The organism is Pseudomonas sp. ZY71, from assembly GCF_036542145.1.
GTDB lineage: Bacteria > Pseudomonadota > Gammaproteobacteria > Pseudomonadales > Pseudomonadaceae > Aquipseudomonas > Aquipseudomonas koreensis_A.
In genome coordinates this window covers 1,889,533-2,120,218 of the sequence record NZ_CP144274.1, presented here as the reverse complement: position 1 = coordinate 2,120,218, position 230,686 = coordinate 1,889,533, and the positions used below count along the sequence as shown (strand labels likewise).

214 protein-coding genes, 5 tRNA genes, 3 pseudogenes and 1 riboswitch (2 of these 223 running past the window's edge) are annotated in these 230,686 nt (G+C 58.7%); of the genes and pseudogenes, 98 read left to right on the top strand and 124 right to left on the bottom strand.

Going from position 1 to position 230,686, the window contains the following annotated elements:
- A protein-coding gene (locus tag VY732_RS09530) for a GntR family transcriptional regulator (RefSeq protein ID WP_007918375.1) crosses the window boundary here: on the bottom strand, window positions 1–77 show its beginning. 688 nt of this gene lie to the left of the window's left edge; only the first 77 of its 765 coding nucleotides appear in the window; its start codon is at window positions 75–77; its stop codon lies off the left edge, out of view.
- A gap of 356 nt (window positions 78–433) precedes the next feature.
- Between VY732_RS09530 and VY732_RS09525 the strand changes: the two genes are divergently transcribed.
- Window positions 434–1,624 carry a benzoate/H(+) symporter BenE family transporter gene (locus VY732_RS09525; protein ID WP_331695259.1) on the top strand — a complete coding sequence of 397 codons (1,191 nt, stop codon included), beginning with the start codon at window positions 434–436 and terminating at the stop codon, window positions 1,622–1,624.
- 353 nt (window positions 1,625–1,977) lie between these two features.
- Here the strand turns inward: VY732_RS09525 and VY732_RS09520 are convergent, their stop codons facing one another.
- Window positions 1,978–2,322 carry a YggL family protein gene (locus tag VY732_RS09520; protein ID WP_007916365.1) on the bottom strand — a complete coding sequence of 115 codons (345 nt, stop codon included), beginning with the start codon at window positions 2,320–2,322 and terminating at the stop codon, window positions 1,978–1,980.
- 233 nt (window positions 2,323–2,555) lie between these two features.
- Here VY732_RS09520 and dacB point away from each other — a divergent pair, with 233 nt between their 5' ends.
- Window positions 2,556–4,016 (top strand): D-alanyl-D-alanine carboxypeptidase/D-alanyl-D-alanine endopeptidase, encoded by a 1,461-nt coding sequence (gene dacB / locus VY732_RS09515; RefSeq protein WP_331695258.1) that lies wholly within the window; start codon window positions 2,556–2,558, stop codon window positions 4,014–4,016.
- A 118-nt stretch (window positions 4,017–4,134) separates the two neighbouring features.
- Here the strand turns inward: dacB and VY732_RS09510 are convergent, their stop codons facing one another.
- On the bottom strand, window positions 4,135–6,516 hold the full coding sequence (locus VY732_RS09510; protein WP_331695257.1) for a sensor domain-containing diguanylate cyclase: 2,382 nt from the start codon (window positions 6,514–6,516) through the stop codon (window positions 4,135–4,137).
- A 145-nt stretch (window positions 6,517–6,661) separates the two neighbouring features.
- Window positions 6,662–8,932 carry a bifunctional 23S rRNA (guanine(2069)-N(7))-methyltransferase RlmK/23S rRNA (guanine(2445)-N(2))-methyltransferase RlmL gene (gene rlmKL / locus VY732_RS09505; RefSeq protein WP_137218784.1) on the bottom strand — a complete coding sequence of 757 codons (2,271 nt, stop codon included), beginning with the start codon at window positions 8,930–8,932 and terminating at the stop codon, window positions 6,662–6,664.
- A 532-nt stretch (window positions 8,933–9,464) separates the two neighbouring features.
- On the opposite strand from rlmKL, the gene rmf reads away from it, so the two are divergent.
- A complete protein-coding gene (rmf, locus tag VY732_RS09500; protein WP_003223300.1) occupies window positions 9,465–9,680 on the top strand; it encodes a ribosome modulation factor in 216 nt (71 codons plus the stop codon).
- A gap of 256 nt (window positions 9,681–9,936) precedes the next feature.
- Here rmf and VY732_RS09495 read toward each other — a convergent pair whose 3' ends face one another.
- Window positions 9,937–10,956 carry a quinone-dependent dihydroorotate dehydrogenase gene (locus VY732_RS09495; RefSeq protein WP_034152862.1) on the bottom strand — a complete coding sequence of 340 codons (1,020 nt, stop codon included), beginning with the start codon at window positions 10,954–10,956 and terminating at the stop codon, window positions 9,937–9,939.
- 223 nt (window positions 10,957–11,179) lie between these two features.
- Here VY732_RS09495 and VY732_RS09490 point away from each other — a divergent pair, with 223 nt between their 5' ends.
- The 8 genes from VY732_RS09490 to cobA all read left to right on the top strand — a co-directional run bounded on the left by VY732_RS09490 (window position 11,180) and on the right by cobA (window position 23,079).
- A complete protein-coding gene (locus tag VY732_RS09490) occupies window positions 11,180–12,391 on the top strand; it encodes a CmpA/NrtA family ABC transporter substrate-binding protein (RefSeq protein WP_331695256.1) in 1,212 nt (403 codons plus the stop codon).
- Window positions 12,392–12,406: 15 nt separating this feature from the next.
- Window positions 12,407–12,982, top strand: a complete 576-nt coding sequence (locus VY732_RS09485) for an ANTAR domain-containing response regulator (protein ID WP_038365449.1) — start codon at window positions 12,407–12,409, stop codon at window positions 12,980–12,982.
- Window positions 12,983–13,513: 531 nt separating this feature from the next.
- Entirely contained in the window at window positions 13,514–14,725 is a 1,212-nt protein-coding gene (locus VY732_RS09480; RefSeq protein WP_034152863.1) for a nitrate/nitrite transporter, read from the top strand.
- A 7-nt stretch (window positions 14,726–14,732) separates the two neighbouring features.
- Complete coding sequence (locus VY732_RS09475) at window positions 14,733–16,403, top strand: bifunctional protein-serine/threonine kinase/phosphatase (protein WP_331695255.1); 1,671 nt, start codon at window positions 14,733–14,735, stop codon at window positions 16,401–16,403.
- Between the two features lie 413 nt (window positions 16,404–16,816).
- Entirely contained in the window at window positions 16,817–19,270 is a 2,454-nt protein-coding gene (gene nirB, locus VY732_RS09470) for a nitrite reductase large subunit NirB (protein WP_331695254.1), read from the top strand.
- Window positions 19,267–19,584, top strand: coding sequence for a nitrite reductase small subunit NirD (nirD, locus tag VY732_RS09465; RefSeq protein ID WP_053118721.1), 318 nt, complete (start codon window positions 19,267–19,269; stop codon window positions 19,582–19,584). The genes nirB and nirD overlap by 4 nt, the downstream gene beginning before the upstream one ends.
- Complete coding sequence (locus VY732_RS09460; protein ID WP_331695253.1) at window positions 19,584–22,298, top strand: nitrate reductase; 2,715 nt, start codon at window positions 19,584–19,586, stop codon at window positions 22,296–22,298. Before nirD ends, VY732_RS09460 begins: the two co-directional genes overlap by 1 nt.
- A gap of 13 nt (window positions 22,299–22,311) precedes the next feature.
- Window positions 22,312–23,079: a uroporphyrinogen-III C-methyltransferase gene (cobA, locus tag VY732_RS09455; RefSeq protein WP_116032207.1), complete on the top strand. Its 768-nt coding sequence runs from the start codon at window positions 22,312–22,314 to the stop codon at window positions 23,077–23,079.
- 97 nt (window positions 23,080–23,176) lie between these two features.
- Here cobA and VY732_RS09450 read toward each other — a convergent pair whose 3' ends face one another.
- The 8 genes from VY732_RS09450 to ppsA all read right to left on the bottom strand — a co-directional run bounded on the left by VY732_RS09450 (window position 23,177) and on the right by ppsA (window position 31,424).
- A complete protein-coding gene (locus tag VY732_RS09450; RefSeq protein WP_077571830.1) occupies window positions 23,177–24,211 on the bottom strand; it encodes an OmpA family protein in 1,035 nt (344 codons plus the stop codon).
- Between the two features lie 107 nt (window positions 24,212–24,318).
- Window positions 24,319–24,909, bottom strand: coding sequence for an RNA polymerase sigma factor SigX (gene sigX, locus VY732_RS09445; RefSeq protein ID WP_011333251.1), 591 nt, complete (start codon window positions 24,907–24,909; stop codon window positions 24,319–24,321).
- A 90-nt stretch (window positions 24,910–24,999) separates the two neighbouring features.
- Window positions 25,000–25,824, bottom strand: coding sequence for a mechanosensitive ion channel family protein (locus VY732_RS09440; RefSeq protein WP_007916401.1), 825 nt, complete (start codon window positions 25,822–25,824; stop codon window positions 25,000–25,002).
- A gap of 2 nt (window positions 25,825–25,826) precedes the next feature.
- The gene (locus tag VY732_RS09435; RefSeq protein WP_008076827.1) at window positions 25,827–26,075 is read right to left on the bottom strand and encodes a hypothetical protein; all 249 of its coding nucleotides are present in this window, start codon (window positions 26,073–26,075) and stop codon (window positions 25,827–25,829) included.
- 63 nt (window positions 26,076–26,138) lie between these two features.
- Complete coding sequence (locus VY732_RS09430) at window positions 26,139–27,134, bottom strand: zinc transporter ZntB (protein WP_077571829.1); 996 nt, start codon at window positions 27,132–27,134, stop codon at window positions 26,139–26,141.
- A 21-nt stretch (window positions 27,135–27,155) separates the two neighbouring features.
- Window positions 27,156–27,647 carry a ribonuclease E activity regulator RraA gene (gene rraA / locus VY732_RS09425; protein ID WP_077571828.1) on the bottom strand — a complete coding sequence of 164 codons (492 nt, stop codon included), beginning with the start codon at window positions 27,645–27,647 and terminating at the stop codon, window positions 27,156–27,158.
- A 226-nt stretch (window positions 27,648–27,873) separates the two neighbouring features.
- Entirely contained in the window at window positions 27,874–28,863 is a 990-nt protein-coding gene (locus VY732_RS09420) for an alpha/beta fold hydrolase (RefSeq protein ID WP_331695252.1), read from the bottom strand.
- A 185-nt stretch (window positions 28,864–29,048) separates the two neighbouring features.
- Window positions 29,049–31,424 carry a phosphoenolpyruvate synthase gene (gene ppsA, locus VY732_RS09415; RefSeq protein WP_331695251.1) on the bottom strand — a complete coding sequence of 792 codons (2,376 nt, stop codon included), beginning with the start codon at window positions 31,422–31,424 and terminating at the stop codon, window positions 29,049–29,051.
- Between the two features lie 174 nt (window positions 31,425–31,598).
- Between ppsA and ppsR the strand changes: the two genes are divergently transcribed.
- A complete protein-coding gene (gene ppsR, locus VY732_RS09410; protein ID WP_034152875.1) occupies window positions 31,599–32,417 on the top strand; it encodes a posphoenolpyruvate synthetase regulatory kinase/phosphorylase PpsR in 819 nt (272 codons plus the stop codon).
- 123 nt (window positions 32,418–32,540) lie between these two features.
- On the opposite strand, the gene VY732_RS09405 is transcribed toward ppsR, so the two are convergent.
- Window positions 32,541–33,950, bottom strand: a complete 1,410-nt coding sequence (locus VY732_RS09405) for an aminotransferase-like domain-containing protein (RefSeq protein ID WP_331695250.1) — start codon at window positions 33,948–33,950, stop codon at window positions 32,541–32,543.
- Between the two features lie 114 nt (window positions 33,951–34,064).
- Between VY732_RS09405 and VY732_RS09400 the strand changes: the two genes are divergently transcribed.
- Window positions 34,065–34,970, top strand: a complete 906-nt coding sequence (locus VY732_RS09400; RefSeq protein WP_331695851.1) for a DMT family transporter — start codon at window positions 34,065–34,067, stop codon at window positions 34,968–34,970.
- Here VY732_RS09400 and prpD read toward each other — a convergent pair.
- From prpD to VY732_RS09370, 6 genes are all read right to left on the bottom strand, one after another.
- Window positions 34,963–36,447: a 2-methylcitrate dehydratase gene (gene prpD / locus VY732_RS09395; RefSeq protein ID WP_331695249.1), complete on the bottom strand. Its 1,485-nt coding sequence runs from the start codon at window positions 36,445–36,447 to the stop codon at window positions 34,963–34,965. The two genes, VY732_RS09400 and prpD, sit on opposite strands and share 8 nt — an antisense overlap.
- A 427-nt stretch (window positions 36,448–36,874) precedes the next feature.
- Complete coding sequence (gene prpF, locus VY732_RS09390; protein WP_331695248.1) at window positions 36,875–38,065, bottom strand: 2-methylaconitate cis-trans isomerase PrpF; 1,191 nt, start codon at window positions 38,063–38,065, stop codon at window positions 36,875–36,877.
- A gap of 54 nt (window positions 38,066–38,119) precedes the next feature.
- Window positions 38,120–40,714, bottom strand: coding sequence for a Fe/S-dependent 2-methylisocitrate dehydratase AcnD (gene acnD, locus VY732_RS09385; protein ID WP_150694839.1), 2,595 nt, complete (start codon window positions 40,712–40,714; stop codon window positions 38,120–38,122).
- Between the two features lie 202 nt (window positions 40,715–40,916).
- Window positions 40,917–42,044, bottom strand: a complete 1,128-nt coding sequence (gene prpC, locus VY732_RS09380) for a bifunctional 2-methylcitrate synthase/citrate synthase (protein ID WP_212622614.1) — start codon at window positions 42,042–42,044, stop codon at window positions 40,917–40,919.
- Window positions 42,045–42,193: 149 nt separating this feature from the next.
- Window positions 42,194–43,087 (bottom strand): methylisocitrate lyase, encoded by an 894-nt coding sequence (prpB, locus tag VY732_RS09375; RefSeq protein ID WP_016983750.1) that lies wholly within the window; start codon window positions 43,085–43,087, stop codon window positions 42,194–42,196.
- The gene (locus VY732_RS09370; protein ID WP_172828118.1) at window positions 43,084–43,806 is read right to left on the bottom strand and encodes a GntR family transcriptional regulator; all 723 of its coding nucleotides are present in this window, start codon (window positions 43,804–43,806) and stop codon (window positions 43,084–43,086) included. The genes prpB and VY732_RS09370 overlap by 4 nt, the downstream gene beginning before the upstream one ends.
- Window positions 43,807–44,225: 419 nt before the next feature.
- Here VY732_RS09370 and rloA point away from each other — a divergent pair, with 419 nt between their 5' ends.
- From rloA to pabB, 4 genes and pseudogenes are all read left to right on the top strand, one after another.
- On the top strand, window positions 44,226–44,762 hold the full coding sequence (gene rloA, locus VY732_RS09365; RefSeq protein WP_016983749.1) for a retropepsin-like aspartic peptidase RloA: 537 nt from the start codon (window positions 44,226–44,228) through the stop codon (window positions 44,760–44,762).
- 5 nt (window positions 44,763–44,767) lie between these two features.
- Window positions 44,768–46,303, top strand: a complete 1,536-nt coding sequence (gene rloB / locus VY732_RS09360; RefSeq protein WP_331695247.1) for an osmotic stress tolerance membrane protein RloB — start codon at window positions 44,768–44,770, stop codon at window positions 46,301–46,303.
- Window positions 46,303–47,289 carry an alpha-L-glutamate ligase-like protein gene (locus tag VY732_RS09355; RefSeq protein WP_077571819.1) on the top strand — a complete coding sequence of 329 codons (987 nt, stop codon included), beginning with the start codon at window positions 46,303–46,305 and terminating at the stop codon, window positions 47,287–47,289. The genes rloB and VY732_RS09355 overlap by 1 nt, the downstream gene beginning before the upstream one ends.
- 599 nt (window positions 47,290–47,888) lie before the next feature.
- Window positions 47,889–49,231, top strand: a pseudogene (gene pabB / locus VY732_RS09350) (aminodeoxychorismate synthase component I).
- 87 nt (window positions 49,232–49,318) lie between these two features.
- Here pabB and thrH read toward each other — a convergent pair.
- Window positions 49,319–49,936 (bottom strand): bifunctional phosphoserine phosphatase/homoserine phosphotransferase ThrH, encoded by a 618-nt coding sequence (gene thrH, locus VY732_RS09345; RefSeq protein ID WP_007916444.1) that lies wholly within the window; start codon window positions 49,934–49,936, stop codon window positions 49,319–49,321.
- 165 nt (window positions 49,937–50,101) lie between these two features.
- On the opposite strand from thrH, the gene VY732_RS09340 reads away from it, so the two are divergent.
- From VY732_RS09340 to VY732_RS09330, 3 genes are all read left to right on the top strand, one after another.
- Window positions 50,102–50,836, top strand: a complete 735-nt coding sequence (locus VY732_RS09340) for a phosphoadenylyl-sulfate reductase (RefSeq protein WP_077571815.1) — start codon at window positions 50,102–50,104, stop codon at window positions 50,834–50,836.
- Window positions 50,837–51,412: 576 nt separating this feature from the next.
- Window positions 51,413–52,951, top strand: coding sequence for an NCS1 family nucleobase:cation symporter-1 (locus VY732_RS09335; protein ID WP_331695246.1), 1,539 nt, complete (start codon window positions 51,413–51,415; stop codon window positions 52,949–52,951).
- Between the two features lie 55 nt (window positions 52,952–53,006).
- Window positions 53,007–53,735 (top strand): aspartate/glutamate racemase family protein, encoded by a 729-nt coding sequence (locus VY732_RS09330; protein WP_007916448.1) that lies wholly within the window; start codon window positions 53,007–53,009, stop codon window positions 53,733–53,735.
- A 120-nt stretch (window positions 53,736–53,855) separates the two neighbouring features.
- On the opposite strand, the gene VY732_RS09325 is transcribed toward VY732_RS09330, so the two are convergent.
- Entirely contained in the window at window positions 53,856–54,782 is a 927-nt protein-coding gene (locus tag VY732_RS09325) for a LysR family transcriptional regulator (protein ID WP_331695245.1), read from the bottom strand.
- Window positions 54,783–54,909: 127 nt separating this feature from the next.
- On the opposite strand from VY732_RS09325, the gene VY732_RS09320 reads away from it, so the two are divergent.
- Window positions 54,910–55,656: a 3-oxoacyl-ACP reductase family protein gene (locus VY732_RS09320; protein ID WP_137218804.1), complete on the top strand. Its 747-nt coding sequence runs from the start codon at window positions 54,910–54,912 to the stop codon at window positions 55,654–55,656.
- Between the two features lie 73 nt (window positions 55,657–55,729).
- Here the strand turns inward: VY732_RS09320 and VY732_RS09315 are convergent, their stop codons facing one another.
- Window positions 55,730–56,425, bottom strand: coding sequence for an HAD-IA family hydrolase (locus VY732_RS09315; protein ID WP_116032264.1), 696 nt, complete (start codon window positions 56,423–56,425; stop codon window positions 55,730–55,732).
- A gap of 244 nt (window positions 56,426–56,669) precedes the next feature.
- On the opposite strand from VY732_RS09315, the gene VY732_RS29940 reads away from it, so the two are divergent.
- Window positions 56,670–61,457 (top strand): RHS repeat-associated core domain-containing protein, encoded by a 4,788-nt coding sequence (locus VY732_RS29940; protein WP_442968565.1) that lies wholly within the window; start codon window positions 56,670–56,672, stop codon window positions 61,455–61,457.
- Window positions 61,457–61,852, top strand: coding sequence for an Imm50 family immunity protein (locus VY732_RS29935; protein ID WP_442968564.1), 396 nt, complete (start codon window positions 61,457–61,459; stop codon window positions 61,850–61,852). The genes VY732_RS29940 and VY732_RS29935 overlap by 1 nt, the downstream gene beginning before the upstream one ends.
- 302 nt (window positions 61,853–62,154) lie before the next feature.
- On the opposite strand, the gene VY732_RS09295 is transcribed toward VY732_RS29935, so the two are convergent.
- The 5 genes from VY732_RS09295 to VY732_RS09275 form a co-directional block, all read right to left on the bottom strand.
- Window positions 62,155–62,322 (bottom strand): hypothetical protein, encoded by a 168-nt coding sequence (locus VY732_RS09295; protein ID WP_007914082.1) that lies wholly within the window; start codon window positions 62,320–62,322, stop codon window positions 62,155–62,157.
- 121 nt (window positions 62,323–62,443) lie between these two features.
- The gene (locus tag VY732_RS09290; protein WP_007914081.1) at window positions 62,444–62,863 is read right to left on the bottom strand and encodes a YMGG-like glycine zipper-containing protein; all 420 of its coding nucleotides are present in this window, start codon (window positions 62,861–62,863) and stop codon (window positions 62,444–62,446) included.
- 137 nt (window positions 62,864–63,000) lie between these two features.
- Window positions 63,001–63,372: a glycine zipper domain-containing protein gene (locus VY732_RS09285; protein WP_016983669.1), complete on the bottom strand. Its 372-nt coding sequence runs from the start codon at window positions 63,370–63,372 to the stop codon at window positions 63,001–63,003.
- A gap of 324 nt (window positions 63,373–63,696) precedes the next feature.
- Window positions 63,697–63,885 (bottom strand): hypothetical protein, encoded by a 189-nt coding sequence (locus VY732_RS09280; RefSeq protein WP_095050941.1) that lies wholly within the window; start codon window positions 63,883–63,885, stop codon window positions 63,697–63,699.
- A 247-nt stretch (window positions 63,886–64,132) separates the two neighbouring features.
- On the bottom strand, window positions 64,133–64,453 hold the full coding sequence (locus VY732_RS09275) for a YbjQ family protein (protein WP_331695244.1): 321 nt from the start codon (window positions 64,451–64,453) through the stop codon (window positions 64,133–64,135).
- Window positions 64,454–65,598: 1,145 nt separating this feature from the next.
- Between VY732_RS09275 and VY732_RS09270 the strand changes: the two genes are divergently transcribed.
- The 4 genes from VY732_RS09270 (at window position 65,599) to VY732_RS09255 (ending at window position 67,703) form a co-directional block, all read left to right on the top strand.
- A complete protein-coding gene (locus VY732_RS09270; RefSeq protein WP_331695243.1) occupies window positions 65,599–66,006 on the top strand; it encodes a hypothetical protein in 408 nt (135 codons plus the stop codon).
- Window positions 66,007–66,015: 9 nt separating this feature from the next.
- Window positions 66,016–66,537, top strand: coding sequence for a GNAT family N-acetyltransferase (locus VY732_RS09265; protein ID WP_331695242.1), 522 nt, complete (start codon window positions 66,016–66,018; stop codon window positions 66,535–66,537).
- A gap of 609 nt (window positions 66,538–67,146) precedes the next feature.
- On the top strand, window positions 67,147–67,398 hold the full coding sequence (locus VY732_RS09260) for a hypothetical protein (RefSeq protein WP_331695241.1): 252 nt from the start codon (window positions 67,147–67,149) through the stop codon (window positions 67,396–67,398).
- 8 nt (window positions 67,399–67,406) lie between these two features.
- Window positions 67,407–67,703 carry a hypothetical protein gene (locus VY732_RS09255; RefSeq protein ID WP_331695240.1) on the top strand — a complete coding sequence of 99 codons (297 nt, stop codon included), beginning with the start codon at window positions 67,407–67,409 and terminating at the stop codon, window positions 67,701–67,703.
- A 901-nt stretch (window positions 67,704–68,604) separates the two neighbouring features.
- Here the strand turns inward: VY732_RS09255 and VY732_RS09250 are convergent.
- From VY732_RS09250 to VY732_RS09135, 24 genes are all read right to left on the bottom strand, one after another.
- Window positions 68,605–69,576: a hypothetical protein gene (locus VY732_RS09250; protein ID WP_331695239.1), complete on the bottom strand. Its 972-nt coding sequence runs from the start codon at window positions 69,574–69,576 to the stop codon at window positions 68,605–68,607.
- Entirely contained in the window at window positions 69,549–70,253 is a 705-nt protein-coding gene (locus VY732_RS09245; RefSeq protein ID WP_331695238.1) for a hypothetical protein, read from the bottom strand. The genes VY732_RS09250 and VY732_RS09245 overlap by 28 nt, the downstream gene beginning before the upstream one ends.
- Window positions 70,250–70,804 (bottom strand): baseplate complex protein, encoded by a 555-nt coding sequence (locus tag VY732_RS09240; RefSeq protein WP_331695237.1) that lies wholly within the window; start codon window positions 70,802–70,804, stop codon window positions 70,250–70,252. The genes VY732_RS09245 and VY732_RS09240 overlap by 4 nt, the downstream gene beginning before the upstream one ends.
- Complete coding sequence (locus VY732_RS09235) at window positions 70,801–71,724, bottom strand: hypothetical protein (protein WP_331695236.1); 924 nt, start codon at window positions 71,722–71,724, stop codon at window positions 70,801–70,803. Before VY732_RS09235 ends, VY732_RS09240 begins: the two co-directional genes overlap by 4 nt.
- Window positions 71,721–72,428: a DUF4376 domain-containing protein gene (locus VY732_RS09230; protein WP_331695235.1), complete on the bottom strand. Its 708-nt coding sequence runs from the start codon at window positions 72,426–72,428 to the stop codon at window positions 71,721–71,723. The genes VY732_RS09235 and VY732_RS09230 overlap by 4 nt, the downstream gene beginning before the upstream one ends.
- A gap of 8 nt (window positions 72,429–72,436) precedes the next feature.
- Window positions 72,437–74,134 carry a phage tail-collar fiber domain-containing protein gene (locus VY732_RS09225; protein WP_331695234.1) on the bottom strand — a complete coding sequence of 566 codons (1,698 nt, stop codon included), beginning with the start codon at window positions 74,132–74,134 and terminating at the stop codon, window positions 72,437–72,439.
- A gap of 9 nt (window positions 74,135–74,143) precedes the next feature.
- Window positions 74,144–74,668 carry a phage tail protein gene (locus tag VY732_RS09220; RefSeq protein WP_331695233.1) on the bottom strand — a complete coding sequence of 175 codons (525 nt, stop codon included), beginning with the start codon at window positions 74,666–74,668 and terminating at the stop codon, window positions 74,144–74,146.
- Window positions 74,665–75,840, bottom strand: coding sequence for a baseplate J/gp47 family protein (locus tag VY732_RS09215; RefSeq protein WP_331695232.1), 1,176 nt, complete (start codon window positions 75,838–75,840; stop codon window positions 74,665–74,667). Before VY732_RS09215 ends, VY732_RS09220 begins: the two co-directional genes overlap by 4 nt.
- Window positions 75,837–76,154: a DUF2590 family protein gene (locus tag VY732_RS09210; protein WP_331695231.1), complete on the bottom strand. Its 318-nt coding sequence runs from the start codon at window positions 76,152–76,154 to the stop codon at window positions 75,837–75,839. Before VY732_RS09210 ends, VY732_RS09215 begins: the two co-directional genes overlap by 4 nt.
- Window positions 76,151–78,136 carry a phage tail tape measure protein gene (locus tag VY732_RS09205; protein ID WP_331695230.1) on the bottom strand — a complete coding sequence of 662 codons (1,986 nt, stop codon included), beginning with the start codon at window positions 78,134–78,136 and terminating at the stop codon, window positions 76,151–76,153. The genes VY732_RS09210 and VY732_RS09205 overlap by 4 nt, the downstream gene beginning before the upstream one ends.
- A gap of 5 nt (window positions 78,137–78,141) precedes the next feature.
- On the bottom strand, window positions 78,142–78,282 hold the full coding sequence (locus VY732_RS09200) for a DUF6890 family protein (protein ID WP_191626909.1): 141 nt from the start codon (window positions 78,280–78,282) through the stop codon (window positions 78,142–78,144).
- A 23-nt stretch (window positions 78,283–78,305) separates the two neighbouring features.
- Window positions 78,306–78,599: a putative phage tail assembly chaperone gene (locus VY732_RS09195; protein ID WP_150708052.1), complete on the bottom strand. Its 294-nt coding sequence runs from the start codon at window positions 78,597–78,599 to the stop codon at window positions 78,306–78,308.
- Window positions 78,596–79,111: a lysis system i-spanin subunit Rz gene (locus VY732_RS09190; RefSeq protein WP_331695229.1), complete on the bottom strand. Its 516-nt coding sequence runs from the start codon at window positions 79,109–79,111 to the stop codon at window positions 78,596–78,598. Before VY732_RS09190 ends, VY732_RS09195 begins: the two co-directional genes overlap by 4 nt.
- Window positions 79,111–79,644, bottom strand: coding sequence for a lysozyme (locus VY732_RS09185; RefSeq protein WP_116256723.1), 534 nt, complete (start codon window positions 79,642–79,644; stop codon window positions 79,111–79,113). The genes VY732_RS09190 and VY732_RS09185 overlap by 1 nt, the downstream gene beginning before the upstream one ends.
- Entirely contained in the window at window positions 79,641–79,937 is a 297-nt protein-coding gene (locus VY732_RS09180) for a hypothetical protein (protein WP_039756531.1), read from the bottom strand. Before VY732_RS09180 ends, VY732_RS09185 begins: the two co-directional genes overlap by 4 nt.
- A complete protein-coding gene (locus tag VY732_RS09175; protein WP_331695228.1) occupies window positions 79,937–80,146 on the bottom strand; it encodes a TraR/DksA family transcriptional regulator in 210 nt (69 codons plus the stop codon). Before VY732_RS09175 ends, VY732_RS09180 begins: the two co-directional genes overlap by 1 nt.
- On the bottom strand, window positions 80,146–80,595 hold the full coding sequence (locus VY732_RS09170) for a phage protein (RefSeq protein WP_201234000.1): 450 nt from the start codon (window positions 80,593–80,595) through the stop codon (window positions 80,146–80,148). The genes VY732_RS09175 and VY732_RS09170 overlap by 1 nt, the downstream gene beginning before the upstream one ends.
- Window positions 80,596–80,601: 6 nt before the next feature.
- Window positions 80,602–81,717, bottom strand: coding sequence for a DUF2586 domain-containing protein (locus VY732_RS09165; protein WP_331695227.1), 1,116 nt, complete (start codon window positions 81,715–81,717; stop codon window positions 80,602–80,604).
- Window positions 81,718–81,728: 11 nt separating this feature from the next.
- Entirely contained in the window at window positions 81,729–82,412 is a 684-nt protein-coding gene (locus VY732_RS09160) for a phage virion morphogenesis protein (protein WP_331695226.1), read from the bottom strand.
- The gene (locus VY732_RS09155) at window positions 82,399–82,851 is read right to left on the bottom strand and encodes a phage tail protein (RefSeq protein WP_331695225.1); all 453 of its coding nucleotides are present in this window, start codon (window positions 82,849–82,851) and stop codon (window positions 82,399–82,401) included. Before VY732_RS09155 ends, VY732_RS09160 begins: the two co-directional genes overlap by 14 nt.
- Window positions 82,848–83,309 carry a head completion/stabilization protein gene (locus tag VY732_RS09150; protein WP_116256717.1) on the bottom strand — a complete coding sequence of 154 codons (462 nt, stop codon included), beginning with the start codon at window positions 83,307–83,309 and terminating at the stop codon, window positions 82,848–82,850. The genes VY732_RS09155 and VY732_RS09150 overlap by 4 nt, the downstream gene beginning before the upstream one ends.
- Window positions 83,310–83,407: 98 nt before the next feature.
- Window positions 83,408–84,130 (bottom strand): phage terminase small subunit, encoded by a 723-nt coding sequence (gene gpM, locus VY732_RS09145; RefSeq protein WP_331695224.1) that lies wholly within the window; start codon window positions 84,128–84,130, stop codon window positions 83,408–83,410.
- Window positions 84,127–85,146 carry a phage major capsid protein, P2 family gene (locus tag VY732_RS09140; RefSeq protein WP_064392744.1) on the bottom strand — a complete coding sequence of 340 codons (1,020 nt, stop codon included), beginning with the start codon at window positions 85,144–85,146 and terminating at the stop codon, window positions 84,127–84,129. Before VY732_RS09140 ends, gpM begins: the two co-directional genes overlap by 4 nt.
- 1 nt (window position 85,147) lies before the next feature.
- A complete protein-coding gene (locus VY732_RS09135) occupies window positions 85,148–86,074 on the bottom strand; it encodes a GPO family capsid scaffolding protein (RefSeq protein ID WP_331695223.1) in 927 nt (308 codons plus the stop codon).
- 162 nt (window positions 86,075–86,236) lie between these two features.
- Here VY732_RS09135 and VY732_RS09130 point away from each other — a divergent pair, with 162 nt between their 5' ends.
- The 3 genes from VY732_RS09130 to VY732_RS09120 all read left to right on the top strand — a co-directional run bounded on the left by VY732_RS09130 (window position 86,237) and on the right by VY732_RS09120 (window position 89,393).
- Complete coding sequence (locus VY732_RS09130) at window positions 86,237–88,279, top strand: terminase large subunit domain-containing protein (protein WP_331695222.1); 2,043 nt, start codon at window positions 86,237–86,239, stop codon at window positions 88,277–88,279.
- Window positions 88,191–89,060 (top strand): phage portal protein, encoded by an 870-nt coding sequence (locus VY732_RS09125; RefSeq protein ID WP_177409286.1) that lies wholly within the window; start codon window positions 88,191–88,193, stop codon window positions 89,058–89,060. Before VY732_RS09130 ends, VY732_RS09125 begins: the two co-directional genes overlap by 89 nt.
- A gap of 75 nt (window positions 89,061–89,135) precedes the next feature.
- Window positions 89,136–89,393: an ogr/Delta-like zinc finger family protein gene (locus VY732_RS09120; RefSeq protein ID WP_064392752.1), complete on the top strand. Its 258-nt coding sequence runs from the start codon at window positions 89,136–89,138 to the stop codon at window positions 89,391–89,393.
- A 54-nt stretch (window positions 89,394–89,447) separates the two neighbouring features.
- Here the strand turns inward: VY732_RS09120 and VY732_RS09115 are convergent, their stop codons facing one another.
- Both VY732_RS09115 and VY732_RS09110 read right to left on the bottom strand, forming a co-directional pair.
- Entirely contained in the window at window positions 89,448–89,633 is a 186-nt protein-coding gene (locus VY732_RS09115; protein ID WP_331695221.1) for a hypothetical protein, read from the bottom strand.
- A 102-nt stretch (window positions 89,634–89,735) separates the two neighbouring features.
- Window positions 89,736–90,083 (bottom strand): helix-turn-helix domain-containing protein, encoded by a 348-nt coding sequence (locus VY732_RS09110; RefSeq protein ID WP_331695849.1) that lies wholly within the window; start codon window positions 90,081–90,083, stop codon window positions 89,736–89,738.
- Between the two features lie 92 nt (window positions 90,084–90,175).
- Between VY732_RS09110 and VY732_RS09105 the strand changes: the two genes are divergently transcribed.
- The 9 genes from VY732_RS09105 (at window position 90,176) to VY732_RS09065 (ending at window position 96,426) form a co-directional block, all read left to right on the top strand.
- Window positions 90,176–90,376, top strand: a complete 201-nt coding sequence (locus VY732_RS09105) for a DNA-binding protein (RefSeq protein ID WP_095050509.1) — start codon at window positions 90,176–90,178, stop codon at window positions 90,374–90,376.
- Window positions 90,377–90,405: 29 nt separating this feature from the next.
- A complete protein-coding gene (locus VY732_RS09100; RefSeq protein ID WP_331695220.1) occupies window positions 90,406–90,879 on the top strand; it encodes a YmfL family putative regulatory protein in 474 nt (157 codons plus the stop codon).
- Window positions 90,876–91,241, top strand: coding sequence for a hypothetical protein (locus VY732_RS09095; protein WP_331695219.1), 366 nt, complete (start codon window positions 90,876–90,878; stop codon window positions 91,239–91,241). Before VY732_RS09100 ends, VY732_RS09095 begins: the two co-directional genes overlap by 4 nt.
- Window positions 91,242–91,316: 75 nt before the next feature.
- Window positions 91,317–91,550, top strand: coding sequence for a hypothetical protein (locus VY732_RS09090; protein ID WP_064392761.1), 234 nt, complete (start codon window positions 91,317–91,319; stop codon window positions 91,548–91,550).
- A 2-nt stretch (window positions 91,551–91,552) separates the two neighbouring features.
- The gene (locus tag VY732_RS09085; RefSeq protein WP_331695218.1) at window positions 91,553–94,351 is read left to right on the top strand and encodes a toprim domain-containing protein; all 2,799 of its coding nucleotides are present in this window, start codon (window positions 91,553–91,555) and stop codon (window positions 94,349–94,351) included.
- A gap of 15 nt (window positions 94,352–94,366) precedes the next feature.
- Window positions 94,367–94,660, top strand: a complete 294-nt coding sequence (locus tag VY732_RS09080) for a hypothetical protein (RefSeq protein WP_331695217.1) — start codon at window positions 94,367–94,369, stop codon at window positions 94,658–94,660.
- A gap of 63 nt (window positions 94,661–94,723) precedes the next feature.
- On the top strand, window positions 94,724–94,975 hold the full coding sequence (locus tag VY732_RS09075; protein WP_180699815.1) for a hypothetical protein: 252 nt from the start codon (window positions 94,724–94,726) through the stop codon (window positions 94,973–94,975).
- Entirely contained in the window at window positions 94,965–95,135 is a 171-nt protein-coding gene (locus tag VY732_RS09070) for a hypothetical protein (RefSeq protein WP_331695216.1), read from the top strand. The genes VY732_RS09075 and VY732_RS09070 overlap by 11 nt, the downstream gene beginning before the upstream one ends.
- Before the next feature lie 106 nt (window positions 95,136–95,241).
- On the top strand, window positions 95,242–96,426 hold the full coding sequence (locus VY732_RS09065) for an Arm DNA-binding domain-containing protein (RefSeq protein WP_331695215.1): 1,185 nt from the start codon (window positions 95,242–95,244) through the stop codon (window positions 96,424–96,426).
- Between the two features lie 216 nt (window positions 96,427–96,642).
- Here the strand turns inward: VY732_RS09065 and VY732_RS09060 are convergent, their stop codons facing one another.
- From VY732_RS09060 to VY732_RS09050, 3 genes are all read right to left on the bottom strand, one after another.
- On the bottom strand, window positions 96,643–98,298 hold the full coding sequence (locus VY732_RS09060) for a P-loop ATPase, Sll1717 family (protein WP_331695214.1): 1,656 nt from the start codon (window positions 98,296–98,298) through the stop codon (window positions 96,643–96,645).
- A gap of 391 nt (window positions 98,299–98,689) precedes the next feature.
- Window positions 98,690–98,908 (bottom strand): hypothetical protein, encoded by a 219-nt coding sequence (locus VY732_RS09055; protein WP_331695213.1) that lies wholly within the window; start codon window positions 98,906–98,908, stop codon window positions 98,690–98,692.
- A gap of 202 nt (window positions 98,909–99,110) precedes the next feature.
- Window positions 99,111–99,200, bottom strand: a tRNA-Ser gene (locus VY732_RS09050).
- A 295-nt stretch (window positions 99,201–99,495) separates the two neighbouring features.
- Here VY732_RS09050 and VY732_RS09045 point away from each other — a divergent pair.
- From VY732_RS09045 to VY732_RS09035, 3 genes are all read left to right on the top strand, one after another.
- A complete protein-coding gene (locus VY732_RS09045; RefSeq protein ID WP_331695212.1) occupies window positions 99,496–100,185 on the top strand; it encodes a crotonase/enoyl-CoA hydratase family protein in 690 nt (229 codons plus the stop codon).
- A gap of 217 nt (window positions 100,186–100,402) precedes the next feature.
- Window positions 100,403–101,125 (top strand): lysophospholipid acyltransferase family protein, encoded by a 723-nt coding sequence (locus VY732_RS09040; protein ID WP_116032837.1) that lies wholly within the window; start codon window positions 100,403–100,405, stop codon window positions 101,123–101,125.
- A gap of 134 nt (window positions 101,126–101,259) precedes the next feature.
- Window positions 101,260–102,231, top strand: a complete 972-nt coding sequence (locus VY732_RS09035; protein ID WP_116032841.1) for a magnesium and cobalt transport protein CorA — start codon at window positions 101,260–101,262, stop codon at window positions 102,229–102,231.
- 108 nt (window positions 102,232–102,339) lie between these two features.
- Here the strand turns inward: VY732_RS09035 and VY732_RS09030 are convergent, their stop codons facing one another.
- The 3 genes from VY732_RS09030 to VY732_RS09020 form a co-directional block, all read right to left on the bottom strand.
- Window positions 102,340–103,062: an amidotransferase gene (locus VY732_RS09030; protein WP_331695211.1), complete on the bottom strand. Its 723-nt coding sequence runs from the start codon at window positions 103,060–103,062 to the stop codon at window positions 102,340–102,342.
- 92 nt (window positions 103,063–103,154) lie between these two features.
- On the bottom strand, window positions 103,155–105,299 hold the full coding sequence (locus VY732_RS09025) for a 3-hydroxyacyl-CoA dehydrogenase NAD-binding domain-containing protein (RefSeq protein WP_331695210.1): 2,145 nt from the start codon (window positions 105,297–105,299) through the stop codon (window positions 103,155–103,157).
- A 24-nt stretch (window positions 105,300–105,323) separates the two neighbouring features.
- The gene (locus VY732_RS09020; RefSeq protein WP_331695209.1) at window positions 105,324–106,529 is read right to left on the bottom strand and encodes an acetyl-CoA C-acetyltransferase; all 1,206 of its coding nucleotides are present in this window, start codon (window positions 106,527–106,529) and stop codon (window positions 105,324–105,326) included.
- A gap of 585 nt (window positions 106,530–107,114) precedes the next feature.
- On the opposite strand from VY732_RS09020, the gene VY732_RS09015 reads away from it, so the two are divergent.
- Entirely contained in the window at window positions 107,115–107,936 is an 822-nt protein-coding gene (locus tag VY732_RS09015; protein ID WP_331695848.1) for a c-type cytochrome, read from the top strand.
- Window positions 107,937–108,055: 119 nt separating this feature from the next.
- Here the strand turns inward: VY732_RS09015 and VY732_RS09010 are convergent, their stop codons facing one another.
- The 10 genes from VY732_RS09010 to VY732_RS08965 all read right to left on the bottom strand — a co-directional run bounded on the left by VY732_RS09010 (window position 108,056) and on the right by VY732_RS08965 (window position 117,274).
- A complete protein-coding gene (locus VY732_RS09010) occupies window positions 108,056–108,859 on the bottom strand; it encodes a transglutaminase family protein (protein ID WP_331695208.1) in 804 nt (267 codons plus the stop codon).
- The gene (locus VY732_RS09005) at window positions 108,856–109,806 is read right to left on the bottom strand and encodes an alpha-E domain-containing protein (RefSeq protein WP_016982907.1); all 951 of its coding nucleotides are present in this window, start codon (window positions 109,804–109,806) and stop codon (window positions 108,856–108,858) included. Before VY732_RS09005 ends, VY732_RS09010 begins: the two co-directional genes overlap by 4 nt.
- A 12-nt stretch (window positions 109,807–109,818) precedes the next feature.
- On the bottom strand, window positions 109,819–111,228 hold the full coding sequence (locus VY732_RS09000) for a circularly permuted type 2 ATP-grasp protein (RefSeq protein WP_016982906.1): 1,410 nt from the start codon (window positions 111,226–111,228) through the stop codon (window positions 109,819–109,821).
- Between the two features lie 487 nt (window positions 111,229–111,715).
- Complete coding sequence (locus tag VY732_RS08995; protein WP_007914059.1) at window positions 111,716–112,063, bottom strand: ribonuclease E inhibitor RraB; 348 nt, start codon at window positions 112,061–112,063, stop codon at window positions 111,716–111,718.
- 209 nt (window positions 112,064–112,272) lie between these two features.
- Window positions 112,273–112,506: a hypothetical protein gene (locus tag VY732_RS08990; RefSeq protein ID WP_331695207.1), complete on the bottom strand. Its 234-nt coding sequence runs from the start codon at window positions 112,504–112,506 to the stop codon at window positions 112,273–112,275.
- A gap of 238 nt (window positions 112,507–112,744) precedes the next feature.
- Complete coding sequence (speE, locus tag VY732_RS08985; protein ID WP_016982904.1) at window positions 112,745–113,620, bottom strand: polyamine aminopropyltransferase; 876 nt, start codon at window positions 113,618–113,620, stop codon at window positions 112,745–112,747.
- A 239-nt stretch (window positions 113,621–113,859) separates the two neighbouring features.
- Window positions 113,860–114,051 (bottom strand): PLDc N-terminal domain-containing protein, encoded by a 192-nt coding sequence (locus VY732_RS08980; RefSeq protein ID WP_007914053.1) that lies wholly within the window; start codon window positions 114,049–114,051, stop codon window positions 113,860–113,862.
- A 71-nt stretch (window positions 114,052–114,122) separates the two neighbouring features.
- Window positions 114,123–114,653, bottom strand: coding sequence for a hypothetical protein (locus tag VY732_RS08975; RefSeq protein ID WP_077571791.1), 531 nt, complete (start codon window positions 114,651–114,653; stop codon window positions 114,123–114,125).
- Window positions 114,654–114,819: 166 nt separating this feature from the next.
- On the bottom strand, window positions 114,820–115,338 hold the full coding sequence (locus VY732_RS08970) for an ankyrin repeat domain-containing protein (protein ID WP_331695206.1): 519 nt from the start codon (window positions 115,336–115,338) through the stop codon (window positions 114,820–114,822).
- Window positions 115,339–115,435: 97 nt separating this feature from the next.
- Entirely contained in the window at window positions 115,436–117,274 is a 1,839-nt protein-coding gene (locus tag VY732_RS08965) for a long-chain-acyl-CoA synthetase (protein ID WP_331695205.1), read from the bottom strand.
- A gap of 390 nt (window positions 117,275–117,664) precedes the next feature.
- On the opposite strand from VY732_RS08965, the gene VY732_RS08960 reads away from it, so the two are divergent.
- Window positions 117,665–117,943, top strand: coding sequence for a DUF3509 domain-containing protein (locus VY732_RS08960; RefSeq protein WP_008080936.1), 279 nt, complete (start codon window positions 117,665–117,667; stop codon window positions 117,941–117,943).
- A gap of 178 nt (window positions 117,944–118,121) precedes the next feature.
- Here the strand turns inward: VY732_RS08960 and mtnC are convergent, their stop codons facing one another.
- The 5 genes from mtnC to aroC all read right to left on the bottom strand — a co-directional run bounded on the left by mtnC (window position 118,122) and on the right by aroC (window position 122,341).
- Window positions 118,122–118,805 (bottom strand): acireductone synthase, encoded by a 684-nt coding sequence (gene mtnC / locus VY732_RS08955; protein WP_137219039.1) that lies wholly within the window; start codon window positions 118,803–118,805, stop codon window positions 118,122–118,124.
- A gap of 4 nt (window positions 118,806–118,809) precedes the next feature.
- A complete protein-coding gene (locus tag VY732_RS08950) occupies window positions 118,810–119,355 on the bottom strand; it encodes a 1,2-dihydroxy-3-keto-5-methylthiopentene dioxygenase (RefSeq protein WP_007914042.1) in 546 nt (181 codons plus the stop codon).
- Between the two features lie 94 nt (window positions 119,356–119,449).
- Window positions 119,450–120,076: a methylthioribulose 1-phosphate dehydratase gene (locus VY732_RS08945; RefSeq protein WP_331695204.1), complete on the bottom strand. Its 627-nt coding sequence runs from the start codon at window positions 120,074–120,076 to the stop codon at window positions 119,450–119,452.
- Window positions 120,073–121,218 (bottom strand): MFS transporter, encoded by a 1,146-nt coding sequence (locus tag VY732_RS08940; RefSeq protein ID WP_331695203.1) that lies wholly within the window; start codon window positions 121,216–121,218, stop codon window positions 120,073–120,075. The genes VY732_RS08945 and VY732_RS08940 overlap by 4 nt, the downstream gene beginning before the upstream one ends.
- Window positions 121,219–121,249: 31 nt before the next feature.
- A complete protein-coding gene (gene aroC / locus VY732_RS08935) occupies window positions 121,250–122,341 on the bottom strand; it encodes a chorismate synthase (protein WP_077571784.1) in 1,092 nt (363 codons plus the stop codon).
- A 130-nt stretch (window positions 122,342–122,471) separates the two neighbouring features.
- Here aroC and VY732_RS08930 point away from each other — a divergent pair, with 130 nt between their 5' ends.
- On the top strand, window positions 122,472–123,425 hold the full coding sequence (locus tag VY732_RS08930; RefSeq protein ID WP_116032927.1) for an alpha/beta hydrolase: 954 nt from the start codon (window positions 122,472–122,474) through the stop codon (window positions 123,423–123,425).
- 99 nt (window positions 123,426–123,524) lie between these two features.
- Window positions 123,525–124,316, top strand: a complete 792-nt coding sequence (locus VY732_RS08925) for a hypothetical protein (protein WP_110721157.1) — start codon at window positions 123,525–123,527, stop codon at window positions 124,314–124,316.
- Window positions 124,317–124,429: 113 nt separating this feature from the next.
- On the opposite strand, the gene prmB is transcribed toward VY732_RS08925, so the two are convergent.
- On the bottom strand, window positions 124,430–125,338 hold the full coding sequence (prmB, locus tag VY732_RS08920; protein ID WP_077571782.1) for a 50S ribosomal protein L3 N(5)-glutamine methyltransferase: 909 nt from the start codon (window positions 125,336–125,338) through the stop codon (window positions 124,430–124,432).
- Window positions 125,339–125,577: 239 nt separating this feature from the next.
- Between prmB and VY732_RS08915 the strand changes: the two genes are divergently transcribed.
- The 3 genes from VY732_RS08915 (at window position 125,578) to VY732_RS08905 (ending at window position 127,251) form a co-directional block, all read left to right on the top strand.
- Window positions 125,578–126,168, top strand: a complete 591-nt coding sequence (locus tag VY732_RS08915; RefSeq protein WP_007914026.1) for a cysteine hydrolase family protein — start codon at window positions 125,578–125,580, stop codon at window positions 126,166–126,168.
- Window positions 126,169–126,298: 130 nt separating this feature from the next.
- Complete coding sequence (locus VY732_RS08910) at window positions 126,299–126,619, top strand: hypothetical protein (RefSeq protein ID WP_007914024.1); 321 nt, start codon at window positions 126,299–126,301, stop codon at window positions 126,617–126,619.
- 74 nt (window positions 126,620–126,693) lie between these two features.
- A complete protein-coding gene (locus VY732_RS08905) occupies window positions 126,694–127,251 on the top strand; it encodes a Smr/MutS family protein (protein WP_077571781.1) in 558 nt (185 codons plus the stop codon).
- A 142-nt stretch (window positions 127,252–127,393) separates the two neighbouring features.
- On the opposite strand, the gene VY732_RS08900 is transcribed toward VY732_RS08905, so the two are convergent.
- Together VY732_RS08900 and VY732_RS08895 are read right to left on the bottom strand one after the other, a co-directional pair.
- Window positions 127,394–128,014, bottom strand: a complete 621-nt coding sequence (locus tag VY732_RS08900; RefSeq protein ID WP_116032930.1) for a hypothetical protein — start codon at window positions 128,012–128,014, stop codon at window positions 127,394–127,396.
- A 220-nt stretch (window positions 128,015–128,234) separates the two neighbouring features.
- Window positions 128,235–128,349, bottom strand: a pseudogene (locus tag VY732_RS08895) (DNA adenine methylase); the annotation flags it as partial.
- Between VY732_RS08895 and VY732_RS08890 the strand changes: the two are divergent.
- From VY732_RS08890 to VY732_RS08880, 3 genes and pseudogenes are all read left to right on the top strand, one after another.
- Window positions 128,341–128,616 (top strand): annotated as a pseudogene (locus VY732_RS08890) (hypothetical protein); the annotation flags it as partial. The pseudogenes VY732_RS08895 and VY732_RS08890 sit on opposite strands and share 9 nt — an antisense overlap.
- On the top strand, window positions 128,613–129,158 hold the full coding sequence (folE, locus tag VY732_RS08885) for a GTP cyclohydrolase I FolE (protein ID WP_010456659.1): 546 nt from the start codon (window positions 128,613–128,615) through the stop codon (window positions 129,156–129,158). The pseudogene VY732_RS08890 and the gene folE, both read left to right, overlap by 4 nt.
- A 103-nt stretch (window positions 129,159–129,261) precedes the next feature.
- Window positions 129,262–129,633: a glutathione S-transferase N-terminal domain-containing protein gene (locus tag VY732_RS08880; RefSeq protein WP_077572238.1), complete on the top strand. Its 372-nt coding sequence runs from the start codon at window positions 129,262–129,264 to the stop codon at window positions 129,631–129,633.
- A gap of 159 nt (window positions 129,634–129,792) precedes the next feature.
- Here VY732_RS08880 and VY732_RS08875 read toward each other — a convergent pair whose 3' ends face one another.
- Entirely contained in the window at window positions 129,793–130,959 is a 1,167-nt protein-coding gene (locus VY732_RS08875; protein ID WP_331695202.1) for an aminotransferase-like domain-containing protein, read from the bottom strand.
- 82 nt (window positions 130,960–131,041) lie between these two features.
- On the opposite strand from VY732_RS08875, the gene VY732_RS08870 reads away from it, so the two are divergent.
- The 8 genes from VY732_RS08870 to VY732_RS08835 all read left to right on the top strand — a co-directional run bounded on the left by VY732_RS08870 (window position 131,042) and on the right by VY732_RS08835 (window position 145,412).
- Window positions 131,042–131,488, top strand: a complete 447-nt coding sequence (locus VY732_RS08870; RefSeq protein ID WP_077571779.1) for a MarR family winged helix-turn-helix transcriptional regulator — start codon at window positions 131,042–131,044, stop codon at window positions 131,486–131,488.
- Between the two features lie 290 nt (window positions 131,489–131,778).
- Window positions 131,779–133,128, top strand: coding sequence for an NCS2 family permease (locus VY732_RS08865; RefSeq protein ID WP_007914003.1), 1,350 nt, complete (start codon window positions 131,779–131,781; stop codon window positions 133,126–133,128).
- 87 nt (window positions 133,129–133,215) lie between these two features.
- Window positions 133,216–133,845: a LysE family translocator gene (locus tag VY732_RS08860; RefSeq protein WP_077571778.1), complete on the top strand. Its 630-nt coding sequence runs from the start codon at window positions 133,216–133,218 to the stop codon at window positions 133,843–133,845.
- Window positions 133,846–134,073: 228 nt separating this feature from the next.
- The gene (locus VY732_RS08855) at window positions 134,074–137,601 is read left to right on the top strand and encodes a calcium-binding protein (RefSeq protein ID WP_331695201.1); all 3,528 of its coding nucleotides are present in this window, start codon (window positions 134,074–134,076) and stop codon (window positions 137,599–137,601) included.
- Window positions 137,602–137,773: 172 nt separating this feature from the next.
- Window positions 137,774–139,636, top strand: coding sequence for a hypothetical protein (locus VY732_RS08850; RefSeq protein WP_331695200.1), 1,863 nt, complete (start codon window positions 137,774–137,776; stop codon window positions 139,634–139,636).
- 247 nt (window positions 139,637–139,883) lie between these two features.
- On the top strand, window positions 139,884–141,539 hold the full coding sequence (locus VY732_RS08845) for a hypothetical protein (RefSeq protein WP_331695199.1): 1,656 nt from the start codon (window positions 139,884–139,886) through the stop codon (window positions 141,537–141,539).
- A 53-nt stretch (window positions 141,540–141,592) separates the two neighbouring features.
- Window positions 141,593–143,452, top strand: coding sequence for a hypothetical protein (locus VY732_RS08840; protein ID WP_331695198.1), 1,860 nt, complete (start codon window positions 141,593–141,595; stop codon window positions 143,450–143,452).
- Window positions 143,453–143,513: 61 nt separating this feature from the next.
- On the top strand, window positions 143,514–145,412 hold the full coding sequence (locus tag VY732_RS08835) for a hypothetical protein (RefSeq protein ID WP_331695197.1): 1,899 nt from the start codon (window positions 143,514–143,516) through the stop codon (window positions 145,410–145,412).
- 82 nt (window positions 145,413–145,494) lie between these two features.
- On the opposite strand, the gene uraH is transcribed toward VY732_RS08835, so the two are convergent.
- Window positions 145,495–145,848 (bottom strand): hydroxyisourate hydrolase, encoded by a 354-nt coding sequence (gene uraH / locus VY732_RS08830; protein WP_008080901.1) that lies wholly within the window; start codon window positions 145,846–145,848, stop codon window positions 145,495–145,497.
- Between the two features lie 420 nt (window positions 145,849–146,268).
- On the opposite strand from uraH, the gene puuE reads away from it, so the two are divergent.
- The 8 genes from puuE (at window position 146,269) to VY732_RS08790 (ending at window position 154,421) form a co-directional block, all read left to right on the top strand.
- The gene (gene puuE, locus VY732_RS08825; protein WP_038366990.1) at window positions 146,269–147,195 is read left to right on the top strand and encodes an allantoinase PuuE; all 927 of its coding nucleotides are present in this window, start codon (window positions 146,269–146,271) and stop codon (window positions 147,193–147,195) included.
- Window positions 147,192–147,707: a 2-oxo-4-hydroxy-4-carboxy-5-ureidoimidazoline decarboxylase gene (uraD, locus tag VY732_RS08820; RefSeq protein ID WP_122594936.1), complete on the top strand. Its 516-nt coding sequence runs from the start codon at window positions 147,192–147,194 to the stop codon at window positions 147,705–147,707. The genes puuE and uraD overlap by 4 nt, the downstream gene beginning before the upstream one ends.
- An 87-nt stretch (window positions 147,708–147,794) precedes the next feature.
- Window positions 147,795–148,790, top strand: coding sequence for an allantoicase (gene alc, locus VY732_RS08815; RefSeq protein WP_077571771.1), 996 nt, complete (start codon window positions 147,795–147,797; stop codon window positions 148,788–148,790).
- Between the two features lie 134 nt (window positions 148,791–148,924).
- Window positions 148,925–149,428, top strand: coding sequence for an ureidoglycolate lyase (locus tag VY732_RS08810; RefSeq protein ID WP_034151759.1), 504 nt, complete (start codon window positions 148,925–148,927; stop codon window positions 149,426–149,428).
- A 51-nt stretch (window positions 149,429–149,479) separates the two neighbouring features.
- On the top strand, window positions 149,480–150,790 hold the full coding sequence (locus VY732_RS08805) for a urate hydroxylase PuuD (RefSeq protein WP_116032901.1): 1,311 nt from the start codon (window positions 149,480–149,482) through the stop codon (window positions 150,788–150,790).
- 166 nt (window positions 150,791–150,956) lie between these two features.
- Complete coding sequence (locus VY732_RS08800; protein WP_331695196.1) at window positions 150,957–152,315, top strand: nucleobase:cation symporter-2 family protein; 1,359 nt, start codon at window positions 150,957–150,959, stop codon at window positions 152,313–152,315.
- 161 nt (window positions 152,316–152,476) lie between these two features.
- Window positions 152,477–153,262, top strand: coding sequence for an outer membrane protein OmpK (locus tag VY732_RS08795; protein ID WP_016982869.1), 786 nt, complete (start codon window positions 152,477–152,479; stop codon window positions 153,260–153,262).
- Window positions 153,263–153,635: 373 nt separating this feature from the next.
- Complete coding sequence (locus VY732_RS08790) at window positions 153,636–154,421, top strand: outer membrane protein OmpK (protein ID WP_077571766.1); 786 nt, start codon at window positions 153,636–153,638, stop codon at window positions 154,419–154,421.
- A gap of 90 nt (window positions 154,422–154,511) precedes the next feature.
- On the opposite strand, the gene VY732_RS08785 is transcribed toward VY732_RS08790, so the two are convergent.
- Both VY732_RS08785 and VY732_RS08780 read right to left on the bottom strand, forming a co-directional pair.
- Window positions 154,512–155,684: a patatin-like phospholipase family protein gene (locus VY732_RS08785; RefSeq protein WP_331695195.1), complete on the bottom strand. Its 1,173-nt coding sequence runs from the start codon at window positions 155,682–155,684 to the stop codon at window positions 154,512–154,514.
- Window positions 155,685–155,717: 33 nt separating this feature from the next.
- Window positions 155,718–156,650 (bottom strand): lipid A biosynthesis lauroyl acyltransferase, encoded by a 933-nt coding sequence (locus tag VY732_RS08780; RefSeq protein ID WP_007913957.1) that lies wholly within the window; start codon window positions 156,648–156,650, stop codon window positions 155,718–155,720.
- Window positions 156,651–156,767: 117 nt separating this feature from the next.
- Between VY732_RS08780 and minC the strand changes: the two genes are divergently transcribed.
- The 9 genes from minC (at window position 156,768) to VY732_RS08735 (ending at window position 167,082) form a co-directional block, all read left to right on the top strand.
- The gene (minC, locus tag VY732_RS08775) at window positions 156,768–157,505 is read left to right on the top strand and encodes a septum site-determining protein MinC (protein WP_026000431.1); all 738 of its coding nucleotides are present in this window, start codon (window positions 156,768–156,770) and stop codon (window positions 157,503–157,505) included.
- 169 nt (window positions 157,506–157,674) lie between these two features.
- Window positions 157,675–158,487, top strand: a complete 813-nt coding sequence (gene minD, locus VY732_RS08770) for a septum site-determining protein MinD (RefSeq protein ID WP_007913953.1) — start codon at window positions 157,675–157,677, stop codon at window positions 158,485–158,487.
- Window positions 158,487–158,741: a cell division topological specificity factor MinE gene (gene minE / locus VY732_RS08765; RefSeq protein WP_003223146.1), complete on the top strand. Its 255-nt coding sequence runs from the start codon at window positions 158,487–158,489 to the stop codon at window positions 158,739–158,741. Before minD ends, minE begins: the two co-directional genes overlap by 1 nt.
- 169 nt (window positions 158,742–158,910) lie before the next feature.
- Window positions 158,911–159,546, top strand: coding sequence for an RluA family pseudouridine synthase (locus VY732_RS08760; RefSeq protein WP_016982865.1), 636 nt, complete (start codon window positions 158,911–158,913; stop codon window positions 159,544–159,546).
- 178 nt (window positions 159,547–159,724) lie between these two features.
- On the top strand, window positions 159,725–161,014 hold the full coding sequence (locus tag VY732_RS08755) for a M18 family aminopeptidase (protein WP_034151767.1): 1,290 nt from the start codon (window positions 159,725–159,727) through the stop codon (window positions 161,012–161,014).
- A 204-nt stretch (window positions 161,015–161,218) separates the two neighbouring features.
- Window positions 161,219–161,395: a hypothetical protein gene (locus VY732_RS08750; RefSeq protein WP_016982863.1), complete on the top strand. Its 177-nt coding sequence runs from the start codon at window positions 161,219–161,221 to the stop codon at window positions 161,393–161,395.
- Window positions 161,396–161,472: 77 nt separating this feature from the next.
- Entirely contained in the window at window positions 161,473–163,626 is a 2,154-nt protein-coding gene (locus tag VY732_RS08745) for a mechanosensitive ion channel family protein (RefSeq protein ID WP_331695194.1), read from the top strand.
- Window positions 163,627–163,690: 64 nt separating this feature from the next.
- Window positions 163,691–165,025 (top strand): amidohydrolase, encoded by a 1,335-nt coding sequence (locus VY732_RS08740; RefSeq protein WP_331695193.1) that lies wholly within the window; start codon window positions 163,691–163,693, stop codon window positions 165,023–165,025.
- A gap of 755 nt (window positions 165,026–165,780) precedes the next feature.
- A complete protein-coding gene (locus VY732_RS08735) occupies window positions 165,781–167,082 on the top strand; it encodes an IS4 family transposase (RefSeq protein WP_331695843.1) in 1,302 nt (433 codons plus the stop codon).
- 107 nt (window positions 167,083–167,189) lie between these two features.
- On the opposite strand, the gene VY732_RS08730 is transcribed toward VY732_RS08735, so the two are convergent.
- Entirely contained in the window at window positions 167,190–167,903 is a 714-nt protein-coding gene (locus VY732_RS08730) for a UTRA domain-containing protein (protein WP_007916338.1), read from the bottom strand.
- 351 nt (window positions 167,904–168,254) lie between these two features.
- Between VY732_RS08730 and VY732_RS08725 the strand changes: the two genes are divergently transcribed.
- From VY732_RS08725 to VY732_RS08700, 6 genes are all read left to right on the top strand, one after another.
- Window positions 168,255–169,322 (top strand): ABC transporter substrate-binding protein, encoded by a 1,068-nt coding sequence (locus VY732_RS08725; protein WP_077571761.1) that lies wholly within the window; start codon window positions 168,255–168,257, stop codon window positions 169,320–169,322.
- A 182-nt stretch (window positions 169,323–169,504) separates the two neighbouring features.
- The gene (locus tag VY732_RS08720) at window positions 169,505–170,311 is read left to right on the top strand and encodes an alkaline phosphatase family protein (RefSeq protein ID WP_116032914.1); all 807 of its coding nucleotides are present in this window, start codon (window positions 169,505–169,507) and stop codon (window positions 170,309–170,311) included.
- A 5-nt stretch (window positions 170,312–170,316) separates the two neighbouring features.
- Window positions 170,317–171,153, top strand: coding sequence for an ABC transporter permease (locus tag VY732_RS08715; RefSeq protein ID WP_185057816.1), 837 nt, complete (start codon window positions 170,317–170,319; stop codon window positions 171,151–171,153).
- A gap of 31 nt (window positions 171,154–171,184) precedes the next feature.
- Window positions 171,185–171,940, top strand: a complete 756-nt coding sequence (locus VY732_RS08710) for an ABC transporter permease (protein WP_442968569.1) — start codon at window positions 171,185–171,187, stop codon at window positions 171,938–171,940.
- Window positions 171,937–172,926, top strand: a complete 990-nt coding sequence (locus VY732_RS08705; RefSeq protein WP_007916331.1) for an ABC transporter ATP-binding protein — start codon at window positions 171,937–171,939, stop codon at window positions 172,924–172,926. The genes VY732_RS08710 and VY732_RS08705 overlap by 4 nt, the downstream gene beginning before the upstream one ends.
- Window positions 172,927–173,037: 111 nt before the next feature.
- A complete protein-coding gene (locus VY732_RS08700) occupies window positions 173,038–173,691 on the top strand; it encodes an HAD family hydrolase (protein ID WP_331695192.1) in 654 nt (217 codons plus the stop codon).
- A gap of 147 nt (window positions 173,692–173,838) precedes the next feature.
- On the opposite strand, the gene VY732_RS08695 is transcribed toward VY732_RS08700, so the two are convergent.
- Complete coding sequence (locus VY732_RS08695) at window positions 173,839–174,801, bottom strand: zinc-binding dehydrogenase (protein WP_331695191.1); 963 nt, start codon at window positions 174,799–174,801, stop codon at window positions 173,839–173,841.
- 138 nt (window positions 174,802–174,939) lie between these two features.
- On the opposite strand from VY732_RS08695, the gene VY732_RS08690 reads away from it, so the two are divergent.
- Both VY732_RS08690 and VY732_RS08685 read left to right on the top strand, forming a co-directional pair.
- The gene (locus VY732_RS08690) at window positions 174,940–177,024 is read left to right on the top strand and encodes a carboxy terminal-processing peptidase (RefSeq protein WP_161986601.1); all 2,085 of its coding nucleotides are present in this window, start codon (window positions 174,940–174,942) and stop codon (window positions 177,022–177,024) included.
- A 134-nt stretch (window positions 177,025–177,158) separates the two neighbouring features.
- Window positions 177,159–178,949, top strand: a complete 1,791-nt coding sequence (locus tag VY732_RS08685; RefSeq protein ID WP_331695190.1) for a bifunctional diguanylate cyclase/phosphodiesterase — start codon at window positions 177,159–177,161, stop codon at window positions 178,947–178,949.
- 88 nt (window positions 178,950–179,037) lie between these two features.
- Here the strand turns inward: VY732_RS08685 and VY732_RS08680 are convergent, their stop codons facing one another.
- The 9 genes from VY732_RS08680 to VY732_RS08640 form a co-directional block, all read right to left on the bottom strand.
- Complete coding sequence (locus VY732_RS08680) at window positions 179,038–179,454, bottom strand: hypothetical protein (RefSeq protein ID WP_331695189.1); 417 nt, start codon at window positions 179,452–179,454, stop codon at window positions 179,038–179,040.
- Window positions 179,454–179,693, bottom strand: coding sequence for a hypothetical protein (locus tag VY732_RS08675; protein ID WP_249122266.1), 240 nt, complete (start codon window positions 179,691–179,693; stop codon window positions 179,454–179,456). The genes VY732_RS08680 and VY732_RS08675 overlap by 1 nt, the downstream gene beginning before the upstream one ends.
- A 93-nt stretch (window positions 179,694–179,786) precedes the next feature.
- On the bottom strand, window positions 179,787–180,197 hold the full coding sequence (locus VY732_RS08670) for a hypothetical protein (RefSeq protein ID WP_212622641.1): 411 nt from the start codon (window positions 180,195–180,197) through the stop codon (window positions 179,787–179,789).
- Window positions 180,198–180,200: 3 nt separating this feature from the next.
- Entirely contained in the window at window positions 180,201–184,958 is a 4,758-nt protein-coding gene (locus tag VY732_RS08665; protein WP_331695188.1) for an RHS repeat-associated core domain-containing protein, read from the bottom strand.
- Between the two features lie 240 nt (window positions 184,959–185,198).
- Window positions 185,199–185,606 (bottom strand): tetratricopeptide repeat protein, encoded by a 408-nt coding sequence (locus VY732_RS08660; RefSeq protein ID WP_077571752.1) that lies wholly within the window; start codon window positions 185,604–185,606, stop codon window positions 185,199–185,201.
- Complete coding sequence (locus tag VY732_RS08655; RefSeq protein WP_077571751.1) at window positions 185,607–185,978, bottom strand: hypothetical protein; 372 nt, start codon at window positions 185,976–185,978, stop codon at window positions 185,607–185,609. It abuts the gene before it with no gap.
- Window positions 185,975–186,316: a helix-turn-helix domain-containing protein gene (locus VY732_RS08650; protein ID WP_077571750.1), complete on the bottom strand. Its 342-nt coding sequence runs from the start codon at window positions 186,314–186,316 to the stop codon at window positions 185,975–185,977. Before VY732_RS08650 ends, VY732_RS08655 begins: the two co-directional genes overlap by 4 nt.
- Window positions 186,317–186,428: 112 nt before the next feature.
- Window positions 186,429–186,884 (bottom strand): YkvA family protein, encoded by a 456-nt coding sequence (locus VY732_RS08645; protein WP_077571749.1) that lies wholly within the window; start codon window positions 186,882–186,884, stop codon window positions 186,429–186,431.
- Window positions 186,885–187,179: 295 nt separating this feature from the next.
- Window positions 187,180–187,896, bottom strand: a complete 717-nt coding sequence (locus tag VY732_RS08640) for an FKBP-type peptidyl-prolyl cis-trans isomerase (protein ID WP_007919751.1) — start codon at window positions 187,894–187,896, stop codon at window positions 187,180–187,182.
- Between the two features lie 270 nt (window positions 187,897–188,166).
- On the opposite strand from VY732_RS08640, the gene VY732_RS08635 reads away from it, so the two are divergent.
- The gene (locus VY732_RS08635; protein WP_331695187.1) at window positions 188,167–189,975 is read left to right on the top strand and encodes a di-heme-cytochrome C peroxidase; all 1,809 of its coding nucleotides are present in this window, start codon (window positions 188,167–188,169) and stop codon (window positions 189,973–189,975) included.
- Window positions 189,972–191,135, top strand: coding sequence for a catalase family protein (locus VY732_RS08630; protein WP_442968563.1), 1,164 nt, complete (start codon window positions 189,972–189,974; stop codon window positions 191,133–191,135). Before VY732_RS08635 ends, VY732_RS08630 begins: the two co-directional genes overlap by 4 nt.
- On the opposite strand, the gene VY732_RS08625 is transcribed toward VY732_RS08630, so the two are convergent.
- The 5 genes from VY732_RS08625 to VY732_RS08605 form a co-directional block, all read right to left on the bottom strand.
- Entirely contained in the window at window positions 191,136–192,494 is a 1,359-nt protein-coding gene (locus tag VY732_RS08625; protein WP_331695186.1) for a hypothetical protein, read from the bottom strand. It lies immediately after the preceding gene.
- Window positions 192,495–192,698: 204 nt separating this feature from the next.
- A tRNA-Asp gene (locus VY732_RS08620) sits at window positions 192,699–192,775 on the bottom strand.
- A gap of 19 nt (window positions 192,776–192,794) precedes the next feature.
- Window positions 192,795–192,870, bottom strand: a tRNA-Val gene (locus VY732_RS08615).
- Between the two features lie 191 nt (window positions 192,871–193,061).
- Window positions 193,062–193,138: transfer RNA gene (locus tag VY732_RS08610), tRNA-Asp, on the bottom strand.
- A gap of 19 nt (window positions 193,139–193,157) precedes the next feature.
- A tRNA-Val gene (locus VY732_RS08605) sits at window positions 193,158–193,233 on the bottom strand.
- Between the two features lie 159 nt (window positions 193,234–193,392).
- On the opposite strand from VY732_RS08605, the gene rdgC reads away from it, so the two are divergent.
- From rdgC to sugE, 3 genes are all read left to right on the top strand, one after another.
- Window positions 193,393–194,313, top strand: a complete 921-nt coding sequence (gene rdgC / locus VY732_RS08600) for a recombination-associated protein RdgC (RefSeq protein ID WP_007919763.1) — start codon at window positions 193,393–193,395, stop codon at window positions 194,311–194,313.
- Window positions 194,314–194,461: 148 nt separating this feature from the next.
- Window positions 194,462–195,427: a bile acid:sodium symporter family protein gene (locus tag VY732_RS08595; RefSeq protein ID WP_331695185.1), complete on the top strand. Its 966-nt coding sequence runs from the start codon at window positions 194,462–194,464 to the stop codon at window positions 195,425–195,427.
- A gap of 119 nt (window positions 195,428–195,546) precedes the next feature.
- The gene (sugE, locus tag VY732_RS08590; protein WP_077571744.1) at window positions 195,547–195,861 is read left to right on the top strand and encodes a quaternary ammonium compound efflux SMR transporter SugE; all 315 of its coding nucleotides are present in this window, start codon (window positions 195,547–195,549) and stop codon (window positions 195,859–195,861) included.
- Between the two features lie 97 nt (window positions 195,862–195,958).
- Here the strand turns inward: sugE and VY732_RS08585 are convergent, their stop codons facing one another.
- From VY732_RS08585 to VY732_RS08570, 4 genes are all read right to left on the bottom strand, one after another.
- Window positions 195,959–197,833: an MFS transporter gene (locus VY732_RS08585; RefSeq protein ID WP_331695184.1), complete on the bottom strand. Its 1,875-nt coding sequence runs from the start codon at window positions 197,831–197,833 to the stop codon at window positions 195,959–195,961.
- A 99-nt stretch (window positions 197,834–197,932) separates the two neighbouring features.
- Window positions 197,933–199,084, bottom strand: coding sequence for a TDT family transporter (locus VY732_RS08580; RefSeq protein ID WP_331695183.1), 1,152 nt, complete (start codon window positions 199,082–199,084; stop codon window positions 197,933–197,935).
- A gap of 105 nt (window positions 199,085–199,189) precedes the next feature.
- Entirely contained in the window at window positions 199,190–199,501 is a 312-nt protein-coding gene (locus tag VY732_RS08575; RefSeq protein WP_038364027.1) for a cupin domain-containing protein, read from the bottom strand.
- A gap of 51 nt (window positions 199,502–199,552) precedes the next feature.
- Window positions 199,553–200,740 (bottom strand): MFS transporter, encoded by a 1,188-nt coding sequence (locus VY732_RS08570; protein WP_116032299.1) that lies wholly within the window; start codon window positions 200,738–200,740, stop codon window positions 199,553–199,555.
- 91 nt (window positions 200,741–200,831) lie between these two features.
- Between VY732_RS08570 and VY732_RS08565 the strand changes: the two genes are divergently transcribed.
- Together VY732_RS08565 and VY732_RS08560 are read left to right on the top strand one after the other, a co-directional pair.
- On the top strand, window positions 200,832–201,374 hold the full coding sequence (locus tag VY732_RS08565; protein WP_123592717.1) for a TetR/AcrR family transcriptional regulator: 543 nt from the start codon (window positions 200,832–200,834) through the stop codon (window positions 201,372–201,374).
- A gap of 222 nt (window positions 201,375–201,596) precedes the next feature.
- On the top strand, window positions 201,597–205,067 hold the full coding sequence (locus VY732_RS08560) for a hybrid sensor histidine kinase/response regulator (protein WP_331695182.1): 3,471 nt from the start codon (window positions 201,597–201,599) through the stop codon (window positions 205,065–205,067).
- 99 nt (window positions 205,068–205,166) lie between these two features.
- On the opposite strand, the gene rmuC is transcribed toward VY732_RS08560, so the two are convergent.
- The 3 genes from rmuC to VY732_RS08545 form a co-directional block, all read right to left on the bottom strand.
- Window positions 205,167–206,531 carry a DNA recombination protein RmuC gene (rmuC, locus tag VY732_RS08555; protein WP_187677502.1) on the bottom strand — a complete coding sequence of 455 codons (1,365 nt, stop codon included), beginning with the start codon at window positions 206,529–206,531 and terminating at the stop codon, window positions 205,167–205,169.
- Between the two features lie 175 nt (window positions 206,532–206,706).
- A complete protein-coding gene (locus tag VY732_RS08550) occupies window positions 206,707–207,030 on the bottom strand; it encodes a sel1 repeat family protein (protein WP_137219695.1) in 324 nt (107 codons plus the stop codon).
- Between the two features lie 366 nt (window positions 207,031–207,396).
- The gene (locus VY732_RS08545; RefSeq protein WP_331695181.1) at window positions 207,397–207,786 is read right to left on the bottom strand and encodes a hypothetical protein; all 390 of its coding nucleotides are present in this window, start codon (window positions 207,784–207,786) and stop codon (window positions 207,397–207,399) included.
- 207 nt (window positions 207,787–207,993) lie between these two features.
- Between VY732_RS08545 and VY732_RS08540 the strand changes: the two genes are divergently transcribed.
- From VY732_RS08540 to VY732_RS08530, 3 genes are all read left to right on the top strand, one after another.
- The gene (locus VY732_RS08540) at window positions 207,994–208,218 is read left to right on the top strand and encodes a hypothetical protein (RefSeq protein WP_331695180.1); all 225 of its coding nucleotides are present in this window, start codon (window positions 207,994–207,996) and stop codon (window positions 208,216–208,218) included.
- Window positions 208,219–208,492: 274 nt separating this feature from the next.
- The gene (locus tag VY732_RS08535) at window positions 208,493–208,975 is read left to right on the top strand and encodes a hypothetical protein (protein ID WP_034156219.1); all 483 of its coding nucleotides are present in this window, start codon (window positions 208,493–208,495) and stop codon (window positions 208,973–208,975) included.
- A 146-nt stretch (window positions 208,976–209,121) separates the two neighbouring features.
- The gene (locus tag VY732_RS08530) at window positions 209,122–210,393 is read left to right on the top strand and encodes an OmpP1/FadL family transporter (RefSeq protein WP_077571735.1); all 1,272 of its coding nucleotides are present in this window, start codon (window positions 209,122–209,124) and stop codon (window positions 210,391–210,393) included.
- A gap of 199 nt (window positions 210,394–210,592) precedes the next feature.
- Here VY732_RS08530 and VY732_RS08525 read toward each other — a convergent pair whose 3' ends face one another.
- The 14 genes from VY732_RS08525 to cobO all read right to left on the bottom strand — a co-directional run bounded on the left by VY732_RS08525 (window position 210,593) and on the right by cobO (window position 222,188).
- Complete coding sequence (locus tag VY732_RS08525) at window positions 210,593–211,153, bottom strand: glutathione peroxidase (protein ID WP_331695179.1); 561 nt, start codon at window positions 211,151–211,153, stop codon at window positions 210,593–210,595.
- A 54-nt stretch (window positions 211,154–211,207) separates the two neighbouring features.
- Complete coding sequence (locus tag VY732_RS08520; RefSeq protein ID WP_256587114.1) at window positions 211,208–211,330, bottom strand: hypothetical protein; 123 nt, start codon at window positions 211,328–211,330, stop codon at window positions 211,208–211,210.
- Window positions 211,327–212,535, bottom strand: a complete 1,209-nt coding sequence (locus tag VY732_RS08515) for an MFS transporter (RefSeq protein WP_077571733.1) — start codon at window positions 212,533–212,535, stop codon at window positions 211,327–211,329. The genes VY732_RS08520 and VY732_RS08515 overlap by 4 nt, the downstream gene beginning before the upstream one ends.
- Before the next feature lie 53 nt (window positions 212,536–212,588).
- On the bottom strand, window positions 212,589–212,993 hold the full coding sequence (locus tag VY732_RS08510) for a MarR family winged helix-turn-helix transcriptional regulator (RefSeq protein WP_007919794.1): 405 nt from the start codon (window positions 212,991–212,993) through the stop codon (window positions 212,589–212,591).
- 174 nt (window positions 212,994–213,167) lie between these two features.
- Entirely contained in the window at window positions 213,168–213,899 is a 732-nt protein-coding gene (locus VY732_RS08505; RefSeq protein WP_331695178.1) for an adenosylcobinamide-GDP ribazoletransferase, read from the bottom strand.
- Between the two features lies 1 nt (window position 213,900).
- Window positions 213,901–214,476, bottom strand: a complete 576-nt coding sequence (gene cobC, locus VY732_RS08500) for an alpha-ribazole phosphatase family protein (RefSeq protein WP_331695177.1) — start codon at window positions 214,474–214,476, stop codon at window positions 213,901–213,903.
- Complete coding sequence (gene cobT / locus VY732_RS08495; protein ID WP_331695176.1) at window positions 214,473–215,528, bottom strand: nicotinate-nucleotide--dimethylbenzimidazole phosphoribosyltransferase; 1,056 nt, start codon at window positions 215,526–215,528, stop codon at window positions 214,473–214,475. Before cobT ends, cobC begins: the two co-directional genes overlap by 4 nt.
- Window positions 215,525–216,046, bottom strand: a complete 522-nt coding sequence (gene cobU, locus VY732_RS08490; RefSeq protein ID WP_331695175.1) for a bifunctional adenosylcobinamide kinase/adenosylcobinamide-phosphate guanylyltransferase — start codon at window positions 216,044–216,046, stop codon at window positions 215,525–215,527. Before cobU ends, cobT begins: the two co-directional genes overlap by 4 nt.
- Window positions 216,047–216,194: 148 nt before the next feature.
- Window positions 216,195–217,646, bottom strand: a complete 1,452-nt coding sequence (locus tag VY732_RS08485) for a cobyric acid synthase (RefSeq protein ID WP_331695174.1) — start codon at window positions 217,644–217,646, stop codon at window positions 216,195–216,197.
- The gene (gene cobD, locus VY732_RS08480; RefSeq protein ID WP_331695173.1) at window positions 217,643–218,635 is read right to left on the bottom strand and encodes a threonine-phosphate decarboxylase CobD; all 993 of its coding nucleotides are present in this window, start codon (window positions 218,633–218,635) and stop codon (window positions 217,643–217,645) included. Before cobD ends, VY732_RS08485 begins: the two co-directional genes overlap by 4 nt.
- Complete coding sequence (gene cbiB, locus VY732_RS08475; RefSeq protein ID WP_331695172.1) at window positions 218,628–219,536, bottom strand: adenosylcobinamide-phosphate synthase CbiB; 909 nt, start codon at window positions 219,534–219,536, stop codon at window positions 218,628–218,630. Before cbiB ends, cobD begins: the two co-directional genes overlap by 8 nt.
- The gene (gene bluB / locus VY732_RS08470; protein ID WP_331695171.1) at window positions 219,533–220,183 is read right to left on the bottom strand and encodes a 5,6-dimethylbenzimidazole synthase; all 651 of its coding nucleotides are present in this window, start codon (window positions 220,181–220,183) and stop codon (window positions 219,533–219,535) included. Before bluB ends, cbiB begins: the two co-directional genes overlap by 4 nt.
- Window positions 220,180–221,580, bottom strand: coding sequence for a cobyrinate a,c-diamide synthase (locus VY732_RS08465; RefSeq protein WP_331695170.1), 1,401 nt, complete (start codon window positions 221,578–221,580; stop codon window positions 220,180–220,182). The genes bluB and VY732_RS08465 overlap by 4 nt, the downstream gene beginning before the upstream one ends.
- Window positions 221,577–222,188 carry a cob(I)yrinic acid a,c-diamide adenosyltransferase gene (cobO, locus tag VY732_RS08460; protein WP_003223053.1) on the bottom strand — a complete coding sequence of 204 codons (612 nt, stop codon included), beginning with the start codon at window positions 222,186–222,188 and terminating at the stop codon, window positions 221,577–221,579. The genes VY732_RS08465 and cobO overlap by 4 nt, the downstream gene beginning before the upstream one ends.
- 81 nt (window positions 222,189–222,269) lie before the next feature.
- Window positions 222,270–222,499, bottom strand: a riboswitch (cobalamin riboswitch).
- A 163-nt stretch (window positions 222,500–222,662) separates the two neighbouring features.
- Between cobO and VY732_RS08455 the strand changes: the two genes are divergently transcribed.
- Together VY732_RS08455 and VY732_RS08450 are read left to right on the top strand one after the other, a co-directional pair.
- Window positions 222,663–223,247, top strand: coding sequence for a hypothetical protein (locus tag VY732_RS08455; protein WP_331695169.1), 585 nt, complete (start codon window positions 222,663–222,665; stop codon window positions 223,245–223,247).
- A 67-nt stretch (window positions 223,248–223,314) separates the two neighbouring features.
- Window positions 223,315–224,628 (top strand): PQQ-dependent sugar dehydrogenase, encoded by a 1,314-nt coding sequence (locus tag VY732_RS08450; RefSeq protein WP_331695168.1) that lies wholly within the window; start codon window positions 223,315–223,317, stop codon window positions 224,626–224,628.
- Window positions 224,629–224,762: 134 nt separating this feature from the next.
- On the opposite strand, the gene VY732_RS08445 is transcribed toward VY732_RS08450, so the two are convergent.
- The 5 genes from VY732_RS08445 to VY732_RS08425 all read right to left on the bottom strand — a co-directional run bounded on the left by VY732_RS08445 (window position 224,763) and on the right by VY732_RS08425 (window position 229,442).
- Window positions 224,763–225,299 (bottom strand): C40 family peptidase, encoded by a 537-nt coding sequence (locus VY732_RS08445; protein WP_123592704.1) that lies wholly within the window; start codon window positions 225,297–225,299, stop codon window positions 224,763–224,765.
- Window positions 225,300–225,519: 220 nt separating this feature from the next.
- Complete coding sequence (locus VY732_RS08440) at window positions 225,520–226,137, bottom strand: C40 family peptidase (RefSeq protein ID WP_007919826.1); 618 nt, start codon at window positions 226,135–226,137, stop codon at window positions 225,520–225,522.
- A gap of 226 nt (window positions 226,138–226,363) precedes the next feature.
- Window positions 226,364–227,068 carry a DnaA regulatory inactivator Hda gene (gene hda / locus VY732_RS08435; protein WP_007919828.1) on the bottom strand — a complete coding sequence of 235 codons (705 nt, stop codon included), beginning with the start codon at window positions 227,066–227,068 and terminating at the stop codon, window positions 226,364–226,366.
- Window positions 227,069–227,275: 207 nt separating this feature from the next.
- Complete coding sequence (locus VY732_RS08430; RefSeq protein ID WP_102900818.1) at window positions 227,276–228,349, bottom strand: AI-2E family transporter; 1,074 nt, start codon at window positions 228,347–228,349, stop codon at window positions 227,276–227,278.
- Between the two features lie 34 nt (window positions 228,350–228,383).
- Complete coding sequence (locus VY732_RS08425) at window positions 228,384–229,442, bottom strand: DUF2066 domain-containing protein (RefSeq protein WP_331695167.1); 1,059 nt, start codon at window positions 229,440–229,442, stop codon at window positions 228,384–228,386.
- Window positions 229,443–229,815: 373 nt separating this feature from the next.
- Here VY732_RS08425 and purM point away from each other — a divergent pair, with 373 nt between their 5' ends.
- Window positions 229,816–230,686 carry the 5' portion of a phosphoribosylformylglycinamidine cyclo-ligase gene (purM, locus tag VY732_RS08420; protein WP_077571719.1) on the top strand. The gene runs 188 nt beyond the window's last position, so only the first 871 of its 1,059 coding nucleotides appear in the window; its start codon is at window positions 229,816–229,818; the stop codon falls past the right edge of the window.

Here is a 230,686-nt window from a genome sequence, read left to right as displayed (position 1 = left end):
ATATCGTCCTGGGTTCCGCTGCGGCCGGCTTTGCCTGCTCGCGGTTGTTTCTTGAGGGGTTGCAACTGTTCGTTCATGGGCACTCGAGTCGGGAGAACTGCGGCGAATAGACCGTGACTGTAATACGGCACAGTAGGTCGCTGGCAAGTATCGCGTAAAAAACAGCGCGATTGTACACAATGAAAGGTGGCAACACGACTGTACGGCTGTTTGTGACTTCGGCTGTATTGCAACGATCCGTTACGATTGAGTTTAGGCTTGATCGCAGAATCCGCCTTCAACGCACATTTCCCTGTAGGAGTGAGCCTGCTCGCGATTGCGGTGTGTCATTGGGCAATGTTGTGGCTGACCCACCGCAATCGCGAGCAGGCTCACTCCTACAAGGGTTTGCGTCATGGCGGGGATCTCCATTGGTATAAGGAACACCGTTGTCATGAACGACGCCACCCAAACCCGACTCCGCCCTCTGGCCGACACCTCGCCGTCGGCCATCGTCGCCGGTTTCATCGCGATGATGACCGGCTACACCAGCTCCCTGGTGCTGATGTTCCAGGCCGGGCAAGCGGCAGGCCTGACCAGCGGGCAGATTTCTTCGTGGATCTGGGCGATTTCGATCGGCATGGCAGTGTGTTCGATCGGCCTGTCGCTGCGCTATCGCACGCCGATCACCATTGCCTGGTCGACACCCGGCGCGGCATTGCTGATCACCAGCCTCGGCGGCGTCAGTTACGGCGAAGCCATCGGCGCCTACATCACTTGTGCGGTGCTGGTGACGATATGCGGGCTGACCGGCAGCTTCGAACGGCTGGTGAAAAAGATCCCGGCGTCACTGGCGGCAGCCTTGCTGGCGGGGATTCTGTTCAAGATCGGCAGCGAAATATTCGTCGCCGCGCAGCATCGCACCGGACTGGTGCTGGGGATGTTCTTCACCTATTTAGTGGTCAAGCGCCTGTCGCCGCGTTATGCCGTGCTCGCCGCCCTGCTGATCGGCACCGCACTGTCGGGCTTCATGGGGCTGCTCGATTTCAGCGGCTTTCATCTGGAGTTGGCGACGCCGGTGTGGACCACGCCGCACTTCTCGTTGGCGGCGACCATCAGCATCGGCATCCCGTTGTTCGTGGTGGCCATGACTTCGCAGAACATGCCCGGCATCGCCGTGTTGCGCGCCGATGGCTACAACGTTCCGGCCTCGCCGCTGATCACCACCACCGGCATCGCCTCGCTGTTGCTGGCGCCGTTTGGTTCACACGGCATCAACCTCGCCGCAATCAGCGCGGCGATCTGCACCGGGCCGCATGCTCATGAAGATCGCAACAAGCGCTACACCGCAGCGGTCTGGTGCGGAATTTTCTACGGGATTGCCGGGGTGTTCGGCGCCACGTTGGCGGCGTTGTTTGCAGCGTTGCCGAAGGAACTGGTGCTGTCGATTGCGGCGCTGGCGTTGTTTGGTTCGATCATCAATGGTTTGAGCATTGCCATGACCGAGGTGAAAGAACGAGAAGCGGCGTTGATTACCTTTATGGTCACAGCGTCGGGGCTGACGCTGTTTTCCATTGGTTCGGCGTTTTGGGGGATTGTTGCGGGGGTTTTGACTTTATTGATTTTGAATTGGCGCAAAGCTTAAGGTCAAAAGCCCCTCACCCTAGCCCTCTCCCGGAGGGAGAGGGGACTGACCGAGGTGTCTGGAAGACATACGCCGACGTGGGATACCGAGTTGAACTCAAATTTTGAAAAGCCCACAAGTCGGCTCCCTATCCCTCACTCCCATAGGGAGAGGGGACTGACCGAGGTGTTCGGAAGACATACGCCGACGTGGGATACAGAGTCGAACTCAAATTTTGAAAAGCCCACAAGTCGGCTCCCTCTCCAGGGGGAGAGGGCTGGGGTGAGGGGCAGACTCACCACAAATCCCAAACCGAACACCCAAACCCCAGACGAAAAAAAACGGCGACCCTCAGGTCGCCGTTTTTTTCAGTATCACTTAGCCGCGTTGATCGGCTTTTCCGGATACCAAACGTCCAGCAACGGGCTGACTTCATACTTGGTCAGCTCGGAGCGGGTTTTCAGCCAGGCTTCAACGGCAGCACGCTGCTCTTCGTTGACCGAGCCACGCTTCTGCAGGCAAACCAGACCGAAGTCGTCGCCGCCAACATAACCCAGACCATTGGCTTCCATGGCTTCTTTGATGAAGGCTTCGAGGAAAGCGTCAATGGCTTCTTCGGACAAGTCTTCTTTGAAGTCCAGGTTCAGTTCGAAACCCAGCTCTTGAAATTCATCAACGCACAGTTTTTTGCGCAGACGCTGGGAACGGTTAGTCGCCATTGGAACAATCCTCATAAGTATTAACGGCCGGCACTTTACCAGTTTAAGCCGTCGATTGCCCGCCTCTCTGGCCCCTGAAGCCGACCGCCTGTAAAAAAATAACGTATTGGCCGGCCCGGACAAGGCACAAGCTGTAACACCTTGGGGCATAATGCCGACACTTTCATGACCGCTGAGGGCTTTTTCATCCATGTCCTCGTTATTTTCCCCTCGACTGTAGGGTTTTATTTCATATGATCAAATCGTTGCGTCCTCTGCTTCTCGCCGGCCTTCTTCTTCCTCTGGCCGTGAATGTTTCTGCTGCCACCATCAATACTTCCCTGACCCCCAACGTTGAAAAAGCCCTAAAGGCGAGCAAATTGCAGCCCAGCGCCCTGTCGCTGGTGATGGTGCCGCTCGACGGCCCGGGCACGCCGACCGTGTTCAATGCCGACGTTTCGGTTAACCCGGCCTCGACCATGAAACTGGTGACTACCTACGCGGCGCTGGAAATGCTCGGCCCCAATCATCAGTGGAAGACCGAGTTCTACACTGACGGCGACCTCAACGGCGGCATCCTCAACGGCAACCTCTACCTCAAGGGTGGCGGCGATCCGAAGCTGAACATGGAAAAACTCTGGCTGCTGATGCGCGACCTGCGAGCCAACGGCGTGACCCAGATCACCGGTGACCTGATTCTCGACCGCAACTTCTTCGTGCAGCCGCAACTGCCGGAATTCAACGATGACGGCAATGACGAGAACAAACCGTTCCTGGTCAAACCGGATTCGCTGCTGGTCAACCTCAAGGCCCTGCGCTTTGTTGCCCGTAACGACAATGGCCGAGTGCTGATTTCGGTTGAGCCGCCGATTGCCAGCATCCACATCGCCAACACCGTTAAAGCCCTGCCCTCCAAACAATGCACCGGCGGCGTGCGCTACAACCCGGTGCCAGAGGCGGATGGCAGCGTGACCGTGACCGTGGCCGGCCAGTTGGGCGAAGGTTGCAGCTCGCAGACTTACCTGTCGCTGCTCGACCACGCGACCTACACCGCCGGCGCCGTGCGCGCGATCTGGAAAGAACTGGGTGGCAGCATTCAGGGCAAGGATCGCCTGGCGTCGACGCCGAGCAACGCCAAACTGCTCGCGCGTGCCTACTCGCCGGATCTGGCGGAGATCATCCGCGACATCAACAAATACAGTAACAACACCATGGCTCAGCAGTTGTTCCTGAGTCTTGGGCAGAAATTCCGCAACGACGCCGACGGTGATGACGCGAAAGCCGCGCAACGTGTGGTGCGCCAGTGGATGGCGAAGAAAGGCATTACCGCACCGCACCTGGTGATGGAGAACGGCTCCGGCCTGTCCCGTGCTGAACGGGTCAGCGCCCGTGAAATGGCGAGCATGCTGCAAGCCGCCTGGCACAGCCCGTATGCCGCCGAGTACATCAGCTCGCTGCCGATCGCCGGCACCGACGGCACCATGCGCAAGCGTCTGAAAACCACGGCGATGCGCGGTGAGGCGCACGTCAAGACCGGCACCCTGAACACCGTGCGCGCGATCGCCGGTTTCAGCCGTGATGTGAATGGCAATACCTGGGCGGTGGTGGCGATCCTCAACGACAAGGCACCGTTTGGCGCATCGTCGGTGCTCGATCAGGTGCTGCTGGATCTGTACAAGCAACCGAAACTGGCGCAGACCGCTTCGGTCCTCTGATCACCGCGCCTCCTGTAGGAGTGAGCCTGCTCGCGATAGCGTCGGTCCCGATACATCGAGGTGACTGACATACCGCAATCGCGAGCAGGCTCACTCCTACAAGGTTTTGCGCAAGACCCTAGCTCATCTGCTCGACGCGATCGCGCCCGCGCTGCTTTGCCATATACACACCCGAATCCGCCCGCAACAGCAGCGCATCCGCGCCCTCCCCCGGTCGCCAACTGGCGATCCCGAAACTCGCCGTGACCACGCCGACTACATCTACCGGCGCACTACGCAAACCCTGCCACAACTCAACCGCCAGCATGTACGCATGTTCGCCGTCGATGTCCGGGCACAGCACCATGAACTCCTCACCGCCCAACCGGCAGAACACATCGGTACGCCGCAGACGATGGCCAATCCGCTCGCACACCGCTTGCAGCACCCGGTCACCGACGGCGTGGCCATACTGATCGTTGATGCGTTTGAAATGGTCGATGTCGAGCATGATCACCGACAGCTCACCGCCGCCGCGCTCGACCCGGGCCATTTCGGTGGTCAGACGTTCCTGAAAATAGCGACGGTTGTGAATGCCGGTCAGCGAGTCGGTCACCGACAGTGCGCGCAGTTCTTCTTCCACGCGCTTGAGGTCAGAAATGTCCGAGATATAGCCGTGCCACAGCACACCACCGCCCGGCAGTTCTTCCGGCGTCGCCTCGCCGCGCACCCAGCGCAGGCCACGCTCAGGCAGTTGCACGCGGTATTCCTCGCGCCACGGACTGAGACTGTCGGCCGAGGCGCGAATTGAGGAGCGCACGCGGACAACGTCCTGTGGATGAATGCGCGTGAAGATCGCTTCGGCGTTGAACAGCAGCACATCCGGCTCCAGTTCGTAGATCTCGCGGATGCCGTCGCTGGCGTAGATCACACTGAAGCGCCCGTCGAATTCCATCTTGAATTGATAGATGCCGCCGGGCACGTGCGCGCTGAGCTTTTTCAACAAGACGTCGCGCGCGGCCAGCACTTCGTGCACGCGCTTGCGCTCGGTGATGTCGATGCAGATCGCCAGATGCCCGACCCACAAACCCTGCTCATCGAGCACCGGGGTGGCGAGCATGTTCACCGGAATATGGCTGCCATCGCTGCGCACCAGCGTCCACTCGCGGGCCTCGTGGCCGCCGACTTCGCCGCCCTCGACCAGCATCGCGTGGCAGGTCGGGATGCTTTTACCGTAGCGCGCACTCAATTCGGCAGCACGGGCCGTCAGCTCTCGCGGAAGGTGCAGGTTTTCCAGGGTCATGTGGCCGACGACATCGGCGCTGCTGTAACCGAGCATTTGTTCGGCGCCGGGGTTGAACGTGTTGATCACACCGCGCAGGTCGGTGGCGATGATCGCCACCTGCGTCGCCGCATTCAGCACGCCGCGTAACTGGCCGTGGGTGCCGCGCAGCTCCTGTTCGCTGGCGTGCAGTTCCTGCGTGCGCTGCTCCACCATAAGCAAGGCACGCTGACGCTGACTGACCAACACGTAAAGCAAGGCGCTGAGCAGCAGACTGAGCAAGCCACCCAGAATGATCACGCTGCCCACCGACGAATGGTTGGCCTGAACGAACGCGTCGCTCGGCAGGATATCGACCTGATAGTCGTGATCGGCCATGCGCAGTAACCGCGTGGCCGACAGGTCGCTCGGCGCCGGTTCATTGGTCGATTCGAACAACACCTCGTGCTGATCATGGGTCGACATGTCGAGAATGCGCACCGACAGATAGTCATGGAAGGCATCCGGCAAACCGTCGGCCAGCAACTGGCGCATGCTGATCACCGCCATCACGTAGCCGAACGATTGGCGCTCGCCATTGCGGCTCACCGGCGCGACGAGCAGCACACCGCGCGCATAGGACGGCTCAATGCTGACCAGATGCATGGGTTGCGACACCGCCAGCCCGCCGAGCTTGTCGGCACGTTGCAGGGTATCGCGGCGCAAAGGTTGCGCGAGCAGGTCATAACCCAACGGTGAGCCGAGCCGACTTTGCGTCTGGCTATAGAGCACCGGCACGTATTCATCGCGCACGCCAGCCAGTTGCAGCTCGCCCTGGGCATTCAATTCTCGAAGGGTAAAGTTGCTCACGCCTTCGTCACGCACCCGCTGCTCGAATGCCGCGCGCTCGGCACCGCTGACCTTGAGGGCAAACGAATAGGCCTGGGTACGCATCAATAAGGGTTGGGTGTAACCGTCGAATTCGGTGCGGGACACCGATTCAGAGTTGGCGAAGAAGCGGCGCAGGCCGTCCAGGCGTTGCTCCTGATCCTGAAAGCGTTCTTCGATGCGGCTGTAACGTTCGTTGGCCAGCAGTTGAAAACGCTGACGGGTCTGTTGCTGAAACTGATTGAGGGTGGCCCAGGCGAGCAGCCCCGTGAGAATCCCGCCGGCGAGCAATACCAGCAGCGCGACCAGCCAGGCCGAGACGTCTTCGCTGATGAAACCCAGAATCTTTGGGCGCACGGGGTGCAACGACATAAAGACAACTCACTACGCCAGCATTTACGGGAAAACCCCATTGACCGTGTGTGAGTTATAGCTATTAGCCACTAATTTAGCTAGCGCGGGCAGATCCACGGAGCCTTTAAAAATCAAGGCTCTGTGGATCCAATTGCGCAAAGCGTCAACGAGCCGTGATTTTCCAGGCGCGGTGAATCTTGGTGTTGCGGGCGAAATCCGGATCGATGGTCTGCGCGCTGATTTCCTCTACCGCGTAACGCTCGGCGAGGTTTTCTTCCAACTGGAACTTGCGGAAGTTGTTGGAGAAATACAGCACACCACCCGGCGCCAGACGGGCCATGGCCAGGTCAATCAACTGCACCTGATCACGTTGCACGTCGAAGATGCCTTCCATGCGCTTGGAGTTGGAGAACGTCGGCGGATCGATGAAGATCAGGTCGTACTCGTCACGGCTGCTTTCCAGCCACGCCATGACATCGCCCTGCTCCAGACGGTTCTTGTCCGAGTAGCCGTTCAACGACAGGTTGCGGCGAGCCCAGTCGAGGTAGGTTTTCGACAGGTCGACGCTGGTGGTGCTGCGCGCGCCGCCCTTGGCCGCGTGCACGCTGGCGGTCGCGGTGTAGCAGAACAGATTGAGGAAGCGCTTGCCGGCGGCCTCTTTCTGAATACGCATGCGCATCGGACGGTGATCGAGGAACAGGCCGGTATCGAGGTAGTCGGTGAGGTTGACCAGCAACTTCACGCCGCCCTCGCTGACTTCATTGAACTTGCCTTGCGCAGCCTGACGCTCGTACTGCTTGGTGCCGCTCTGGCGCTCGCGGCGTTTGACCACCACGCGGCTCTTGTCGACGTTCAGCGCCTGCGGAATCGCTGCCAGGGCATCGAACATGCGCGCCGAGGCTTTTTCCGGATCGATCGATTTCGGCGCGGCGTATTCCTGGACATGCACCCAATCGTGGTACAGGTCGATGGCCATCGCGTACTCAGGCATGTCGGCGTCGTAGACGCGGTAGCAATCAATGCCTTCGCGCTTGACCCACTTGCCCATGGCCTTGAGGTTTTTCTGCAGACGGTTGGCAAACATCTGCCCGCCTTCGCTCAAGCGCGGTTGCTCGATCACCGGTGCCGGGGCTGGCGTCGGTTTGATCGGGTTGCCGTTCTTGTTGAACTTGCGCTCTTGCGGCTCGTCCGGGGTCTGGTCGTAAGCCGCTTGCTCGCGCTCGGCCTGACGCTGTTCCGGGGTGCGACGCTCGCCGGTGACGAACTGATCCGGCAGCACTTTGATCAACAGCAGCTTGCACGGCAGCGCGCCGTTCCAGAACGAATACTGTTTATGGCTGCGAATGCCCATGCGCTTGCCCAGATCCGGGGCGCCGGTGAACACCGCCGCTTCCCAGTTCAGGCAGGCCTGACGCAAGCGCTCGCCGAGGTTCTGGTAGAGATACAGCAGGCTGGCCTCGTCGCCGAGACGCTCGCCGTACGGTGGGTTACAGATGACCAGACCTTTCTGGTTCTGATCCGGACGCGGCTCGAAGGTCGCGACTTCGCCCTGGTAGATCTTGATCCACTCGCTCAGGCCGGCACGCTCAACGTTGTTGCGGCCCGGTTGAATCAGACGCGGATCGGCTTCGTAGCCACGAATCCACAGCGGTGGCTTGGCCAGACCGGCAGCGGCGCGCTCGACGGCCTCTTCGTGGAGTTTTTTCCACAGCGCCGGCACGTGACCGAGCCACGCGGTGAAGCCCCACTGCTCACGACGCAGGTTCGGCGCCATGTCGGCGGCGATCATGCCCGCCTCGACGAGGAACGTGCCGACACCGCACATCGGGTCAGCCAGCGCGCCGCCTTCAGCGGCAATACGTGGCCAGCCGGAACGGATCAGGATGGCTGCCGCGAGGTTTTCCTTCAGCGGCGCCGCGCCCTGCTGCAGACGGTAACCGCGCTGGTGCAGGCTGTGGCCGGAGAGGTCGAGGGAGAGAATCGCTTCACCGCGATCCAGACGCAGGTGAATGCGCAGGTCCGGGTTGAGTTTGTCGATCGACGGACGGTCGCCCTGCGGGGTGCGCAGTTTGTCGACGATGGCGTCTTTGACTTTCAGGGCACCGAAGTGGGTGTTGTCGATGCCGGAACCGTGGCCGCTGAATTCGACGGCCAGGGTGCCGTCGCTGAGCATGTGATCCTGCCACTCGATGTCGAGCACGCCGTGATAGAGGTCTTCAGCGTCTTTCATCGGGAAACGCTTGAGCACCAGCAATACCCGGTTGGCCAGACGCGACCAGAGGCACAGACGATAAGCGGTTTCCATGGTCGCCATGCCACGCACGGCGGAGGTGTGCTCGCGTGCTTCTTCAAGGCCAAGCCCGACGGCTTCCTCGATGAGCAGGCCTTCAAGGCCTTTAGGGCAAGTGAGGAAGAGTTCGAAACGGTCGGACATGGGATTTCCAAAGCCTTTGGCTAGTGAATCGGCAACGCATTGCCGATCCGGTTTTCAATCAGGCGCTTTTCTAAAAGAGCGCCCGCGTGGCACGAAGGTGTGCCGTTCCATCCCCGCTGCTCGGGTTAAAAGAGCTTAGATGCCGGGACAGATAAAAAAGTTGATGAAACAAAAAGTCTTAAAGCGACCCTTCGTCGCTTTATACCCCAGCGCAAACGTGGGTCATTCTCACTAAAGAATTAACCCCATCATCCAGCGCGGGGCCGATCATACCGGGGTTTGCTGAAAAACCGTGCATGAAACCCGTCGTTACTTATGGCTGTAGCACTAATTTCGTTACGTCCTTATGACAAAACGATCATTCCCTCGGTGTGACTCATTGGTTAGAACTGAACACAGGTTGACGTCGCAACGGCGTCAACACCTTGGCTCGCCACGCCGGCAGCGAGCCGCACCATGGCAGGTTTCTTCTGCCAGACCTCAGTTGAGGTCAACGCGACACAAAACAGTCAACAAGTGAGGGAAACACCCTATGAGAAGACTTAAGCGTGATCCGTTGGAAAGAGCATTTTTGCGCGGATATCAATATGGCGTTGGTGGCAAATCCCGTGAGCTTTGCCCATTTACTCTACCGTCGGTACGCCAAGCCTGGATTAACGGCTGGCGAGAAGGACGCGGCGACAACTGGGACGGTATGACCGGCACTGCGGGAATCCACAGACTCAACGAACTTCACGCCGTCGGCTGACACAGGGCATTAATTCCGACACGACAATCTGAATTTGTAACGACTTACCATGCACGTCCTTCCCGGACGGCGGGCTACGGCCCAGGGGCTCCTTCGAGGAGCCCTTTTTTATGCCTGTCAAATTATCTGTGCCATACACAAAACCTGTAGGAGTGAGCCTGCTCGCGATAGCGGTCTGTCAGTCGCTGATGAAGTGACCGAAAGAAAGCTATCGCGAGCAGGCTCACTCCTACAAAGGAACAGTGGTGTCTATGGATCAGCGCAAGGCGGCGATTGCGTCGACCGACTCACGAATCAGCGCCGGGCCCTTATAGATGAAGCCGGAATAGATCTGCACCAGGCTCGCACCCGCCAGAATCTTCTCAGCCGCATGTTTGCCTTCAGTAATCCCGCCCGCCGCAATGATCGGCAAACGCCCAGCCAACTCACCCGCCAGCACCTTCACGGTATTGGTGCTCTTCTCCCGCACCGGCGCACCGGACAAACCGCCCGCCTCGTCGCCATGCTCCATGCCTTCGACACCGACACGGCTGAGTGTGGTGTTGGTAGCGATCACCGCGTCCATGCCGGTTTCGATCAGCGCTTGAGCCACCTGCGCGGTTTCTTCATCGGTCATGTCCGGCGCGATCTTGATCGCCAGCGGCACATGTTTGCCATGACGCAACGCCAGTTCAGCGCGGCGCGTGGCCAGATCCGCGAGCAATTGCTTGAGCGAATCGCCGAACTGCAGGCTGCGCAGGCCCGGGGTGTTCGGCGAGCTGACGTTGACCGTCACGTAGCTGGCGTGGGCGTAGACCTTGTCCAGGCAGATCAGGTAATCGTCGACCGCGCGTTCAACCGGCGTATCGAAGTTCTTGCCGATGTTGATGCCCAGCACGCCTTTGTATTTCGCCGCGGCCACGCGCGCCAGCAGGTTATCGACACCGAGGTTGTTGAAACCCATGCGGTTGATGATCGCCTCGGCTTCCGGCAGGCGGAAAATCCGTGGTTTCGGGTTGCCCGGCTGCGGACGCGGGGTCACGGTGCCGATTTCGACAAAACCGAAACCCAGTTGCGCAAAGCCATCGATGGCCGCGCCGTTCTTGTCCAGACCGGCCGCCAGACCCACCGGGTTCGGGAATTCGAGGCCCATGACCGTCACCGGCTTCTTCGCCGGCGCCTTGCACAGCAAGCCGTTGAGGCCCAAACGCCCACCCGCGCCGATCAGATCCAGCGACAGATCGTGGGAGGTTTCCGGGGAAAGTTTGAACAACAGCTGACGGGCCAGGGTGTACATGGGCGGCGATGACTCGAGCGGCGAAAAGAGGCGGCGATTATAGCCGGGCATCGACCTGCGGCGCGAGGCACATGCGCAAATCACTGGCACTGGCATATGCCTTGCACCTTCCTTGACTATCAGCGCGCAGGCCAATGACGGCAAGCGGGCAAGGACAATGGCGTCGTCCCGGGTTTTGCCTGCGCAAAGTCCGCGGCGGCGCTTTTTTTCGAGGTGGCGGTGTATGAATGAACCTTCGGTAGGGCCCCTGGCCTGGGTCAATGGCAGCGATGCCCCGGAAAAGACTGCAATCAACCTCGGCTTCATGGCGTTGAGCGACTGCGCATCGGTTGTCGTTGCTGCCACACAGGGCTTTGCCCAACCTTACGGACTAACGCTGAACCTGAAGCGCCAGGCCTCTTGGGCGAATCTGCGCGACAATCTGGTCAGCGGCGAACTCGACGCTGCACACAGTCTGTATGGGCTGATTTACGCGGTGCATCTGGGCATCGGCGGCGTTGCTCCGACCGATATGGCAGTGCTGATGGGCCTGAACCAGAACGGCCAGAGCCTCAACCTCTCTCACGGCCTGCAGAACCTCGGCGTGAGCAGTCCTGAAGCGCTGGACCGCCACGTGCACCAAAGCCGCGCAAAACTCACCTTCGCGCAGACCTTCCCCACCGGCACTCACGCCATGTGGCTTTATTACTGGCTGGCAAGTCAGGGCATTCATCCACTTCAGGATGTCGACAGCGTAGTGGTGCCGCCGCCGCAAATGGTCGCGCACCTGCAAGCTGGGCGTATCGACGGTTTTTGTGTCGGCGAGCCTTGGGCGGCTAGCGCGGTGCAGCAGGATCTCGGGTTTACCTTGGCGACCAGTCAGACCATCTGGCCCGATCACCCGGAAAAAGTCCTTGGCTGCACCCGTGAATTTGTCGAGCAATACCCGAACACGGCGCGGGCGCTGGTGATGGCGATCCTTGAAGCCAGCCGCTTTATCGAAGAGAGCCCGGAAAATCGTCGCAGCACCGCGCAATTGCTCAGCGCGCCGGCGTATCTGGACGCGCCGCTTGCGTGCATCGAACCGCGTTTTCTCGGTGACTATGCCGATGGCCTCGGCAATCGTTGGCAGGATCCTCATGCGCTGCGCTTCCACGGCAACGGCGAGGTGAATCTGCCGTATCTGTCGGACGGCATGTGGTTCATGACCCAGTTCCGCCGCTGGGGCCTGCTGCGTGAGGATCCGGACTATCTCGGCGTCGCCCGGCAGGTCCAGCAACTGGCTATCTACCGCGATGCGGCAACCGCTGTCGGCGTGGCGGCGTGGGGTACCGACATGCGCAGCAGCCAGTTGCTCGACGGCAAAATCTGGGACGGCAGCGATCCCGCCGGTTATGCGCGCAGCTTCAAGCTGCACGCGATGAGCGACGACGCTCCCCTTCTCGCCCGCCGCTGACAGGAGACCGCGAACATGTTGCGCATTCTGTTGATCAACGACACAGCGAAAAAAGTCGGGCGCCTGAAAGCCGCGCTGACTGAAGCCGGTTTCGAAGTCATCGATGAATCCGGTCTGACCATCGACCTGCCCGCGCGCGTCGAAACGGTGCGCCCGGACGTGATCCTGATCGATACCGAGTCACCGAGCCGCGATGTCATGGAGCAAGTCGTGCTGGTCAGCCGCGACCAGCCACGGCCGATCGTGATGTTTACCGACGAGCATGACCCCGGAGTGATGCGTCAGGCGATCAAATCCGGGGTCAGTGCCTACATCGTCGAAGGCATTCACGCCCAGCGTTTGCAGCCGATTCTCGATGTGGCGATGGCGCGTTTCGAGAGTGATCAGGCCTTGCGTGCGCAGTTGCAGGCGCGAGACCTGCAATTGGCTGAGCGCAAGCGTATTGAGCTGGCCAAGGGGTTATTGATGAAGATGAAGGATTGCAATGAGGAAGAGGCTTACACGCTGATGCGGCGCCAGGCCATGAGCCGGCAGCAGAAGCTGATTCAGGTGGCGGAGCAGATTATTGCGATGAGTGAGTTGCTTGGCTGAAAAGCTCTGAGCACTTGAAAAGCCCCTCACCCTAGCCCTCTCCCGGAGGGAGAGGGGACCGACCGGGGGATGCTCGGGAAATACGCCGACCTGCAATTTCTGCTGTGAATCCATAATCGACTCGGTTTCTCAGGTCGATGTTTGACGCCAGACACCTCGGTCAGTCCCCTCGCGAAGTACGCCGACCTGTAGTTTTCTGCTGTGAATCCATAATCGACTCGGTTTCTCAGGTCGATGTTTAGCGCAAGACACCTCGGTCAGTCCCCTCTCCCTCTGGGAGAGGGTTAGGGTGAGGGGCTTTTGATTTTCCGGCTGTTGGCACAAATCTCGCTAAGTAAAACGCACAGGTAACCAACGGCGGTTGCCCCACCCACGACAAAGACGTCGCTCACCCGTTCGCCCAACCGGCGCATCAGGTAGCGGCGTTTTTGCGTTTTGGCCCCACAGCTCGGGGCCGGTGGTGCGGCCGTGGCGGCGCCCCACTTGCTGTTGCATGACTCCTTTCGAGACTCTTTTCAGCTGAGGTGCGCGATGAATTCAAGCTTCTGGAAATCCGGCCACACCCCGACATTGTTCGCGGCCTTCCTCTATTTCGACCTGAGCTTCATGGTCTGGTACCTGCTCGGCCCGTTGGCGGTGCAAATCGCCGCCGACCTGCACCTGACCACCCAACAACGCGGCCTCGTCGTCGCCACGCCGATCCTTGCTGGCGCGGTGCTGCGTTTCATCATGGGCATGCTCGCCGATCGGCTGTCGCCGAAAACCGCCGGGCTGATCGGTCAGGTCATCGTCATCTGCGCACTGTTCGGTGCCTGGAAAATCGGCATTCATAGCTACGAGCAGGCGCTGATCCTCGGCCTGTTCCTCGGCATGGCCGGCGCGTCGTTTGCTGTTGCGCTGCCGCTGGCTTCGCAGTGGTACCCGCCACAGCATCAGGGCAAAGCCATGGGCATTGCCGGTGCGGGCAACTCCGGCACCGTGTTCGCCGCGCTGCTGGCACCGGTGCTCGCCGCCGCATTTGGCTGGAGCAACGTTTTCGGTTTCGCCCTGATTCCATTGATCCTGACACTGGTGCTGTTTGCCTGGCTGGCCAAAAATGCGCCGCAGCGGCCGAAAGCCAAAGCCATGGCCGACTACTTCAAAGCCTTGGGCGACCGTGACAGCTGGTGGTTCATGTTTTTCTACAGCGTCACCTTCGGCGGCTTCATCGGTCTGGCCAGCGCCCTGCCCGGCTACTTCAACGATCAGTACGGCTTGAGCCCGGTGACGGCCGGTTACTACACCGCAGCCTGCGTGTTCGGCGGGAGTCTGATGCGTCCGCTGGGTGGCGCCCTGGCTGACCGTTTCGGTGGCATCCGTACCTTGCTGGCGATGTACACCGTCGCTGCTGTCTGCATCGCTGCCGTCGGCTTCAATCTGCCAAGTTCCTACGCGGCGCTGGCACTTTTCGTCTGCACCATGCTCGGCTTAGGCGCAGGCAACGGCGCGGTGTTCCAACTGGTGCCGCAGCGTTTTCGTCTGGAAATCGGTGTCATGACCGGGCTGATCGGCATGGCCGGCGGCATCGGCGGCTTTGCCTTGGCGGCCGGCATGGGCGCGATCAAACAGAGCACCGGCAGCTATCAACTGGCCCTGTGGTTGTTCGCCAGCCTCGGCGTGTTGGCGTGGTTTGGTCTGCACGGCGTCAAGCGTCGCTGGAGAACCACTTGGGGTTCGGCGGCGGTGACGGCGGCGCGGGTCTGAAGCGTCGATGGCCCTGCAACTGAGTTTTGCCGAAGCCAGCGCCACCGGCCCGCGCGCGGAAAATCAGGACGCTTTGCGCCTGGTCACGCCCGCTCCGGCGTTGGCGGCGAGCAAAGGTTTTCTGTTCGCCATCGCCGACGGTGTCAGTCAGTGTGCCGATGGCGGACTGGCTGCGCGTTCGACCTTGCAGGCCTTGGCGCTCGACTACTACGCAACACCGGAAACCTGGAGCGTGGCGCAGGCACTGGATCGCCTGCTGCTCGCACAAAACCTCTGGTTACAGGCCAATGGCGGTGGCCAACCATTGCTCACCACGGTCAGTGCCTTGGTCATGCGCGGTCGGCGTTTTACCCTCGCCCACGTCGGCGATTGCCGGGTGTATCGCTGGCACGGCGAAAGTTTGCAGCGGATCTCTGAAGATCACGTTTGGGAACAGCAAGGCATGCAGCATGTGCTCAAGCGTGCGCTGGGGCTGGATCAGCATCTGGTGCTGGACTTCCTTGACGGTGAACTGCGCGACGGCGAGTGCTTTGTTTTGCTCAGTGACGGTGTCTGGTCGACGCTGGGCGATACCGCGATTGCGGCGATTCTGCGTGATCAGCCAGATCTGCACAGCGCCGCGCAGACGCTGGTCAACGCCGCGCACCTGGCGGGGAGCCAGGACAATGCCAGTGCTTTGCTGGTGCGGGTCGATGCTGTCGGTGAGACGAGTATTGGTGATGCGCTGATTCATCTGCAGCAATGGCCACTGCCTCCAGCGCTGAAATCCGGGCAGCACTTTGAAGGCTGGCAGGTGCAAGAGATTGTTGCTCAGAGTCAGCAATCGCTGCTCTATCGAGTGCACGATGGGCAAGGTCAGAGGTGGTTGCTGAAAACCCTGCCCACGCGGTCCGCTGATGATTCCTACGCCGGGCAAGCGCTGTTGTCCGAAGAATGGTTCCTGAAACGTGTGGCCGGGCGGCATTTTCCTGAAGTCCATGCGTGCAGCCAGCGTCAGCATTTGTACTACGTGATGCGCGAATATTCCGGGGCAACGCTCGCTCAGTTGTTTCAACAGCCCGGCCCATTGCCGCTGGCGCAATGGCAGGACATCGCCGAGCGCCTGTTGCGCTCGGTCGGGCTGTTGCATCGGCGGCAGATTCTGCACCGGGACATCAAACCGGAAAATCTGCACGTGGGTGACGATGGCGAATTGCGTCTGCTGGATTTTGGCCTGGCGTATTGTCCGGGATTGTCCGAAGACGCGCCGTCAACGTTGCCGGGAACGCCCAGCTACATCGCCCCGGAAGCGTTTCGCGGGGATCCGCCGAGTGCGCAACAGGATTTGTATGCAGTCGGCGTGACCCTGTACTTCCTGCTCACCGGGCATTATCCCTATGGCGAGATCGAAGCATTTCAGCGGCCGCGATTTGCTGTGGCGGTAAGCGCCAGTCGTTATCGGCCGGATCTGCCGGAATGGCTGGCGCAGAGTCTGGAGCGTGGGGTGGCGGCTGATCCGCAACAACGGTTTGAAACGGCTGAGGAATGGCTGTTGGTGTTGGAACAGGGCGAGCGGCGCAGTTTGAGTGTGCGGCCCAGACCATTATTGGAGCGTGAGCCGTTGAAGGTCTGGCGGACGATGGCGTTGGTGGCTCTGTTGGGAAATCTGGTGCTGCTGGTTTTGTTGTTTCATCACTGACACCGCGTCGCGGCCATCGCGAGCAGGCTCACTCCTACAATTTGAAATGCGTTCCCCTGTAGGAGTGAGCCTGCTCGCGATGACGTCAGCCCAATCACCACAAATCCATCTACCTGAGCGCCCCACGAACGAGCAACCCGCCTCGATTCAGTGCAAAAAATCACCCTCAAAAACTGCTAAACCCCAATAAACCCGCCACCGTCCCCACTTGGCACAACCACTGCATTACCTCTCCCAACACACACATAAAGCCCAACTTTCAACGACGAAGGCTGCGCTTCCCGAGAGAACGGGACCAGGACAAAGGCGTCCTCGCTAGGCAACTAGCGGGACGCCTTTTTTGTTTGCGCAAAATTTCTCGAGCAAGGCCTGACTGCCCACAAGAGGCCAGCCGCAGCTCCCCGGAGAACCTGATGAAAAAACTCAAACTGGTGATGATCGGCAATGGCATGGCCGGGGTCCGCACCCTCGAAGAACTGCTCAAGCTGAGCAACGAGCTGTACGACATCACGGTCTTCGGCGCCGAACCGCACACCAACTACAACCGCATCCTGCTGTCACCGGTGCTGGCCGGTGAGCAGACCTTCGAAGAAATCGTGCTCAACGACCTCGACTGGTACCTGGAAAACCACATCAAGTTGCTGCTCAACCGCAAAGTGGTGGAGATCGACCGGGTCAAACGCCGGGTGATCGCCGAGGACGGCACCGAAGCCGAATACGACCGCCTGCTGATCGCCACCGGTTCGACGCCGTTTATTCTGCCGATCCCCGGCAACACCTTGCACGGGGTGATCGGTTACCGCGACATCGCCGACACTCAAGCGATGATCGACACCGCCAAAACCCACAAACACGCGGTGGTCATCGGTGGCGGTCTGCTCGGTCTCGAAGCCGCCAATGGCCTGATGCTGCGCGGCATGCACGTCACCGTGGTGCACATCGGCGAATGGCTGTTGGAACGGCAACTGGACAAAACCAGCGGTCAACTGCTGCAAAGCGCCCTCGAATCCCGTGGTTTGCACTTCCGTCTGTGCGAACAGACCCAGGCCCTGCACGACGCTGGCAATGGCCGGGTCGGCTCGGTGCAATTCAAGAACGGCGAGATCATCCCCGCCGATCTGGTGGTGATGGCGGCCGGCATTCGCCCCAACACCGAACTGGCGGAAAAGGCCGGCATCCCGTGCAATCGCGGGATTCTGGTCAATGACACCCTGCAAACCTACGATCCGCGTATTTATGCGATCGGCGAGTGCGCCAGCCATCGCGGGATTGCCTACGGTCTGGTCGCGCCGCTGTTCGAACAGGCCAAGGTTTGCGCCAACCACCTCGCACAATTGGGCTTCGCCCGTTATCAGGGTTCGGTGACCTCGACCAAACTCAAAGTCACCGGCATCGACCTGTTTTCCGCTGGCGACTTCATGGGCGGCGAAGGCACCGAGACCATCACCCTCTCCGACCCGATCGGCGGCGTGTACAAAAAACTGGTGATCAAGGATGACGTGCTGGTCGGCGCCTGTCTGTACGGCGATACGGCAGATGGCGGTTGGTATTTCCGGCAGATTCGTGAGAATCACGCCATCGGCGAGATCCGCGATCACCTCATGTTTGGAGAAAATGCGTTAGGCGACGTAGGACATCAGGGCCAGGACAAAGCCATGGTCATGGCCGACACCGCCGAAGTCTGCGGCTGCAACGGCGTGTGCAAAGGCACCATCGTCAAAGCCATTCAGGAACACGGCCTGTTCAGCGTTGATGAGGTGAAGAAACACACCAAAGCCGCGAGCTCCTGCGGCTCCTGTGCCGGCCTGGTCGAGCAGATCCTGATCAACACCGTCGGCGGCGCGGCCGACGTAAAACCGAAAAGCGAAAAAGCCATCTGCGGTTGCAGCGACCTCAATCACGGGCAGATCCGTCAGGCCATCCGCGAGCAACATCTGCTGACCATCGCCGGCACCATGAGCTACCTCAACTGGCGCACGCCGAACGGCTGCGCAACCTGCCGCCCTGCCCTCAACTATTACCTGATTTCCACTTGGCCCGGTGAAGCCAAGGACGATCCGCAATCGCGCCTGATCAACGAACGTGCACACGCCAACATCCAGAAGGACGGCACGTACTCGGTGGTACCACGCATGTGGGGCGGCGTGACCAATCCTTCGGAACTGCGGCGAATTGCCGATGTGGCTGACAAGTATCAGGTGCCGATGGTCAAGGTCACCGGCGGCCAGCGCATCGACTTGCTGGGCATCAAGAAGCAGGATCTGCCGGGCGTGTGGAAAGATCTCGACATGCCGTCCGGCCACGCCTACGGCAAATCCATCCGCACGGTAAAAACCTGCGTCGGCAGTGAGTTCTGCCGCTTCGGCACGCAAAATTCGACGCAACTGGGCATCGAGCTTGAGCACGACCTGTTCAACATGTGGTCGCCACACAAAGTGAAACTCGCCGTCTCCGGATGCCCACGCAACTGCTCGGAAGCGGGGATCAAAGACGTAGGAATCATCGGCGTCGACTCCGGCTGGGAGATGTACATCGGCGGCAACGGCGGGATCAAAACCGAAGTCGCCGAATTCTTCGTCAAGCTGAAAACCGCCGAAGAAGTCCGCGAATACAACGGCGCCTTCCTGCAGCTCTACCGCGAAGAAGCCTTCTACCTCGAACGCACCGTGCACTACCTGCAACGGGTCGGCATGGAGCACATCAAAAAAGCCGTGCTCGAAGACCCCGAGCGCCGCAAAGCGCTGAACGAACGCCTGCAATTCTCCCTGTCGTTCGAACAGGATCCGTGGAAAGAACGCTTGGCGCAGCCGCAACTGAAGAAAGAATTCGATGTGATCCCTGTGAAAAACCTGGAGGTGCCGGCATGAACTGGCTGGATATCTGTGCTCTCGAAGAGATCAACGCCCTCGGCTCGCGGATCATTGCCGGTCCGAAAGGTGACATCGCGATTTTTCGTACAAGCGACGATGAGGTTTTCGCCCTCGACGACCGCTGCCCACACAAGGGCGGGCCGTTGTCACAAGGTTTGATCTACGGCAAACGCGTGGCCTGTCCGCTGCACAATTGGCAAATCGACCTCGAATCCGGCGAAGCGCAGGCGCCGGACATCGGTTGCGCGCACCATCACCCGGCGCGGGTCGAGAATGGTCGTGTGCAACTGGCCTTGCGGGACGCCATCTGATGAACCGCCAGACGACCGCCTCGACCTGCTGTTATTGCGGGGTCGGCTGCGGCGTTCTGATCGAGCATGACGGCGAGCGCATCCTCGGCGTCAGCGGCGATCCGGCGCACCCGGCCAACTTCGGCAAACTGTGCAGCAAGGGCTCGACCCTGCACCTGACCGGCGACCTCACGGCCCGCGCGCTGTTCCCGGAACTGCGCCTGGGCAAAGGCCTCGCGCGCAGCCGCACAGACTGGGACACCGCACTGGAGCATGCCGCCAACGTGTTCGCCGAGACCATCGCCGAGCACGGCCCGGACAGCGTGGCGTTCTATATCTCCGGACAGTTGCTGACCGAGGACTATTACGCCTTTAACAAACTGGCGCGGGCACTGGTCGGGACCAACAATATCGACAGCAATTCGCGCCTGTGCATGTCCTCAGCGGTGGTCGGCTACAAGCGCAGCCTCGGCGCCGATGCTCCTCCGTGCAGTTATGAGGACCTGGAACTCAGCGATTGCGTGATGATCGTCGGCAGTAACATGGCCTACGCCCATCCGGTACTTTTCCGTCGGCTGGAAGAGGCAAAGTCCCGCCGTCCACAGATGAAAGTCATCGTCATCGACCCTCGGCGCACCGACACCTGCGACCTTGCCGATTTACACTTGGCGATTCTGCCGGGCACAGATGTCGCTTTGTTTCATGGGATTTTGCATCTGTTGTTGTGGGAAGACTGGATCGACCGCGATTTCGTCAAAGCGCACACCGATGGCCTCGCCGAACTGAAAAGTCTGGTGCGCGATTACACCCCGCAAATGGTTTCGCAGTTATGCGGCATCAGCGTCGAGCAATTGCAGCAGTGCGCCGAATGGGTCGGCACTTCACCGAGTTTCCTGTCGCTGTGGTGCATGGGTTTGAACCAGTCCACGGCTGGCAGCGCGAAAAACAGTGCACTGATCAATCTGCACTTGGCCACCGGGCAAATCGGCCGTCCGGGTGCAGGACCTTTCTCCCTCACTGGTCAGCCAAATGCCATGGGCGGACGCGAAACCGGCAGTTTGTCGAACTTGTTGCCGGGGCATCGAGACGCAGCCGACCCTGAACACCGCGCTGAAGTGGCGGCTTATTGGGGTGTGGATCAACTGCCGGAAAGCACTGGTCTCAGCGCCATCGAACTGTTCGAGCAAGTGCGCAGCGGCAAGATCAAGGCGTTGTGGATCGCCTGCACCAACCCTGCGCAATCGATGCCGGATCAGAGTGCGGTGCGCGCGGCGCTGGAAGCCTGCCCGTTTGTGGTGTTGCAGGAGGCTTTTCGCACCACCGAAACCGCTGCGTTCGCCGATCTGCTGCTGCCTGCTGCCAGTTGGGGCGAGAAGGAAGGCTCGGTAACCAATTCCGAGCGACGCATTTCCCACGTGCGCAAAGCCATCCTCCCACCGGGCGAAGCGCGGCCGGACTGGGCGATCACGGTAGATTTCGCACAACGTCTGGAGAAACGTCTGCGTCCCGCTGAATCGAGCCTGTTTACGTTCAACCAACCTGCGCAGTTGTTCGATGAATTCAAATGGCTGACGCATGGCCGCGATCTGGATATGTCCGGGATCAGTCATGCGCTGATCGACGAGATCGGACCGCAGCAATGGCCCTTCCCTGCCGGCGCGCGGCAAGGAACGCCACGCCTGTACGAGGATGGGATTTTCCCAACCGCCAACGGACGCGCTCAGTTCATCGCCGACCCTTATCGCGCCGCCAAAGAACAGCGCGATGCTCGCTTTCCACTGACGTTGATCACTGGCCGCCTGCGTGATCAATGGCACGGTATGAGCCGCACCGGTACGTCGGCGCAACTGTTCGGGCATGTCAGCGAAGCGGTGTTGAGCTTGCACCCGGACGAACTGCGCAGGCATCGCTTGCAGCCGGGCGATCTGGTCAACCTTAAAAGTCGTCGCGGCGCAGTGATCGTCGCGGTTGGCAGCGACGACAGCGTACGTCCGGGACAGGCGTTTCTGCCGATGCACTGGGGCGACCGTTTTCTCAAGGGCGGCGTGAACAGCCTGACCCTGCCGGCCTTCGATCCATTGTCGAAACAACCGGAACTGAAACACAGCGGTGTGCGCCTGGAGCCGGTCAATCTGCCGTGGCAGCTTTTCGCGCTCATTGAGGGCGATGTTCAACGGCATTTCGAGGCCCTACGACCGCTCTGTGAGGCATTTTCCTACGTGAGTCTCAGCCTTGTCGGACGTGAACGATCGGCATTGCTGATACGCGCAGCCAGCAGTGAGGCGCCGGATGCGCAATTGCTCAGTGAAATCGACCGATGCCTGTCACTGATCGACGGCCCGGTACTGGCTTACGACGATCCACGTCGGGCCATTGGCAAGCGCGTACGCATTGAAAACGGCCGCATCACCGCGATTCGCCTGGCCGGCGAAACCCTCGCCCGGCATTGGCTACAGGGGTTGTGGCTGGAAGGTCGTGCAGACGAACAACTGCGGCGCTGGTTGCTGGCACCGATGAGTGCGCCGCCGGGCAGTGCCGGGGCGCAGATCGCTGCGGATAAAACCCTGTGCAACTGCAAGAACGTCAGCCTCAACGCGGTCTGCGCCGGCATTCGCCAGGGGCTGGATCTGCAAGGCTTGAAAAACAATCTGGGCTGCGGCACGCAATGCGGCTCGTGTGTCCCGGAAATAAAACGCTTGCTGGCTGCCGATGTGCAGACAGTCGCCGTCATCTGATGAGGAAAACACCATGAACGCAAAAGTCTGGCTGGTGGGTGCAGGTCCTGGTGACCCCGAATTGCTGACCCTCAAAGCGGTACGCGCCTTGCGCGAAGCCGATGTGGTGCTGATCGATGATCTGGTCAACGACGCGGTGCTCGAACACTGCCCTGGCGCGCGAATCATTGCGGTGGGTAAACGCGGTGGTTGCCGTTCCACGCCGCAGGCATTTATCCATCGGTTGATGCTGCGCTATGCCCGCCATGGCAAGTGTGTGGTGCGGCTCAAGGGCGGCGATCCGTGCATTTTCGGCCGTGGCGGTGAAGAGGCGCAGTGGTTGCGTGAACGTGGCGTTGAGGTGGAGTTGGTCAATGGCATTACCGCCGGGCTCGCTGGGGCGACGCAGTGCGATATTCCGCTGACGTTACGCGGTGTGGCGCGCGGGGTGACGCTGGTGACCGCGCACACGCAGGATGACAGCCAATTGAACTGGCAGGCGCTGGCGCAGGGCGGTACGACGCTGGTGGTTTATATGGGCGTGGCCAAGCTGGGCGAGATTCGCGATCAGTTGCTGGCGGGCGGGATGTCGGCGGATACGCCGGTGGCGATGATCGAGAATGCATCGTTGCCAGAGCAGCGCGAATGCCGTAGTGATCTGATGAGCATGAGCGATGACGCAGGAATTTTCGGATTGAAGAGCCCGGCGATTCTGGTAATTGGTGCGGTGGCGGCGGCTGGTGAAGATCAAAAGATCGCAGCCTGCGGCAGCTCCTACATGAAATCTGCATACGTCCTGTAGGAACTGCCGCAGGCTGCGATCTTTTAAAGCTGCAAAGCCAAATCGCAGGCAAAGAAAAGCCCGGCCTAAGCCGGGCTTTTCTCAGAGCGGCAGCTAATTACTTAGCTTGAGCTTCAACCTGCGCTTCTACGCGACGGTTTACAGCGCGGCCAGCTTCAGTTTTGTTGTCAGCAACTGGGCGGGATTCGCCGTAGCCAACAGACTGAACGCGGGACGATTCAACACCGTACTGGTTGGTCAGAACTTGCTTAACGGCGTTTGCACGACGCTCGGACAGTTTCTGGTTGTAAGCGTCAGGACCGACGGAGTCAGTGTGACCTTCAACAGTAGTGGTGGTGGATGGGTACTGCTTCATGAAGTCAGCCAGGTTCTTGATGTCGCCGTAGCTGTTGGTTTTAACAACAGATTTGTCGAAATCGAACTTAACGTCCAGCTCAACACGAACAACTTCAGCAACTGCTGGGCAGCCGTCAGCGTCAACAGTTACGTTGGCTGGGGTGTCCGGGCACTTGTCAACGTTGTCGCAAACGCCATCGTTGTCGCTGTCGGAGCAGACTTCAGCTGGTGCTGGAACTGGAGCAGCAGCAGGCTTGGAGCCGCCACCGAAGTTCACACCGATACCAACGCTAGGAGCCCACTCGGTGTCGCCCTGGTCGATGTTGTACTGAGCTTCAACGCCAGCACGGGCGTAGAAGTTCTCGGTGAAGTACAGCTTGGCACCAGCGCCCAGGTTGGCGAAGGTGGAGCGGTCACGACCGCCGGAACCGTTCTGACCGATGCTCTGATCGGAGAAACCAGCCGATACGTATGGACGCAGCATGTCGCCTGGGTTGTTGAAGTGGTACAGAGCGTCCAGAGCGGTGTTAGCGCCCTTGATGTTACGACCGTCGTCGGAACGCACGTTGTGCACTTCGTCGTAGCCCAGACGCAGTTCAACGTCGTCGGTCAGGAAGTAACCGATCGAGCCGCCGAACAGGTTGCCGTTGTTCTTGAAGTTGCGAGCGCTGTCGAATTGTTCTTTCTTTGCGAAGCCTTCGATTTCAACTGCGCCTTGGCCTTGTGCCAGAGCGCCGAACGAAGTGGCGGCAATCAGAGAACCAATGGCCAAGCCCAAGGTGTTTTTCAGTTTCATCCGTTAAATCCCCATCTGGTGATTGTGAAGCAGTCCCGCAAACCGGGGGACAACTCGGCGGCAAGTCTATCAGAACTTGCCTACACGTAAGAGATATTTGCGCTGAACTAAGTTTCAGCAATGCCTGCAAATTTCTCACGCAATTTATCTAGAGCACGTTTGTAACGCATTTTTGTCGCACTCAAACCCATGTGCATGATGTCTGCGATCTCCTGAAATTCCAGCTCTGCGACAAATCGAAGCACCAGAATTTCACGGTCAATCGGGTTCACATACACCAGCCAGCGATCAAGCCCGCCCTTCTCCTCGGGTTTCGGCGCCTTTTCTTCGGACGCTTCCTCGAGGGGGTCAAGACTCAATGCGTCCATCAAGCGACGCTTTCGCCGTTCCTTCCGATACTGCGTAATACATTCGTTGTACGTGATGCTGTAGAGCCACGTTTTGAACTTCGATTTCCCCTCGAAGTTCTTCAGGCCATACAGCACCTTCAACATGACTTCCTGACAGACATCGTCTGCGTCGCGATCGTTCCCAAGATATCTCGCACAAACGTTAAATAATGTTCGCTGGTAACGCCGCATCAGTTCTTCATAAGCGCGCGTTACGTGAAAAAGCTCGGTATGCGAGCGCGCGACCAACTCCTCATCAGAGAGCTCGCGGGGGTCGTAGCGCGTGGATAGCGTTTGGGCTTTATTCAAAACAAGTCGTGCCGACAGTCAGGTCAATGTCCACCGCAACCAGCATCAGCTGGCATTTTGCGGCGGCATACATTAGCAGGGTTTGCCGGATTAGCGGCTACTCACATGCTGTTCCAGCAGGATCCGATTGGAAAGAGAGACTAGCTCACCCTCATCGGTCAGCAATGTGGTTTTCACCGTGCCGATCTCCTCGATCTGCCCTTCGACCTCGCCAACACGCACTTGTTGCCCAACCTGATACAACTCACGCACATAGATTCCCGCAAGAATCTGACCGGCAATTTCCCGGCTTCCCAAACCCATGGCCAGCGCAACGGCCAGACCAACGGTAATCAATACGATGACAATCACATGGTTCAGCAGGTCGGTCTTGACCTCAAGCTGGCTGATCGCAACCGAGATACTGATGATGATCACCAGCCCTTGCGCAATTCGCCCCAGCCCCGAAGCGTAGTCCAGGCCTACGCCTTCTGCCGCCCCGCGCACCAGTCCGTTGGCCAGTTGCGCGAGCAAAACACCTACCAGCAACACCAGCGCCGCGCCGAATACTTTCGGCAAATAGAGCGCCAACATATCCAGCGTAGCTGAAACTCGCTCAAGGCCAAGTGATTCTGCTGCCGAAACCAGAAAAATCAGCAGAACGAACCAGTAGACGATCTTGCCGATCAGGGTCGAGATTGGAACCTGCAGCCCCGCACGCGACATCAATTTGGTCAGGCCGGTGCCGCCCATCAAGCGATCGAGGCCGAGTTTGGCGAGCAGCTTGGAGAGCAAGGTATCGAGCAGCTTGGCCACGACGAAACCCAACAGCAGCACGACCAGTGCGCCGAACAGGTTCGGGATGAAGTTGGCTACTTTGGTCCACAACGCAGTCATTGCAGTGACGAGGCTCTGAGTCCAGAGGTCGAGTTCCATATTCAATCAGCCTTATCAGCAGTGCGAGCGGTAGGTTTACGAAGACGGGAAACCGGCGAGACATGGGCCGAGCCGTTATTCAGGGCGATCATCAGCGCCGGCAGCCAGCGGCCCAGCAGGCTGAACAGATCACCGGCGCCGACCTGGCGGTTGGCGGTTTTGAGTACGCGGCCCAGGCAGGCATCGTCGTCGCGGCTGGACGGCGAGGCGTTGAGCATGTCGCGCAAAGACTGTTCAAACGGATCGTGCATACGCACCTCTCGTGATGTCTGTGAAAGACGCGGGCAGATTTGGTCGGGTCACATGCGCCATGTTCAGACCCAGCGCAAACGACGGAATAACCACCACTGACCGAAGGCCAGGGCGAGCACCGTCAAGCAGGCGATCAGGAAACCATAAGGGCTGCTGGAGAATGGAATTCCGCCAACGTTGATGCCCAGCAGACCGGTGATGAAACTCATCGGCAAAAAGATGCAGGTGATGATCCCGAAGCGGTACATCGTGCGATTCATGCGCTCGCTCAAACGCCGGTCTTCAGCCTCCAGCACAAGCCCCACGCGCTCTCGGGTCAATTCGAGCTCTTCGAGATAGCGGGTCAGGCTGTTGTTCAATTCGTTCCAGTAATCGGCATCGTCATCGACAAACCATGGCAGCTTTATCCGTGTGAGTTGTCCGAAAATATCCCGCTGCGGCGCAAGAAAACGCTTCAGCCCGGCAGCTCTGCGACGGATGTGCAAAATGGCGCCATGCTCAGGGGTATACCGTTCGTCGGCATCCATCTTTTCTTCTTCCTCATCGGCGATTTCCGAGAGGCAAGTGACCAGATCCTGCACCTTGTTGGTGAGGAACTGCGCCAGATAAAGGATCAGTTCAGAGGCTGTTTTCGGGCCCTTGCCGTCGGCCAATTGCACCAACAGCTCATCAGTGGCACGCAAAGGACGCAAACGCAGCGAAATCACACGCTGGGCGGAGGCGAAAATCCGCACCGAAACCATGTCTTCCGGCTCGGCACCCGGGTTGAGATTGACCCCGCGCAAAAACAGCAGCAGCTCGGAATCGGGCAACGGCAACAGACGCGGTCGCGTGTTCTCTTCCAGCAGCAGGTCGCAGGTGAATTCGTTGAGACCGCTGGATTTGCGCAGCCAGGTCTGGGTCTGCGGATGGCTGCGATCCCAGTGCAGCCACAGGCTTTCATGGGCCTGCAACTGCAAATCGTCGAGCTCAGTCCGGGCTATCGAACGCGCACCGCCTTTTCCGTCCAGCACCAGGGCATGCACCAGCCCCCATTGCGCGTTTTCTTCCTCGAACATCCGCATCCCTTTGTCGAAAGCTTATTCAGGCATCTGCAGCGGACTTGGCGAGACGATCACGCCGTTGTTGTCCGCATAAATGTACTGGCCCGGGTGGAACGTCACACCGGCGAACGTCACCGGGACGTTGAGGTCGCCGATACCACGTTTTTCGGTTTTCATCGGATGGCTGGCCAGCGCCTGCACGCCCAGATCGGTCTGCGCGATAACGTCGACGTCACGGATGCAGCCGTAGATCACCAGCCCTTCCCAACCGTTTTTAGCGGCTTTCTCGGCAATCATGTCGCCCAGCAGCGCCCGGCGCAGCGAACCGCCGCCATCGACCACCAGCACCTTGCCGTTGCCTTTCAGTTCAGCCTGTTCCTTGACCAGCGAGTTGTCTTCGAAGCATTTGATGGTCACGATTTCGCCGCCGAACGAATCACGGCCGCCGAAATTGCTGAACATCGGTTCCAGCACCTGCACCAGCTCCGGATAGGCGTCGCACAGGTCAGGCGTAAGGTAATGGTTCATCGAAAAACTCCTGTAACAAGGAAGACGATCAAGGATGACGCATTCTGTTGAGACGATCTCCGGCGGTCGCTGTTTACCTTAGTCGATCTCATGGTCGCTGAACGAACCTGAACAAACCCTGAAACGTAATAGCTAAACAGCCACCAAAAATGACCAGAACCGCACAATGCGTCATATCTTAGCCGCAAGCCAACCCGAACGAAATGCCCTTTTCAGGGCCCGCCTCTCAGACCGCAGCAGCCAGATCCGGCTTCTCGCCCAGCAGTGGCGTGTGTTGATCGTTCAACCAGCGCGCCACCAATGGCCATACCTCAGTCTGCGCCGCTTTGCTCACCAACATCTCGACATGGCCGAAATTATCGTTGAAGCCCTGCTCGCGGCCCAGATTGATGAACTGCTTGTGCTCCGAGCCGATCTGCTCGAACAACTTGCGACAGGCCCAGGCCGGATCCTGATGATCCCCTGCTGCAGTCACCGCCAGCACTGGCACTTGAACATCGGCCAGTCCCGCCCACCAATCCTTGTCCTTGTCGCCAAAACGGCCGAACAAACCGTACCAACGCATGCTTTCCAGCGCCAGACCGATCGGCTCATCTTCCGGGCCACGTTTGAGGCGCGAACCCGACAGCTGCGCGAAGCGCTTGAGAATAAAGCGCCCGCTCCACTCCACCGGCGGGATTTTCAGCGGCCAGTACGTGCGACTGACCTGCGTGCCGAAAAACGCTGCCGAAGCCACGGCAGGCTCGCCAAGGTATTCGCCACCGAGCGCGGCGGCCAGGGTGATGCCGCCCAGCGAATGGCCGATCCAGTGCGGAACCTGCCCGCTCTGCTCACGCACGAATGCGGCAATCGCCGGCAGATCGTAACGGGCATAGTCGGCGACACGGTTGCGCCGGTATTCCTCGTTGCGCTGCGACAAACCGTGGCCGCGCATCTCCGGAATCCACACGTCGAACCCCAGTCGCGTCAGATACGCGCCCAGGCCCAGGCCTTTGGGTGAGAACCAGAAGCGCCGATTGGAAAAACTGCCGTGCAGCAGAATCACCGGCACACCGCGAGGCGCCGAGGCATCGGCCATGCCCAACCGGGTCACAGCGATTTCCACGGACCAGTCGGGACTGTTGCCGGGTTTCAGTCGATACACGTCTTCGCTCAGATCGCCGCGCCGTTCGGCGCTGATCAGGGCGACAGGAAACAGGTTGCTGCTGCTTTGCATAATGCTCTTGCACAAAAAAGGGCGGCATCCGGAGACCCCGCCCTGTTTGAATCATAAGGAGCCGAATCGTGTAGGAGTGAGCCTGCTCGCGATGGCGGTGTGTCATTCGAATCAATGCTGACTGTCATGACGCTATCGCGAGCAGGCTCACTCCTACAGGGAGACGCGGACCGTTCACATCTTGATCAAGCCGGGGCTTGGCCTTCGGCGAGGAAGAACCAGGTTTCCAGCACGGTGTCCGGGTTCAGCGACACGCTTTCGATGCCCTGTTCCATCAGCCACTTGGCCAGATCCGGGTGGTCCGAAGGACCCTGACCGCAGATGCCGATGTACTTGCCGGCCTTGTTGCACGCGGCAATCGCGTTGGCCAAGAGCTTCTTGACCGCCGGATTACGCTCGTCGAACAGGTGCGCGATGATACCGGAATCGCGGTCCAGGCCCAGCGTCAGCTGAGTCAGGTCGTTGGAACCGATCGAGAAGCCGTCGAAGAATTCGAGGAATTCTTCAGCAAGGATCGCGTTGGATGGCAGCTCGCACATCATGATCACGCGCAGACCGTTCTCGTCGCGCTTCAAGCCGTTTTCGGCGAGCAGATCGACAACCTGGCTGGCTTCGCCCAGAGTACGGACGAACGGCACCATGATTTCAACGTTGGTCAGGCCCATCTCGTTGCGCACACGTTTCAGCGCGCGGCATTCGAGTTCGAAGCAGTCGCGGAACGATTCGCTGATGTAACGCGAAGCGCCACGGAAGCCCAGCATCGGGTTCTCTTCTTCCGGCTCGTAGAGCTTGCCGCCGATCAGGTTGGCGTATTCGTTGGACTTGAAGTCCGACAGACGCACGATGACTTTTTTCGGCGTGAACGCTGCAGCCAGGGTGCTGATGCCTTCCACCAGTTTGTCGACGTAGAAGTCGACCGGGTCGTTGTAACCGGCGATACGCTTGTCGACGCTGTCCTTGATTTCCTGCGGCAGACCGTCGTAGTTCAACAGCGCTTTCGGGTGGACGCCGATCATGCGGTTGATGATGAACTCCAGACGGGCCAGGCCGACACCGGCGTTCGGCAGCTGCGCGAAGTCAAAAGCGCGGTCCGGGTTGCCAACGTTCATCATGATCTTGAACGGCAGCTCCGGCATGGCATCGACGGAGTTCTTCTTGATGTCGAAGCCCAGCTCGCCTTCGAAGATGTAACCGGTGTCGCCTTCAGCGCAGGACACGGTCACGCCCTGGCCATCCTTCAGCAATTGGGTGGCGTTGCCGCAACCAACCACAGCCGGAATACCCAGCTCGCGAGCGATGATCGCTGCGTGGCAAGTACGGCCGCCACGGTTGGTGACGATGGCGCTGGCGCGCTTCATCACCGGTTCCCAGTCCGGGTCGGTCATGTCGGAAACGAGTACGTCGCCCGGCTGGACTTTGTCCATCTCGGAGACGTCCTTGATGATGCGCACTTTACCGGCGCCGATGCGCTGGCCGATCGCACGACCTTCAACCAGCACGGTGCCGGTTTCTTTCAACAGGTAACGTTCCATGACGTTGGCCTGGGTGCGGCTTTTCACGGTTTCCGGACGGGCCTGCACGATGTACAGCTTGCCGTCGTCACCGTCCTTGGCCCACTCGATGTCCATCGGGCAGCCGTAGTGCTTTTCGATGATCATCGCTTGCTTGGCCAGCTCGCTGACTTCAGCGTCGGACAGGCAGAAACGCGCACGATCAGCCTTGTCGACATCGATGGTCTTGACCGAACGACCGGCCTTGGCCTCGTCGCCGTAGATCATCTTGATGGCTTTGCTGCCGAGGTTGCGACGCAGGATCGCCGGACGACCGGCCTCCAGCGTGCCCTTGTGCACGTAGAACTCATCCGGGTTGACCGCGCCTTGTACGACGGTTTCGCCCAGACCGTAGGCGCCGGTGATGAACACCACGTCACGGAAACCGGATTCGGTATCGAGGGTGAACATCACGCCGGCAGTGCCGGTTTCCGAACGCACCATGCGCTGCACGCCAGCCGACAGGGCGACCAGTTTGTGGTCGAAGCCCTGGTGCACGCGGTAGGAAATCGCACGGTCGTTGAACAGCGAAGCGAACACCTCTTTGGCGGCGCGGATAACGTTTTCCACACCACGGATGTTCAGGAAGGTTTCCTGCTGACCGGCGAAGGATGCATCCGGCAAGTCTTCGGCGGTGGCGGAAGAACGCACGGCCACGGCCACATCAGGATTACCGGCCGACAGCGCGGCGAACGCGGTGCGGATCTCGGCATTCAGTTTTTCGGGGAATTCGGCTTCCATGATCCATTGACGGATCTGTGCGCCGGTCTTGGCCAGGGCGTTGACGTCGTCGACGTCGAGCGCATCGAGGGCCGCGTGGATCTGGTCGTTGAGGCCGCTCAGTTCGAGGAAATCACGATAAGCCTGAGCCGTCGTGGCGAAGCCGCCGGGGACCGAAACACCGGCGCCTGCCAGGTTACTGATCATCTCGCCCAGGGATGCGTTCTTGCCCCCCACATGCTCAACATCGTGTTTGCCGAGCTTATCGAGGGAAACTACGTACTCTACCAAGGTGATCTCTCCACTAACTGTGTTGGAAAAGCTCAGAAACCGGCGGCCCGGGGGAGCCTTGGCCGGTTGTATGGCCTGGACCTGGAAAATAAGTGAGAATGCGGGCCAATCGCGGCCGACAAATCGCGCCTATCATATCCAAGATTGATGACTAGCTTAAGGCCCAAGGTGCAAATGAAACGATCTGCTTTCTTCATCTCCGATGGCACCGGCATCACAGCCGAAACCCTGGGTCAAAGCCTTCTGGCGCAGTTCGAAAACATTACCTTCAGCAAATTCACGCGACCGTACATCGACAGCGTTGAAAAAGCGCGGGCCATGGTACAACAAATCAACAAAGCCGCTGAAACCGACGGCTTTCGCCCGATCATCTTCGACACCATCGTCAATCAGGACATCCGTGAGATTCTCGCAACGTCCAATGGTTTCATGATCGATATTTTCTCGACCTTCCTTGCCCCGCTGGAGCAGGAACTGACCGAGCATTCTTCCTATACCGTCGGCAAATCGCATTCGATCGGGCACAACTCCAATTACATGGAGCGCATCGAGGCGGTCAACTTTGCCCTCGACAACGACGACGGTGCGCGCACCCACTATTACGACAAAGCCGATTTGATACTAGTGGGCGTGTCGCGATGCGGCAAAACGCCGACGTGTCTGTACATGGCCATGCAGTTCGGCATCCGCGCGGCCAACTATCCGCTGACCGAAGACGACATGGAGCGCCTGACCCTGCCGACGGCCCTGCGCGCCCATCAGCACAAGCTGTTCGGCCTGACCATCGACCCCGACCGCCTCACCGCGATCCGCAACGAGCGCAAGCCCAACAGCCGCTATTCGAGCTACGCGCAGTGCGAATTCGAAGTGCGCGAAGTGGAAAACCTGTTCCGCCGCGAGAACATCCCCAACATCAACTCCACGCATTTTTCGGTGGAAGAGATTTCGGCGAAGATTCTGGTGGAGAAAGGTGTGGAGCGGCGGTTCAAGTAGATTTGTGGTGTCTGAATGACCGCTATCGCGAGCAGGCTCACTCCTACAGTTGATCTTCAGCGGGCACAGATCATGTGGACGACAGAGATTCATTGTAGGAGTGAGCCTGCTCGCGATGAACGATTACACGATCTCTGTCAGTGCCCGGCTTAAAGCTTCAAAACCTGCCAGCAACAACCGATCATCCCCCACCGCATTACACACGCTCACCCGAACAAACTGCGGCACCGCTGAGTGCCCGACTGCAAATGCCTCGGCGGTGGCTACCAGATAGTTGTTTTCCTTCAATTCCGCGGCAATCTGCGACGCCCGCCACAACTCAGGCACTTCCACCCAGAAATGCGGGCTGTAAGGGTGAGTCTTGTAATTCAAACCCTGCAGAACAGGCGCCACCAACGCTTTGCGCCGAGCGATCTCGCTGATCTGTTCGTCCAGCAAACGCTCGGCCATGCCGCTTTCAATCCACAGACTCGCGACTTCCATCGATAACGGATTGGCCATCCAGCAGGTGGCGCGGATTGCAGCACTCAAACGGCCGATCAACGGCTGCGGAGCGTGCAGGTAACCGACGCGCAATCCGGCGGAAACAGCCTTGCTCAGACTGCCAATCAACACCGAACGCTCCGGCGCGAAAAAACTGAGCGGCAACGGGCGCTGACGGTCCAGCACGGCGTGGGCTTCGTCTTCGATAATCAGCAAATTGTGCTGGCGACAGAGCTCGGCAATCGCCTCGCGCCGCGAGATCGACATCACGGCGGCTGTAGGATTCTGGATCGTCGGCGTGCAATACACTGCCGACACTCGGTGCTGACGGCAGATGTCCTCCAGTGCCGACGGCAACAGTCCTTCGTCATCCATCGCTGCGCCGACAAGTTTTATCCCAAGCTGGCGTGCGACGCCGATCAATCCCGGGTAGGACAAATGCTCGGTGACCACTGTGTCGCCGGCCTTGAGCAAACCCATCAACGCGCACAACAAACCATGCTGACCGCCGTTGACGCACAACACCTGATCGGCGTGCGGCACGAACGCTTCGTGCTGCAACCAGACCGCCCCGGCCAATCGGTGCCGTGCCAGCCCCGCTTCGGCGGTGTACCCGGTCAACTGCTGTAACACCCGCGGATCGCTGGCCAGCTCCTGCAGACTCTGGCTCATGAACGCCGCTTCCTGTGCGGGAATCGGCTGATTGCGGCTCATGTCGAAACAGCCTGACGGCTCATCGCTGACATTGCGAAAGCCTTTGTCCTGCGGCCGCTCCATCCCGCGCTGACACACATAGGTGCCATCTCCTACGCGAGCCACCACTAATCCGACACGCTCAAGTTCACCGTAGGCACGGCTGATGGTGCCGATGGTCACGCCCAGGCTGTCGGCCAGCAATCGGTGCGGCGGCAACTTGCATCCCGCATCGATCACCCCTTCGTCGATGGCCTGTGCGACCGCATCGGCCAGGCGTTTGTATTTCACGCCGACGCCATTGGCGAGGCCGTCGCGGAGGATTGACACCATGGCAATACTTACTTTGACAGTCATTCTCGCCCCGAATAGCGTGCTAGAAACAGGTTCAATCAGAAATAGACCGTTTCCGCGACCAGGTCAATTCCACCGTTCGGAGCACACCACATGTCGACCACCGTCAGCACACCGATGAATATCAGCAACCCCTGGCTCGCCGGATTGCTCACCAGCACGCTGTTTTTGATCGTCTGTCTGAGCTGGGGCACGACGTGGCTGGGGATCAAGATCGCGGTGGAAAGCGTGCCGCCGCTGACCGCCGCCGGGCTGCGTTTTCTGATTGCCTTTCCGCTGTTCCTGACCTTCGCGCTGTTGCGCAAGGAACCGCTGCTGTTCCCACGGCAAAGTCGCTGGTTTTTTGTGTTCGTCACACTGTCGTATTTCAGCCTGCCCTACTACCTGCTCAACTACGGCGAGATGCACGTGTCATCGGGCCTGACCGCCCTGCTGTTCAGTTGCATGCCGGTGTTTATCCTGTTGTTTTCCGCACTGTTTCTGCGCGAGAGAATCTACCCGTCGCAAATGCTCGGCATCGCCATCGGTTTTGGCAGTCTGTTCATGATTATTCGCAGTCAGAGTCTGCACTTGGATCAGGCCGAATGGCTGGGGGTGCTGGCGATTCTGTGTGCAGCGGTGATGCATGCGCTGTGCTACGTGGTGACGAAAAAACACGGCAGCGCGATCAGCGTGATTACCTACAACACCCTGCCGATCGGCATTGCCGGGGCGATGTTATTTATTGTCGGCTTGAGTGTTGAAGCGCCGGTGTTTGCGCAAGTGACAGCACGCTCGTGGGGCGCCCTGTTCTATCTCGGGCTGGTGGCCTCGGTCGGCGGATTCATCGTTTACTTTCTGCTGCTTAAACGCCTGAGCCCGATCATCCTGTCGTTCGTGTTTATCATTTTCCCGGTGTTCGCCGTGATCATCGGCGCCTGGTACGAGGGGCAAGCCCTGTCCCGGGAGCTGATGATCTATTCGGCGATTTTGTTGAGTGGTTTTGCGATCACCAAATTGCCTGTGGAAAAGTGGTTCAGATAACGAACATATCCACAAAGCGGTTGACTGCCGTCGATTCAAGCAGCGCCTGATCCTTGCACAACGTGAAGATCTCGCCGCTGCGCTGACCGGTGAAACGCGTAGCCAGATTGGCCTTGAACTTGTCCTCCAGCAATGGAATACCCTCGGCACGGCGCCGGCGATGACCGATCGGGTACTCCACGACAACGTTTTCAGTGCTGCTGCCGTCCTTGAAAAACACCTGCACGGCGTTGGCGATCGAGCGCTTGTCAGGCTCCAGGTATTCGCGGGTGAAACGCGGTTCTTCGACGATCACCATTTTTTCGCGCAACACATCAATGACCGGATGCGCCTTGTGGAAATCGTCTTCGTATTGTTCGGCGACCAGATTGCCGAACGCCAGCGGCACGGCGGTCATGTACTGAATGCAGTGGTCGCGGTCGGCGGCGTTGGCCAGCGGCCCGACCTTGGAAATGATGCGAATCGCCGATTCGTGGGTGGTGATGACGATCTTGTCGATCTCATGCAGACGATTGCGCACCTGCGGGTGCAAGGTCACCGCCGCTTCGCAGGCGGTTTGCGCGTGGAACTCGGCGGGAAAGCTGATTTTGAACAGCACGTTTTCCATCACGTAACTGCCGAAGGGGCGCGACAAACTGAAGGCGCGCTTGCCTTCGGGTTTCAATGCCAGATCGCTGTTGGTGTGACTGAACAGAACGTCATAAAAGCCCCACTGCTTCGCAGTCAGCACCCCGGGGATGCCCATCTCGCCGCGCATGGCGATGTCGGCCAGACGCACACCACGACTCGTCGCATCCCCCGCTGCCCAGGATTTTCGCGAACCGGCGTTCGGCGCATGACGATAAGTGCGCAGGGCCTGACCGTCGGCGAACGCGTGGGACAACGCCGACAACAGTTGCTCGCGATTGGCACCCATGAGTTTGGCGGTGACGGCGGTTGAAGCAACTTTCACCAGAATGACGTGATCGAGTCCTACACGATTGAAGGAGTTTTCCAGGGCAATCACGCCTTGAATTTCGTGGGTCATGATCATCGCTTCCAGCACATCGCGAATGGTCAGCGGCGCTTCAACATTGGCCAGACGCTTCTGCGAGAGGTGATCGGCCACCGCAAGAATGCCGCCGAGGTTGTCCGATGGATGGCCCCACTCGGCGGCGAGCCAGGTGTCGTTGTAGTCGAGCCAGCGGACGATGCAGCCGATGTCCCACGCGGCTTTCACCGGGTCGAGGCGATAGCTGGTGCCGGGGACCCGCGCACCGTAAGGAACCAGCGTCCCTTCGACGATCGGGCCGAGATGCTTGGTGCATTCCGGGAAGCGCAGCGCCAGCAGGCCGCAGCCCAGCGTGTCCATCAGGCAGTTGCGGGCGGTGTCGAGGGCTTCGGCAGAGGGGGCTTTGAAGGTGAGAACGTAATCGGCGATGTCCTGCAGGACACGGTCGTAGTCGGGGCGGTTGTTCAGGTCGACGTTGGCGCTCATTGCGGTTCTCCTGTGCGGGAATGATGAGTGGTGCGGTCTTCCTCAGGGCTTGGCGGGTTTGTTCTGGTTGATTGCAGGTCTGGGGTGCCTGCTTGTTTTGGGTTTCTTCAGTGGGTGGGCCCCTCACCCTAGCCCTCTCCCGAGGGAGAGGGAACCGATTGGGGGATGCTGTAGAGGTTCACCGACCTGAGCGATCTGCGCTGAATCCGTAATCGATCAGATCAATGTACAACCCCAGACACCTCGGTCGACCAGCTGAAGCCATAATCGACTCGATCTTTCAGGTCGATGTACAACCCCAGACACCTCAGCCGGCCGTGGAAATCCATAATCGACTCGATCTTTCAGGTCGATGTACAACCCCAGACACCTCGGTCGGCCCCTCTCCCTCCGGGAGAGGGCTGGGGTGAGGGTGAAAAATCTCAAATCAGAAAGAATCGCCCGGGATGCGCACGTAGCCTTCCATAAGGACACGCGCACTGCGGCTCATGATCGCTTTTTTGACGATCCACTCGCCGTTTTCCAGACTGGCTTCAGCGCCAACGCGCAACGTCCCGGACGGATGCCCGAAACGCACGGCATTGCGTTCAACGCCACCCGCCGCAAGGTTCACCAACGTGCCGGAAATCGCTGCAGCAGTACCAATCGCCACCGCCGCCGTACCCATCATCGCGTGGTGCAACTTGCCCATCGACAACGCCCGCACCAGCAAATCCACGTCACCAGCGCCAACCACTTTGCCACTCGAAGCGACGTAATCCGCAGGCTTGGCGACGAATGCGACTTTCGGCGTGTGCTGCCGCTTGGCCGCTTCGTCCAGATTGGCAATCAGGCCCATGCGCAACGCGCCATAAGCGCGAATCGTCTCGAACATCTGCAGCGCTTGCGTATCGCTGTTGATCGCGCCTTGAAGTTCGGTGCCGGTGTAACCAATGTCTGCGGCATTGACGAAAATCGTCGGGATGCCGGCGTTGATCATGGTCGCCTTGAACGTGCCAACGCCCGGCACTTCCAGCTCATCGATCAGGTTGCCGGTAGGAAACATCGAACCACCGCCGCCCTCTTCTTCCGCCGCCGGGTCCATGAATTCGACTTGCACTTCAGCGGCGGGAAAGGTCACGCCGTCGAGTTCGAAATCACCGGTTTCCTGCACTTCGCCGTTGGTGATTGGCACGTGGGCAATAATCGTTTTGCCGATGTTGGCCTGCCACACGCGCACTACCGCAACACCGTTGTGCGGAATGCGGCTGGGGTCGACCAGACCGTTGTTGATGGCAAACGAACCGACCGCAGCCGAGAGGTTGCCGCAGTTGCCGCTCCAGTCCACGAACGGCTTGTCGATCGAGACCTGACCGAACAGATAATCGACGTCGTGATCAGCCTTGGTGCTTTTCGACAGGATCACGGTTTTGCTGGTGCTTGAAGTCGCGCCGCCCATGCCGTCGATCTGCTTGTCGTACGGGTCGGGGCTGCCGATCACACGCAGCAATAAAGCGTCGCGAGCCGGACCGGGAATCTGCGCCGTTTCGGGCAGATCCTTGAGGCTGAAGAACACACCTTTGCTGGTGCCGCCGCGCATGTAGGTCGCAGGAATTTTGATTTGTGCTGCGTGAGCCATGGTGCTCCTTAACCACAGGCGTGAGACCCAAGCCTCACGCCTGCATCAGTAGATTTAAACGGCAACCGCCGACTCTTCAAGGAAGTCCTGAGCAAAGCGCTGCAACACGCCGCCGGCCTCGTAGATCGACACTTCTTCAGCGGTATCCAGACGGCAGGTCACCGGCACATCAACCCGCTCGCCGTTCTTGCGATGGATCACCAGCGTCAGGTCAGCGCGCGGTTTGCGCTCGCCGATCACGTCATAGGTTTCGCTGCCGTCGATGGCCAGGGTGTGACGGTCAGTGCCCGGCTTGAACTCCAGCGGCAACACGCCCATGCCCACCAGGTTGGTGCGGTGAATGCGCTCAAAACCTTCAGCGGCAATCGCTTCGACGCCGGCCAGACGCACGCCTTTCGCCGCCCAGTCGCGGGACGAACCCTGACCGTAATCGGCGCCGGCAATGATGATCAGCGGTTGTTTGCGTTCCATGTAGGTTTCGATGGCTTCCCACATGCGCATCACTTTGCCTTCCGGCTCGACCCGCGCCAGCGAACCCTGTTTGACCTTGCCGTTTTCCACGACCATTTCATTGAACAGTTTCGGGTTGGCAAACGTTGCGCGTTGCGCGGTCAAGTGGTCGCCACGGTGCGTGGCGTAAGAGTTGAAGTCCTCTTCCGGCAGGCCCATTTTCGCCAGATATTCGCCGGCGGCGCTGTCGAGCATGATCGCGTTGGAGGGCGACAGGTGATCGGTGGTGATGTTGTCCGGCAGCACCGCCAACGGGCGCATGCCCTTCAGCGGACGCGCGCCGGCCAGCGCGCCTTCCCAGTACGGCGGACGGCGGATGTAGGTGCTCATCTCGCGCCAGTCGTAAAGCGGCGTGACTTTCGGGCCGGTGTCTTCGTGGACGGCGAACATCGGAATGTAGACCTGACGGAACTGCTCAGGCTTGACCGAAGACTTCACCACGGCGTCGATTTCTTCATCGCTCGGCCAGATGTCTTTGAGGCGAATTTCCTTGCCGTCGACCACGCCCAACACATCTTTTTCGATGTCGAAACGGATGGTCCCGGCGATGGCGTACGCGACCACCAGCGGCGGCGAAGCGAGGAATGCCTGCTTGGCGTACGGGTGGATGCGGCCGTCGAAGTTGCGGTTGCCGGAGAGTACGGCAGTCGCATACAGATCGCGGTCGATGATCTCTTGCTGAATCAGCGGATCGAGTGCGCCGGACATGCCGTTGCAGGTGGTGCAAGCGAAGGCGACGACGCCGAAACCGAGTTGCTCCAGTTCAGTGGTCAGCCCCGCTTCGTCGAGGTACAGCGCGACGGTTTTCGAACCCGGTGCCAGCGAGGATTTCACCCAAGGTTTGCGGGTCAGGCCGAGCTTGTTGGCATTGCGTGCGAGCAGGCCGGCAGCAATGACGTTGCGCGGGTTGCTGGTGTTGGTGCAACTGGTGATGGCAGCGATGATCACCGCGCCGTCGGGCATTTGCCCCGGCACGTCATCCCATTGGCCGGAGATGCCTTTGGCCGCCAGATCCGACACTGCAACGCGAGCATGCGGGTTGCTCGGGCCGGCCATGTTGCGCACTACCGAGGACAGATCGAAAGTCAGACCGCGCTCGTATTGCGCGCCTTTCAGGCTGTCAGCCCACAGGCCGGTGAGCTTGGCGTACTGCTCGACCAATTGCACTTGCTGGTCTTCGCGGCCAGTGAGTTTCAGGTAATCGATGGTCTGCTGATCGATGTAAAACATCGCTGCGGTGGCGCCGTACTCCGGGGCCATGTTGGAGATGGTCGCGCGGTCGCCGAGGGTCAGCGCCGCGGCGCCTTCGCCGAAGAATTCCAGCCACGCGCCGACGACTTTCTGTTTGCGCAGGTATTCGGTCAGCGCCAGCACCATGTCGGTGGCGGTGATGCCCGGTTGCAGCTTGCCAGTCAGTTCGACGCCGACGCTTTCCGGCAGGCGCATCCACGACGCGCGACCGAGCATCACGCTCTCGGCTTCGAGACCGCCGACACCAATGGCAATCACGCCCAGCGCATCGACGTGCGGGGTGTGGCTGTCAGTGCCGACGCAAGTGTCGGGGAACGCGACGCCCTCACGCACCTGAATCACCGGCGACATTTTCTCCAGGTTGATCTGGTGCATGATGCCGTTGCCCGGCGGGATCACATCAACGTTCTTGAAAGCCTTTTTGGTCCAGTTGATGAAGTGGAAACGGTCTTCATTGCGACGGTCTTCGATGGCGCGGTTTTTCTCGAACGCCTGCTTGTCGAAACCGCCCGCCTCCACCGCCAGCGAGTGGTCAACGATCAATTGCGTCGGCACCACCGGATTGACCTGCGCCGGGTCGCCACCCTGCAAGGCGATCGCGTCACGCAGGCCGGCGAGGTCGACCAGCGCGGTCTGGCCAAGAATGTCGTGGCAGACCACACGCGCCGGGAACCACGGGAAGTCGAGGTCGCGTTTGCGTTCGATCAGTTGCTTGAGGGAATCGGTGAGCGTGGCCGGATCACAGCGACGCACGAGGTTTTCCGCCAGCACGCGAGAGGTGTACGGCAGGGTGTCGTAACTGCCGGGTTGAATCGCCTCGACCGCCGCACGGGCGTCGAAATAATCCAGAGGGCTGCCGGGCAGGGTTTTGCGGAATTCTGTGTTCATCGGGTCAGGACTCGGGTCACGGTAGTTTCAAAGGGTGGGCAGACGCCAGACTCAAGATTCACACCGTCCCTTGTAGGAGTGAGCCTGCTCGCGATAGCGGTAGATCAGTCGACATTGATGGTGAATGTCAGTCCGTCATCGCGAGCAGGCGAAGGCCTACAGGGGTTAGCGGTGATCTTGCTCTCCGGGTCAGCCCACCATTTCAGCGACGTTCGATTGGCACGAACTTGCGCTGTTCGACGCCGACGTACTCGGCGCTTGGACGGATGATGCGGTTGTTGGCGCGCTGTTCGAACACATGCGCAGCCCAGCCGGTCAGGCGCGAGCAGACGAAGATCGGCGTGAACAGCTTGGTCGGAATGCCCATGAAGTGGTAAGCCGAGGCATGGTAGAAATCAGCGTTGGGGAAGAGTTTTTTCTGCTCCCACATAGTCTTGTCGATGGCTTCCGAAACCGGAAACAACACCTTGTCTCCGACTTCATCCGCGAGTTTTTTCGACCAGCCCTTGATCACCTCATTGCGCGGATCGCTGTCCTTATAGATCGCGTGGCCGAAACCCATGATCTTGTCCTTGCGCTCGAGCATGCCGAGGGTGCCTTTGATCGCGTCTTCCGGCGACGCGAAACGCTCGATCATTTCCATCGCCGCTTCGTTGGCACCGCCGTGCAACGGGCCGCGCAGCGAACCGATGGCTGCGGTTACGCAGGAATACAGATCGGACAGCGTCGATGCACAAACACGGGCGGTGAAGGTCGAGGCGTTGAATTCGTGCTCGGCATAAAGGATCAGCGAGACGTTCATGACTTTGACGTGCAGTTCGCTCGGCTTCTTGTCGTGCAGCAGGTGCAGGAAGTGGCCACCGATGGTTGGCTCGTCGCTGACGCAATTGATGCGCTTGCCATCGTGGCTGAAGCGATACCAGTAGCACATGATCGCCGGGAACGCGGCGAGCAAACGGTCAGTCTTGTCGCGCTGCTCGGAGAAGTCTTTCTCCGGCTCGATATTGCCGAGGAACGAGCAACCGGTGCGCATCACGTCCATCGGGTGGGCGTCGGCGGGGATGCGTTCGAGCACTTCTTTCAGCGCTTGCGGCAGGTCGCGCAGCTTGCTCAGTTTGCCTTGGTATTCGTCGAGTTGTGCCTGGGTCGGTAGCTCGCCGTAGAGCAGCAGGTAGGCGACTTCTTCAAATTGTGCATCGGCTGCCAGTTCGCGCACGTCGTAGCCGCGATAGGTCAGCCCGGCACCAGCCTGGCCCACGGTGGACAGCGCGGTTTGCCCGGCAACCTGGCCACGGAGCCCGGCGCCACTGAGTACTTTTGCTTCGGCCATTGTGTTCTCCAATCTTTTTGAATTTGTATGGGGAAACTTGTGGGAGCGAGCCTGCTCGCGAAGGTGCCTGGAACACCTCGATGCATCAGGGACACCGCGTTATCGTTGGCGTCCTTCGCGAGCAGGCTCGCTCCCACAGAGGGTCTTGTTCAGCCTTTCTTTTGTGCAAACAACGCATCGAGCTTCTGCTCGAAGGTGTGGTAATCGATGCGATCGTAAAGCTCCATGCGAGTCTGCATGGTGTCGATGACATTCTGCTGCGTGCCATCGCGGCGGATCGCCGTGTAGACGTTTTCCGCCGCCTTGTTCATCGCGCGGAATGCCGACAGCGGATAGAGCACCAGCGACACGTCGGCGCCGGCCAGTTGCTCGGTGGTGTACAGCGGCGTCGCGCCGAACTCGGTGATGTTGGCGAGGATCGGCGCTTTCACGCGATTGGCGAACAGCTTGTACATCTCCAGCTCAGTGATCGCTTCCGGGAAAATCATGTCAGCGCCAGCCTCGATGCACGCCGCTGCGCGATCGAGTGCCGATTCCAGACCTTCCACCGCCAACGCATCGGTGCGGGCCATGATCACGAAGCTGTCATCGGTGCGGGCATCAACGGCGGCTTTGATGCGGTCGACCATTTCCTGCTGGCTGACGATCTCTTTATTAGGACGGTGGCCGCAGCGCTTGGCGCCGACCTGATCCTCGATGTGAATCGCCGCCGCGCCGAACTTGATCATCGATTTGACCGTGCGCGCGACGTTGAACGCCGACGAGCCAAAACCGGTGTCGACGTCGACCAGCAGCGGCAGATCGCAAACATCGGTGATGCGGCGTACGTCGGTCAGCACGTCATCCAGACCGGTGATGCCCAGATCCGGCACGCCGAGCGAGCCTGCGGCCACCCCACCACCGGACAGGTAGATCGCCTTGAAACCGGCGCGTTTGGCCAGCAGCGCGTGGTTGGCGTTGATCGCGCCGACCACCTGCAATGGGTGCTCGCTGGCGACCGCATCGCGGAAACGCTGGCCTGGAGTGCTGTGCTTGGAACTCATGACTCACCTCGTTCAGTGGCTGTCTTATTGTGGGCGCCGTCCTGGTAGTGACGGGCGATGTTGCGTTTCGAGGCGCCGATGTGACGGCGCATCAACAATTCCGCGAGCTCGCCGTCACGGTCGGCGATGGCATCGAGAATCCGGTGGTGTTCGGCAAAAGCCTGACGCGGACGGTTCGGCGTGGTCGAGAACTGGATGCGGTACATGCGCACCAATTGATACAGCTCGCCGCAGAGCATCTGCGTCAGCGTGCGGTTGCCGCTGCCCTGGATGATCCGGTAGTGAAAGTCGAAATCGCCTTCTTGCTGGTAGTAGCCGACACCAGCCTGAAACGCCGCGTCGCGCTCGTGGGTTTCCAGCACCCGGCGCAGTTCGTCGATTTCTTCAACGCTCATGCGTTCCGCCGCCAGACGGCAGGCCATGCCTTCGAGGGATTCGCGAATTTCGTAGAGTTCAAGCAATTCGGCATGGCTGAGTGAGACCACCCGCGCGCCGACGTGCGGTACGCGCACCAGCAGGCGCTGACCTTCCAGACGATGGATGGCCTCACGCAACGGCCCCCGGCTGATGCCGTAGGTGCGCGCCAGCTCCGGTTCGGAGATCTTGCTGCCCGGGGCGATCTCGCCTTTGACGATGGCTGCCTGAATGCGCCGGAAGACGTTTTCCGAAAGCGTCTCGGAATCGTCGCCACTGATAACCGGGGGATCGAGTTGATCCAGCATGATTGTCGACACCTTTAAATCCAATGCGGCAAAAACTAGCCAATTCACCCGCATCAGTCAAAGGATAAATAGGTATTGTCGACAATCGTCTAATAACCGTAGGCAATCTTCCATTGGTCGATTAACCCTGTGGGAGCGAGCCTGCTCGCGAAAGCGTAGTGTCAGTCAGCATCTGCTTGAGATGACGCACCGCCTTCGTCGGAACGCCGCCCGGAGCAGGCTCGCTCCCACAGGGAATCCCAAGGGTTATAGACCGGCCCCGGCGCTGGCGCCATAAAACCACCGTGCTAGAATGCCGCCCGCATTTGCTGGCCATTTGTACGGCTTGTCATATAAAGCTGCCAGGCACACGAAGGGCCTTGCGCAAGTTTTGCCAAGGACCTGAACCGAAAACGGAACGCTGCGCACCAGGATTTATGAGACTCAAGCCTTTTCCCACATTCTTTGCCCTGTTTTGCCTGCCCGGCCTCGCCGCCGCGGGGGAAAAAACCGTGTACGGCCTCAACGAATACGCTTCGCTTGACGGCATCAATCTCGAAGTCGCAGCCAAACTCGACACCGGGGCGAAAACCGCCTCGCTGAGCGCCCGCGACATCAAACGCTTTAAACGCAACGGTGAATCCTGGGTACGTTTCTACCTGGCGATCGATGCCGCGCATTCGCACCCGATCGAACGGCCGCTGGCCCGGGTCAGCAAGATCAAGCGCCGTGCCGGCGACTACGACCCGGAAGAAGGCAAGAAGTACACCGCCCGTCCGGTGATCGAGCTGGATATCTGCATGGGATCGGCGATGCGCAGCATCGAAGTGAACCTGACCGACCGAAGTGCGTTCCAATACCCGCTTTTGATTGGCTCCGAAGCGCTGAAACGCTTCGATGCGCTGGTCGATCCAAGCCTTAAATACGCTGCCGGCAAACCCGCCTGCACCATCGCCGCTCATACCGCCGAGTAATTTCCATGCGTTCTCTAACCTTCCACCTGAAAATCCTGATCACCATTCTGGTGCTGCTGGGCGTTTCGGTTACGGCCTATCAGATTTTCGTGCTCGGCATCCCGGTGACCGAAGATGCGACCGACGACTTGTGGAACATCGACGCCAAGGTCGAGTTCGTCGCCAGCACCAAGGATCCGGTGAAGATCCAGATGTTCGTGCCACCGTTGAGCCGCGACTACGTCAGTCTCAACGAGAGCTTTATCTCCAATAACTACGGGGTCGCCGTCAACCGCGTCGACGGCAACCGCAAGGTCACCTGGTCGGCGCGCCGGGCCAAGGGCAACCAGACGCTTTATTACCGTTTGGTGCTGACCAAACGTTACACCGCGGAAAAATCCAAGATCAAAGGCCCGACCTTCCGCGACAGCATCGCTATCGAAGGCCCGGAGAAAATCGCCGCCGAAGCCCTGCTCGCGCCGATCCGCCAGCACTCCGCCGACGTCGAAACGTTTATTGGCGAGGCGATCAAACGCGTCAACAACCTTAACGATGACAACGTGAAACTGCTGCTGGCCGGCGATCCGTCGACGCCGCACAAAGCCAAAATCGTTGAACTGCTGCTGTCCATCGCCCACGTGCCGGTGGAAAAAGTCCACACCATCCGTCTCGTCGCCGATCAGCCACAAATGCCTGAACTGTGGCTGCGCAGCTTCAACGGCAACGACTGGCTGTACTTCAACCCGGAAACCGGCGAGCAAGGCCTGCCGACCGACCGCCTGCTGTGGTGGACCGGCGATGAAAACCTGATCACCGTCGATGGCGGCAAAAAAGCCAACGTGACCTTCAGCCTGAACAACAGCGAGATGAACGCGATTCGTCTGGCCAAGCTGACCGACGAAAACACCGACGCCAACTTCCTCGAATACTCGCTGTACGGCTTGCCGCTGCAGACCCAGCAAACCTTCATGATCATGGTGATGATCCCGATTGGCGTGCTGGTGATTCTGATCCTGCGCAACCTGATCGGCCTGCAGACCCTCGGCACGTTCACCCCGGTACTGATCGCCCTCGCCTTCCGCGAAACGCAGCTGGGTTTCGGCATTCTGCTGTTTACCGTGATTACCGCGCTGGGGCTTTCGCTACGTTCGTATCTGGAACACCTGAAGCTGCAAATGCTGCCGCGACTCTCGGTGGTGTTGACCTTTGTCGTAGTGCTGATCGCGGCGATCAGTCTGTTCAGTCATAAGCTCGGTCTGGAGCGCGGCTTGTCCGTGGCGCTGTTCCCGATGGTGATTCTGACCATGACCATCGAACGCCTGTCGATCACCTGGGAAGAACGCGGTGCCAGCCATGCGCTGAAAGTCGCCATCGGCACGCTGTTCGCCGCTTCTTTGGCGCACCTGATCATGACCGTGCCTGAGCTGGTGTACTTCGTGTTCACCTTCCCGGCGATCCTGCTGATTCTGGTCGGTTTCATGCTGGCGATGGGTCGCTATCGCGGCTACCGCCTGACCGAACTGGTGCGTTTCAAGGCTTTCCTGAAGAAGGCTGACGCCTGATGTTCGGTTTCTGGAAGACCTGGAAGGCGCTGGAGGCGCGCGGCATCATGGGCATCAATCGGCGTAACGCCGACTATGTGCTCAAGTACAACAAGCGCAGCCTGTACCCGATCGTCGATGACAAGATCATCACCAAGGAACGCGCGATCGAGGCCGGCATTCACGTGCCGGAGCTGTATGGCGTGATCTCCACCGAGAAGGAAATCGACAAGCTCGACGAGATCATCGGCGGGCGCAGCGACTTCGTGATCAAACCGGCGCAGGGCGCTGGCGGCGACGGCATCATTGTCATCGCCGACCGTTTCGAAGGTCGCTATCGCACGGTGTCGGGCAAGATCCTTGCCCACGAAGAGCTTGAGCATCACATCTCGAGCATTCTCACTGGCCTGTATTCGCTGGGCGGCCACCGCGACCGGGCGCTGATCGAATACCGGGTGACCCCGGATCAGATCTTCAAAAGCATCAGCTACGAAGGCGTGCCGGACATCCGCATCATCGTCTTGATGGGTTATCCGGTGATGGCGATGTTGCGTTTGCCGACCCGGCAGTCCGGCGGCAAGGCCAACCTGCACCAGGGCGCGATTGGCGTCGGTGTCGATCTGGCGACCGGTTTGACGTTGCGTGGCACCTGGCTGAACAACATCATCACCAAACACCCCGACACCACCAACGCGGTGGACGGCGTGCAACTGCCCTACTGGGACGGTTTCATGAAACTCGCGGCGGGCTGCTATGAGCTGTGCGGGCTGGGCTATATCGGTGTTGATATGGTGCTCGATCAGGAGAAGGGTCCGCTGATTCTCGAGCTGAATGCGCGGCCGGGGCTGAATATTCAGATTGCCAATGACTGTGGGCTGACGTTGCGTACGCATGCGGTGGAAGCGCGGCTGGAAGAGCTGAAGGCGCGTGGGGTGACGGAGACGGTTGAAGAGCGGGTGGCGTTTACTCAGGAAATGTTTGGGCATATTCCTGCGGTCGAAGGCTAATAGCTCTAGAGCTGAAAAGCTAAAAAGCCCCTCACCCTAGCCCTCTCCCAGAGGGAGAGGGGACTGACCGAGGTGGATGTGGGAAGTACGCCGACCTGAACGTCTTGAGTCGAACTCAGGTCTTGAAAGCATGAAGATCGGCGCCCTTTCCCCCCTCACCAGCTTGAGATATCCAGCCGAACTCGAATCTTGAAAAGCATGAAGATCGGCTCCCTTCCCCCTCACCAGCTTGAGATATCCAGCCAAACTCGGATCTTGAAAAGCATGAAGATCTGCTCCCTTTCCCCCTCGCCCCCTTGAGATATCCAGCCAAACTCGGATCTTGAAAATCATGAAGATCTGCTCCCTTTCCCCCTCGCCCCCTTGAGATATCCAGCCAAACTCGGATCTTGAAAATCATGAAGATCTGCTCCCTTTCCCCCTCGCCCCCTTGAGATATCCAGCCAAACTCGGATCTTGAAAATCATGAAGATCTGCTCCCTTTCCCCCTCGCCCCCTTGGGGGAGAGGGTTGGGGTGAGGGGGAGGCTTTTGACTTTGATCTGGCATCGGAGAGGACTACAATCCCCTCCCCGCCTCCACGGCCGATCTGCCCCGCCCATGTTGACCTGTTCCGTACACCCGCTGCCCTACCGCGCCAATCCCGCCGACTACTTCGCGGCCATTCGCAATGCCCCCGGCGCCGTGCTGCTCGACAGTGGCCGCCCGAGCGCTGACCGTGGCCGTTATGACCTGCTCAGCGCCTGGCCGCTGGAACAACTGGCGGTGTTGCCTGACGAAAGCGGCAATCATTTCCTGCAACGTCTGCGTGACAATCTGAATCGCCTCGGTGAGGCTGATTTGCCAGCGGGTTTCGAGCTGCCCTTCGCTGGCGGTTTGATCGGTTACCTGAGCTACGACTTCGGTCGGCACCTGGAAAACCTGCCAAGTCAGGCGCTAGATGACCTGCAATTGCCGGATGCCCGGTTTGGCCTGTACGCCTGGGCGCTGATCAGCGATCACCAGACCGGCACCAGCCAACTGGTCTTTCATCCGTCCGTGATCGAAAGCGAGCAACAACGGCTAATTGCGCTGTTCACCCAGACTCAAGTTGAAGCGTTGGTACCCTTCCAACTGACCGCCCCGATGGCCGCAGATCTCTCGGCCGACACTTACCGTCAGGCGTTCGAACGCATCCAGCACTACATCCAGGCCGGCGACTGCTATCAGGTCAACTTCGCCCAACGCTTCCGCGCTTCGTGCCAGGGTGACCCATGGCTGGCTTACTGCAAATTGCGCGAAGCCTGCCCGACACCGTTCTCCGGTTTCCAGAGCCTACCCGACGGCGGCGCGGTGGTGAGCCTGTCGCCGGAGCGCTTCGTCAAAGTCAGCGAACGCCAAGTGGAAACCCGGCCGATCAAAGGCACCCGCCCGCGTGGCCTGACACCCGCCGAAGATGCCGCCAACGCCGCCGAACTGCTGGGCAGTCCCAAGGATCGCGCGGAAAACCTGATGATCGTCGACCTGCTGCGCAACGACCTCGGCCGCACCTGTCGCATCGGCTCGGTACGAGTGCCCGAGCTGTTCAGCCTGGAAAGCTATCCGAACGTGCATCACCTGGTCAGCAGCGTCACCGGTGAATTGGCCGATGATCGCGACGCACTGGATCTGATTGCCGGCAGTTTCCCCGGCGGCTCGATCACCGGCGCGCCGAAGATTCGCGCGATGCAGATCATTGATGAGCTGGAACCGACCCGGCGCGGCCTGTATTGCGGGTCATTACTGTATCTGGACGTGCGCGGCGAGATGGACAGCTCCATCGCGATTCGCAGTCTGTTGGTCAAGGATGGGCAAGTGTGCTGCTGGGGGGGGGCGGGATTGTTGCCGATTCGGACTGGCAGGCGGAGTATCAGGAGTCGATCACCAAAGTGAAGATCCTGCTCGAAACCCTGCAGAACCTTTAAAAGCTATCGCGAGCAGGCTCACTCCTACATTTGGAATGCGTTCCCCTGTAGGAGTGAGCCTGCTCGCGATGGCGTCTTTCCAGACGACTACAAACTCAAATCCCGATTCGAGGCTTTGAGGAATTCCTGCTTCAGCTCGGCAAACGTATGCACCGCCGGAAACTGCGGAAACTCGCGAATCACATTCTCCGGCGCATGGAACAGAATCCCCGCATCCGCCTCGCCCAGCATCGTCGTGTCGTTATACGAATCCCCCGCCGCAATCACCCGGTAATACAGGCTCTTGAACGCCAGCACCGACTGACGTTTGGGATCTTTCTGACGCAGCTGATAGCTGGTCACCCGCCCGGTCTCGTCAGTAATCAGACGATGGCAAAGCAACGTCGGAAAGCCCAACTGACGCATCAACGGCTGCGAAAACTCATAAAACGTGTCCGACAGAATCACCACCTGAAAGCGCTCGCGCAGCCAGTTGACGAACTCCACCGCGCCATCCAGCGGCTTCAACGTGGCGATCACTTCCTGAATGTCCGATAGCTTCAAGCCGTGCTCGTCGAGGATGCGCAGACGCTGCTTCATCAGCACGTCGTAATCGGGAATGTCCCGGGTGGTGGCCTTGAGGGATTCGATTCCGGTTTTTTCGGCGAAGGCGATCCAGATTTCCGGCACCAACACCCCTTCAAGATCCAGGCAAGCAATTTCCACAAGACACTCCCGTTTGTATTGATTATTTGAGTCGAGCGAGGCCGAACTCTAGCGACTCACATGCAGACGCGCAACGCACAGCACGCCCCCGAGCCGTGCAGCTTTTTGTTACCATCAGCGCCATATAGAGCGCCCAGCGCCACCGACCTGTAGGAAGCCGCCCTGATGAGTGCAACGTTCGACGTCGTGGAACTCGCCACGACCTATGCCAATAAATCCGCCCAGGACATTCTCAAACTCGCATTTGCCGAGTTCGGCGATGATCTGTGGATATCTTTCAGCGGCGCCGAGGATGTGGTGCTGGTGGACATGGCCTGGAAGCTCAACAAGAACGTCAAGGTGTTCAGCCTCGACACCGGCCGCCTGCACCCGGAGACCTACCGCTTCATCGATCAGGTGCGCGAGCACTACAAGATCGACATCGAACTGGTGTCGCCGGACTACACGAAACTGGAACCGTTCGTGAAGGAAAAAGGCCTGTTCAGTTTCTACAAGGACGGCCACGGCGAATGCTGCGGGATCCGCAAGATCGAACCGCTGCGTCGCAAGCTGTCCAGCGTCAAAGCCTGGGCCACCGGCCAGCGCCGCGACCAGAGTCCGGGCACTCGCAGTGCCGTGGCGGTGATGGAAATCGATACAGCGTTCTCCACTCCTGAGCGCACCCTGTACAAGTTCAACCCGCTGGCGCAGATGACCAGCGAAGAGATCTGGGGTTACATCCGCATGCTCGAACTGCCGTACAACAGCCTGCATGAACGCGGCTTTATCAGTATCGGCTGCGAACCGTGCACCCGCCCTGTCTTGCCGAATCAGCACGAGCGCGAGGGGCGTTGGTGGTGGGAAGAAGCGACGCAGAAAGAATGCGGGCTGCATGCCGGGAATATCATCAGCAAGGCGTAACTCCCTGCCGCGCTGATTTCCCCCCTGTAGGAGTGAGCCTGCTCGCGATAGCGGTGTCTCAGTCGATGAATCTTTTGGCTGATACACCGCTATCGCGAGCAGGCTCACTCCTACAAAGGTCACTAGCGACTCAATAAATGTGTACACAGTAATGTCACCATCGGTGCCATTTATGTGTGCACTTTTTACTTTCAGCGCCCTGAAAAGTTACATCCCTGCCAAAAACCCCTCGCCTCCGCCCGCCAACAAAATCCCCCGCCAAAAATAAATACCTGTTCAACCGGTCAATTTTTAACCAATTATTTTCAGACACTTAGCGCTCATCGATAACTTTTCGAAATGAGCACGGCTGCGCATAGATCAACGACTGGCACAGATCTGGCTTAGGTGCATACATGTTTTGTATACAAAACCGCAAAACATAAACACTTTCGATCCGCAAGCCTGAAGCGCCCTATCCCGTACAGGCTGCAGATGCCCCGTAACCAGTGATGTTCGCTGGCCGCGACGAAGATATGTCGAGCCTGAACGCTCATGCACAGTCATCGCGGCCCTGCACATCAGGAGCCTGCCGGAATGCGTACAAGTCTCTCCAATAACATCGCGCTGAATCTGCCCGCCTCTGCCCTCGACCAACCGTTACCCGATGACGGTCTGACCGAGCCGTTACAACTGAGCCCGCGCCTGCACAACAGCGATCTCGCGCCGACCAAGGCCGAAGGTCGACGCTGGGGCAAATACAGCATCTTCGCCCTGTGGACGAACGACGTGCACAACATCGCCAACTACTCCTTCGCCATCGGCCTCTACGCCCTAGGCCTGGGTGGCTGGCAGATTCTGTTGTCATTGGGGATCGGCGCGGCGCTGGTGTACTTCTTCATGAACCTGTCCGGCTACATGGGACAGAAAACCGGCGTGCCGTTTCCGGTGATCAGCCGGATCAGTTTCGGCATCCACGGCGCGCAAATTCCTGCACTGATCCGGGCGGTTATCGCCATTGCCTGGTTCGGCATTCAGACGTACCTGGCCTCGGTGGTATTCCGCGTGTTGCTCACGGCGGTGCATCCTGGCTTCGCCGAATACGACCACAACTCGATTCTTGGCCTGTCGACGCTGGGTTGGGTGTGTTTCGTGGCGATCTGGTTCGTGCAACTGGCGATCCTTGCCTACGGCATGGAAATGGTCCGTCGTTATGAAGCCTTCGCCGGGCCGGTGATTTTGCTGACGGTTGCGGCACTCGCTGGGTGGATGTACTTCCAGGCCAACGCGACCATTGCCTGGTCGACTCGCGAGCCGCTGACCGGTGGCGAGATGTGGCGCAACATCTTTGCCGGCGGCGCGTTGTGGCTGGCGATCTACGGCACGTTGATTCTGAATTTCTGCGACTTCGCCCGCTCCTCGCCGTGCCGCAAGACCATCAAGGTAGGAAACTTCTGGGGTTTGCCGGTGAATATTCTGGTGTTCGCCGCGATCACCGTCCTGCTCTGCGGTGCGCAATTTCAGATCAATGGCCGGATCATCGAGAGCCCGACCGAGATCATTGCCTCGATTCCCAACACCTTTTTCCTGGTGCTCGGTTGCCTGGCATTCCTGATCGTCACCGTTGCGGTGAACATCATGGCCAACTTCGTCGCCCCGGCCTTCGTGTTGAGCAACCTGGCGCCGAAGTACCTGACCTTCCGCCGCGCCGGACTGATCAGCGCGACCATTGCCGTGTTGATCCTGCCGTGGAATCTCTACAACAGCCCGCTGGTGATCGTGTATTTCCTGTCCGGCCTCGGCGCCCTGCTCGGCCCGTTGTACGGGGTGATCATGGTCGACTACTGGCTGATCCGCAAAGGCCGGATCAACGTCCCGCAGCTCTACAGCGAAGATCCCAACGGCGCTTATTACTACAGCCACGGGGTCAATTTCCGTGCGGTGGCGGCGTTTATTCCTGCGGCGCTGATCGCCATCGTCCTGGCCTTGGTTCCCGGTTTCCACAGCGTCTCGCCGTTCTCCTGGCTGATCGGTGCCGGCATCGCCGGAATGCTCTATCTGATCATCGCCAAACGCCAGCCGCACTACGCCGACATCAGCGGCGAATCGATCGCTGTCGACAACGTCTGCCATTAACTTCCTCGCGGCCCGGATTTCGGGCCGCCGAACTGCCCGCTATAAGGATTTCCCCATGCGTATTCTCGTGGTCAACGTCAACACCACCGAATCCATCACCGAGGCCATCGCCCGTTCGGCGCAGGCTGTCGCTTCACCCGGAACCGAAATCGTCGGTTTGACGCCATATTTCGGCGCCGATTCGATTGAAGGCAACTTCGAAAGCTATCTGGCCGCCATTGCGGTGATGGATCGAGTGATGTCCTACGATCAGCCGTTCGACGCAGTCATTCAGGCCGGTTACGGCGAACACGGCCGTGAAGGTTTGCAGGAACTACTCAACGTGCCGGTGGTGGACATCACCGATGCGGCAGCGAGTACGGCGATGTTTCTCGGCCATGCCTATTCGGTGGTGACGACGCTGGATCGAACCGTACCGCTGATCGAGGATCGGCTGAAACTGTCAGGTTTGTGGGATCGTTGCGCTTCGGTGCGGGCCAGTGGGCTGGCCGTTCTGGAGCTGGAGCACGAACCGCAGCGTGCGCTGGAAGCGATCGTGCATCAGGCGGAGTTGGCGGTGACGCAGGACAAAGCCGAGGTGATCTGCCTGGGTTGCGGCGGCATGGCCGGGCTGGATGAACAGATTCGTCGACGCACTGGCGTGCCGGTGGTGGACGGGGTGACGGCGGCGGTGACGATTGCGGAATCGCTGGTGCGATTGCGCTTGTCGACGTCGAAAGTGCGGACGTATGCGACACCGCGGCCGAAGAACATTATTGGTTGGCCGGGGCGGTTTGCCCGCTGAGGTGATCAGCGAAAACCGAGTCGACCCATTCGCGAGCAAGCTCGCTCCCACAAGGGAAACGCATTCCAAATGTGGGAGCGAGCCTGCTCGCGAAGGCCACAACTCGGTATCAAGCCGAGCTCAAATTGCACTGAACCTCCGCGCCACCCCCCGCTCCGCAAACTGCTCAATCACATAATCGACAAACGCCCGCGTCTTGCCCGGCAACAACTTATGTTCGGCGTAATAGATCGAGATATTGCCATCATCAACAAACCAGTCCGGCAACACCCGCTGCAATGTCCCGGCCTGCAGATAGCCCACCGCAAACGGCATACTCACCAGCGCGATTCCCAAGCCTTGTGCTGCTGTCCTGCAAGCCGCCTCGGAATCACTCATGGTCATTCGCGCCTTGAGCATCAACGGCTGACAGTTCTGTGGATTACGTCCGGTCAATTGCCAGGAACGCACGCGTCCGGTTTGCGGCGAGCGGATCAGAATACCGTCGTGGTGGCTGAGGTCGTCCGGCTCGATGATCTCGGGATTGGCCTGTAAATAATCTGTGGACGCAACCAATATCCGGTGCGCCGGGCTCAACTTGCGTGCGATCACGCCTTGCGGCAGTTCGAAGCCGCCGCCGATAGCCGCATCGAAGCCCTGCCCGATCAGATCGACCTGTCGATTATCGAAATGCCAGTCCGGATTGATCGCGGGATATCGTCGTAGAAACTCACCGAGCATCGGCACGACATGCAGACAGCCGAATGCTGCGCCCATGCTGACTTTCAGCGTCCCCGCCGGACGCCCTTCGACACTGGACAGATTGGCCACGGCATTTTGAATCGTCGTCAGACTACCGCTGACTTGATCCAGAAACAGTTGCCCGGCCTCAGTCAATGTCAGGCTGCGTGTACTACGCTGGAACAGCCGCACACCGAGCCGCACCTCGAGTTTGGCCACGCTTTTGCCGACTGCCGCCGGGGTCAGACTCAAGCGTCGCGCGGCCTCGGCAAAGCTGCCGACTTCGGCGCTGCGCACAAAGCATTCAATGCTGCTGAAGGTTTCCATGATCGCCACTATAAACTTCCGGTTTACACAGACTATAGCAATCATGGTCTACACAGTTGTCGATACCACGCCGATACTCGCCACCAATACCAAGGCATTCCCGCCTTGAACACTCTGGAGATCGAACATGACCACTCAACACCTCAGCGGTAAAGTCGCTCTGATTCAAGGCGGTTCCCGTGGTATCGGCGCAGCCATCGTCAAACGCCTGGCCGCTGAAGGCGCTGCAGTAGCCTTCACTTACGTCAGCTCCGCCGCGAAAGCCGAAGAGTTACAGAACAGCATCACCACCAACGGCGGCAAAGCCCTGGCGATCAAGGCAGACAGCGCCGATGCCGCCGCCATTCGCCACGCCGTCAGCGCCACCGTCGAAGCCTTTGGCCGCGTCGATATTCTGGTCAACAACGCTGGCGTGCTGGCCGTCGCACCACTGGAAGATTTCAAACTCGAAGACTTCGACCAGACCGTAGCGATCAACATTCGCAGCGTCTTCATCGCCTCGCAGGAAGCCGCCAAACACATGGGCGAAGGTTCGCGCATCATCAACATCGGCAGCACCAACGCTGACCGCATGCCCTTCGCCGGCGGCGGTGTGTATGCGATGAGCAAATCGGCGCTGGTCGGCTTGACCAAAGGTCTGGCCCGCGACCTTGGCCCACGCGGCATCACCGTCAACAACGTGCAACCTGGCCCGGTCGACACCGACATGAACCCGGCGCACGGTGATTTCGCTGAAAGCCTGATCCCGCTGATGGCTGTGGGTCGTTACGGTAAAGCCGAAGAAATCGCCAGCTTCGTCGCCTATCTGGCAGGCCCGGAAGCCGGTTACATCACCGGTGCCAGCCTGACCATCGACGGTGGTTTCGGCGCCTGATTTATCTGAGTCGACTGAACGAAAAACGCCGCCCCTCTTTTACACAGGGGCGGCGTTTTTTTGTCTCAGATGTTTACGCCCATTCCAGCGCCGGCAAGCCGCAAGCACTTGGAGTGAACGCCTTCAGTGTGCGAAGAATCCCGTCAGCGTGTGCGTATTTTTCATCGGCCATGGCGGCATCGGGGATGGCGATCGCCGTCATGCCTGCGGCTTTCGCTGCGGTTACACCGAACGGTGAATCCTCGAACACCAGGCAATCCTCAGGTGCCACGCCCAGGCGCCGGGCAGCGGTGAGGAAAATATCCGGCGCCGGTTTGGCCGCGCCGACTTCCGGATCGTCCGCCGTGACGATGAAATCGAACAGCGCAAACCAGTCACGGTGCAGCGTGGTTTTCTGGCCGAACGATTGCCGCGATGAACTGGTGCCCACCGCGATCGGAATGTTGTGCGCCTTGAGGTGGCGGATCAACTCTTCGGCACCCGGCATCGCTTGCGCGGTGGGGAAACGCTCACGCATCAGCGGCTCGCGGATCACCAGAAATTCTTCGGCGGTGATCGGCAGATCCAGCGCCTGCACCACGTAATTGGCCAGATCGCTGGCCCCGCGACCAATGATGTTCTGCTTGACGCTCCAGTCGAAGGTGCGCCCGTAACGCTGGGCAATCAGCGAGGTGACCTCGGTATAAATGCCCTCGGTGTCCAGCAGCAAACCGTCCATATCGAAAATCACGGCCTTGATCTGGCCGAACGCCTTCAGCGGTGCATTCATCATCGGATCCGTTAACAAAGACATCCCAGGCGGCAGGTGATGCCGCTGCTCGGATCTGATTAAAGGGTTCAGCAGCATAACGAGCGCGGCAGACATTGAGCAACGGGCAATGTTCTTTGAGCCGATGAACTACTCACGAGCATTTAGCGAAAAATCCTACAGGCATCGCCTACTCGCCCGACTTCTTTCCTGTTTGATCCCCCGCAAAGTCCCCGCACCTTTTTGATGTGCGCGAGAACTGCGAATGCTTCCAACCGATCGGCTGCTGGCCCTGAACAACAGCATCGGCCTGCTCGTTGTTGCTGCCTTGAACCCGGACGAGCCGGACTTTGAACACCTGATCCGCGAATTCCGCCTGTGCCTGAACCACTACGACGCCTGGGCCGAGCAGTTCTGGACAGGCACCGCGCTGGATGTCGAGCAGGTCTTCACCGTCGGTAACGACGTGCGCCTCAGCGCGCCGATCAAGTCGCGTCAACCGCTCAGTTCATCGGTGGTCATGTGCTCGGCCAGCGGGTCGCTGACGCTGGTACATATGTTCGAGGCCGCGCGGTTTGTGCCGATTGGCAACACCCCGGTAACCCTCGAACCGGTGCTTGCCGATGTCGGCGGCGTGCTGACTTTCGGCGAGCCACGGCACCACACCATCGGCCCCAGCGGCATTCTGCAGGTGACCGATTGCGATCGGGGCCAGCGTTATCGCATCACCTTCTTTCCCGATGTGTCCACCGACCATGTGCGTGCTCTGTATGCCTCTTATGAAGGTGTCATTGCAGGCCTGGAAGGCTGGCTGCGCGCTGAGTGGGCAGGGTTTCAACCCCAGTGGACGGAGTTTTCCAGCGCCGGATTTCTTCAGCGTTACGGTCAGTTGCAACAGGCCGACTGGCGTGGATTCGAGAAAGCCCTGAATGGCGTTTGGGATGACATCAAACAGGTATTCGCCCTCCTCGCCGACTTGCAGGCCAACAGTGAAAAATTGCTGGAGTACCTCAGCGAGGCCGAGCTTGAGGCGTTATTGAATGCCTCCAGCGACGCCATTGCCAACGGTCTGCTGATCCTCAGTGACGAACCGTTGCTGTTCATTCATCTGGCCGCGTTTACCAGTTGGCTGAAGATGCTGCCGCCGCAATACCTGGCCGAAGTGGTGGCCGAGGTGCGGGCCGAACTGCTGATCAGTTTTCTGCTGATGGGGTTGTCGGGGGGCGTCGGCGTGCCGGTGCGCTTGAGCAGCAAAGTGCTGGCGAAGGTCAAGTCACCTCGCGCTCGGGAATGGCTGGCGGCCTCGGCTTTGCGCTTGGCCGAACTGACGTCCTCGGCGGATTTGACGCGGCATGCCAGCGTTTTGAAGCCGCTGATGCTCAATGTGCGTGACGTTGAGTTGAAACCGACACCGTCGATACCGCTGAACATTCGTCAGGCCGATTCGCTGGTGTTGACGGTGCCGAATCCGGCGCCTGTTGTGCGGGACAAGTCTGGCGCTTCGAGCCGGATCGAGCGGCATGAGCCGCATGACGACTCGCCGGATCCGGCGAAAAACCCCAACGGCGACAGCGCCGATTGCGTGCCGCGCACCTGCACCAACGGTTGTCCGGTGTCGATGGTCACCGGCGAAGAACTGCTGACCCTGACTGATGCGGTGATCGATGGCGTGTTGCCGTTTGAGTTCACGCGGTTGTATCGCTCTAGTGCCGCCGAAATCGATGTTGGGTTGGGGTTTGGCTGGAGTCATTCGCTGGGGCATCGGCTGGAGTTTTTTGCCGATGAGGTTGTTTGGGTCGATCACGAAAACCGGCGTACCCGTTTTCCGTTGCCGAGCGTTGAACGACCGGCGATTCATAACAGCCTGTCGCGGGCGGCGATTTTCCTGGGTGATGAACCGGAAGAGCTGATTCTCGCGCTGGCCGGGGAAACGGCGCGGTTTTATCACTTTCGTGCAGGACGGCTGACGGCGATCAGCGATGCCTATGGCAATCGTCTGACGGTGCAGCGCGATCGGTCTGACCGGGTGCAGCGACTGGACAACGGCGCCGGGCGCTCGCTGCTGTTGCGCTATGACCGTGCGCAGTTGCTGGGTGTGGATTATCAGGTGTTTCGCGAGGGTGTCTGGAGCACCGAGCAAGCGCTGGTCAGTTATCGCTACGACGCCTATCAGCACCTGATCGAAGCGACCAACGCCGTCGGTGACAGCGAGCGTTACGACTACGACGATGCCCACGTGATTCTGCAGCGGCAACTGGCCGGTGGCGCGAGTTTCTTCTGGGAGTGGGAGCGCTCGGGGAAATCGGCACGGTGCGTGCGCCACTGGGCATCGTTCTCGCAGATGGACACGCGCTACGTCTGGAATGACGACGGCAGCGTGGCGGTGCATTACGTCGATGGCACTGAAGAGACTTACGTCCACGACGAGCGTGCGCGGCTGGTGCGTAAAGTCTCGGCGGATGGTGGCGAACAGCTCAAGGCTTATGACTCCTCGGGACGCTTGATCGCCGAGCAGGATGCTTTAGGTGCCGTCACCGAATACCGCTACGACGAAGTCGGACGGCTGATCGCGCTGATTCCGCCGGCTGATGCGCCCACGTCCTACGAGTATCGCAACGGTTTCCTGTACCGGCGTTCGCGCGGCGAGGCGGTGTGGATCTACCGGCGCAATGCCGAGGGCGATGTCACCGAAGCGGTCGACCCCGACGGTCAGGTCACCCATTACTACTACGACACCCGGGGTCAGTTGCTGTCGATCCGCTACCCGGACAGCAGCCGGCATCGGCTGGTCTGGAATGCCCTCGGCCAGTTGACCGAAGAAACGCTGCCCGACGGCGGCGTGCGGCGTTTTTCCTACGATGCACTGGGGCGGCGGACCACCACCGCCGACGAACACGGTGCAGTCACTCGTCAGCATTGGGACGCCGTTGGCCGACTGATTCAGACGACATTTCCTACTGGTAGCACCCGCGCCTACAGCTACGGCGCCTACGGTCAGGTCACTGCCGAGCGCGATGAACTCGGGCGCATCACCCGCTACGAATACGACGATGACCTGCACCTTGTCTCGCGCCGGATCAACCCCGACGGCACGCGGGTGCAGTACCGCTACGACCATGCGCAACTGCTGCTCACCGAGATCGAAAACGAATCGGGGGAAAAGTACCGGCTGGACTACACGCCGACCGGGCTGATTCGTCAGGAAAGCGGTTTTGATGGCCGGCGCACGGCGTATGCCTATGACCTCAACGGCCATCTGCTGGAGAAGACCGAGTTCGGCGATGACGGCTCTTGTTTGCTCACTGCGTATGAGCGCGATGCTGCCGGGCGTCTGCTGATCAAGACCCTGCCCGACGGCCTCAAGGTCACCTACCAATACGACCGTCTCGGCCGTTTGATTGGCGTCGACGACGGCCAGCAACACCCACTGGCCTTCGAGTACGACCGTCAGGACCGCTTGATCACCGAGCATCAGGGCTGGGGCACTCTGCGTTACCGCTACGACGCCTGCGGTCAGCTCAAGCGCATGCGCCTGCCGGACAACAGCGTGCTCGACTACCGCCATGCCAAGGGCGGCGCGCTGACCGACATCGACCTCAACGGCGCGCCGCTGACCCGTCACGTCTACCAGTCCGGTCGCGAACGGCAACGCCAGCAGGGCCTGCTGCTCAGCGAATATTCCTACGACGATCAGGGACGATTACTCGCCCACGCCGTAGGCCATCAGCGCGATTCGCTGTACCGCCGCGATTATGCCTACAACGCCAACGGCAATCTCGCGCACATCGCCGACAGCCGCCACGGCCAACGCACCTACGGCTACGACGCCCTCGACCGCCTCATCCGCGTACGTCACTCACGCGACGAACTGCCGGAAAGCTTCGCCCACGACCCGGCCGGCAACCTGCTGATGCAGGACCGTCCCGGCCCGAGCCAGATCAAGGGCAATCGCCTGCTGATGCAAGGCGACCGCCACTACGATTACGACGCCTTCGGCAACCTGATCCGCGAACGCCGCGGCCGCGCGCAGACACTCGTCACCGAATATCGCTACGACAGCCAGCACCGCCTGATCGGCCTGACCCGCCCCGACGGCCAGACCGCGTCTTACAAGTACGACGCCTTCGGCCGACGCATCAGCAAAACCGTCGGCGACGCCACCACCGAATTCTTCTGGCAAGGCGATCACCTCGTCGCCGAAAGCAGCGAAAGCGAATACCGCAGCTACGTCTACGAACCCGGCACCTTCCGCCCTCTCGCGCTACTCGACGGCAAAGGCCCGAAAAAAGCCTGCCCCTTCTACTACCAACTCGACCACCTCGGCACCCCGCAGGAACTCACCGACTACAGCGGCGACATTGTCTGGTCCGCGCAATACGACGCCTACGGCAAAGTCGCCGCGCTGACCCTCGCCGGCGACGACTACCTGAACCAGCCGCTGCGCTTTCAGGGGCAGTACTTCGACGGGGAAAGCGGACTGCATTACAACCGGCATCGGTATTACGACCCGCGGTTGGGACGGTATTTGACGCAGGATCCGATCAAGTTGGCCGGTGGCTTGAATCAGTACCAGTACGTGCCGAATCCGACGGGGTGGGTGGATCCGTTGGGGTTGAGTTCCAATTGTCCGCCTAAAGGCCGAAAATCGATCAATTGTTCAAAACCTGATGATGTTGAGCTACCACAGGTTTCCAGGCGCGGTGCATTCAGACAGGCAAAAGTTGATGCAGGAATACCGAAAGGGCAACAGCCAGACATTCAAATTGATGAGATCAGTGGCAGGCAGAAGCAGTTCACCTATGTCAACATGACGGATAGAAAAGGAAATAACATTCTAGACAACAGTGGAAAGCCGATTATAACCAGAGAATATAGATTCACCCGAGAGGATGGTTTTATATTGATACTCCAAGACCACTCCGCGGGACATAAGTATGGAGATATAAATAACCGAGGAGATCAAGGACCTCACATAAACATACGACCCGCGGATGACACACGCAATGGCAAAGTAAAAAACACGAACGATTATTATCCATTCAAGGGACGATAATGAAATACTGGAATGAGATAGAAGGCAGCAAATTCTTCAATATGGTATTCAGCAGGAATATATCCATTGGGGAGATCAAGTTATTTGCTTTAAACATGGACAACAATCTTTCAACATTGACATTGGCATTTGATATTAGAGAAACGCCGGACACTCCTCCGAAAAAATGGGAACCCATAGGATACAATGCTTGCCGAATCGGAATAACATGCGGTGAAATTAGAGATTTGACGACATCCAAGATTCCAACTCAAAAAAACTTACATCTGTCCATACAAAGCATTGGGGACAGATATATGATTTCCGCCGTATCAGACACTTCGAATATAACATTCACCACGTCATCATTAAGACTGAGAGAACCTAGCGTATATTTCACAGACTTACCTTTCTGAATTTCTCTGAGCGACGAGTGGTCTCGTTGACGGGAGGTATCACAAAACTTCATGCATATACCGAAACCAGTTCAACATTCACTATGTTCAGCATAAATCTAGATAGGTTAAAAACTCTAAATTTGAGATTCAGACACGTCACATTTTTAGCACAACAAAAAAATCGCCTCTATCTGGATTCGCTTCACCGACTTCCAATGACTGACGAGCAGCCTTTTTGAGTCACCAATACCTCTGTAGGGCCTGTTGAACTCAGGCCCTTGAAATCGGATTCAAACTCTCGAATCTTCACGAACACCCGATCACTGCTCATCCTCATCCTCTTCATACTCCATATCCGCCTCATCCGAATCATTCAACGGCACCGTCGCATCATCCATCAGCGATCCCGGATCCTCATTCCCCGGATCATTGATAAACGGCAGTCCACTCGAACCTTTTTCTTCCTTGCCTTCGGTTTCAGGAGTCATGGCAACCTCGTCATTTCAGGGAGTGTATGAGGTTCGAAAAGCCCTACAGCCAATCGTTCCAGAGTCTGAACAGCAAATACAAAAAACCCGGCAAAAAGCCGGGTTTCTGTTCGAACCTCCATCAATGATGGCGGTTTTTATGTTTGTTTTTGTGTTTATGACCGCCGCCCGAATGAGATCCTCCATCGTCACCGAGGTTATTACCGACCGCACCACCCGCCGCGCCGCCCAACCCTGCGCCAATGGTCGAACCGGTCGAGCCGCCGAGGCTGTTGCCGACGACCGAGCCGCCCGCCGCGCCGAGACCACCACCAATGGCCGCTTCAGTTCGATTGCGTTTATTCGCCCCGACGGCACTGCCGGCCGCGCCGCCAACACCCGCACCTACCGCCGCGCCAGTACTGCCACCGAGTTGTCCACCGACCACATTGCCGAGCGCGCCGCCCAGGCCGCCACCCACAGCGGCGGTGCCATCACCGGCGGCCATCGCCCCTTGTGCTACCAGCAAACCGAAAAACAGTGCAGATAATGACAAGCGCATATGAACCTCACAGTTCCCGAAGCGGGACAGTCCGCCCAGACATGGGCCTATGTGAGATTGGAGACGCAAACGGGAAAAACGTTCAGCCATGAAAAAGCCCGACATCGAGCCGGGCTTTTTCTGACAAAGGATCAGTCTCAGTGACGCTTGTGACCTTTGGACAAGTTGCTGCCCACCGCGCCGCCAGCAGCGCCGCCCAGGCCTGCACCGATCGTGGCGCCGGTTCTGCCGCCCAGGCTGTTGCCGATCACCGAACCACCGGCCGCGCCAACACCGCCGCCAATCGCCGCTTTGGTCCGGCTACCCTTGCGTGCCGCCATTGCGCTACCGGCCGCGCCTGCTACACCCGCGCCAATAGCCGCGCCAGTGCTGCCGCCCATTTTCTGGCCGACGACATTACCCAGCGCGCCACCCAAACCACCGCCCAGCGCCGCGGTGCCATCACCGGCAGCCATTGCACCTTGAGCAACCAGAAGCCCAAGAACCAGAGCGGGCAGTGTTAAACGCATGACGAAAACCTCAAAAATTGGGATGACAAAAAGGGCCGGGATTTAATGCCGTCACCGCGCAAAAGTCCAGACGAAATCAGAGACTTCGCGTACTCGGCGCCGATTGGACAGCGATTCTGCAAAAGGTTTTATGACAGGCAAAAAAAAGCCCGCTGGGGAGACGGGCTGGAGACTTGCTTTCTAACGGATGGCTTCACCCTACCGCGGTAGACGTGAAAAGTTTGTGAAAGCCTCCTGCATTTGCCACCGAAGAGCGTAGGACATTTCTCTCACTCAATCAGCCATAAAAAACCCCGTTCAATGACGGGGTTATGCAGTGACAGATTATTTTCTGGATCGCGCGCTGACCTTGGGCAAAAATTTTGCCTTCGGTCCTTTCGGTGCTGTGGATTTGATCTTGCCGGTCTGCACCCGGTCCTCGCCAAAGCCTGACTGGTATTCGGTCTGACCGCACCGTACACAGTTATTGAAGGAAAATTCAGCGCCATCGTCTTCGATATACGGATCAGTCATACCATCGCCCCTTCGCCACCGGTCGACACCGGCAAAAACCCATTCGCCTGAAAAAATATCGACCTCCAACGCTTTTGAGACTAGCCGGTCATTCCAGGACTTGTTATTCAGATCAGCTGACGCCCGACGAATGGACTGCAAAAATTAAACATACCGATGAACCGTGACCCTCAACCCGCAAGGCTGATCGCCGACAAAAACAGCCCATCCAACCTCTAAATGGGCTCACAAACCTATTCGCCGAAACTCAGCGTAACTTCACCGCTGTACCCGTCGCAAACACCACAACCATCCCGCCCTTGCCGCCGGGCATGCTGATCTCGAAATCCACCCTGACTACCGCATCAGCCTGCAGAGCGCGCGCACGCTCCCGCATTTCTTCGGTCGCCTGAATACGCGCCTCCTTCAAAGCCCGCTCCAGCGTCTGCGAGCGCCCGCCGAAAAAATCGCGCATGCCGGCAAACATGTCACGGATCACATTGACGCCCTGCACTGACTCGGCACTGACGATGTCCAGGTATTCGGTGATCTGCCGACCTTCAATTGCGTGCGTGGTGGAAATGATCATGGATGTCGTCCCTATACGGATGAATAAATTCGCGATTGTAATGGCTCAAAACGGACTTCACGCCGCCGCCAACAAAATCCAGACGCCAAAAACCACAAAACCCCTGACTTCTTTCGAAATCAGGGGTTTTGTGTACTGAATATGGCGGTGAAGGAGAGATTCGAAACTACCCGTTTGCGGTTTTCTCAGCATACCCCCCCGGTTTATAAGGGCTGCAGAGGAGCCAGATTTTGAATCTCAGTCCCATGTCAGTCCCATGGGTTTTGCGGACCAGGTTGCAGAACAGGGTCGCGAAAGCCATTTCGACGTTTCATGTTGACCCATGGGAAAAAGGTAATTTTGGTAATACAACGTGAGCCGACCTCTGGAAGCCTTGCAAATTGTGGCGTTGAGAGAATTCCTCAAAGGTAATAATTTGGTAAGTATGAAGTTTGAAAATTACCTTTCCTACGAGTAATCCCTGATAGCCCTCAAACCCAGTAAAATGGGGCACTTCAGAGATTATTACCCTAACTCTTACCTAAAATTACCTCTTGAGGTAATGACTGAAAGCCAGGCACCACAAGGGCTGTAGCCAATTTCTATACTTCGCTTACCAAAATTACCTTTTTCCCAGCCCACGTTTGAAAATATCCATACGGCAAATCCCAAGCAACCGCTTTCGGGTCCAATCTGGAGCACTCTCGCTTCTATGCTGGTTTCTTTCAAATGGAGCCAGTACCAATGCAAAGAGAAGATGCTTTACCCGGGAGCTCGATGCGTGGTGTTCGATGTAATCCAGCGCGCGCATCAATAATACGCGCCCATCCTTTCATGACCGAGAACAATGCTGGTCGAGCAACGGACTTGAACCGTGAACCAAAGGATTAAGAGCAAATTTTTTTGTAACGTATTCATTGGGAGGAGTCAGAAGAATCAAGGGGTAGAGGTATTCTGTATACATGTGCAGCGATGAAATCCCCCTGGATTGGACGGCCATTGGACGGAAAATTCGCTGAGAGTGTCGATTCAGGTCTATAGGTTGATTGCTTGGCGTCGCTCCAATGTCCTTCAAGGCGAAGCACGACGTTGAACGTCTCTAGACGGCTGACACTTAGATGTCAAGAACAAATGGGGTAGTATGGAAAGGCACAAAGGGGGTTAACGTGGAAAAAGTAGCTCAGCAGAAAAAACATACCCGGATCGTACTGGGTAACATGGAAACAGTTCTGGTTCACAGCGGCGATGGCAGCGTCAAGGCGCTTTTGGTACACGCGGATGGTGTCGTGGAGAAGCATGCCACCAAGAGCCTCTCTAGCAGTATTCTCAGTCAAAAAACGGGTGCTAGAGCGCGGTTGATGCGTGCGCCTCATCTGTCAGATCTTGAACGTGATATGGCGGAACTTAAGAAGGTGGTGGCTGCGCTTGCGGTTCGATCTGTCGTGCATGAAGACAATGCCACAGAATTTGATGCTGAAGAAATGACAGTCTTAAAAGCTGATAAAGCTTATCAGTTGCTTGACAATCCGCCCGAGCCTACCGAGGCGCTACGCAGTCTGCTTACCCTCCGCTAAGGGCCCTAAATGGATTTTATAACTGTCGATTTTGATAAGTCGATTGACCGCTCTGCTTTTGATTGTGGTAAGCATCCTGCTTTAAATACCTACATTGTTGAGCACGCTGGGCAAGACCAAAAGCGCAATCTCTCACGCACATTTTTATATGTGGAGGACGGATTATTGCTGGGCTATTACACCTTGGCGAACACCTCCTTGGCATTGAGCGAACTCAGTGATGAGCAAAGAAAGAAGATGCCTCGTTATCCTATGCCAGCAGTTCTCCTAAGCCGGTTGGCGGTCGACAAAATGGTCCAGGGACAAGGGCTTGGCCTACGACTGATGGGTGATTTTTTTCGCCGCGTGTACGAGATATCTAAACAGTCCGGCGTAGCCTTTATTGTCGTTGATGCGAAAGACTCCACCGTGGCGGATTTCTATAGGGACGCACTCGGGTTCCTGCCCTCATCAAATAATCCATTGCGTCTAGTTCTTTCTACTGCGACGTTGATTCAAGGTTTCAGATCCCTAGCTCAATCAGAGCGCTGATACCCTTTCTCGCCCTTCTTCACGCGAAGCTATCCATCACATTGGATGGCTGTTCGCTTGTGAAATACGTAGATTGTCCCAATACGGCTGTAGCCCTTACTAACAGGGCCTTTCAGTCAATAACGCTTGCGTGACACCGCTGCCCAAAGCTCGCTCGTGCCGCTAAAGAAAATAAAAAAAAGGTGCAAAGTCGAGGTTTTGTCATTTTTGTCCCAGCGGGGCTGGGGTTTCCGGAACACGTCTGTTATCAGAACTGTATTTTCGCGATGCGTATTACCTTCATTTCCTTGCAAAACCTTGCACTCTTTGCAATCGCAGATTCACGGGGGCAGCGGCCGTGCTCGCTTCTCAGGAGGAGGATTACACCCCCCGACGGTTTGCAAAAATAATTAATACAAAGCCCGCCGGCGGGAGGGGGATAAGTGCTTTTTCAGTGGATTTTTTCTTGGCTGCAGGATGTTCCAAGGGCCGATCATCTTCGGGTATCGAATCAGACACGCACGGCTTCAGTGATCGCCAACTGCCGTCAGTCGCTCCGTTGATGTTGAGGAATACGCCTACCGATATACTGTTTGCATATACAGCACTTCAGCAAGGTAGGCGTGGCCGATGAGTGTAGAATCTGCTGGAACCCCGATCACTGAAGCTCCCTCAATGGCGCAGTGGCGGATCATGTTGCGCGATGAGGTGTCGTTGCTCGCAATGCCTGGTGCCCATCACAAAGCGTTGCTCCGGCAAGCGCATGCGCTGCACCAGGGCCAAGTGATTGACGCTGACAAGCTTGGCGACTTGCTTGAGTTAGCAGACGCGGCGCTGGCCTACGCGGTTGAGTCCTTACTTGACCTCGACGATGACGAATAGGATAAGCCATGCACGTACTGGTCACTCCTATGCGCCTTCTCGGTGTCGCGCTGGATCCGAAAGAGCGGCGTCGCTACCCAGCGATCCGGGGCAATGTCATGGTCAACTCTACCAACTGCCATGAATTAGGCCGAGCGGCCAACGTTGCTCGCGTTGAGGTGGGAATGCCCCTAGATCCGGATCCACTACCGCCATTGCTTGATGCAACGCTGGCGGGAATGGCCGTAACGGGTTTTGTGTTGAGTGGGATTGAATACATCGATGGCTGCGCTTATGCACAGTCATGGTGGTGTCGCGAGGAATAGTTTCGAGGTGATACAGAAGGGAGAGCGGAGGCCAATGGCCCCCGCAATGTTGCGTTACAACTGCTGAAGAATACGGATCAAGCGAACAGACCAATAAGCAGCCTGCAATGCTCGAATGAGTTCTTCAGGAATGTATCGAATGAAAGGATTCATTTGATAAAACTCCAAAAGCCGAGTGGACATCTGCAAAACTACATAAGTAATTCCGCAGGGTATACCACCCACCTAAGTAGTAACCCAGCTACATTGTCAGCATATATCGGCAAATTTCCCACGCTGGGCCATAGTTTGTCAGGACGCAAAACCTGTCCTTTAGAACCCGATGATCACGCGTTGCCATGCTTGACGGGGTCGTCACTTGGTCATAGCCTCAGAGTTCTGACGCTGCAAAGGTATGACGTGGTGAGCAGATGGAGCGACTCTATCATAGGTTCGGATCCTCAGTTCAATCACGAATTACCACACTCAAGCCCGCACCCTGTGCGGGCTTTTGTTTTCTGGACGGGTTGTTGGACAGTACTTTTTTTGCCAAAGGCGCAATCCACGCGGGTTTGCCGCGCATTGCCTTTTTTTCTTAAATACCGCCATCGTTTGATACAAATCGGCAGAAAAATAAAAATGTCCGACGAACGGTCATTTGACGAATTCGTCATTAGCCAAACATGGCTACTAGTTGCGCCGAATTCGTCAACACTAATCAACACTAATCAACACGGACACCTGCACGTAATCACACAAAACTGTACGAAAGCCCACGAAAGCTTACGAAATCGCATGAAACCTGAAGAAGTGGCGAAAAGTGGACAGAAGTTGCCATAAAGATATCTAGAGATATCTAGAGATATAAAAAGATATCTAGAGATATCTAGATAGAATTAGTTAGGTTTAATGATTTCGGCTCTTACATCGTGACTTGTTTCAGCCTTGCTGCGATCATCGCCGCTTGCTCACCATCCGCTGAAAAAGCCTCTGCATTTGAAGGGACAGGTGTAGGGCCGTGCGTGTGAGTAGCCAGTTGGGCGTTCATTTGCTGTAGCAAATCAAGCACGTCGCAAACCACTTGGAACAGATTTACAGTTTCCGAACCGATCCAGTTTTTTGGCGCCTGCATACGCTGACTGATTCCCGCCGCGCTCTGACGCAACCCCCCAATCCTTTCCTGCATATCGCCACCTACCGTTGCGTTGTGCTTTTGACCCACAACCACATTCAGATCCCGGCCGGTCGCCTGGTGCAAATCGTCCACTGCCGCCAGGCTCGCGGATCCGCCTGACAGTAGCTTGAGCGCGCCCAGCGCCTCGATCTTTTTTACACCACCCACTGTCTCGGTCGAATGGTCGTCCACCGCCTGCGTGTGGCTCTGGAACTGCTCGCGGTTCTCCAGCGCTTCAACCTCGCGCTCGATCGCCTTATCACGGATCTTGCCATCGGTCTGGCGTAGCCAGTTGCCGTCGGCGTCGACACGCTGCTGGGCGGCCTCGCTGTGCTGCCACACCTGATCACCCTTTGGCACCTTGGGCATGCTCAACCCGTGCGGCAAGATCGATTGGATGTAGGGCTTGTTCGGTAGCCCGTAGGCGAAGCACACCACGACCCGCGTGCCCTCCTCCGGAAAGGCATATATGCCCATTTCCTCGCCACCGGTGGGCAGCGGTAAAGGAACGCCAGTGAGCGGCGGCATGGCCGGATCTGGCTCGTCATCAGGACCGAGTACAACAATGTCCACGGCGTAGCGCGGACGGAAGTCGTCGCACAGTCCGGCGTCCGCTGGCGCGTCGGCCACGGCGACCACCCGGGCAAATCGCGGCAGGTGATAGCCACCGGTGAGTTCGGGGAATTGGCGCTCTACAGCGCGGCGGATTGCGTCGTCCATCGGATGGCCATCTGGTCATTGGCGAGCGCCACCGTAGTGATACGCTCACCGTTGTTGATCGTTGCACCTGGTCGTAACCCGGGAAGGGCCGCGACCATTGCGCTCTGGTTGCCTTGGTAGCCGTCGAACAGCTCCGTGGGAATTTGCAGCGGCGCACGTGCGCCGAAAAAGCTGTCGGCCCAACTGCCGGCGAACACTTCACCGTTGCCCAGCTGGTGCCAGGTGAAGTCGGGAATGCTGAACACTCGGGCCAAACTGTCCATAGCCTGGTAACCGGCAGCAAGGCTGTAGAAATACGGCGCCTTTACGCTGGCATAAGGCCGATCCGGGACACGAAAGCGCAGCCCAGTCTGTTCGCTGACTTGGGCCAACACGGCGCGCAGATCCACATGACGCAGGTTCAACGGCAACGGGTTAGCCAGCACGGCGGCCAGCTCACGGCAGAACAGCACCTGTTCGACCGCGTTGGCGGCCGTGCAGCGCTCGACGTAGCCGATAAAGTGCCGTTGCAGCGTGCCCTCGTTGTAGCCGATATCCAGCGTCACCAGCCCTTTCAGCGGCACAGGGGATTGAACTGTGAAGTTCGCCCGGCCGGGGCTGGTAGCGTCCAGCCTGACGTCCTCCTTGATGAGAGCGATCGGGGCGCCGTTGATGGAAAGTATCTTGTGCAGTTTCACTTCTGCTCACTCCCGCCCAGCCACTTATCCACACGTCCGAGCACTTTTTCAAAGCCGCTCAGCGCGGGGTTGTCGCTGGTTCCATCACCGTTGCCGACGCCGCCTTCGCCGACCGCACTGCCCGAGGCGCCTTGAGCGTCTACCTTGTTGCCGGCGCGCCGGCCTTCGACTTTCTCCGGGTTCGATTCGCGTTCGCTCAGCGTGAATTGCACAAGCCAGGCTTTCAGGGTGTCGGCTTCCCGCGCACTGACGCCGTCGGAGAACTCTACCTGGCGTACCCCGAAGGTTTCGGCCGTGTCGTTCACGATCCGATACAGATGCAACTGACCGCCGCCGGCGGTGGCTTCAGCCATGCGCAGTAGATCCGTAAGCTGGGTTTTATCCACAAAGGGAATCATCAGCGAGACGGCCAGCGTCTTAGGCTTGAAGCCTTTGTGAGCCTTGTCGGTGTTGCTGGTCTGGCCGGACATGTCGCCGCTTTCGATTCGCAGGTTGGCCGTGACTTTGAGGTTCTTGCCCTGGATTTTTTGCCCGTCGAGTAGCAGTGTCATAGGCCCACCAGTTCCCGCACAAAGCTCAGCCCTTCTTTGCTGCCGACCAACAGAACCCCGGCGCATTGAATCCATTCGTGGCCAGGGGCATCGCCGGTCAACAGTTCGCGGCGTAGTTCGCCGGCAGTGCCCGGGCCGATCAGCCGCGCGCGCACGCTGACGTCAGGTTTTCCCCCAGCCAGTAGCACTTTCAGGTCAGCCAATTGCTTATCCCGTCCCTGCTGTTGGGCACTCTTGCGCGCTGCCAGCGCTGCCAGATCGGCCAACGGCGAGCTGTCGGCGGCGTAGCCTTCCAGCACGGCTATCTGCCCCGCCATCGACTGTTTGGCAGCTTTGACCACCGTGCAACGCTCCAGCGGCAAACCCTGCCAGCGCGGTAGAGTTCCGGCGCCGGGGATCTCCCACTTTTCACTCTCCAGTTTCACCAGGTGTTGCGCCCGGCGCTCGGTGCGCACCAGGTCAGGGATCGGCAGCAGTGCATTGAAGCGCGCCAAGCTGCTGACCAACTGTTCCAGGCGCGTGCCCAGGAACAGGATCGACAACGCGTATTGCGGCCCAGTCGGACGCCCGCTGTCGCTAGCGTCTTCCAGTTTCTTGGCGAGATGTTCCAGCGCGTTGGGCGCGGACAGAAAGCGCTGATAGCCGGCGCCCTGGCCAACGCCGCTTTGAAATGGCGTCACGACCAGGCACGCCGGAACCTGCCCCAACTGCTCGGCCAGCGCTGCGCGTCCGGCCGCGATCGCGCCTTTTGCTGCATCACCGACTGGCCCCGGGTTGGTGTTGGCCAGTCCACTCAGGCCAGCCAGGCGCTGGGCGGTGCTGGCCAGTTCGCCACCGGCCAGATCCTTGGCCGCTGACAGCCCACCCATCCATTGCGTGGCCTGCTCCGGCCAGCGCATTGTCACCGGCGCCCAAATCATGCCGGCGGCGTCCAGGTGATGGCTTTCATGGCCTTCAGACTTTTGTCTTTCTGAGCCTTCGCCACAGCTTGGCGCAGTGTTTCTGCTTGCTGCTGCGCCGCTTGCCGGAAGCGCACCAGGTCAAGGCTGACTTTCTGCAGCTGGGCGATGGTGTGCGACCGGAAGGCCAGCACCTGGTCGGCGTCATAGCACGGGTAAACGTCGTCCAGGCCCAGCAACACCTGGCCATTCAAATTTACCTGGTCATCGATCGCGCTGCTGTAGCGGTGTGGCTCACCCAACGCGCTGGAACTGAAGCCGCCGGCGATGTAGGCCGTGCAGTCGGCAGCGATCGCTTGCAGTTTCTTGTCGCGGAGTGCAGCCAGCACGGCGTCGATGTCATCAACCCATTCGCCGTTCTTCCAGACTTGGTTCGGTCCGGGTTTTTTCATGGTGAAACCGGCCGGCACCGGTTCGAAGCCTTCCAGCGTTCGCGGCTCGCCGGTGTCGGTGCTGTACACCACGACGCCACCGAAGAAGTCCACCAACTGCCAGGCCTTACCGTTCCACCACGCGGCTTTGTGTTCCGGAATCGCGGGCGGCTCCGCTTCGACGCATCCACCAGGAATCAAATAGACGCCTGGCTCCAGCGGCGATTCTTCAGCCTTCACGGCACCAATGAAGATACCGAGGTGGTCGGTCTGGAATACGAGTTTGTCAGTCATGCTCGATCTCAATACTTGATGCAGAAAAGAAGGGCCAAGTTTCGCGGCCGGGTTTCAGCACCGCCGGCAGCGGCGACGGTTACACCGTGGGTGTGGTTACCTGCGCCACCTACGCCGACGTTGTGCGCGTGCTGGCCAGTAGCGCCGATACCGACGTTGTGAGCATGGTTTCCTTGGTAGTCAGTGCGCATAGGTCGACCGTCGGCGTTTTTACCGCCGCCGATCTCAAGTTCTGTCCATACGCTGCCGCCAGCCGGATAACCGACGTTCACACCGGCGCCGTTATCGACTACGCGAAAACCGTGGTCGTGGTTGCCTTGCGCATCGGTCCAGGCGCTGTGCACGTGGTTGCCCTGCGCATCTGTCCAGGCGCCGTGCACGTGATCGCCCACGGCTGCGGCCGAGGCGCCGTGCGCATGCGAGTGGATCATCATGTCCTGATAGACGCCGAATGCACGGCCAGGATCCAGACCGCGCCCGTCGTCCCAGCCACGAGGGAACAAGCCGCGCATGTCGGGCAAATTGAACGTGGTTGAACCGTCGCCAGCGCCATAGTGCGTTCCGAGCCAGGCAAAGAGTTGTGCGTATGTGGTACGGGACACAGCCGCCCCGTTGCACTTCAGCCACCCCTGCGGCGCCCAAGACATGGCGAACGCCGCAACCATCCCAGTCATCGAATCGCCAACCTGCTTTTGTAGCTTGTTCAGAGCGGCGGTCGACGCCACGATCTGGCTGCTGTTGGTTGCTGGATCGTCGCTGATTGCGTTGGGCAGATTGCCCAGTCCGACGTCTTCTTTGGTGGTTGCCCGGGCGCGCAGCAGCGGATAGTCGCCGGTACGGGATGCGAGATATTTGATCAACGCACCGCCGACTGGCTCGGCGTCCCGCAAATCCACGATATTGCTGGGTGAAATGAAATCAGCGATCGGCACGCAGTAATGGCGTACGCCGGCAGCATCGGTGTAATCGGCTTGTTCACCGAATACCACTTTCCACGCAGCCACCCGATCGTTCAACTGACGCTCAAGACAAACGTCCAGCCAGACCTTACCTACTGGAATGGCGCCGGGGACCGCTTCTGACTTCGCAATTGCCACGCGGATGCCTTCGACGTAGGCCGTGCCACCATTGATCTGGTAGCCGGTGTCTGTCTTTTCGAACATCAGCGAGTTACTGAAAAAAAACGCACGCCCGTAGAGGTTGCGATTGCTCAGACGCTCGCGCTCATCGATGCCGGCCAGGCGCACCGTAAAGTCATGCTGCCAGGTGCTGGCATCGATCTTGATGCCGGTCAGCTTCATGGCGCCGTCATAGGCCACCAGAAAATTGCGGGTGACGTTGTTGCCGATCTGCTCCGGCGGGATGTTCCTGCGCTTCTGTTGCAGTGGCACCGACGACGCGGCGAACAAGATGCCGTCGGCGTCCTCGAGGCCGACCCAGTTAAAGTCCCAGTCGCCAACGTCAGACCCCAACTGTGCGCTGTACACCACCTGGTTCGGATTCACGAAACCCGCGTTCTTTTCCGGGATGGTGTAGACGTGAACAATCTGCGCAACTGGTGGCTTGCCGGCAGCGCGATCGAGCGGCGCGGTCGGATCAAGCCCGGGCACATTGGCAAAGATGAAACGGCTGACGATCAGCGGCTTTTGCTGGCTTTGTTTAAGGGCAATTTGGCTTTCGCCGGCCAAGGTAATACTGGCGCTCACGGTGCGCTCCTACAGGCTGGCAACCAGCGTTTGCTGGTCGTCGTTGAAGTCGATCAGGGCGATTTGCAGCCCCACGGGGGTGATGGTGACGAAGTCGTAGCGCCGGCACGTTCGGCCGTACTGCTGGATCAGCACGCGCAGAAGCTCGGGATTGAGCGACAACTGAGCGTTGCTGAACTTCAGCAGCACCACGTCCCAATCGCGGTCGGGCTGACGTTCCTCGATCTCCACGTAACCCACGCCCAGTCGCTCGAAAATTCGTTTCAACCCGGCGGTGCTGCCGGCGTCGACCGAGTTGATGAATGCGTATTTCACGCGCAGTCGAAACAGTGACTCGGGTTCGCCCTTAAAGCGCGTCACGTCCCGCTGCCAGGCCCACAGTTCAAGGATGCTTATGTGGCAGGTGTCGGGATCGATCTGCGAGTAGGGCCAGCGCAGCCACCCGGTCACGGTTTCCCACCACGCCTGTGCAGCGGCCACCAGCTTTGACAGCTCGGTGCCGCCAAGCCAGAACGGCAGTTTCAGTTTGTTCATTGCACGTTCACCTTCAGCGACGTCAGGCGCGGGATGTCCAAACCGCTGGTGATGTCGACGCCGGGGGTAAACCGCAGTGAGGCGATATCGGCAAACCGCTGGTGCAATTCCTCAGCCAGTCGACTAAAGCTGAAACGCGACTGGGGGTAGGTCAGCGTCGGCTGATAGTCGCGGGGCGTGCTTTCCCGAAACGCGGCGCGGATGAATAGCTCGATCTCACTTTTCAGCGTGTCGATCTGCTCGGCGCTCAGATTCGGTTGCGGCCAAAGCGTCGTCGCAACACTCACAGGCACTTCGGGCATGACCATGGCCAGCAGATCATCGCCGTGGCCATGGTTGCCCTGGTCACGGATGTGCGAATTGATTTGCTCCAGGTAAGTCGCCGCCGGCACGCCCGCGTCAAACAACACGAAGGCGTTCGCACTGCCCGGGCCACGCGGTGCGCCGTGTTCGAAGTAAACGCCGTCCGGACGCACGCCCGGAAAGGCCGAGATCATGGCGCGATACACCGCGTCGGTGTGCCACTGGTTGACCGCCGAGAACTGGTTGCGCACGCGCAAGCGCAGTTGGTCGTTCGGCTCCGGATCCGCACCAGGTGATTCCAGCCAACCGTCCTTGTTCACTACCTGGACAATGCCTGGGATGGGCACGGGCAGGATGGCGTAGTAACCCGGGGCGAGGTTGAAGCCACTGCCGGATTCGATCGCCTCCACCTGGACTTCCAGCTGCAGCTGGCCCGCGACGAACGTCGCCGGCGCCGTGGTAATCAATTGGTACACGTTGCCGTTGATGGCGGCGGACTGCACCACAATGCCTTTTTCCAATTCCATGACGCCGTCCGGCAAGGCCCGGGCAAACAGCAATTTACCGCGGGCTTTGGTGGCGCCTTTACGCTCGACGTTGACCGCCCAGGCGAGCATGTCCAGCCAAGCGTCCACCGCCGTTTTCACAAAGAAATTTGGCAGCACCGTCAGGCACAGAAAGTCCAACAGCCACAACACCGGTTTGGTCACCAGCGCGGTCATCACCCGCCAGAACGGCGAATAACTGCTGGTGTTGGCCACCTTCGCGCCCTGGGCTTCAACCTCCTTTTCCCACGCCGCCTTCAAACCGGCCTCGGTGGTCGGGATGCCGGCGTCGGCGATCACCTTTTTAAAATCGACCTGGCTCACAGACTTACCTCAATCGAACCGAATTTCAGGGTTTTCGCAGTGACCAGGTACACACCTGGTTCCTGCTGGGTAATGCGTGCCGTGCCCGGCACCAGGCGCTGATCGTCCTCCACCAACAGTTCCAGTTGCTGGATGCAGTCGCGCTGCCGCAGCCGATCGCGCTCGGCCACCAGCGTCACCAGCAACCCGCTATCGCGGATCATGTGCGCGATGTCCTGGGCGATGCAGGCGCGATCATCGATGAGCAACGGCTGGTGTGACGGGTCGAGTGCCAGGTCGTTGTTGACGATCAACAGGTCTACGTACTCGCTCATCCGCCGACCGCCATGGCGACCATGTTTTCCACTTCCAGTGGGTTCATCGGTTTGGCGGTGTGAATGTTCACGTTCTCCACATGCGTGCCCTTGTTCTGGCTGCTGTTGTTGTTCTGGATGCTGGTCAGCAAGCCGCCGGGCGGCACCGCTGAAGGGCGCGCCGGCGAAAGGCTGGGGATTGCCGCATTGATGGTTTGCTGGGCTTTCTGTGCGGCGTTGGCGGTGTCGGCGGCATTGGTCGCGGCATCGACGCCGGGCACTTCAGGCATACCGCCGAAGCGCGCTTCGATATTCACGCCCGGGATGCTGTTCAGCAGCTCGATCACGCCGTTTACGGCCTTGGTGAAAATGCCGACGATGCTGTCCCATGCGGCCTTGGCCATGCCTGACCAACCGCCCATGGAGTTAAACCAGTCGGACAGCTTCTGGAGCTTGTCGGCGACGAACTGGAACGCGGCCGTGTTCATCAGGGCAGACGTCCATTCGTCCCAGTAGTGAACCGCCGCGACAATGACCGCCACCAGAGCGAGAACACCGACCACAATCCACACCATCGGGTTGGCCAACAGCGCCGCGTTGACCAGCCAGATCGCACCCTGCCACAGCAGCATGGCGCCGCGCGCCAAGGCAAGGCCGGCGCTGAGCGTATAGATCACGGCCATGTAAGCCAGGATCGCCAATTTCTGCAGGACGAAGCCGGCAACGGTGCGCAGGTTCAGCAACTGCACGACCTTCCACACCGATAACAGGCCCAGCCAAGTCATCCGTGCAACGCCGACCACGACGGTCAACAACGACATGGCGCCGACGATGGCCATGATGGTCAGTGCGGTGATGCCGATCACCCGGGTGATGTTGGGAAACAGCTGCGACCAGCGCACAAGGGTTTTCCCGATGTCGACCATCTTGCTCATGAACGGCGTCAGTACCGGGATCAGCACCTGGCCAAATACCACACGCATGACCTCGACCAGGGACGCCCACTGTTGCCACGGATCGACCATGGCCCGGGCCATCTGCTCGGCGTTCTCCAGTCCGCGCACCTTGCCCAGCTGCTCGATGCCGTTACGCAGTCGATCGGTATCCTTGGCCAGCGCGCCGATCACCTGGGCGCCTTCGCCGCCGAACGCCTCCATTAACTTGGCTCCGGCCGACGCGCTGGTCAGATCACCGAACTTGCCCTGCAGCTTGTCCAGAATCGCCATCATCGGCAGCACCTTGCCCTGCTGGTCGGTGAACTTCATGCCGAGTTTTTCCGATGCCGCGCCGATGTTCTCGAAGAACGCTTTGTAGCGTCCGCCAGCGTCGCCGCCCTCCATGGTGCTGCTCAGCGTGCCGATCACCGCCATCTGTTCGGCAAGGTCGACGCCGGATGTGGTGGCGATCGCGCCGGCCTCCTTGAAGGCGTCTTTCATCGCGGCGCCGCTGGTACGGAACAACTGCACAGCCAGCGCGGTTTGCCCGCCGAGCTTTTCCACCCACGCGCCCTTCCCCATCGCATCCGCTTGGGACTTCTGCAGGTTGTAGAGCGTGCCGACATATTCGCCCATGGTTTCGGCGTCAGACTTGGTGGCCTTGGCCAGCAAATTACTGGTGTTGGTGAACGTAGCGAGTTGGTTGCCGGCAAGCCCCTTGATGGCGCCCTCGATCAGGTAAGCCGAGGCCACAAAATCCTTGGCGTTCTCGCCGTAGCTCACCGCAAATTGCAGTGACTTGGCATTGAGCGCAGACAACGCATCCTCGGCCACGGCCAACGATCGGACGTCGCCCAGGGCGCGATTGACCTCCAGCGCCGGTTCCATGGACTCGCGAATCCCGACCACTGCTGCCGTCACGCCGGCCATGCCCAAGCCGATCGTCTTGATGTGCTTTTCGCTCTGATCGGCAAGCTCGGAAAAGCCCATTTTCACCTTGCCCAGGGGCGCGGTGACCTTGTCGGTCAGGCTCAGGATGAAAGCCAGGCTGGCGCTACGGTCTGCCAATGTCGTTACCCGTTCAGCGCAAGAGCGATGCCGTTAGCCACGGCAAACTCCATGCGTTTCCAGTATTCGTCCTCCAGCCACTTGGCGGTTCCCATCGCCTCGGGCGTGGGTTCGGCACCAGGTAGCCAGCGGCTCGTCAGGGCCATGAGCTGGCCCAAGCCGTTTTCGCTTAAGCGCTCAGCGTGCTCGTGCGCTTTTTTACGATCACCTCAACGTTCGGCGCGTACTCCTCAAGCAGCGCGCCAGCGAGCTGCATAACCATCACCGGGTTGCCCAGTAACGGTTTCAGCGTGGCTTTTTCCTCTTGCTTGACGGTGGTCATCAACAGGTTGTTGCCCGGGGCGACCTTGTTGGTTTGGGTCAGGGCGTTGAAATACTTGGTGACGTCAGCCGGGGTCAGGTTGAACGTGAATTCCGCTTCGCCGACTTCCAGGGTGATTTCGGTGTTGTTCTGTTGGCTCATGGGGTTGTTCTCTTGTTGAGGTTGGGAAAAGTGTTGCCCTGCTGCACCGGTGTTCGCCGGCACACGCCGAGGGCGTATTGCTGCAGCCCGAGGATCATTTGCCGGCTTAGGGCGAGCTGATCTCGGAGGGTGAAATAATCCGGTCGAGCGTCTGCTGCGAGTTCGGCGCGTCCTGCATCAGCCACGCGGGCGGTGCCGGCGGCGGTGGGCACAGATCCAGAAGCGGGACAGGTGGCGCTGACGTACAGCCGGCCAGTGCCATCGCCAATAGCGCGGCGCAGGCGTTCGTTTTCAGTGCGTGCATCGGTCAATTCCTTGGTGTTTCGTTGGTCGATCGCGTCCCGCTCGGCGAGCATTTCGCCGCTGATGCGTGCCGCTTCCCGCAGGCCGCTGGCCTCCCATTTCGCGCTATCACGCTCGCGCCTGGCTTCGTCGCGCTGGCCTAGGAGCGAGTCAAAACCGATCCAGGCGACCAAGCACAACACGACCAGGAACAAGGCTTGGCGCAGCATCACAAGCCCTCCGCACACAGCCGGGATTCGGCCAGCCGGCGGTTGTGCAGGCCCGGAATAAAGCGCTTCTGGCCCTTGGCGTCAGTCACAAAGGCCCATACAGGCGTCTTGCCGTCGGGCGCCCATGCCAGAGCTTTGCAGCCCTCGGCGATGCGGCCGGCGTTGATAAGCGCGACCGCTCGACTGGCGCAGGTGCTGGTCACGCCGAAGTTGTGGCCATGGCTGGTGAGTGCGTCGAACGTGGTCTGTCCCACGTTCGGGTTCGTGATGCACTCGGCCAACTGCAGCTGCGTTTTGCGGATCACCAGCTGCTCCACCTCGGCGCACTTGGCGGGCGACCAGTAGTCGCCGACCACGACCGGGTACGGGCTCGTAAACCGGGTGATGCCCTTGCAAACCGTGGGCAGTCCGCCGGCGAGCTTGTCCGCGTAAACGGTGTTCTGGCCGTTGCCTTCCCAGGTGCCCAGGAAGATCACCAGCGGCGTGCTGGCCAGCGCGATCGCACCGGCCATGATCCTGCCGCGCAGGCTCATGGGAACCACACCCGCAACAGTGCCGGCACAACCATCTGCAGCACAGAAGCGACCACCGTGAGAATGGTCAGCAAGCGGCCGACCTTGGCGCCGATGTCATTCACCGCGACCGTCAGGGTCTGCTGGCCAGCGTTCAGTTCCGAAAGCTGCCCGGCCATGTGTTCGAACCCCTGTTCCAACTTGGTCACACGGGTAGGCACGGTTTCGTGGCGGTCTTCCAACTCGCTCAGCCGGTGTTCAAATACGGCGAATCTCTGCTCCAGCGTTCCGAGGCGTGCGGCGTCAGTCGTCATCAGCGTTTACTCTGCTCAAAGCCGGTCTGGCACGGGACACACCGCGTTTTACCGCCCAGTGCCTGGCGCGCCGGCGGGATCTCTTTGTCGCAGTCCTCGCAATGGGTCAGGCTTGGCCCAACCGGCACAGGCGTCAGTAGCTGGGCCTTTATCGCCTGGTCACGTTGGCGTTGTTCCAGCTCCTGGGCGCGGTCGAACCAGTCCACCATTAACGGATCCCCTCGATCTCGGCCGCAGCCAGGTAGGGAACGCCGTTGATGTGGATAAAGTCCGGACTGGTGACGTCGAACGGCACCTTGTGTTTGGTCTTCTCGCCACCCTTCGGGTCGATCGACAACAGGCTGGAGATCTTCACCTTGCAGCCGAACGCCTCCACACGCAGTTCGTCCTCACCGGCCTTGGCGAAGAACACCGCATCGAACGGTTTCAACTCGCGATAGCTGCCCGCCGATCGCGCCGCGTCGATCAGCAACTCAAAGTTGGAGCTGTCCAGCTCCAGTTCACCGGCCGCGGCCACGTCGCCGTCGACGTATCCGTCAGGCACGCCCCGGGTTTGGGCCACGGCCGAGTTGTCGGTGATGTCCAGGGTGCAGCTTTCGACGTGCAGCGCGATATCGCCCAGGCTCACGTCGAAGTTCTTGCCGCCAATCTTTGCCATGGGGCGTTACTCCGCTTTGTCAGTGGAAAGATCCAGGGCGATGTTCGCCGTGAGGTCTTTCGGGCAGTTGAGGGGTTTGAGCTTGATGTAGGCCGCGACTTTGGTTTTGCTCTGCCACTCCAGCACCAGGTCGCCGTCTTTCGGTGGCTCGATGTCACCGGGGAACACCTCGCCGTTAAACTTGATGGACTTCGCCATGGCTCGCAGTGGCGCCATCAATTGGTTGGTGTTCACCGCCATGCTGTTGGGCGTGTTGTTCAAGCGACGATCAGCGACACGGCGGATCAGCAGCGGACGGATCAGGCGAGCAGCCTTATCGGTGATGCGCAGGTATTCCACGACCTGAAAGTCACTACCGGGGGTGTCCAACATGTTGCAGTCCCCCCAGTACACGCCCGGGTAGTCGGGGTAGGTCTGGGTGACGGAGAACCGCGCCCGATCCAGTTCACTGCGCACAGCGGACGGCAGCGGGATCAGCTCCATATCGATAGGCACGTCGCCAAGTCCCAACACCGGGCCGGTGGCCACGCGCATCGGACTATCCGCGATGCTGACTGCAGAATTCGCCAAGCGGCCAGCCAGCACGCCCAAGTCATTGCCGTGCAGTTGCGGTACAGGTGAAACGCGCGGCGCTGCCAGACCCGCTACCAACGCTTTTTGCTCGGTGAGGTACTGCGCCCAGGTCTGGTCGACGGCGATGCCGGCGCTGCTCGCCAGAAAGAAAACCCGGCGGCCGTAGGTGTTGTTCAGGGCAACGGCCGCGTCATGCATGGCCGAAAGTTCGTCCCCCTTTGTCACAGGTTTGGTGACGATTACCCCTTCCACCGACACCCCTTGTTGCTGGGTTTTCTCCAAAGCGGTGGCCCAGTCGCCTTCGGGGCCGATCGGGGCCGCCATGCAGGCCCAGCGCTGGCCACCGTTCAGACGTGCGGCGGTGATTTGGGTTTTCAGATCGCTCGCCGGAACGCCCAGGGCGGCGTCCAGATCGCTGTCGGTGTTCAGCGGAATGACCTGGCCGACGTTTTTGGCGGCGGGGCCGATGAAAAGAAAGTAACGCTCAACCTCTGTCACGGCGCCCTGGCCTAGATTGAGATTGTCGACGGTGACTTGACCGAGTGCCATGCAGTGCCTCGTTAGCGGGGTGAAGTTAGGATTTGTTGCAACACCTGGTTAATCAGGAGATTGGTTTCGCGCTCAGTTTCGGCGCCGATGAACTGGCGTTTCGGCAGCGTGATTTCCCAGCTCTGCGCGCCGGTGCTTTCGCTGCGCTGGTCGTCCAGGATCCGGATCAGCAAACCGGCTTTGGCGTAGTTCACATGCTCCTGAATCCACGCCACAGACGGCCGGGTCAGCGTCTTTTTGCCTGCTTGGCGCACACGGAAGCCCAACCGGCGCAAGCGCTTGGCTTGCTTGTCGGTTGCTGCCAAACCCGGTGGGGTCTTGTTCCATCGGCGCATCTGTTGGGCGGTGCGGCGCTCACTGACGCCGCTGTGCTGCTGCGCGGCGACCCATCGGGTCAGGGCGTTTTTCCAGCCCAATTCCGCTTCATCAGCAGACACCCGGGTGACCACCATCAACTTGGCCAGGCCGGCTTCCATCTTCTTTTTGCCCTTGGTGTCGCCCTTCCGTGGGGCGAAGGGTGTGCCGTCCAGGTTCTTCTGCTCACGCACACGCTTGCGGCTCATCGTCCGCACGCGTTTGGTGACCTGGTTCAGCAAGCGGCGGCGCAATTGCGGCGGCAGGCTCAGCAACGCCAGTTGTTCGCGTACGCCCACGCGACCGCGAATGTCGAGTTCGAACGTGCTACGCCCCGCCATCGGTGGCCACCTCGCCGCGCTCAGCAATCCACAGATCAAACGGGACAAAAGCCCAGGTCTTACCGAAGGCTTCAATCTCCCCTTCCGGGTCTTCCGACAGGAACTGCGCCTCGACAAATTCCAGCGTGATTTCTACGTCGAACAGATCGTTATCCAGAGGCTCCACAAGGAACTCCGGCGCCGGCAGTTCGTGGCGGTCACGGTTGGCGTCGTGTTTTTCCAGCCAACTGCCGACCAACGCCATCATGCGAGCCGGGTTGGCGGCGAAACGCTCCAGGACAATCACGGCGCGATAGTGCATATCGGCGAAGTGCATGCCGTCGACGTCGGGTTTCCAGATCAGCGAAAGCTTTACCTGCTCCGTCCAGCTGTCGAGTTGTTCAGGCTCGACCAGGCGGCGCTCCAACAGATACGCGGTCAGTGTCTGCAGCTTGGTCATACGATCGCCGCCGTAATTCGGCCGCGTCCCTGTAGCGAGCGAACCGCCTGCTGGCTGAACTGCAGAAACGTCTCGCCGCGTTCGGGCATTTCTTTGCCGGTGTTTTCGGCGCTTTCACGGCGGCTCACCGTGGCGAACTGCGTCAGCAAGCTGGACTTGGCGCGGCAATACACGGCGCGCTTGTACGTCGCTACGTGAAATGTGGAGTCAGGCAGCACCTTAGGGTCCCCAGATTCCACGGATGTGATGCCCACGCTCTGCCATTGGCCTTTGCGTTTGGACAAATCGCGATTGATCTCAATCATCGCGGTAGTCAAATCAGTGACCAGCATGTCTACCAGGTACTCCGCCGGCAGGCGGTAGCCCTTCTGAAACTCGGACACGGAGAGGTTCGGCCAGAAGCCGTCGTTCTCAATCGCCTGTTCCACAAAGGTGGTGGGTTTCCCGGAAAAGCTCATGGCTGGCCGCTCGAATAGGGCGGGGAGACTGTTTTTCGTGGGGCTGGCCATGAATGGCAGACACACGTCCACAGTTCCCCGCTGGGGGGGGTAGTCGGTTATTGGGCGCCGGTCACGGCGGGGGGTTGTTTGGCGATCGCCTTGCGGCACTTCGCAATGCGCGTCTCATTGCCGGCTTTCGCGTACAGCTCGGTGGAGCGTTCCAGATGCTGGAGCGCGGTTTCCCACTGCTCGGCCTCCATGGCGCGCATGCCGATCAACTTGTGGTACTTGCTCGGGATCTGTTCGGTCAGCTCCCATTCACCGTCGACACGCGGCAGCAGATCGGACAGGTACGGCTCCGGGCTGCGTTGCGCGTTGTATTCGGCGTAAGCCCAATCGATCATTGCGTCCGCAACGAAGGTTTGCACGTCGCGGCGCTTAAACCGCTCGGGCATCTCCTGGCCCTGCCCGATCGCAAAGTCCGCGAGTGCCAGGCCGTCTTCGAACTGCTCGGTGTCGAACAGCCAGACCATCACCTGCACCAGAACGCGGTTCGGCATCACCAGACCCGAGTCCATGTAGCGCTGAATGAAATCCTGGTACTTGGGCAACAGCTCCTCGCGCTTGAGTGCCTGACGCCCAGCGAGACCCTTGATATCGCTAAGGCGCTGCAGATCCTGATCCAGAGAGGCTTCCATCAGCAGCAGGTGCTTTTTCGCGTTGGCCGGGCTGCTCAGGGCTTCCGCCGGCGAATACGCCAGCGGTGCGGCGGCTGCAGCGATTACTGCAGCAGTTCCCTGTGCCAAAGTACGGCGCTTGTGGGCAAGGGCCAGGCTCATGCGGCCAACTCAACGTTTTCAGTAAACGCGATCTTTTCCAGCTGCTCGATCACGTAGCCTTCGTTGCGGCTGTTGTAATCCTCGACACGGGAGCGTTTCGGGTTGTCTACGGTTTGCTTGCGCCAGCTGGAGTCCTGGAAGTAGATCGACAGGTTGTCCCAACTGGTAACCAGCACGCCGTTAACCGGGAAGAACGGCACGCTAAAGCTTGGCAGACCACCATAAGTAGCGATCACCTGAGCGTCCTCGATGCGCTCTTTCTCGGTTGGTGTATCACCCTGCTTGGCGTACAGCTTTGCCTTGTCAGCCGCTAACAGGTCGGTGCCGATAATGGCGATCAGGTCGCCGCCATCGCGCAGGCGTTCGTCCACCATTTGCTTGGTGTCATGCACCAGGGCGTCCAGGTTGGCGTAATCACCGCCCTGCCCCAGAATTACTTTGCCAGCGGTTTTGCCTTCCTTGAGTACCTGCTGTGGGGCTTGCTCGCGCAGTTGTTGCAGCCAGCCTTTGTTCACGTCCTGCAGCATTGGGTAAGCGGCAATATCGGTCTGCGCAGCGGCTTTCAGGCCGTGGAAACCAACCATGATGCGGTCCAGAGCGATCTGTTTCTGCACAGCAGCCGAGTAGCGTTGGTGGAAGTCCGGGAATTTGGCCCAAGCATCGATTTTTGCGTACGGCAGACCCACGTCGGATTCGGTAGACGACAGTTCGTAGGTGGTGTTGTCCAGCTCGGAAGCGTCTTTCGCCTCGCGATCGGTGGTCTTGGTATTAGTACGGCCAGTCACCGGGCCGGATACACCGATGAACACCTTCTCGCCCTTGATTTCGCTCACGCCAATGACGTTGATGCGCGAAAGGAAGTCCGACTTGGCGGTGATGGCGTCGTTCAGTTCCTGGGTGATGGACGGCTCAACGCTGAACATCTTGCTGGACAGCTCGACACCATAGGTTTCGGCCATGGCAAGTTGCATGGCTGCATACATCTTGGCGCCGTAGGCGCTCAGGGAACGGGCCATGTCAGAGTACCCGCGCTTTGGTTTTGTCGGCTGCGCCGGTGGAACGCGGCAACTGACGGCCGATGCTGGTGTTCTGCAGCGTGGTGAACTGTTGCTGCAGACTGGTCAGAGCTGCCAACACTGCTTTGTTGGAACTGCCGCCGTTGCGCTTGAATTCGCGTTCTTCTTCGGCGGTGGTGACGATCTCGTCGACTGCCGCGCTGACGTCATCGATCGGGGCTTGATCGGGTTCTGGTGCGTCTTCAGCAGCAGGCTCAATCACGGCCTGAATGCCGGCAGCGACGACCAGCAGCTGGGCCAGCAGGGCTTTCAAAGCCGTTGCGGTAGCTTCATCCATTGGGGGTTTGCTCTCGGTTGGGGTTTGCGGAGTGGTTTCGGCGGCGGTGTCGTCAATGCCGAAACGCTTGAACAGGCGGGTGAACATGCCGACAAGGCGACCAATCTCGCCCTGCGCTTTGGTTTCGCGTAGAGGGCCGAGTTCTTGAGATGCGGCGTAGTAAGCATCGCGGCTGGTGCGACTGGAGAAGTAGAGTTCCTGCGTGCCGACGCTGGCAGGTTCGTCGGTGACGGCGATACCGGTCATGTAGGCTTTGCCACGGCCCCGGAAATTCGGCTTGATCTCGATGCTGGTGAACAGCTTTTCGCCGGCGTCGTTCAGGCGCAGCAGCTTGTCGTTTGGCTTCAGTTGCGCTTCAAGGGCGACTTGGCCAGGCTCCAGATCGTCGCCCTCCTCGACCAGGCGCACAGCGAAAACCGTTCCGTGGGATCCGAACCAGCGTTCGTGTTCACACCAGATAACAGCGGTGTACAAAGTCGGCGTGTAGGTCTCGGCGATGTCGCGCAGTTCCTGGGGAAGGATCTCGCGGCCATCGACGGTCGGGCCGCTGGTGGCTACACGTTTCCAGTAGGAGACAAGGGAACGGGGCATGAGTGGTGACTGCGCTCAATCGTTGAATGAGCCGCCACGATAGGGAGCCGTTTACCGCCAAACAAACGGTTGAAATTCAGGGTTCTCCTATTTTCGAGAGATAGGCGGATCGCAGCATTTAACCCCGCGTTTCCGGGGTTTTCGCCGCATAGACTGCGGCCCATGAACTACCCAACCGAAGTTAAAGAAGCCGCAAAACGCCTCTACCTGCGCCGCTGTTCGGTGAAGGAAATACAGGCACATTTGAAGCTGCCCAACATCCGAATCGTCTATTACTGGATCCGCCAAGGCGGCTGGGACGAGATGCTGACGGATGAAGAACCGTTGAGCGCGGTCAACCGGCGAATCACCCTGATCCTGGAAAAGATCGATCCGCTGACGAAAGCCGAACTGGACGAACTGGAGCGGCTGACAAGCCTGCTTGAACGGCTGAAAAAACTTGCGGCCAAGCCTGCACAAGCTGCGCCGTCGGACGCCCCGGACGAGCCTCGCGAACGCCAGCCTGGTCAACGCCGTGAACGAGGCGAAGGCGGCGGCAAGAAGCGCGAAAAGAAGGCGAAAAACGACGTCAGTGGCCTGACCGAACTGGACTTCCTCGATAAATTCATCTCGAAGATGTACGGCTACCAGAAAGAGCTGTTCGAGGCGAAACAGAACCCACTGACTCGCCGTGTCCGGAACATACTCAAGAGCCGTCAGGTCGGTCTGACTTACTACTTCGCCGGCGAAGCGTTCATGGACGCTGTGCTGAGCGGTGACAACCAGGTGTTTCTGTCGGCCAGCCGATCGCAGTCCGAGATCTTCCGCAGTTACATAATCCAGTTCGCCAAGCAGTGGTTTGATATCGAGCTGACGGGCAACCCGATCACACTGAGTAACGGCGCCGAACTGCGCTTTCTCAGCACCAACAGCAGCACCGCCCAGGGCTACCACGGCCACGTCTACGTGGACGAATACTTCTGGATTCGCGACTTCGAAAAACTCAGCACCGTGGCCAGCGCCATGGGCACACACAAGAAGTGGCGCAAAACCTATTTCTCGACGCCCAGCGCCGTGTCGCACCAGGCGTACCCATTCTGGTCGGGCGATGAATTCCGCAACAGCAAACGCGGCAAGAAGGCCGGCGGTGTGTGGCCGAGCGAAGCGGCCTACACACAGGGCGCGCTGTGTCCGGACGGGCAGTGGCGCAAGACGATCACCCTGGACGATGCGATCGCCGGCGGTTGCGATCTGTTCGACTTGGAGCAGCTGCAGCTGGAGTACGACGAAGACAAATTTCAGCAACTGTTCTACTGCAAATTCATCGACAGCACCCAAAGCGCATTCAGCCTCAAGGATCTGGAACGTTGCTACTCGGATCTATCGTTGTGGGAGGACTACAACCCGGATCTGGATCGACCGTTCGGCAACAGCCCGGTCTGGCTTGGCTACGACCCAAGTCGCACCCGCGACGACGCCACCTGTGTGGTCATCGCGCCGCCACTCGAACCCGGGGCGAAGTTCCGGATTCTGGAGAAACACAGCTGGCGTGGCCACTCGTTCACTTACCAGGCTGCACAGGTCAAAAAGCTGACCGAGCGCTTCAACGTCCAGCACATCGGGATTGACGTCACCGGCGTGGGTTACGGCGTGTTCGATCTGGTGCGCGACTTCTACGCCAAGGCGACACCGATTCACTACAGCCTTGAGGCGAAAAACGCTCTGGTGCTCAAAGCCCAGGACACGATCCAAGGCAGTCGCATCGAGTGGGACGCCGGCTGGACCGATATCGCCCAGGCATTCCTGACCATCAAGCGCGGCGCCACCAACAGTGGCCAGATCACCTACAGCGCATCGCGTACCGAAGCCACCGGTCACGCCGACATTGCCTGGGCGGTGATGCACGCACTGTCCAACGAACCTTTGAACACCAACAAGCGGCGTCGCAGCCGCTACGTCACGAGTAACCAGAGCAGCCATGGCCAACCGCAAGCGCAGAAAGCAACACATAGCCCAACCAACGCAGCAACCGATGCGCTCGTTTACGTTCGGGGAGCCGGAACAGGTGCTGTCCGGCAACATCGGCGAGTACGTGGGCGTGTTCCCCAGCGACGACGGCAAGATCTACAAACCTCCCGTGTCACGGGCCGGTCTGGCCAAGCTGCTGCGCGCCAACGCGCACCACGGCGCCATACCAAAATTCAAACGCAACCTGCTGTTGCGTGAATTCATCCCCTCGGCCGGCTGCAGCACCGAGACGATGGGGCGCGCCGGGCTGGACTACATGGTGTTTGGCGAATCGTATTTCTACAACGACACCAATGCATTCGGCCAGGTGCTGGAGCTGCAGCACCTCCCGGCCATCAACATGCGGGTGAAGGTCGACGGCGGTTTCGTGATGCTGCTGCCCGACAACAAGGAAATGGAGTTCGAACAGCATGAGATTTCCCACGTCCTGGACTACGACGTGGAACAGAATATTTACGGGATCCCGGATTACTTGGGCGGTCTGCAGGCGCTGCTGCTCAATGAGGCGGCCACCCTCTTCCGCCGTCGGTACTACAGCAACGGCGCGCACGCCGGTTACATCTTCTACACCAACGATCCTGATCTGACCGAGGAGGACGAAGACGAGCTGCGCGCACAGATCAGTGCCAGCAAGGGCGTGGGCAACTTCCGCTCGATGTTCGTCAACATCCCCAACGGCAAAGAAAACGCTATCCAGATCATCCCCGTGGGTGACTTCCAGGCGAAAGACGAACTGGAGAAGGTGAAGAACATCACCCGAAACGACGTTATCGCCGCCTGGCGCATGAACCCGGCACTGGCCGGCATCATTCCGGAAAACACCGGTGGTTTCGGGGACATCGAAAAGATCGATCGCGTGTACACCAGCAACGAAATCCGGCCGATCTGCCAGCTGTTCAACCAGTTGAATGACAAGCTGCGAGAAGACAGGCGCTTTAGCTGGAAGCCTGCTCCTGAAGCAGTGGATACCACTACATGAATAACAAAGCGGAGAGAAAGCCACTACTTATTGTGGCAATATGGTGGCGATCAGCTGCCCCTGGGGAGGGACACAATGAGAGTTGTATGCAATTGCGGACACAAGGGCCGGATTGCCTCGCGGGAAGAGGTAACCAGAGCTTTTGTAAAACTGTACTGCCAGTGCCTGGACGCAAAGTGCGGGCACACATGGGTGGCAAATCTGACGTTCTCGCACACGCTCAGTCCGTCATCGCAGACATTCGAGCGGATGTTGATCGATCGCTTGCGGGAAATGCCCCGAGCGAAGCAGCGGGAGCTTTTCGAGCAGTTGGGATCGCAGGCGGTGGCGTAGGTACAACCGCCAACGCTATAGCGCCGGCGATTGGGATCATTCAAGGAATGACGGTCAGCCCTCTACTTTCTCCTTTGGGTTGATTGCCAGTATCTCGGCCACGCGACGAACCTGTTGCTGTTCAATACGGCTCAGCCGGCGATACAGATCGACCAGTCGACGCTCGATGTCCGTGAGTACGGTCGTTTCCGACCCGACGTATTCGAGGTTGAGGTGATCGTTCTTCTTGCGATCCAACATGCTAACTACTCCATAAAGTGCATTGCTGAATGGACTTTATGGGGGGGGCACAACTGCATTGGAATAAGAGATACCCCAATGGCTGTGCGGGATTGTTGCGAGTTAAGACCGGTGCCGGGCTGCGTCGTCGGCCATCGCTTCAAGGAAACGGCGAATCGCCTTCTGATCATCATCAGGGATCGACCTGAATTGCATGATCATCTGTTCTTCCGAGGGGCTAAAAAGTTGGCCCAATGGTGTCGTATGACGTCCCGTAAGCACGTAAGCCGCATCTACCCCCTTCTCCTCCAGGGCCGTGACATAACGAAGGTCAAGGGAGCTGGCTCCCAGTTCGTAGTTCTTTTGCGTTCCCCTACTGACTCCCAGTAGGACTCCAAACTCTGTTTGATTTAACCCCAAGCGCTCGCGCTCTTCCCTGAGGCGTTCACCTACTCGATCCGCTATGAGCATTTTTTTAGTCACCACCACTGACTTGATCATTTTTTTGACCAAGAATCACCACAGACAAACGCAAACAAACACAAATGAACAGAGGGAACACTATGCCCGCCACCATTACGCACGAGCAAGCCCGGGCGGCTCTCGATCGAAAGGGACTAAGCATCGCGGAGTTCAGTCGCAAGCACGGGCTGAACAAAAATTTGGTCAGCGACCTTTTGAACGGTCGGATCAAAGGTCGCCGAGGGGAGGCACATCGCGCCGCCGTGTTGCTAGGCATCAAAGACGGTGTGATCGAACAGTAATCGCGGCGCTCCACAGGGAAAAGTAGAAGTTGAAAAGTCCAATCCTAGATACCCGTAAAGAAGTCATGAGCGAGATCATCCGCAGTTACGCCGGCGGACGCGAAGCCGCTGCTGCGCGCTTGGGTCTGAAGCTCAAAAAATTCGACAACCATGCCTACGAAAATGCTGGTTGCAGTCCTCTCAGCGACTCACAAGTTTTCATCCTGGAGCGGGATTGCGGGACGCACCATTTCCCCAACTACGTCGCGTCGATGTACGGGGGACTGTTCGTACCAGTGGCTGATCCTGGAACGCTCGACAATGTCGAACTCTACAAACGCTCCGTGCAGGTTTCTGCAAAGCGAGGGTGTGTTGATCAAGCAATTGCCGCCGCTCTTGAAGACGGTTCGATCAGTGATGAAGAAGCCGAATTCATCATGGACGCGCATAACCTCCACGTAGCAGCAAGGCACGCAGAAGTGCTGGCTGCCATCGCTCTCTACCGCGCAGGAAAGGCTCAATGAACAATTTGTCTGCAGTACCGGAATACCAGGATGTCCTGCAGAGCGCCGCACTGGCGTTTCTTGAGCGTCACCACTGCGAACACCTGAGCGACGATCAGCAACTCTTCAGCCGGGCTGTTCAACACTTGGTTGCAGACTACGACGTGCAAACGCAGGTCGCTGAAAAGATCGTTCACCTGGCAGGCACGACTATGGTCGCTGTTCGCGATCGGCAACGCCTGAACGTCCAGAGCAGCACGTCGACGCACACCGTGATCGTTGATCCGGTCACCGGCCAACAATGGGCCGTACCGGTCAGCCTCATCTATGAGCGAATCATCAACGCGCCGGACCTTGGCCGCTTTCGCTTAGCCAACTCGTAACACCACCCCTCAAACAAACGCCTGCCCCGCACTCCGTGGGTTTGGGTGAGCTGCGCCCGAAATCGAGGTTTCAAGATGGGAAACGCCGTAATTCTGACCACCCAGCTGCCACCTGCAGAGGCCGAAGCACTTCTGGCTGCGATGCGTGAGCAGTACCGCTTGAGCCTCAACGACTACTGGTACGCGGATGAGTACCGGTATGTCCCGCAAGAAAAACGGCACAGCTCGATCCTCGAAAGAACTCCGGTGATGGCCGCCCAGAAACGCCTGATGGCCGCCCTCTCCCTCAGCCTCAAAGCAGTGAAGTAATCATGAAAGAAGATCTCCGCCACGACGTGTTGCAACGCCTCCAGTTCGATTTCGGACTGAAGCACCGCGTAGGCACCGATTACATGCGCGGTGGCACCTGCCCCAAGTGCAAGAAAAAGGAGCTGTATTCCCGATTCGATACACCATGGATGGTGATCTGTGGTCGCCCGGAAAAGTGCGGCCATACCCTGCACGTAAAAGAGCTGTACGACGATCTGTTTGAGGACTGGAGCAAGCGTGCGCCGGCGACGGACCAGCACCCCAACGCCACTGCACGGGCTTATCTGGAATACGCCCGGGGCTTTCGATTTGAACTGATCCAGGGCTGGTTCACGCAGGAAAGCTTCTACTCGCCCGACCACAACGCCGGCAGCGCCACGGTGCGCTTTGCGCTGGAAAAAGGCGGCTGGTGGGAACGACTGATCGATCAGCCGCATCGTTTCGGCAAGATGAAGGCGCGCTTCAAATCCAAGGACAGCTATCGCGGCGTCTGGTGGTGTCCACCTTGCGTCGACCTGCTCGAGGTCAAGGAAATCTGGATCGTCGAGGGAATCTTCGACGCCATCGCTTTGGTCCACAACGACATCGCGGCCGTTTCGGCCATGTCGTCCAACGCGTTTCCCGGGGACTCGCTCAAGGCGCTGATCAAAACCCGTGAGGGCGGCAAGCTGCCCAAGTTGGTATGGGCGCTGGACAACGAACCGAGCGCCAACGCCTACACCCGGCGCTGGGTCCGCGAAGCCCGTGCCCTGGGTTTCGTCTGCGAGTCAGCACAGATCCCGCAACGTGACGGCCGCAAGTCTGATTGGAACGACCTGCACCAGCGCTGGAATTTTATTCAAGACGACACCAAGCGCGCCGAACAGATCGCAACGGACCTCAAACAGGCCCGCCACCAGGGCGCCCTGCTGCTGGCAGAAAGCGCAGCGGAAAAGGCCCTGCTCATGTACGACTGGAACAAGCGCGGGGAATTTCACCTGGGCTTTGGCAGCCGTCTGTACTGGTTCAAGCTGGATATGGAGAAATTCAACCGGGCCATGTCCGACATCGAGGACAGCGAGAACCACGACGACCAGCTGCTCAACCAGGCGCAACAGCGCGAGAAGGCGCTGCAGCAGTCCGGTAGCGTCGTGGAGATTGCCAACTGCTACCCACAAGCCTTGTACTTTCAGCGCAACGAAGTCACCGACGAGTCCTGGTATTACCTGCGCGTGGACTTCCCTCACGACTCTGAAAGCGTAAAAAACACGTTCACCAGCGGCCAGCTGTCCGCCGCCAGTGAATTCAAAAAGCGCCTGCTCGGCATGGCCGCCGGCGCCATGTTCACGGGCAGCGGTCAGCAGCTCGACAAGCTGATGAAAGACCAACTGTTCGGCATCAAAACCGTGTCGACCATCGACTATGTGGGCTACAGCAAGGAATACGCCTGCTACGTCTACGGCGATATCGCAATCAAGGACGGCACCACCTACAAGGTCAACAGCGAAGACTATTTCGAGTTCGGCAAGCTGCGCCTGAAAACCCTGCAGAAAGGTGTCCCCATCAAGCTGCAGCGGGACGGCAAAGACTTCAACGAGCAATGGGTGCGGTTGCTGTGGACCTGCTTCGGCGCCCAGGGCTTCGTCGCGCTGGTGTTCTTTTTCGGCTCGCTGTTCTGCGAACAGATCCGCGCGCGTTACCAGTCCTTCCCGTTTCTGGAAGCCACCGGTGAAGCCGGTGCCGGCAAAACCACTTTGCTCAACCTGCTGTGGAAACTGCTCGGACGCGAAGGCTATGAAGGCTTCGACCCGATGAAATCGACCAAGGCCGGACGCTCGCGCCTGATGGGCCAAGTCTCAGGTATGCCGGTGGTGTTTCTGGAAGCCGATCGCCATAGCGACGATCGGGCACACGCGAAAACCTTCGAATGGGATGAGCTGAAAGACTTTTACGGCGGCGGCACGCTGGCCACCAAAGGCGTCAAGACGGCGGGCAACGAGACGTACGAACCGCCCTTTCGGGGAACGATCGCCATCAGCCAGAACGCGGCTGTGATTGCCCACGAAGCGATCATGACGCGCATCGTCAAACTGCACTTCGTACGCCCGACCGTGACCCCGGAGAGCCGTGCGGCCGCTGATCAGTTGAACGCACTGGACGGCGGCGTCCTCAGTCATTTTCTGTTGAAGGCGGTGGGTAAAGAATCCGCTGTGCTTGATCTGTTCGCCCAGCGCATGCCCGAACACGAAGCCAAACTGCGCCGCTTGCACACCCACTGTTTTGCCTGCAGCACGGCCTATGTCAGCGACCAGGGCAACTGCAGCAGTTGCGGTTATGACCTGCGCGGCTACATCCGCGTAGAGCGGATCAGCAAGAACCACGCACAACTGCTCTCGCTACTGGACGCGCTGCGCCTGGTGCTGAAATTGAGTGATCCGCAAGTCGCCGCCACGCAACGGCAAATCGTCCGTATGGCGATCGAGCGCCAGGCCTCGATCAGTTCTGACCACCCGGCCGTTGCCGAATTCTGGGAGGTCTACGACTACCTCGAATCCTTGAGCGAAGACCCGGTGGTCGACCACAGCAGTGACCCGGCCGTGATCGCCATCAACCTCAACGAATTCTGCGAGCGCGCCGCCGAACACAAACAGAAGCTGGCCGACGTGGCCACGTTGCGCGACCTGCTCAAAGAGTCGCGATCGCGCAAATTCCTCGACAGCAACAAGGCCGTGCACAGCGCCGTACGCGCCGCCTTCAACCACCGCAACCCCGTTTCACAACCCCGGCCGACCACCGTCAAGTGCTGGACATTCAAGGCGTAAAGGAGAGCAACACCGATGCAGATTCAAGTGTTTATGGGCAATGCCGGCGACGGCCGAACCAACAAGCTCCAGTCAGTCCAGGACCGGCTGGACTTCGCCGGCCAAAGCGCGCCGATCATTCAGGCCGGTGCGTACGGAGAGGAAGGTTTGCTGCAGATTCTGGAAGTGCGGGCAGCCGCTGGCCAGCGCGAAATCCTCGTGGACGACTGCAGCAGGCAACAGATCTTGCGGGTACTGGAATGGCAATCATGTGTTGAGCATGAGCCGGATTTTGACGGCCTGGTGATCCACCTGGCACGAAAGGACTGATCTTAAAAACAGTGCCGAGGAGTTGCAGCTCCTCGACACCCGACCACTTACGAGGACCATACCATGCAAGCACAGAACCCCAGCAGCAGCGGCACGAAGGCTACCACACCGGCGCGGCACCTGGTGGCGACCGCGATCATCGGCGCCGCCGTCATCGGCTACCTGGTGCATAAAACCCCTGAAGCCCGAACGCGCCTGGAAAGCCTCAGCCAGATGGCCAGCACCTTGGGCGACCTGAGCGAAACGGATGTCGCCGTGATCAGCCAACTGCTAGCCACCCCGGCCACTCGGGGAGCGTCACGCCATGACCAATGACCCTGCCGCAACACCGGTGCGCCGCTTTCCCTGGAACATGGATCACACCAGCGTGTGCGACCAGTGCGGCAAGTGGCGCGCCCAGGGCAATCACCAGGTCTGCAGCCGGCGGCGTCAGCTGTTGAATGCCCACCTACGCGGCTACAAGCCCAAACCATAAGCCGCGTCCACCAGAAAACGCGCTTGCAGATACTTGGCCCGGAAACGGGCCTTTTTGTTTCCGATCGTCAGACTGTCGACATACGAGTACAGCATTAGGGGTTTACATGAGTGGGGTCGAAGCTCGCGGCAAGTCCGTGAGAATCTATTTTCAATACAACGGGGAGAAATGCCGGGAAACGGTCCCGGGCAGCAACACGCCGGCTACCGTGGCCCAAGCCAAGCGCCTGGCCGACATCATTGAATACGAGATCCAGACCGGCACCTTCGATTACGCCCGGCATTTTCCGAACTCGCCCAGGTTGGTGGAAAACACCTTTGGTCATTACCTGGATCTGTGGTTGAAGATCAAGGCCAACAGCGTCGCGGCCTCTAGCTACCGAGGGTACGCCAACAAGGCCGAAGTGCACGTGCGACCTCGCTGGGGCAAGGTCCAGATCAACCAGATCGATCACCTGGACCTGCAGGAATGGATACAGGATACGCTGTCGAAAACCCTGAAGAACAAGACCATCCGCGACATCATCAGCAATGTGCGCCAGGTGTTCCGTCTGTACCGCACACGGATGAAGGTCGCGCACGACCCGACTGAAGGGTTGATGGTGCGCCTGCCCGATCCGGAAGCCCCGGACCCGTTCACCCGCGCGGAAATCAAACAGATCCTCGACACCCCCACCAGCCGCACGCATGAACTGCTAATGGTGCAGTTCATGTTATGGGCAGGCCCACGGGTGTCGGAGACGATCGCCCTGGCCTGGGAGGATGTCGACCTGGCGCAAGGCACTGTGACCTTTCGCCGGTCCAAGGTGCGCGGCGCCTACCGGGTAACGAAAACCCGCCGATCGACGCGCCGTGTGCGCCTGCTGGCCCCGGCGTGGGACGCCCTGCGCCAGATCAATGCGTTGACCCGCCACCGAAAAGCGGAAACCGTGGAGGTGGTCGAGCGGGACAACAAGACGGTGCGAAAACACAAACTGCACTTTGTGTTCTTGAACACCAAGACTGGTCTGCCGCATGCCAATGACTTCGTGGTGCGCGATCGCTTCTTCAAGGCGCACTTACTCGCCGCCGGCGTTCGCTATCGCGGCCCCGGGCAGTGCCGGCACACCTACGCCAGTCAGTTGCTGACCACCGGCGTGGCGTCGATCGACTGGATCGCTGAACAGATGGGCCATACCAACGGCAACATGATCCGTCAGCACTACGGGACGTGGATCAATGAAGACGGACCGGACGTGGTCGGGATGCTGCAAATGGCCTTGAAGCTGTCACCGGTTACCGCTCTACACTGAACCCACTAAGCCGGACACTCTCGGCAAAGCGTCTCACGTCGGTCAAGCTGGTCCAGGTGCCGATGCGCTCACGACGCGAGCGTACCGGCACCCAGTGCGCCCCACTGCCGCCGAAGCGGATCGACAGGCCCCAGTCGGGGCCACTCTCAATCCTGGCAACCATGCATGCACGCATCGCGTGTTGTGATAAAAGATCTTAATCTCTTGTTTTAATCTTCAAGAACGCTCACGAGGTGCGTTGCGTCTCACGCGTTTTTTTATCTTAGCTTTACGATCGCTTACCTGTGTAACTGATTTAAACTGACTTCCCACGTCCAACGCTTTTGCGATACCGGGGTTTAGTAGTAGATCCGCACCAAATTTCACCGCTGGTGCAATATTGTTAAGTGTTCTCTCACGATATGCCCAATGGTAGAAAACATTATTCCCAGAGGACGTTACGTCCTTATACCCAATAACATTGACATCAAAAAACAACTGCAACAATGTCTCCGCATCAGTCAAGTAGCGAGGAGCATCAAACTCCTCACCGTTAGCCCACTTCTTAAAACTAGCAAAGGCTTCCACAAAATGAGCAGTAGAAAACCTACTTCGCCCATCTAGAAACTGGAAAAACTTTATATATTTAGTAAAGTCTTCGTGCGTCATATAGAACGCCGCATAATTCTTAACTTCGCCCAGCAAATACTCGGAAAACTCTTTAGAGAACCTTGACGAATTTATCATATCGGGAGAAAACACATCATTCCCTCCCTTACCATATTTAATTTCAAGGCCGCGCGAAATCTTTATAAAAGTTAAAAAATCTCTTGGCTTATGAAAAGTTGTTTTGAGCAAATGCTTGAATACTTTGCTAGGCTCACGCGGCGTATCGAAATAGTGTTCCCAGCTTACCCCAAGCTGCTGCTTCGTAATTTGCTGACTGGCGAGAAACTTGTCGCACAGCTTATATATTCCTGCTTGCTTGTGATCTCTTTCATCAGTCGACCAGTTCAGCAGTATGGAGTTATCTTGAATTCGAGAATTAGAGTTGTAAAGATTTAAAGTATTCAAGACATCAGGGCGCACAAGCAGGCATATTTTTATCCGGCCTTTAGAGTCGTTAATGCCGGAAAAGAAATCAGTGTTCAGCTGCCAGACAGCTTCACCCAAACCTTTTATGCACTCAATATATTCCCGATGACTGATTTGCTCAGGTCGAAAGTCTATTCCATCTATAAAAAGAGCATGGGATTTGCCGAGCGACAAGTCCGCGATAGCCTCTTTGAATGACTGCTCTAAGTTAAGGAGGTGATGCTTAAGGATTTGCCCCTTCTCCGATTCACCTTGTTTTGACACCGCACTCAAATCGAGGTTTGGTACTTTCGCGGTCGCCGAAAAAACCAACTCATTTAAAGCATCGAATGCTGTTTCGACCTCTGGGTTTAGCGCGTTTTTTGTCCATTTAGAAATCTGATCTTCGAGAGCTCTAAACTTACCAGTAAATCGGTGAAATGTTTTTTTTGACTTCTCAATTATCATCTGACTGATAATAAAGAGAAGCATCGACCTCCAAATATTGGCATAGTCACTGTAGTTAAGCTTGCTCTCTTTCTTAAGACTGATAAATCTTTTATACTGAGTCTCAGTCATTGATGTAAGTTTGGAAACATGATACCTGTCAGGATTGTTTTCCAAGTAAACAGCGTATGCTGTTTTGCCAGACCCTTTCTCTCCAATCAAAAAATAAATGTCTGGATTTAGGCACTTCTGCAACTCTTCAGTTTGAAGAAATATTTTTGAAAAAAACTCCTTATGATGCCTTCCCTTATAATTGTATGCATCGTTCATGGGTTCTTTTAACTGACTGATTTTTGTCCAGACTTCGCTCATGTCACTCCCTGTAATTTTCCGAATATACCAATCGTGGCTTATTGACATCAAACGCTACCAGTAATCGGCAAGGCGCGCGACAAGTGAAGTCCCAAATTACTATTTGATTTAACTATTAATAACTCACAAACAATGCATCAAGACTATTAGCTCAGTAATTTATCCGCACATTCAAGACTGAAGAACAAGAGATAGGACGGTTCCGACCGCATGACGCGGGGCGATGCCAGTCTACGAGTAAGCGAAGCGTATCCGGGGGTGTGCGTTAATTGCTTTTAGCCAGCGGGACGCATTACTCGGGCGCAGCGGTCAAGGATCGAGGCATTGCCGGCCGGCCCGTACTTGATTGACCTCTTCTGGCCGTTAGCTACCCTCCCTCTAAGGCGTTTCCTCAAGACTGCCTTAGTCGCGTAATCGCATCCGTAAGCGCTTTTGAGTTCGTGTCCAGGGTTTCTATGGCCATGAGTGCGCTTTCTGCAACAGTCATTTCGCCATTATCTGAAAGCCATTTAGTGACCTCTTCTATGGCCGCACCCAGGGCATGTTGGTTATGCAGAAGCAAGGTCAGAGCGTCTGCCGTGGCGATGTTGGAGTCTGAGTTATTTGGCATTGATTCGTCCTTGATAGCAGTGTCTGCAGAGATTAGTTCATTGCAACCGGATCATGCTCAACCAATCAATCGCGAAGTTCTGCTTCCCGCACCAAATCGCGCGCCAGTCCCATCTCAGTCCCATATGGACTTTTTTCAGACACCAAAAACCACAAACCCCCGACTTTCTCTAGGAAAATCAGGGGTTTGCGCTTACTGAATGTGGCGGTGAAGGAGAGATTCGAACTCTCGATACAGTTTCCTGTATACACACTTTCCAGGCGTGCTCCTTAAGCCACTCGGACACTTCACCGTATCTCTTCAAACATGTTCTGTCTGTCGAGGCGCGCTAATGTAGTCGAAAGCTTTTGCGATGGCAAACTTTTTTTCAGAATTTTCATGCGGTTAAGAGAAAAAACCATTTTGCCCACCGGCGGGCCATGGCAAACCGGCCAATCTTCGGTGGGTGCGGCCCTTCTATATAGAAGCAGAATGCCTCGCCACGCTGGATCGGCCGTGAAACGATGACTGGCGAGTCAGTCACGGCGCTTTACCTGGCCTGCGGCGGTGGGTAACGTCTGCCCATCTTTCTTACAAGGAATAGCGTCATGAGTGAGTTGATTTCCTACCACCTCGAAGACGGTATCGCGACCCTGACCTTGAGCAACGGCAAGGTCAATGCCATTTCTCCGGACGTGATTGCGGCATTCAACGCGGCGCTGGATCAGGCGGTGACGGATCGTGCCATCGTGATCATTACCGGTCAGCCCGGAATTTTGTCCGGCGGCTATGACCTGAAGGTGATGACCGCAGGCCCGAAAGAAGCGGTAGCGTTGGTGACTGCCGGTTCGACGTTGGCGCGTCGTCTGCTCTCTCACCCGTTCCCGGTGATCGTCGCTTGCCCGGGTCATGCCGTGGCCAAGGGCGCGTTTATTCTGTTGTCTGCCGATTACCGCATCGGTGTTGATGGCCCGTTCAGCATCGGTCTGAACGAAGTGCAGATCGGCATGACAATGCATAACGCAGGTATCGAGTTGGCGCGTGATCGTCTGCGTCGCTCGGCGTTTCACCGCTCGGTGATCAACGGCGAGATGTTCGATCCGAAAAGCGCCGTGGATGCCGGTTTTCTCGACAAGGTGGTTTCCGCCGAAGAGCTGCAAGGTGCCGCCCTCGCCGCTGCGCGTCAGTTGAAAAAGATCAATATGCTCGCGCACAAGAACACCAAGTTGAAAGTCCGTAAGGCACTGCTGGAAGCGCTGGATAACGCGATCATCCAGGATCAGGAGCATCTGGGTTAAGGCTGGATTCAAGAACGTAACGAAAAGCCCGACCGTCGTGTCGGGCTTTTTCTTGCACGCATGGTTTAAAAGTCTGCAACAGCTCTAGGACAGGTCTGACCATCCATTCGGAAACATGCGCTTAAACATCGGCTATCTCCGGACTCTATAGTGGCAATTGCCGAAAACAGTGCACATCCGTACACTGCGCCACCTTTTGTCCCGGTGGGGCCTGAAAATGCTGTTCGTGTTTCGTATGTTATTGATGGGCCTGCACTTTATTCTCGCCGGCGTGCTCGGGGTGATTCTCGGGATCTGCCGCCCGTTCAATCCGGACAACAGCCGGCTGTGCGCCCGCCTCTACGCGCTACCAGCGATGTGTATTTTGCGTTTACGGGTGAAATCCGATGTCAGCGGTTTGATGAACAAACCCGACAGTTGCGTGATCATCGCCAACCATCAGTCCAACTATGACTTGTTCGTTTTCGGCAACGTCGTGCCGCGCCGTACCGTGTGCATCGGCAAGAAGAGCCTCAAGTGGGTGCCACTGTTCGGACAACTGTTCTGGCTGGCCGGCAATGTGTTGATCGACCGTGGCAATGCGCACAAGGCACGCCAGTCGATGCTGACCACCACCAATACCTTGCAGAACGAAGACACCTCGATCTGGGTGTTCCCGGAAGGCACGCGCAACCTCGGCGAAGAATTGCTGCCCTTCAAGAAAGGCGCGTTCCAGATGGCAATTGCCGCTGGTGTACCGATCGTTCCGGTTTGCGTGAGCAGTTACATCAAGCACATGCGCCTGAATCGCTGGCGCAGCGGGAAAATCCTCATACGCTCGCTGCCAGCGATTCCTACAGCCGGATTGACCATGGATGACATGCCCATGCTCATCAATCAGTGCCGCGAACAGATGCGCGAGTGCATTGAGTCGATGGATCGGCAACTGCAAGCCGCCTGAAAAGACAACCCGCCCTGTGCGGGTTTTCTTTTGCCCGGTGAACTGTACAGATTTCACTGACTCTCAAGCAGCGACACGGCTAAGCTGAAGCCTTGTATTCCCTGCCACCTGCCAAGAAGAAGTGAATCACCACCATGGGTCGAGTTGTTGCTGCTGCGGTGTACAGCGCAGGCAAGAAAGTCACCAATATTACCCTCGACGAAGGCGCTGCCTGGGCCGCGAAAACCGGTCACTTTGTCTGGATTGGTCTGGAAGAACCGGACGCACAGGAACTGTCCAATCTGCAACGTCAGTTCAACCTGCACGAACTGGCCATTGAAGACGCCCTGGAAAAACACAGCCGACCGAAGCTGGAAACCTTTGGCGACGCTCTGTTTATCGTCACCTATTCGCCCATCCGCGAACACGGCGTTCTGCAGTTCATCGAAACGCACATCTTCGCCGGCAAGGGCTACATCATCACCGCGCGTAACGGCCACTCAGCGTCCTACGCCCATGTCCGCCAACGCTGTGAGGCGCGTCCGCTGCTGCTAGAGCATGGGGAAGATTTCGTACTGTATGCGTTGCTCGATTTCGTCATCGAGAACTACCAGCCGGTCGGTGAAGCGATCCATGCCGAAATCGATGAACTGGAGCGCAACGTGTTGTGTAGCGCGTTGAATGAACGTGACATTCAGAAGCTGCATGGCTTGCGCCGCGATGTCGTGCGCCTGCGCCGGTACGCGGCGCCGATGGTGGAGATTGGCGAGGAACTGCAGAAACTGAGTTTCCCGTTTATCGACAAGAACATGCGCCCGTACTTCCGCGATGTGCAGATCCACGTAACGCGGCAGATGGAAGACCTGAGCACTTTGGCCGACATCGCCAGCCAGACCATCGAGATCGGTGTGTTGCTCGAGGCTTCACGGCAAAGCGTGGTGCAGCGCAAGTTTGCTGCATGGGCGGCAATCCTGGCGTTTCCGACAGCGGTGGCAGGGATTTACGGGATGAACTTCCAGAACATGCCGGAGTTGAGCTGGCACTACGGTTACTTCGGGGTGCTGGGGTTTATTGCGGTGGGATGTGTAAGTTTGTGGGCGAGCTTCAAGAAATCCGGGTGGTTGTAGAGCAGACCGAGTTGTCTGGAACATCCGCGAGCAGGCTCGCTCGCACATTGATCGGTGGCGCACCGAAAATCCAATGTGGGAGCGAGCCTGCTCGCGAAGCTTTTGGCCTCAGACAGTTTCTGGCTTATGCGCCACAAACCGCATCATCCATTCCGCAACCGTCGCACCATGGTGTTCCTGCTCGAGGCTGGCCACGCCCTTCGTGTAGATCTGCGACCCCAACGCTTCCTGACGCAAATCCAGCAGCGCCCGCGAATAATCGTGGATAAATTCCGGATGCCCCTGGAAGCACAGCACCTGATCGTTGATGTGATACGCCGCGAACGGGCAGAAATCGCTGGAAGCAATGACCGTGGCATTTTCCGGCAACGCGGTGACCTGATCCTGGTGGCTGATCAGCAGCGTCAGTTCCTCACGTACCGGACTCATCCACGGCGCCTTGGCCGCCAGTTTGTAGTTGTGAGTGCCGACGCCCCAACCCTGCGTCGCACGCTCGCTCTTGCCGCCGAGCAGCAGCGCCAGCAGTTGATGGCCGAAGCACACGCCGAGCAGTTTGTCGCCACGCTCGTATCGAGTCAGCAGGTATACCTTGAGGGTCTGGATCCATGGATCAGTACCAAACGAGTCAGCCTTGCTGCCGGTGACCAGGTACGCGTCGAAGGTTTGGTCGTCGCTCGGGTATTCGCCCTGCATCACGTTGTAGACAGTGAACTCGGCGGCAATCGGTTGCTGCGAGAACAGGCGCTGGAACATCTGCCCGTAACCCTGATATTGATCGACCAGTTCCGGACGCAGGATGTCGGTTTCCAGAATGCAGATGCGTAGCGACATAAAAAATACCTGACACGTGATGGGAATAATGAACACCCCAGAGCCTGCCTTGAAACACCCCGGCAAGGCAAGCCCCGGAATGCTCGTTGCCCTTAGAACATTTCACCTTTTGCCGCTTTATCCAGCAGCAACGCTGGCGGCGCGAAACGCTCGCCATACTGCTCGGCCAGATACTGCGCACGGGCGACGAAATCCTTCACCCCGTATTGGTTGATGAACTGCAATGCGCCGCCCGTCCACGCTGCAAAACCGATACCGAAGATCGAGCCAACGTTGGCGTCTGCCGTCGAGGTCAGCACACCCTCCTCCACACAGCGCACGGTTTCGATCGCTTGCACGAACAGCAGCCGGTCGCGCACGTCTTTGGGCGAAATCTGCCCATCAGCCTTTTCGAAATGCGTCTTCAACTCGGGCCACAAATGTTTCTGTGCACCGGCCGGGTAATCGTAGAAACCGCCACCCGCCGCTTTGCCCGGACGCTTGTATTCGTTAAGCAGCAAGTCAATCACGGCGAAGGCCGGGTGCTCAATCAGCGATTTCCCTTCTGCCTGTAGGTCCTTGGCGGTTTGCTGACGGATATGGCTCATCAGGCTGAGGGAAACTTCGTCGGAGATCGCCAGAGGTCCGACCGGCATCCCGGCCTTGCGCGCTTCGGTCTCGATCATTGGCGCGCTCACGCCTTCACCAAGCATGGCAATGCCTTCATTGGTGAACGTGCCGAATACCCGCGAGGTAAAGAAGCCGCGACTGTCGTTGACCACAATCGGGGTCTTCTTGATTTGCAGGACGAAATCGAAACCTCGAGCCAGGGTTTCGTCGCTGGTCTGCGCGCCTTTGATGATTTCCACCAATGGCATTTTCTCTACCGGACTGAAGAAATGCAGACCGATGAATTTTCCAGGATCAGGCACAGCCTTTGCCAGGCCGGTGATCGGCAGCGTCGATGTATTCGAGGCGATGACAGCTTCGGCGCCGACAATTTGCTGGGCGGCAGAGGAAACCCTGGCCTTGAGATCGCGATCTTCAAACACCGCCTCGATGATCAGATCGCAACCCGCGAGGTCGGCATCACTTTCGGACGGCTTGATCCGCGCCAACACCTCATCACGCTTCGAAGCATCCATCTGTCCGCGAGCGACTTTCTTGTCCAGCAACGCGGCAGAATGTGCTTTGCCTTTTTCGGCGGCAGCCAGATTGACGTCCTTGAGCACCACTTCAATCCCCGCCAAAGCACTGACAAATGCAATCCCCGCGCCCATCATCCCGGCGCCGAGCACGCCGACCTTCTGCGTCTTATAAGGCGCAAAGCCCTGCGGCCGCGAACCTCCGGCGTTGATCTCATTGAGTTGAAACCAGAACGTGCCGATCAGGTTTTTCGAGATCTGCCCGGTGGTCAGTTCAGTGAAGTAACGGGTTTCGATCAGGTGCGCGGTGTCGAAATCGACCTGAGCGCCCTCGACTGCCGCGCAGAGGATTTTCTCCGGCGCCGGCATTGTCCCTTGGGTCTTACTGCGCAGAATCGACGGCGCAATCGCCAGCATCTGCGCGACTTTCGGGTTCGACGGCGTGCCGCCCGGAATCTGATAACCCTTCACATCCCAGCGCTGCACTGCCGTCGGATTGGCAACGATCCAGGCGCGCGCCTTGGCCAGCAATTCATCGCGATCCGCCGCCAGTTCATCAATCAAACCCGCCTGTAACGCCTGTTGCGGACGCACTTTCTTGCCTTCGAGCAAATACGGCAGCGCCTTTTCGATGCCAAGCATACGCACCATGCGCACCACCCCGCCGCCGCCCGGCAACAGGCCGAGGGTCACTTCCGGTAGACCGAGTTGCACCGATGCATCGTCCAGCGCCACGCGATGATGACAGGCGAGGCAGATTTCCCAACCGCCGCCCAACGCCGCGCCGTTGATCGCCGCGACCACCGGTTTGCCGAGGGTTTCCAGAGTGCGCAATTGCCCCTTGAGGGTCAGCACCATGTCGTAGAAGGCTTTGGCTTCTGGCTTGCCGACCTTGATCAGCTCATTGAGGTCGCCGCCGGCAAAGAAGGTTTTCTTCGCCGATGTGATGATGACCCCGGCAATGTTGTCTTTTTCCGCCACCAGCCGGGCGACGCACGCAGCCATGGCCTCGCGGTACACAGCGTTCATGGTGTTGGCGCTCTGGCCCGGCATGTCGATGGTCAGCACGACGATCGCGTCCTGGCCTTTTTCGTAACGAATGGCTTCGCTCATAACAAGGTTCCTTGAATTCGGGGCTCAGAGGCGTTCGATGATGGTGGCAATGCCCATGCCGCCGCCGACGCACAGCGTCGCCAGGCCATAGCGCAGGCGCCGCACTTCCAGCTCATCGAGCAAGGTGCCGAGGATCGCGCAACCGGTCGCGCCCAGCGGGTGGCCCATGGCGATGGAGCCGCCGTTGACATTGACCTTGTCGGGGTCGACGGCCATGTCCTTGATGAACTTCAGCACCACCGAAGCAAACGCTTCGTTGACCTCGAACAGGTCGATGTCTTCAACGCGCAACCCGGCCTTGGCCAGTGCCTTGCGCGTTGCCGGCGCAGGGCCGGTGAGCATGATGGTCGGGTCGGTGCTGGTAACCGCTGTGGCGACAATGCGCGCTCGCGGTTGCAGCCCCAGCGCCCGCCCTTTGGCTTCGGAGCCGATCAGCATTAGTGCGGCACCGTCGACGATCCCGGAACTGTTACCCGGTGTGTGCACGTGATTGATCCGCTCGACATGGCTGTAAACCCGCAGCGCGGTCGCGTCGAAGCCCATCTGCCCGATCATTTCGAAACTCGGCTTGAGCTTGCCCAAGCCTTCCAGAGTCGACTCGGCACGAATGAATTCATCATGATCGAGCAGGATGATGCCGTTCTGGTCCTGCACCGGCACCAGCGACTTGTTGAACGAGCCGTCAGCCCGCGCCCGTGCGGCTTTCTGTTGCGAGTGCAAGGCGTAGGCATCGACGTCCTGACGGCTGAAGCCTTCCAGCGTGGCGATAAGGTCCGCGCCAACACCTTGCGGAGTGAAATGACTGTGCAGATTGGTTTGCGGGTCCAGCGCCCAGGCGCCGCCATCGCTGCCCATCGGCACCCGCGACATCGACTCGACACCACCGACCACCACCAGGTCTTCGAAGCCCGAACGCACTTTCATTGCGCCAAGGTTGACCGCTTCGAGTCCCGAGGCGCAGAAACGGTTGATCTGCACGCCCGCAACGCTGACGTCCCAATCGGCCACTTGCACGGCGGTTTTGGCGATGTCCGAGCCCTGATCGCCAATCGGCGTGACGCAGCCGACCACCACGTCATCGACCTGACTGGTGTCCAGCGCGTTACGCGCTTGCAGCGCGGTCAGCAGACCGGCCAGCAGATTCACCGGTTTGACGCTGTGCAGAGCGCCATCGGCCTTGCCTCTGCCACGGGGCGTGCGTAGCGCATCGAATATCAAAGCTTGGGTCATGTCGTCCTCGAACCTGTGCGGTGAGTGATTTCTTGTACCTTCACTCTTGGCCCAAGCCGTCATGGTTTCAATGACCACAGCGCTCAATGCGGTTGACGCCCACGCTCAGACGGACGGTCACAGAAGGCTGGGTGAACCGGTTCAGGTCGGCGAGTTGTCTAGCCAGCGGGCGGCAAAGAAGCTGGCAATAAGCCTCATGCCTTTTTAATCGCAATTGCCTAGCACTCCATATGAAATGGATCTAAGCCAAGCGTGACGCGGGCCCTAAGGTAGTACATGTACGTCAGAGTCGTCGGGTTTTGCCGAGGCCGACGTTCTTCAACAGGAAGTGCAGCGCTTGCCGTCATGGATATGCAGGCAAGCATCAGGAAATAACAATAAAGGCGGTCAAGCCATGTTCAAACAACCGAAAGTTCGTCAAGCAGGGCTCATTCTTTTCGCCACGACGCTGTTGTTGATTTTGCCGAATCTGACCAAGGTCATCGGCTGAATCGAGCGGCAGGTGCTGTTTATCGCCACTGAAAATGTGACTGGCCCGCTACCCGGGCCAGCGTGGCTGTGCCAACCTTTGCGCACTCTCACGACATGGACGGCGATCATTTGAAAGCGCTCATTGTGTTCGGGGCCATGCTGCTGAGCATGCCCTTGTCTGCCGCCCAGTTGGATCTGCAACTGGGCGCAAACAGCCGCACCTGGCAGACCGAAGAACTGCTCAAGCATCCTCAAGTGCAAACCCTCACGATCAAAAACGATGTGTCCTACAAGAAGGACATGACCTATCGCGTCGTGCCTGTGGCTGCGCTGCTGACCGGGATAAAACCGCAAGATCATCTGCAAGCGGTGGCACTGGATGGGTTTGCCGCGGAATTGGCTGCGGCTCCGTTACTCAACCGCGACGGCGCACGGGCATGGCTGGCCATCGAAGATCCGGCTCAACCATGGCCGCCACTGTCGGAAGGCAAGCACAGCGCCGGGCCGTTCTATCTGGTCTGGACCGATCCACAGGCTGGCAATATCAGCCCGGAGCAATGGCCATTCCAGGTCGCGAGCATCAAGCGCATGGCACCAGTGGCCGAACGCTTCCCGGCCCTGCTGCCGGATCCAGAGTTGAAGGCGGATGACCCGGTGAACCTGGGATTTGCACTGTTTCAGAAAAACTGTCTGGCGTGCCACCGGTTGAACGGTGCGGGGGATGCGCAGTTCGGGCCGGATCTGAATATTCCGTATAACCCGACCGAGTATTTCGGCGCGGATTTCCTCAAGCGTTACATTCGTGATCCGCAGAGTCTGCGTCAGTGGCCACAGGCGAAGATGCCGGGGTTTTCGGTAGAGGTGTTGCCGGAGGGGGATTTGCAGATGTTGGTGGGATATTTGAAACACATGGCCGGGCGCAAGGTTAAGCCCTGAGCACATTTCCTTGTAGGAGTGAGCCTGCTCGCGATAGCGGTGTATCAGTCAGCACATTTGTAACTGACAGACCGCTATCGCGAGCAGGCTCACTCCTACAAGGGTTTTGTGTGGGCCAGTTACTGTTGCTGGACGGAGAGGACTGGCGTCGGCGAGACAAACACTTTCGCATGCATCTGCTCGCACCCACCGCCCCGGCGCATGCCGCGTACCGGGCAGGCATCCAGATAATCCAGACCCACCGCCAGTTTCAAATGCCGCTCCGGCCGCGCCAGTTGATTGGTCACATCAAAGCTGTACCAAGCGTCATCCAGCCAGGCTTCCGCCCAGGCGTGGCTCGCCAAATGCTCGCAATCCTCGCTGTACAAATAGCCCGACACATAACGTGACGGAATCCCGAGACTACGTGCACAAGCCAGAAACGCGTGAGCGTGATCCTGACAAACCCCGGCACGTCCGGCGAAAGCTTCCGCCGCGCTGGTGTCGACTTCAGTAGAACCCGGCGTATACGTCATGTGCTGATTCAAACCGTGCATCAAATCAATCAGCGCCGTGCGATCGCGCCGCTGCTTGCAGGATTTTTCCGCGAACGCACGCAGCGCCTCATCGGCCTCGGTCAAGCGAGTGAAGCGCAGAAACGGCAGCGCCGACTGGCTCTCGTGCTCGGCCTCGCGCAATTCGTCGATATCGACCTGCCCTCGGGCGCCGATGATGATCGCTTCGTGCGGTTCATCCATGGTCAGCACATGCAGGATATTGCCGAACGGATCGAGTTGCGCGCGCACCGGGCGTGGCAGGTCGAGTTGCCAGCTCAGCACATGCTGACGCTCGCTGTCGTGGGGGGTCAGCCGCAGGTACTGGATGCTCGCCCGCACCTGATCTTCGTAGTGATAGGTGGTCTCGTGGCTTATGGAAAGTCTCATGCAGCCTCCAGGTAGGAACTGTGAATGGCGTTGCCCAACTGGCGCACCAGCGGGATGAATTCGGTCAGCCAGGCGTGCAGGCCTTCCTCGAGAATTTCGTTGATGCCGGTGTAGCGCAGGCGCGCGTCCATCTCTGCTGCCAGACGTTGCGCCGGTCGGCCATTGGCGCCAGGCAACTGCGCGAGAATCTGGTCGATCTCTTCGGTGCAGGCGCGCAGTGAACGCGGGACATCGGCACGCAACAGCAGCAACTCGGCGACGTGACGGGCGCCGGGCGCATCGCGGTAGATTTCGGTGTAGGCCTCGAAGGAGGACAAGGCGCGCAGCAAGGCACTCCACTGGTAATAAGCGTGGGCCGTACCGTCGCTGACCGCTTCAGCCTGATCGCCGGCCATTTCATAGCGGGCATCGAGCAACCGCAGCGTGTTGTCCGCGCGTTCGATGAACGTCCCGAGACGAATGAAACGAAATGCATCGTTACGCATGATCGTGCCGTAGGACGCACCACGAAACAGGTGCGAACGCTCCTTGATCCATTCGCAGAAACGGCTCATGCCATAGCGACTGAGGCCCTGTTCGGCGATCCCGCGAATCTCCAGCCATGTCGAATTGATGTTCTCCCACATGTCCGCCGTGATGCGCCCGCGCACGGCATGGGCGCTGGCCCGCGCCGCGCCGAGGCAACTGTAGATGCTCGCCGGGTTGGCGGCGTCGAGGGCAAAAAAGTGCAGCAGGCGTTCGGCATGCAGCGCGCCGTGGCGCTCCAGATAATCGTCGAGGGTGCCAGTGATGAGCAGTGGCATCGCCAGTTCGTGCAAACCATCGCCGCGACCATCCTGCGGCATCAGCGACAGCGAATAACTGATGTCGAGCATCCGGGCGAGGTTTTCCGCCCGCTCCAGATAACGCGACATCCAATACAGATCCGAGGCAGTTCTACTTAACATGGCAAGCTTCCTTCAATCCTCGACCACCCAGGTGTCCTTGGTTCCGCCGCCCTGGGAGGAATTCACCACCAGGGAACCTTCACGCAGCGCCACACGGGTCAAACCGCCAGGCACCACGCGGGTTTCGCGCCCGGACAAGACAAACGGACGCAAGTCGATATGGCGCGGGGCGATGCCGTTTTCGACAAAGGTCGGACAGGTCGACAGCGACAGCGTCGGTTGCGCGATGTATGCGTGCGGCTTGGCTTTGATGCGCTCGCGGAAGGCGTCGATTTCCGCCGTCGTCGACGCCGGCCCCACGAGCATTCCGTAACCACCGGAGCCTTGAGTTTCCTTGACCACCAGATCTGGAAGATTGGCCAGCACGTGGGAAAGTTCAGACGGGTTGCGGCATTGCCAGGTCGGCACGTTCTTCAGGATCGGTTCTTCGTCGAGGTAGAACCGGATCATGTCGGTAACAAACGGGTACACCGATTTGTCGTCCGCCACACCGGTGCCGATGGCATTGGCCAACACGACGTTGCCCGAGCGATAAGACGAGAGCAGCCCCGGCACACCGAGCATCGAGTCGGGGTTGAACGCCAGCGGGTCGAGGAACGCATCGTCGAGGCGGCGGTAGATCACGTCCACCGCTTTCGGGCCGTCGGTGGTGCGCATGAAGACTTTATCGTCACGCACGAACAGATCCGCGCCCTCGACCAGCTCCACACCCATTTCCCGCGCCAAAAACGCGTGCTCGAAGAACGCACTGTTGAAGCGCCCCGGCGTCAGCACCACCACGCTCGGGTCATCGATCGGGCTTGAGCTTTTCAGGGTGTCGAGCAACAGGTTCGGGTAATGATCGATCGGCGCGATGCGCTGGGCGGCGAACAGCTCCGGGAACAGGCGCATCATCATCTTGCGGTCTTCGAGCATGTAGCTCACGCCGCTCGGAGTGCGCAGGTTGTCTTCAAGCACGTAGTAAGTGCCGTCACCATCGCGCACCAGATCGACGCCGGAGATGTGCGAATAGATATCGCGGTGCAGATCGAGGCCTTGCATCGCCAACTGATATTGCTCGTTGGCCAGCACCTGTTCGGCAGGAATGATCCCGGCCTTGATGATGCGCTGCTCGTGATAGAGGTCAGCGAGAAACATATTCAGCGCCTTGACCCGCTGGATGCAGCCGCGCTCAACGATCCGCCACTCGCTGGCGGGAATGCTGCGCGGAATGGTGTCGAAAGGAATCAGGCGCTCGGTGCCCTGCTCATCGCCGTAGAGCGTGAAGGTAATGCCGGCGCGATGGAACAGCAGATCGGCCTCACGTCGCCGCTGGGCCAACAGTTCGTCAGGCGTGTCAGCCAGCCATCGGGCGAACTCCCGATAATGCGGGCGAACCTGGCCGCCGGCGTCGTACATCTCATCAAAATAGGTGCGGATCATGCCGTACTCCTTGTCACCCGGACCTACAGGCCTTCGCAAGGCCCGTGCCATCGGCATAAACGCTTTGATTTCAATCGGTTGGAAATACACGCCGCAGGCACCGCACCATTCCTGTGCGGCAAATGCCCCAACCGGATTGCCCCCGCTTCATTGCGACGCACTGCATCGCCTATCACCAGCATAGTCAGAGTTGATTTCACTGCCCGGCGCTGCCTGCGGATAATCCGCGCATCCGCTGCAAAACTTCCCCGCGCACAGCGCCGCGAAGTCGCCAGCTCAACTGACCTGGACTGCCTGCGCAGCCCACCCTGCCTTAACCCTGACCGGTTTCCTCTCCTTATCGGTCTTCCCTTTTAGCCACCCTCTCCGGTGGCTTTTTTTTGCCTCGGTTTCTTGTTTCAGGGTTTTGCCACAGCGTTTTGCTTACGTCGGAAATGACAACGGCCAACCCGAAGGTCAGCCGTTGTTCAACAAATGAAACCAGAGATCAGTTCAAACGGTGGCGGTTGCGCACCTCCTGCTTTACGCCCCAGCCCTCGATGATGCCACCCAGAGGTTCAACCACGGCAGAGAATCCCTGCTCGAAGTCGCCGATATCGTCATAGGTCGCGTACATCACTTTGCTTAATTCCAGCGCCCACGCACCGTCATCACGCACGCTGACCTGGGCATTGATGGACTCACCGCGAAATTTGCCTGCCGCCCTGCGCGCCCGCTCCTCGTCCGGGAAAATCGCGTAGAACTCGATGGGATGGAATCGGGAAAAATCGAAACCGCCTTCTTTCATGCGGCGCAGAACATTGCTGCTGATGTCTTCTTGATAGGCTGTGCTCATGAATCGTCCCCCTCGCATAGATGGATAGACTTTCCGTATTCCCGCCCCGGGCCTCTGGCCAAAGTACTACGGCAACGTGGTTGCACGCGGGAACAAGCATGTAGCTGACAAGACCAGACCTTAGCGATCCGTTCGCTGATCTCGCTTGCAGAGTAGCCTCAAGATAGAGCTGCTGCCAAGGCCTGGTTGCTTCGGATGAAGGAAGATTTTCAGATTGGAGTGATGCTGCGGATCTTGATGCTGTTTTGGGTTTCGAGGCTTTTGACGCCAGCATCGGGGGTTCGCCCTTCCAGATCGTTGAGATCCAGTTTGGCGGCGACTGGCAGGAGCCGTTCCTTGATCAATCGAGCGGCCTCATCGTCGGTGGGGCATTCAGCGCGGTCGAACACCTCATCGACAATTTCACCATGATCGTTCACGAAAGTGACTTTCCACTTTTGCATCGGTGCCTCCTCGATCAAACCCGCAAATGGGCTTACCACTATCTCGACTGTGAACGCCGAAAGTTGGTTCAAAAGGATTACAGCGGGCGAAGATGAAAAAAACGACATCTATCGTGGGGGGCAAACAAATGTGGGAGCGAGCCTGCTCGCGAAGGGGTCTGTCCAGTCGACATATTCTTTGACTGACCTGACGCCTTCGCGAGCAGGCTCGCTCCCACAGGGGTAATGCGGTGTTCTTTTAGTCGTTGCTTGGCTTGTTGATCGCCTGCAGCACGTACTGCGGCAAGGCGAACGCGCCGATGTGGATTTCCGGGTTGTAGTAGCGCGTGACGATGCCGCTGCCGATGAAACGCTGTTGCAGGGTTTCACGGCTGAGCTTGCGGTAGGCCGGGTTGGTCGAGCCCCACGCAAATGTCATCGAACCGCCGATGTAGGTCGGTACGGCCGCCTGATAGAAGTGCCAGTCCGGGAACAGGCTGTTCAGACGCCCGGCGGTGGTTTTCACTTCGTCGATCTGCATGAACGGTGTGCCGTTCTGGGTCACCAGAATGCCGCCCTCGTTCAGGCAGCGGTGGCACGCCTGGTAGAAGTTCTCCGAGAACAACACTTCGCCCGGGCCGATCGGGTCAGTGGAGTCGGAGATGATCACGTCGAATTTTTCCGTGGTGGTGGCGACGAAACGCATGCCGTCGTCGATCACCAGGTTCAGACGCGGATCGTCGTAGGCGCCGCTGGAGTGGTTCGGCAGGAACTCTTTGCACATGTCGACCACGGTGCCGTCGATCTCGACCATGGTGATGTGTTCAACGCCGGCGTGCTTGGTCACTTCGCGCAGCATGCCACCGTCACCGCCGCCAATGATCAGTACGCGCTTGGCACTGCCATGGGCGAGGATCGGCACATGGGTGAGCATTTCGTGGTAGATGAATTCGTCGGCTTCGGTGGTCTGGATCACGCCGTCCAGCGCCATGACACGGCCCATGCGCGGGTTCTGGAAGATCACCAGGTGCTGGTGTTCGGTGCGCACTTCGTGCAGCAGTTTTTCCATGCGAAAACGCTGGCCGTAGCCTTCGTAGAGGGTTTCCAGGTACTCGCTGGTTTTGGTGACGGTCATGGTCAAGTGCTCCGATGAATGCGCGGGCGCCAATCGTGGGGACGATTGCCCGGGAAAGGCGCGCATTCTACGTTGCCGAAGATGACAGGTCGAACCTCACTTTATCGGCAACCCGCAATCCCTTGTAGGAGTGAGCCTGCTCGCGATAGCGGTTTTTCAGTCACTGACTCATTGACTGAAGGATAGCTATCGCGAGCAGGCTCGCTCCCACAGGGTATTGCGGTGTTCTCGGGATCGGCTCAGATCCGCACGTTGCCCCGCGGTCCGGCGATCGCCCAGATGATCAGGCCCAGCACTGGCAGGAGGATGATCAGCAGCACCCAGACGATTTTCATCCCGGTGGTCGCGCCGCTTTTCAACACGTTGATGATGGCCCAGATGTCGAGGGCAAGGATGATCAGGCCAATCAGACCGTTGAACGTGGAACCCATGGTGTCGCTCCAGAATAGTGGCATGCACTTTTAGGATAGACGGTCGCGCGCAGGGTTCCCTTTTATTGCACTCAGACGTGAACGGCGATCTTCAGGGCTTCGAGCGAGGGTGCGGCGGCGATGCCGACTTCGGCGCACAGTTCCAGCACCCGAGGCACGTCGTTGCCGAAGACCAACACCATTTGCAATTCGTCGTCGAGCAGTTGGCTGAAGTTCATCAGTGTGTAACCGCCGTTTTCCTTGTTCATGCTGCTCATTTGCACCTGGATGCGGTTGAGTGCAGTCAGGGCTTCGGTCTTGGCCAGTTGCTTGGGCTTGAGGTTGAAATCGACGCCCGGGCCGAACGAGGCGACGATCTGCGCGAACAGGTCAACGTAAGTGTCAGCCTGGAACAGCACGGTTTCCGGCAAGCTACCGACCACGACCCACTCGCCCAGCGGGATCGGGAAGGTGTCGTCGTAGTTGATGTCGGGGTTGGCTGCCAGAAAAGCATCGGCATCGGCGTAGGCCTGTGCCGCTTCGTCGGCGACTTTCAGGATCTCGTCCTCGCCCATGCAGCCGGAGCTGATTTTGCTGATGAGTTCGACGAGTGCGGCTTTCATGAGGGCGGATCCTGTGGCGAAGGTGATTTCGAGGGCGCGGAGGATAGCGCACAAAGCAAAAGATCGCAGCCTGCGGCAGCTCCTACAAGTTCAGCGTTCGACCGCGAAACGGGCCACAAACGCAATCAGTGTTGGAGCTGCCGCAGGCTGCGATCTTCTGATCTTATCAACCCAGCAATTTTTCCAGCTGCGCAGTCGTATCAACCGCGCCCATCGTCCGTGCAGCGTCCAGCGCCGTCACGCCGTTGGCGTCCTTGGCCTGCGCGTTGGCGCCTTTGCTGATCAGGTATTCAACGATTTCAACACGGTTGAACATCGCTGCCATCATCAGCGCCGTACGCCCATCAAACGACGAGCCCTCAATCTCGGCACCCGCCTCGACCAGCGCCTTGACCACTGCCAAATCACCTTTGAACGCCGCACCGGCAATCGGACTCTGGCCGTTGCCATTGCGCATTTCCGGGTCGGCTTTGTGTCTAAGCAGCACTTGCACCGCATCCACATGGCCGTAATAACTGGCCAGCATCAACAGGGTGTCGCCCTTGCTGTTTTTCAGGTTGACCGGCAAACCGGCCGTGACCAGACGATCAAGCATCTCGGCATCACCGTCGCGCGCCTTGTTGAAAACCTGCTCAGTGAATTCGGCAGCTTCTTCAGGGGTCATCTGGCGGCTTTGGTCGGACATGGGGCAACTCCACTTTCGGTCAATCGGAAAGCCGACAGTTTCCCGAGCGAGGCCGTGGCTGTCACCCCCTTTTTCTCAAGCCTGCCCATAGCCAGATTCAATAACGATGTTTGCCCTGATGAATTTCGGCCAATACGTCGTCAGTGACCCGAACATAAGTCTGCGTTCCGGGCAGCCAGGCGTAGATCGGATCATCGCCCGTCTGACCGGGGTCGAAGCCTTCATTTTTCAGGCGGGTTTTCTGATATTTGAAGGTGCCGGTGGTTTCCATTTTCACCTTCACCCGCAGGAACAACGGCACCGCGTAGGCCGGCATACGTTCCCGGGCAAAGGTCAGCAACTCGGCGAAATCCAGGGTTGCAAGGGATTCCGCAGGCGTGATCGCCGCCATTCCGGCACGGCCGTTGGTGTTGCGGATTTCCACGCCATAAGCCACTGCTTCGGAGATGTGCGGGTGTTGCAGCAACAGGTTTTCGACTTCAGTGGTCGAGACGTTTTCGCCCTTCCAGCGATACGTATCACCGAGCCGATCAACAAATTGTGCGTGGCCAAAACCGATGTTGCGCAGCAGATCACCGGTGTTGAAGAAACGGTCACCCTTGGTAAACACGTCGTGCAGCACGACTTTGGCGGTTTTCTGCGGATCGGTGTAGCCGTCCAGCGGCGCCTTCTCGTCGATCCGCGCCAGCAGCAAGCCCTGCTCACCTTTGCCAACCTTGCTCATGAATCCATCGGCGCTGCGCAGCGGTTCACCGCTGTCATGATCGTAGGCCACCAGCTCCCACGCCATCAGCGAGAAGCCAATGGTGTTGTCAAAGTTGAGGATGTTGGTAAATCCGATGTTGCCGTCGCTCGCCGCATACAGTTCACAGATGTGCTCGACAGCGAAACGGGTCTTGAACTCCGCCCATGCGCCGGGGCGCAAGCCGTTGCCGATCATCTTGCGCACATCGTGGCGGCTGTCATCGGCGCTGGCCGGTTGATCGACCAGATAACGACACAATTCGCCGACGTAACCGATGGTGGTCGCGCGATAACGACGCACGTCGTTCCAGAACTGGCTGGCGCTGAACTTGCGACGAATCGCGAAGCCCGAGGCGCCGTTGACTGCCGAGCCCCAGCACACGCAAAGACCGGTGGCGTGATACAGCGGCAAGGTGCAGTAGACGACATCGTCGGGGCCCATGTTGAGGGCGATCATGCCGAAACTGGCAGAACTGCGCATCCAGCGACCATGTTTGAACACGCCGGCCTTGGGCAGGCCGGTGGTGCCGGAGGTGTAAATGTAGAAACACGGATCGTCGAAAAACACCTGCTGACTGCTCGGCGGATTTTCGCTGGAGGCATCGGCACTGGCGCTGATCAGATTGACGTAGCCTTCGGGCGCAATGCCCGGATGGCTGTAGGTGTCCTGATCGGCGACAAACCAGGTGCGCGGCGCGGTGATCGCCACTTGGTCGCGAATCGCCGCATAAGCCGGAAGCAGTTCTTCGCCGACGACAATCGCCACCGGCGCCACCAGATTCACGCTGTGGATCAGCGTGTCGCGGGTTTGTGAAGTATTGAGCAGCGCGCTGACGGCACCGACCTTGGCCAGCGCCAGAATGGTCACCAGCAATTCCGGGCGATTTTCGATAAACACTGCGACCACGTCGCCCTTGCCGATGCCCTGCCCGTTCAGATAGTGGGCAATGCGGTTGGCCCACTGATTGACCTGCGAATAGCTCAGCAGCACGTCGCCCTGCAGTAGCGCCGGGCCTTCGGGATTGCGCAGGGTCGCTTGCTCGAACGTCCAGCCAAGGCCACAGCTTTGGGTCGGATCCGTGACATTTGCCACCTTCATGCCCTTGACCACCCGTGGGATGGCTTTGGCAATCATCGGCAGTTTGCGGAGCATCATGCCCCAGGTAATCGTGTCGCTTGGCGCGTGACTCATGGAAGCTCCCCGTTCGACCTTGACGTGCAGATCGATGTTTTTATTTTTCGGGCTTTGGCTTGATGCAACCGACGCGTTCAAGCGCAGGTCGAGATCGAAAATACGTCAGCGCTTCTCGCGCTGTACACGCGGTTTTTGCAATGTTTTGTATCCGCTGACTTGGCGGGCGCGAAGATGATCGCCGGGGCGACGATTGGTTCCGTCGAATAGACAATGATCCCGCAAAATGCAGGATGCACGATGGCCATTCATGCAGTTTGCACGACGACCTGAATTTTCTTATTTTTCAAGTTACTGATTTATAAGGAGTTTTTTATTTTCAAATGCTGGCACAATCGCTGCAACCTCCTTTGCATGCTTGCCATTCAAGTGCATACGGAGCTGAAAGACATGAGCCTGATCCAAGAAAAATTTACCTCCCTGTTCTCCAACTTCGACGTCACCACTGCGCCACGCCCCGATGGCGGGATTCTGCTGACCCTGCGCAGCAGCGACGGCAAAGTGTTCAAGCGCGCACTGACTTATCAACAACTGCATGCCGGCGACCAATTGTCGTGGGCGATCAGTGCAATTCGCCGCGACCTGGCTGAACAAGCCAGTGAACTGCCGCAAATTGCCATGCTGCAGAGCCAGCAGCGTTTTGCCCTGCCGACGTATCACTCGCTGTAAGTTCTAAAGCGCTTTAAACAAGACAGGCCGTGGAGCTTTCGCTTCACGGCCTGTTTTTTGTGTTGATGCAAAACCCTGTGTGCGAGCTTGCTCGCGAAAGCGGTGTGTCAGGGATAAATTTTTATCTGATATTCCGCCTTCGCGAGCAGGCTCGCTCCCACATTGGGGTTTTGTGTGGTTAGAAAGCTTCGGGTTCTATGCCGGTGAAGGTGTCGACGGTGATGTGACTGCCCAATTCGCCGCCTTCACGGGCGAGGCCGCAGGTTTGCAGGCCGGCTGCCTGCGCAGCGTCGAGTTCTTCGACGATGTCCGAGAGGAACAGAATCTCCCCCGCTTCAACGCCAATGGCTTTCTGGATATTGGTGTACGACTGCGCCTCGCGCTTGGGCCCCGACGTCGTGTCGAAATACCCGCTGAACAGCGGCGTCAGATCCCCCGCCTCCGAGCAACCGAAAATCAGCTTCTGTGCCTGAATCGAGCCCGACGAGTACACAAACAGTTGATAACCCGCCGCGTGCCAGCGTTTTAGCGCTTCAACGGCATCCGGGTAAACATGCCCTTTCAACTGCCCGGCGTGATAACCCTGGGCCCAGACCATGCCTTGCAAGGCTTTGAGCGGCGTGGCTTTGCGATCTTCTTCGATCCAGCTCAACAGAATCTCGACAACCCGTTCAACATCGGCCTGCGGCGCATTGCTATCGCGGCGCACAGCGTCGAGTTGCTCAGCGACATCGGCGCGTTCGGCGTTCTGCCGAACGAAATCCGGCAAATGTTTGGCCGCGTACGGAAACAGCACGTCAAACACGAAACTCACCGCGCTGGTGGTGCCTTCGATGTCAGTGACAATGGCTTTGATCGACATCGAATCAGTCCTCCAGTCGCGGGAAACGGCCAGCGATGTCTTCGCCGGTGAAGTTGGCAACCCAGCCTTCTGGGTTGTTGAACAGACGGATCGCGACAAAGTGCGGATGCTCGCCCATGTCGAACCAGTGCTTGGTGCCGGCCGGCACCGAGATCAAATCGTTCTTCTCGCACAGTACGGCGTAGACGTAATCATCGATGTGCAAGGTAAACAGGCCACGGCCGGCGACGAAAAATCTGACTTCGTCTTCGCCATGACGGTGTTCTTCAAGGAACTTGGCGCGCAATTCGGCTTTTTGCGGGTGATCGCTGTTAAGGCTGATGACATCGACGGTGATGTAACCGCGCTCGGTCATCAGCTTGTCGATCTGCTCTTTATAGGCGCTGATCACTTCTTCCTGGGTGGCACCGGGCTGGATCTTCGCGGCGGCTTGCCAGCGGTCGAAGCGCACGCCCTGCTCGGCCAGGGTCGAGGCGATGTCCTCGAAGTGCGTCAGCACTTTGTTGGGAATATCGGGGCTGGAAACGTGATAGACGGACAGGCTGCTCATTGGGGCAATTCCTCGGTATCGGCCTTGCCGTCCGGTTCTTGCAGACCGGTCGGGCACAGCATTTCATCAGGCAAATGGGCTACTTCCGGTGAAGTCAGCCTTGGCGGTTCATGACGCTGCGGGTTTTCAACTCGCATTCAAACAGAAATTCAAAGGCCTCGATCTGCCGCAGCGCGTCGTTCATCTGCGCGCCCCAGGTGTAGAGGCCGTGGCCGCGAATCAGATAACCAACGCAATCGGGATGGGCGTCGAGCCAAGGCTGCACCTTGGCGGCGAGGCGCGCAATGTCCTGATCGTTGTCGAAAATCGGCACGCGCACCCGGGATTCGTGGGTCGAAACGCCGCTGAAGGCTTTCTGCAATTCGTAGTCTTCGAACTCGATAAAGTCTTGCGGAGTCAGGCGCGACAGCACCGTGGCGTTGACCGAATGGGTATGCAACACCGCGCCGATCTCTGGGCGCCAGTTGTAGAGCTGGGTGTGCAGCAAGGTTTCGGCAGACGGTTTTTTACCCGGCTCCAGGCTGTTCCCAGAAAGGTCAGTGGCGAGCACATCGTCCAGACCCAACTGGCCCTTGTGCTTGCCGGACACCGTCAGCAGCGCTTCGCTCGGCGACAGGCGCGTCGAGTAGTTGCTGCTGGTGGCCGGCGACCAGCCGCGACCATAAAGAAAGCGCCCGGCATCGACGATTTGCTGGGCGAGTTGTTCACGCGTAAGGCTCATGGCCTGTCCTCTTGCATACGTGTGGCAATGATAACGGCAGCAGCGAGCGCCGCGAGACTGGCAATACTAAAGGTCAATGTCGCGCCGAGGGCATTCCAGCTGTAACCGGAATACAACGCGCCCATGGCGCCGCCGGTGCCGGCCAGTGCGGCGTACAACGCCTGGCCCTGCCCTTGCTGGCGCGCGCCGAAGCTACGTTGCACGAACGCGATGGCAGCGGCATGAAAGCTACCGAAGGTTGCTGCGTGCAGAATCTGCGCGAACAACAGCACCGACAGAAACTCGGCGAACGAACCTAGCAGCAACCAGCGCAGCGCCGCCAGCAGAAAACTCGCCATCAGCACCCGGCGCAGGGAAAACCGCGCAAGAATCCGGCTCATCGCCATGAACATCAGCACTTCAGCGACCACACCCACTGCCCAGAGCATGCCGATGGTGCCGCGTGTGTAGCCGAGCCGTTCAAGGTGCAAAGTCAGAAAGGTGTAATACGGGCCGTGGCTCATCTGCATCAACGCCACGCAACCGTAAAACGCCAGCACGCCGGGATTGCGCAGTTGCTTGAGGAAACCCTCGCCGGTCGGCCGATTGCCTTGCGGCGGTTGCGCATTCGGCACCCACAGACTGCTGAGCACGATGCCGGCCATGATCAGCACCAGCGCCGCCGGATAGATGTCGAGGCTGAGCCATTCGAACAGCCGCCCCAGCGCGACCACGGTGATGATGAAACCGATCGATCCCCACAGGCGAATCTGGCTGTAACGCGAGGTCTGCCCCTGTAAATGCGCCAGGGTGATGACTTCGAATTGCGGCAGCACCGCGTGCCAGAAAAATGCGTGCAGCGCCATGACCATCGCCAGCCAGGCGTAGGTCTTGCTGACGAAAATCAACGAGAAGGTCAGCAGTGTGCACGCCGCGCCAAAGCGCACGATGGCCAGGCGTTTGCCGGTGTAATCGCCAAGCCAGCCCCAGATGTTCGGCGCCACGCAGCGCATCAGCATCGGGATCGCGACCAGTTCACCAATGCGCGCCGGACTGAAACCGAGGTGATCGAAGTACAGCGCCAGAAACGGCGCTGTCGAACCGAGCAAGGCGAAATAGAACAGATAGAAACTGGACAGCCGCCAGTAAGGGAGCGCCGCCACGGTTATGCCGCGACGGCTTGAAGGTCCGCCATCAAAGCTGACCCAGCACCGGCGTGCTCACGCGCACATCGGCGTTCTGGCCACGGTGACGCAGCAGGTGATCCATCAGCACAATGGCCATCATCGCTTCGGCAATCGGCGTTGCACGAATGCCGACGCAAGGGTCGTGACGGCCCTTGGTGATCACATCGACCGGATTGCCGTGGATATCGATCGAACGGCCCGGGGTGGTGATGCTCGACGTCGGCTTCAGCGCCAAATGGGCAACAATCGGCTGACCGGACGAGATGCCGCCAAGGATGCCGCCTGCGTTGTTGCTGAGGAAACCTTCCGGGGTCATTTCATCGCGATGTTCGGTACCGCGCTGGGCAACCGAGGCGAAACCGGCGCCGATTTCCACGCCTTTGACGGCGTTGATGCTCATCAGCGCATGCGCCAGTTCGGCGTCGAGACGGTCAAAAATCGGCTCGCCCAGACCCGGCATCACGCCTTCGGCAACCACGGTGATTTTTGCGCCGACCGAGTCTTGGTCGCGGCGCAATTGGTCCATGTAGGCTTCCAGCTCAGGGACTTTGTCCGGATCCGGGCTGAAGAAGGCGTTCTCTTCTACCGAGTCCCAGGTCTTGAACGGGATCTCGATCGGGCCGAGCTGGCTCATGTAGCCACGAATGACGATGCCCTGGCTGGCCAGATACTTTTTGGCAATCGCACCCGCCGCCACGCGCATCGCGGTCTCGCGGGCCGAGCTGCGGCCACCGCCACGGTAATCGCGCTCGCCGTATTTGTGGTGATAGGTGTAATCGGCGTGGGCCGGGCGGAACAGATCCTTGATCGCCGAGTAGTCCTTGGACTTCTGGTCGGTGTTGCGGATCAGCAGGCCGATCGAGCAACCGGTGGTGCGCCCTTCGAACACGCCGGAGAGGATTTCGACTTCGTCGGCTTCCTGACGCTGGGTGGTGTGGCGGCTGGTGCCCGGCTTGCGGCGATCGAGGTCGCGCTGCAGGTCTTCGAGGGAGATCTCCAGGCCCGGCGGGCAGCCGTCGACAATGGCGACCAACGCCGGACCATGGCTTTCGCCAGCGGTGGTGACAGTGAACAACTTGCCATAGGTATTGCCGGACATGCAGGACGCTCCGTGAAATCAAACCCAAATTCGTGATGCGCGCCAGTATACGCAGGCTAACCGAGTAGTTCATCCTCGAACCTTAGTGGTGCTGGCGAGTCCAACCGGCACCTTGGCGAATGATGGCGTGATGATGCTGCGAGTTTTGATCTTGAGTCTTACCCTCTTTACGGGCTTTGCCCAAGCGACGGTCCTACAACGTCCGGTCACTTTGGATACCGGCACCGGCGAACTTTTCGGTTCGCTGCTGCTGCCAAAATCTGACAGCCCGGTGCCGGTTGTCCTGATCATTTCTGGCTCGGGTCCTACGGATCGTGACGGAAACAACCCCGACGGCGGGCGCAACGACAGCCTCAAGCGCCTGGCCTGGGTGCTGGCAAAACACAACATCGCCAGCGTGCGTTACGACAAACGCGGTGTTGCGGCGAGCCTGGCGGCGACGCCGGATGAGCGCAATTTGTCGGTGGAAGCCTATGCGGCGGATGCAGTGGCGTGGGGGCAGAAGCTCAAGACTGATCCGCGTTTCGGCAAGCTGATCCTGCTCGGCCACAGTGAAGGCGCGTTGATTGCCAGCCTCGCCGCGCCGAAAGTCGATGCCGCGGCGGTGATTTCCTTGTCCGGCAGTGCCCGCCCGGTCGATCAGGTGATCCGCGAGCAACTGGCCCGCAGCCTGCCGCCGCCGCTGATGCTGCGCAGTAACGAACTGCTCGACAGCCTCAAGGCCGGCCACACCGATGACAATGTTCCACAACCGTTGCAGGTGATTTTCCGCCCGAGCGTGCAGCCGTATCTGATTTCGCTGTTCCGTCAGGATCCGGCGAAAGCCTTCGCGCAATTGCAGATGCCGGCGCTGATCGTCCAGGGCAGCAATGACATGCAGGTCGGCGTTGGCGATGCGCAGGCGCTGAAAGCCGCCAAACCCGACGCCGAACTGGTGGTGATCGACGGCATGAACCATGTCATGCGCATCGTTCACAACGATATGAAGCGGCAATTGGCTTCGTACAAGGATCCAAATTTGCCGCTAGCGGCGGAACTCGGCGCGAAGATCATTGAGTTTATTGACGGACTTCGCACCCGTTAACGGTTGTTTGCCCTCTAGTCCTGCAAAAAACGGCCGATAAGCCTTTGTCGCCAGCGCAACGGCTGGCGACAAGCAGGGCTTGGACAGGATCTCGCCGTTATGACTGATACCCAGACTTCACCCGACACCACCGCTGAAAAAGACGCACCGCCAGCGGTCGAGCTGCCGTGGGCGGATGTCCACGTCGAGCACCACAAGATGCTCCGCCTGGCCCCGCTGCAAACCGATCGCAACACCGGCGGGCGCCCCTTGCGCTTCGTCGAATTCGGCTATGCCGAGCGCAACAGCAAAGAAAAAAGCCTGATGCGCATGGCGATCAAACTGCCCGGCCAGCGTGTGCGCAAAGAGCAGAATCAGCTGGACGTGTGGGTTGATCACACGACCAAGCGTGTGCACTTCGGCCCGGACAGCGGCCTACAGATCGAACCGATGAACCGTGGCATCGGCCGCTACATGGCCGCGCAAGGCATCAACTGGGCGAAAAAACGCTGGCCGACCTACACCGTCGACGGCATGGACTTGAACAACAAGGACGCGCTGAACGAAGACACGCGCCTGCGTCGCGATCATTTTCTGCGCGTGCATGGTTTTGATGTGGTGTACGCCGATGCCCAGCATTTGAAGGGCAGCGTCAAGGAAGTGCAGGTTGGCGATTTGCTCGGTGACTGGAACAGCGAAAAGCTGCAGATTGTCGAGATTCTTGAGGCAGCGCAGATGCTCCAGCAGGCCGAGCAGAATCTGGCCGAGCAGGAAGTGAAGCTGAAGAAGCAGGAAGACAAGGTCAGCAAGTTCAAGCGTGAAGATGCCGGGTTGCGTTTCACGATTACCTGTCTGGTGGCGTTTGCGGTGTTTCAGGCGGGGTTGTTGATCTGGATTGCTACGCACCGCTGATGGCTTGAGACCGCCGTGCGGCCATTCGCGAGCAGGCTCGCTCCCACCTTGGAATGCATTTCCCTGTGGGAGCGAGCCGGCTCCGGGCGGCGTTCCGACGAAGCTTTTAAGGGTCAGACGCGGGAAGCGAACAGGGCCTGATGATCGCGGCACTGCTCCGCTGTCAGCATGAACACGCCATGCCCGCCGCGCTCGAATTCGAGCCAGGCGAAATCCACTTCCGGGTACAGCGCGTCAACGTGAACCTGACTGTTGCCCACTTCAACGATCAGCAAGCCCTTCTCGGTCAGGTGATCCGCCGCTTCAGCGAGCATGCGTCGAACCAGATTCAATCCATCATCACCGCAAGCCAGACCCAGCTCGGGCTCATGCTGATATTCATCCGGCATATCAGCGAAATCTTCCGCATCCACGTAAGGCGGGTTCGACACGATCAGGTCGAAACGCTGACCCGGCAAACCATCAAAACCATCGCCCTGCACGGTGTAGACGCGTTCATCGACGCCATGGCGCTCGATGTTCTGGTTGGCCACTTCCAGCGCTTCGAACGACAGATCGGCCAGCACCACCTCGGCGTTCTGGAACTCGTAGGCGCAGGCAATGCCGATGCAACCGGAGCCGGTGCACAGGTCGAGAATGCGCGCAGGTTCGGTGCCGATCCACGGCGCGAAGTGGTTTTCGATCAATTCGCCAATCGGCGAACGCGGGATCAACACGCGCTCATCGACGATAAACGACATGCCGCAGAACCACGCCTCGCCCAACAGGTAAGCGGTGGGAATGCGTTCGTCGATGCGGCGCTTGAGCAGGCGTTGCAGGTTGACCAGCTCGTCGTCTTCCAGCGCGCAATCGAGGTAGCTGTCGGCGATTTCCCACGGCAGGTGCAACGCACCGAGCACGAGTTGCCGGGCTTCGTCCCAGGCATTGTCGGTGCCATGGCCGAAAAACAGATCCTCCCCATGGAAGCGGCTGACGGCCCAACGGATATGGTCACGCAGGGTACGAAGGCGGGAAGTGATCACGGCGCAGAACTCCAGAAAAAACGACTGGCGATTCTAGCAGCCAAAACGCCTGACGACGACGCAGGAAAAACATCGCGCCGACAGTAGGAGTTTTCTGTTTTTTGCATCAGCCATTGAACAGAACGTGTAACTTGACAAGGCTGCAGGCCAATAACGACGGTGCCTACGATGGTAGCGATTCACAGAACCGCTCAGCCAGAGGACAATGTCGCAAAAGCCCCACCCCAAGGAGCCCCAGAATGTCCGTTCCAAAAACGATGTTTCAACTCAGCGGTCGCGGTTACGCAGCGGCCACACTGAGCCATGCCACCGTGGTCATCATCGATGCCCAGAAAGAATATCTCAGTGGCCCGCTGGCCCTGAGCGGCATGGACGCGGCCGTCGCGAACATCAAACAAGTGGTTGCCGCAGCCCGTGCAGCCGGTCGGCCGATCGTGCACGTGCGTCATCTCGGCACCGTCGGTGGCTTGTTCGACCCGCAGGGCGAACGCGGCGAATTCATCCCGGGCCTCGAGCCACAAGGCGATGAAACCATTATCGGCAAACTCCTGCCGAGCGCGTTCCACGGCACCGAGTTGCTCGATCGTTTGCAAAACCTTGGCTCGCTGGACTTGATCGTCTGCGGTTTCATGAGCCACTCCAGCGTCAGCACCACCGTGCGCGCGGCGAAGAACCTGGGTTTCCGCTGCACCCTGGTGGAAGACGCCTGCGCCACCCGCGACTTGCCGTTCAAGGGCCGCGTGCTCAGCGCCGCCGTGGTGCAGGAAGCCGAAATGGCGATCATGGCGGACAACTTCGCCACCCTCGCGCTGACTCAAGACCTGATCTGATCTGCTCTGATGAGCGGCTCAGCGCGCCGCTCATCCGCAAAACCCTCTCATTTGCCGCAAATGCCATAGCCTCAGGAACAACCCGGTCAACTCCCGGTCGAAGGGCCGATACCCATTGAGGAAGGTCGGAATGAAGTTATCCGATGGATTTGACGCACGCCGCTTGCGGCCCAAAGGCCAAAGCAACTGGCGTTTTCGATTCGGCGCGGCGATCGCGGCCATTCTGGCCACGTTCGGCGTGCTGCTGGCGATGGCCGGAGCGGCCAGCCTGCTCGGCCGCCCACCGGCACTCGGTGACTTGAACGCTACGCCGATGGGCTCGGCGATCATTCTGGCGGTCGGTTTGCTGTTTCTGTATTTCGGTGTCGCCCTGTGGCGCCGTTGCCGCCGTCGCGCACGGCAATCGCGGGAACTGAACATGTCCCCGCACCTGATGAAAAAACACGACTGACTCACCGGCCTGGCTTTTTGCCGGGCCGTTTTGTTTCGACTTGGGTAAACTGGCCGCCCTTCGCGGAGGCTGACATGCAAGACGACGATTTTTCCCTGTTCAAAAGTGCGATCCAAGGCGTCAAGCCGATCAAGCACGACCGCGCCGACACCGGCAAACCCAAGGCAGACCGCGCACAGATTGCCAAGCTGCGCCAGTCCGCCACCGTGCGCACCGATGCCACCACCGTTGACGGTCTGTCCGATCAGTTCGTGATCGACGTCGGCCCGGAAGACGAGCTGATGTGGTCCCGCGACGGCGTGCAGGAAAGTCAGATGCGCAAGCTCAAGGTCGGCCAGATCCCGTTCGAAGGCAGCCTCGACCTGCATGGCATGAGCGTGGAAAAGGCCCGCGAAACACTTTGGGCGTTTCTTGCCGAAGCGACCAAATTCGAAATCCGCTGTGTGCGCGTCACCCACGGCAAGGCTGTGCGCCTGGACGGCAAGCGGCCGATGATCAAAAGCCACGTCAACACCTGGCTGCGCCAGCATGCCCAAGTGCTGGGTTTCTGCTCGTGCCAGGCCAGACACGGCGGCGCTGGCGCGGTTTACGTGATGCTCAAACGCACCATGATGGAAGGCCGCGACGAATAATCCGCCCCATCTGAAGCCCCGCATCGTTAGTCACGATGCGGGGCTTTTATTTGGCTGAAGCTGTTCGAAAGACAGAGCCGAACGGCAGCTTTCGGCAGTCGGCTTTGCACCCACTGCCAGCGCCCGACGCGTTAAGGGGGATTCAATGAGTGACAGGCGACAGCGCATCGTTTGCTGACGATGAGGGCACATAAACCGAATTGCTCAGTTCATGTTCCTCTTGGTGAGCCTTTTCGATGCGATACGTAAGTTCTTCTTCAAGGTTCTCATAGTCGACGTTTTTGCCGTCTTCGTCGCGCAGACCGCCATAGTTGAACACTACGAGATGCTTACGAAAGCCTTTACCCTTACGCGCACTTGGCATCTTGAAGAAGATCTTCCACCGGCTGTCATTAAAGTTCGGCAGGGTGTCAGCCTTTTCGGCAATGATATGAAGTACCGTATTGAGTTGCATCTGAGCTATCCCGCTGTACGATTCGACCTCTGTGGCTTCAATCGATGTGTAAGGGACTAACCCATCAGCATTGAAAAACCAGATGCCCTTGTCCTTGAGGATCATCAAAGTTTGCGAACCAGCGTTGCGATTCAGCCACGCCATGCCCAAGTACCATAACGAACACACCAGCAGCAGCGCAGCGATTCCATTGGACTCCATACGGAACCCCTGGATGGCCATGACCAAGAATAAAACACCGCCCAATAAAGCCCTCACAGGCACGCGGCGACGCTCGGTAAACGCCATATCATTGATTGAACTTTTCATGATCTTCCTTTGGCTAATAGGCGCGAAAATCGCATCCAGGTAATGCAAAAGGCCCTTTCGGGCCGTCGTTTCAATGAACCTTTCACTCAACACTTGTTGCCTTCCCCATGCCAAGACTCAGCCTCGACACGCAGCAGCTCTGCGGGGTTCTTTACAGGGTAAAGGTGACCTGTGGCCTGCGATTTTACTCGATAAAATCGCTGAAGTGAGAGATCTGATCTGGCGCCCTGGATGTCGGTGAGCGTTTCAGGGCGGGTCATTTTCTGCCATTCAAATACCTGTCGCGAACAGAGCGCCCATTTGAACAGGCCGACAAACTCTTTCACGCCGCGCTGATCGAATTGGGCATTCGCGCCCGCCGGCAATACAACTGCCGACACACATACGCTACCATGTGCCTCATGGCGGGTATGGACCCTGCGTTTATTGCCACTCAGCTCGGTCATAGCGTTCAGATGTTGCTATCGACTTACGCCCGATGGATCAATTCCAGCACTGACTGGGGTGAACTCGGCAAGCTCGAAAACAGCTTGATTGGTACAAAAATTGGTACAGACAGAAACAGTACCCCTCTGAAACCCTTATGGAATCAGCCCCTGTGACACTGGAACAGAACTACACCGCGATTCTCGGCCAATTGGGCGAGGACGTGTCCCGCGAGGGCCTGCTCGACACGCCAAAGCGTGCCGCCAAAGCCATGCAGTACCTCTGCCGCGGTTATGAACAGACGCTCGAAGAGGTCACCAACGGTGCCCTGTTCAGCTCCGATAACAGCGAAATGGTGCTGGTCAAGGACATCGAGTTGTACTCGTTGTGCGAACACCACCTGCTGCCGTTCATCGGCAAGGCGCACGTTGCGTACATCCCGAGCGGCAAAGTGCTGGGCCTGTCGAAGGTCGCGCGTATCGTCGACATGTACGCCCGCCGCTTGCAGATTCAGGAAAACCTCAGCCGCCAGATCGCCGATGCAGTGCAACAAGTCACCGGCGCGCTGGGCGTGGCTGTGGTAATCGAGGCCAAGCACATGTGCATGATGATGCGCGGTGTCGAGAAGCAGAATTCGTCGATGATCACTTCGGTGATGCTCGGTGAGTTCCGCGAAAACGCCGCGACTCGCAGCGAGTTTCTCAGCCTGATCAAGTAATTCGCAGCACGAAAAAAACCGGCATTCATCGCCGGTTTTTTTTCGCCCGAGAAAAATCGGGTAAGCTGCGCGCCTTTCTCAATATGCACCGTGAGGCTTCAACGTGTTCGTCAAAGCGCTTCGTGTCGGCCTCGGCCAACTGGTTATCTTCATCGACTTCATCACCCGTCCGGGCAAGAAAAAACGCCCCGCCGCTGCCCAGGCTCAGGTCGATGCAGCCGCGAAGGATCTGACCCTGTATCAGTTCCACGCCTGCCCGTTCTGTGTGAAAACCCGCCGTACGCTGCGCCGCCTGAATGTGCCGGTGGCGCTGAAGGATGCGAAGAACAACGAGCAGGATCGGCAGACGCTGCTGGATCAGGGTGGCCGGATCAAGGTGCCTTGCCTGCGCATTGAAGAGAATGGCCAGACCACCTGGATGTATGAGTCCAAGGTGATTATTGATTATCTGGATAAGCGGTTTGCGGCGATCTGATGGTTTTGTGCTGGGGCTGATGGCCCTATCGCGAGCAGGCTCACTCCTACAGGTGAATGCATTCCAATTGTAGGAGTGAGCCTGCTCGCGATAAGGCCACCACAAACACCAAAAATCTCAGACAAAAATAAACCGGCCCTTGAGCCGGTTTATTTGTTTTCACGCCGCTTTATCGATCTGCGCCTGGCGTACCACCGCCGCCAATCGCTTGAGCCCTTCATCCAGGCGCGCCGGATCGATGTGGCTGAAGTTCAAACGCAAATGCCCGTGATGCTTATCCGGATCCGGGAAAAACGGCTCCCCCGGCATAAACGCCACGTCATTGGCCAACGCCTCATTGAGCAACGTTCGCGTATCCAGCGGTTGCTTCAAGGTCAGCCAGAAAAACAACCCACCCTGCGGCATGTTCCAATCCGCCAGATCAGAAAAATGCTTTTCCAGCGCCGCCTGGAAGGCATCCCGCCGCTGTCGATAGAAACCGCGCAACTCGCTCAGATGCTGCTGATACTTTTCAGTACCGATCCACTGCAACGCCTGCCATTGGCCGATGCGATTGGTGTGCAGATCCGCCGATTGCTTGAGTTTGAGCAAGTGCGGAAACAGATCGGGACTGGCGATCAGATAGCCGACACGCAAACCCGGCAGCAAGGTTTTCGACACGGTGCCGGTGTAGATCCAGCTGGATTTCTGCAGGCGCCCGGCAATCGGCTTGGCGCTGCCGCCATCGAAAGTCAGTTCGCGGTAAGGCTCATCTTCGATCAGCGTGACGCCAAACTCGTCGAGCAAAGCCGCTACCGCTGCACGCTTTTCTTCACTGTAGCGCACGGCGGACGGGTTCTGGAACGTTGGAATCAGGTAGATAAACGCCGGGTGATGTTGCTCCAAACGCTCGCGCAACTGCGCCAGATTCGGGCCGTCGGACTCCTGCGGCACGGTCAGGCAATCGGCGCCGAACAGCTGGAATATCTGTAGTGCGGCGAGATAAGTCGGCGCCTCCAGCAAAATTTCCGTGCCTTTGTCGATGTACAGCTTGGCTGCCAGATCAAGGGTTTGCTGGGAGCCGCTGACCACCAGCACCTGACTCGCCTGACATTCCAGCCCAAGTGCCCTCGCCTCCGCCGCCAGAGCCTCGCGCAACGCCGGTTCGCCTTCGCTCATGCCGTATTGGCCGAGCGCCAGCGGCATGTCCGCCCATTCGACCTTCGGCAGCATGGCTTCGGCCGGCAATCCGCCAGCGAACGACATCACCTCAGGACGCTGGGCGGCGGCGAGGATTTCACGGATCAGAGAACTTTTAAGGCGCGAGACACGTTCGGAAAAAGCCATGGGGGTCACCGGTAGCGAGGCGGACGAAAAATGAGTCAAACTGGTTGACTGAAATTACGACAGCTTGAGCGAGTACGTCAATATGCTTGACCTTAAAAACCCATCCAGTCAGCAACAGGCCATGGAAGCGTTTTTCTTCGGCTATCAGGCCTTCACCGCCAAGGCTGATGAAATGCTCGAGCGCCGTGGGCTGTCGCGGGTGCATCAGCGCATCGTGTTTTTCATCGCGCGTTACCCGAATTTGAGCGTGAAGGAATTGCTGGGATTGCTCGGCGTGAGCAAGCAGGCGTTGAACATGCCGTTGCGGCAGTTGCAGGAAATGCATCTGGTGGACAGCGTGGCGTCGGAGGCCGACAAGCGTAAACGCCTGCTGGAGCTGACGGCGGAAGGTGCGAAGTTTGAGCAGACGTTGCGGCGTGAGCAGGTGAAATTGCTGGAGCGGGTGTTTGCCGAGGCTGGCGAAGCGGCGGTGAATGGCTGGTTGGCGGTGAATCTGGCATTGGGGAACAGTCAGACGGTTCTCGATTGAATGGGACTGCCTCTTCGCGAGCAGGCTCGCTCCCACAGGGGAACGCATTTCAAATGTGGGAGCGAGCTTGCTCGCGAAGGGCCAGCACAGGTGATATATCCCTATCGACGGAACTTTCGTAAACAAAACCAAAAACAATATTTGCTTTATTTGTACACAAAAGCATAATCCACAGCGTGCGAGTTCCTGACCGCATGGTCAACAAATTCGCGTATGCCTCAAAGGGCCGCTGCCACCCCTCATGGGTCCGGCCCTGGAAATAACAATAAAACTCTTGAGGAGTACTCGCTGTGGAAAGCCGCAAATCCGAAGCATCGACGCTGGACCTCTCGCCACCATTACGCAGTGGTCTGCTGGAACGTCTGTTCAAACTCAGCTTGCATGGCACCACGGTGAAGACCGAGCTGATTGCCGGTCTGACAACCTTCATCACCATGGCCTACATCATCTTCGTCAACCCGAACATCATGGCCGATGCCGGGATCGATCACGGTGCAGCCTTCGTCGCCACCTGTATCGCCGCCGCGTTGGGCTGCCTGTTGATGGGCCTCTACGCCAACTGGCCGGTCGGCCTGGCACCGGGCATGGGCCTCAACGCGTTTTTCACCTACACCGTGGTCGGCACCATGGGCTACAACTGGGAAACCGCGCTCGGTGCGGTGTTTGTCTCGGGCGTGCTGTTCATGATCCTGACCTTCTCGCGGATTCGCGAGTGGCTGCTCAACAGTATTCCGGTCAGCCTGCGCTTTGCGATGGGTGCCGGTGTTGGCCTGTTCCTTGGTCTCATCGGCCTGAAAACTGCAGGCATCGTCGTCGATAGCCCGGCCACTCTGATCAAACTCGGCTCCCTGCGTGAGCCTGGCCCGCTGCTCGCGGCCATCTGCTTCCTGATGATCGCAATCCTCAGCTACCACCGCGTGTTCGGTGCGATCCTCATCAGTATCATCACCGTGACCCTGGCCGGTTGGGGCCTGGGTATCGTGCACTACGAAGGGATCATGTCGACGCCGCCAAGTCTGGCGCCGACCTTTATGGCGATGAACGTGGCCGGCGTGTTCAACGTCAGCATGATCAGCGTGGTGCTCGCCTTCCTCTTTGTGCACATGTTCGACACCGCCGGCACGCTGATGGGCGTCGCCCAGCGCGCCAACCTGGTGAATGCTGACGGCCGCATCGAAAACCTCTCCCGCGCGATGAAAGCCGACAGTGCGTCCAGCGTCTTCGGCGCTGTGGTCGGTGTTCCGCCAGTCACCAGTTATGTAGAAAGTGCCGCTGGTGTAGCCGCTGGTGGTCGGACTGGTCTTACCGCAGTCACCGTAGGTGTGCTATTTATAGCGGCGATGTTCTTCGCACCGCTGGCCGGCATGATTCCCGCTTACGCCACCGCCGGTGCACTGATCTATGTGGCGATGCTGATGATGGGCGGCATGGCCCACATCGAATGGGACGAAGCCACTGACGCCATCCCGGCCATCGTCACCGCGATCATGATGCCACTGACCTTTTCGGTCGCCGACGGCATCGCGCTGGGCTTCATCACCTACGTGGCGTTGAAGGCCGGTACCGGCAAGTACAAGGAAATTTCCGTGAGCCTGTGGGTGCTCTGCGCGATCTTCATCGCCAAGTTCATCTTTCTGTAAGCGCTGCGCGGCACACGTTTGAAAACAGCCTCACCCTTGCGGGTGGGGCTTTTGTGCATCTTGATAACAATAGAAAGGAGCGAAACGATGAGTCTGGAAACCTGGCTGCTGTTCAGCGGCGCTGCACTGGTGGTGATCCTCATTCCGGGACCACTGTCATTGCTGATGATCAGCAACAGTCTGAATTACGGATTGCGCCGCTCCTATCCGGCGTTTCTCGGCGGTGTCTCGGCGTCGATCTGTTTACTCAGCGCCTCGGCATTGGGTCTGGGCGCGTTGTTGCTGGCTTCCGAACAGTTGTTCAGCGCTCTGAAAATCGTCGGCGGGCTGTACCTGTTCTACCTCGCCTGGCAAAGCTGGCAGCAATCGCGTCAGCCATCGGTGGGTGCCGAGGTGCCGCAAGCGGCCCCCGTCCCACGCTTTCGCGCCTTGTTCGGACGCGCCTTTGTATTGGGTGCGAGCAACCCTAAAGACATCCTGTTTTTTGCTGCGTTTCTGCCACAGTTCCTCAGTGCCGAGCAGCCGTTCCTGCCGCAGTTGCTGGTGATGATCGTCACCTGGACCCTGTTGGACCTGCTGTGCAAACTGGCTTACGGCCTTGGTGCCCATGGTGCCGCACGCTATCTGCGCAGCGGCAAAGGTCAGAGCTGGTTCAACCGGATCAGTGCCGGATTGTTCGGTGGCGCCGGGGCTGCGGCATTGCTGGGTAGCCATTGAAACGATTGAAGCGTTACTTCAAATGACTGCTGATGAGCTGCACACTCCCTGACTTGAAAGGCTCAAGCCAGGGAGCCCCGCCTTACGACGCACTCCCCCTCCTCCTGCCAAAAATGATTGGCCCAGCGTGCAATACACCGCAACAACCCGCTGATATACATCGCGCAAAATCCCCCCGTACTATCCCTCACGGTTTTAACGACAATCCGCCAGAACAAGGACGTTCAAATGGCCACGCTTATCAGCGAAGCATCGATACACATTGATCCGATCGTGATCACTGACATGCGCATTGAGAAAAATGAGAACAATGCTTCAACGATCGATATAAAAAACAGCCCTGATAACAGTCCGGATCTGCAGCGCAAACATAACATCGAGCAGTTGAGAATCAACGACTCGGTATTTGGCCCGCTGCAATTTGGCGATGTATCGATAACCCGGGTTGCCCTCGATGCATTGGGCGCAACCGTCGACAATCAACCGTTAAATGGCAAAAACACTTTCTTCCGAACACCCAAGCGCTCATTTACCGACGCATTGCAGTTCAGCGCAGTCAATATCGAACAGCACATAAAGTCCGCTACCGGCAACGACAGTTATCTGTTGCCGACGCTGCTTTTCGAAATGGCCAGCCGGCGTCCGTTAACGGCCCCCGGCATGATCAAGGAAAGCCTCGATTCCGATACTGACCCGGGTAACTATCGCAACAAGTTGGCGAAACTTTTAAGTTCCGCACAGAAACTCGACCTGAGTCATGCTCATCTTCCAAAGAACAACCGACGCTGGGTGGAGTTGACGAAAAGCTACTCCACACTGGGTTCAAGTGTCGGTATCCAGGGTTTCGGGATATTCATGGGATTGCGCGGTGTTGTCGATGCGATCAAAGCCAACAATAAAGCCGAAGTTGCAATTAACAGCGTTGGTATTGCATCGGAAGTAGGCTCCATCGCCGTGGACATCACCGTCAGCAAGATCGCCACCGAAATGCTCACCGCCGGCCAGACTGCCTTCAAGGACTTTGCCAAAACCCGATTTGCCCTGAGGCTGGGCCGCTCTGGCGGTTTGATCGGCGGCGCGCTGACACTGCCATTCGATGTCTTCACCGCGATCAGATCTTTCAGGGCCGCAGACAATACAACCGGCAAGGAAGCGATGGATCATTACGTCAGCGCAGGGTTGAGCATCACCAGTGCGGCCATGACGGTGATCCTTGGCACCGCCGCCATGGCCGGATTCTCCTTCGCCGGCCCGGTGGGGCTCGCGGCCGGAGCCATCCTGGCGATTGGATCGCAAGTCTATGGTGCAGTGCGTGTCGTCGATGACATCGATGATTACATCGAACTGACCCTTGATGAGCGTTGGCGCACCGGCTGGTTTTCGTTCTGCATGATGGACACCGATCAGGACATTCAGGATCGCTACAACGTCGCGAAAACCAGACTGCAACACTCAGCCCAATTGCGGGACATGGCTCGAAAGTTGTTGGAAGGTCCGTTGAAGGACACCACCGAAGCCATCATCCATGGCGGGTTCGAAGTCTTTCTCCAGCCAACCCTGGTCTGGACGCGCAATTGGTGGACCAAGCAAGACAGCTGGAAAACCGTCAACGTCCCAAAAATCAGAGGCACCGATGACATCATCGATGCTCGCGATGGCGTCACCAAAGACACGCCCGGCGTGGTGCTGGGCACTCCGGCAGAACACAAAGGTGTTTTGTGGTTGATCGGTGAGGGTCGCGACTCGATCAAGGGCGTGGAGAAAAAACCCAACAACTTCCATTACCGCTCGGGAAAGAAGGACCTGACCGGCGGCGAAAAGGACGACCGCTTCGTTTTTGAAAGCGCCGGCGATCTGCTTCGCGAAGGCGCGATGATTTCCGAGTTCTCGACGATAAAGGGCGCCGCCGGTAACGACACACTGGTGCTCGGTGGCGATTACTACACTCGCAACGAGGCCAAAGCGGGATATGACATCGATCTGCTGGCACAGACGCTCCAGACAATCACTGCTGATCCTGCCGCCGACAATGGCGAAAAATACACTTTCCACAGCTTTCTCGAAGGAATCGAAAATATTGAAACCCTGAAGGGTGCTGCATCTGTCGTGACGGGCAACGGGGCCAACAATCTCATTCGCTCGCAAGGCAAAGACAGGATCAATGCAGGAGCAGGAAATGACCAGATCCATCTGCTGCACGCCGGTGCAACGGCTTCGGGCGAGGCCGGTATCGACGAATACTTCATTGCCCACGAAGAAGGGTCTACCGCCATTCATGAGGATGGCGCACAGGCAAGCATTATCGTATTGAAATGGCGCGAGGAGCTGATTGAGAGCTGGGTGGTTGCGGACAATGCCTTGATCATCACCTCAGGTTTTGATTTCCATGACAGGCCCAAAAGCGTAGTCACTCTGCACGACATCTACATGCAAGTCGGGACGCAAAGGCAACTCAAGAACAGTCATCTGACGTTTCTCACCCTGGACGGTTACATCCTCAAACCTGTGCTGCCCGAGAACATAACCAGTGATGAAAACCTGCCTGTCGATGTCATTACCGTCAAAAAAGGTTACCCGGCAAAAGCAACCATTCTCTACGCGGCTGACTGCTGGATCATGCATAAGCATGATGTGCGTTACTACCTGCCGCGCTCCTCGCAACCAACCCGGTTCCATTCGGTAGAACGTACCGACGCCGTGACCACCCTTTATCTGGATTACGCCAGCAGTGAACTGAGCAAAGCCGAAGCCCACTTCATTGCGCGACAATCGGACAAGAACCAGGACCTGCTCGCGGGCTGTGATCTTGCCTACCACTTTGGCGAGAAGGTCTTGACGCTTAAATACTTTGCCGGAGCACGAGGAGGAGAAGACCCGCGCAACATGACCAAAATTCTGCGGACCATGGCCGTTCGCACGTATAGCAAATATGTTCTGGTATTCAACGACGGTGTTGCTTTGAATGCAGGACTTACGCCGGAAACGGATGTCGCCCCTGCTGACAAAAACTACCCTACGTATTCTTTCAAAGAATGGACAACTCCAATCAACTTGCCTTTGAAGTTTCGAACAGGCGAGTTCCCTTATGAGCTGCCGACCAATGAGGCACACGAACTCGGCAGCAAAAACGGCTGCGCGATGCTCACCTCCGCGCCTGGGCAAACCGCCATGGAAAGCCTGGAAGGTGAAGGCTCCACATACCTGATCCATCTGGCGGCTGACATGACATTCAGGCTTTCTACGCCGGGCGCGTTGGCCAACGCCACAGTCCGTCTGCCCTATTCCTCGACCTGGGAACTCGATGCGACCACATTGGGCAAGGTCACGATCACACTGGAAAACAACCAACTGCACATCGGCACCTGCCGGATTCATTTACCGGTTTATGACAGCGAAGACCTGATTGATCAGGTACGCGTCATTACCGAAAACGGTGTTGTACATACGGTTGACCTGTCCTTCGACCGTATCTATCTGGATGGCCTTGATGCACGGTATTTTGAAGAACCCGACGCGGCCAAAGCTTTACCCGAAGTCTTTTCCTCAATGGCCAGCAAAGAGCTGAAGGTCAGAAATATCGCCACCATCGATCATCTCAGTGAAACGGTGAACTACAGCTTCGCCGCCCACGGCTGGATTCTGCGCGCCGACAAGTCGCGCATTGAATATTCGCAGTTGCGGGTGATCAATCGTTGCAGCCATCAAGATAAATACATCTTCTCTCCACAGCCCTTGATTGACGTGCCCCCCGCCTGACGCTGCAGACGTCGGTCGATGGCTGATCGCGATCAGCGCACTCTGAAGTTGAAATAACCAATGTCTCCATGACAGTCACATCCCGGATACCTCGGGATGTAGACGAGTGCGCCCGAAATACGGCGAGTCGCTTCCATGCGCTCGACATCCCACACTCCATGAGTAATTTGCAATGGCCAAACCGCCCAAAAAAGTTGCAGTGACAACCGCAGCCGATTCATCCGTTACCACAAACCCCACGCACTCGAATCCGGGCAGCCACATTACCCGCCACACCCTTGACGTCTCGAGGGTTGGTGCCGATTCATCTCCACGACCTTTCGCACCGGACACTGCCGCAGACTCGGCCCCTCACCAGCCTGCAATCGTCGTCAGTGAAATGCCCGGCAGTCACGTCGACACCTACCGCGCGGCACACAATGCCATCGCCTGGCCTGAGACTCGATTGAGCGAATTGACCCCGCTTGCCGACAACACCGGCCTGTTCATCGGGCCAGATCAGCGCACCTACGCGCAGATCGGCAATGAAGGCCGGTTCATTGTCGAGCGAGACCCGCACGGCAACTATTACGTGCCTCTGACGTTCTCGCCCGGGATACCCGGCCCTGTTGTAACAAGAAGTGGTAGCGAAACAAGCTGGCGTATCCAGCGCCCCGGCTGGCAGCCCACGCAGAACCCGGCCGGTGCTCCAGCAGTGCCGCAAACGCCGGCCTACCTGTCGCCCAGTGACGCAAGCACACTGACCAAGGCAGAACCTGCCACCGGTGCGGTCCGTTACAACAAACTCAAACAAACCTTCATCGATACGGCCGAAGGCACGGTCATGGTGCGCAAGAACAAGAACGGCGATTACCAGCAAGCCTTTGCGTCTAGCAGCGTCTCGCCCGACGTATTTTTCGAACAGATTCCCGGCACCCTTCTCTGGCGACAAAGAGCAGCGAGCACGATACCGGGTGAGCCTGCTGTTTCAGAGCGACTGCGTGCCACTGCCGAGACGACCGAACCAAGTACCAGCAAACGGCCAAGGCTTGACGAGCCCCTGGCGCCACCGCCGCCATTGCGCCCTGCAACAGCGACAACCGATAATCCAACACCGTTCTTCTGGCTGTCGTGGGGACATTTGCACAAGCCGGCGGTGGAATCCGTACAACTGGGGTGGCTTCACTACCCCATCGTGCCCGCCGGTTCCAATGCCACGCCCAAAGTGTACTTCGTGCAACACCCGGAATTTGTGCCGAGCGGCTTCGATGCCTTCGAGAACATGCTGCGCAATACCCCATCGCTACAACCGGTCGCCACCTTTCGCATCGGTAGCGATCCGGGAGAAATACACCCCGGCAAACGCTTTTTTGAAACGACTCTGACCCGATCGGTTGCCGAAGCATTCCCGGACTTTTCCGACTTCACTGCACGGGCGGTCGCCAGAAAGCTATTCGACGTTTCCGACCATTTGCCCTTTATCACCGGTACTGGACTGATCCACATTCAGGCAGTCCTGCATCAATGGAAGCAAAAGCCGTTTCCCACCACACCGGCGTACGCCGACCCGCTGAATCTGCTCACGATTGCGCCATCCGTTGATCTTCAGGGCAAACGGATCATCCCGTTGCCGGTCCAGACAGAGGGCGATCTGAAACGCCTGACCTTCGATCCGCAGCGTTTTCCCCTCGAGTGGAATCACTATAAAACCTATCCAACCGATCTGAACCTCAGACGCCTGCTCGGCGCCCTGCTGATTCGTGCCGGATACGAAGTTTTTCCGCTGACTCACGAACACCGCAGGCCGACTCTGGTGTTCAGGCGCGAACATCATGATCAGGTGTTTTATTTGAAATTGGGATCGGTCGAACAGGTCGGACTTTCCCATACCCCGGGCAACGAACTGACTGATCCAAGTCTATCGGCCCGAATTGGTTCAGACGCGCTTCTCGCGCTGATGGACGCGCACTCGCAGAACAAGGTGGTGTGGCTGATCGGCGGGGTGCTGAAAGTCGAGTCGCAACCGGACTCGGTATTCATTCTCAGAGAGCGTTAAGCCCTGTGGTGACGCTCATCATCGATTGATCGCGAGCGTCGCGAAAACCTCTTTAACACGGCGCAACACTCTGCTGCCTCCAGCTTGCAGCGCAATACATATGTACCGCACACGAGTGCGTTTTTTTGCCGAACATCAAGCCTTTGAAGCCGATAGGCCGGGCAATCATGGCGCAGCACACGACACATTGATGTGCTGCCCGATTGACCGGCCCTTTGACTTGTCAGCACTTCATCGGAGCAATTCAATGGCCAAACCACCCAAGAAAATCCCGCGTCAGACATCACCACAAACAACGTCGACATCGCCGGATCCCGGACTCAACCCAAGCGGTAATCTCGCCGTTGAAAGAGGCAGTTCCGAGCACGGCGTGATAACGGCGAACCCGCTACCGGATGAGTCTTCGCAACGTTCCAGCGTTATCGTCAGTCATGCGCACGTGCACGAAGCGCAATCAAGCGCAATGCGCACAGAAGAATGGGTGCGGCGGCACTCGATCGATCCAGATAACCTGGCGCTGGCCGGCACGTCGAGGGATGAAAGCTTGCCGCAGCCTGTTTTTATCAACCCCGAGTCAGCCGACCTGCTCAAGTTACAGGCCGGCGATGAAGACGGCTTGCGATACGACAAGCGCAAGAAGGCCTACGTCGAAATGCCCGGTGGTTTCGTCATGGTGTCGAAAACCACAGACGGATGGCGGCAGACCCATGCTGGGGAAGCGACACCCACCGGGACAAGGGTTGAACAGATCCCGGGGACAATGCTCTGGCGTGAAGTCGAAACGCCGCCCCTCGCCCACAAAACCGCAACCACCGAAACAGTCGAGGTGAGAGTCAGTGCGGGCAGGCACTCCCCGTTAACGGAGCAACGCAGCACCCTCGCAGATGCAAGCACGCTGGTCAGCAGTCTGCTTTCTCAACAGTCCATTGCAGTGGATCTTTCCGCCGGTCAATGGAAAAACTGGGGGCGAACCGCAAGGCCGGAATCCGGTGAATCCATTGAAATAGACGGCAAGCACTATCCGATCGTCGCGCAAGGTCTGCGAGACGATACCGGCCTTGTGTATCTGCAACACCCTGGATTTGCACCTGATCGCTTTGACGCCTTCGAAACCATGTTGCGCCACGAGCCTTCGCGTCAGCCGAAATGGGCACTCAAACGCGAAGGCCAATGGAAGGTGCTGGACAATCACCCGCCTTTTGAAATGACGGCAACCCAATACGCTGCCAGCGCATTCAACTATCTGTCGGCGCAATCGGCAAGTAACCTCGCCAGAGCCGTATTCGAGCACGTCTCTGCCCCTCATGGCGTCAATGCGCAGAGCCTTTCAGCGATGGCGCTGACGTTCCGCCACTGGACAGACCGAGCGAATAACCAGGCGCCCATCCATCATCTGTCAGACCCGTTGATCATGCTGCCAGTCTTGGCGTCACCGCCCGGCAGTCTGCCACGCGTTGGCTTGCTCACCCTGCCCGCGCCTGACTCAAGCCCGCTGCAGCGTCTGGATCTTGATCCGGCACGCTTCGCCCAGGAATGGGCCACGTACACAGCGGGTCCGACACCCGGTGCCTTGCGCGAACTATTCAGCTCGGTCTTGCAGCTTAACGGCTACAACATCAATCCCACCCCCCGTCAGCACAGCGAAGGCGCGTTGATCTTTCATCGCCCGGATGTCGCCGCGGTCTTTGTGCTGAAGCTGCCCCGCATCGTGGACAATCAGGTGCCTCGCTACACCTCGCCAGGATCAGAACTCAACAATCCTGATTTCCTGAGCAGACTCAGCCCCGCGCAAAGACAGCAGCTTGAGAACGATTTGAACCACACCGAAATCATCTACCTGGTGGGCGGTGTGCAACAGATATCCCCCGACAACCCGACGCTGTTCATGATCAGGGAAGGTTGACTCGCCTTCCAACGCACATCGATCGCCGCGCCTAACCAACAGCGAGACAAATAATGGCCAAACCACCGAAACGTATGGCCGGGACCACTGCGCCCGACTCCCCGCCGCCTGTTGCAAACCCTACTGGCAGCTCCCGCAGGCTGCCCGGCGAAAACCCGCCCGACGCAGATTCCTCGAGCGACCCGGCGAGCACACACCCGCAACAAGCGTTGGTGCAGGTCACAGAAATACCTGCCACCACGCTGTCAGCGCAGACAGCTCTGCGCTCGATCACCTGGCCTGCCGAGCAAGTACATTTGTTGCGACGCCTGGATGCCGAAAGCGGACTGTTCACCAGCCCCGATGGCAAGTTGTATGCCCATATTGAAAATGAAGGGCATCTGCTGGTCGAAAGCCTCGCTGACGGCCGCTACCAGATTCCCTTCAACTTCACACCGCATTTGCCTGGCCCCTTCCTGGTAAAAACCGAGCGCCAGGCCATCTGGACTTTCGAACGCCCCGGCTGGCTTGCGCACAACCCGGATCACGATCAGCGACAGGCCGTCGGTGACCTGCCGACGGTGCATCAACCCATCTACCTTGCGCCGGAAGATGCGACCCTGCTATCGCCTGCACTGCAGACCACGGACGGCTTGCGCTATGACAAACATCGTAAAACCTATATCGATACACCTGACGGAACCGTCATGGTGCGCAGAAACGCTGAAGGTCATTATCAGCAGGCCTCCGCAAGCGCTCGCGACGCTTCGCCAATAGTGTTCGAACAGATTCCCGGCACACGGCTGTGGCGGCGCAAAACCGAGGCGAGCGAGTCATTAGCGGAATCTGCACAACCGGTAAAACACAAAGCCCCGCCCGACAGTCAGGAACCTGCGCCGGGGCCCAGCAAACGGGCGCATCTGGAAGAGGCCACTGACACCACCCAGGCATTGACCGAAAGCCTGCTTTCAGCCAATCCCGCAGCCATTAATCTGAGTTACGGGTTGTGGCGAAACTGGGGGCGAGATGCCCCTCCACCGTTGGGCCAGCACATCGAGATCGATGGGCAATACTATCGAATACTGCATCAGAATCCGGGGACGAATCCGAGCCTCGTGTATCTGTTGCACCCCTTGTTTTCGCCCGCCTTGTACGACGCCTTCGAACACATGCTGCGGGACAACCCGGCCCAGCAACCGAGATGGGCGATCAAGCGCAATAACCAATGGACGGTTCTGGACAACGTCGTGCCATTCGAGATGCCAATCACTCAATACATCTCAAGCACCTTCAAGTACCTGTCGGATCAATCAGTCAGCGCGCTGGCTCGCGCCATGTTCAACCGAGCCAACCGATCCGAGGTCATCAGCGGCCATGGTCTGGCACACCTCAATCAAGTGTTTCGCTACTGGGAAAACAGGCAAGTGCGCCGTGCGCCACCGCGAGGACTGAGTGATCCGTTGCTGATATTGCGCAGGACCGAAGAACAGTCAGACACGCTGACCATCCCCTCTTCGCTGGGTGAAGGCTTGATGCGCCTGGATTTTGATCCCGGAAGATTCTCTCAACACTGGAACGGGTACGCCGCGGCGCGGACTCCGCCCAACTTGCGCAGGCTGTTCAGCAGGGTTCTGGAAGATGACGGTTACGAAGTGAACGCCACTGCTCAACCGCTGGGCGACGACGCATTGCTGTTTCATCGAAAGAAGATCGACCAGGTATTCGTGTTGAGACTGCCACCGCTTATCAACGGCAGGCTCAAACGCGTGACGCTGGAAAGTTTTGAGTTCAGTGACAGCCAACTGCGAACCCTCATCACCGAGCAAAAACCACTGTCCACGTACCGCGAAGAAAACAAGATCATCTACCTGCTCGGAGGGGTTCAAAAAGATGCGCTCGGGCAGACAACGCTCTTCGTTATCAGAGACAGGTAATCAACGAGAGATCAATCGAGACAGTGAGCAATGCAACCATGACCGACTCTGAGGCACTTCAATGATCAAACCGACAAAAACGACTGTTCTCCCTGCTTCGTCGAGTACTTCCACGATAACCCGAATCGACGTCGATACTGGCGCGATCAGCATAAGGACTAGCGGTAATCCAGATTCACGGATACCCGACCTGAATCCACAACCGGGCACTTCAACTTCATTACCGCCAAGGACCGAGGTTGTCGACGAGCCACGCGTGGTGGTGAGCTATATATCTGATCCGATCATTACCGAAGCGAATGCCAGGCTGGCAGAGATTGCGCTGCCAGGATTGCAAACCCATCTCTTGCAGCCACACGAATCGGTCGACGGGTTGTTCATAGCCCCAAGCGGTCAGACCTATGCCCATCTTGAAGAAGGCCGTTATTACCGAGTAGAACTCAACGCCGACGGGCATTACCAGATTCCATGGCCCGCCGCACCGGGTGTGACGCCGCCGATTCTGAAACAGATCCCGGGACAGTCACGCTGGCGTATCGAGGCGCAGTGGTACTCGAGCGAATCAGTGCAGGGAAGCCTGTTCATGCCCCGCCTGACCGCCGACGAGCCGCTGGCGATTTTCCATGTCGACCCCAACCTGGCAACGCTACTCCCTGGCGCACATGAATCCGTTGACGGCATTCGAAAGGGACCCCGTGGAAAAATCTACGTCGACCTCGCCGACGGCACTGTCATGGTTCGTAAAAACGAACAAGGCGAATACAAACTGGCGAGCGCAACGACGATCAACCTGCCCGACATCACCCTCGAGCAGATTCCGGGGCAATCGCTATGGCGTCGCCAGGTGGCAGACATCAGCGCTGCGCAACACACTTCGCCAGCCTACAGCGCTGCAGTTGCAGCTTCGCGAGTAGACGCCGAACCGGGGCCAGGCAAACGTGCGCGGCTGGGGGGTGAGAGCGACCCGGCTGTGACACTGACTTCAGCCATACGCATTGAAGACTGGAAAACCTGGGGCGCTGCGACGAAACCGTTAGTCGGCGACTCCATCGAAATCGAAGGCCTGCACTTTCCCATCCTCGCCCAGCCAACACATGCCACAGACTCACTGGCCTTTATCAAACATCCGCAATTTGCTGCCACGCGTTTCGATGCGTTCGAACGCATGCTGTTAACCACGCCTCAATTGCAGCCCAGGGGTGTGGTGAAACTGGCGGACAAATGGACGGGGCGCGGCGCTGATACCTGGAGAATCGTCGAGGGACTGCCCTTTGGCAAAACCCTGACCCAAGCTGTCAGCGATCAGTTTCCCTATCTTTCTTATGACTGCGCAAACAGAGTCGCGCGGGAGATTTTCAATCGCGCCAGCCACTCCGATGAAATAACAGGTCCCGGCGTCAGTGCGCTGTTCGAGACTTTCAAGTACTGGGAAAACCGCCCTGTATCCGTCGACGACAAAAGAGTTCTGCGCCAGGACCTGAGCGATCCGTTGATGCTCCTTACACCACAGTCGACAGACGCAAATGGCTACTTCCAATTGCCTCAGCCGTCTGCAGAAGGCCTGCAAAGAATTGATTTCAATCCTCTGTTGTTTGCCGGATCGCAATATCATGTCAGTCGCCCCTCTGTGCGAAGTTTGCTGACAGGAATTCTGAGAGGACATGGCTACCAAGTGTCGGAAGACTTTCGGCGCAATGCAAGAGATGCACTGCTGATCAAACGACGAGGCCTTGATAGCGTGTTCGTGCTGTTTCCTGTGCATTTCCCTAGTCAACACATGAATGCAATTGACCCGGTCACCTGGCTGAAGAAAAGAGCGTTGGTCAATAAAATCGAGGTTCACCACAAGATAACCCTTCAAGATCATCACGCTGCCAACAAGATTATTTATCTCGCTGGCGCAAACATGCCTATTGAGGGTTCCGGGGAGAACAACCTCGTCATCATCAGAGTGAAATAAAAAAAGCCCGCAGTGTGAGCGGGCGAAAGACCAAAGAAGCTATATGCGCAGTCGCTTCCCGGTGGGGGCAGCTGCTTGGGGGTCAGCTGCCCCGGTACGTGGAATAGCTGTACGGCGAAATCAGCAATGGCACATGGTAGTGATCCTGTTCGGCAGAGATGCCGAAGCGCAGCACAACCACGTCCAGAAATGCCGGTTCCGGCAACTGAACGCCACGGGCGCGGTAGTAATCGCCCGCGTGGAACTGAACCTGATAAACCCCGGTACGATAATCGTCGCCTTGCAGCAGCGGCGCATCGACCCGGCCATCGCTGTTGGTGACGGCACTGGCGACCAATTCCAGTTGCGAACCTTCAACGCGGTACAGCTCGACCTTGATCGAACTGCCCGGGCAACCGTGTGCAGCGTCCAAAACGTGTGTTGTCAAACGTCCCATTGATTCTGCGCGCCTGCCTGCGTGGAGCAGTCAGACTTCGCGCCTCCCGAAGTCAGTTGAAAAGGAGACCGCACCGATTCGGAGCACGAAAAGCTGCGGCGAGCGATTGATTAAGACACTTTTCAAAAAAATTGTACACAATAAAAACGACATTTTTCACTTCACCCCCGCCATTCGGGGGTTTCCTGCCGATGAGCCAGCCATACGCCTATTCATTGAACCTCCTATCCATTAGCTGACTGGTCAGGCAGGTTTCTTGCAGGCTCACGCCAATAGCAGTAAAAGATGACAGTCGGTGAAAAATGCGAAAATTCAGGCTTACAAATTGCGAATAAAGTTGTATACAATCAGCCCATCGCTGTGACGCCAGCCTGCCAGGCCGCCACATACATCTGTCAACGAACAAGAAGGAAGACTGCAGTGAGCGCTGACTACCCACGCGACCTGATCGGTTACGGCAGTAACCCTCCTCACCCACACTGGCCGGGCAATGCCCGCATCGCCCTGTCGTTCGTGCTCAATTACGAAGAAGGCGGCGAGCGCAACATTCTGCACGGCGACAAAGAATCCGAAGCCTTCCTGTCCGAAATGGTTGCCGCTCAGCCGCTGCAAGGCGCGCGCAACATGAGCATGGAATCGCTTTACGAGTATGGCAGCCGCGCTGGCGTCTGGCGGATCCTGAAACTGTTCAAGGAATTCGACATTCCGCTGACCATTTTCGCCGTCGCCATGGCCGCTCAGCGCCATCCGGACGTGATCCGCGCGATGGTCGATGCCGGCCACGAGATCTGCAGCCACGGCTACCGCTGGATCGACTACCAGTACATGGACGAAGCGCAGGAACGCGAGCACATGCTCGAGGCGATCCGCATCCTCACCGAGATCACTGGTGAGCGCCCACTGGGCTGGTACACCGGCCGCACCGGGCCGAACACTCGTCGTCTGGTCATGGAAGAAGGTGGTTTCCTCTACGACTGCGACACCTACGACGACGACCTGCCCTACTGGGAACCGAACAACCCGACCGGCAAGCCGCATCTGGTGATCCCGTACACCCTCGACACCAACGACATGCGCTTCACCCAAGTGCAGGGTTTCAACAAGGGTGACGACTTCTTCGAATACCTCAAAGACGCGTTCGACGTGCTCTACGCCGAAGGCGCTGAAGCACCGAAGATGCTCTCGATCGGTCTGCACTGCCGCCTGATCGGCCGTCCGGGTCGCATCGCTTCGCTCAAACGCTTTATCGAATACGCCAAAAGTCATGAACAGGTGTGGTTCAGCCGCCGCGTCGACATCGCGCGTCACTGGCACGAAACCCAGCCGTACCAAGGGGCCGCCCAATGAGCCGCTTTCAAACCCTGCAACCGTCGACTCTGAGCCGCGACGCTTTCGTCAAAGCCTTCGCCGACATCTACGAACATTCGCCATGGGTGGCCGAAAAGGCCTATGACCTCGGCGCGGACGCTTCGATCGACGAGATCGAAACCCTGCACCAGCGCATGAGCGACATCCTGTTGAGCGCCGATCACGCCAGTCAACTGGCACTGATCAACGCTCACCCGGACCTGGCCGGCAAAGCCGCCGTCCAGGGCCAACTGACCGAAGCCAGCACCAATGAACAAGCTGGCGCCGGTATTCACCAATGCACGGCCGAAGAGTTCCAGCGCTTCACCGAGCTGAACGACGCCTACAAAGCCAAGTTCAAGTTTCCCTTCATCATGGCGGTAAAAGGCAGCAACCGGCATCAGATCCTCGCGGCGTTCGAAACGCGCATTCACAACTCGCAAGACACCGAGTTCAAATGCGCGCTGGCGGAGATCAACAAGATCGCCCTGTTCCGTTTACTGACTCTTTAGCAAGCCTGGCCCGAGCATGTCAGACGCGGAGAATGCCCAGGGCCTCGCAAGCATCCCCAGCCACTTTTTTAAAGGCAGACAAGAAGAATGAAAGCTTACGCCGTACCTTTCGAAAAATTCGTCAACCTGGCCGATGCCCGTCTGGGCACCAAAATCATCTCGGTCACCGATGACTGGTTCGCAGACGCCAATCGTCTGTTCCAACCGACCCCGGCCGTATGGAAGGAGGGCGTGTTCGATGACAACGGCAAGTGGATGGACGGCTGGGAATCGCGCCGCAAGCGCTTCGAAGGCTTCGACAGCGCCGTGATCCGTCTGGGCGTACCGGGCTCGATCAAAGGCGTGGACATCGACACTTCATTCTTCACCGGCAACTTCCCGCCATCGGCCTCTCTGGAAGCGTGCTTCCTGGCGTCGGGCGAGCCTGATGAAAACACCCAGTGGACTGAAGTGCTGTCGGCCGTCGAGCTGCAGGGCAACAGCCACCACTACCACGAAATCAGCAACGAACAAGCGTTCAGCCACCTGCGCTTCAACATCTACCCGGACGGAGGTGTTGCCCGTCTGCGCGTGTACGGCATTCCGTTCCGCGACTGGTCCGCTGTTGGCGATAACGAGCAAGTCGATCTGGCAGCAGCCCTCAATGGTGGCCGCGCCCTCGCCTGCTCCGACGAACACTTCGGCCGCATGAGCAACATCCTCAACCCGGGCCGTGGCATCAACATGGGCGACGGCTGGGAAACTGCACGTCGTCGCACGCCGGGCAATGACTGGGTGATCGTCGCGCTGGGTCACCCGGGCGAGATCGAGAAGATCGTCGTCGACACCCTGCACTTCAAAGGCAACTACCCGGACACCTGCTCGATTCAGGGCGCGTTCGTGAAAGGCGGTACTGACAGCCAGATCGAAACCCAGTCGCTGTTCTGGCGTGAGCTGCTGCCGAGCCAGAAGCTGGAAATGCACGCCGAACACACCTTCGTCGAGCAGATCAAGGCACTGGGTCCGATCACCCACATCCGCCTGAACGTGTTCCCGGATGGTGGTGTGAGTCGCCTGCGCGTTTTGGGCAAGGTCGCTAAATAAGGTTGAACCCATTCGCGAGCAGGTCGAATCGTCGCACCGTCGCTCCCACATTTGGAATGCATTCCGCTGTGGGAGCGAGCCTGCTCGCGAAGGCGTCAGAACAGTCAACACAGAATTCGGATAAGAAGAACAGCATGCGCACACTAACGATTGAACCGCTGAGCAAAGAAGCCTTCGCCCCTTTCGGTGACGTGATCGAAACCGACGGCAGCGATCACTTCATGATCAACAACGGTTCGACCATGCGCTTCCACAAACTGGCGACGGTCGAAACCGCTCAGCCTGAGGACAACGCGATCATCAGCATCTTCCGCGCAGACGCGCAGGACATGCCGCTGACCGTTTGCATGCTGGAACGCCATCCGCTGGGCAGCCAGGCTTTCATCCCGCTGCTCGGCAACCCCTTTCTGATCGTGGTCGCGCCAGTTGGCGATGAACCTGTATCAGGCTTGGTCCGCGCCTTCGTCACCAACGGCAGGCAGGGCATCAATTACCATCGCGGCGTTTGGCACCATCCGGTGCTGACGATCGAAAAGCGGGATGACTTCCTGGTGGTTGATCGCAGTGGCACAGGCAATAACTGCGATGAGCATTTTTTCAAAGAGGATGAGCGTTTGATCCTCGCCCCCCACCAATAAGAGAAGGTCTGATCACTCGACAACAAGAGTGACAGGCGAGAGGTAAAGACTGTGGAAGCACATCTGTTGGAATGGCTGAACCTGAGCGTGCGCTGGGTTCACATGATTACTGGCGTGGCCTGGATCGGCGCGTCGTTCTACTTCGTCTGGCTGGAGAACAACCTCAACCGCGTCAACCCGAAAACCGGCCTGGCCGGTGATCTGTGGGCGATCCACGGTGGCGGTATCTATCACCTCGAAAAATACAAACTGGCCCCGCCGGCGATGCCGGAGAACCTGCACTGGTTCAAGTGGGAAGCCTACTTCACCTGGATGTCGGGTATCGCGCTGCTGTGCGTGGTGTTCTACTCCAATCCAACGCTCTACCTGCTGGCTCCGGGCAGCACCCTGAGCGGCCCTGAAGGCGTGGCCATCGGTATCGGCTCGCTGTTTATCGGCTGGTTCATCTACTCCTTCCTGTGCGACTCGGCCTTGGGCAAACGCCCTGCTCTGCTTGGTTTCATTCTGTTTGTGCTGATCATCGGCGCGGCGTATGGCTTCAGCAAAGTGTTCAGCGGTCGTGGCGCGTACCTGCATGTCGGCGCAATCATCGGCACCATCATGGTCGGTAACGTGTTCCGCATCATCATGCCGGCGCAACGCGCACTGGTCGCGGCGATTGCCGAGAACCGCACGCCGGACCCGGCGCTGCCAGCCAAAGGCTTGCTGCGTTCGCGTCACAACAACTACTTCACCCTGCCGGTGCTGTTCATCATGATCAGCAACCACTTCCCGAGCACCTATGGCAGCCAGTACAACTGGTTGATCCTGGCCGGGATCGCGGTGTTGGCGGTGTTGGTGCGTCACTACTTCAACACCCGTCACGACAGCCACAAGTTTGCCTGGACGCTGCCAGTGGCAGCGGTGGGCATGATCACCCTGGCCTACGTCACCGGCCCAACGCCGATGTCGACCGCGCCGGAAGTGGCCAAGGCACCAGCGAAAATCGAGTACCAACCGCTGCCGGAAACGGCCCTGGGCGGTGGCGCGAAACCGGCTGAAGCGGCACCGGCAGCCCCTGCCGAACCTGCAGCAGCACCGGCGCAAGCCTCCAACGCAGGCCCGGGTTTCGACAAAGTGCACACAGTGATCCAGGAACGCTGCGCGGTTTGCCACTCGGCCAAACCAACCAGTCCGTTGTTCAGTGCGGCGCCTGCCGGTGTGATGTTCGACACCCCAGAGCAGATTCGTCAGAACGCGGCGCGCATCCAGGCGCAAGCCATCACCACGCAGATCATGCCACTGGGCAACATCACGCAGATGACTCAGCAGGAACGTGACCTGATCGGTGCATGGATCGCCCAGGGAGCACAGACCAACTAAGCAACAAAGCTTCGCGAGCAGGCTCGCTCCCACAGAGATCGCGCATTTCCTGTGGGAGCGAGCCTGCTCGCGAATCGCCTTAACGCGGTTTACCTGATGCACAGAAACAGCTGTGAGCAACCCGGCAGCTGTTCAATCACAAGAATAAAAAGATCCGAGGTGTTGCATGTCCGAGCTGTCCAAAGCGCGCATCCCCGACGCACCCGCCATTCAGCGATTGCCCCTTTTGCAACTGATCCTGGTCGGTTTGCAACATGTTCTGCTGATGTACGGTGGCGCCATCGCGGTGCCGCTGATCATTGGACAGGCCGCTGGCCTGAGTCGTGAAGAAATTGCCTTCCTGATCAACGCCGACCTGCTGGTCGCCGGTATCGCCACCATCGTGCAATCCTTAGGGATCGGCCCGATGGGCATTCGCATGCCGGTGATGATGGGCGCCAGTTTTGCTGCAGTCGGCAGCATGGTCGCCATGGCCGGCATGCCCGGTATCGGCCTGCAGGGCATCTTCGGCGCAACGATCGCCGCCGGTTTCTTCGGCATGCTCATCGCGCCGTTCATGTCCAAGGTCGTGCGTTTCTTCCCGCCGCTGGTGACCGGCACGGTCATCACCTCGATCGGTTTGTCGCTGTTTCCCGTGGCCGTGAATTGGGCCGGTGGCGGTGCTGGCGCTGCACAATTCGGCTCACCGATTTATCTGGCCATCGCCGCACTGGTGTTGGGTACCATTCTGCTGGTTCACCGCTTCATGCGCGGTTTCTGGGTGAATATTTCCGTGTTGATCGGCATGTGCTTTGGCTACCTGCTGTGCGGTGCGATCGGTATGGTCGACCTGAGCGGCATGGCCAACGCGCCATGGGTTCAGTTCGTCACCCCGCTGCATTTCGGCATGCCGAAATTCGAACTGGCACCGATTCTGTCGATGTGTCTGGTGGTGGTGATCATCTTTGTAGAATCCACCGGCATGTTCCTCGCGCTGGGCAAAATCACCGGCCAGGAAGTCTGCCCACGCATGCTGCGTCGCGGCTTGCTGTGTGATGCCGGAGCCTCGTTTGTCGCTGGGTTCTTCAACACCTTCACTCATTCCTCTTTCGCGCAGAACATCGGCCTGGTGCAGATGACCGGCGTGCGCTGCCGTTCGGTGACCATTGTTGCCGGTGGTTTGCTGATCGTGTTGAGCCTGTTGCCGAAAGCGGCGTTTCTGGTGGCGTCGATTCCTCCGGCGGTACTCGGCGGCGCAGCGATTGCGATGTTCGGTATGGTCGCTGCGACTGGCATCAAGATTCTCCAGGAAGCCGACATCGGTGACCGGCGCAACCAGTTGCTGGTCGCGGTGAGCATCGGCATGGGCCTGATCCCGGTGGTGCGTCCGGAATTCTTCGCGCACCTGCCGCTGTGGATGAGCCCGATTACCCACAGTGGCATTGCCATGGCAACACTCAGCGCGCTGACGCTGAACCTGCTGTTCAACATTCTCGGCGGCAAAGAGCGCGCGGCGATCAACGACTGCCACGCGCACCAGCACTAACAGCAACACCGATGTAGCCCCTGTAGGAGTGAGCCTGCTCGCGATCGCGGTATGACATTCAACACATGAGTTGATTGAAAGAACGCTATCGCGAGCAGGCTCACTCCTACAAGGGTCAACAGCTCTGCGCCTCAAACAATAAAAACAAGAGGGAGCAACAGATGATTCGCACGCAAACCAACGTTCTGTTGAGTGGCGGCCTGCTGGCCGCGAGTCAGGCCATGGCCGGCGATTTACTGCTGTGGCAGACCAACAGCCTCAGCTACCTGTACGGCAAGAACTTTGCGATCAACCCGTCGATCCAGCAGACGCTGACCTTCGAGCACGCCGACAAGTGGAAGTACGGCGACAACTTCCTGTTCGTCGACAAGATCTTCTACAACGGCAAGGAAGACGCGAACAAAGGCCCCCACGCCTTCTACGGTGAGTTCACCCCGCGCTTCTCGTTCGGCAAGATCTTCGACCAGAAACTCGAGTTCGGCCCGATCAAAGACGTCCTGCTCGCCATGACTTACGAGTACGGCGAAGGCGACAGCGAGGCCTATCTGATCGGCCCCGGTTTCGACCTCAAGGTGCCCGGTTTCAACTACGTCACCCTGAACATTTTCCGCCGCCAGACCGAAGGCCCGCGCCCCGGCGATGGCGTCTGGCAAATCACCCCCGGCTGGTCCTACAGCTTTCCCCTCGGTAATTCCGATGTGCTGATTGACGGCTATCTCGATTGGGTGGTCGACAACGATGAGAACTCGCGCGGCACCTATCACGCCAACCTGCACATCAACCCGCAGATCAAATATGACCTGGGCAAAGCCTTGGGCTGGAGCCACAAGCAACTGTATGTCGGCACCGAATACAGTTATTGGAAAAATAAATACGGCGTCGAAAACACCCACAACTTCGACACCAATCAGAACACCGCCAGCCTGCTGGTCAAGGTGCACTTCTAAGATGGCCCGCAACCGTGCCCCATGCCTGTCGTCGGTGCTCTGTTGCGGGGCACTTGAGGCCTGGCCGTTGAGTCAGTATTCTCCGCGGCCTCTTGAATTCGGTCTAAAAAAAAGCCCGGATTTAATTCCTGACCGAAAAGCCAACTTATCCCGGCCCCGGTCAGTACCGAGGCATCCCGAAAACACACTCAATCGACTGTTTTTCAGCAGCCGAGCGGGTGTTTTTTTGCTTTTCGAAAGCCTTGGCTCGGCTCTTGCTAACAGCAACGAAGCTGACCGATCGGATGACTTTTGCAGCAACGAAAAAAGGCGCCACACCAGAGCGCCGATCTTAAAAAAATAAACGTGGAACACCTACTTTGGGAGCAACCGAATGAAACGTATGTGCACCAGCCTGATGCTCGCGGGATCGATGTTGGCCGGCGGCCAGGCCATGGCCGAGGGCCTGCTGCAGTGGCAGAACAACAGCCTGACCTACCTCTATGGCAAGGACTTCCAGGTCAACCCGCGCATCCAGCAGACCGTCACCTTCGAGCACGCCGATGCGTGGAAGTACGGGGACAACTTCTTCTTCCTCGACAAGATCTTCTACAACGGTGGCAAGGACTTCAGCAACGGTCCGAACACCTACTACGGTGAGTTCAGCCCGCGCATCTCGCTGGGTAAAGTGCTCGACCAGAAGATCGAGTTCGGCCCGATCAAAGACGTCCTGGTGGCGATGACTTACGAGTTCGGCGAAGGCGATACCGAGTCGTACCTGATCGGTCCAGGCTTCGACCTGGCCATCCCGGGCTTCGACTACTTCCAGTTGAACTTCTACCAGCGCCACACCCAAGGTGCTCGCGCCGGTGACAACGTCTGGCAGATCACCCCGGTCTGGTCCTACACCATCCCGGTTGGCAAGTCGGACATCCTGATCGACGGCTTCATGGACTGGGTCACCGACAACGACTCCAACTCCAAAGGCGATTACCACGCCAACCTGCACTTCAACCCGCAGATCAAATACGACTTGGGCAAGGCGTTGAGCTTCGGCGAGAAGCAGTTGTATGTCGGTGTGGAATACGACTACTGGAAAGACAAGTACGGCATCGACGACACCGGTGCGTTCAAGACCAATCAGAGCACCACGAGCTTCCTGGTGAAGTTCCACTTCTGATTTCAAGAGCTTCGCGAGCAGGCTCGCTCCCACATTCGACCGAGTTCCAATGTGGGAGCGAGCCTGCTCGCGAAGGCCTCACCGCAAATCTCAGACTGGAACCACCGACTCGGATAGTCCGAGAAACCGGCACAACTCCTCACGTTTGGCCAGCGCATCACGCCGCCCCAGATCAATCAACTCGCTGCAATACCCCGCCTCGAACAGCAGATAACTCAACACCCCTGCCCCACTCGTCTTGGTCGCTCCCGGCCCGCGCAAAAACAAACGCAACGCCGCCGGCAACTCCTGGCGATGCCGCGCCGCGATCTCATCGATCGGCTGACTCGGCGAAATCACCAACACCTCCACCGGTGCCACACCCAATTCGCGCGTCGGTGTGCCGGCGGGCATCAAGTGGCTGAACTGGTTGAGACGCTGCAGCAACTCGATGTCGCTCTCCAGGCTGTCAATGAACGTGCTGTTGAGCATGTGCCCGCCAATCTGCGCCAGCGTCGGCTGTTGCCCCGTATAAGCGCGCTCCAGCGGCTGCTGCGGATCAAACCCGCGCGGGTTGCCGCTAACACCCACCACCAGCACCCGGCTCGCCCCTAAGTGCAGCGCCGGGCTGATCGGCGCCGATTGCCGCACCGCGCCATCGCCAAAGTATTCATCGCCAATTTTCACCGGCGCGAACAGCAACGGAATCGCCGAACTGGCGAGCAAGTGATCCACCGACAATTGCGTCGGTACGCCGATGCGCCGATGCCGCAACCACGAATCGATCTTGCCGCCGCCCTGATAGAACGTCACCGCTTGTCCTGATTCGTAGCCGAACGCGGTCACCGCCACCGCGTGCAATTGCTTGCGCGCAATCGATTCAGCGATGCCGGGCATGTGCAGTTTTTCATTGAGCAGTTCGCGCAGCGGCGAACTGTTGAGCAGCGCCACCGGCAATTGCCGACCGAGGCCGAGCAGGCTATGGCTGACAAAGCGGCTGGCCTGACGGATCACCCCGGGCCAGTCACTGCGCAACACGCGATGGCTGCGAAAGCCTTGCCAGAACAAGGTGAGACGTTCGATGGCGGCGCGAAAATCGGTAGCGCCACTGGCGAGGCTGACCGCATTGATCGCCCCGGCCGAAGTACCGACGATCACCGGGAACGGATTGTCCGCGCCCAACGGCAGCAACTCGGCAATCGCCGCCAGCACCCCCACCTGATACGCCGCCCGAGCCCCGCCGCCGGAAAGAATCAAACCTGTGACCGGTTCAGCTGGGCTCATCGCAACACTCCATGGTGCTTGTCAGTGATTGGTTCAGCGGCGCTTGGCGTACAACTTCGGCTCGCCCGGTGGGCGGCTCTTGAAGCGACGGTGCGCCCACAGGTATTGCTCGGGGCAGGCACGCAAAGCGCTCTCGACCCACTGGTTGATGCGGATGCAGTCGGCTTCTTCGGTTTCGCCGGGGAAATCTTCCAGCGGCGGATGAATCACCAAGCGATAACCGCTGCCGTCAGCCAGACGTTCCTGAGTGAACGGCACCACCAGCGCCTTGCCCAGACGGGCAAATTTCGTCGTCGCTGTCACGGTCGCTGCCTGAATGCCGAACAGCGGCACGAAGATGCTCTGCTTGGCGCCGTAATCCTGATCCGGTGCGTACCAGATCGCGCGACCGGAACGCAGCAACTTGAGCATGCCGCGCACGTCGTCACGCTCCACCGCCAGCGAATCAAGGTTGTGCCGCTCGCGGCCCTGACGCTGAACATAGTCAAACAACGGATTCTTGTGCTCGCGGTACATACCGTCGATGGTGTGCTGCTGGCCGAGCAGCGCTGCACCGATTTCCAGCGTGGTGAAATGCGCGGCCATCAGGATCACGCCTTTGCCTTCGCGCTGGGCCTTTTGCAAATGCTCCAGGCCTTCAACGTGGGCCAGTTTGGCCAGACGCTCGCGCGACCACCACCAGCTCATGGCCATTTCAAAGAAAGCGATGCCGGTGGAGGCGAAGTTTTCCTTGAGCAGGCGTTTGCGCTCGGCGGCGGATTTTTCCGGGAAGCACAGTTCAAGATTGCGCTTGGCAATGCGCCGCCGGTCGCCGGCCACGCGATACATCAGCGCGCCCAAAACTCGACCGATGGTCAGCAAGGCCGGATACGGCAGCTGCACGATCAGCCATAAAAGCCCCAGACCGCACCAGAGCGGCCAGAAGCGTGGCGATAAAAATGCTTTTCGAAAACGCGGGCGATCCATTAAAGCTTCCGTAAATACAGTGGCCGCGCATTCTACATCGTTCGACCCGGCTTGCGGCCTGCGGGCGTTCTCGTTATAAGTCTCGGCACTTTTAGTGACAAGCCGTTGTATGCCGACATGAGCCAAACCGAACCGTTAGACCAAGATCCCGTATTCCAGCTCAAGGGCAGCATGCTGGCCATTACTGTGCTGGAACTGGCCCGTAACGACCTCGAAAGCCTCGATCGGCAATTGGCCGCCAAAGTCGCCCAGGCGCCGAACTTCTTCAGCAATGCGCCGCTGGTTCTGGCGCTGGACAAACTGCCGCCGAGCGAAGGTGCCGTCGATCTGCCGGGCCTGATGCGCGTCTGCCGTCAACATGGCCTGCGCACCCTGGCGATTCGCGCCAGCCGCATCGAAGACATCGCCGCCGCCATCGCCATCGACATTCCGGTATTACCGCCATCGGGCGCCCGTGAGCGGCCGCTGGAAACCCCGGAAGCCGAAGTCAAAAAGAAGCCGGAAAAACCGCCGGAGCCAACGGTCAAACCGACCCGCGTCATCACCACGCCAGTACGTGGTGGCCAACAGATATATGCCCAGGGTGGCGATCTGGTCGTGGTGTCCTCGGTCAGCCCGGGGGCGGAACTTCTTGCCGATGGCAACATCCATGTATACGGCCCGATGCGCGGTCGGGCGCTGGCCGGCGTGAAGGGTGACACCAAGGCACGGATTTTCTGTCAGCAATTGAGCGCTGAACTGATCTCCATCGCCGGTCATTACAAGGTTTCCGAAGATTTGCGTCGCGACCCTATGTGGGGTTCGGGCGTACAGGTCAGCCTGTCGGGCGACGTGTTGAACATCATTCGGCTTTAACGGATACTGCCGCATTTTCCAAGCATCTCTAAAACGTAGCGAAAACGGCTCAAACGAAGTAGGAAAAAGGCTCAACGCCGAATTCCAGCCAAGGCTGTCCGACTGCAGTAGTTTTCAAGAGATGTTTTTCAGGGGCTAAAAAGTCCTTCTTCCTTAGGGGTGAAACACCTTGGCCAAGATTCTCGTGGTTACATCCGGCAAGGGTGGTGTGGGTAAGACCACCACCAGCGCCGCTATCGGTACCGGCCTCGCTCTGCGCGGCCACAAAACAGTGATCGTCGACTTCGACGTGGGCTTGCGTAACCTTGACCTGATCATGGGTTGCGAGCGCCGCGTGGTGTATGACTTCGTCAACGTGGTCAATGGCGAAGCCAACCTGCAACAGGCCCTGATCAAAGACAAGCGTCTGGAAAACCTCTACGTACTGGCCGCCAGTCAGACCCGCGACAAAGACGCGCTGACTGTCGAAGGCGTGGAAAAAGTCCTGATGGAGCTCAAGGAACAATTCGAGTTCGTCGTCTGCGACTCCCCGGCCGGCATCGAAAAAGGTGCACACCTGGCCATGTACTTCGCTGACGAAGCGATCGTCGTGACCAACCCGGAAGTGTCCTCGGTACGAGATTCGGACCGCATGCTCGGCCTGCTGGCGAGCAAATCGCGTCGTGCCGAACGTGGCGAAGACCCGATCAAGGAACACCTGCTGATCACCCGCTACCACCCGGAGCGTGTTGAAAAGGGCGAAATGCTCGGCGTTGAAGACGTCAAGGAAATCCTCTCGGTAACGCTGCTCGGCGTGATCCCGGAATCCCAGGCGGTGCTCAAGGCATCCAACCAGGGCGTCCCGGTGATTCTCGACGACCAGAGCGATGCCGGTCAGGCGTACAGCGATACCGTCGACCGTTTGCTGGGCAAAGAAAAAGCCCACCGTTTCCTCGATGTCGAGAAGAAGGGATTCTTCGAGCGCCTGTTTGGAGGTAGGTAATGAACCTTTTTGACTTCTTTCGTGCCAACAAAAAGCCAAGTACCGCCTCGGTAGCGAAAGAGCGTCTACAGATCATCGTGGCGCATGAGCGCGGCCAGCGCAGCACGCCGGATTACCTGCCAGCCTTGCAGAAGGAACTGGTCGACGTGATCCGCAAGTACGTCAACATCGGCAACGACGACGTACATGTTGCACTGGAAAGCCAGGGCAGTTGCTCGATTCTGGAACTCAACATCACCCTGCCTGATCGCTGAGTCGATCCGGCAGTCGCTACGGCGGCTCGGACTATTGATGCTTGTGTAGGAGCTGCCGAAGGCTGCGATCTTTTGATCTTCAAAGTCAAAAGATCGCAGCCTTCGGCAGCTCCTACAGGGTTATCAGCAGTTCCGAGCCGCCGTTGGCATTTGTTACGAGGCTGTTTTAATGCCGCTGTCCAACATCCACATCCTCCATCAGGACGCCGCCGTACTGGTGGTGAACAAACCGACGTTGCTGCTCTCGGTGCCCGGTCGCGCCGACGACAACAAGGATTGCCTGATTACCCGTCTGCAGGAAAACGGCTACCCGGAAGCGCGCATCGTCCATCGTCTGGACTGGGAAACCTCCGGCATCATTTTGCTCGCGCGTGACGCCGACACGCACCGCGAACTGTCGCGGCAGTTTCACGACCGCGAAACCGAAAAGGCCTACACCGCGTTGGCCTGGGGTCAGCCGGAGCTCGACAGTGGCAGTATCGACCTGCCCCTGCGTTACGACCCGCCGACCAAACCGCGTCATGTGGTCGACCACGAATTCGGCAAGCATGCGCTGACCTTCTGGCGTGTGCTGGAGCGTTGCGGTGACTGGTGTCGCGTTGAGTTGACGCCGATCACCGGCCGTTCGCACCAGTTGCGCGTGCACATGCTGTCGATCGGGCATCCGCTGCTTGGTGACGGGCTCTATGCCCACGAGCAGGCGCTGGCGGCATGGCCACGCCTGTGTCTGCACGCGAGCATGCTCAGCTTCACCCACCCGCAAACCGGCGAACGCCTGCGCTTCGAGTGCCCCGCGCCGTTCTGACAGACCACACTGCCCCCCTGTGGGAGCGAGCCTGCTCGCGAAAGCGGTTTCACATTCAGCATTGATGTTGACTGATCAATCGCTTTCGCGAGCAGGCTCGCTCCCACAGGGACCCGGTGCAGATTCAATTCCCCGGCCGATGCGTTAAACTCCCGCCCATTGCTGTCTGGAGTTTCTTATGCGCGAAGAGTTGAACCAAGGCCTGATCGACTTTCTCAAGGCCTCCCCTACCCCGTTCCACGCCACCGCCAGTCTGGTGCAGCGTCTGGAGGCTGCCGGTTATGTGCGCCTCGACGAGCGCGAGCCATGGACCACCGAGCCGAACGGCCGCTATTACGTCACCCGCAACGACTCCTCGATTGTCGCGATCAAAATGGGCCGCACTTCGCCACTGCACGGCGGCATCCGCCTGGTCGGCGCGCACACCGACAGCCCGTGCCTGCGAGTCAAGCCGCAACCGGAACTGCAGCGTCAGGGCTTCTGGCAACTGGGCGTTGAAGTTTACGGCGGCGCGCTGCTGGCACCGTGGTTCGACCGTGATCTGTCGCTGGCCGGCCGCGTAACCTTCCGCCGCGACGGCAAAGTCGAAAGCCAATTGATCGACTTCAAGGCACCGATCGCCATCATTCCCAACCTGGCCATTCACCTCAACCGTGAAGCCAATCAGGGCTGGGCGATCAACGCGCAGACCGAACTGCCGCCGATTCTCGCGCAATTCGCCGGTGACGAGCGTGTCGATTTCCGCGCCGTGCTCACCGATCAACTGGCCCGCGAACATGGCTTGAACGCCGACGTCGTACTCGATTACGAGCTGAGCTTCTACGACACGCAAAGCGCTGCAGTCATCGGCCTGAATGGCGACTTCATCGCCGGCGCGCGCCTCGACAACCTGTTGTCGTGCTACGCCGGTCTGCAAGCCTTGCTCACCGCCGAAACCGACGAAACCTGCGTGCTGGTGTGCAACGACCACGAAGAAGTCGGTTCCTGCTCGGCCTGCGGTGCCGACGGCCCGATGCTCGAACAGACCCTGCGTCGTCTGCTGCCGGAAGGTGACGAATTCGTCCGCACCATCCAGAAATCCCTGCTGGTCTCGGCCGACAACGCCCACGGCGTGCACCCCAACTACGCAGAAAAGCACGACGCCAACCACGGCCCGAAACTCAACGCCGGCCCGGTGATCAAGGTCAACAGCAACCAGCGCTACGCCACCAACAGCGAAACCGCCGGGTTCTTCCGCCATCTGTGCATGGCCGAAGAAGTGCCAGTGCAAAGCTTCGTGGTGCGCAGTGATATGGGTTGCGGCTCGACCATCGGCCCGATCACCGCCAGCCACCTCGGTGTGCGTACTGTCGATATCGGCCTGCCGACCTTCGCCATGCACTCGATCCGCGAACTGTGCGGCAGCCACGACCTGGCGCATCTGGTCAAAGTGCTGAGCGCGTTCTACGCCTGCCGCGAGTTGCCTTAAAAGCTTCGCGAGCAGGTCGAATCGTCGCACCGTCGCTCCCACCCTGGAATGCATTCCAAACTGTGGGAGCGAGCCTGCTCGCGAAAGCGGCAGTCCAGACAACACATATTTCATCTTTGGAATGACTCAACTCTGATACACATCAGAACTGCTCCGCCAAAACCGACCTAGACTTACATCATTCATTTCGACAAGGCAGTCTCCATGATCTCGATGTCTTCGTTCCACGCCATGCTCATTCCCATCCTGTGCGGAATGATCCTGCTGGCGATCGGTTTCAACTTCCGCGACAAGAACGCCGGGGTGTTTGCCATGTGGGTCGGCATGCTGACGATCCTCGCCACGGTGGTGTACAAGATCCTCGCCAAACTCAACGAATAAATCCGCGCCCGGCTCGCATTGCTTTAGTGGGCCTCGTACACTCCAGCGAATCCGCCCCTTGCGAGGTTGACCGCCTAGTGTTCGCTCGTCTTTTTGCTTTGCCCAGCCTGTTCCTCGTCTGCCTGATGACGCTGTTGCCGCTGGCCCCCGCCCACGCGGTCGGTTTACCCGGTCTGCTCAACACCAACAAAGCCCAACCGGAAGCCCAGGAACCGCTCGGCCAGTCCCTCGACGAAGTCATCAAGTCGCTGGAAAACGACAAGCAACGCGCACAGTTGCTGACCGATCTGAAGAAGCTGCGCGACGCCACCAAAAAGGCCCAGGCCAGCCCCGAAGAAGGCGTGCTCGGCTTGATCGGCGGCACCCTGTCCAACTTCGAAAAACAATTCACCGGCGCCGACAGCCCGCTCAACCGCTGGGGCAACGAGTTCGACTTGGCCAAGGAAGAGCTGAGCGGCATGATGTTGCCGGCCAACGAATGGCTGCCGATCATCTTCGGCTTCGCCATGATCCTCGCGGTGTGGAGTCTGCTTGCCGCCGCGCTGATCTGGCTCGGCCATCGCGTGCGCATGCGCTTCGGCCTTACCGAAGAATTGCCGCAACACCCCAAGGCCCTCGACATGCTGCGCTTCGCTTTGCGCAAGCTCGGGCCGTGGCTGATCGCGTTGGTGATGACGGTCTACATGAGCTACGCCCTGCCGTCGTCGCTGGGCAAAAGCCTGGCGATGGTGCTGGCCTATGCGCTGGTGGTCGGCACCTGTTTCTCGGCGATTTGCGTGATCGCGTTTTCCCTGCTCGATGGCCCGCACCGCCACCGTGCGCTGTACATCCTGCGTCATCAGGCATTTCGGCCGCTGTGGCTGATCGGCAGCTTCGCCGCGTTTGGTGAAGCGCTGAATGATCCGCGCCTGATCGAAAGCCTCGGCGTGCACCTGGCCCACACCGCCGCGACCATCGCCAATGTCCTCGCGGCACTGTCGACCGGTCTGTTCATCCTGCGCTTCCGCCGACCGATTGCGCATCTGATTCGCAACCAGCCGCTGTCACGGCGCCTGACCCGCCGCGCCCTCAGCGACACCATCGAAATCCTCGGCACCTTCTGGTACGTGCCGGCGCTGGTGCTGGTCGGCATCTCGCTGTTCGCCACGTTCGTTTCCGCCGGCGACACCAGCACGGCATTGCGCCAATCGCTGATCTGCACCGTGCTGCTGGTGATGTGCATGGTGATCAACGGCCTCGTGCGCCGCCACTCACTGAAACCGCAACGCGGGCCAAAACGTCATGCGCTGTACTCCGAACGCCTGAAAAACTTCTTCTACACCCTCGCGCACCTGGTGGTCTGGCTGGTCTTCATCGAACTCGGCCTGCGCGTGTGGGGCCAGTCGCTGATCGGTTTCGCCGAGGGCGATGGGCATGATGTCAGCGTCAAACTGTTCAGCCTGATCGGTACGCTGATTTTCTCCTGGCTGATCTGGATCCTCGCCGACACCGCTGTGCACCACGCCCTCACCCGCTCGCGCAAAGGTCTGGCAAATGCTCGTGCGCAAACGATGATGCCGCTGATTCGCAACGTGCTGTTCGTGGCGATCTTCATCATTGCGCTGATCGTCGCGCTGGCGAACATGGGCATGAACGTCACGCCACTGCTGGCCGGTGCCGGCGTGATCGGTCTGGCCATCGGTTTCGGTGCGCAATCGCTGGTCGCGGATTTGATTACTGGCCTGTTCATCATCATCGAAGACTCACTCGCCATCGATGACTACGTCGACGTCGGCGGCCACCTCGGCACCGTCGAAGGCCTGACCATCCGCACCGTGCGCCTGCGCGACATCGACGGCATCGTCCACACCATCCCGTTCAGCGAAATCAAAAGCATCAAGAACTACTCACGGGAGTTCGGCTACGCGATCTTCCGCGTCGCGGTGCCGTACAACATGGAAATCGACGATGCGATCAAACTGATGCGTGAAGTCGGCCAGAAGATGCGCACCGATCCGCTGCAGCGGCGCAACATCTGGTCGCCGCTGGAGATTCAGGGGGTCGAGAGTTTCGAATCCGGCAGCGCGATCCTGCGCGCACGGTTCAAGACCGCGCCGATCAAACAATGGGAAGTGTCCCGAGCCTTCAACCTGTCGCTCAAACGCCATCTCGACGAAGCCGGGCTCGATCTGGCAACGCCGCGCATGAGCGTGCAAGTGATCACTGCCGGCGGTGGCGAACCGAAGGAATAGCACTCAGGCGCGCGGTTGCAGTCACAGGCAGGGAAGCCCGACAACAATAATCAAGGAGAAACCGATGCAACTGACGCGCATTGCCCAGGCCGTTCTACTCACCCTGTTCGCCAGCCACGCCGGCGCCGCGACGCTGGAAAATACCCGCACGCAAATCGCCGAACAAGCGCAAAAGCTCGAGCCCGAGCTGCTGGAAACCCGCCGCGACATCCACGCTCATCCAGAACTCGGCAACACCGAAAAACGCACCGCCGAACTGGTCGCCAAACAACTCAAGGCCATGGGCCTGGAAGTCAAAACCGGCGTCGCCCGCACCGGTGTAGTCGCTGTCCTCAAAGGCGCCCTGCCCGGCCCGACTGTGGCTTTGCGCGCCGACATGGACGCACTGCCGGTCAAGGAAGTCTCCGACCTGCCCTTCGCCTCGAAAGCCAAAGGCACCTACCTCGACAAAGAAGTCGACGTCATGCACGCCTGCGGCCACGACGCCCACACCGCGATCCTGCTGAGCACGGCGAAAATTCTCACCGGCATGCGCGCCACCCTGCCCGGCACCGTAGTCTTCTACTTCCAGCCCGCCGAAGAAGGCCCAAGCGACTTCATCCCCGACGGCAAAAACACCTGGGGCGCGAAAATGATGGTCGAGGAAGGCGTGATGAAATCGCCAAAACCCGACGCGGTGTTCGGCCTGCACGTCTGGGCCGGCGTCCCCGCCGGCCAGATCGCCTACCGCCCGGGCGCCACCCTCGCCAGCTCCGACGACCTGCGCATCAAAATCCTCGGCAAACAGACCCACGCAGGCCGCCCATGGGACGGCATCGACCCGATCACCGTCGGCGCGCAAACCATCGTCGGCCTGCAAACCGTGGTCAGCCGCCGCACCGACATATCCTCTTACCCGTCAGTCGTCAGCATCGGCACCATCAACGGCGGCACGCGCTACAACATCATTCCCGAATCCGTGGACATGACCGGAACGATCCGCTCCTACGACTACGGCATCCGCCAGAAACTGCATACCGACGTACGCCAGACCGTAGAAAAAATCGCCGAAAGCGGTGGTGCAAAAGCGGATGTCACCATCATCGAAAAATACGACCCGACGATTAACAACCCGGCACTGACGGAAAAAATGCTGCCGACACTGAAGTGGGCGGCCAAGGATGATGTGGTGAATGCACCGCTGGTGGGTGGCGCGGAAGACTTTTCTTTCTATGCCAAGGAAGTGCCGGGGCTGTTTGTGTTTTTGGGCGTCACGCCGCGGGATCAGGACATGAGCAAGGCCGCGCCGAATCACAATCCGGGGTTCTTTGTCGATGAGTCGGCGTTGGTGGTGGGCGTGAGGACATTGGCGTCGTTGGCGACGGATTATTTGTATGCCAATGCGGGGGTGGGCGAATAGGGATGAGGTGACTGTGGGGGCGCCTTCGCGAGCAGGCTCGCTCCCACATTTGGACCGTGTGCAGCCTGTCAGAAACAGGTCGGCTGTCAGGCCGCTTTCGCGAGCAAGCTCGCTCCCACATTTGGATTGTGTGCAGTCTGTCAGAAATGGGTCGGCTGTCAGGGCGCCATCGCGAGCAGGCTCGCTCCCACATTTGGACCGTGTGCAGCCAGTTAGAAATTGGTCGGTTGTCAGGCCGCCATCGCGAGCAGGCTCGCTCCTACAATTGGACCGTGTGCAATCTGCGCAAATCAGGTCGGCTGTCAGGCCGCCATCGCTGGCAAGCCAGCTTCCACAAGGATTGAGTCCAACCGCTTCTGCTTCTCACCACTCAACACAATGAGCGTTAGCTCGAGTACCGCTTTTGATCTTGCCGTGCCGGCCCCTTCGGCAGGCTGAGTGGAGGGGTCTATCCGGGGGTGGGCGCGCAGCGCCGTTCGACGAAGTCGAACACATCGAAAGTAGGTGCAGCGAAGCAAACCGGAAGCGATGCCCCCGGATCGATCCCGGAGCGAAGGAACCCCGAGCCCCAGCGAGCGGGCCGAACGCCGGGGCCTAGCCTTTTGCTTACTTTTCGGCGTCTGGAAAAGTGAGTCGCTGTAAGAGCCATCCCTTTCAAGGTCTTCGGTAAAATCCCCTGAAATTTCATTCAGGGATCCCAAACGATGTGGGCCGATGTTCTAGCGCGTTTCGAGAAAAAAGCACCCGCCAGTGTCATGGCTAAATTGGCGCTGGAGCAGGCTATTGCCCCTGAGTGGGTCGATCAGGTTTTCGAAGAGCATCGGCAACGGCAGTATTCTCGTGAGCTACTGTTCTCGACCATCGTCAAGCTGATGTCCCTTGTTTCATTGGGCTTGAAGCCATCCCTGCACGCCGCCGCGCGGCAACTGGAAGATCTTCCTGTCAGTTTGGCGGCTCTCTACGACAAGATCAGTCGTACCGAGCCGGCGCTGTTGCGCGCCCTGGTTACGGGCTGCGCTCAACGCCTGACTCCAACCATAAAAGAGCTGGGTTGCACGACGATGCTGCCGGGTTGGCAGGTTCGGGTAGTGGACGGTAATCACTTGGCATCCACTGAGAAACGTCTGGGAGCTTTACGTCACGAGCGCGGCGCCGCTCGTCCCGGTTTTTCGGTGGTGGCCTACGACCCCGACCTCGATCAGGTCATCGACCTTCAGGCGTGTGAGGATGCCTACGCAAGCGAGCGTGTTTGCGTGCTGCCGCTGTTGGCTGATGCCGAGCCGGGCCAAGTGTGGTTGGCTGATCGACTCTATTGCACGCTCCCGGTCATGGAAGCTTGTGAGCAGGCCCAGACCTCCTTTGTCATTCGCCAGCAAGCCAAGCATCCACGCTTGATTCAAGAAGGTGAGTGGCAAGAGCCGGTGCCTGTGGAAACAGGCACTGTGCGTGAGCAGGTCATCCAGGTCAGAGGCGGTTACCAATGTCGGCGTGTCGAACTGACGCTTCATTCGCCAACGGACTCGGGAGACAGCAGCTTGATGTTCTGGAGCAACCTACCCCAAAGCGTCAGTGCACAGCAGATCGCAGAGCTCTATCGCCGCCGCTGGAGCATTGAAGGTATGTTCCAGCGACTGGAAGCGATTCTGGAAAGTGAAATCGAAACCCTTGGCAGCCCGAAGGCTGCCTTGCTCGGGTTCGCTACTGCGGTATTGGCCTACAACGTCCTGGCCGTCCTCAAACGAAGTGTCGAGCAAGCTCACCGGGAGACTCAACCTGAAGGATGGGAAGCTTCCATCTATCACTTGGCGGTTCAGGTCAGGAGTGGTTATGAGGGAATGCAGATTGCACTGCCCTCAGAATATCTTCCCGTTGTCCCTCTGGAGCAACTGGCCCAACGCCTGTTGGAGTTGGCCAGAAACATCCAGCCCAAACAAGTTGCGAAAAGCCCCCGCGGTCCCAAGGTGCCTAAACCCAAGACATGGGTTCAAGGTACAGCGGTCCATGCTCATGTCTCAACGGACAGAGTTATCAAGGCTGCCAAAACGAAAAGACCTTGAAAGGGATGGCTGTAAGAGCGAAACCGTCAGCGGCAGCACCCGAAGCAACGGATATACACCCAAAACCCCAAGAACCTGGTCGGCCCACAGGCCGCCAAGGTCAAAGCTCAAACCACATCAACCCCAACGTGAATCGCATCATGCCGCCAAAACTCCAGATCACAATCAATCAACCGCTCATGCTGATCATAATTAACCCGAGCAATCCGCAACCCCGGACTCCCCACCGACACCCGCAAAGCCGCCGCCGCATCCACCGACAATGACGTAGGCACAATCTCAAAACGCACCCGCCCATAGTGCAAATCGTAATGCCGCGCATACAACTCGGTCATCGACTGATTCAAATCAAACTCAAGAATCCCCGGAAAAAACTGCGGATTCAAATAGTGCTCCACATACAACACCAAGCGCCCATCAATACGGCGTGACCGGCAAATCTGAATCACGCTCGACAACGCCGGCAACTGCAACCAGGCACACACCGCCGCAGACGCCGGCTGCAACCGCGCCGAAATCACCTCGGTCGACGGCACCCGCCCTTGCGCACTGACCATCGCGTGAAAGTGACTGCGCTGCATCAGGTTATAGGCCAGACGCGGCGGCGAAACGAACCAGCCACGGCGCTCCTCACGATAAATCTGTCCCTGCGCCTCCAGTTGCAACAACGCCTCTCGCACAGTAATCCGCGTCGTACCGAACAACTCACTGAGCTTGCGCTCGGCCGGCAACTTGCTGCCCGCCGCCAGCAACCCGTGATCGAGCTGTTCCTGCAGCACCTGGCCGATCGCTGTCACCGCTTTTGTTGCCTCATCGCGCATCAACGTTACCTACCTGGACTAGACCAGCACTGTTTCGGGGCAAAACCGCACGGCAATCGAGCCGTTTCCTGATGATGCAAGCCTAGGCAGTGCAGATGACCGAGAGATGACAAAACTACCGAACGGTCGTCTTCACGACTTGCAATACATCGGCCAAGCCCCTTGCGCTCCGGGCCTTTGAGCATGGTCTACGCTTATCTGGCAGCCGCCAATACCGGGCAAATAAAAGGCCCGCCGCAAGGCCGCCGACATCAAAGTGTCATCCAGCCCCCTTAAATTGGCTCAGGTATTGCTGACCTAGACCAACACATACCGCAATCGCAGCGTTGAACACGACCAAGGAGCTTCGGAATGAAACAGCTTTTCCTGGCAACACTGTTAGGCTCGACCATTGCAATGTGCACCTCCGCCATGGCGGCCGGCACCGATCTGAAAACCCTCGAAGCCGCTGCGAAAGCGGAAGGCGCCGTCAACAGCGTCGGCATGCCGGATGACTGGGCCAACTGGAAAGGCACCTGGGAAGACCTGGCCAAGACCTACGGCCTGAAACACATCGACACCGACATGAGTTCCGCCCAGGAAATCGCCAAGTTCGCCGCCGAGAAAGACAATGCCAGCGCCGACATCGGCGACGTCGGTGCCGCCTTCGGTCCGATCGCGGTCAAGCAAGGCGTGGTGCAACCGTACAAGCCAAGCACCTGGGATCAGGTTCCAGACTGGGCCAAGGACAAGGACGGCAACTGGGCACTGGCTTACACCGGCACCATCGCCTTCATCGTCAACAAGAAGCTGCTGCACGGCTCCGAAGTACCAACCAAATGGGCAGACCTCAAGGGCGGCAAATACAAGGTCTCCATCGGTGATGTGAGCACCGCTGCACAAGCCGCCAACGGCGTACTGGCCGCAGCCCTGGCCAACGGTGGCGACGAGAAAAACATCAAGCCTGCGCTGCTGCTGTTCGCCGACATCGCCAAGCAAGGTCGCCTGTCGATGGCCAACCCGACCATCGCCACCATGGAAAAAGGCGAGATCGAAGTCGGTGTGGTCTGGGACTTCAACGGCCTCAGCTACAAAGCCAAAATGGCCAACCCGGATGACTACGTGGTGCTGATCCCGTCCGACGGTTCGGTGATTTCCGGCTACACCACGATCATCAACAAGTACGCGAAAAACCCGAACGCCGCCAAGCTGACCCGCGAATACATTTTCAGCGACGCCGGCCAGACCAACCTCGCTCGCGGCAACGCCCGTCCGATCCGCGCCGAACACCTGCAACTGCCGGAAGACGTGAAAGCCAAGCTGCTGCCGAACGAGCAGTACAAAAAGGTCACTCCGATCAAAGACGCCGATGCGTGGGAAAAGACCTCCAAAGCCCTGCCACAGCAGTGGAACGAGGAAGTCATCGTAGAGATGAAATAAACCGGCTGATCACCGATGCATGATCTGAAACAAATCCCCATGTAGGAGTGAGCCTGCTCGCGATAGCGGTAGTTCAGTCAACATTGTCGTTGAATGTTCAACAGCTATCGCGAGCAGGCTCACTCCTACAGGGGATCTCGGCTTAATCTGAAATTTCCTGTTTTCGCGGAGTTTTTGCCCCTATGAAGCACAACGTCATCCTTGTCGTGCTCGACGGCCTCAACTACGAGGTCGCGCGTCACGCCATGGGGCATCTGCAGGCTTATGTTGGCGCAGGACGCGCCGCGCTCTACCAGTTGGAGTGCGAACTGCCGGCCCTGTCCCGACCGCTTTATGAATGCATCCTCACCGGCGTACCGCCGATCGACAGCGGCATCGTCCACAACAACGTCTCGCGCCTGTCCAACCAGCGCAGCATTTATCACTACGCCCGCGATGCCGATTTGAAAACCGCGGCGGCGGCGTATCACTGGGTCAGCGAGTTGTACAACCGCTCGCCGTTCGTAGCCGCCCGCGACCGCCACACCGACAATCTGTCGCTGCCGATCCAGCACGGGCATTTCTACTGGAGCGATCACTACCCGGACTCGCACCTGTTCGCCGACGCGGAAAACCTGCGCCTGCGCCACGATCCGAACTTCCTGCTGATTCACCCGATGAACATCGACGACGCCGGGCACAAGCACGGCCTCGACTCTTCGCAATACCGCAACTGCGCGCGCTCGGCCGACATCATCCTCGCCGACTACTTGCAGAGCTGGCTCGACGCGGGCTATCAGGTATTGGTGACTGCCGACCACGGCATGAACAACGATCGCTCGCACAACGGCCTGTTGCCGGAAGAGCGCCAAGTGCCACTGTTCGTCCTCGGTGACGCCTTCAGCCTCGACGCTGGCGCCGCCCCCAAGCAGACGGAAATCTGCGGCACCGTCTGCGAACTGCTCGGCGTGCCCCACGACAAACCTGTGTGCCGGGAGTTGCTCAAGTGAACTCAATGACTCGCGGCAAATGGCTGGCAGCCCTGTGCGTGGTGCCCTTCGCGCTGTTCTTTATCGTCTTCGAAATCGCCCCGCTGACCTGGGTGATGATCAGCAGCCTGCAATCGGAAGAATTCGGCTGGAGCTTGGCCAATTTCAGCAAGATCTTCAGCTCGAAGTTCTATTTGCAGGCGATCCAGTACAGCCTCGAAATCAGTTTCTGGTCGAGCGTTTTCGGCATCATCATTGCCGTACTCGGTGCGTATTCCCTGCGCCGGGTAGATTCGAAACTGCGCAATTTCGTGAATGCCTTCGCCAACATGACCAGCAATTTTTCCGGCGTACCCTTGGCCTTCGCGTTCATCATCCTGCTCGGTTTCAACGGCAGTATCACCATCATGCTCAAGCAGTCCGGGATCATTCAGGATTTCAACCTGTACTCGAAAACCGGGCTGATCATCCTTTACACCTATTTCCAGATTCCTCTTGGCGTGCTGCTGCTCTACCCGGCCTTCGACGCCTTGCGTGAAGACTGGCGCGAGTCGGCCGCGTTGCTCGGCGCCAACGGCTGGCAGTTCTGGCGACACATCGGTTTGCCGGTGCTGACCCCGGCGTTGCTCGGCACCTTCGTGATCCTGCTGGCCAATGCCCTCGGCGCCTACGCCACGGTGTATGCGCTGACGACGGGCAACTTCAACGTCCTGCCGATCCGTATTGCAGCGATGGTCTCCGGCGATATTTCCCTCGATCCGAATCTGGCCAGCGCTTTGGCCGTGGTGTTGGTGGCGTTGATGACCATCGTCACCGTCGTGCATCAACTGCTGCTGAAGAGGAGCTACCATGTCTCGCGCTGAATCCGGCCCGGCCGGCCTCTACCACCGCGTCGTGGTTTATCTGCTGTTCGCGATCCTCTTGCTACCACTCGTAGGCACGCTGGTTTATTCGATCGCCAGCAGTTGGTCAGCGACCATCCTGCCCAGCGGCTTCACCTTAAAGTGGTACATCCAGTTGTGGAGCGATCCGCGCTTTCTTCACGCGTTCGGTCAGTCTTTGCTGGTGTGCGTCGGCGCGCTGGTGCTGTCGGTGGTGCTGATTCTGCCGCTGCTGTTCGTGGTGCATTACCACTTCCCGAAACTCGATGCGCTGATGAACATCCTCATCCTGCTGCCCTTCGCGGTGCCGCCGGTGGTGTCGTCGGTGGGTCTGTTGCAGCTCTATGGTTCCGGGCCGATGGCGATGGTCGGCACGCCGTGGATTCTGATCGGTTGCTACTTCACCGTGGCACTGCCGTTCATGTACCGGGCAATCACCAACAACCTGCAAGCGATCAACCTGCGCGACCTGATGGACGCCGCACAACTGCTCGGCGCCAGCACCTTTCAGGCAGCGTTTCTGGTGGTGCTGCCGAACCTGCGCAAAGGCCTGATGGTCGCATTGCTGCTGTCATTCTCGTTTCTGTTTGGTGAGTTCGTCTTCGCCAACATCCTCGTCGGCACGCGCTACGAAACCCTGCAGGTGTACCTGAACAACATGCGCAACAGCAGCGGCCACTTCACCAGTGCGCTGGTTATCTCGTATTTCTTTTTCGTGCTGGTCCTGACCTGGATCGCCAACATCTTGAACAAGGACAAAAGCGAATGAGCTACGTCAGCGTCCAACACCTGCAGAAAAGCTACGCCGGCACCACGGTGTTCAGCGACATCGACTGCGAAATCAACAAAGGCGAGTTCGTCACCCTGCTCGGCCCGTCCGGTTGCGGCAAGTCCACCCTGCTGCGTTGCATCGCCGGCCTGACGCCGGTGGATGGCGGTAAGATCCTCCTCGATGGCGTCGATATCGTGCCATTGAGTCCGCAGAAGCGCGGAATCGGCATGGTGTTCCAGAGTTATGCGCTGTTCCCCAACATGACCGTCGAGCAGAACGTCGCCTTCGGTTTGCGCATGCAAAAGGTCAACGCCGACGACAGCCATAAACGCGTTTCCGAGGTGTTGAAACTGGTTGAACTGAACGACTTCGCCAGCCGCTATCCGCATCAACTGTCCGGTGGACAATGTCAGCGCGTGGCCCTCGCCCGTTCGCTGGTCACGCGTCCGCGTCTGTTGCTGCTGGACGAGCCGCTGTCTGCACTGGATGCGCGCATTCGTAAGCACCTGCGTGAACAGATCCGCCAGATTCAGCGCGAACTCGGCCTGACGACGATTTTCGTCACCCACGATCAGGAAGAAGCGCTGACCATGTCCGACCGGATTTTCCTGATGAATCAGGGAAAAATCGTACAAAGCGGCGATGCCGAAACCTTGTACACCGCGCCAGTTGATGTGTTCGCCGCCGGCTTCATCGGCAACTACAACCTGCTTGATGCCGACGACGCATCGAAGCTGTTGCAGCGCCCGATCAACCACCGCATCGCCATTCGCCCGGAAGCCATTGAACTGAGCCTGGAAGGCGAACTCGACGCGCAGATCCGTAGCCACAGCCTTCTTGGCAACGTCATCCGCTATCGCATCGAAGCGCGTGGCGTGGAACTGGTGGTGGATGTGCTCAACCGCTCGGCGGCCGATCTGCATCCCGACGGTCAGCGTCTGGCGCTTTCCATCGATCCGACGGCCCTGTGTGAAGTAGCTTAAAAGCAGCTGCAAGCTTCGAGCTACAAGCTTCAAGTTGTAGACTGCGACGTACTTGATTCCAATTCTTGCAGCTCGACGCTTGTAGCTCGCAGCTGTTCTCGGAGAGAACCGATGGCTTTGGCAATTTTTGATCTGGACGAAACGTTGATCCACGGCGACTGCGCCACCCTCTGGAGCGAGCAGATGGGGCGCCTCGGCTGGGTCGATCCCGAGTCGTTCATGCGCAAGAACAACGAACTGATGGACGCCTACAGCCATGGCAAATTGCGCATGGAAGAGTACATGGAGTTCAGCCTGGAGCCGCTGATCGGCCGCACGCCGGAAGAAGTCGAGCACTTGGTCGGGCCATGGGTTGAAGACTTTATCGAACCGATCATCTTCAGCGACGCGACCAAAACCATCGCCGCCCACCGCAAGGCCGGCGACCGCATTCTGGTGATCTCGGCGTCGGGCACGCATCTGGTCAGACCGATTGCCGATCGACTGGGCATCGATGAGATTCTCGGCATCGAACTGGAAGTCGCCCATGGCGTTTACAGCGGCCATACCGTCGGCACCCTGACCTACCGCGAAGGCAAGATCACCCGCTTGCTGGAATGGCTGGATGCCGAAGAGGAGAACCTCGAGGGCGCGAGTTTCTATTCCGACTCACGCAATGATCTGCCGCTGTTGCTGAAAGTGGATTTCCCACACGTGGTGAATCCGGACCCAGTGCTGCTGGAGCACGCCGAAAAATCCAACTGGCCAATCCATCTCTGGAAATGAAAAAGATTTAATCTGCACAGGCAGGCTGATATTCCAAACCTGAGTTCGACCCGATGCATCAGGTCGATGTAGCCCGGCAGAACAACCCGGTCAGTCCCCTCTCCCTTTGGGAGAGGGTTAGGGTGAGGGGCTTCTTCTACCTGGAAGTCAGCTCAGGCTATCGTCGATCACCAATACCAACTTCCCGGAAACAGTATTGCTCGCCAACTCCGCAAACGCCGCCTCGGCATCCTTCACCGCAAACGCCTTGGCCAACTGCGGACTCAACCGCCCTTCAGCAAACAGCGGCCACACCTGCTGACCCAGATCACTCAACAGATCCGCCTTGAACTGATCGTCACGACTGCGCAACGTCGAGCCCAGCAGTTGCACACGCTTGGCCAACACCTGCGCCAGATCCAGTTTGGCCTCACGACCACCCATCAAACCGATCAACACCCAACGGCCGTCCAGCGCCATCAGTTTGAGGTTCAGCGCCGAATAATTGCCGCCGACCGGATCGAGAATCACATTGAACGGCCCGAAATCACGCAGGCTCTCCAGATCATCGGTGCGCAGCACCCCGCCCTGCGCACCCAGCGCCTCACAGTAGGCCAAACGCTCGGACGAACCGACGCTGACCCAACACGGATTGCCGAACGCCTTGCACAACTGAATGGCGGCTGAACCGATTCCACTTGCGCCGGCGTGCAAGAGAACTTTCTCACCCGGTTTGAGCGCCGCAAGTTGAAACACATTCAGCCAGACTGTTGCATAAACCTCGGGCAATGCTGCCGCCTCGATCAGCGAGACGCCTTCGGGAACCGGCAGCACGTGCCGCCCGTCGACGACCACCTCTTCGGCCATGCCGCCCCCGGCCAGCAAGGCGCAAACCCGATCGCCGACCTGCCAGGCACTGCCCGCGCCGACCTCGCTGATCACCCCGGAGCACTCAAGACCGAGTACCTGGCTGGCCCCTGGTGGTGGCGGATAGAGCCCTGCTTTCTGTAATAAATCGGCGCGATTGAGGCCTGCTGCTGCCACTCGAATGCGGACTTGTCCTACATCGCACGTAGGACTCGGCTCTTCAACCCATGCCACTTGACCGTCAACGCCTTGCAATGCCTTCACAGTGCCTCCATAGTGAGTCTGGACTGAGCCCGAAGCTGTAGCGCCGGGCTTTTTGCATTATGCGACCGGCTCTCGTAGAACCGGCGACTTCAAAGACGGCCTAATATGCGTTATCAATTGTCCCCGCGTCGAATCAGCATGAAGCATTTGCTCCCCAGCACCGCCCTCGCTCTTTTCATCGGTATCGGTTTGTTGCCGGTGTCGGGCAATACATTCGCAGCCAACAGCTGGGACAAATTGCAGCCTGATCGCGATGAAGTCATCGCCAGCCTGAACGTCGTCGAGTTGCTCAAGCGTCACCACTACAGCAAGCCGCCGCTCGACGATGCGCGCTCGGTGATCATCTACGACAGCTACCTCAAGCTGCTGGATCCGTCGCGCAGCTACTTCATGGCCAGCGACATCAGCGAATTCGACAAGTGGAAGACCCAGTTCGACGACTTCCTCAAAAGCGGCGATCTCAACGCCGGGTTCACCATCTACAAGCGCTATCTGGACCGCGTCAAGTCGCGTCTGGACTTCGCCCTTGCCGAGCTGAACAAAGGCGTCGACAAGATGGACTTCACCACCAAGGAGACCTTGCTGATCGATCGCAAGGACGCCCCTTGGCTCAAATCCACCGCTGAACTCGACGACCTGTGGCGCAAACGCGTCAAGGACGAAGTGCTGCGGATGAAGATCGCCGGCAAAGAGCCGAAGCAGATCCAGGAAACCCTGACCAAGCGCTACAAGAACCAGTTGGCGCGCCTGGACCAGACCCGTCCGGAAGACATCTTCCAGGCGTACATCAACACCTTCGCCATGTCCTACGATCCGCATACCAACTATCTGTCGCCGGATAACGCGGAAAACTTCGACATCAACATGAGCCTGTCCCTCGAGGGCATCGGTGCCGTGTTGCAGAGCGACAACGACCAGGTGAAAGTCGTGCGTCTGGTGCCGGCGGGCCCGGCCGACAAGACCAAACAGGTTGCCCCGGCCGACAAGATCATCGGCGTTGCCCAAGGCAACAAGGAAATGGTCGACGTGGTCGGCTGGCGTCTCGACGAAGTGGTCAAACTGATCCGTGGCCCGAAAGGCACCGTGGTGCGTCTGGAAGTGATTCCGGCGAGCAATGCGCCGAACGACCAGACCACCAAGATCGTGCCGATCACCCGTGAAGCGGTGAAGCTCGAAGACCAGGCCGTGAAGAAGTCCGTGCTCAACCTGAAACAGGACGGCAAGGACTACAAACTCGGCGTGATCGAGATTCCAGCCTTCTACCTCGACTTCAAGGCGTTCCGTGCCGGTGATCCGGACTACAAGAGCACCACTCGCGACGTCAAGAAGCTGCTCACCGAACTGCAGAAAGACAAAGTCGACGGCGTGGTCATCGACCTGCGCAACAACGGCGGCGGTTCCCTGCAGGAAGCCACCGAGCTGACCAGTCTGTTCATCGACAAAGGCCCGACCGTACTGGTGCGTAATGCCGATGGCCGTGTCGACGTACTCGAAGACGAAAACCCGGGCGCGTTCTACAAAGGGCCGATGGCGTTGCTGGTCAACCGCTTGTCCGCCTCGGCTTCGGAGATCTTCGCCGGTGCCATGCAGGACTACCACCGCGCACTGATCATCGGTGGCCAGACCTTCGGTAAAGGCACCGTGCAGACCATTCAGCCGCTGAACCATGGCGAACTGAAACTGACGCTGGCCAAGTTCTACCGGGTCTCCGGTCAGAGCACCCAGCATCAGGGCGTATTGCCGGACATCGACTACCCGTCGCTGATCGACACCAAGGAAATCGGCGAGAGCGCCCTGCCGGAAGCCATGCCGTGGGACACCATCCGCGCGGCAATCAAACCGGCGGCCGATCCGTTCAAACCGTTCCTGGCCCAGCTCAAGTCCGAACATGACACGCGCACCGCCAAGGATGCCGAGTTTGTGTTCATCCGTGACAAGCTGGCCCTGGCGCAGAAACTGATGGAAGAAAAAACCGTCAGCCTCAACGAAGCCGAGCGCCGTGCCCAGCACAACGACATCGACGCCAAGCAACTGACGATGGAAAACATCCGTCGCAAAGCCAAAGGCGAAGAACCGCTCAAAGAGCTGAAGAAAGAAGACGAAGACGCCCTTGCGGCTGCCGATCCGGACAAGGTCAAACCAGAAGACGATGCCTACCTGAGCGAAACCGGGCGCGTGCTGCTGGATTACCTGAAGCTGAGCAATCAGGTGGCCAAGAAGTAAGGTGATGGCAATTTAATGCTGACGATCCCCGGATCGTCATCAAACAGTCATCATTCTGTCGTGCAATAAAGGACTGGGAGCCACTCTCTTCATCGAGAGCGCTCCCAGTCCTTTTTTTATCGCCAGAGATTGCCATGACCACGACCGAACAGCTGAGTGCCTTGAGCTCGATCCTGACTCAAAGCGGTTTACACAGCCTGTTCCAACCGATCATCTCTCTCTCGGAACGGCGCATTCTCGGCTACGAAGCCCTCACGCGCGGCCCTTCCAACAGTCCTCTCCACTCGCCGATCGCGCTGTTCGCCGTGGCACGTCAGGCCGGGCGTTTGAGCGAACTGGAGATCGCCTGCCGCCAGAGCGCTTGCCGTCGCTTCAACGAGCAGCAACTGCCGGGCAAACTGTTTCTTAACGTCTCGCCGGAATCCTTGCTGGAAGCCGCCCATCAACCGGGGCGCACGTTGCAGCTGCTGCAGGATTTCGGCATTCCGCCGAGTCAGGTGGTCATCGAGCTGACCGAACAGACACCCATCGACGATTTCCAGTTGCTGCAAACGGCCCTGCATCACTATCGCGCGATGGGGTTTTCCATTGCGCTGGATGATCTCGGTGCCGGCTATTCAAGCCTGCGTCTGTGGTCGGAGCTGCGCCCGGATTACGTGAAGATCGATCGGCACTTTATCGATGGTATTCATCAGGACGCGTTGAAGCGCGAGTTCGTCGGCTCGATCCTGCAAATCGCCAAAGCGTCACGCGCGCAAGTCATCGCCGAAGGCATCGAGTTGCCGGAAGAACTCGCAGTGCTGACTGAAATGGGCGTTGATCTGGTGCAGGGCTACCTGCTCGGCCGCCCCCAAGAACACCCACCGCGCGATGCCCGCGCCTTGATGCCCAAACACGACAGCAGCAGCGTTGCGCTGAACGACGAAGGCAGCGACCTCAGCGCCCTGCTCAACGACCAACCGGCCGTGCATCGCGATACGCCAACCGCCACCGTACTGGAAGCCTTCCGCCGCCAGGCCAACCTCAACTCCCTGGCGGTACTCGACGAACAAGGCCAACCCTGCGGCATCGTCCACCGCCATTCCTTGTCGGATGCCCTGCTCAAACCGTTCGCCACCGACCTGTTCGCGCGCAAACCGATCAGCCGTCTGATGAACGACGACTTCCTCGCCGTGGAAATGAGCCAGTCGCTGCAGCAGGTCAGCCGCCTCATCACCAGCCGCGCCCGCCAGCGCATCGAAGAAGACTTCATCATCACTCTTAACGGTGGCTACCTCGGCCTGGGCCGGGTGATTGATGTGCTCAAACTGATTACCGAACTGAAGATTCAACAGGCTCGTTATGCCAACCCGCTGACCTTGCTGCCGGGTAATGTGCCGATTCAGCAATGTCTGACTCGCCTGCTGCAACAAGGCCGCGAGTCAGTCATCTGCTATGTCGACATCGATAGCTTTAAACCCTTCAATGATATCTACGGCTACGGGCGCGGCGATGAAGTTCTGCTGTGTTTGGCGCAATGCCTCAACGAGCGAGTAGACCCGTCCCGCGACTTCGTTGGCCATATCGGCGGTGACGATTTTCTCCTCGTTCTCGGCCCCGAAGATTGGCGCAAACGCCTCAATCAATTGCTTGATGACTTCAAGAGCCAGTGCCGACGTTTTTATCGACCCGAACACCTTGAGGCTGGATGCTTTATTGCGCCGAATCGCCAAGGGGTGCGACAGGAGTTTCCGTTGTTGTCGCTTTCCATTGGCGTGGTGCATTTGCATCCCGAGGCTTGCGCACACCTGGATGCCAGTCAACTTGCGGAAATGGCTTCGCAGGCGAAGCATCATGCTAAGAATGTTCCGGGGTATAGCGTGCATGTGATTGATAGTCTGGCCGCTGCCGACGTCCATCCACCGCAGCTAATCGGACAACGTTGATTCCCCCCAAACACACAGATCCCTGTGCGAACAGGCTTGCTCGCGAAGGGGTCAGTAAAGTCACTCTAGGTTCTGCTTCTAATGCCGGCTACCACGTTGAGTAGTCTTCCTGACTGGCTAGATATAAATCATCAACCCAGACTTCGGACAGGATAGAGTATATATGTTCAAAAAAACTCTTCGGATCTTTCATTTCGTTCCAACCAAATGGAAGCAACGAATGAGAAAAAGGATCATGTTTAAAAACTTCAGCAAGATCACTTATTTTGCCATTCAGAGCCTCACCCAACACGAAAAACAAGACAAACTTGTGCCGATAAGTCAAACCAGAAAATCTTTTCACAATAAACTTATATATCAAACTCACTCGATCCGCAGGACACTCAGGATCGTACTCCGCCAACTCCGAGCCCAGCGTCTCCTCGCGATCGTATATATCGAACCCACCAAGAAAGTGTTTCAGCTGGGGATTATATGGGACATCAAGATAGGGATGCATCAACATCAAACATTCTCCACCGGATACAGGGCGATAGGGTTCAACGTTTCAAAGTCAAACTTCATTTCAAACCCATTCATTTTTTCAATGAAGCGAGGCTCTAAGGGGTCTAATGGATTAGGTTCATATCCTCGCCCGACATTTTCGGCAGCCATTCTCACAACCAAATTACCCATTCTGTCCTCACCCGTAAATCGCGACATCTTGCTTGCCTCTCTTGTCATCGCTTTGTTATAAGCATTCAACTGTGCTCGATGACTTGCAAACTGCGAACTGTATACGCCTCTAAACATTTTCCGTCACTACTCCACCACAACAGCATAATTTACTAAACTCATTTACCACGTCGCTTGATCTTCCAAACTTGCCTTACTCAAATCCGCGGCCCATTCAACCATGGCTAGCCGATATATATCTTCAAAAAAAACCCTTGAATTATCCATCTCATCCCAACCATCCGGAAATGATGAATAGGCTTCAGGGTCGTATTGGAAAAGTGATTGAAAGTCGTAGTCTTCTTCTAGCAACGCAAGCTTCAAACATTCTACAAGTAAGAATTTTTGCCGATACGAGCGCTTCATAGGCATGCAGTACTTTAAAATAAGCCTTTCCCTATCTACTGCAGCATTCGGATTATATTTTTCAAGCTCCTCACCCAAGGTTTCCTCCCGATCATAAACATCAAAACAGCACAAAAAATATGCGGGACTAGGTAGATATGGCTTCGACGTTTCAGGATCAATTAACATAAATCACTCAGTCGGATAAAGAGTAAATGGCACTTCTGTAATTGGGTCGAATTTCATTTCGAACCCACCCATATTGGTAACTAATCTAGGATTTTCTTTATCCCTTCTATTTGGCTTGTAACCTTCCCCAGCGTCAGGAAGCCTCATCTTTACAACGTTGGCGCCCTGATTATCCTGGCCGGTGTAACGAGGAAGCCCGTGTTCAACCCTGGTTGTTGCGAGGACATAGGCTTCAAGCATTATTTCCCAACTGTAAAATCTTGAGCTCGGATTGCCTATACCAGCATTTCGACCTCTTCTTTGTTGACCCGTGATAGGGTCCGTTCCATCAATAGCTCTTTGTTTAAATTTTTCATCTGTTAACTCGGGGTCATGCTTGCCAACCATATGCATCCCCTGACTGTTGTTTAGCCTCACAATCTCTCTCTTCGCAGCTTCACTCGCGCTTAATTTTGGCGTCGGCAGCGCTGGTTCACCTTCATCTACCTTAGCCCCACCAATCCCACCCGGCACCTCACACCCAGGCTTATTCGGCGGCGGGCAGTTGGAACTCAACCCCAACGGATCCACCCACCCCGTCGGATTCGGCACGTACTGGTACTGATTCAGCCCACCGGCCAACTTGATCGGATCCGGCGTCAGATACCGCCCCAGCCGCGGATCGTAGTACCGATGCCGGTTGTAATGCAGGCCGCTTTCGCCGTCGAAATACTGCCCCTGAAAGCGCAGCGGCTGGTTGAGGTAGTCTTCGCCGGCCAGGGTCAGTGCGGCGACTTTGCCGTAGGCGTCGTATTGCGCGGACCAGACGATGTCGCCGCTGTAGTCGGTGAGTTCTTGCGGGGTGCCGAGGTGGTCGAGTTGGTAGTAGAACGGGCAGGCTTTTTTCGGGCCTTTGCCGTCGAGCAGCGCGAGCGGGCGGAAGGTGCCGGGTTCGTAGACGTAGCTGCGGTATTCGCTTTCGCTGCTTTCGGCTACGAGGTGATCGCCTTGCCAGAAGAATTCGGTGGTGGCGTCACCGACGGTTTTGCGGATGCGCCGGCCGAAGGCGTCGTACTTGTAAGACGCGGTTTGGCCGTCGGGGCGGGTCAGGCCGATCAGGCGGTGCTGGCTGTCGTAGCGGTATTCGGTGACGAGTGTCTGCGCGCGGCCGCGCCGTTCACGGATCAGGTTGCCGAAGGCGTCGTAATCGTAGTGGCGGTCGCCCTGCATCAACAGACGATTGCCCTTGATCTGGCTCGGGCCGGGGCGGTCCTGCATCAGCAGGTTGCCGGCCGGGTCGTGGGCGAAGGACTCCGGCAGTTCGTCGCGTGAGTGACGTACGCGGATGAGGCGGTCGAGGGCGTCGTAGCCGTAGGTGCGTTGGCCGTGGCGGCTGTCGGCGATGTGCGCGAGATTGCCGTTGGCGTTGTAGGCATAATCGCGGCGGTACAGCGAATCGCGCTGATGACCTACGGCGTGGGCGAGTAATCGTCCCTGATCGTCGTAGGAGTATTCGCTGAGCAGCAGGCCCTGCTGACGTTGTTGTTCGCGACCGGACTTATAGACGTGGCGGGTCAGCGGCGTGCCGTTGAGGTCGATGTCGGTCAGCGCGCCGCCCTTGGCGTGGCGGTAGTCGAGCACGCTGTTGTCCGGCAGGCGCATGCGTTTGAGCTGACCGCAGGCGTCGTAGCGGTAACGTAGGGTGCCCCAGCCCTGATGCTCGGTGATCAAGCGGTCCTGGCGGTCGTACTCGAAGGCCAGCGGGTGTTGCTGGCCGTCGTCGACCCCAATCAAACGGCCGAGACGGTCGTATTGGTAGGTGACCTTGAGGCCGTCGGGCAGGGTCTTGATCAGCAGACGCCCGGCAGCATCGCGCTCATACGCAGTGAGCAAACAAGAGCCGTCATCACCGAACTCGGTCTTCTCCAGCAGATGGCCGTTGAGGTCATAGGCATACGCCGTGCGCCGGCCATCAAAACCGCTTTCCTGACGAATCAGCCCGGTCGGCGTGTAGTCCAGCCGGTACTTTTCCCCCGATTCGTTTTCGATCTCGGTGAGCAGCAGTTGCGCATGGTCGTAGCGGTACTGCACCCGCGTGCCGTCGGGGTTGATCCGGCGCGAGACAAGGTGCAGGTCATCGTCGTATTCGTAGCGGGTGATGCGCCCGAGTTCATCGCGCTCGGCAGTGACCTGACCGTAGGCGCCGTAGCTGTAGGCGCGGGTGCTACCAGTAGGAAATGTCGTCTGAATCAGTCGGCCAACGGCGTCCCAATGCTGACGAGTGACTGCACCGTGTTCGTCGGCGGTGGTGGTCCGCCGCCCCAGTGCATCGTAGGAAAAACGCCGCACGCCGCCGTCGGGCAGCGTTTCTTCGGTCAACTGGCCGAGGGCATTCCAGACCAGCCGATGCCGGCTGCTGTCCGGGTAGCGGATCGACAGCAACTGACCCCGGGTGTCGTAGTAGTAATGGGTGACCTGACCGTCGGGGTCGACCGCTTCGGTGACATCGCCCTCGGCATTGCGCCGGTAGATCCACACCGCCTCGCCGCGCGAACGCCGGTACAGGAAACCGTTGCGATACTCGTAGGACGTGGGCGCATCAGCCGGCGGAATCAGCGCGATCAGCCGTCCGACTTCGTCGTAGCGGTATTCGGTGACGGCACCTAAAGCATCCTGCTCGGCGATCAAGCGTCCCGAGGAGTCATAAGCCTTGAGCTGTTCGCCACCATCCGCCGAGACTTTACGCACCAGCCGCGCACGCTCGTCGTGGACGTAAGTCTCTTCAGTGCCATCGACGTAATGCACCGCCACGCTGCCGTCGTCATTCCAGACGTAGCGCGTGTCCATCTGCGAGAACGATGCCCAGTGGCGCACGCACCGTGCCGATTTCCCCGAGCGCTCCCACTCCCAGAAGAAACTCGCGCCACCGGCCAGTTGCCGCTGCAGAATCACGTGGGCATCGTCGTAGTCGTAACGCTCGCTGTCACCGACGGCGTTGGTCGCTTCGATCAGGTGCTGATAGGCGTCGTAGCGATAACTGACCAGCGCTTGCTCGGTGCTCCAGACACCCTCGCGAAACACCTGATAATCCACACCCAGCAACTGCGCACGGTCATAGCGCAACAGCAGCGAGCGCCCGGCGCCGTTGTCCAGTCGCTGCACCCGGTCAGACCGATCGCGCTGCACCGTCAGACGATTGCCATAGGCATCGCTGATCGCCGTCAGCCGTCCTGCACGAAAGTGATAAAACCGCGCCGTTTCCCCGGCCAGCGCGAGAATCAGCTCTTCCGGTTCATCACCCAGGAAAATCGCCGCCCGCGACAGGCTGTTATGAATCGCCGGTCGTTCAACGCTCGGCAACGGAAAACGGGTACGCCGGTTTTCGTGATCGACCCAAACAACCTCATCAGCGAAAAATTCCAGCCGATGCGCCAGCGAATGACTCCAGCCAAACCCCAACCCAACATCGATTTCGGCGGCGCTGGAGCGATACAACCGCGTGAACTCAAACGGCAACACGCCATCGAGCACCGCATCAGTCAGGGTCAGCAGTTCTTCACCGGTGACCATCGACACCGGACAACCGTTGGTACAGGTGCGCGGCACGCAATCGGCGCTGTCGCCGTTGGGGTTTTTCGCCTGATCCGGCGAGTCGTCGTGATGCTCGTCTTTCTTCAACAAGGTGTTGCGCTGCGCATTCCAGCGCAATTGCATCCGGCCCTTTTTCACACCCGCCGCGATTCCGCGGGCGGCAACGGCTTTGTATTGATCGACGTATTTGATGAACCCTTCGACGATGCCGAACATCGCCTTCACCAAACGCTTCACCGCCGACAGCAACTGCACGGCGCGATCCGCCAGACGCAGCGTCAGATAAGCGATGCCTGCGCCACCACTGACGAACGTCAAGACGACGCTGATCAGCACATCGATGAGCAACTGCACGATCATCATCGATGCCGCTTCAGCGGTTTTACCGGCGACCTCACTGGGTGGCAGCATCTCCAGCCAAAGGCTGGCCGTGCGCAGCAATAAACACAGTGCAGCTTCGTCACTGACCAGCAATTGAAGCTTTTCCATGACGTCGGGGGCGGTCGCCGCCAGCGCCATCAACTGCGTGGCGCCCTCACCCAGCCGCTCGGCGAACGCTCCGGGATCCTTGAGAATGTCCGACAGCAGGCCAATGCTGTCCCACACCCCCTCGATCGCCGCCCAGCTCCCGGCGAGCATGCCGTTGCCCGCCGCCGTCGCCACCGACTGCGACCACTGCGGTTTGAAACCCTGCCACTCACTGCGCAGCCAGCCATCCAGCTCAGCGGTCAGGCCGTCATAGGCTTTGAAAAGATCCTCGACCTGATGCGGAGTGACATCGCTGTGCACCAGCACCCGGTAGAACTTGCCAGGTATTCCTTTGAACGAGCCCTTGCCTTGCGCATCAAGGGTGATGGGGGTGGTTTCACCACCATCCATGGCGATCACATCGACCACGATGTTGCCCAGCGCAATGTCGTATACCGATTCAAACTTGCTCTCGATCTCCATCACCCCGCCCTTCGGGCACTGGACGACGCCGGAGAAAAACTCGTTGTCGGTGCTGCTGACGACAGTGCTATCGGAGCCGAAGCGAATGATCCGCTCCATACCCATCAGTGACGGCAGATCTGCGGCGTGGCTGACCTTGTCCGCCGCTCGACTGGCCCAATGCCTGAGCTGTTCGCGGTAAATACTGAGGGTGGCGGGAAAGCTGTCGAGTGCTTGCTCGATGCGGGTGACGGCTTCCATCAGCGCACGCGGGTGTGCGAAGTGGACTGAATAAGCGGATCAAACATGAGCGTTCCCTCGCGCAAAAAATTAGGCGCGGGAACTGTGCGGGGGATCAATCAGGAAAGAAGTCAGGCAAGTAGGCGATGACTGTAGGACTTGTCTGTAAAAAATCACTCATAGATAAACAGGTGCACACAAACGAAAACGCGGCGTGAGGAAAACCTCACGCCGCGTTTATTTGAGCAGACATAACAGGATTTACAGTGTTGAGTCGCGAGTACTCAGCTCTTTCAACTTGAGCTCAGCCAACGGGTGCCCCGCCTTGGCAGCGATGCTCCACCAGCGTGCGGCTTCAACAGGATCCGGCGGTTTGCTCGGTGTCCCGGTCAGGCTGATCACTCCGACCTGGTAAGCCGCTTTGCCATCACCCGCGAGGGCCGCCAGCCGCAACAGGCGCACACCTTCTTCACGTGCGCCCAGGCCGACGCCACGAAAGGTCAGGATATGCCCATAGAAGCTTTGCGCATCGACATCGCCGAGGTTGGCCATACGCGCAAACTGACCTTCGAGCCAGCGCCAGCCGCGCGGTTGGCGAACAAACCATGACCAGTGAAACAGCCTGCGGGCCAGCCAGTAACTGGCCCGCGCCTTGAGTCGTAAAAACACTCAGGCCTCCGCCGATTCCGGGTACTCGTATTCAAAAACCCGGACGACTTCCGAGGCGTGCCAAGAGGCGGCGGCAACGCCATCAGACGGCCCGTGAAAACGCCCCAGACGTTCAACACATTCAAAGAAACCGGTGCGTGGCAGGCGACTCGCGCCTTGGCTGATCACCAGTGAACTGCGCAACGGTTGTTCGGCCTTGGCATCCAGCGCGGCCAGATGCTCGAGGGCGGCGGTCAAGGTTTGCATGGCCGGTGTCGGCAATTGCAACCGCTCGAGCAAGGCCCGATAAGTCAGCAGGTGGCGCTGGCGGCGCGCCTGATCCAGTTCTCCGAGCAATCCGTCCCAATGTTGACGACTGATGCGTACGCTCACGATTCATCCCTCCACCCTGGCACCGTCAATTCCCAGGCCAGGCTGCGGCGAATCGCGGCGTCAGGCTGACGCTCGCCACTTTCGATCATGGCCAGATATGACGGGCTGATGCCTACCGTGCGGGCCAACGCCTCAATGGCGATGCCCTTCCCTTCGCGCAAACTGCGTAGTTGATCCAGACCCGGAAGAATCGTGTCTGGTGAGGCCGCGATCGGCGTAGCTGCCGGACGCGACGGTGCTTCGTTGATGCCTGCTGCTTTTAGTAGAGCCTGATACTGAGCCCACGGCAGAACCGCGTATTCGGGTTCGCCATCGCGTGCAATTATCTGAATATCCATGACTACCCCGTAGGACAACAACACTTAGCGAGTCGGCACTTTTCCCTAGAAGTGTAATCCTAACAGCGGCCAAGGTCGCGGGGGGTATCTATCTACAGGAAGACTTAATGAATCAGGGCTTTTTCGGCCCCTGAAGTTGCAGTTGTTCAGGGGTATCGGGCAGCCGTTCGACCACCGCGAGTTTTTCCGGTTGCTGGCGATTGCGCCAGAGGCGGAAGGCATTGAGTTCATCGTCGAGGGTTTTCATCAGCCAGGCGAGGACGGCGATGTCGTCGAGCATGCCGAATACAGGGATGAAATCCGGAATCGCATCCACCGGGCTGAGGAAGTACATCAAACCCGCCACCACCGAAACCAGTGCCTTGCCACTGATGGCCCGATACTCGCCGCGCCAATAAGCCAGGCACAGCGCCTGGAGCAAACGTAAATCATCCTTGAGTTTACCGAGACGATTGCCTTGCGCGGCACCTTTGCTGGCGACCGCAAACAGCAAGGTCGGCAAACGCCCGCGCGCCAGCAGGCGGCCGGCCAAGGGCAGGAATCGAGCAAAATTCCACGGAGCTTTCATCTATTCCTCCCGTTGAAATGTTATCCACACAAATTGTGGATAACCTTGTGAACAGAGCTGCATTTCAGCGCTGGAAGCCCCGTTTCATAAGGGCTGCGCACAGATCGGGCGTTTTTTACTCACATAAAAAACCCCCAATATTTCATTGACTTGGCTGCTCAGGGCGGCTAGCGATGGCAGTCTCATTGGCTATGACTCTCCCGGCTGCCATCGGTTCGCTCTGTTTACCCTTGCCAGACTCCAGATGCAACAACGCCCCGCATAAGCGAGGCGTTGTTGTTGAAGCCTTTGCCAATTACTTGGCAGCAGCAGCTTCTTTGGCTGGATCCTTGATGGCCAGCAGTTCCAGGTCGAAGACCAGAACCGAGTTGGCCGGGATCGCCGGGCTTGGCGACTGAGCGCCGTAAGCCAGATCGCTAGGGATGTACAGTTTGTACTTCTCGCCAACGTGCATCAGTTGCAGACCTTCAACCCAACCCGGGATCACGCCGCTTACCGGCAGATCGATCGGGCTGCCGCGCTCGACGGAGCTGTCGAATACGGTGCCGTTGGTCAGTTTGCCGGTGTAGTGAACAGTCACTACGTCAGTCGGCTTAGGCTGTGGGCCGTCGGCTTTCTTGACCACTTCGTATTGCAGGCCGGAAGCGGTGGTGGTTACACCCGCCTTCTTGCCGTTTTCTTCGAGGAACTTCTTGCCAGCCGCAGCCGACTCTTCGCTCATCTTGGCCATGCGCTCTTCAGCACGCTTTTGCAGCGCGGCGAAAGCTTCGACCAGTTCTTCGTCTTTCAGCTTCTGTTCTTTCTTGCCGACGGCATCTTCGATGCCCTGGGCTACCGCTTTGGAGTCCAGATCATCCATGCCTTCCTGAGCCAGGCTCTTGCCCATGTTCAGGCCGATACCGTAGGAAGCTTTTTGCGCCGGGGTTTTCAGCTCTACGCTGGTCTGCGAATCACAACCCGCGAGGACCAGGCTAACCAGGGCAACCGCCGCCGCCAACCGATGCTGTTTCATGCTATTTCCTTGTTCATGCGCCGAAAGGGCAATCGAGTAAAGCCGCGAGCTTATCAGGCCGCCACGACCAATGGCTACCGGCATGAGAGCAGGAATCTTCCGATAAGTTCAGGGATTAAAACGCATTGCGGCGAAGCGACGATGAAGCTTCTGTCATCTTGTCCCGACAATCAGTGTCGTTTGTTCTTGCATCATCTGGCGTAATGGCCAGTTGCCGCATAGGGGCAAGCTCAGGCATAACAGCGGAACAATTTGACAAGGATGTTTATCTTGCGCCTTCTATTCCGTGTGCTGATTCTGATCATCGTGCTGCTGGGACTCGCCCTCGCAGTGGTGCTGTACTACGTCGCCAACCCGAAATTGCCCTTCTACTCCCCGGCCGAGCAGGTGCATTACCTCGATCAGTGGAGTGACGAAGACCGGCAAACCTACTATTTCACGCCTCAGGGCACGCAGGTCAAAGGCCTGCGCTATGAGTGGTTCCAGGCGTTGGAACTGCCCTTCTCGGAGCGACGTTTCGCCTCACCCGAATACCTCGCGCGTTTCGGTTTTCTGATTGATCCGCAGCAGAAAGCCTCAGCGAAAAATCCGGGTGACCTCCCCGTCGGTTTTGCCCGGCACCAGAATCCCGGCAGCTCCGAGCAATATCTGGACATCACTTGCGCCGCTTGCCACACCGGCGAATTGCGCTTCAAAGGCCAGGCCGTGCGGATTGACGGCGGTACCGCGCAACATGTGCTGCCTTCCAGTGTTCCTACTTTACGCGGCGGAAGTTTCGGACAGGCTTTGGTGGCAAGTCTGACCTCGACCTACTACAACCCATGGAAATTCGAACGCTTTGCCAGAACCGTGTTGGGCGACGAATACGACGCGCGCCACGAGCAATTGCGCAAAGACTTCAAAACTTCACTGAACACATTCCTTAAAGTGGCCTGGAACGATACCCATCGCGGCCTCTATCCGACCGAAGAAGGGCCCGGCCGCGCCGATGCCTTCGGACGCATTGCCAATGCGACGTTTGGCGATGCGATTTCCCCCGCCAACTATCGCGTGGCCAATGCCCCGGTGGATTATCCGCAGCTCTGGGATATGTGGACATTCGATTGGGTGCAGTGGAACGGCTCCGCACAGCAGCCGATGGCACGCAACATCGGCGAAGCATTGGGCGTCGGCGCCACCCTGAATTTTTTTGATACCAACGGACAGCCGCTGCAAGGCACTGCACGCTATGCCTCCAGCGTGCGCGTGCGTGATTTGCACAAGATCGAAGAAACCCTGCAAAAGCTCAAGGCGCCCGCCTGGCCAGAGGAGCTGCTTGGCGCCATCGATAAACCACTGGCAGCCAAGGGGCGCACGCTGTTTGCCGAGAATTGCGCCGGTTGTCACGTACCGCGCCAGACGCAGGAAGGTGAGCGCTGGGTGCAGCATTTGCACATGCTGCCGGTCGATGTCATCGGCACCGACCCGACCGCCGCCAACAATATCGCCAGCCACCGTTTCGATCTGACTGCCCTGCAATGGGATCTGAAAGAACTCGAAACCATGGACGTCAAACTGCATCCGACGCCCAAGGAACCTCTGGATCTGAGCCAGTTGTCAGTGGCCAAAGGCCTGGCTTACGTCACCGCCTTCGTCGAAGATCGTGCCTACCGCGAAGCCAACGTCACGCCGCAGGAGAAACCGCAGTTGGACGGTTTCGGCCTGCCCATCGGCGTGCGCGAAAAAGTCGCTTACAAGGCGCGCCCACTGGCCGGTGTCTGGGCCACTGCGCCGTTTCTGCACAACGGTTCGGTGCCGAGCATTTATCAGTTGCTGTCGCCGCAGGATGAACGCGCCACAACCTTCTTCAAAGGCACCCTCGAGTACGATCCGCGCCATTTGGGTTATCGCACCGAAGCGTTTACCAATGGCTTCCTGTTCGACACGCATATCACTGGCAACCACAACAGCGGTCATGAGTTTCGTGCCGGCGAACGCGGCAACGGCGTGATTGGTCGGCTATTGCAGCCCGAAGAACGCTGGGCACTTCTTGAGTACCTGAAAGTCCTCGGCGGCCCACTGGAGGCGCAACTGCCATGATCTCGACCTTCAAGAAAGAATTGCCGTTGTCGGCCAGAATCTGGTTATGGCTAGGACGTTTGCTTGGCAAAACGCTGCTGATTGTGGCCGCCATCGGCCTGCTCGGCTGGGCCATCGCCACGGCGTGGTTTGCCTGGCAACACCGTGGCCCGGTTTCAGCGCTGGAACAGATTCCACCCGGCGAAGCCGCGATGACTCAAGACGTGATTCAGACCGCCGTGCGCATCGTTGATCAGCACCGCGAAGGCACACGCTATCTGCGCGACGCACACGCCAAGGCTCATGGTTGCGTGAAGGCGCAGGTGCAGGTGTTGCCGGAACTGGCGCAGTCGCTGCGACAGGGCGTGTTCAGTGAGCCCGGCAAAACCTGGCAAGCGATGATTCGCCTGTCCAACGGCAATGCCTACCCACAGTTCGACAGCATCCGCGACGCCAGAGGCATGGCAATCAAACTGCTGGATGTTTCGGGAAAACAGCTGCTCGGCAACCGCCAGGCACAGCCTGAACAGGATTTCGTGATGTTCAGCCACCCGAACTTTTTTGTCAGCGATGTCGCCGAGTACCGTCAGAATGTGGCAGCGCAGGCTGACGGCAAAAAGGTCATGGCGTTTTTCCCCGGATGGGACCCGCGCACCTGGCAGATCCGCCATTTGTTTATCGCGCTGGCAACCTTGTCGCCGCCGCCGGATAGCCCGACGGCGACGACCTACTTTTCGGTTTCGCCCTACAAATTCGGTGAGGCGAATGCGAAATTCCGGGTCGCGCCGGATCCGGACAATTGCCCCGCGTACACATTGCCCAAACATAATCACGACCTGCCGAACTTCCTGCGCAGCGCGTTGAATCAGCAGCTGTCGACGGATCGTGTACCCGCCTGCTTCGTGCTGCAGATTCAGCGTCAGGATGCCCATCAATACATGCCGATCGAGGACACCAGCATTGAATGGCGCGAGCAGGATTCGCCCTTCGAAACCGTGGCGCGGGTCACCCTGCCGCCGCAGGATTTCGATACCCCGGCGTTGAATCTGCAATGCGATAACCTGTCTTTCAACCCTTGGTTTGGCATTGAGGCGCACCGACCGATCGGCGGGATCAACCGCTTGCGTAAGGCGGTTTACGAGGCAGTCAGTGATTATCGTCACCTGCGTAATGACAAATGATCACTCTGCCCGCTCGGCAATCACCGTGACTACCTCGCCAGACGGCCTGATCCGTCCGACATCCGGCCATGTCTTGCTCGGGACCATGACACCCATGGACCCGACAGCCGCAACTTTGTCGATAAACATTTGCGGGGTTATTTGACCCGAGACTATTTTCTGCTCCAGCCCTTCGTCGAACTCCGCTAGCAACCCTGTTATCAGAGACGTTTCAGACTTGGCAAAGCGCAACACAGCCCCATCCGAAGTAACAAGAAACAAACGCTGATGGGGGGCTGCCAATAGTCGGTTGAGCCCGACCTTGAGGTCGGCAGGGGAGAAAAAGTGCTCGTCTCCCTCACCCTGCAAAATGTCAGCGACGAATGGTTGGGTCGAGTGATAGATGCCATGCACACGAAAGTCTCTGGGCAGCATCGGATTACCATGCTGATCCTTGGGAAAAAGCGTCGCCCGGTCAAAATCGACGTACTGGCTGAAACTCGGTGCCGTGGCGACGAACACGTCTTGGATTTTGTGCTTGAGGATAAAGCCCATCGATTGCCGACCGGCCGACGTCTCCCGGTGTCGAAGGCGCAGGTGATATGCGACTTCCCGGGCGTCCTGGCAGACCTGGCCAAAGATCGGCATCTGCGGATTGGAGGGTGTTTCCTGAAAGATGTCCGAGCGCCAACTGGCTTTGATCACTCCCCGTTTGCGCCAAAGGACACCCGACACAACCGTGACAACCTCACCCGCCGTAACAGCCAATAGAATCCAGATACTGCTCGGCAACTGGCCTCGCCCATACATATTTTCAAACATTCGCACTGCACCACTGCGGTCTCTGGCAATTCGGGGTGCCAACTCCTGTTCAAATACCGAATTCGTTGAGGTGTACGAAAGCAAGTTACCGTCTACTGACAGGTAGCACCTGGTGTACTGTCGACGTGTATTCATAACGTCAGACAGGTCGGATATAGAGAAAAAGCGGTTGCGCTGGCTCCACTCCGACACCGTTTCTCCGACGCCTTGATCGCTCGCGGAATGCATGCGGAACACGGCTTCGACCGTATAGCCTTGCGGAACGCTCAGTTGACCGGTTGCACTCACGGATACGACGAGTGAAATCAGCGGTTCAGGTTGTTCGTCGTCCTCAGCTTCTTCAGTAGGCGTAGCACTGTGTTCTGCGGCTTCGGCGAAGAAAAACCGACCATCTTCGTCTTTGAGGATGAACCAGCGAAGTTCGGTCCCGCGCTGAAAAATCAACACGTCGTGCAGGCAAGCTGCTGCATCATCACAGGTCAGGAAGGACGGGTTGTACGCCCGGAATATTTTGTCTTGCGACTCTTCTGTGGCTTCTTCGGAAGGGGAAGTATCCATGCGCTCGGTCTCTCGGTAGGCAATGAATCAATTCATGACGCGAAATGAGTCATGAACAACGTTGCCCATTGTCCGAAAGCGGCTTGGCTGGCAGGCACTACATAGATATATGCAGCGAAAAATACTCAAACGCCAGACAGCAAAAAGCCCGCACTAGGCGGGCTTTCTGTGGAATCTGGCGTTCAGTGTTCCAGATTCCGAATATGGCGCAGCGGACGGGACTCGAACCCGCGACCCCCGGCGTGACAGGCCGGTATTCTAACCGACTGAACTACCGCTGCGCGAAACGCTTGAAACGAATGGTGGGTGATGACGGGATCGAACCGCCGACATTCTGCTTGTAAGGCAGACGCTCTCCCAGCTGAGCTAATCACCCTTCGCTTCGTTACGGGACGCATTATGCCACAAGTTTTCGTAAAGTGTTGATTTAATTGAAGTTTTTTTCAAATAAATCCGAAAACCGGTAAAACGACACATCCCGCGGGTACAACCTTGGAGCAGAAAAAAACCCGCCTTGGCGGGTTTTTCCGTGGTGACCTGGCGTTCAGTGGTCTAGGTTACCGAATATGGCGCAGCGGACGGGACTCGAACCCGCGACCCCCGGCGTGACAGGCCGGTATTCTAACCGACTGAACTACCGCTGCGCTAAACACTTGAAACGAATGGTGGGTGATGACGGGATCGAACCGCCGACATTCTGCTTGTAAGGCAGACGCTCTCCCAGCTGAGCTAATCACCCTTCGCTTCGGTGTGGCGCGCATTCTACGGAGCGACCCAACCTCTGGCAAGCACTTTTTTAAATAATTTTCTCAGGCCTTCCAAAGGCTTAGAGAAGGGTTGGCCTATGAGACGGCGAAGACAATAATGCCCCCCTTTGTATAAAGGAGAGACTCACCCCATGTGGTTCAAAAACCTGCTTATCTATCGCCTGACCCAAGACCTGCCTGTCGATGCCGAGGCGCTGGAAACTGCACTGGCCACCAAACTGGCGCGTCCATGTGCAAGCCAGGAGTTGACCACCTACGGTTTCGTCGCGCCGTTCGGCAAAGGCGAAGATGCTCCATTGGTGCACGTCAGCGGTGACTTCCTGCTGATTTCTGCGCGTAAAGAAGAACGCATTCTGCCGGGCAGCGTCGTGCGTGACGCGGTCAAGGAAAAGGTCGAAGAGATCGAAGCCGAGCAGATGCGCAAGGTCTATAAGAAGGAACGCGATCAGATCAAGGATGAAATCATCCAGGCCTTCCTGCCGCGCGCCTTTATCCGTCGCTCGTCGACCTTTGCTGCCATCGCGCCGAAACAGGGCCTGATCCTGGTCAACTCGGCCAGCCCGAAACGCGCTGAAGACCTGCTGTCGACCCTGCGTGAAGTGATCGGCACCCTGCCCGTTCGTCCGCTGACCGTGAAAATGTCACCAACCGCGACCATGACCGAATGGGTCACCACACAGAAAGCCGCCGACGACTTCTATGTACTCGACGAGTGCGAACTGCGCGACACCCACGAAGACGGCGGTATCGTGCGTTGCAAGCGTCAGGACCTGACCAGCGAAGAAATCCAGCTGCACCTGAGCACCGGCAAAGTGGTCACTCAATTGTCGCTGGCCTGGCAGGACAAACTGTCGTTCATGCTCGACGACAAGATGACCGTCAAACGTCTGAAGTTCGAAGATCTGTTGCAGGATCAGGCGGAACAGGACGGTGGTGATGAAGCGCTGGGTCAATTGGATGCCAGCTTCACCCTGATGATGCTGACGTTTGGCGACTTCCTGCCGGCGTTGGTGGAAGCGTTGGGTGGGGAAGAGACTCCTCAAGGCATCTAAAGCCGTGTGATGTCCAAACTGTAGGAGTGAGCCTGCTCGCGATGAGGGACTGACATTCAACTAATGTGTTGATTGAAAGACCGCTATCGCGAGCAGGCTCACTCCTACATTGTTTTTGTGTTGTTCATTTAATAATAAGGATCGGGCCATGCGCGCACTGGCTGCACTCAGCCGCTTTGTCGGCAACACCTTCGCTTACTGGGTTCTGATTTTCGCGGTGATTGCGTTCCTGCAACCGGCGTGGTTCCTCGGCCTGAAAAGCGCGATCGTACCGTTGCTCGGGCTAGTGATGTTCGGCATGGGCCTGACCCTCAAACTCGACGACTTCGCTGCCGTCGCCCGCCACCCATGGCGCGTGGCGCTGGGCGTGGTTGCACATTTCGTGATCATGCCCGGTGTGGCGTGGTTGCTCTGCCAAGTGTTCCACCTGCCGCCGGAAATCGCCGTCGGGGTGATTCTGGTCGGCTGCTGCCCGAGCGGCACTTCTTCCAACGTCATGACCTGGCTGGCTCGCGGCGATCTGGCGTTGTCGGTGGCCATTGCTGCCGTCACCACCCTCCTCGCCCCGCTGCTGACCCCGGCGCTGATCTGGCTGCTGGCCTCGGCGTGGTTGCCGGTGTCGTTCATGGAGCTGTTCTGGTCGATCCTGCAAGTGGTGTTGCTGCCGATCATTATCGGCGTAGTTGCCCAGCGTTTGCTCGGCGACAAAGTGCGCCACGCGGTGGATGTGTTGCCGCTGGTGTCGGTGGTCAGCATTGTGATCATCGTCACCGCCGTGGTGGCCGCCAGTCAGGCGAAAATCGCCGAATCCGGTCTGTTGATCATGGCCGTGGTCATGCTGCACAACAGCTTCGGTTATTTGCTGGGCTACTTCACCGGGCGCCTGTTCAAGCTGCCGCTGGCCCAGCGCAAGTCGTTGGCACTGGAAGTGGGCATGCAGAATTCGGGGTTGGGTGCGGCATTGGCCAGCGCGCATTTTTCGCCATTGGCGGCGGTGCCGAGTGCGCTGTTCAGCGTCTGGCACAATATTTCCGGCGCACTGCTGTCGACGTACTTCCGGCGCATGAGTGAAAAAGAAGATCGCGAGACACTGGCGCAGCGAGCGGCTGACTGAGCTCGAAACTTGATCCCCGGGTTAATGCTGGTCAAACTAGCGCGCAACGCGGGGACGACCCTGCGGCTCGAACGAGTCATTAATCTGGGGACGACCCCGTCAATCGATGGAGGTCTTGCATGTCCTGGATCATTCTGTTTTTCGCCGGCCTGTTCGAAGTCGGCTGGGCCGTCGGCCTGAAATACACCGACGGCTTCACCCGCCCGCTGCCCACCGTACTGACCGTTGCGGCCATGGCTATCAGTCTGGGTCTGCTGGGTCTGGCGATGAAGGAATTGCCGCTGGGCACGGCTTATGCGATCTGGACCGGTGTCGGTGCGGTGGGCACGGTGATAGCCGGGATCTTGCTGTTTGGCGAGTCGATGGCGTTGATTCGGCTGGCCAGTGTGGCGCTGATAATTACCGGATTGATTGGCCTTAAGGTCAGCGCTTAAGCCACTACCGCTTTCGCGAGCAGGCTCGCTCCTACAGGGAAACGCATTTCAAATGTAGGAGTGAGCATGCTCGCGAAGAGGCCCTTAAAATCGCCGACTATCTGACTGCCCCGCGCAACTCCCCCACCAACACCTGCAACTTCGCCGGCTCCGCCGCATCAACGTCCACCGGCGCACCCGCCACCAACGTCACCCGCGACCACAACCGCCGAAACACACCTTTATTCGGATCGCGACTGAAGAAACTCCCCCACAACCCCTGCAACGCCAGCGGAATCACCGGCACTGGCGTCTCTTCCAGAATCCGCGTCAGCCCGCCTCTGAACTCGTTCATCTCGCCATCGGCAGTCAACTTGCCTTCCGGGAAGATGCACACCAGCTCACCGTCCTTCAGATATTGAGCAATCCGGGTGAAAGCCTTTTCGTAGATCTGGATGTCTTCATTACGCCCGGCAATCGGAATTGTTCCCGCGGTACGGAAGATAAAGTTCAGCACCGGCAGGTTGTAGATCTTGTAGTACATGACAAAGCGAATCGGCCGACGTACTGCACCGCCAATCAGCAAGGCATCGACGAACGACACGTGATTGCACACCAATAGCGCGGCGCCCTCATCGGGGATCGCCTCAAGGTTGCGGTGCTCGACGCGGTACATGGAATGGCTGAGCAGCCAGATCATGAAACGCATGCTGAACTCGGGGACGATCTTGAAGATGTAGGCATTAACGCCAATGTTCAGCAGCGACACCACGAGGAACAACTGCGGGATCGACAGCTTGGCCACACTCAACAACACGATCGAGACGATGGCCGAGACCACCATAAACAACGCGTTGAGAATGTTGTTGGCGGCAATCACTCGCGCGCGCTCGTTCTCGGCGGTGCGCGACTGGATCAAGGCATACAGCGGCACAATGTAGAAACCGCCGAAAACGCCGAGGCCCAAGATGTCAATCAGCACTGCCCAGGTGTGCACAAAGCCCAGCACTTCAATCCAGCTGTGGCCGGTGACACTGTCGGGGATTCCCCCGGAATGCCACCACAGCAGCAGACCAAACACGGTCAGACCGAATGAGCCGAACGGCACCAGACCGATCTCGACCTTGCGCCCGGACAGCTTCTCGCAAAGCATCGAACCCAGCGCGATACCAACCGAGAATACGGTGAGAATCAGGGTGACCACGGTCTCATCGCCGTGCATCCATTCCTTGGCATAGGCCGGAATCTGCGTCAGGTAAATCGCCCCGACAAACCAGAACCACGAGTTGCCGACAATCGAGCGCGATACCGCCGGCGTCTGGCCCAAACCGAGTTTCAACGTGGCCCACGACTGGCTGAAGATATTCCAGTTCAGACGCATCTCCGGGGAGGACGCCGCTGCGCGCGGGATGCTGCGGCTGGCCAGATAACCCAGCACGGCAATCCCGACGATAGCCGTCGACACCAGCGGCGCATAATGGGTCGACGACATGATGACCCCGGCACCAATCGTCCCGGCGAGAATCGCCAGAAACGTGCCCATCTCCACCAAGCCGTTGCCGCCAACCAGTTCATCTTCGCGCAGCGCCTGCGGCAGGATCGAATATTTCACCGGTCCGAACAGCGCCGAGTGCGTGCCCATGGCGAACAGTGCCACCAGCATCAGCGACAAGTGATCAAAGAGGAAACCGACCGATCCTACGGCCATGATCGCGATTTCCGCGAGTTTGATCAGACGGATCAGCGCGTCTTTGGCGAACTTTTCACCAAACTGCCCGGCCAGTGCCGAGAACAGAAAAAACGGCAGGATAAACAGCAACGCACACAGGTTGACCCAGATCGAACGGTCACCCTCGATGGTCAGCCGGTAGAGAATGGCGAGGATCAGCGACTGCTTGAACACGTTGTCGTTGAACGCGCCGAGCGACTGCGTGATGAAGAACGGCAAGAAGCGCCGGGTGCGCAGCAGGTTGAACTGTGAGGGGTGACTCATCTTCCGTGTTTCCCTGATGTTTAAGGTAGAGAGGCCTGGGTACTGCTTATTGGAATCCCGAAGCGCGATCCAGGCCACACCTTACCTAAAACTTTCAGGTTATTTCTTCAAACCTGCGATGCACGGCGAGACGAACAGCTCGCCACGCCAGGCGCCTTGCACCGTGCGTTTACCGACAATCAGCCACATCACCGCCAGCAACATCACCAACAGCGTGCCGACAACGCTGAAAAACGTCAGATTCAGAGTGCTAGCCAGTTTCAAAGTGGCCAGAGAATACACACCCAACGGGAAGGTGAATCCCCACCAGCCGAGGTTGAACGGGATGCCGTCACGCAAGTAACGCACGGTGATCAGCAGCGCCATCAGCATCCACCACAGACCAAAGCCCCACAGCGTGATACCGGCGACAAGGCCCAGGCCCGAAGCGATTTCACCGATACCCGGCAGGCCGTTGGCGGCAAATATCGCTGGCGCATCTCCGCCGAGCAGCAACATGCCCAGCGCACCGGTACCGATCGGGCCGAGTGCCAGCCAGCTCGAAGCGGCCATGTTTTCGTGGGGCAGTTTATGCAGGGCCATGCGCAGCAGCAGGATCGTCAGAATGCTGAACGCTACCGGTAGGGAAAAGGCCCAGAGCACGTAGCTTGTCGTCAGTACCACCAGTTGCGAGTGGGCATCGGTGAGATGCGGTGCGAGCAAACCACCGCTGGCCGCCGCCACTTCTGCTGCCACGACCGGCAGCAGCCAAACCGCGGTCATCTGGTCGATGCTGTGTTCCTGGCGGGTAAACATCATGTACGGAATCAACACACCACAGGCCAGCGACATGGCCACATCGACCCACCACAACACTTCGGCGAGATGAATCACGCCGTCGCCCCAACGTGGCAGGCCGAACAGCAGAAAACCGTTGATAATCGTCGCCAGGCCCATGGGAATGGTGCCGAAGAACATCGACACCGTGGAGTGGCCGAAAATCCGCCGCGCTTCATCGAAGAACAAGATCCAGCGCGCGGCGTAGGCAGCGGTAAACAGGCTGAACAACAGGATGTTGAACAACCACAAACCTTCAGCGATAGCGTGCAGGCCTGGAATGGCCAAGGGCAGTTGCGCCAGCGCCAACGCCAGCACACCCGTGCCCATGGTGGCGGCAAACCAGTTCGGGGTGAACTGGCGGATCACTTCGCGCGGATGCTGTAGCTGGCTGAACGGCTTGATGCCGGGTTTGGCACTGTTGGGGCAAATCATCATGAACTCCTGTCCTCTGGTGAGGTTGAGTCCATGGTAGAACCGAATCGAATATCTATATAACGGGTAATATCTCTAACTGTTATCTGTTTTACCAATAAGAAGTCAGACGCTGCCTTCGCTCTCGATTACCAGAATCCGCGCTGCGCCCTGCGGATGGGCGACGTGCTCGGTGCCGACGCTCGCATAGAAGATGTCGCCGACATCCAGCTGCACCTGTTTTTCTTCGCCATGCTCGCGGTAATGCATCAGCACTTGGCCATCGAGCACCACAAACACTTCCTCGCCGTCATTGACGTGCCATTTGTACGGCTGATCGGTCCAGTGCAGGCGCGTGGTGATGCCGTTCATATTGGCGATGTCCAGCGCGCCCCAGGCTCGCTCGGCGGTGAAAGTCTTGCTGCGGATAATCTTCATGAGTCGATCCGTGAGAAGAAGGCTGGCCAAGGCTAACCGAAACCGCAGCGATTATGGAGCGCGGCACACTTTGGCCGGCGCAGGACGCAGGCTAAGCAACAACGCGCCGACAGCCAGCACAATCAACACCGCACCGTAACCATCGGTGGTCGCCAGCAAACCGTAGCTGCGCGACAAGTGCCCGGCGAGCAACGCCGGCAAGCAGAACGCCAGATAACTGAGCACGTAATAGGCCGCCATCAATCCCGCGCGCTCATGGGCCAAGGCCAGCGGCACCAGGCTGCGTACGGCACCGAGAAATCCCGAACCAAAGCCGCAACCGGCCACCAGCGTGCCAAGGAAAAACAACGCCAGGCTGGCGCTGTGCACCCCCAGCAGAATCAACACCAGGCCGATCGGCAACAGGCTCGCGCCCAACTGCAATGCCCTTGTCGCGGGACGATTGCGCAGCGTGAAAATCATCAATGCACCGGTCACCGTCAGGGCAGCCACGGTTGCGCCGCCGATCAGATTGGAAGTCGAACCGGTGGCGGTGCGCACCAGCGATGGCGCGAGGGAGGCGTAGAAACCACCGAGCGCCCAGGTTGCCGTATTCAGCGGCAACACGCGCCACAACGTTGAACGTGCCTGCACCGGCACATGCAAAGTCGGCCGTAACGATGCCCACGCTCCGGCTTGCGGCGTAACGCTTTCCGGCAGACGCCAAACGTATAACGCCTGCAATACAAACAGCGCCAGCAGCAGCCAGTAAGTCAGTTGCAACGGCGCGGGGGCGAACTCGGCCAGCAATCCGCAGCCCATGCCACCCAGCGCCATGCCCAGCAACGGCGCGACACTGTTGATCAGCGGTCCTTGCTGGCGATCGGTGTCCAGCAACGTGGCACTTAAAACAGCGGTGGCCATGCCAGTAGCGAAGCCTTGCAGTACGCGTGCTGCGATCAACCCACTGACGCTGTCGGCATAAATGAACAGCAACATCGCCAACGCGTTGAGCAGCACCGAAGTGAAGATCACCGGTTTGCGCCCGAGGTGATCCGACAGCGAACCGACGGTCAGTAGCGCCGCCAGCAGACTCAGGGCGTAGACCCCGAAAATCAGGGTCAGCACCGTTGCCGAGAAATGCAGTTGATCCTGATACAAGTGATACAGCGGCGTCGGCGCAGTGGAAGCGGCGAGAAAACTGAGTAAGGTGATCGCCAGAAACCACAGATTCGAACGATGTGAAACAGCGCTATTCATGTGCACACTCCGCAAAAGCTAATTTTTTGCTTTTGCGGAGTGTGCTACTGCTCAACGCTTAAAGCAAATTCTTTGTGTTAAGGTCTGCCGCATGGCTATTAAAGAAGGTTTACGCCCCGGCGGTCGCAGCGCCCGGGTACAAGAGTCGATTCATTCGGCAGTCCATGCGCTTCTGCAAGAACAGGAGCGTTCGACCGTGACCGTCCCGCAAATCGCAGCACGCGCCGGGGTGACGCCATCGACGATCTATCGACGCTGGGGTGATCTTTCGGCGTTATTGGCCGACGTCGCCCTCGCCCGCATGCGCCCCGACAGCGAGCCGGCGCAAACCGGCAGTTTGCGCAGTGATATTCGCGCGTGGGCCGAGCAGTATCTCGATGAGATGAGCTCCGAACCTGGGCGCAACATGATGCGCGACGTGCAGGCGAGCGCTACGCCGGGGTATTGCGTGACGATCATTGGTGCGCAATTGCAGACGATCATCGAGCGGCATCCCGATGAGGCGGCGCCGAGTGTTGATCGGTTGATCAATCTGGTGGTCGCGCCGGTGGTGTTTCGGATTCTGTTTTCGGCGGCGGCGCTGGAAGTGGAAGAATTGCATTATCTGATCGATATCGCGCTGCGGCTGGACTGACGCCATCGCGAGCAGGCTCACTCCTACAGGGGAATGCATTTCAAATGTAGGCCTTCGCCTGCTCGCGATGGGGCCTCAAGAGTCACCACCAAAACCACCCGGTTCCGCCCCTGCGACACCCCGCCACGCCACGACCTTGGTCGACACTGACTAACCGCCCCGCGCATGCGAGACTGTCCGCCCGGGCAGGAGTGCCGGGGAGTCTTTTGTCGGGAGTGTTGCATGTCGCTGTCCACCGGGCTGATCGCCGCCGTCGCCCTGGCCTATATGGCCATCATGTTCGCCATCGCCTTCTACGGCGACCGCCGCAGCGCGCCGTTGCCGCCGCGCATGCGTGCCTGGGTGTACAGCCTGTCGCTGGCGGTTTACTGCACCAGTTGGACGTTCTTCGGCGCAGTCGGTCAGGCGGCCGAACAACTGTGGTCATTCCTGCCGATTTACCTCGGGCCGATCCTGCTGTTGGTGGGCGCGCCGTGGGTCCTGCAGAAAATGGTGATGATCAGCAAACAGGAGAACATCACCTCCATCGCTGACTTCATCGCTGCACGCTACGGAAAATCGCAATCGCTGGCGGTGGTCGTGGCGCTGATCTGTCTGGTCGGCGTCCTCCCCTACATTGCCCTGCAACTCAAAGGCATCGTCCTCGGCGTAAACCTGTTGATCGGTGCCGGTGCCGACGCCATGGGCACTCGCGCCCAGGACACCGCGCTGATCGTGTCGCTGGTGCTGGCGCTGTTCACCATCGTTTTCGGTACGCGCAACCTCGACGCCACCGAGCACCACCGGGGCATGGTGCTGGCGATTGCCTTTGAGTCGCTGGTCAAACTGTTCGCGTTTCTCGCCGTCGGCGCCTTCGTCACCTATGGCCTGTATGACGGTTTCGATGACCTGTTCAACCAGGCCATGCTCGCCCCGCGCCTCGAGGAATACTGGAAAGAAACCATTAACTGGCCGTCGATGGTGGTACAAACCGGCGTGGCGATGATGGCGATCATCTGCCTGCCCCGGCAATTTCACGTCACCGTGGTGGAGAACATCGATCCGCAGGATCTACGTCTGGCCAAATGGGTGTTTCCCGCTTATCTCGCTTTGGCAGCGCTGTTTGTAGTCCCGATCGCCTTGGCCGGTCAGATGCTGCTGCCCAGCGACGTGCTGCCCGACTCTTTCGTGATCAGCCTGCCACTGGCGCAGGCGCATCCGGCGCTGGCGATGCTGGCGTTTATTGGCGGCGCGTCAGCGGCCACGGGCATGGTGATTGTTGCCAGCGTGGCGTTGTCGACCATGGTTTCCAACGACATGCTGTTGCCGTGGTTGCTGCGCCGCAATAACGCCGAGCGCCCGTTCGAAGTGTTCCGCCAGTGGATGCTGTCGGTGCGGCGCGTGAGCATCGTGGTGATTCTGTTGCTGGCGTACGTCAGCTATCGCCTGCTCGGCTCGACCGCGAGTCTGGCGACCATCGGCCAGATCGCCTTCGCTGCGGTGACCCAACTGGCGCCAGCGATGCTCGGCGCGCTGTACTGGAAACAGGCCAACCGCCGCGGTGTTTTCGCCGGTTTGGCGGCGGGTACATTCCTCTGGTTCTACACGTTGATCCTGCCGATTGCCGCGCACAGCCTTGGCTGGTCGCTAAGCAGTTTTCCGGGGCTGGCGTGGTTGCACAGTAATCCGCTGAACCTGCCGATTACCCCGCTGACCCAAGGTGTGGTGCTGTCGCTGGCGGGTAACTTCACGCTGTTTGCCTGGGTATCGGTGCTGTCGCGTACGCGGGTGTCTGAGCATTGGCAGGCCGGGCGCTTCATCGGGCAGGAGATCAGCGCACGGCCAAGTGCGCGGTCGATGCTGGCGGTGCAGATCGACGACTTGCTGCAACTGGCCGCGCGTTTTGTCGGTGAGGAACGTGCGCGCCAGAGCTTCATTCGCTTCGCCTATCGCCAGGGCAAAGGCTTCAACCCGAACCAGAATGCCGACGGCGAATGGATCGCCCATACCGAGCGCTTGCTGGCCGGTGTGCTTGGCGCTTCTTCGACACGTGCTGTAGTAAAAGCCGCCATCGAAGGTCGGGAAATGCAACTGGAGGATGTAGTCCGCATCGCCGACGAAGCCTCGGAAGTGCTGCAGTTCAACCGCGCCCTGCTGCAAGGGGCGATCGAGAACATTACCCAAGGCATCAGCGTGGTCGACCAGTCGTTGAAACTGGTGGCGTGGAACCGGCGTTATCTGGAACTGTTCAACTACCCCGACGGTTTGATCAGTGTCGGCCGACCGATTGCCGACATTATTCGCTACAACGCCGAGCGCGGTTTGTGCGGCCCCGGCGAAGCAGAGGTCCACGTTGCCCGCCGTCTGCACTGGATGCGTCAGGGCCGCGCGCATACGTCTGAGCGGCTGTTCCCCAACGGCCGAGTGATCGAGTTGATCGGCAATCCGATGCCGGGCGGCGGCTTCGTCATGAGTTTCACCGACATCACCGCGTTCCGCGAAGCCGAACAAGCGCTGACCGAGGCCAACGAAGGGCTGGAGCAACGCGTCAGCGAACGCACCCAGGAACTGTCGCAACTCAACGTCGCACTGACCGAAGCCAAGGGCACTGCCGAGGCGGCCAACCAGTCGAAAACCCGCTTCCTCGCGGCAGTCAGCCATGACTTGATGCAGCCGCTGAACGCCGCTCGACTGTTCTCCGCCGCCCTCTCCCACCAGGACGACGGTTTGAGCAGCGAGGCGCAGAAACTGGTGCAACACCTCGACAGTTCGCTGCGCTCAGCCGAGGACTTGATCAGCGATCTGCTGGATATTTCCCGCTTGGAAAACGGCAAGATCAATCCGGATCGCAAGCCGTTCGCCGTCAATGAGTTGTTCGACATTCTCGGTGCCGAGTTCAAGGCGCTGGCCCAGGAACAAGGTTTGACCTTCCGTGTGCGCGGCAGTCATTTGCGCATCGACAGCGACATCAAATTACTGCGACGGATACTGCAGAACTTCCTTACTAACGCCTTCCGTTACGCCAAAGGCCCGGTGCTGCTGGGTGTGCGTCGGCGTGGCGGCGAACTGTGCCTGGAAGTGTGGGATCGCGGGCCGGGTATTCCGGAAGATAAACAACAGGTGATTTTCGAGGAGTTCAAGCGCCTCGACAGCCATCAGACCCGCGCCGAAAAAGGCCTCGGGCTGGGTTTGGCAATTGCCGATGGTTTGTGCCGTGTACTCGGGCATACCTTGCGTGTGCGTTCGTGGCCGGGGCGCGGCAGTGTGTTCAGCGTCAGCGTGCCGCTGGCTCGCTCACAAGCCATGCCGGCGAGCGCCGCCGTTGAATTGAATGGCAAATTGCTGAGCGGCGCGCAGGTGCTGTGCATCGACAATGAAGACAGCATTCTGATCGGCATGAACAGCCTGCTGAGCCGCTGGGGTTGCCAGGTGTGGACGGCGCGCAACCGTGAGGAATGCGCGGCGCTGCTGAGTGACGGCGTGCGACCGCAACTGGCGTTGGTCGACTATCACCTCGACCACGGCGATACCGGCACCGAGTTGATGGCGTGGTTGCGCACCACGTTGGGCGAGCCGGTGCCGGGGGTGGTGATCAGTGCTGACGGGCGACCGGAGATGGTTGCGCAGGTGCATGCGGCGGGGCTGGATTATCTGCCGAAACCGGTGAAGCCGGCGGCGTTGCGGGCGTTGTTGAGTCGGTATTTGCCGCTGTAAAGATGTGTGTACTGCAGCGGCCTCTTCGCGAGCAGGCTCGCTCCCACCTTTGGAATGCATTTCACTGTGGGAGCGAGCCTGCTCGCGAAGCTTTTCGGGTTATTCAGGGAGTTCGACGAGACCATCGACATCGGTCATCGCCCGCTCCAGCAAGTCCGCTGGCAAACTCTTGCTCGCCCGAGCACCGAGCAACTTGAGCTGTTCACTGCGACTGACCAGATTACCGCGCCCCTCTGTCAGCTTGTTGCGCGCAGAACTGTAGGCTTTATCCAGCTGTTGCAGTCGATTGCCAACCTCGTCGAGATCCTGAATAAACAGCACGAACTTGTCGTACAGCCACCCGGCGCGCTCGGCGATTTCCCGAGCATTCTGACTCTGGCGCTCCTGCTTCCACAGACTGTCGATCACCCGCAAAGTCGCCAGCAATGTCGTCGGGCTGACGATGACGATGTTGCGGTCGAAGGCTTCCTGGAACAGGCTCGGTTCGGCTTGCAACGCCGCCGAAAACGCCGCTTCGATTGGCACGAACAGCAAAACGAAATCAAGGCTGTGCAAGCCTTCCAGACGTTTGTAGTCCTTGCCGGCCAGGCCTTTGACATGATTGCGCAACGACAGCACGTGCTGCTTGATTGCGATCTGCCCGAGAGTGTCGTCGTCGGCAGCCACGTATTGCTGATACGCGGTGAGGCTCACCTTGGAATCCACCACCACTTGCTTGTCGCCCGGCAGGTAAATGATCACATCAGGCTGGAAGCGCTCGCCATCCGGGCCTTTGAGATTGACCTGAGTCTGGTACTCGCGGCCCTTCTCCAGACCGGCGTGTTCGAGCACCCGTTCGAGAATCAGCTCACCCCAGTTGCCTTGGGTTTTCTGGCCTTTGAGGGCACGGGTGAGGTTGGTGGCTTCGTCGCTCAGACGCAGGTTGAGCGCCTGCAAGCGCTCCAGCTCCTTGGCCAGCGAGAAACGCTCGCGGGCCTCGGCCTGATAACTTTCTTCGACACGTTTTTCGAAGGACTGAATACGTTCCTTGAGCGGGTCGAGCAACTGACCGAGGCGTTGCTGGCTGGTCTCGGCAAAGCGCTGCTCGCGCTCATCGAAGATCTTCCCGGCCAGCTCGGCAAACTGCGCGCGCAGTTCATCGCGCGAGCCTTGCAAGTCGTCGAGGCGTTGCTGGTGGCTTTCCTGTTGCTCGCGCAGTTCGGCGTTCAGTGAAGCAGCCTGTGCGTCGAGGCGGCGCAGTTCAGCTTCCTTGTTGGCGCGTTCGAGGTTCCAGGCGTGGGAAGCATCGCGGGCGTCGTCGCGTTCGATCTGCAGCAGTTCGACTTCCCGGCGCAGAGCGGCCAGATCAGCCTGCTTGGCGGCATTGGCCTGGCCGAGATCGGCAACTTCATCGCGGCTGGCGTCGAGCTGCGCGTTAAGCCCATCCTGCGCCAGTTGGGCCATGGCCAGCCGCTCTTCGAGCAGGGCGACCTCAGCCTGGCCGTTGCTCGCCCGGCGTTGCAGTTGCCAGGCCAATGCCAGCAGTGGCAATCCCGCCCCCGCAAGCCCCAGCAATACGCTGGTCAAGTCCATCGCCATAGCCATTCCCGCCGATCTTATAAAGCCTGAAGGTTAACCAAGGTGTCAGGTCTTGGACAGCTCAGTCTTCGAGCAGACCGAGTTCCTGTTGCGCGCGACGGTCGCCGGCGCGGGCGGCCTGGCGCAGCAGATCCTGACCGATGCGACGGTCCCGTGCGTTACCGCACTCGCGGCACATCAATTGGCCGAGGCGGCTTTGCGCGACCACCACGCCATCACGCGCCGGTTGTTTGAGCAGGCGACCAGCGAGGTGTTTGGCGTTGTGACTGTCGCTCAGACGCGGGCTGTCGAGCAGCCACTCTGCAACGCGAACGGAAAAGCGCTTGGGCGGGGTAACAGGAAGAGTTTGTGAGGTAACAGAGTCTGATACTGAGCGAAACTTCATAAAGCACTGTGGGACGAATCGGAAGGCGCGCCACTCTACTCTCTTTTTCTTACAGGTAAAGTCGAAAAACAACCCGGCACGCCCGTCCTAGAGCAAGCGCTCGGGACAATCCACAGAAGCTGTGGATAACTCAGTGGACAACCGTCCTCCAACCCTCGCAAAGCCTTATGGAATGGGGCTCGCAGTCAAACTGACGATTTTTTCACCAACAAAAAAAAGCGATGTTTTTCATTGACTTAAACTTTCGATGCAGGCAGCCACTGGAGTCAGGAATGATGTGACAGCGCTGTTACAGCCTGCGCAACTAATGTGCACAAGTACCTGTTACCCGGTTATATCGATGCGCTTTTTCGGTTCGGTTTATGGTCAGGCTTGGGGATAAGCCGGTCTATCGCGCGGCTTGATGAAGACATCTTCACCGACCGACGGTGGAAAAATGCGCCAATTGCGGGCAATTGAGCAAGCACGCAAAGCGGGCTCAATCTCTGGCTGCAATCTTTTTCTCCACGAGGTTTGCTTTACCCGTTTCGATCCGTTAGTATCCGCGGCGTTAGTACCAAGCTGAAAGTCAATTCCGGTCGAACACATCCCCACGGTCAGCCTTCTACCAAGAAGCCCTACCGAAAAAAGCGGGAACGACCCCTCGATGGTTTCCAGGTAAATCTTGCGGCGACACTGCCTTCGAATGATGCGAAGGGTGTTGCGAAGACCACTTACTCTGACCGAACCAACCTGCAAATTGATCAGGATCTTCACCCCGGGCCCAGAACCTTTGCCCTTGATGTGTTGCCTGCCCTCCTAAGTACCTACCTGCCAGCCCAAGCGCGCCAACTTAATTGCGCTTCAAACTGGCTGCTTTGTTCCAGTCGGGTTCTTCGTTCGACCAATGGTGGTCGACGTTACTGGAACGTTTTAACGTTGCACGGTTCTTATCCGTGTCATTTGTAGGAACACCTAATAACTATGTCTGCTCAAATCCATACTCAGGATGCCATTCGCACCCTAACCAACGCTTTTGCACCAATGAACTGCCTGATCATGGCCGCTCGCAAAGGCTGCTTCAGCTTCACACTGGTCAACGAACACGGTATCGCCCGCCACAGCGAGCGTCTGTACCCCGATCAATACTCCAGCGCTGAACCGCTGCAGGCCGTGATCGATCGTACCCGTCAGGCATTGATTGCCTGAGAGCCGAAAAGGCTGCAAAAGCAAAAGCCTCGCACAAAATGCGGGGCTTTTTATTGCCCGATGTTTCACTTTTAGCCGTTGGCGCTTAAGTACCAACGGATATAACGGTTATAACTCGAAGCCGGAAATATTTTAAAAACAGGCCTTTACGTCGCGAATATGACACTACACTTCAACTCAAGCGGCGTGATCCGCTTGCGGCGAGCCTGAACCGATCCACAGCTGCCAAGCCCCCCTTCAGGACTCGCCATTAATAACAAGAACCGAGGGTTTTATGGGTATCGCTGCCAGCGAACTGTGCCGCTACGTGATCCGTCCTACGTTGATCTATCTGGGACGCCACAGCGCGACTGCCGAATCTCTGCTGCTGGGCATCGCCGCCAGTCAGTCAGCCCTGGGTTCCGCCCTGCATGACCGCCGTGGCCACGGCCTCTACCGCATTGCCGAGCATCGCCATCAAGCCCTTTGGGATGATTACCTGGCACTCGATCCCGAACGTGCCAGCCTGGTTCGCGGCCTCGCCAGCCAGCATGCGTTCCTGACCGGTCCGCACCTGGAACTGACGGTCAATCTGCGTTACGCCACGGCCATTGCCTGGCTGCTGGTGGAAGAACAAAACCCCACCCTCCCCGATTGCAACGATTTGCTGGGAATGGCGCGTATCTGGCGCCAGACCTTTCAACCCCAAGGTCGCCTGCGCGACTTCACTTACGCTTGGCACACCTGTGTTTCAACGGTGAATCAGGTCGCTTGCTGACCGACCGGTTTCAGAAGATCGCCCAACAGGACGCGATTCTGGTCGGATTGTCCTACAAAACCGCTCTAACTCAAGGCATACGGACTATAGCGCTGGGACGAAAATGTTGGTAATTTTCGCCCCGGTGATCACCAGGAGTTCTAATAATGAAAAAAGTCATGCTCAAAACCACCCTTAGCCTCGCCGTTACCATGGCATCCACCCAGATCTTCGCAGCTGGCTTTGCCATCAACGAACACAGTATCAGCGGGATGGGCACCGGTTACGCTGGGCGATCTTCTTCTGCCGACGATGCAAGCACTGTTTATGGCAACCCTGCCGGCATGTCGCGCCTCAAGCGCGAACAAGTGACTGGCGGTGTTGCATTCCTCGATGCAAAAACCGATATCAGCGACGCCAGCTCCAGCCCTAACGGCGGCAGCAACAAAGGCGACATGGTGCCCTTCACCTCCGTACCTATGGGCTTCTACGTCAAACCGATCGATGATCATTGGGCATTCGGTCTCGGCGTTTACGTGCCGTTCGGCCTGATTACCGACTACGAAAACAACTTTGCCGGCCGTTATTTCGGCAGCAAGTCTGAAGTTCAGGTCATCACTTTCCAGCCAACCGTCAGCTACGCTTTCAACGACAAGGTGTCGATCGGTTTTGGTCCGACCATCAACCGCATCGACGGCACGCTGGAATCCAACCTGTCGATCACTCAGGCCGCGCCGGATGGCAAGGTCAAGATCAAGGGTGACGACACCGCGCTGGGCTACAACATCGGCGTGCTGGTACAAGCCACTGACACCACTCGCCTGGGTCTGACTTACCACTCGAAAGTCGACTACAAGCTCGAAGGCAACACCAAGGTCAACTACGGTGTACTGGGTGCAATCGGTCTGGGCGCCAACCAGAAGTACGATGCTTCGCTGAAGATCACCACGCCTGAATCCGTCGACTTCTCGGTCACCCAGGCGATCAACGATCGCTGGAACGTGTATGCCGGTTCGACCTGGACCCGCTGGAGCCAGCTGGAAAAAATCACCGTCAAGAACTCCGGTGTGCAGCCGCTGCTGGCCGGTCAATTCGGTGAAATCACCGAAGACCAGAACTGGCACGACTCCTGGGCTTATGCCTTGGGTACTTCGTACCAGCTGAACAAGGAATGGGTACTGCGTACCGGTCTGACCTTCGACCAGTCGCCGACCAACAACGTCGATCGTTCGCCACGCATTCCTACCGGTGACCGGACCATCTTCAGCATCGGTGCCGGCTGGAGCCCGACCGAAGACCTGACTATCGATGTCGCTTACTCGTACCTGAAAGAAGAGTCGGTGAAGATCCGCAACGAAAACGATCGTGGCCAGAGCTACGACGCCAAGTATGAAAACTCGGCAAACGGTTTCGGTGTCGGCGCTACTTATCGCTTCTGATGCTGTGTGGCGAGGCTAATCCCTCACCCACAAAAAGCCCCGCTCTCTTTGCAGAGGCGGGGCTTTTTAATGCCTGAAATTTGTGCGACCTGTAGGACCTGTCGAGTGCAACGAGGCTGCGATCTTTTGATCTTGTTTTTTCAAATCAAAAGATCGCAGCGTGCCGCAGCTCCTACAAAATCATCGCCGGCCTTCGGATTCAAGGTTTCAGCGGTTTCGAGGCAATAGCCTTTTCAATCGCAGCGATAAATTCCGGATCATCAGGCTTGGTCAGGCTGGAAAAATTGGCGATCACCTTGCCCTGGCGATCGACTACGTATTTGTAGAAATTCCACTTCGGTGCGCTGCTCTGTGCCGCCAGCACCTGAAACAGATGCGTAGCGTCATCACCACGAACCTTTTGCGGCTCGGTCATGTTGAACGTCACGCCGTAGTTGGCGTAGCAGACCTTGGCAGTCTCGGCGCTGTCCTTGGACTCCTGCTTGAAGTCATTGGAAGGCACGCCGAGCATTTGCAGCCCTTGACCTTCGTAGCGCTTATGCAGCGCCTCCAAGCCTTCGAACTGCGGCGCGAAACCGCAGAAGCTCGCGGTATTGACCACCACCAACGGCCTGTCGGCGTACTGCTTGCACAGATCGATGGATTCCTTGGCTCGCAGCTTGGGCAGCGAGCCTTGCAGCAATTCGGGACAGTCAGCGGCCTGAGCCAGTCCAGTCAACGCCATCAGCAACGCGGGAACAGCACACCAGCGAATCAGCATGTCGAACATCCTTGAGCAGTCGTCAGAGTTTGACGTTACTCGCCATGCTTGTTTCTAGCAAATGCTCATGCCCAACTGCATCAACGCCAGTCCGCCCTGATGCCAGCCCCACCACACCAGCGCCAGCAATGCGGCGCCAAGTGCGGCGATGACGATACGTGGCCAGAGTCGGCTCATGCGGCGCTCGCTGCGGCTTGCAGACGTGCGACCGGCCGTTCGCGCACCGGCCAGTTCAGCGCGGCCGCCAGCAGGCTCAAAAGTATCGCCACTTGCCAGATCAAGTCATAACTCCCGGTTCGGTCATACACCACCCCGCCCAGCCAGCCGCCGAGGAACGAACCCAGCTGATGGAACAGAAACACGATGCCACCGAGCATGGACAGGTTTCGCACGCCGAACAAGGTCGCCACCGTACCGTTGGTCAACGGCACCGTCGACAGCCACAGGAAACCCATCGCCATGCCGAACAGGTACGCCGAGGTAGTCGTCACCGGCAGCCACAGAAACAGCACGATCACCACCGCACGCAACAAGTACAACGCTGTCAGCAGACGCGGTTTGGACATACGCCCGCCGAGCCAACCGGCGGTGTAGGTGCCGAAGATATTGAACAATCCGATCAACGCCAGCACCGTCGTACCAACGCTGGCTGGCAGATGCTGATCGACCAGGTACGCAGGCAGGTGCACGCCGATGAACACCACCTGAAAACCGCAGACGAAAAAGCCGAATGCCAATAACCAGAAACCCGAATGCGAGCAGGCTTCGCGCAGCGCTTCGGACAGCGTCTGTTCATGGCCAAGCACCGGCAACGGCTTGTCCTTGAGCATGCTCACCAGCGGCACGATCAGCGCCACCAACAGGCCCAGCACCAGCAAGGCGGCCGACCAGCCAAGCCAGCCGATCAGACCCAGCGTGCCCGGCAACATGGCGAACTGGCCGAAAGAACCGGCGGCACTGGCAATGCCCATGCCCATGCTGCGTTTCTCTGGCGGCACGGCACGTCCCACGACACCGAGGATGACCGAGAACGAAGTGCCCGAAAGGCCGATACCGATCAGCAGACCGGCACTCAGTGACAGCGTCACCGCCGAATCAGACAGCCCCATGCACACCAGACCCACCGCGTAGAGCACCCCACCGATGAGCACCACTTTTGCCGCGCCGAAGCGGTCAGCCAATGCGCCGGTAAACGGTTGCGCCAAGCCCCAGATCAGGTTCTGCAGAGCAATGGCAAAGGCGAACACCTCACGCCCCCAACCGAACTGCGCGCTCATCGGTGACAGGAACAAGCCGAAACCGTGCCGCACGCCCAATGACAACGCGAGAATCAGCGCACTCCCGACCAACACCCAACCGCACGTACGCCACATCGATGTCATTGTTATTCTCCGCTTGCGGGTATATACCCGCTTGAGTTTGGAAAAAACCGGCCTCAGGCCAGTTCATCCAGCAATCTGAGCAAGGTTTCACGCTTCTCGGCACCCAGTCGGTCGATCAACCGCTGCTGTGCCGCTTCCCAGGCCGGCAGTGCCGCTGCCAGGCGTTGCACGCCAGTCTCGGTGAGTTTGACGATGCGGTTACGCATGTCCTCGCCCTCGGCCAGCGCCACCAGCCCCTCGCCTTCCAGCACCCGCAAGTTGCGCCCGAGGGTGCTGCGATCCAGCCCCATGGCTTCGGCGAGTTCCGAGATGCTCGGTTGATCCAGGCGCTGCAGGTTGCACAGCAGAGAATACTGGGCAACGTTGATCCCGAAGCCGTCGAGAGCGCCGTCGTAATGCCTGCTGACGCCACGAGCGGCGCGACGCAGGTTGGTGCACAAACACTGAGAAGGAAGCATGATGCGTGTATATACCCGCGACTGTGTTAAATCAAGTTACAGATGAGTTTACCCATAACATTTGTGGCGCCTGACACACCGCTATCGCGAGCAGGCTCACTCCTACAGGGGAACGCGGCCAACTGTAGGAGTGAGCCTGCTCGCGATGAGGCCGGCATGACCAGTAGAAATCCATCAGAGCAAAACCAATCCAACCAACACCACCATCTCCAGCAATTCCAGCAACGCCCCCGCCGTATCACCGGTCGTCCCGCCCAACCGCCGCATCATCACCTGCCGCAGCCAGACAAACACACCGACAGCGATCAGCAACGCGACAACCGCGCTAAAACCGGCGATCAGCAAGCAGCCCAGCGCACTTGCGCCCAACACCCACCACCCGGCCTTGCGCGGCAAATGATCCGCCAACGCCTGCCCCAACCCGCCCGCACGCACATACGGCGTGGTCAGAAACAACCCGAGCAACGCCGCCCGTCCGAGCAATGGCACGATGATCAACGCCTGCCCATGCCCCTGCTCGATCAACGCCAGCAACGCAGCAAATTTGAGCAACAACAGCAACACCAGCGTGACCACCGCAATCGGCCCGCTGCGCGGATCTTTCATGATCGTCAGCGTGCGCTCGCGATCACCAAAACCGCCGAGCCAGGCATCGGCGCTGTCGGCCAGACCATCAAGGTGAAGCGCACCGCTGAGCAGCACCCAAACCGTCAACAGCAATGCCGCATGCAGAAACAACGGCGCGCCGCTCAAGGCGAGATTCAGCGCCCACAGGATCACCCCGAACAGCAGCCCCACCAACGGATAAAACAGCAGAGACCGCCCCAGTTGCTCCGGCTCAGGCATCCCCGGCAAACGAATCGGCAGGCTGCTGAGAAATTGCAGGGCGATCCACAGCGGCAACATGTCAGCAACCTTCCTTGAGTGAACCGTCAGCCTCGATCGTCAGCGCAAACAACGCGCCGTGAGCGACCTCGACATTGAGCAGCTGTTCGCGCGGCAACCCTCGCGCTTGCGCCAACAACAAACGCATCACGCCGCCATGACTGATCAGCAACACCCGCTCACCGGCGTAAGCACTGTGCAGGCGCGCAACGGCCGCCAGCACTCGAGAAGAAAACTCGCTGACCGGCTCACCCTGCGGCGGCGTAAACGAATACGGATCGGCCCAGAACAACCCCAAGTCCTCGGCATCGGTCTCCATCAACGCTGCCGCACTCTGCCCTTCCCACGCGCCGAAATGCAGTTCCTGCAGATCCTTGTCCAGACGCACTGACAGGTTCAGTTGCTCACCCAGCTCTGCGGCAAACCGCGCGCAACGCTGCAACGGCGAACTGACGATCCGATCCCACGGCCCGCCCTCGACCACGGCCAAACGCATCTGCGCCCAGCCCTTTTCGGTCAGCGCATCGTCGAGGCTGCCGCGCAAACCACCGCCGAGCTCAGTCTCACCATGGCGCAGCAGATCCAGATGCAAGGTCATGCCGGACGATCCGCCACCGCTGCTTCGGCGAATGTTGCCATCTGCCCGTGCAGATCACAGGCCAGACGCAACAATGGCACCGCCAGCGCCGCGCCACTGCCCTCGCCCAGACGCAAACCGAGTTCCAGCAACGGCTCGGCAGCGAGGGTTTCCAGCACATGACGATGGCCCGGCTCGGCACCGCGATGACCGAACAACAACCACTCGCGGCAAGCCGGATTCAAACGCACCGCAACCAGCGCCGCGACCGTGCAGATAAAACCGTCGACCAGCACCGCAACGCCTTCTTGAGCCGCCGCCAGATACGCACCGACCAGTGCGGCGATTTCAAAACCGCCCAGATTGAACAGGGTCTGCAAGACATCGCCACGCTGCGCTGCATGCAATGCCAGCGCGCGCTCAATCACTTGTGCTTTATGACTGACACCTTCGGCATTCAGCCCGGTGCCGGGACCGGTCAGATGCGCCACCGGGCAATCGAGCAAGGCGCAGGCCAGCGCACTGGCTGCCGTGGTGTTGCCAATGCCCATTTCGCCACCGATGAACAACTGCGTGCCCGCCGCTTTCGCTCGCAGCAGACTGTCGCGACCGGCCTGCAAGGCGAGTTCGCCCTGGGCCTGAGTCATCGCCGCACCCTGAGCGAAGTTCGCCGTACCCGCGCCAATGTTCAAATGACGCACACCCGGCAGGTTCAGCGCGGGATTCACCGTGCCCAGATCGACCACTTCCAACTGCGCGCCGAGCTGACGCGCCAGCACGCTGATCGCCGCGCCGCCACTGACAAAGTTGAGCAGCATCTGCCCGGTGACTTCCTGCGGGAACGCCGAAACCCCTTCTGCAACCACGCCGTGATCACCGGCAAAAATCGCGATCCACACTTGCGAGAGTGTCGGTTTGACCTGGCCTTGCAGGCCGGCCAGTTGCACGGCCACCGACTCGAGACAACCGAGGGAACCGGCCGGTTTGGTCAATTGCTGCTGCCGCGCCGCCGCTTGTGCAACGACGTTGAGATCGACCGCTTTGCACGGGTTCAGCCACCAGGTTTGAGTCATAACGCAGGTCCTTTCAGAGTCAGGGGCAGGCCGGCGACGGTCAGGACAACACGCTGACAACGCTCGGCCAGAGCTTGATGCAGCCAACCGGCTTCATCGACGTAGCGGCGAGTCAATTCGCCCAGCGGCACGACACCCATTCCGGTCTCGTTGCTGACAAAAATGATTTCACCCGGCAAAGACGCCAGGCATTCGAGCAAGGCCTCGCGCTCGGCAGCGAGGCGTTCGGCGTCATCGAGCATCAGCAGATTGGTCAGCCACAGGGTCAGGCAATCGACCAGCAGGCAACGCTCGGCGCTGGCGCTTTCGCGCAGGACGCGGGCCAGTTCCAAGGGTTCTTCAATGAGTGCCCATTCGACGGGACGGCGGGCGCGGTGATGGGCGACGCGGTCGCTCATCTCGCCATCGAGGGGTTGGCTGGTGGCGATGTAGGTGACCGAGAGGCTGCTGTCGCTGGCGAGTTTTTCTGCCAGGCGACTTTTGCCGGAGCGGGCGCCGCCGAGGATCAGTTGGAGCATGGGTTCATCCAGGAAAATTCAAGTGAGGCAAGCGCCGCTTTCGCGAGCAGGCTCGCTCCCACAGGGTTATGAGTTGTACTCAAAATGTATGGCTAACCGCATTCACTGTGGGAGCGAGCCTGCTCGCGAAGAGGCCCGTACAGGCAATTCAAATCCCACAGAGCTGACGCAACAGATCCGTATCCAGATGCTTCTCCACCAGATCCGCCAGCCGCTCGATATCACGCTCGCGCAAGCCGTGATAATCCACCTGCTGCACATCGCTCAACCCGGCCCAGCGCAGCAACGCCGCACTCGCCGCCGGCGATTCGAACAGGCCATGCAGATAGGTGCCGAACACCTGCATATCAACACTCTGTGCACCGTCGCAACGGCCATCATCCAGATGCACCGCCGCGTTTTCCAACGCCGGTCCGCTGGTCACGCCGGCATGAATTTCATAACCGCTGACGTCGGCATCTTCCAGCGCCAGCCGTCCACGCACATTGCGCAACTGCTTCTCGGCCTCAAGGGTGGTTTCGAACGCCAGCAAGCCCAAACCGGCACTCGTGCCCGGCGCACCTTCAAGACCGAGCGGGTCGTGCACCTGCTCGCCGAGCATCTGCAGACCGCCGCAGATCCCCAGCACTTTGCCGCCGTAACGCAAGTGCCGAGAGATCGCCGTATCCCAGCCATTGGCACGCAAATAGGCCAGATCACTGCGCACGCTTTTCGAGCCCGGCAGGATGATCAGGTCAGCAGCAGGAATCGCCTGCCCCGGCCCGACAAATTGCAGATCGACCTGCGGATGCAAACGCAGTGGATCGAAGTCGGTGTGGTTGCTGATGCGCGGCAGCACCGGCACCACTACTTTCAGCACTTGTTCGGCCTTGTCGGTCTGGCGCTGATCGATGCCGTCCTCGGCCTCAAGGTGCAGATCCATCACGTACGGCAGCACGCCCACCACCGGTTTGCCGGTGCGCTGTTCCAGCCAGTCGAGGCCCGGTTGCAGCAAGGCGATGTCACCGCGAAAACGGTTGATGATGAAGCCCTTGACCCGCGCCTGTTCGCTCGGCGAGAGCAACTCCAGGGTGCCGACCAGATGGGCGAAAACCCCGCCGCGATTGATGTCGGCGATCAGCAACACCGGGCAATCCACCGCTTCGGCAAAGCCCATGTTGGCGATGTCACCGGCACGCAGATTGATCTCCGCCGGCGAGCCTGCGCCCTCAACCATCACCAACGGATACGCCGCGCTGAGCCGTTCGTGGGACGCAAGCACCGCTTTCATCGCGATGGCTTTGTAGTCGTGATACGCCACGGCATTCATCGACGTTACCGCGCGGCCATGAATGATCACCTGTGCGCCGGTATCGCTGTTGGGCTTGAGCAGCACCGGGTTCATGTCGGTGTGCGGTTCAAGAAACGCCGCTTGCGCCTGCACGGCTTGCGCGCGACCGATCTCACCGCCATCGGCAGTCACAGCGCTGTTGAGCGCCATGTTCTGCGGTTTAAACGGGACGACCGCCACGCCCTGGCGCGTCGCCCAGCGGCACAGCGCCGTCACCAGTGTGCTTTTACCGGCGTCGGAGGTGGTGCCTTGCACCATCAGGGTGGTCATGGGTGGTCCTTGGCGAAAGCGCTTAAAGCGTGTTCGAGACGCGCCTCTTCAGCCGCGTCGGCGGGCAGGCCAAAACGCAAACTGCTGTTGTGGGTAAAGAGGCGCAGGAGAATGCCGCGACGAGCCATGAATGCGTGCAGCGTTTCGGCATGCTCGGTGATCAGCCACTGGAACAGCGCGCAACCGCCCTGCGGCTTGAAACCGTATCGCTCCAGCAGCGCCGCCAGCCGCTCACTGGCCTCATCGCTGCGAATCCGTTGGCGTGTGTGCCCTTCGGTGTCTCGCAGACACGCTTGCCCGAGCACCCGCGTCGGCCCGCTCACCGCCCAGGGCCCGACCTGTTCGGCGAGCAGCTTGAGCAACTTGCGCTCGGCCAGGACGAAGCCCAGACGCACCCCGGCCAGACCGAAAAACTTGCCGAACGAACGCAACACGATCAGCCCGACTTGATGGGCATGCGGTGCCAGACTCAACTGCGGCGTGTTATCCATGAAAGCTTCATCGACCACCAGCCAGCCACCGCGCCGGGCGAGCCGCGCATGCCAGTCAAGCAGGCGTGCCGGGGTCAGGCTCAGGCCGGTCGGGTTGTTCGGGTTGACCACCACCAGCACGTCGAGGCTATCGAGAAAAAATTCGACTTCCTGCTCCAGCACTTCACGCACGATGTAACCGCTACGGCGCCAGGCTTCGGCATGCTCGGCATAACACGGTGACAACACGCCGACTTTGCCGGCCCGGCGCAAGCGCGGCAGCAACTGAATGGCCATTTGCGAACCGGCCACCGGCAGCACTTGCGCGGCACCGTAGTAATCGCACGCGGCTTGCTCCAGGCCGTCGTCGGTTTCCGGCAGGCGCGCCCAGGCACGCAGCGGGATTTCCGGGATCGGGAACGGCCACGGCGCGAGGCCGCTGGACAGGTCGAGCCAGTCAGCCTCGGCAATGCCGTAATCGAGTGCCGCCTTGCGCAGCCGGCCACCGTGCTCAAGCATAGAATTCAGCCCCCACGCAGAGAATCAGCAGCCATAACCATACGCCGCGCTGGACCAATTGCCAGCCACGGTCGATGGAATCTGCGTCAGCCGCTGCGCCCTCGCCAAGCTGCGGACGGTCGTGAAGTTCGCCGTGGTAAATCGCCGGCCCACCCAACTCCACGCCCAGTGCACCGGCACCGGCCGCCATCACGGGACCTGCGTTGGGGCTATCCCACTTCGGCGCCTGTGTGCGCCAGCACTTCAGCGCGAGTCGGGTTTTGCCCAGCAGCGCGTAGGTCAATGCCACCAGACGCGCAGGAATGTAGTTCAACACGTCGTCGATTTTTGCTGCGGCCCAGCCGAAACGCTCAAAGCGTTCGTTGCGATAACCCCACATCGCATCGAGCGTGTTGCTCAAGCGATAGAGGACCACGCCCGGCGCACCCGCCACGACAAACCAGAACAGCGCGGCGAACACCGCATCGCTGCCGTTTTCCAGCACAGACTCAGTGGCAGCGCGAGCGACGGCAGTGCTGTCGAGTTCATCGGTCTGGCGGCTGACCAGATAGCCAACACGCTTGCGTGCCTCATCGAGATCATCTGCGCGCAAAGCAGCGGCCACCGGCGCCACATGCTCGCCGAGGCTGCGCATGCCGAGGGCGCCATACAACGCAAGAATTTCGACGACCCATCCCACGTACGGCGCCCAGGAAAGCGCCGTGGCGAGCAAGGTCAACGGCAGCACCGCGATCACCCACGCGGTGACGCCATGGCTGCGCCAGCCCCGGCCACCGGCGTTGAAACGTTGCTCGATGCGCCCGGCAAAATTGCCGAACGCCACCAGCGGATGCCAGCGTTTCGGTTCACCCAACAGCGCATCCAGCGCCACTGCGGCGACACTCAACAACGCCACACTCATTGACTCACTCCCCAATAATTTTCGTACAGCAACTCATTGAGCGGCCGCGCCTGCGCCCACCCTTCGAGTACCAGCATCGGCGCCGGATAGAATTCCTTGACCGGACCCAGGCATAAAACGGCGAGAGGTTTGGCGCCTTCGGGCAACTTCAACAGATCAGCCAGTGCCTGTGGCTCGAACAGTGAAACCCAGCCCATGCCCAGGCCTTCGGCGCGCGAGGCCAGCCACAGATTCTGGATGGCGCAGGACAGCGAGGCCATGTCCATTTCCGGCAGCGTGCGGCGACCGAAGATGTGCTTTTCGCGATCGTCCATCAACGCGGCGACCAGCACTTCGGCGCAGTCATGGAGCCCCTCGACCTTGAGTTTCATGAACTCGTCACTGCGTTCGCCGAGGGCTTCGGCGGTGCGGACGCGTTCTTCTTCCACGAGGTTCTGGATCTGCCCGCGCAGGTTGCGGTCGCTGATACGGATGAAGCGCCAGGGCTGCATCAGGCCGACGCTTGGGGCCTGGTGGGCGGCTTCCAAGAGTCGGCGCAGCAGCTCCGGTTCGACCGTGCCGCCGGTGAAGTGGCGCATGTCGCGGCGTTCGGCGATGGCTTTATAGACGGCTTGGCGCTCGGCTTCGGAGAATGTGTTGTCGGTCATGGCCCTTTCGCGAGCAGGCTCGCTCCCACAGGGGATTGCATTGCTTCAGTCACCACCGTTTCAACTGTGGGAGCGAGCCTGCTCGCGAAGGCGCCTTCGGAATCAGGCGCAAACAGTGCAGCGACAGCCACCGGATTCGACGGGAAATAAAAGTGCACGTACGACGCCGTCATCCGCCCTTCCCGATAAACCGCCTCGGCCCCACGCCCACCATTCGGGCTCAAGCCACGGGCAATCGGTGTCAATTCGGTGGTGGTCAGGGAATGATGATAAGTGTGCCCACGCAGCGAACCTTCCGGCAGATCGACCGCTTGCAGGGCCAGTGCCGCCAGACGCTTCTGCATCACCGCATCGCCCTTAAGCAGCCCAACCAACTCAGCGCGAGTGCCTTCAACGTCAGTCAAAGAATCCAGCAAATACAGCATCCCGCCACATTCAGCGAGCAACGGTTTACCCGCTGCATGATGCGCGCGAATCGCTTCAACCATCGCGGTGTTCTGCGCCAGCGCAACGTGATGCAACTCCGGATAACCACCGGGCAGATACAAGCTATCCGCCTCCGGCAATTGCGTATCGCGGATCGGCGAGAAGAAACTCAACTCGGCGCCCATCGCCCGCAACAGATCGAGACTCGCGCCATAGGTGAAAGCAAACGCTTCATCACGGGCGACCGCGATTCGCACATTCTTCAGCAGCGGCTCTACAGCGATGACGTCAGGCGCGGCGAACTCAACCGCCGGCGGCAGCGCTACCTCACAGCTACTGGCGAGAGCGTCGGCAGCCGCGTCGAGACGCACATCGAGGTCATTCAGTTCGCTGGCCTGGACCAGGCCGAGATGGCGACTCGGCAGTTCGATACCCGTTTCGCGGGACAACGCGCCGTACCAGCGCAGACCTTCCGTGAGACTGCCTTCGAGCAATTGCGCATGTCGCAAAGTACCGACACGATTGGCCAGCACGCCGGCAAACGGCAGATCCGGCTGGTACTTCGCCAAGCCCAGCGCCAACGCACCAAAGGTCTGCGCCATCGCCGTCCCATCGATCACGCCAAGCACAGGCACACCGAAATGCCGCGCCAGATCAGCGCTGGAAGGCGTGCCGTCGAACAGACCCATCACGCCTTCGATCAGAATCAGATCGGCCTCGGCGGCGGCTTCCCACAACAGACGACGACTTTCCTGCTCGCCGACCATCCACATGTCCAATTGATAGACCGGCGCACCGCTGGCGCGCTCAAGAATCATCGGATCAAGGAAGTCCGGGCCGCATTTGAACACGCGTACTTTGCGCCCCTGATTGCGATGCAAACGGGCGAGCGCGGCGGTGACGGTGGTCTTGCCCTGACCGGAGGCCGGCGCGGCGATGAGGACCGCCGGGCAGTGACGTGGTTGATTCAAAGTTCGACGCCTTTCTGCGCTTTGATGCCGGCCTGGAAGGCGTGTTTGAGCATGCCCATTTCGGTGACCGTGTCGCCCATTTCGATCATTTCCGGCTTGGCCGCGCGACCGGTGACGATCACGTGCTGCATCGGCGGACGCGCCTGCAAATCGCTGAGCACCTGATCGAGATCGAGGTAACCGTGCTTGAGGGCGATGTTCAGTTCGTCGAGCACCACCAGACCGATCGACGGATCACGCAGCAACTCACGGGACACCGCCCACGCGGCTTCGGCAGCGGCGATGTCACGCTGGCGGTCCTGGGTTTCCCAAGTGAATCCTTCGCCCATCACGTGAAAGCGCACTTGCTCGGGGAAGCGGCGGAAAAACAACTCTTCGCCGGTGCTGTTGCGGCCCTTGATGAACTGCACCACGCCGCACTGCATGCCGTGGCCCATGGCGCGCGCAAGCATGCCGAAGGCCGAGCTGCTTTTGCCTTTGCCATTGCCGGTCAGCACCAGCACCAGACCGCACTCGTCAGGCGAGTTGGCGATGCGTTCGTCGATCACGGCTTTTTTGCGCTGCATACGCGCCAGATGGCGTTCGTCGCGCTCGGGGGAATCAGTCATGGGGGAGCTCTCCGTTGAGGCTGGATAACGGCGGGCAGGCACAAGAATAGACGGCAAAAAGCCTGGCATCGCCCACCGTGATGCCGCTGGATGGATCAGGCCGGTCTCCGGGCTCATGAGCGGCGTTGGCCTGACTGCGCGCCTTCCCGCTTCTTTCGAGGCAGTGGCTCAAGGCGCAGTTTTCACTCATTTACCGTTGCGGGGGCAGCGCCGGGATCGTGGTGGTTCTTCGCTTGAAGACAACCCTCACCGGCTTCCCTGTTTCACTCTGTCGACGCAGGTCACAGAGCACCTGAAACAAGCCGCGAAGGTTAGAGGGTTGGGGGTGGAGCGTCAATTAAAGAGGCGGCCATCGGGCGAATAACTGCCGCCGATCACTTATCTGCCGCCAATCTTGTGCCACACTGATACAAATGATATCAAAGAGCCATGCTTTTCTCGAAAAGCCCACTACAACAATAAAGGATGATGACGATGCAAGGCATGATCATCAGCAACCCGCGCCTGGAATTCCTGCGCCCGGTGCTTGAACGCTGGTTTGACTGTATCGACCGCTACAACGCCGTGCGCGGCGACAGCGACACCCCTTACTGGCATGACGAGAAAGCCAATCTCGGATTGCTCTCGGCGGCGGCCTGGATGGCTGAGCTGGTCACTTTGAACGACACTGTCACGCGCAAACAGAACGAAGAAGGCGAGCGCAATGCCCGCGCCGATCTGTTTCTCGCCGGCGCCGAAGACCGCGCCTTTATCCAGGCCACTCAGCGCTGGCCAAAGGTTACCAACCTGAATCTGACCCAGGCCCTGCTGGATATCACTAACGACGCCAAGCGCATCAGCTACGCCAGCGATCTCAAGCTCGGCTGCCTGTTTGTCGCGCCGCAAAAAGCCCAGCACAGCGCCAGCCCTGAAGAGCTGCAGGACATGGTCGACGACCTGCAAAAGGAACACACCTGCGCGGTCGCCTGGTATTTCCCTTACGCCTACCGCAAGTTGCGCAGCGAAGCCGGCAATTATCACCCGGGCATCGCCGTGCTGTTCAAGGAAGCCCGCGGCTGAGCAGTTGAACCATCGGGCTTGCGCCCTCCTCTATGATTAGGAATGCATTCATAGGGAAGATTCAGCAATGCGCAAGCCCCAGCTCGTTTTTGTCATCGCCTTCGCCGGAGGGCTCGCCGCCTGCGGTGAGACCTCCAGCCTGCAAGTCTCCGACGGCACCGGCCCGTCACCGAAATTGCCTGAACCAAACAAGACCCTGATTCCGACGGTGAACATTGCCCCGGCGATCGGCTGGCCGGAGGGCGCTAAACCGACGGCAGCGACTGGCACGCAAGTCGCTGCATTCGCGGAAGGCCTCGATCATCCGCGCTGGCTCTATGTGCTGCCCAACGGCGATGTGCTGGTGGCGGAAACCAACGCCCCGCCAAAACCGGATGACAGCAGCGGCATTCGTGGCTGGGTGATGAAAAAGGTCATGGGCAAGGCTGGCGCGGGCGTGCCGAGTCCGAACCGCATCACCTTGCTGCGTGACGCCGATCATGATGGTGTCGCAGAAACCCGCACGGTATTCCTGCAGAACCTCAACTCGCCGTTCGGTATGACGCTGGTTGGCAATGACCTGTACGTCGCCGATACCGATCGCCTGCTGCGCTTCAACTACGAACCCGGCGCGACCGAGATCAAGTCACAGCCAATCAAGGTTGTCGATTTGCCCGGCGGTACGCTGAATCACCACTGGACGAAAAACGTCATCGCCAGCAAGGACGGCAGCAAGCTGTACGTCACGGTCGGCTCGAACAGCAACGTCGGCGAAAATGGTCTGGATAAGGAAGAAGGCCGCGCGGCGATCTGGGAAGTCGATCGGGCGACCGGCAATCACCGCATCTTCGCCTCGGGCATCCGCAACCCCAATGGCCTGGCCTGGGAGCCGAAAAGTGGCGCGCTGTGGACAGCGGTCAACGAACGCGACGAGATCGGCAGTGATCTGGTGCCGGACTACATCACTTCCGTGAAGGACGGTGGCTTCTATGGCTGGCCGTTCAGTTACTACGGCCAGCATGTCGATGTCCGCGTTACGCCGCAAAACCCGGATCTGGTGGCCAAAGCCATCGCCCCGGATTATGCAGTCGGGCCGCACACTGCGTCTTTGGGCCTGACGTTCGCCGAGGGCAACAACCTGCCGGCGCAGTTCAAGGAAGGTGCCTTTATCGGCCAGCACGGTTCATGGAACCGCAAACCGCACAGTGGCTACAAAGTGATTTTCGTACCGTTCACCGGTGGCAAGCCGAGCGGCAAACCGGTGGATGTGCTGACCGGGTTCCTCGACAAGGACGAGAATGCACTCGGTCGGCCGGTGGGCGTGGTGATCGATCAGCAGGGGGGCTTGCTGGTGGCGGATGATGTTGGCAACAAGGTGTGGCGAGTCTCAGCCAGCAAATAATTTTAGCCATGCACAAACAACTGTAGGAGTGAGCCTGCTCGCGATAGCGGTCGATCATTCAACATTGATGTTGAATGTGACACCGTCATCGCGAGCAGGCTCACTCCTACACATTAGATTTTGGGCAACTTGAATTAAGGGTTATGCGCCAGATGCTCCGGCTGCAACACCCGCTTGGCACTCAGATAAGCCTTCTGCCAGTACGCCTTCGACAGGCTGTCGAGCTTGACCGTGCCACCCGTGGCCGGCGCATGCACAAAGCGCCCTTCGCCGACGTAAATCCCCGCATGACTGACCTGCGAACCGCCATTGGTGGCGAAGAAAATCAGGTCGCCAGTCTGCAAGCCTTCCTTGCCGACATTCGGTGCCTGCATAACGATCAACTCACGCGTCGAACGTGGCAAAGAGATGCCCGCCGCATCACGGTAGACAAAACCGATCAGGCCGCTGCAATCAAAGCCTGAATCCGGCGTGTTGCCGCCCCAGCGATAAGGCGTGCCGACCAGGCCGAGCGCGCGAAACAGCACGTCCTCAGCAGCAGGCGAAAAAGCTTGGGAGGGGCCGAACACGACCGGTGCGCGAACCACCGGCGCAGGAGGCGGTGTGCGACTGGCGCAGGCGCTGAGCAGCGCTACGCAGAGCATCAATGTGAGGCGGGCCGTCATCGTCATAAGCAGAACATCCTGATCTGGCTGCGGCTTTTTCTGCCGGAGGACAGAAAACAAAACCGCCTGCGTGAGCACGCAGGCGGTTTGCCATCAAACTAGATAAAGGATTCTAGCGGCTACGCGGCAAACTTCAAGTAAGACTTTAACTTCACCTTGTAAAGTATACGTCTACTCCGTTGCCGGAAGCCTGATTGTCGCTGCGAACGCAGCGACAACAGGGGAATTACTTACGAGCAGTAACGACTGTCGGAGCGTTGGCCAGAGCGCGTTTCGCTTCGATGAAGGTCTTGCTCCAGTAGCTGTCACCCAGGCTGTCGATGCGAACACCGCCGCTGCGACGACTGCTGGAGTGGATGAACTGGTTGTCACCGAGGTAGATGCCGGCGTGACTGACACGACCGCGACGACCATTGGTGGCGAAGAACAGCAGATCGCCCGGCTCAAGGTTGCTGCGCGATACCAGTGGTGCATCGACGTTGATCATTTCGCGGGTGGAGCGTGGCAGGTTCATGCCAGCTTCTTCGCGGAACAGGTAGCCGATGAAACCACTGCAATCAAAACCGGCTTCAGAGGTACCGCCGAAACGGTAACGGGTACCGATCAGGGACATGCCGCGTTCGAGGATGCTGTCGGCCAGAACAGGAAGCTGATAAGGCTTCTTGCCATTGAATTCATTGAGTTCTTTTTCGGTGTCCAGCTCTTCCTGGTAAATAACGGAAGACTGGGCCGTGGCAGAATTTTTAACCTGTTGAGGCTGCTCTTGAACTGGAGAATGAGCAGCGCAACCGTACAACAGGGTGACGAGTGCGAGAGGCACGAGGGGTGCGAAGCGCTTTAGCATGGGCACGACCGTGGCTGATAGTTGTAAAGAAGCCGAGACTATGCCCGCTATCAGCCTCATTTGCAAATTCAATCGATCTTTTTGTGACTTCCCGGTTTCTCGTTTACATCTAAGCGCTTAAGCCCATTTGAACCGATACGCGGCCTGCACAGCGTGCAGGAAAGCGGATTTTCTGGCGCCTGAAATATGCCGAAACACGCTGAAAGCCGCAGAACCAAAGGGATGGCTACCAGCCGAGGGTTTCTTTCAGAAACGGAATAGTCAGCTTGCGCTGCGCTTGCAACGAGGCCTGATCGAGCTGCTCAAGCAAGTCAAACAGCGCACTCATGCTGCGGGTGCCGCGAGTCAAAATAAAATGCCCGACTTCGTCAGTAAGGTGCAGACCACGACGCGACGCGCGCAATTGCAAGGCGCGCAATTTGTCTTCATCGGAAAGCGGACGCATCTGGAAAATCAGCGCCAGGGTCAGGCGCGATTTCAAGTCAGCCAGTTTGACCGGCAGTTCACGCGGAGAGGTGGAAGCGGCAATCAGCAAGCGCCGACCGCTGTCACGCAGACGGTTGAACAGATGAAACATCGCCTCTTCCCAGTCAGCCTTGCCGGCGATCACCTGCAAATCATCCAGGCAAACCAGTTCGTACTGTTCAAGGTTATCGAGGATTTCGACACCGCGATCCATCAACTCGGCCAACGGCAAGTACACCGCCGGCTCACCCATCTGCTCGAATCGCAGACACGCCGCCTGCAACAGATGCGTACGCCCTACGCCGTGTTTGCCCCACAGGTAGATCAGGCTTTCTGTCCAGCCGGCGTCGGCTTCGCATAGACGCTCGACATAGCCGAGTGCAGCGGCATTGGCGCCTGGGTAGTAGTTGATGAAGGTGGCGTCGTCACGCAGACGCACACCTAGGGGCAGCTGAATCGGTTTCATGCTGACTGAACAGTTCTCAAGGAACCGTTAGTGGCCTCTGTGTAAAGTTTGCGAAGTTTATACCCGTGAAGCTGAGCGCACAATGCGACAGAGTCCAAGCAAAATCAAAGGTTTGCGATAACGCAGTGGATTTATGACAGATTCTTTGGCGCCAGCGCCTGCAGGACACGGGCCAACCCGGCGATTTGCCGGGCCGCCCCTGCGCCATTACAACTGCGGATCGTCAACGCCACTATAGATGTCGGAGTCCTTGTACAAGTCGTGCACATGGCGCACCAGCACCATGATCACCGCCGCCACTGGCAATGCCAACAGCACGCCGGTGAAACCGAACAGTTCGCCGCCAGCCAGAATCGCGAAAATCACCGCCACCGGATGCAGACCGATACGATCGCCCACCAGCAAAGGCGTCAGCACCATGCCTTCCAGCGCCTGACCGACCATGAACACCGCAACGATCCCGACCATCGGATACAGATCGCCGCCAAACTGGAACAGCCCGGCAATCAGTGCCGCGCCAATACCGATCACGAAACCCATATACGGCACGATTGCAGCCAGTCCGGCGATCAAACCGATCAACAGCCCCAGCTCCAGTCCGACAATCATCAGGCCTGCCGCATAGATCACGCCCAGCGCCACCATCACCAGCAACTGACCGCGCACAAACGCGCCCAGTACCTCATGACATTCACCGGCCAGCGATACGATGGTCTCTTCCCGATCACGCGGCAGCAGGCTGCGGATCTTGGCCATCATCACGTCCCAGTCACGCAGCAGGTAGAAACTCACCACCGGGATCAGCACCAGATTGGCCAGCCAGCCGATCAACGCCAGACTCGAGGCCGTTGCCTGACTCAGCACCACGCCGACAATGTCGGTGGTCTGACCCATGTGCTCGCTGATCGCAGCCTTGACCTTATCGAACTTCCAGAAACCGTCCGACAACCCCAGCTTCGACTGCGCCCACGGCACTGCAGTGTGCTGCAGCCAATCGAGCATTTGCGGCGCCAGTTCGTACAAACGCAGCAACTGCTTGGCAAGCATCGGCACCAGCACCAGCATCAGCGCGGTGACGATCAAGGTGAACAGAGCAAACACCGCGATCACGCCCCAGGTTCGCGACAAACCGAGCCGCTCCAGGCGATCCACCAACGGATCGAACAGATAAGCCAGCAGCAGCGCCACCAGAAACGGCGTGAGGATCGGGTGCAACAACCATACAAACGCGCACAGCAGGACCACCCCACCGAGCCAGAACCAACGCCGCGTATCGGCCATGTACCACTCCTGTTGCTTCTATATAAGGAAAGACTTACCAGCGAAATCGCAACGACGGTGCTGCCGGGGTCGGGGCTGGCGCCGCGACAGGTGTTGCGCCGCCAGCCACTGGCTGTGGCGCCGCCACCGGGGCGGGTGCTTCGGCCGGCAACTCCTGCAACTTCGCCAGCGACAACTGCGCACGCATCTGATCGGCGCTGCCATTGACCCGATAGACGATACGATCGCCATCAACACTTTGCAGACGCACGCCAAACGGTTCGAGTAACCGTAACAGCGCCGCGTAGTGCTCAAGATTCATACCCTGCACTTCCAGGGTTTGCTGCCCCGAAGCGCCGGGCTTTGCGACAAAACGAGGCGCCAGACGCTCGGCCACCGCCAGCATCACCGCGTCAGCGACAGCGGCCTGATCGGCGCCCTGCACACTGCCCGCCTCTTTCTGATCGCCCAGCCACAAGTGCCACTTGGCCTGCCACTGCCCGCCTTCTTCACGGGCATGCACCGCCAGCAAGGCATCAGCGTTGTAGCGCTCGGAGGCGCCGCGCAACGGTGCCGGATCCGTGCCTTCGAGCGCTGGCGCAGTGGCAACCAATTGCTCGCTCAAGTCCGCCAGCGGCAAGCGCAACGGCAAGCCGCGATGTTGCGCGGCCGTCCGCAACGGCGCGGCAGCGGCCTGACCATCACCGACCAGACTCGAACCTTCAGCCGAATCGTTCAGCCACCAACTCAGGATCGACGGCCGACTGGCCCCCCACAACGCCAACCCGGCTCGCCGCAGCGCCTGCTCGGTGGTCGCCGGATCGAAATCGACCTTCAGCACCTCCGGCGGCCCGGCATCGAAACCGAATTGACTGATAATTTGCTGCGGATCCTTGCGAATCGCCGCCAGCCCCGGGTTTTGCGCAGCTTTCGGATCGCCGGTCAGACGCAACACCAGCGTGTCGAGCGCCGCCTGCGTGGCGCGATCACGCTCTTCCGGCGCCTGGCCATTGACCGGCTCACGCACTTGATAAAGGCCTTTGAGATTTTCGGCGTGACTCGCCAGGCTGATCAGAGACAAACAACCCACAAACAACAATTTACACAAACGCATGGAGAATTCCCGTCGACAGGAGCGGCTGGAACAGGCCGCGTGAACCGGTTAAGCAAGGCTGTGACAATCTGCCAGCACTAAACATTCACACGACAGCGGTAAAATTTTGCACAGTGATAACGATAGACGGTTAATCGCCACACTTTATACAGGCGTTCATACGGCTCAATTGCAAAAAATTTCCGCTGATATGGCCCTGCCCGTCGGTGCGAGGATGGCCGCTGCCCCTCAAGCCTGATAAAATCGCGCGCCTTCGCAGACCGGCAACAGCCGGGCACCTCGAAACTCGCGTGAGGCCATCGCCCCGTCGATTTCGAAGTTCCCGCTGAACTCGGTCGTTACCCCTGAATCCCCTCCCCTAAAGGCCTGGATCATGAGCAAGCAACCCTCCCTGAGCTACAAGGACGCCGGTGTAGACATCGACGCCGGTGAAGCATTGGTCGAACGCATCAAGAGCGTCGCCAAGCGCACTGCGCGCCCGGAAGTCATGGGCGGCCTGGGCGGTTTCGGCGCCCTCTGCGAAATCCCGGCCGGCTACAAGCAGCCAGTACTGGTTTCCGGCACCGACGGCGTCGGCACCAAGCTGCGTCTGGCGCTGAACCTGAACAAGCACGACAGCATCGGCATCGACCTGGTTGCCATGTGCGTCAACGACCTCGTGGTGTGCGGCGCTGAGCCACTGTTCTTCCTCGACTACTACGCCACCGGCAAATTGAATGTCGACACCGCTGCCCAGGTGGTAACCGGCATCGGCGCTGGCTGCGAACTGTCGGGTTGCTCGCTGGTTGGCGGCGAAACCGCTGAAATGCCTGGCATGTACGAAGGCGAAGACTACGACCTGGCCGGCTTCTGCGTCGGCGTCGTGGAAAAGGCTGAAATCATCGACGGCTCGAAAGTCGCCACCGGTGATGCGCTGATCGCTCTGCCATCGTCCGGCCCGCACTCCAACGGCTACTCGCTGATCCGCAAGATCATCGAAGTCTCCGGTGCCGACATCGAAAACATCCAGCTCGACGGCAAACCGCTGACCGACCTGCTGATGGCCCCGACCCGCATCTACGTGAAGCCGCTGCTCAAGCTGATCAAAGATACCGGCGCCGTCAAAGCCATGGCCCACATCACCGGTGGCGGCCTGCTCGACAACATCCCGCGTGTTCTGCCAAAAGGCGCTCAGGCCGTGGTTGACGTGGCTAGCTGGACTCGCCCTGCCGTATTCGACTGGCTGCAAGAGAAGGGCAACGTTG

Coding starts and splice junctions, on each gene's coding strand:
- VY732_RS09525 (WP_331695259.1), top strand. CDS start 434: ATGAACGACGCCACCCAAACCCGACTCCGCCCTCTGGCCGACACCTCG.
- VY732_RS09520 (WP_007916365.1), bottom strand. CDS start 2,322: ATGGCGACTAACCGTTCCCAGCGTCTGCGCAAAAAACTGTGCGTTGAT.
- dacB (WP_331695258.1), top strand. CDS start 2,556: ATGATCAAATCGTTGCGTCCTCTGCTTCTCGCCGGCCTTCTTCTTCCT.
- VY732_RS09510 (WP_331695257.1), bottom strand. CDS start 6,516: ATGTCGTTGCACCCCGTGCGCCCAAAGATTCTGGGTTTCATCAGCGAA.
- rlmKL (WP_137218784.1), bottom strand. CDS start 8,932: ATGTCCGACCGTTTCGAACTCTTCCTCACTTGCCCTAAAGGCCTTGAA.
- rmf (WP_003223300.1), top strand. CDS start 9,465: ATGAGAAGACTTAAGCGTGATCCGTTGGAAAGAGCATTTTTGCGCGGA.
- VY732_RS09495 (WP_034152862.1), bottom strand. CDS start 10,956: ATGTACACCCTGGCCCGTCAGCTGTTGTTCAAACTTTCCCCGGAAACC.
- VY732_RS09490 (WP_331695256.1), top strand. CDS start 11,180: ATGAATGAACCTTCGGTAGGGCCCCTGGCCTGGGTCAATGGCAGCGAT.
- VY732_RS09485 (WP_038365449.1), top strand. CDS start 12,407: ATGTTGCGCATTCTGTTGATCAACGACACAGCGAAAAAAGTCGGGCGC.
- VY732_RS09480 (WP_034152863.1), top strand. CDS start 13,514: ATGAATTCAAGCTTCTGGAAATCCGGCCACACCCCGACATTGTTCGCG.
- VY732_RS09475 (WP_331695255.1), top strand. CDS start 14,733: ATGGCCCTGCAACTGAGTTTTGCCGAAGCCAGCGCCACCGGCCCGCGC.
- nirB (WP_331695254.1), top strand. CDS start 16,817: ATGAAAAAACTCAAACTGGTGATGATCGGCAATGGCATGGCCGGGGTC.
- nirD (WP_053118721.1), top strand. CDS start 19,267: ATGAACTGGCTGGATATCTGTGCTCTCGAAGAGATCAACGCCCTCGGC.
- VY732_RS09460 (WP_331695253.1), top strand. CDS start 19,584: ATGAACCGCCAGACGACCGCCTCGACCTGCTGTTATTGCGGGGTCGGC.
- cobA (WP_116032207.1), top strand. CDS start 22,312: ATGAACGCAAAAGTCTGGCTGGTGGGTGCAGGTCCTGGTGACCCCGAA.
- VY732_RS09450 (WP_077571830.1), bottom strand. CDS start 24,211: ATGAAACTGAAAAACACCTTGGGCTTGGCCATTGGTTCTCTGATTGCC.
- VY732_RS09440 (WP_007916401.1), bottom strand. CDS start 25,824: ATGGAACTCGACCTCTGGACTCAGAGCCTCGTCACTGCAATGACTGCG.
- VY732_RS09435 (WP_008076827.1), bottom strand. CDS start 26,075: ATGCACGATCCGTTTGAACAGTCTTTGCGCGACATGCTCAACGCCTCG.
- VY732_RS09430 (WP_077571829.1), bottom strand. CDS start 27,134: ATGTTCGAGGAAGAAAACGCGCAATGGGGGCTGGTGCATGCCCTGGTG.
- rraA (WP_077571828.1), bottom strand. CDS start 27,647: ATGAACCATTACCTTACGCCTGACCTGTGCGACGCCTATCCGGAGCTG.
- VY732_RS09420 (WP_331695252.1), bottom strand. CDS start 28,863: ATGCAAAGCAGCAGCAACCTGTTTCCTGTCGCCCTGATCAGCGCCGAA.
- ppsR (WP_034152875.1), top strand. CDS start 31,599: ATGAAACGATCTGCTTTCTTCATCTCCGATGGCACCGGCATCACAGCC.
- VY732_RS09405 (WP_331695250.1), bottom strand. CDS start 33,950: ATGACTGTCAAAGTAAGTATTGCCATGGTGTCAATCCTCCGCGACGGC.
- VY732_RS09400 (WP_331695851.1), top strand. CDS start 34,065: ATGAATATCAGCAACCCCTGGCTCGCCGGATTGCTCACCAGCACGCTG.
- prpD (WP_331695249.1), bottom strand. CDS start 36,447: ATGAGCGCCAACGTCGACCTGAACAACCGCCCCGACTACGACCGTGTC.
- prpF (WP_331695248.1), bottom strand. CDS start 38,065: ATGGCTCACGCAGCACAAATCAAAATTCCTGCGACCTACATGCGCGGC.
- acnD (WP_150694839.1), bottom strand. CDS start 40,714: ATGAACACAGAATTCCGCAAAACCCTGCCCGGCAGCCCTCTGGATTAT.
- prpC (WP_212622614.1), bottom strand. CDS start 42,044: ATGGCCGAAGCAAAAGTACTCAGTGGCGCCGGGCTCCGTGGCCAGGTT.
- prpB (WP_016983750.1), bottom strand. CDS start 43,087: ATGAGTTCCAAGCACAGCACTCCAGGCCAGCGTTTCCGCGATGCGGTC.
- rloA (WP_016983749.1), top strand. CDS start 44,226: ATGAGACTCAAGCCTTTTCCCACATTCTTTGCCCTGTTTTGCCTGCCC.
- rloB (WP_331695247.1), top strand. CDS start 44,768: ATGCGTTCTCTAACCTTCCACCTGAAAATCCTGATCACCATTCTGGTG.
- VY732_RS09355 (WP_077571819.1), top strand. CDS start 46,303: ATGTTCGGTTTCTGGAAGACCTGGAAGGCGCTGGAGGCGCGCGGCATC.
- VY732_RS09340 (WP_077571815.1), top strand. CDS start 50,102: ATGAGTGCAACGTTCGACGTCGTGGAACTCGCCACGACCTATGCCAAT.
- VY732_RS09335 (WP_331695246.1), top strand. CDS start 51,413: ATGCGTACAAGTCTCTCCAATAACATCGCGCTGAATCTGCCCGCCTCT.
- VY732_RS09330 (WP_007916448.1), top strand. CDS start 53,007: ATGCGTATTCTCGTGGTCAACGTCAACACCACCGAATCCATCACCGAG.
- VY732_RS09325 (WP_331695245.1), bottom strand. CDS start 54,782: ATGGAAACCTTCAGCAGCATTGAATGCTTTGTGCGCAGCGCCGAAGTC.
- VY732_RS09320 (WP_137218804.1), top strand. CDS start 54,910: ATGACCACTCAACACCTCAGCGGTAAAGTCGCTCTGATTCAAGGCGGT.
- VY732_RS09315 (WP_116032264.1), bottom strand. CDS start 56,425: ATGAATGCACCGCTGAAGGCGTTCGGCCAGATCAAGGCCGTGATTTTC.
- VY732_RS29940 (WP_442968565.1), top strand. CDS start 56,670: ATGCTTCCAACCGATCGGCTGCTGGCCCTGAACAACAGCATCGGCCTG.
- VY732_RS29935 (WP_442968564.1), top strand. CDS start 61,457: ATGAAATACTGGAATGAGATAGAAGGCAGCAAATTCTTCAATATGGTA.
- VY732_RS09295 (WP_007914082.1), bottom strand. CDS start 62,322: ATGACTCCTGAAACCGAAGGCAAGGAAGAAAAAGGTTCGAGTGGACTG.
- VY732_RS09290 (WP_007914081.1), bottom strand. CDS start 62,863: ATGCGCTTGTCATTATCTGCACTGTTTTTCGGTTTGCTGGTAGCACAA.
- VY732_RS09285 (WP_016983669.1), bottom strand. CDS start 63,372: ATGCGTTTAACACTGCCCGCTCTGGTTCTTGGGCTTCTGGTTGCTCAA.
- VY732_RS09280 (WP_095050941.1), bottom strand. CDS start 63,885: ATGACTGATCCGTATATCGAAGACGATGGCGCTGAATTTTCCTTCAAT.
- VY732_RS09275 (WP_331695244.1), bottom strand. CDS start 64,453: ATGATCATTTCCACCACGCACGCAATTGAAGGTCGGCAGATCACCGAA.
- VY732_RS09265 (WP_331695242.1), top strand. CDS start 66,016: ATGGATTTTATAACTGTCGATTTTGATAAGTCGATTGACCGCTCTGCT.
- VY732_RS09260 (WP_331695241.1), top strand. CDS start 67,147: ATGAGTGTAGAATCTGCTGGAACCCCGATCACTGAAGCTCCCTCAATG.
- VY732_RS09255 (WP_331695240.1), top strand. CDS start 67,407: ATGCACGTACTGGTCACTCCTATGCGCCTTCTCGGTGTCGCGCTGGAT.
- VY732_RS09250 (WP_331695239.1), bottom strand. CDS start 69,576: ATGGACGACGCAATCCGCCGCGCTGTAGAGCGCCAATTCCCCGAACTC.
- VY732_RS09240 (WP_331695237.1), bottom strand. CDS start 70,804: ATGACACTGCTACTCGACGGGCAAAAAATCCAGGGCAAGAACCTCAAA.
- VY732_RS09235 (WP_331695236.1), bottom strand. CDS start 71,724: ATGATTTGGGCGCCGGTGACAATGCGCTGGCCGGAGCAGGCCACGCAA.
- VY732_RS09230 (WP_331695235.1), bottom strand. CDS start 72,428: ATGACTGACAAACTCGTATTCCAGACCGACCACCTCGGTATCTTCATT.
- VY732_RS09220 (WP_331695233.1), bottom strand. CDS start 74,668: ATGAACAAACTGAAACTGCCGTTCTGGCTTGGCGGCACCGAGCTGTCA.
- VY732_RS09210 (WP_331695231.1), bottom strand. CDS start 76,154: ATGAGCGAGTACGTAGACCTGTTGATCGTCAACAACGACCTGGCACTC.
- VY732_RS09200 (WP_191626909.1), bottom strand. CDS start 78,282: ATGGCCCTGACGAGCCGCTGGCTACCTGGTGCCGAACCCACGCCCGAG.
- VY732_RS09195 (WP_150708052.1), bottom strand. CDS start 78,599: ATGAGCCAACAGAACAACACCGAAATCACCCTGGAAGTCGGCGAAGCG.
- VY732_RS09190 (WP_331695229.1), bottom strand. CDS start 79,111: ATGCTGCGCCAAGCCTTGTTCCTGGTCGTGTTGTGCTTGGTCGCCTGG.
- VY732_RS09185 (WP_116256723.1), bottom strand. CDS start 79,644: ATGAGCCTGCGCGGCAGGATCATGGCCGGTGCGATCGCGCTGGCCAGC.
- VY732_RS09180 (WP_039756531.1), bottom strand. CDS start 79,937: ATGACGACTGACGCCGCACGCCTCGGAACGCTGGAGCAGAGATTCGCC.
- VY732_RS09175 (WP_331695228.1), bottom strand. CDS start 80,146: ATGGTGGACTGGTTCGACCGCGCCCAGGAGCTGGAACAACGCCAACGT.
- VY732_RS09170 (WP_201234000.1), bottom strand. CDS start 80,595: ATGGCAAAGATTGGCGGCAAGAACTTCGACGTGAGCCTGGGCGATATC.
- VY732_RS09165 (WP_331695227.1), bottom strand. CDS start 81,717: ATGGCACTCGGTCAAGTCACCGTCGACAATCTCAATCTAGGCCAGGGC.
- VY732_RS09160 (WP_331695226.1), bottom strand. CDS start 82,412: ATGGCGGGGCGTAGCACGTTCGAACTCGACATTCGCGGTCGCGTGGGC.
- VY732_RS09155 (WP_331695225.1), bottom strand. CDS start 82,851: ATGACCAAGCTGCAGACACTGACCGCGTATCTGTTGGAGCGCCGCCTG.
- VY732_RS09150 (WP_116256717.1), bottom strand. CDS start 83,309: ATGAGCTTTTCCGGGAAACCCACCACCTTTGTGGAACAGGCGATTGAG.
- gpM (WP_331695224.1), bottom strand. CDS start 84,130: ATGAGCCTGGCCCTTGCCCACAAGCGCCGTACTTTGGCACAGGGAACT.
- VY732_RS09140 (WP_064392744.1), bottom strand. CDS start 85,146: ATGGCCCGTTCCCTGAGCGCCTACGGCGCCAAGATGTATGCAGCCATG.
- VY732_RS09135 (WP_331695223.1), bottom strand. CDS start 86,074: ATGCCCCGTTCCCTTGTCTCCTACTGGAAACGTGTAGCCACCAGCGGC.
- VY732_RS09130 (WP_331695222.1), top strand. CDS start 86,237: ATGAACTACCCAACCGAAGTTAAAGAAGCCGCAAAACGCCTCTACCTG.
- VY732_RS09120 (WP_064392752.1), top strand. CDS start 89,136: ATGAGAGTTGTATGCAATTGCGGACACAAGGGCCGGATTGCCTCGCGG.
- VY732_RS09115 (WP_331695221.1), bottom strand. CDS start 89,633: ATGTTGGATCGCAAGAAGAACGATCACCTCAACCTCGAATACGTCGGG.
- VY732_RS09110 (WP_331695849.1), bottom strand. CDS start 90,083: ATGCTCATAGCGGATCGAGTAGGTGAACGCCTCAGGGAAGAGCGCGAG.
- VY732_RS09105 (WP_095050509.1), top strand. CDS start 90,176: ATGCCCGCCACCATTACGCACGAGCAAGCCCGGGCGGCTCTCGATCGA.
- VY732_RS09095 (WP_331695219.1), top strand. CDS start 90,876: ATGAACAATTTGTCTGCAGTACCGGAATACCAGGATGTCCTGCAGAGC.
- VY732_RS09090 (WP_064392761.1), top strand. CDS start 91,317: ATGGGAAACGCCGTAATTCTGACCACCCAGCTGCCACCTGCAGAGGCC.
- VY732_RS09085 (WP_331695218.1), top strand. CDS start 91,553: ATGAAAGAAGATCTCCGCCACGACGTGTTGCAACGCCTCCAGTTCGAT.
- VY732_RS09080 (WP_331695217.1), top strand. CDS start 94,367: ATGCAGATTCAAGTGTTTATGGGCAATGCCGGCGACGGCCGAACCAAC.
- VY732_RS09075 (WP_180699815.1), top strand. CDS start 94,724: ATGCAAGCACAGAACCCCAGCAGCAGCGGCACGAAGGCTACCACACCG.
- VY732_RS09070 (WP_331695216.1), top strand. CDS start 94,965: ATGACCAATGACCCTGCCGCAACACCGGTGCGCCGCTTTCCCTGGAAC.
- VY732_RS09065 (WP_331695215.1), top strand. CDS start 95,242: ATGAGTGGGGTCGAAGCTCGCGGCAAGTCCGTGAGAATCTATTTTCAA.
- VY732_RS09060 (WP_331695214.1), bottom strand. CDS start 98,298: ATGAGCGAAGTCTGGACAAAAATCAGTCAGTTAAAAGAACCCATGAAC.
- VY732_RS09055 (WP_331695213.1), bottom strand. CDS start 98,908: ATGCCAAATAACTCAGACTCCAACATCGCCACGGCAGACGCTCTGACC.
- VY732_RS09045 (WP_331695212.1), top strand. CDS start 99,496: ATGAGTGAGTTGATTTCCTACCACCTCGAAGACGGTATCGCGACCCTG.
- VY732_RS09040 (WP_116032837.1), top strand. CDS start 100,403: ATGCTGTTCGTGTTTCGTATGTTATTGATGGGCCTGCACTTTATTCTC.
- VY732_RS09035 (WP_116032841.1), top strand. CDS start 101,260: ATGGGTCGAGTTGTTGCTGCTGCGGTGTACAGCGCAGGCAAGAAAGTC.
- VY732_RS09030 (WP_331695211.1), bottom strand. CDS start 103,062: ATGTCGCTACGCATCTGCATTCTGGAAACCGACATCCTGCGTCCGGAA.
- VY732_RS09025 (WP_331695210.1), bottom strand. CDS start 105,299: ATGAGCGAAGCCATTCGTTACGAAAAAGGCCAGGACGCGATCGTCGTG.
- VY732_RS09020 (WP_331695209.1), bottom strand. CDS start 106,529: ATGACCCAAGCTTTGATATTCGATGCGCTACGCACGCCCCGTGGCAGA.
- VY732_RS09015 (WP_331695848.1), top strand. CDS start 107,115: ATGGACGGCGATCATTTGAAAGCGCTCATTGTGTTCGGGGCCATGCTG.
- VY732_RS09010 (WP_331695208.1), bottom strand. CDS start 108,859: ATGAGACTTTCCATAAGCCACGAGACCACCTATCACTACGAAGATCAG.
- VY732_RS09005 (WP_016982907.1), bottom strand. CDS start 109,806: ATGTTAAGTAGAACTGCCTCGGATCTGTATTGGATGTCGCGTTATCTG.
- VY732_RS09000 (WP_016982906.1), bottom strand. CDS start 111,228: ATGATCCGCACCTATTTTGATGAGATGTACGACGCCGGCGGCCAGGTT.
- VY732_RS08995 (WP_007914059.1), bottom strand. CDS start 112,063: ATGAGCACAGCCTATCAAGAAGACATCAGCAGCAATGTTCTGCGCCGC.
- VY732_RS08990 (WP_331695207.1), bottom strand. CDS start 112,506: ATGCAAAAGTGGAAAGTCACTTTCGTGAACGATCATGGTGAAATTGTC.
- speE (WP_016982904.1), bottom strand. CDS start 113,620: ATGACCGTCACCAAAACCAGCGAGTACCTGGAAACCCTCTACGAAGGC.
- VY732_RS08980 (WP_007914053.1), bottom strand. CDS start 114,051: ATGGGTTCCACGTTCAACGGTCTGATTGGCCTGATCATCCTTGCCCTC.
- VY732_RS08975 (WP_077571791.1), bottom strand. CDS start 114,653: ATGAAAGCCGCACTCGTCGAACTCATCAGCAAAATCAGCTCCGGCTGC.
- VY732_RS08970 (WP_331695206.1), bottom strand. CDS start 115,338: ATGTCCGACCAAAGCCGCCAGATGACCCCTGAAGAAGCTGCCGAATTC.
- VY732_RS08965 (WP_331695205.1), bottom strand. CDS start 117,274: ATGAGTCACGCGCCAAGCGACACGATTACCTGGGGCATGATGCTCCGC.
- VY732_RS08960 (WP_008080936.1), top strand. CDS start 117,665: ATGAGCCTGATCCAAGAAAAATTTACCTCCCTGTTCTCCAACTTCGAC.
- mtnC (WP_137219039.1), bottom strand. CDS start 118,805: ATGTCGATCAAAGCCATTGTCACTGACATCGAAGGCACCACCAGCGCG.
- VY732_RS08950 (WP_007914042.1), bottom strand. CDS start 119,355: ATGAGCAGCCTGTCCGTCTATCACGTTTCCAGCCCCGATATTCCCAAC.
- VY732_RS08945 (WP_331695204.1), bottom strand. CDS start 120,076: ATGAGCCTTACGCGTGAACAACTCGCCCAGCAAATCGTCGATGCCGGG.
- aroC (WP_077571784.1), bottom strand. CDS start 122,341: ATGTCCGGCAATACCTATGGCAAGTTGTTCACTGTCACCACCGCTGGC.
- VY732_RS08930 (WP_116032927.1), top strand. CDS start 122,472: ATGATGCTGCGAGTTTTGATCTTGAGTCTTACCCTCTTTACGGGCTTT.
- VY732_RS08925 (WP_110721157.1), top strand. CDS start 123,525: ATGACTGATACCCAGACTTCACCCGACACCACCGCTGAAAAAGACGCA.
- VY732_RS08915 (WP_007914026.1), top strand. CDS start 125,578: ATGTCCGTTCCAAAAACGATGTTTCAACTCAGCGGTCGCGGTTACGCA.
- VY732_RS08910 (WP_007914024.1), top strand. CDS start 126,299: ATGAAGTTATCCGATGGATTTGACGCACGCCGCTTGCGGCCCAAAGGC.
- VY732_RS08905 (WP_077571781.1), top strand. CDS start 126,694: ATGCAAGACGACGATTTTTCCCTGTTCAAAAGTGCGATCCAAGGCGTC.
- VY732_RS08900 (WP_116032930.1), bottom strand. CDS start 128,014: ATGAAAAGTTCAATCAATGATATGGCGTTTACCGAGCGTCGCCGCGTG.
- VY732_RS08875 (WP_331695202.1), bottom strand. CDS start 130,959: ATGGCTTTTTCCGAACGTGTCTCGCGCCTTAAAAGTTCTCTGATCCGT.
- VY732_RS08870 (WP_077571779.1), top strand. CDS start 131,042: ATGCTTGACCTTAAAAACCCATCCAGTCAGCAACAGGCCATGGAAGCG.
- VY732_RS08860 (WP_077571778.1), top strand. CDS start 133,216: ATGAGTCTGGAAACCTGGCTGCTGTTCAGCGGCGCTGCACTGGTGGTG.
- VY732_RS08855 (WP_331695201.1), top strand. CDS start 134,074: ATGGCCACGCTTATCAGCGAAGCATCGATACACATTGATCCGATCGTG.
- VY732_RS08850 (WP_331695200.1), top strand. CDS start 137,774: ATGGCCAAACCGCCCAAAAAAGTTGCAGTGACAACCGCAGCCGATTCA.
- VY732_RS08845 (WP_331695199.1), top strand. CDS start 139,884: ATGGCCAAACCACCCAAGAAAATCCCGCGTCAGACATCACCACAAACA.
- VY732_RS08840 (WP_331695198.1), top strand. CDS start 141,593: ATGGCCAAACCACCGAAACGTATGGCCGGGACCACTGCGCCCGACTCC.
- VY732_RS08835 (WP_331695197.1), top strand. CDS start 143,514: ATGATCAAACCGACAAAAACGACTGTTCTCCCTGCTTCGTCGAGTACT.
- uraH (WP_008080901.1), bottom strand. CDS start 145,848: ATGGGACGTTTGACAACACACGTTTTGGACGCTGCACACGGTTGCCCG.
- uraD (WP_122594936.1), top strand. CDS start 147,192: ATGAGCCGCTTTCAAACCCTGCAACCGTCGACTCTGAGCCGCGACGCT.
- alc (WP_077571771.1), top strand. CDS start 147,795: ATGAAAGCTTACGCCGTACCTTTCGAAAAATTCGTCAACCTGGCCGAT.
- VY732_RS08810 (WP_034151759.1), top strand. CDS start 148,925: ATGCGCACACTAACGATTGAACCGCTGAGCAAAGAAGCCTTCGCCCCT.
- VY732_RS08800 (WP_331695196.1), top strand. CDS start 150,957: ATGTCCGAGCTGTCCAAAGCGCGCATCCCCGACGCACCCGCCATTCAG.
- VY732_RS08795 (WP_016982869.1), top strand. CDS start 152,477: ATGATTCGCACGCAAACCAACGTTCTGTTGAGTGGCGGCCTGCTGGCC.
- VY732_RS08790 (WP_077571766.1), top strand. CDS start 153,636: ATGAAACGTATGTGCACCAGCCTGATGCTCGCGGGATCGATGTTGGCC.
- VY732_RS08785 (WP_331695195.1), bottom strand. CDS start 155,684: ATGAGCCCAGCTGAACCGGTCACAGGTTTGATTCTTTCCGGCGGCGGG.
- VY732_RS08780 (WP_007913957.1), bottom strand. CDS start 156,650: ATGGATCGCCCGCGTTTTCGAAAAGCATTTTTATCGCCACGCTTCTGG.
- minC (WP_026000431.1), top strand. CDS start 156,768: ATGAGCCAAACCGAACCGTTAGACCAAGATCCCGTATTCCAGCTCAAG.
- minE (WP_003223146.1), top strand. CDS start 158,487: ATGAACCTTTTTGACTTCTTTCGTGCCAACAAAAAGCCAAGTACCGCC.
- VY732_RS08760 (WP_016982865.1), top strand. CDS start 158,911: ATGCCGCTGTCCAACATCCACATCCTCCATCAGGACGCCGCCGTACTG.
- VY732_RS08755 (WP_034151767.1), top strand. CDS start 159,725: ATGCGCGAAGAGTTGAACCAAGGCCTGATCGACTTTCTCAAGGCCTCC.
- VY732_RS08750 (WP_016982863.1), top strand. CDS start 161,219: ATGATCTCGATGTCTTCGTTCCACGCCATGCTCATTCCCATCCTGTGC.
- VY732_RS08740 (WP_331695193.1), top strand. CDS start 163,691: ATGCAACTGACGCGCATTGCCCAGGCCGTTCTACTCACCCTGTTCGCC.
- VY732_RS08735 (WP_331695843.1), top strand. CDS start 165,781: ATGGCTAAATTGGCGCTGGAGCAGGCTATTGCCCCTGAGTGGGTCGAT.
- VY732_RS08730 (WP_007916338.1), bottom strand. CDS start 167,903: ATGCGCGATGAGGCAACAAAAGCGGTGACAGCGATCGGCCAGGTGCTG.
- VY732_RS08725 (WP_077571761.1), top strand. CDS start 168,255: ATGAAACAGCTTTTCCTGGCAACACTGTTAGGCTCGACCATTGCAATG.
- VY732_RS08720 (WP_116032914.1), top strand. CDS start 169,505: ATGAAGCACAACGTCATCCTTGTCGTGCTCGACGGCCTCAACTACGAG.
- VY732_RS08715 (WP_185057816.1), top strand. CDS start 170,317: ATGACTCGCGGCAAATGGCTGGCAGCCCTGTGCGTGGTGCCCTTCGCG.
- VY732_RS08705 (WP_007916331.1), top strand. CDS start 171,937: ATGAGCTACGTCAGCGTCCAACACCTGCAGAAAAGCTACGCCGGCACC.
- VY732_RS08700 (WP_331695192.1), top strand. CDS start 173,038: ATGGCTTTGGCAATTTTTGATCTGGACGAAACGTTGATCCACGGCGAC.
- VY732_RS08690 (WP_161986601.1), top strand. CDS start 174,940: ATGAAGCATTTGCTCCCCAGCACCGCCCTCGCTCTTTTCATCGGTATC.
- VY732_RS08685 (WP_331695190.1), top strand. CDS start 177,159: ATGACCACGACCGAACAGCTGAGTGCCTTGAGCTCGATCCTGACTCAA.
- VY732_RS08680 (WP_331695189.1), bottom strand. CDS start 179,454: ATGTTGATGCATCCCTATCTTGATGTCCCATATAATCCCCAGCTGAAA.
- VY732_RS08670 (WP_212622641.1), bottom strand. CDS start 180,197: ATGTTAATTGATCCTGAAACGTCGAAGCCATATCTACCTAGTCCCGCA.
- VY732_RS08665 (WP_331695188.1), bottom strand. CDS start 184,958: ATGGAAGCCGTCACCCGCATCGAGCAAGCACTCGACAGCTTTCCCGCC.
- VY732_RS08650 (WP_077571750.1), bottom strand. CDS start 186,316: ATGGATATTCAGATAATTGCACGCGATGGCGAACCCGAATACGCGGTT.
- VY732_RS08645 (WP_077571749.1), bottom strand. CDS start 186,884: ATGAAAGCTCCGTGGAATTTTGCTCGATTCCTGCCCTTGGCCGGCCGC.
- VY732_RS08640 (WP_007919751.1), bottom strand. CDS start 187,896: ATGAAACAGCATCGGTTGGCGGCGGCGGTTGCCCTGGTTAGCCTGGTC.
- VY732_RS08630 (WP_442968563.1), top strand. CDS start 189,972: ATGATCTCGACCTTCAAGAAAGAATTGCCGTTGTCGGCCAGAATCTGG.
- VY732_RS08625 (WP_331695186.1), bottom strand. CDS start 192,494: ATGGATACTTCCCCTTCCGAAGAAGCCACAGAAGAGTCGCAAGACAAA.
- rdgC (WP_007919763.1), top strand. CDS start 193,393: ATGTGGTTCAAAAACCTGCTTATCTATCGCCTGACCCAAGACCTGCCT.
- VY732_RS08595 (WP_331695185.1), top strand. CDS start 194,462: ATGCGCGCACTGGCTGCACTCAGCCGCTTTGTCGGCAACACCTTCGCT.
- sugE (WP_077571744.1), top strand. CDS start 195,547: ATGTCCTGGATCATTCTGTTTTTCGCCGGCCTGTTCGAAGTCGGCTGG.
- VY732_RS08585 (WP_331695184.1), bottom strand. CDS start 197,833: ATGAGTCACCCCTCACAGTTCAACCTGCTGCGCACCCGGCGCTTCTTG.
- VY732_RS08580 (WP_331695183.1), bottom strand. CDS start 199,084: ATGATTTGCCCCAACAGTGCCAAACCCGGCATCAAGCCGTTCAGCCAG.
- VY732_RS08575 (WP_038364027.1), bottom strand. CDS start 199,501: ATGAAGATTATCCGCAGCAAGACTTTCACCGCCGAGCGAGCCTGGGGC.
- VY732_RS08570 (WP_116032299.1), bottom strand. CDS start 200,740: ATGAATAGCGCTGTTTCACATCGTTCGAATCTGTGGTTTCTGGCGATC.
- VY732_RS08565 (WP_123592717.1), top strand. CDS start 200,832: ATGGCTATTAAAGAAGGTTTACGCCCCGGCGGTCGCAGCGCCCGGGTA.
- VY732_RS08560 (WP_331695182.1), top strand. CDS start 201,597: ATGTCGCTGTCCACCGGGCTGATCGCCGCCGTCGCCCTGGCCTATATG.
- VY732_RS08550 (WP_137219695.1), bottom strand. CDS start 207,030: ATGAAGTTTCGCTCAGTATCAGACTCTGTTACCTCACAAACTCTTCCT.
- VY732_RS08540 (WP_331695180.1), top strand. CDS start 207,994: ATGTCTGCTCAAATCCATACTCAGGATGCCATTCGCACCCTAACCAAC.
- VY732_RS08535 (WP_034156219.1), top strand. CDS start 208,493: ATGGGTATCGCTGCCAGCGAACTGTGCCGCTACGTGATCCGTCCTACG.
- VY732_RS08530 (WP_077571735.1), top strand. CDS start 209,122: ATGAAAAAAGTCATGCTCAAAACCACCCTTAGCCTCGCCGTTACCATG.
- VY732_RS08525 (WP_331695179.1), bottom strand. CDS start 211,153: ATGCTGATTCGCTGGTGTGCTGTTCCCGCGTTGCTGATGGCGTTGACT.
- VY732_RS08520 (WP_256587114.1), bottom strand. CDS start 211,330: ATGAGCCGACTCTGGCCACGTATCGTCATCGCCGCACTTGGCGCCGCA.
- VY732_RS08515 (WP_077571733.1), bottom strand. CDS start 212,535: ATGACATCGATGTGGCGTACGTGCGGTTGGGTGTTGGTCGGGAGTGCG.
- VY732_RS08510 (WP_007919794.1), bottom strand. CDS start 212,993: ATGCTTCCTTCTCAGTGTTTGTGCACCAACCTGCGTCGCGCCGCTCGT.
- VY732_RS08505 (WP_331695178.1), bottom strand. CDS start 213,899: ATGTTGCCGCTGTGGATCGCCCTGCAATTTCTCAGCAGCCTGCCGATT.
- cobC (WP_331695177.1), bottom strand. CDS start 214,476: ATGACCTTGCATCTGGATCTGCTGCGCCATGGTGAGACTGAGCTCGGC.
- cobT (WP_331695176.1), bottom strand. CDS start 215,528: ATGACTCAAACCTGGTGGCTGAACCCGTGCAAAGCGGTCGATCTCAAC.
- cobU (WP_331695175.1), bottom strand. CDS start 216,046: ATGCTCCAACTGATCCTCGGCGGCGCCCGCTCCGGCAAAAGTCGCCTG.
- VY732_RS08485 (WP_331695174.1), bottom strand. CDS start 217,646: ATGACCACCCTGATGGTGCAAGGCACCACCTCCGACGCCGGTAAAAGC.
- cobD (WP_331695173.1), bottom strand. CDS start 218,635: ATGCTTGAGCACGGTGGCCGGCTGCGCAAGGCGGCACTCGATTACGGC.
- cbiB (WP_331695172.1), bottom strand. CDS start 219,536: ATGAGTGTGGCGTTGTTGAGTGTCGCCGCAGTGGCGCTGGATGCGCTG.
- bluB (WP_331695171.1), bottom strand. CDS start 220,183: ATGACCGACAACACATTCTCCGAAGCCGAGCGCCAAGCCGTCTATAAA.
- cobO (WP_003223053.1), bottom strand. CDS start 222,188: ATGACTGATTCCCCCGAGCGCGACGAACGCCATCTGGCGCGTATGCAG.
- VY732_RS08455 (WP_331695169.1), top strand. CDS start 222,663: ATGCAAGGCATGATCATCAGCAACCCGCGCCTGGAATTCCTGCGCCCG.
- VY732_RS08450 (WP_331695168.1), top strand. CDS start 223,315: ATGCGCAAGCCCCAGCTCGTTTTTGTCATCGCCTTCGCCGGAGGGCTC.
- VY732_RS08445 (WP_123592704.1), bottom strand. CDS start 225,299: ATGACGATGACGGCCCGCCTCACATTGATGCTCTGCGTAGCGCTGCTC.
- VY732_RS08440 (WP_007919826.1), bottom strand. CDS start 226,137: ATGCTAAAGCGCTTCGCACCCCTCGTGCCTCTCGCACTCGTCACCCTG.
- hda (WP_007919828.1), bottom strand. CDS start 227,068: ATGAAACCGATTCAGCTGCCCCTAGGTGTGCGTCTGCGTGACGACGCC.
- VY732_RS08430 (WP_102900818.1), bottom strand. CDS start 228,349: ATGGCCGATACGCGGCGTTGGTTCTGGCTCGGTGGGGTGGTCCTGCTG.
- VY732_RS08425 (WP_331695167.1), bottom strand. CDS start 229,442: ATGCGTTTGTGTAAATTGTTGTTTGTGGGTTGTTTGTCTCTGATCAGC.